This window comes from Streptomyces iranensis, from assembly GCF_017874715.1.
In the GTDB taxonomy this organism is placed as follows: Bacteria; Actinomycetota; Actinomycetes; order Streptomycetales; family Streptomycetaceae; genus Streptomyces; species Streptomyces iranensis.
This window is the reverse complement of the sequence record NZ_JAGGLR010000001.1, coordinates 1-230686: the sequence shown is the minus strand read 5'-3', so window position 1 is coordinate 230686 and position 230686 is coordinate 1. Positions and strand designations below refer to the sequence as shown.

At 71.1% G+C, this 230686-nt stretch carries 204 protein-coding genes, 1 tRNA gene, 3 pseudogenes and 1 riboswitch (1 of these 209 cut by a window edge); of the genes and pseudogenes, 119 read left to right on the top strand and 89 right to left on the bottom strand.

Going from position 1 to position 230686, the window contains the following annotated elements; genetic code table 11:
• On the top strand, nt 1-1223 hold the 3' end of the coding sequence (pepN, locus tag J2Z30_RS01035) for an aminopeptidase N (protein WP_044577072.1). It extends 1399 nt beyond the left edge of the window; the window shows 1223 of its 2622 coding nt (coding positions 1400-2622); its start codon lies off the left edge, out of view; the stop codon is at nt 1221-1223.
• Between the two features lie 78 nt (nt 1224-1301).
• Here the strand turns inward: pepN and J2Z30_RS01030 are convergent, their stop codons facing one another.
• Complete coding sequence (locus J2Z30_RS01030; protein ID WP_044577074.1) at nt 1302-1880, bottom strand: TetR/AcrR family transcriptional regulator; 579 nt, start codon at nt 1878-1880, stop codon at nt 1302-1304.
• A gap of 207 nt (nt 1881-2087) precedes the next feature.
• A complete protein-coding gene (locus J2Z30_RS01025; protein ID WP_044577075.1) occupies nt 2088-2708 on the bottom strand; it encodes a dihydrofolate reductase family protein in 621 nt (206 codons plus the stop codon).
• A gap of 82 nt (nt 2709-2790) precedes the next feature.
• Between J2Z30_RS01025 and J2Z30_RS01020 the strand changes: the two genes are divergently transcribed.
• The 3 genes from J2Z30_RS01020 (at nt 2791) to J2Z30_RS01010 (ending at nt 6088) form a co-directional block, all read left to right on the top strand.
• Entirely contained in the window at nt 2791-3027 is a 237-nt protein-coding gene (locus J2Z30_RS01020) for a hypothetical protein (RefSeq protein ID WP_044577076.1), read from the top strand.
• A gap of 176 nt (nt 3028-3203) precedes the next feature.
• Complete coding sequence (locus J2Z30_RS01015) at nt 3204-4604, top strand: pyridoxal phosphate-dependent decarboxylase family protein (RefSeq protein WP_044577078.1); 1401 nt, start codon at nt 3204-3206, stop codon at nt 4602-4604.
• Nucleotides 4601-6088: a lysine N(6)-hydroxylase/L-ornithine N(5)-oxygenase family protein gene (locus tag J2Z30_RS01010; RefSeq protein WP_044577079.1), complete on the top strand. Its 1488-nt coding sequence runs from the start codon at nt 4601-4603 to the stop codon at nt 6086-6088. The genes J2Z30_RS01015 and J2Z30_RS01010 overlap by 4 nt, the downstream gene beginning before the upstream one ends.
• A gap of 36 nt (nt 6089-6124) precedes the next feature.
• Here J2Z30_RS01010 and J2Z30_RS01005 read toward each other — a convergent pair whose 3' ends face one another.
• A complete protein-coding gene (locus tag J2Z30_RS01005) occupies nt 6125-7921 on the bottom strand; it encodes a bifunctional metallophosphatase/5'-nucleotidase (protein ID WP_044577080.1) in 1797 nt (598 codons plus the stop codon).
• 105 nt (nt 7922-8026) lie between these two features.
• On the opposite strand from J2Z30_RS01005, the gene J2Z30_RS01000 reads away from it, so the two are divergent.
• Together J2Z30_RS01000 and pyk are read left to right on the top strand one after the other, a co-directional pair.
• Nucleotides 8027-8767 (top strand): SIMPL domain-containing protein, encoded by a 741-nt coding sequence (locus J2Z30_RS01000; protein ID WP_044577082.1) that lies wholly within the window; start codon nt 8027-8029, stop codon nt 8765-8767.
• Between the two features lie 157 nt (nt 8768-8924).
• Nucleotides 8925-10355 (top strand): pyruvate kinase, encoded by a 1431-nt coding sequence (gene pyk, locus J2Z30_RS00995; RefSeq protein ID WP_044577084.1) that lies wholly within the window; start codon nt 8925-8927, stop codon nt 10353-10355.
• Nucleotides 10356-10388: 33 nt separating this feature from the next.
• Here pyk and J2Z30_RS00990 read toward each other — a convergent pair whose 3' ends face one another.
• Nucleotides 10389-10937, bottom strand: coding sequence for a helix-turn-helix domain-containing protein (locus J2Z30_RS00990; RefSeq protein WP_044577085.1), 549 nt, complete (start codon nt 10935-10937; stop codon nt 10389-10391).
• A 91-nt stretch (nt 10938-11028) separates the two neighbouring features.
• Nucleotides 11029-11112, bottom strand: a tRNA-Leu gene (locus tag J2Z30_RS00985).
• A 95-nt stretch (nt 11113-11207) separates the two neighbouring features.
• Between J2Z30_RS00985 and J2Z30_RS00980 the strand changes: the two genes are divergently transcribed.
• Entirely contained in the window at nt 11208-11849 is a 642-nt protein-coding gene (locus tag J2Z30_RS00980) for an ANTAR domain-containing response regulator (protein WP_209468492.1), read from the top strand.
• Between the two features lie 79 nt (nt 11850-11928).
• On the opposite strand, the gene J2Z30_RS00975 is transcribed toward J2Z30_RS00980, so the two are convergent.
• The 8 genes from J2Z30_RS00975 to J2Z30_RS00940 all read right to left on the bottom strand — a co-directional run bounded on the left by J2Z30_RS00975 (nt 11929) and on the right by J2Z30_RS00940 (nt 21518).
• The gene (locus tag J2Z30_RS00975) at nt 11929-12645 is read right to left on the bottom strand and encodes an ABC transporter ATP-binding protein (RefSeq protein WP_044577087.1); all 717 of its coding nucleotides are present in this window, start codon (nt 12643-12645) and stop codon (nt 11929-11931) included.
• Complete coding sequence (locus J2Z30_RS00970; protein ID WP_044577088.1) at nt 12642-13559, bottom strand: ABC transporter ATP-binding protein; 918 nt, start codon at nt 13557-13559, stop codon at nt 12642-12644. The genes J2Z30_RS00975 and J2Z30_RS00970 overlap by 4 nt, the downstream gene beginning before the upstream one ends.
• Nucleotides 13556-15310, bottom strand: a complete 1755-nt coding sequence (locus tag J2Z30_RS00965; RefSeq protein WP_044577089.1) for a branched-chain amino acid ABC transporter permease — start codon at nt 15308-15310, stop codon at nt 13556-13558. The genes J2Z30_RS00970 and J2Z30_RS00965 overlap by 4 nt, the downstream gene beginning before the upstream one ends.
• Nucleotides 15311-15322: 12 nt before the next feature.
• Complete coding sequence (locus tag J2Z30_RS00960; protein WP_044577090.1) at nt 15323-16255, bottom strand: branched-chain amino acid ABC transporter permease; 933 nt, start codon at nt 16253-16255, stop codon at nt 15323-15325.
• 102 nt (nt 16256-16357) lie between these two features.
• Entirely contained in the window at nt 16358-17590 is a 1233-nt protein-coding gene (locus J2Z30_RS00955) for a branched-chain amino acid ABC transporter substrate-binding protein (RefSeq protein WP_044577092.1), read from the bottom strand.
• A gap of 533 nt (nt 17591-18123) precedes the next feature.
• Nucleotides 18124-18582: a hypothetical protein gene (locus J2Z30_RS00950; RefSeq protein ID WP_044577097.1), complete on the bottom strand. Its 459-nt coding sequence runs from the start codon at nt 18580-18582 to the stop codon at nt 18124-18126.
• 55 nt (nt 18583-18637) lie between these two features.
• Nucleotides 18638-19153 (bottom strand): hotdog fold thioesterase, encoded by a 516-nt coding sequence (locus J2Z30_RS00945; protein WP_044577099.1) that lies wholly within the window; start codon nt 19151-19153, stop codon nt 18638-18640.
• A gap of 82 nt (nt 19154-19235) precedes the next feature.
• Nucleotides 19236-21518: an FdhF/YdeP family oxidoreductase gene (locus J2Z30_RS00940; protein WP_044577100.1), complete on the bottom strand. Its 2283-nt coding sequence runs from the start codon at nt 21516-21518 to the stop codon at nt 19236-19238.
• 267 nt (nt 21519-21785) lie between these two features.
• Between J2Z30_RS00940 and polA the strand changes: the two genes are divergently transcribed.
• From polA to J2Z30_RS00905, 7 genes are all read left to right on the top strand, one after another.
• Nucleotides 21786-24524, top strand: coding sequence for a DNA polymerase I (polA, locus tag J2Z30_RS00935; protein ID WP_044577102.1), 2739 nt, complete (start codon nt 21786-21788; stop codon nt 24522-24524).
• Between the two features lie 113 nt (nt 24525-24637).
• Nucleotides 24638-26398, top strand: a complete 1761-nt coding sequence (locus J2Z30_RS00930) for a lytic transglycosylase domain-containing protein (protein ID WP_044577105.1) — start codon at nt 24638-24640, stop codon at nt 26396-26398.
• A gap of 171 nt (nt 26399-26569) precedes the next feature.
• Entirely contained in the window at nt 26570-26704 is a 135-nt protein-coding gene (locus tag J2Z30_RS00925) for an SPW_0924 family protein (protein ID WP_020872169.1), read from the top strand.
• A gap of 16 nt (nt 26705-26720) precedes the next feature.
• On the top strand, nt 26721-27722 hold the full coding sequence (gene pgfA / locus J2Z30_RS00920) for a cell envelope lipid trafficking protein PgfA (protein WP_044577107.1): 1002 nt from the start codon (nt 26721-26723) through the stop codon (nt 27720-27722).
• Nucleotides 27723-27724: 2 nt separating this feature from the next.
• A complete protein-coding gene (locus J2Z30_RS00915; protein ID WP_245387423.1) occupies nt 27725-28345 on the top strand; it encodes a hypothetical protein in 621 nt (206 codons plus the stop codon).
• Between the two features lie 182 nt (nt 28346-28527).
• On the top strand, nt 28528-28746 hold the full coding sequence (locus J2Z30_RS00910) for a hypothetical protein (RefSeq protein ID WP_020872172.1): 219 nt from the start codon (nt 28528-28530) through the stop codon (nt 28744-28746).
• Between the two features lie 23 nt (nt 28747-28769).
• Nucleotides 28770-29120: a hypothetical protein gene (locus J2Z30_RS00905; protein WP_308279607.1), complete on the top strand. Its 351-nt coding sequence runs from the start codon at nt 28770-28772 to the stop codon at nt 29118-29120.
• 497 nt (nt 29121-29617) lie between these two features.
• On the opposite strand, the gene hrpB is transcribed toward J2Z30_RS00905, so the two are convergent.
• Nucleotides 29618-32275, bottom strand: a complete 2658-nt coding sequence (gene hrpB / locus J2Z30_RS00900; protein WP_044577113.1) for an ATP-dependent helicase HrpB — start codon at nt 32273-32275, stop codon at nt 29618-29620.
• A gap of 34 nt (nt 32276-32309) precedes the next feature.
• Nucleotides 32310-33254 (bottom strand): class I SAM-dependent methyltransferase, encoded by a 945-nt coding sequence (locus J2Z30_RS00895; RefSeq protein ID WP_044577115.1) that lies wholly within the window; start codon nt 33252-33254, stop codon nt 32310-32312.
• Nucleotides 33255-33620: 366 nt separating this feature from the next.
• On the opposite strand from J2Z30_RS00895, the gene rpsA reads away from it, so the two are divergent.
• Complete coding sequence (rpsA, locus tag J2Z30_RS00890; protein WP_044577117.1) at nt 33621-35126, top strand: 30S ribosomal protein S1; 1506 nt, start codon at nt 33621-33623, stop codon at nt 35124-35126.
• 76 nt (nt 35127-35202) lie between these two features.
• On the opposite strand, the gene J2Z30_RS00885 is transcribed toward rpsA, so the two are convergent.
• Nucleotides 35203-35661: a right-handed parallel beta-helix repeat-containing protein gene (locus J2Z30_RS00885; RefSeq protein ID WP_044577119.1), complete on the bottom strand. Its 459-nt coding sequence runs from the start codon at nt 35659-35661 to the stop codon at nt 35203-35205.
• Nucleotides 35662-35973: 312 nt separating this feature from the next.
• On the opposite strand from J2Z30_RS00885, the gene J2Z30_RS00880 reads away from it, so the two are divergent.
• The 3 genes from J2Z30_RS00880 (at nt 35974) to J2Z30_RS00870 (ending at nt 38218) form a co-directional block, all read left to right on the top strand.
• Nucleotides 35974-36918 (top strand): PAC2 family protein, encoded by a 945-nt coding sequence (locus J2Z30_RS00880; protein WP_044577120.1) that lies wholly within the window; start codon nt 35974-35976, stop codon nt 36916-36918.
• 38 nt (nt 36919-36956) lie between these two features.
• The gene (coaE, locus tag J2Z30_RS00875) at nt 36957-37565 is read left to right on the top strand and encodes a dephospho-CoA kinase (RefSeq protein ID WP_044577123.1); all 609 of its coding nucleotides are present in this window, start codon (nt 36957-36959) and stop codon (nt 37563-37565) included.
• Nucleotides 37566-37837: 272 nt separating this feature from the next.
• Complete coding sequence (locus J2Z30_RS00870) at nt 37838-38218, top strand: tetratricopeptide repeat protein (RefSeq protein ID WP_044577125.1); 381 nt, start codon at nt 37838-37840, stop codon at nt 38216-38218.
• A gap of 91 nt (nt 38219-38309) precedes the next feature.
• Here the strand turns inward: J2Z30_RS00870 and J2Z30_RS00865 are convergent, their stop codons facing one another.
• Complete coding sequence (locus tag J2Z30_RS00865; protein ID WP_044577126.1) at nt 38310-38516, bottom strand: hypothetical protein; 207 nt, start codon at nt 38514-38516, stop codon at nt 38310-38312.
• Between the two features lie 227 nt (nt 38517-38743).
• Nucleotides 38744-39049, bottom strand: coding sequence for a DUF6343 family protein (locus J2Z30_RS00860; RefSeq protein ID WP_044577128.1), 306 nt, complete (start codon nt 39047-39049; stop codon nt 38744-38746).
• Nucleotides 39050-39193: 144 nt separating this feature from the next.
• Between J2Z30_RS00860 and J2Z30_RS00855 the strand changes: the two genes are divergently transcribed.
• The gene (locus J2Z30_RS00855) at nt 39194-40402 is read left to right on the top strand and encodes an ADP-ribosylglycohydrolase family protein (protein WP_044577129.1); all 1209 of its coding nucleotides are present in this window, start codon (nt 39194-39196) and stop codon (nt 40400-40402) included.
• Nucleotides 40403-40415: 13 nt separating this feature from the next.
• Here J2Z30_RS00855 and J2Z30_RS00850 read toward each other — a convergent pair whose 3' ends face one another.
• Entirely contained in the window at nt 40416-41645 is a 1230-nt protein-coding gene (locus J2Z30_RS00850; RefSeq protein WP_044577131.1) for an FUSC family protein, read from the bottom strand.
• A 64-nt stretch (nt 41646-41709) separates the two neighbouring features.
• Here J2Z30_RS00850 and J2Z30_RS00845 point away from each other — a divergent pair, with 64 nt between their 5' ends.
• Complete coding sequence (locus tag J2Z30_RS00845; protein WP_308279605.1) at nt 41710-42180, top strand: type II toxin-antitoxin system PemK/MazF family toxin; 471 nt, start codon at nt 41710-41712, stop codon at nt 42178-42180.
• A 41-nt stretch (nt 42181-42221) separates the two neighbouring features.
• Here J2Z30_RS00845 and J2Z30_RS00840 read toward each other — a convergent pair whose 3' ends face one another.
• Nucleotides 42222-42764, bottom strand: a complete 543-nt coding sequence (locus tag J2Z30_RS00840; protein WP_044577132.1) for a DUF1697 domain-containing protein — start codon at nt 42762-42764, stop codon at nt 42222-42224.
• A 123-nt stretch (nt 42765-42887) separates the two neighbouring features.
• Between J2Z30_RS00840 and J2Z30_RS00835 the strand changes: the two genes are divergently transcribed.
• Nucleotides 42888-43535: a nucleoside/nucleotide kinase family protein gene (locus tag J2Z30_RS00835; RefSeq protein WP_044577135.1), complete on the top strand. Its 648-nt coding sequence runs from the start codon at nt 42888-42890 to the stop codon at nt 43533-43535.
• 56 nt (nt 43536-43591) lie between these two features.
• On the opposite strand, the gene J2Z30_RS00830 is transcribed toward J2Z30_RS00835, so the two are convergent.
• The 4 genes from J2Z30_RS00830 to J2Z30_RS00815 form a co-directional block, all read right to left on the bottom strand.
• The gene (locus J2Z30_RS00830; protein WP_044577138.1) at nt 43592-44254 is read right to left on the bottom strand and encodes a DUF4360 domain-containing protein; all 663 of its coding nucleotides are present in this window, start codon (nt 44252-44254) and stop codon (nt 43592-43594) included.
• Nucleotides 44255-44284: 30 nt separating this feature from the next.
• The gene (locus J2Z30_RS00825) at nt 44285-44938 is read right to left on the bottom strand and encodes a DUF4360 domain-containing protein (RefSeq protein WP_020872188.1); all 654 of its coding nucleotides are present in this window, start codon (nt 44936-44938) and stop codon (nt 44285-44287) included.
• A 342-nt stretch (nt 44939-45280) separates the two neighbouring features.
• Complete coding sequence (locus tag J2Z30_RS00820) at nt 45281-45937, bottom strand: methylated-DNA--[protein]-cysteine S-methyltransferase (RefSeq protein WP_078956962.1); 657 nt, start codon at nt 45935-45937, stop codon at nt 45281-45283.
• 101 nt (nt 45938-46038) lie between these two features.
• Complete coding sequence (locus J2Z30_RS00815) at nt 46039-46920, bottom strand: glycerophosphodiester phosphodiesterase (protein ID WP_044577141.1); 882 nt, start codon at nt 46918-46920, stop codon at nt 46039-46041.
• A 211-nt stretch (nt 46921-47131) separates the two neighbouring features.
• Here J2Z30_RS00815 and uvrB point away from each other — a divergent pair, with 211 nt between their 5' ends.
• From uvrB to J2Z30_RS00795, 4 genes are all read left to right on the top strand, one after another.
• Nucleotides 47132-49276, top strand: a complete 2145-nt coding sequence (uvrB, locus tag J2Z30_RS00810; RefSeq protein ID WP_044577143.1) for an excinuclease ABC subunit UvrB — start codon at nt 47132-47134, stop codon at nt 49274-49276.
• Nucleotides 49277-49471: 195 nt separating this feature from the next.
• Complete coding sequence (locus J2Z30_RS00805; RefSeq protein ID WP_044577146.1) at nt 49472-50050, top strand: TerD family protein; 579 nt, start codon at nt 49472-49474, stop codon at nt 50048-50050.
• A gap of 167 nt (nt 50051-50217) precedes the next feature.
• Entirely contained in the window at nt 50218-52188 is a 1971-nt protein-coding gene (locus J2Z30_RS00800) for a TerD family protein (protein ID WP_044577149.1), read from the top strand.
• Nucleotides 52189-52428: 240 nt separating this feature from the next.
• Complete coding sequence (locus J2Z30_RS00795) at nt 52429-53433, top strand: TerC family protein (RefSeq protein ID WP_044577151.1); 1005 nt, start codon at nt 52429-52431, stop codon at nt 53431-53433.
• Between the two features lie 90 nt (nt 53434-53523).
• Here J2Z30_RS00795 and J2Z30_RS00790 read toward each other — a convergent pair whose 3' ends face one another.
• Together J2Z30_RS00790 and J2Z30_RS00785 are read right to left on the bottom strand one after the other, a co-directional pair.
• On the bottom strand, nt 53524-54834 hold the full coding sequence (locus J2Z30_RS00790) for an MFS transporter (RefSeq protein WP_044577154.1): 1311 nt from the start codon (nt 54832-54834) through the stop codon (nt 53524-53526).
• Nucleotides 54835-54955: 121 nt separating this feature from the next.
• Nucleotides 54956-55612: an MBL fold metallo-hydrolase gene (locus J2Z30_RS00785; protein WP_044577155.1), complete on the bottom strand. Its 657-nt coding sequence runs from the start codon at nt 55610-55612 to the stop codon at nt 54956-54958.
• Nucleotides 55613-56194: 582 nt separating this feature from the next.
• On the opposite strand from J2Z30_RS00785, the gene uvrA reads away from it, so the two are divergent.
• Nucleotides 56195-59212: an excinuclease ABC subunit UvrA gene (uvrA, locus tag J2Z30_RS00780; protein WP_044577158.1), complete on the top strand. Its 3018-nt coding sequence runs from the start codon at nt 56195-56197 to the stop codon at nt 59210-59212.
• 72 nt (nt 59213-59284) lie between these two features.
• On the opposite strand, the gene J2Z30_RS00775 is transcribed toward uvrA, so the two are convergent.
• Nucleotides 59285-60235, bottom strand: a complete 951-nt coding sequence (locus tag J2Z30_RS00775; protein ID WP_044577161.1) for a carbohydrate kinase family protein — start codon at nt 60233-60235, stop codon at nt 59285-59287.
• Nucleotides 60232-61290 (bottom strand): LacI family DNA-binding transcriptional regulator, encoded by a 1059-nt coding sequence (locus J2Z30_RS00770; protein WP_044577162.1) that lies wholly within the window; start codon nt 61288-61290, stop codon nt 60232-60234. The genes J2Z30_RS00775 and J2Z30_RS00770 overlap by 4 nt, the downstream gene beginning before the upstream one ends.
• A 221-nt stretch (nt 61291-61511) precedes the next feature.
• Here J2Z30_RS00770 and J2Z30_RS00765 point away from each other — a divergent pair, with 221 nt between their 5' ends.
• From J2Z30_RS00765 to pgi, 13 genes are all read left to right on the top strand, one after another.
• Nucleotides 61512-61937 carry a QcrA and Rieske domain-containing protein gene (locus J2Z30_RS00765; protein ID WP_044577165.1) on the top strand — a complete coding sequence of 142 codons (426 nt, stop codon included), beginning with the start codon at nt 61512-61514 and terminating at the stop codon, nt 61935-61937.
• A 213-nt stretch (nt 61938-62150) separates the two neighbouring features.
• On the top strand, nt 62151-64292 hold the full coding sequence (gene uvrC, locus J2Z30_RS00760) for an excinuclease ABC subunit UvrC (RefSeq protein WP_044582086.1): 2142 nt from the start codon (nt 62151-62153) through the stop codon (nt 64290-64292).
• Nucleotides 64289-65227 (top strand): RNase adapter RapZ, encoded by a 939-nt coding sequence (gene rapZ, locus J2Z30_RS00755; RefSeq protein WP_052701640.1) that lies wholly within the window; start codon nt 64289-64291, stop codon nt 65225-65227. The genes uvrC and rapZ overlap by 4 nt, the downstream gene beginning before the upstream one ends.
• Nucleotides 65224-66243: a gluconeogenesis factor YvcK family protein gene (locus J2Z30_RS00750; protein WP_044577169.1), complete on the top strand. Its 1020-nt coding sequence runs from the start codon at nt 65224-65226 to the stop codon at nt 66241-66243. The genes rapZ and J2Z30_RS00750 overlap by 4 nt, the downstream gene beginning before the upstream one ends.
• Entirely contained in the window at nt 66234-67223 is a 990-nt protein-coding gene (gene whiA / locus J2Z30_RS00745) for a DNA-binding protein WhiA (RefSeq protein WP_030840944.1), read from the top strand. The genes J2Z30_RS00750 and whiA overlap by 10 nt, the downstream gene beginning before the upstream one ends.
• Nucleotides 67224-67477: 254 nt before the next feature.
• The gene (locus tag J2Z30_RS00740; RefSeq protein ID WP_044577173.1) at nt 67478-70462 is read left to right on the top strand and encodes a M14 family metallopeptidase; all 2985 of its coding nucleotides are present in this window, start codon (nt 67478-67480) and stop codon (nt 70460-70462) included.
• 176 nt (nt 70463-70638) lie between these two features.
• Complete coding sequence (gene gap / locus J2Z30_RS00735) at nt 70639-71643, top strand: type I glyceraldehyde-3-phosphate dehydrogenase (protein WP_044577175.1); 1005 nt, start codon at nt 70639-70641, stop codon at nt 71641-71643.
• An 83-nt stretch (nt 71644-71726) separates the two neighbouring features.
• Nucleotides 71727-72929: a phosphoglycerate kinase gene (locus tag J2Z30_RS00730; protein ID WP_044577178.1), complete on the top strand. Its 1203-nt coding sequence runs from the start codon at nt 71727-71729 to the stop codon at nt 72927-72929.
• Nucleotides 72930-72934: 5 nt separating this feature from the next.
• A complete protein-coding gene (gene tpiA / locus J2Z30_RS00725; protein WP_044577181.1) occupies nt 72935-73711 on the top strand; it encodes a triose-phosphate isomerase in 777 nt (258 codons plus the stop codon).
• A gap of 113 nt (nt 73712-73824) precedes the next feature.
• The gene (secG, locus tag J2Z30_RS00720) at nt 73825-74052 is read left to right on the top strand and encodes a preprotein translocase subunit SecG (RefSeq protein ID WP_044582088.1); all 228 of its coding nucleotides are present in this window, start codon (nt 73825-73827) and stop codon (nt 74050-74052) included.
• Nucleotides 74053-74271: 219 nt separating this feature from the next.
• Nucleotides 74272-74607, top strand: a complete 336-nt coding sequence (locus J2Z30_RS00715) for an RNA polymerase-binding protein RbpA (protein WP_009718803.1) — start codon at nt 74272-74274, stop codon at nt 74605-74607.
• 350 nt (nt 74608-74957) lie between these two features.
• On the top strand, nt 74958-76196 hold the full coding sequence (locus tag J2Z30_RS00710) for an MFS transporter (protein WP_044577185.1): 1239 nt from the start codon (nt 74958-74960) through the stop codon (nt 76194-76196).
• Between the two features lie 50 nt (nt 76197-76246).
• On the top strand, nt 76247-77899 hold the full coding sequence (gene pgi, locus J2Z30_RS00705; protein WP_044582089.1) for a glucose-6-phosphate isomerase: 1653 nt from the start codon (nt 76247-76249) through the stop codon (nt 77897-77899).
• 77 nt (nt 77900-77976) lie between these two features.
• On the opposite strand, the gene pgl is transcribed toward pgi, so the two are convergent.
• Genes pgl through tkt form a run of 5 tightly spaced genes read right to left on the bottom strand, consistent with a single transcriptional unit; the run spans nt 77977 to nt 84673 of the window.
• The gene (pgl, locus tag J2Z30_RS00700) at nt 77977-78759 is read right to left on the bottom strand and encodes a 6-phosphogluconolactonase (RefSeq protein WP_044577187.1); all 783 of its coding nucleotides are present in this window, start codon (nt 78757-78759) and stop codon (nt 77977-77979) included.
• Nucleotides 78756-79907, bottom strand: coding sequence for a glucose-6-phosphate dehydrogenase assembly protein OpcA (opcA, locus tag J2Z30_RS00695; RefSeq protein ID WP_044577189.1), 1152 nt, complete (start codon nt 79905-79907; stop codon nt 78756-78758). Before opcA ends, pgl begins: the two co-directional genes overlap by 4 nt.
• The gene (gene zwf / locus J2Z30_RS00690; protein ID WP_044577190.1) at nt 79904-81427 is read right to left on the bottom strand and encodes a glucose-6-phosphate dehydrogenase; all 1524 of its coding nucleotides are present in this window, start codon (nt 81425-81427) and stop codon (nt 79904-79906) included. The genes opcA and zwf overlap by 4 nt, the downstream gene beginning before the upstream one ends.
• A 4-nt stretch (nt 81428-81431) precedes the next feature.
• The gene (gene tal, locus J2Z30_RS00685; RefSeq protein WP_044577193.1) at nt 81432-82550 is read right to left on the bottom strand and encodes a transaldolase; all 1119 of its coding nucleotides are present in this window, start codon (nt 82548-82550) and stop codon (nt 81432-81434) included.
• A 44-nt stretch (nt 82551-82594) separates the two neighbouring features.
• Nucleotides 82595-84673, bottom strand: coding sequence for a transketolase (gene tkt, locus J2Z30_RS00680; RefSeq protein WP_044577195.1), 2079 nt, complete (start codon nt 84671-84673; stop codon nt 82595-82597).
• Between the two features lie 383 nt (nt 84674-85056).
• On the opposite strand from tkt, the gene J2Z30_RS00675 reads away from it, so the two are divergent.
• The 3 genes from J2Z30_RS00675 (at nt 85057) to J2Z30_RS00665 (ending at nt 87688) form a co-directional block, all read left to right on the top strand.
• Nucleotides 85057-86007 carry a heme o synthase gene (locus tag J2Z30_RS00675; RefSeq protein WP_044577198.1) on the top strand — a complete coding sequence of 317 codons (951 nt, stop codon included), beginning with the start codon at nt 85057-85059 and terminating at the stop codon, nt 86005-86007.
• Between the two features lie 24 nt (nt 86008-86031).
• Nucleotides 86032-86466 carry a hypothetical protein gene (locus J2Z30_RS00670; RefSeq protein ID WP_044577201.1) on the top strand — a complete coding sequence of 145 codons (435 nt, stop codon included), beginning with the start codon at nt 86032-86034 and terminating at the stop codon, nt 86464-86466.
• Nucleotides 86467-86551: 85 nt separating this feature from the next.
• Nucleotides 86552-87688 (top strand): amidohydrolase, encoded by a 1137-nt coding sequence (locus J2Z30_RS00665; protein ID WP_245387420.1) that lies wholly within the window; start codon nt 86552-86554, stop codon nt 87686-87688.
• Here the strand turns inward: J2Z30_RS00665 and J2Z30_RS00660 are convergent.
• The 3 genes from J2Z30_RS00660 to J2Z30_RS00650 all read right to left on the bottom strand — a co-directional run bounded on the left by J2Z30_RS00660 (nt 87658) and on the right by J2Z30_RS00650 (nt 90432).
• The gene (locus J2Z30_RS00660) at nt 87658-88650 is read right to left on the bottom strand and encodes a COX15/CtaA family protein (RefSeq protein WP_044577202.1); all 993 of its coding nucleotides are present in this window, start codon (nt 88648-88650) and stop codon (nt 87658-87660) included. The genes J2Z30_RS00665 and J2Z30_RS00660 overlap by 31 nt on opposite strands.
• Before the next feature lie 85 nt (nt 88651-88735).
• Complete coding sequence (locus J2Z30_RS00655) at nt 88736-89509, bottom strand: ABC transporter permease (RefSeq protein WP_044577205.1); 774 nt, start codon at nt 89507-89509, stop codon at nt 88736-88738.
• Nucleotides 89506-90432, bottom strand: a complete 927-nt coding sequence (locus J2Z30_RS00650; RefSeq protein WP_044577207.1) for an ABC transporter ATP-binding protein — start codon at nt 90430-90432, stop codon at nt 89506-89508. The genes J2Z30_RS00655 and J2Z30_RS00650 overlap by 4 nt, the downstream gene beginning before the upstream one ends.
• Nucleotides 90433-90627: 195 nt before the next feature.
• Here J2Z30_RS00650 and J2Z30_RS00645 point away from each other — a divergent pair, with 195 nt between their 5' ends.
• The 11 genes from J2Z30_RS00645 (at nt 90628) to dapD (ending at nt 99370) form a co-directional block, all read left to right on the top strand.
• Complete coding sequence (locus J2Z30_RS00645; protein ID WP_044577209.1) at nt 90628-91428, top strand: helix-turn-helix transcriptional regulator; 801 nt, start codon at nt 90628-90630, stop codon at nt 91426-91428.
• Nucleotides 91425-92846: a Fe-S cluster assembly protein SufB gene (sufB, locus tag J2Z30_RS00640; protein ID WP_044577211.1), complete on the top strand. Its 1422-nt coding sequence runs from the start codon at nt 91425-91427 to the stop codon at nt 92844-92846. Before J2Z30_RS00645 ends, sufB begins: the two co-directional genes overlap by 4 nt.
• A gap of 89 nt (nt 92847-92935) precedes the next feature.
• Entirely contained in the window at nt 92936-94105 is a 1170-nt protein-coding gene (gene sufD / locus J2Z30_RS00635) for a Fe-S cluster assembly protein SufD (RefSeq protein WP_044577214.1), read from the top strand.
• On the top strand, nt 94102-94425 hold the full coding sequence (locus tag J2Z30_RS00630) for a bifunctional 3-phenylpropionate/cinnamic acid dioxygenase ferredoxin subunit (RefSeq protein WP_044577216.1): 324 nt from the start codon (nt 94102-94104) through the stop codon (nt 94423-94425). The genes sufD and J2Z30_RS00630 overlap by 4 nt, the downstream gene beginning before the upstream one ends.
• 7 nt (nt 94426-94432) lie before the next feature.
• On the top strand, nt 94433-95197 hold the full coding sequence (sufC, locus tag J2Z30_RS00625; protein ID WP_020872228.1) for a Fe-S cluster assembly ATPase SufC: 765 nt from the start codon (nt 94433-94435) through the stop codon (nt 95195-95197).
• Complete coding sequence (locus tag J2Z30_RS00620; RefSeq protein WP_044577220.1) at nt 95194-96450, top strand: cysteine desulfurase; 1257 nt, start codon at nt 95194-95196, stop codon at nt 96448-96450. Before sufC ends, J2Z30_RS00620 begins: the two co-directional genes overlap by 4 nt.
• Before the next feature lie 11 nt (nt 96451-96461).
• Nucleotides 96462-96926 (top strand): Fe-S cluster assembly sulfur transfer protein SufU, encoded by a 465-nt coding sequence (gene sufU / locus J2Z30_RS00615; protein WP_044577224.1) that lies wholly within the window; start codon nt 96462-96464, stop codon nt 96924-96926.
• On the top strand, nt 96923-97261 hold the full coding sequence (locus tag J2Z30_RS00610; RefSeq protein ID WP_044577227.1) for a metal-sulfur cluster assembly factor: 339 nt from the start codon (nt 96923-96925) through the stop codon (nt 97259-97261). The genes sufU and J2Z30_RS00610 overlap by 4 nt, the downstream gene beginning before the upstream one ends.
• A gap of 109 nt (nt 97262-97370) precedes the next feature.
• Nucleotides 97371-97691 (top strand): DMT family transporter, encoded by a 321-nt coding sequence (locus J2Z30_RS00605; RefSeq protein WP_044577230.1) that lies wholly within the window; start codon nt 97371-97373, stop codon nt 97689-97691.
• A complete protein-coding gene (locus J2Z30_RS00600) occupies nt 97691-98260 on the top strand; it encodes a TetR/AcrR family transcriptional regulator (protein WP_044577232.1) in 570 nt (189 codons plus the stop codon). Before J2Z30_RS00605 ends, J2Z30_RS00600 begins: the two co-directional genes overlap by 1 nt.
• Before the next feature lie 120 nt (nt 98261-98380).
• The gene (gene dapD, locus J2Z30_RS00595) at nt 98381-99370 is read left to right on the top strand and encodes a 2,3,4,5-tetrahydropyridine-2,6-dicarboxylate N-succinyltransferase (protein WP_044577234.1); all 990 of its coding nucleotides are present in this window, start codon (nt 98381-98383) and stop codon (nt 99368-99370) included.
• Nucleotides 99371-99509: 139 nt separating this feature from the next.
• On the opposite strand, the gene J2Z30_RS00590 is transcribed toward dapD, so the two are convergent.
• On the bottom strand, nt 99510-101336 hold the full coding sequence (locus tag J2Z30_RS00590; protein WP_044577237.1) for a DUF8508 domain-containing protein: 1827 nt from the start codon (nt 101334-101336) through the stop codon (nt 99510-99512).
• Nucleotides 101337-101758: 422 nt separating this feature from the next.
• Between J2Z30_RS00590 and J2Z30_RS00585 the strand changes: the two genes are divergently transcribed.
• The 3 genes from J2Z30_RS00585 (at nt 101759) to J2Z30_RS00575 (ending at nt 106293) form a co-directional block, all read left to right on the top strand.
• Nucleotides 101759-103294, top strand: coding sequence for a hypothetical protein (locus J2Z30_RS00585; RefSeq protein ID WP_044577240.1), 1536 nt, complete (start codon nt 101759-101761; stop codon nt 103292-103294).
• 344 nt (nt 103295-103638) lie between these two features.
• The gene (locus J2Z30_RS00580; RefSeq protein ID WP_044577242.1) at nt 103639-105093 is read left to right on the top strand and encodes an alkaline phosphatase PhoX; all 1455 of its coding nucleotides are present in this window, start codon (nt 103639-103641) and stop codon (nt 105091-105093) included.
• Between the two features lie 93 nt (nt 105094-105186).
• Nucleotides 105187-106293, top strand: a complete 1107-nt coding sequence (locus J2Z30_RS00575) for an LLM class flavin-dependent oxidoreductase (protein ID WP_078956963.1) — start codon at nt 105187-105189, stop codon at nt 106291-106293.
• Nucleotides 106294-106422: 129 nt separating this feature from the next.
• Here J2Z30_RS00575 and J2Z30_RS00570 read toward each other — a convergent pair whose 3' ends face one another.
• Complete coding sequence (locus J2Z30_RS00570; protein WP_209468536.1) at nt 106423-107655, bottom strand: TerD family protein; 1233 nt, start codon at nt 107653-107655, stop codon at nt 106423-106425.
• Nucleotides 107656-107786: 131 nt separating this feature from the next.
• Here J2Z30_RS00570 and J2Z30_RS00565 point away from each other — a divergent pair, with 131 nt between their 5' ends.
• Together J2Z30_RS00565 and J2Z30_RS00560 are read left to right on the top strand one after the other, a co-directional pair.
• The gene (locus tag J2Z30_RS00565) at nt 107787-108620 is read left to right on the top strand and encodes a YwqG family protein (protein WP_052702119.1); all 834 of its coding nucleotides are present in this window, start codon (nt 107787-107789) and stop codon (nt 108618-108620) included.
• A gap of 107 nt (nt 108621-108727) precedes the next feature.
• The gene (locus J2Z30_RS00560) at nt 108728-109639 is read left to right on the top strand and encodes an NAD-dependent epimerase/dehydratase family protein (protein WP_044577244.1); all 912 of its coding nucleotides are present in this window, start codon (nt 108728-108730) and stop codon (nt 109637-109639) included.
• Here J2Z30_RS00560 and J2Z30_RS00555 read toward each other — a convergent pair.
• Nucleotides 109577-110512, bottom strand: coding sequence for a DMT family transporter (locus tag J2Z30_RS00555; protein WP_044577247.1), 936 nt, complete (start codon nt 110510-110512; stop codon nt 109577-109579). The genes J2Z30_RS00560 and J2Z30_RS00555 overlap by 63 nt on opposite strands.
• Before the next feature lie 130 nt (nt 110513-110642).
• Here J2Z30_RS00555 and J2Z30_RS00550 point away from each other — a divergent pair, with 130 nt between their 5' ends.
• From J2Z30_RS00550 to J2Z30_RS00530, 5 genes are all read left to right on the top strand, one after another.
• Nucleotides 110643-111221, top strand: a complete 579-nt coding sequence (locus J2Z30_RS00550; protein ID WP_044577249.1) for a TetR/AcrR family transcriptional regulator — start codon at nt 110643-110645, stop codon at nt 111219-111221.
• 64 nt (nt 111222-111285) lie between these two features.
• Nucleotides 111286-112251: an SDR family NAD(P)-dependent oxidoreductase gene (locus J2Z30_RS00545; RefSeq protein ID WP_044577252.1), complete on the top strand. Its 966-nt coding sequence runs from the start codon at nt 111286-111288 to the stop codon at nt 112249-112251.
• Nucleotides 112252-112340: 89 nt separating this feature from the next.
• A complete protein-coding gene (locus J2Z30_RS00540; RefSeq protein WP_044577255.1) occupies nt 112341-112790 on the top strand; it encodes a MarR family winged helix-turn-helix transcriptional regulator in 450 nt (149 codons plus the stop codon).
• Nucleotides 112787-114220 (top strand): MFS transporter, encoded by a 1434-nt coding sequence (locus J2Z30_RS00535; protein WP_044577257.1) that lies wholly within the window; start codon nt 112787-112789, stop codon nt 114218-114220. The genes J2Z30_RS00540 and J2Z30_RS00535 overlap by 4 nt, the downstream gene beginning before the upstream one ends.
• Complete coding sequence (locus J2Z30_RS00530; RefSeq protein ID WP_044577260.1) at nt 114217-114780, top strand: cysteine hydrolase family protein; 564 nt, start codon at nt 114217-114219, stop codon at nt 114778-114780. The genes J2Z30_RS00535 and J2Z30_RS00530 overlap by 4 nt, the downstream gene beginning before the upstream one ends.
• Before the next feature lie 476 nt (nt 114781-115256).
• Here the strand turns inward: J2Z30_RS00530 and J2Z30_RS00525 are convergent, their stop codons facing one another.
• Nucleotides 115257-116066, bottom strand: a complete 810-nt coding sequence (locus J2Z30_RS00525) for an NAD-dependent epimerase/dehydratase family protein (protein ID WP_044577263.1) — start codon at nt 116064-116066, stop codon at nt 115257-115259.
• 310 nt (nt 116067-116376) lie between these two features.
• Between J2Z30_RS00525 and J2Z30_RS00520 the strand changes: the two genes are divergently transcribed.
• From J2Z30_RS00520 to J2Z30_RS00455, 14 genes are all read left to right on the top strand, one after another.
• Complete coding sequence (locus J2Z30_RS00520) at nt 116377-117366, top strand: 5-dehydro-4-deoxyglucarate dehydratase (RefSeq protein WP_044577265.1); 990 nt, start codon at nt 116377-116379, stop codon at nt 117364-117366.
• Nucleotides 117363-118562 carry an alpha-amylase family protein gene (locus tag J2Z30_RS00515; protein ID WP_044577268.1) on the top strand — a complete coding sequence of 400 codons (1200 nt, stop codon included), beginning with the start codon at nt 117363-117365 and terminating at the stop codon, nt 118560-118562. The genes J2Z30_RS00520 and J2Z30_RS00515 overlap by 4 nt, the downstream gene beginning before the upstream one ends.
• Before the next feature lie 179 nt (nt 118563-118741).
• Nucleotides 118742-119917, top strand: a complete 1176-nt coding sequence (locus tag J2Z30_RS00510) for an MFS transporter (protein WP_107073383.1) — start codon at nt 118742-118744, stop codon at nt 119915-119917.
• 140 nt (nt 119918-120057) lie between these two features.
• The gene (locus J2Z30_RS00505) at nt 120058-120696 is read left to right on the top strand and encodes a GntR family transcriptional regulator (RefSeq protein WP_044577273.1); all 639 of its coding nucleotides are present in this window, start codon (nt 120058-120060) and stop codon (nt 120694-120696) included.
• Between the two features lie 164 nt (nt 120697-120860).
• Complete coding sequence (locus J2Z30_RS00500) at nt 120861-121763, top strand: dihydrodipicolinate synthase family protein (protein ID WP_044577275.1); 903 nt, start codon at nt 120861-120863, stop codon at nt 121761-121763.
• Nucleotides 121760-123523: an L-arabinonate dehydratase gene (gene araD / locus J2Z30_RS00495; RefSeq protein WP_044577277.1), complete on the top strand. Its 1764-nt coding sequence runs from the start codon at nt 121760-121762 to the stop codon at nt 123521-123523. Before J2Z30_RS00500 ends, araD begins: the two co-directional genes overlap by 4 nt.
• 83 nt (nt 123524-123606) lie before the next feature.
• Nucleotides 123607-124572, top strand: coding sequence for a carbohydrate ABC transporter permease (locus tag J2Z30_RS00490; RefSeq protein ID WP_044577279.1), 966 nt, complete (start codon nt 123607-123609; stop codon nt 124570-124572).
• Nucleotides 124569-125468, top strand: coding sequence for a carbohydrate ABC transporter permease (locus J2Z30_RS00485; protein ID WP_044577280.1), 900 nt, complete (start codon nt 124569-124571; stop codon nt 125466-125468). The genes J2Z30_RS00490 and J2Z30_RS00485 overlap by 4 nt, the downstream gene beginning before the upstream one ends.
• A gap of 67 nt (nt 125469-125535) precedes the next feature.
• Nucleotides 125536-126756, top strand: coding sequence for a Gfo/Idh/MocA family protein (locus tag J2Z30_RS00480; RefSeq protein WP_044577282.1), 1221 nt, complete (start codon nt 125536-125538; stop codon nt 126754-126756).
• Nucleotides 126753-127643: a DUF6807 domain-containing protein gene (locus J2Z30_RS00475; protein WP_078956964.1), complete on the top strand. Its 891-nt coding sequence runs from the start codon at nt 126753-126755 to the stop codon at nt 127641-127643. Before J2Z30_RS00480 ends, J2Z30_RS00475 begins: the two co-directional genes overlap by 4 nt.
• Nucleotides 127644-127726: 83 nt before the next feature.
• Nucleotides 127727-129106, top strand: coding sequence for an ABC transporter substrate-binding protein (locus J2Z30_RS00470; RefSeq protein ID WP_044582095.1), 1380 nt, complete (start codon nt 127727-127729; stop codon nt 129104-129106).
• A 129-nt stretch (nt 129107-129235) separates the two neighbouring features.
• Complete coding sequence (locus J2Z30_RS00465) at nt 129236-130126, top strand: polysaccharide deacetylase family protein (protein ID WP_044577283.1); 891 nt, start codon at nt 129236-129238, stop codon at nt 130124-130126.
• A 213-nt stretch (nt 130127-130339) separates the two neighbouring features.
• Complete coding sequence (locus J2Z30_RS00460; RefSeq protein ID WP_044577286.1) at nt 130340-131560, top strand: right-handed parallel beta-helix repeat-containing protein; 1221 nt, start codon at nt 130340-130342, stop codon at nt 131558-131560.
• A 94-nt stretch (nt 131561-131654) separates the two neighbouring features.
• The gene (locus tag J2Z30_RS00455; protein ID WP_044577288.1) at nt 131655-133100 is read left to right on the top strand and encodes an NCS2 family permease; all 1446 of its coding nucleotides are present in this window, start codon (nt 131655-131657) and stop codon (nt 133098-133100) included.
• A gap of 107 nt (nt 133101-133207) precedes the next feature.
• On the opposite strand, the gene J2Z30_RS00450 is transcribed toward J2Z30_RS00455, so the two are convergent.
• From J2Z30_RS00450 to J2Z30_RS00435, 4 genes are all read right to left on the bottom strand, one after another.
• The gene (locus tag J2Z30_RS00450) at nt 133208-134188 is read right to left on the bottom strand and encodes an aldo/keto reductase (RefSeq protein WP_044577291.1); all 981 of its coding nucleotides are present in this window, start codon (nt 134186-134188) and stop codon (nt 133208-133210) included.
• A 70-nt stretch (nt 134189-134258) separates the two neighbouring features.
• Nucleotides 134259-134939 carry a response regulator transcription factor gene (locus J2Z30_RS00445; protein ID WP_308279596.1) on the bottom strand — a complete coding sequence of 227 codons (681 nt, stop codon included), beginning with the start codon at nt 134937-134939 and terminating at the stop codon, nt 134259-134261.
• On the bottom strand, nt 134936-136201 hold the full coding sequence (locus J2Z30_RS00440; RefSeq protein ID WP_078956965.1) for a sensor histidine kinase: 1266 nt from the start codon (nt 136199-136201) through the stop codon (nt 134936-134938). Before J2Z30_RS00440 ends, J2Z30_RS00445 begins: the two co-directional genes overlap by 4 nt.
• A 161-nt stretch (nt 136202-136362) precedes the next feature.
• Nucleotides 136363-137133, bottom strand: a complete 771-nt coding sequence (locus J2Z30_RS00435) for an IclR family transcriptional regulator (RefSeq protein ID WP_020872266.1) — start codon at nt 137131-137133, stop codon at nt 136363-136365.
• Nucleotides 137134-137268: 135 nt separating this feature from the next.
• Here J2Z30_RS00435 and J2Z30_RS00430 point away from each other — a divergent pair, with 135 nt between their 5' ends.
• A complete protein-coding gene (locus J2Z30_RS00430) occupies nt 137269-138804 on the top strand; it encodes an aldehyde dehydrogenase (NADP(+)) (RefSeq protein ID WP_308279595.1) in 1536 nt (511 codons plus the stop codon).
• A gap of 201 nt (nt 138805-139005) precedes the next feature.
• The gene (locus J2Z30_RS00425; protein ID WP_044577302.1) at nt 139006-140052 is read left to right on the top strand and encodes an aminotransferase class V-fold PLP-dependent enzyme; all 1047 of its coding nucleotides are present in this window, start codon (nt 139006-139008) and stop codon (nt 140050-140052) included.
• Nucleotides 140053-140155: 103 nt separating this feature from the next.
• On the opposite strand, the gene thpD is transcribed toward J2Z30_RS00425, so the two are convergent.
• From thpD to J2Z30_RS49260, 6 genes and pseudogenes are all read right to left on the bottom strand, one after another.
• Nucleotides 140156-141043: an ectoine hydroxylase gene (gene thpD / locus J2Z30_RS00420; RefSeq protein WP_044577303.1), complete on the bottom strand. Its 888-nt coding sequence runs from the start codon at nt 141041-141043 to the stop codon at nt 140156-140158.
• A gap of 4 nt (nt 141044-141047) precedes the next feature.
• The gene (locus J2Z30_RS00415; RefSeq protein WP_020872270.1) at nt 141048-141452 is read right to left on the bottom strand and encodes an ectoine synthase; all 405 of its coding nucleotides are present in this window, start codon (nt 141450-141452) and stop codon (nt 141048-141050) included.
• Between the two features lie 40 nt (nt 141453-141492).
• Nucleotides 141493-142755, bottom strand: a complete 1263-nt coding sequence (ectB, locus tag J2Z30_RS00410) for a diaminobutyrate--2-oxoglutarate transaminase (RefSeq protein ID WP_044577307.1) — start codon at nt 142753-142755, stop codon at nt 141493-141495.
• 76 nt (nt 142756-142831) lie between these two features.
• Nucleotides 142832-143395: a diaminobutyrate acetyltransferase gene (gene ectA, locus J2Z30_RS00405; RefSeq protein ID WP_044577309.1), complete on the bottom strand. Its 564-nt coding sequence runs from the start codon at nt 143393-143395 to the stop codon at nt 142832-142834.
• 319 nt (nt 143396-143714) lie between these two features.
• A complete protein-coding gene (locus J2Z30_RS00400) occupies nt 143715-144566 on the bottom strand; it encodes a hypothetical protein (protein WP_044577312.1) in 852 nt (283 codons plus the stop codon).
• A 125-nt stretch (nt 144567-144691) separates the two neighbouring features.
• Nucleotides 144692-145267, bottom strand: a pseudogene (locus J2Z30_RS49260) (SigE family RNA polymerase sigma factor); the annotation flags it as partial.
• A gap of 301 nt (nt 145268-145568) precedes the next feature.
• On the opposite strand from J2Z30_RS49260, the gene J2Z30_RS00390 reads away from it, so the two are divergent.
• The gene (locus tag J2Z30_RS00390; RefSeq protein WP_209468489.1) at nt 145569-146678 is read left to right on the top strand and encodes an amidohydrolase family protein; all 1110 of its coding nucleotides are present in this window, start codon (nt 145569-145571) and stop codon (nt 146676-146678) included.
• A 275-nt stretch (nt 146679-146953) separates the two neighbouring features.
• The gene (locus J2Z30_RS00385) at nt 146954-147853 is read left to right on the top strand and encodes an SCO1860 family LAETG-anchored protein (RefSeq protein WP_044582098.1); all 900 of its coding nucleotides are present in this window, start codon (nt 146954-146956) and stop codon (nt 147851-147853) included.
• Nucleotides 147854-148444: 591 nt separating this feature from the next.
• On the opposite strand, the gene cobC is transcribed toward J2Z30_RS00385, so the two are convergent.
• The 10 genes from cobC to J2Z30_RS00335 all read right to left on the bottom strand — a co-directional run bounded on the left by cobC (nt 148445) and on the right by J2Z30_RS00335 (nt 159893).
• Nucleotides 148445-149560: an Rv2231c family histidinol phosphate aminotransferase CobC gene (gene cobC / locus J2Z30_RS00380; RefSeq protein ID WP_044577318.1), complete on the bottom strand. Its 1116-nt coding sequence runs from the start codon at nt 149558-149560 to the stop codon at nt 148445-148447.
• A 31-nt stretch (nt 149561-149591) separates the two neighbouring features.
• On the bottom strand, nt 149592-150428 hold the full coding sequence (locus J2Z30_RS00375) for a sirohydrochlorin chelatase (protein ID WP_044577321.1): 837 nt from the start codon (nt 150426-150428) through the stop codon (nt 149592-149594).
• A 68-nt stretch (nt 150429-150496) separates the two neighbouring features.
• A complete protein-coding gene (locus tag J2Z30_RS00370; protein WP_044577324.1) occupies nt 150497-150997 on the bottom strand; it encodes a cobalamin biosynthesis protein in 501 nt (166 codons plus the stop codon).
• Nucleotides 150998-151016: 19 nt separating this feature from the next.
• Nucleotides 151017-152468, bottom strand: coding sequence for a cobyrinic acid a,c-diamide synthase CobB (locus tag J2Z30_RS00365; protein ID WP_044577327.1), 1452 nt, complete (start codon nt 152466-152468; stop codon nt 151017-151019).
• The gene (cobO, locus tag J2Z30_RS00360; RefSeq protein ID WP_044577330.1) at nt 152462-153058 is read right to left on the bottom strand and encodes a cob(I)yrinic acid a,c-diamide adenosyltransferase; all 597 of its coding nucleotides are present in this window, start codon (nt 153056-153058) and stop codon (nt 152462-152464) included. Before cobO ends, J2Z30_RS00365 begins: the two co-directional genes overlap by 7 nt.
• Nucleotides 153058-155190: a putative cobaltochelatase gene (locus J2Z30_RS00355; protein ID WP_044577333.1), complete on the bottom strand. Its 2133-nt coding sequence runs from the start codon at nt 155188-155190 to the stop codon at nt 153058-153060. The genes cobO and J2Z30_RS00355 overlap by 1 nt, the downstream gene beginning before the upstream one ends.
• Nucleotides 155191-155248: 58 nt before the next feature.
• Nucleotides 155249-156853, bottom strand: coding sequence for a cobyric acid synthase (locus J2Z30_RS00350; protein ID WP_044577334.1), 1605 nt, complete (start codon nt 156851-156853; stop codon nt 155249-155251).
• Nucleotides 156850-157833 carry a cobalamin biosynthesis protein gene (locus tag J2Z30_RS00345; RefSeq protein ID WP_044577337.1) on the bottom strand — a complete coding sequence of 328 codons (984 nt, stop codon included), beginning with the start codon at nt 157831-157833 and terminating at the stop codon, nt 156850-156852. Before J2Z30_RS00345 ends, J2Z30_RS00350 begins: the two co-directional genes overlap by 4 nt.
• 146 nt (nt 157834-157979) lie before the next feature.
• Nucleotides 157980-158197, bottom strand: a riboswitch (cobalamin riboswitch).
• Between the two features lie 168 nt (nt 158198-158365).
• The gene (locus tag J2Z30_RS00340) at nt 158366-158617 is read right to left on the bottom strand and encodes a hypothetical protein (RefSeq protein WP_044577341.1); all 252 of its coding nucleotides are present in this window, start codon (nt 158615-158617) and stop codon (nt 158366-158368) included.
• A gap of 13 nt (nt 158618-158630) precedes the next feature.
• Entirely contained in the window at nt 158631-159893 is a 1263-nt protein-coding gene (locus J2Z30_RS00335) for an inorganic phosphate transporter (protein ID WP_044577343.1), read from the bottom strand.
• A 351-nt stretch (nt 159894-160244) separates the two neighbouring features.
• On the opposite strand from J2Z30_RS00335, the gene J2Z30_RS00330 reads away from it, so the two are divergent.
• The 6 genes from J2Z30_RS00330 (at nt 160245) to J2Z30_RS00305 (ending at nt 167132) form a co-directional block, all read left to right on the top strand.
• The gene (locus J2Z30_RS00330; protein WP_044577345.1) at nt 160245-160931 is read left to right on the top strand and encodes a class II aldolase/adducin family protein; all 687 of its coding nucleotides are present in this window, start codon (nt 160245-160247) and stop codon (nt 160929-160931) included.
• 94 nt (nt 160932-161025) lie between these two features.
• Nucleotides 161026-162153 (top strand): alpha/beta hydrolase, encoded by a 1128-nt coding sequence (locus tag J2Z30_RS00325; protein WP_044577347.1) that lies wholly within the window; start codon nt 161026-161028, stop codon nt 162151-162153.
• Between the two features lie 197 nt (nt 162154-162350).
• Complete coding sequence (locus tag J2Z30_RS00320; protein ID WP_078956968.1) at nt 162351-163838, top strand: hypothetical protein; 1488 nt, start codon at nt 162351-162353, stop codon at nt 163836-163838.
• A gap of 148 nt (nt 163839-163986) precedes the next feature.
• Nucleotides 163987-165585, top strand: coding sequence for an ABC-F family ATP-binding cassette domain-containing protein (locus J2Z30_RS00315; protein WP_044577350.1), 1599 nt, complete (start codon nt 163987-163989; stop codon nt 165583-165585).
• 423 nt (nt 165586-166008) lie between these two features.
• The gene (locus tag J2Z30_RS00310) at nt 166009-166230 is read left to right on the top strand and encodes a helix-turn-helix domain-containing protein (protein WP_020872291.1); all 222 of its coding nucleotides are present in this window, start codon (nt 166009-166011) and stop codon (nt 166228-166230) included.
• A 122-nt stretch (nt 166231-166352) separates the two neighbouring features.
• A complete protein-coding gene (locus J2Z30_RS00305; RefSeq protein WP_044577353.1) occupies nt 166353-167132 on the top strand; it encodes an enoyl-CoA hydratase/isomerase family protein in 780 nt (259 codons plus the stop codon).
• A 187-nt stretch (nt 167133-167319) separates the two neighbouring features.
• Here the strand turns inward: J2Z30_RS00305 and J2Z30_RS00300 are convergent, their stop codons facing one another.
• Nucleotides 167320-169221, bottom strand: coding sequence for an ATP-binding SpoIIE family protein phosphatase (locus tag J2Z30_RS00300; RefSeq protein ID WP_044577356.1), 1902 nt, complete (start codon nt 169219-169221; stop codon nt 167320-167322).
• Between the two features lie 93 nt (nt 169222-169314).
• Between J2Z30_RS00300 and J2Z30_RS00295 the strand changes: the two genes are divergently transcribed.
• Together J2Z30_RS00295 and J2Z30_RS00290 are read left to right on the top strand one after the other, a co-directional pair.
• Nucleotides 169315-173718, top strand: a complete 4404-nt coding sequence (locus J2Z30_RS00295; RefSeq protein ID WP_044577360.1) for a HAMP domain-containing protein — start codon at nt 169315-169317, stop codon at nt 173716-173718.
• Nucleotides 173715-174206 (top strand): response regulator, encoded by a 492-nt coding sequence (locus tag J2Z30_RS00290; RefSeq protein ID WP_044577363.1) that lies wholly within the window; start codon nt 173715-173717, stop codon nt 174204-174206. Before J2Z30_RS00295 ends, J2Z30_RS00290 begins: the two co-directional genes overlap by 4 nt.
• 49 nt (nt 174207-174255) lie before the next feature.
• Here the strand turns inward: J2Z30_RS00290 and J2Z30_RS00285 are convergent, their stop codons facing one another.
• Entirely contained in the window at nt 174256-174984 is a 729-nt protein-coding gene (locus J2Z30_RS00285) for a hypothetical protein (protein ID WP_372453214.1), read from the bottom strand.
• A 164-nt stretch (nt 174985-175148) separates the two neighbouring features.
• Between J2Z30_RS00285 and J2Z30_RS00280 the strand changes: the two genes are divergently transcribed.
• From J2Z30_RS00280 to amaP, 5 genes are read left to right on the top strand one after another with little or no spacing between them, the layout of a single operon-like run.
• Entirely contained in the window at nt 175149-175673 is a 525-nt protein-coding gene (locus tag J2Z30_RS00280; RefSeq protein ID WP_044577368.1) for an Asp23/Gls24 family envelope stress response protein, read from the top strand.
• A 41-nt stretch (nt 175674-175714) separates the two neighbouring features.
• Entirely contained in the window at nt 175715-175906 is a 192-nt protein-coding gene (locus J2Z30_RS00275) for a hypothetical protein (protein ID WP_020872298.1), read from the top strand.
• Nucleotides 175907-175936: 30 nt separating this feature from the next.
• Entirely contained in the window at nt 175937-176380 is a 444-nt protein-coding gene (locus J2Z30_RS00270; RefSeq protein ID WP_044582099.1) for an Asp23/Gls24 family envelope stress response protein, read from the top strand.
• Complete coding sequence (locus J2Z30_RS00265; RefSeq protein ID WP_052701641.1) at nt 176377-177072, top strand: DUF6286 domain-containing protein; 696 nt, start codon at nt 176377-176379, stop codon at nt 177070-177072. Before J2Z30_RS00270 ends, J2Z30_RS00265 begins: the two co-directional genes overlap by 4 nt.
• Nucleotides 177073-177079: 7 nt before the next feature.
• Nucleotides 177080-177634 (top strand): alkaline shock response membrane anchor protein AmaP, encoded by a 555-nt coding sequence (gene amaP, locus J2Z30_RS00260; protein WP_044577372.1) that lies wholly within the window; start codon nt 177080-177082, stop codon nt 177632-177634.
• Nucleotides 177635-177916: 282 nt separating this feature from the next.
• Here the strand turns inward: amaP and J2Z30_RS00255 are convergent, their stop codons facing one another.
• The 6 genes from J2Z30_RS00255 to J2Z30_RS00230 all read right to left on the bottom strand — a co-directional run bounded on the left by J2Z30_RS00255 (nt 177917) and on the right by J2Z30_RS00230 (nt 183737).
• A complete protein-coding gene (locus J2Z30_RS00255; protein ID WP_044577374.1) occupies nt 177917-178672 on the bottom strand; it encodes an SDR family oxidoreductase in 756 nt (251 codons plus the stop codon).
• 4 nt (nt 178673-178676) lie between these two features.
• A complete protein-coding gene (locus tag J2Z30_RS00250; RefSeq protein WP_044577376.1) occupies nt 178677-180458 on the bottom strand; it encodes a glycoside hydrolase family 15 protein in 1782 nt (593 codons plus the stop codon).
• Nucleotides 180459-180523: 65 nt separating this feature from the next.
• The gene (locus tag J2Z30_RS00245; RefSeq protein WP_044577377.1) at nt 180524-181333 is read right to left on the bottom strand and encodes an SURF1 family cytochrome oxidase biogenesis protein; all 810 of its coding nucleotides are present in this window, start codon (nt 181331-181333) and stop codon (nt 180524-180526) included.
• A 77-nt stretch (nt 181334-181410) separates the two neighbouring features.
• Nucleotides 181411-181644, bottom strand: a complete 234-nt coding sequence (locus tag J2Z30_RS00240) for a metallothionein (protein WP_037949523.1) — start codon at nt 181642-181644, stop codon at nt 181411-181413.
• A gap of 63 nt (nt 181645-181707) precedes the next feature.
• Nucleotides 181708-182694: a DEDDh family exonuclease gene (locus J2Z30_RS00235; protein ID WP_044577378.1), complete on the bottom strand. Its 987-nt coding sequence runs from the start codon at nt 182692-182694 to the stop codon at nt 181708-181710.
• A gap of 122 nt (nt 182695-182816) precedes the next feature.
• Nucleotides 182817-183737 carry a hypothetical protein gene (locus J2Z30_RS00230; protein WP_052701642.1) on the bottom strand — a complete coding sequence of 307 codons (921 nt, stop codon included), beginning with the start codon at nt 183735-183737 and terminating at the stop codon, nt 182817-182819.
• Between the two features lie 165 nt (nt 183738-183902).
• Between J2Z30_RS00230 and J2Z30_RS00225 the strand changes: the two genes are divergently transcribed.
• Together J2Z30_RS00225 and J2Z30_RS00220 are read left to right on the top strand one after the other, a co-directional pair.
• Nucleotides 183903-184823 (top strand): sterol desaturase family protein, encoded by a 921-nt coding sequence (locus tag J2Z30_RS00225; RefSeq protein WP_044577379.1) that lies wholly within the window; start codon nt 183903-183905, stop codon nt 184821-184823.
• A complete protein-coding gene (locus J2Z30_RS00220; RefSeq protein WP_044577381.1) occupies nt 184820-185488 on the top strand; it encodes a lysoplasmalogenase in 669 nt (222 codons plus the stop codon). The genes J2Z30_RS00225 and J2Z30_RS00220 overlap by 4 nt, the downstream gene beginning before the upstream one ends.
• Before the next feature lie 150 nt (nt 185489-185638).
• Here J2Z30_RS00220 and J2Z30_RS00215 read toward each other — a convergent pair whose 3' ends face one another.
• Nucleotides 185639-186187 (bottom strand): hypothetical protein, encoded by a 549-nt coding sequence (locus J2Z30_RS00215; protein WP_044582101.1) that lies wholly within the window; start codon nt 186185-186187, stop codon nt 185639-185641.
• 65 nt (nt 186188-186252) lie between these two features.
• The gene (locus J2Z30_RS00210; protein ID WP_107073384.1) at nt 186253-187785 is read right to left on the bottom strand and encodes a S8 family peptidase; all 1533 of its coding nucleotides are present in this window, start codon (nt 187783-187785) and stop codon (nt 186253-186255) included.
• A 646-nt stretch (nt 187786-188431) separates the two neighbouring features.
• Between J2Z30_RS00210 and J2Z30_RS00205 the strand changes: the two genes are divergently transcribed.
• From J2Z30_RS00205 to moaA, 3 genes are all read left to right on the top strand, one after another.
• Nucleotides 188432-188788, top strand: a complete 357-nt coding sequence (locus tag J2Z30_RS00205; RefSeq protein ID WP_044577382.1) for a DUF485 domain-containing protein — start codon at nt 188432-188434, stop codon at nt 188786-188788.
• Nucleotides 188785-190404: a monocarboxylic acid transporter gene (locus J2Z30_RS00200; RefSeq protein ID WP_044577384.1), complete on the top strand. Its 1620-nt coding sequence runs from the start codon at nt 188785-188787 to the stop codon at nt 190402-190404. Before J2Z30_RS00205 ends, J2Z30_RS00200 begins: the two co-directional genes overlap by 4 nt.
• Nucleotides 190405-190506: 102 nt before the next feature.
• Nucleotides 190507-191496, top strand: coding sequence for a GTP 3',8-cyclase MoaA (gene moaA, locus J2Z30_RS00195; protein ID WP_044577386.1), 990 nt, complete (start codon nt 190507-190509; stop codon nt 191494-191496).
• Here moaA and J2Z30_RS00190 read toward each other — a convergent pair whose 3' ends face one another.
• Complete coding sequence (locus J2Z30_RS00190) at nt 191497-191736, bottom strand: hypothetical protein (protein WP_044577388.1); 240 nt, start codon at nt 191734-191736, stop codon at nt 191497-191499.
• 193 nt (nt 191737-191929) lie between these two features.
• Nucleotides 191930-192319, bottom strand: a complete 390-nt coding sequence (locus J2Z30_RS00185) for a DUF3099 domain-containing protein (RefSeq protein WP_044577390.1) — start codon at nt 192317-192319, stop codon at nt 191930-191932.
• 216 nt (nt 192320-192535) lie between these two features.
• On the opposite strand from J2Z30_RS00185, the gene J2Z30_RS00180 reads away from it, so the two are divergent.
• Complete coding sequence (locus tag J2Z30_RS00180) at nt 192536-192820, top strand: GlsB/YeaQ/YmgE family stress response membrane protein (RefSeq protein WP_044577392.1); 285 nt, start codon at nt 192536-192538, stop codon at nt 192818-192820.
• A 173-nt stretch (nt 192821-192993) separates the two neighbouring features.
• Here the strand turns inward: J2Z30_RS00180 and tyrS are convergent, their stop codons facing one another.
• The 5 genes from tyrS to J2Z30_RS00155 all read right to left on the bottom strand — a co-directional run bounded on the left by tyrS (nt 192994) and on the right by J2Z30_RS00155 (nt 198567).
• Nucleotides 192994-194409, bottom strand: a complete 1416-nt coding sequence (tyrS, locus tag J2Z30_RS00175; RefSeq protein ID WP_044577395.1) for a tyrosine--tRNA ligase — start codon at nt 194407-194409, stop codon at nt 192994-192996.
• 84 nt (nt 194410-194493) lie between these two features.
• On the bottom strand, nt 194494-195888 hold the full coding sequence (locus J2Z30_RS00170; RefSeq protein WP_044577396.1) for a metallopeptidase TldD-related protein: 1395 nt from the start codon (nt 195886-195888) through the stop codon (nt 194494-194496).
• Nucleotides 195885-197420, bottom strand: a complete 1536-nt coding sequence (locus J2Z30_RS00165) for a TldD/PmbA family protein (protein ID WP_044577398.1) — start codon at nt 197418-197420, stop codon at nt 195885-195887. Before J2Z30_RS00165 ends, J2Z30_RS00170 begins: the two co-directional genes overlap by 4 nt.
• A gap of 149 nt (nt 197421-197569) precedes the next feature.
• Complete coding sequence (locus tag J2Z30_RS00160) at nt 197570-197773, bottom strand: DUF397 domain-containing protein (protein WP_044577401.1); 204 nt, start codon at nt 197771-197773, stop codon at nt 197570-197572.
• Complete coding sequence (locus J2Z30_RS00155) at nt 197770-198567, bottom strand: helix-turn-helix domain-containing protein (protein ID WP_209468488.1); 798 nt, start codon at nt 198565-198567, stop codon at nt 197770-197772. Before J2Z30_RS00155 ends, J2Z30_RS00160 begins: the two co-directional genes overlap by 4 nt.
• A 186-nt stretch (nt 198568-198753) precedes the next feature.
• Between J2Z30_RS00155 and J2Z30_RS00150 the strand changes: the two genes are divergently transcribed.
• The gene (locus J2Z30_RS00150) at nt 198754-199221 is read left to right on the top strand and encodes an ATP-binding protein (protein ID WP_078956969.1); all 468 of its coding nucleotides are present in this window, start codon (nt 198754-198756) and stop codon (nt 199219-199221) included.
• 652 nt (nt 199222-199873) lie between these two features.
• Here the strand turns inward: J2Z30_RS00150 and J2Z30_RS00145 are convergent.
• From J2Z30_RS00145 to J2Z30_RS00130, 4 genes and pseudogenes are all read right to left on the bottom strand, one after another.
• On the bottom strand, nt 199874-204337 hold the full coding sequence (locus tag J2Z30_RS00145) for a DUF6531 domain-containing protein (protein WP_078956970.1): 4464 nt from the start codon (nt 204335-204337) through the stop codon (nt 199874-199876).
• The gene (locus J2Z30_RS00140) at nt 204334-204891 is read right to left on the bottom strand and encodes a hypothetical protein (RefSeq protein WP_044577407.1); all 558 of its coding nucleotides are present in this window, start codon (nt 204889-204891) and stop codon (nt 204334-204336) included. The genes J2Z30_RS00145 and J2Z30_RS00140 overlap by 4 nt, the downstream gene beginning before the upstream one ends.
• A gap of 2 nt (nt 204892-204893) precedes the next feature.
• A complete protein-coding gene (locus J2Z30_RS00135; protein WP_044577411.1) occupies nt 204894-205262 on the bottom strand; it encodes a hypothetical protein in 369 nt (122 codons plus the stop codon).
• Between the two features lie 495 nt (nt 205263-205757).
• Nucleotides 205758-206603, bottom strand: a pseudogene (locus tag J2Z30_RS00130) (ThuA domain-containing protein); the annotation flags it as partial.
• Between the two features lie 293 nt (nt 206604-206896).
• On the opposite strand from J2Z30_RS00130, the gene J2Z30_RS00125 reads away from it, so the two are divergent.
• The 4 genes from J2Z30_RS00125 to J2Z30_RS00110 all read left to right on the top strand — a co-directional run bounded on the left by J2Z30_RS00125 (nt 206897) and on the right by J2Z30_RS00110 (nt 210150).
• A complete protein-coding gene (locus tag J2Z30_RS00125) occupies nt 206897-207766 on the top strand; it encodes a 4Fe-4S domain-containing protein (protein WP_044577416.1) in 870 nt (289 codons plus the stop codon).
• A 236-nt stretch (nt 207767-208002) separates the two neighbouring features.
• Nucleotides 208003-208707, top strand: a complete 705-nt coding sequence (fabG, locus tag J2Z30_RS00120; protein ID WP_037963432.1) for a 3-oxoacyl-[acyl-carrier-protein] reductase — start codon at nt 208003-208005, stop codon at nt 208705-208707.
• Between the two features lie 5 nt (nt 208708-208712).
• Nucleotides 208713-209483, top strand: coding sequence for an enoyl-ACP reductase FabI (fabI, locus tag J2Z30_RS00115; RefSeq protein WP_044577420.1), 771 nt, complete (start codon nt 208713-208715; stop codon nt 209481-209483).
• 343 nt (nt 209484-209826) lie between these two features.
• Complete coding sequence (locus J2Z30_RS00110; protein ID WP_044577423.1) at nt 209827-210150, top strand: hypothetical protein; 324 nt, start codon at nt 209827-209829, stop codon at nt 210148-210150.
• A gap of 61 nt (nt 210151-210211) precedes the next feature.
• Here the strand turns inward: J2Z30_RS00110 and J2Z30_RS00105 are convergent, their stop codons facing one another.
• Complete coding sequence (locus J2Z30_RS00105) at nt 210212-210886, bottom strand: FadR/GntR family transcriptional regulator (RefSeq protein ID WP_044577425.1); 675 nt, start codon at nt 210884-210886, stop codon at nt 210212-210214.
• Between the two features lie 157 nt (nt 210887-211043).
• Between J2Z30_RS00105 and J2Z30_RS00100 the strand changes: the two genes are divergently transcribed.
• From J2Z30_RS00100 to J2Z30_RS00090, 4 genes are all read left to right on the top strand, one after another.
• Nucleotides 211044-212366: a CynX/NimT family MFS transporter gene (locus tag J2Z30_RS00100; protein WP_245387418.1), complete on the top strand. Its 1323-nt coding sequence runs from the start codon at nt 211044-211046 to the stop codon at nt 212364-212366.
• A 99-nt stretch (nt 212367-212465) separates the two neighbouring features.
• Nucleotides 212466-212582: an SGM_5486 family transporter-associated protein gene (locus tag J2Z30_RS50720; RefSeq protein WP_251983317.1), complete on the top strand. Its 117-nt coding sequence runs from the start codon at nt 212466-212468 to the stop codon at nt 212580-212582.
• A gap of 151 nt (nt 212583-212733) precedes the next feature.
• The gene (locus J2Z30_RS00095; RefSeq protein WP_044577431.1) at nt 212734-212952 is read left to right on the top strand and encodes a hypothetical protein; all 219 of its coding nucleotides are present in this window, start codon (nt 212734-212736) and stop codon (nt 212950-212952) included.
• Between the two features lie 115 nt (nt 212953-213067).
• Nucleotides 213068-213586: a SixA phosphatase family protein gene (locus J2Z30_RS00090; RefSeq protein ID WP_044577434.1), complete on the top strand. Its 519-nt coding sequence runs from the start codon at nt 213068-213070 to the stop codon at nt 213584-213586.
• 121 nt (nt 213587-213707) lie between these two features.
• Here J2Z30_RS00090 and serB read toward each other — a convergent pair whose 3' ends face one another.
• A complete protein-coding gene (gene serB, locus J2Z30_RS00085) occupies nt 213708-214940 on the bottom strand; it encodes a phosphoserine phosphatase SerB (RefSeq protein ID WP_044577437.1) in 1233 nt (410 codons plus the stop codon).
• A 124-nt stretch (nt 214941-215064) separates the two neighbouring features.
• Nucleotides 215065-216597: a streptophobe family protein gene (locus J2Z30_RS00080; protein WP_052701643.1), complete on the bottom strand. Its 1533-nt coding sequence runs from the start codon at nt 216595-216597 to the stop codon at nt 215065-215067.
• A gap of 225 nt (nt 216598-216822) precedes the next feature.
• Here J2Z30_RS00080 and J2Z30_RS00075 point away from each other — a divergent pair, with 225 nt between their 5' ends.
• The gene (locus tag J2Z30_RS00075) at nt 216823-219591 is read left to right on the top strand and encodes an ABC transporter ATP-binding protein/permease (protein WP_078956972.1); all 2769 of its coding nucleotides are present in this window, start codon (nt 216823-216825) and stop codon (nt 219589-219591) included.
• A 190-nt stretch (nt 219592-219781) separates the two neighbouring features.
• Here J2Z30_RS00075 and J2Z30_RS00070 read toward each other — a convergent pair whose 3' ends face one another.
• A complete protein-coding gene (locus J2Z30_RS00070) occupies nt 219782-220537 on the bottom strand; it encodes a transglycosylase SLT domain-containing protein (protein ID WP_044577442.1) in 756 nt (251 codons plus the stop codon).
• Nucleotides 220538-220983: 446 nt separating this feature from the next.
• Here J2Z30_RS00070 and J2Z30_RS00065 point away from each other — a divergent pair, with 446 nt between their 5' ends.
• The 4 genes and pseudogenes from J2Z30_RS00065 to J2Z30_RS51600 form a co-directional block, all read left to right on the top strand.
• The gene (locus J2Z30_RS00065) at nt 220984-222141 is read left to right on the top strand and encodes a GAF domain-containing sensor histidine kinase (RefSeq protein WP_044582105.1); all 1158 of its coding nucleotides are present in this window, start codon (nt 220984-220986) and stop codon (nt 222139-222141) included.
• Complete coding sequence (locus J2Z30_RS00060; protein WP_044577445.1) at nt 222134-222778, top strand: response regulator; 645 nt, start codon at nt 222134-222136, stop codon at nt 222776-222778. The genes J2Z30_RS00065 and J2Z30_RS00060 overlap by 8 nt, the downstream gene beginning before the upstream one ends.
• A 138-nt stretch (nt 222779-222916) precedes the next feature.
• Nucleotides 222917-223156, top strand: coding sequence for a chaplin (locus J2Z30_RS00055; protein ID WP_044577447.1), 240 nt, complete (start codon nt 222917-222919; stop codon nt 223154-223156).
• A 178-nt stretch (nt 223157-223334) separates the two neighbouring features.
• Nucleotides 223335-223553 (top strand): annotated as a pseudogene (locus tag J2Z30_RS51600) (beta-ketoacyl synthase N-terminal-like domain-containing protein); the annotation flags it as partial.
• 9 nt (nt 223554-223562) lie between these two features.
• On the opposite strand, the gene J2Z30_RS00045 reads toward J2Z30_RS51600, so the two are convergent.
• Nucleotides 223563-224366 carry an Rv1486c family protein gene (locus J2Z30_RS00045; RefSeq protein ID WP_044577450.1) on the bottom strand — a complete coding sequence of 268 codons (804 nt, stop codon included), beginning with the start codon at nt 224364-224366 and terminating at the stop codon, nt 223563-223565.
• A gap of 110 nt (nt 224367-224476) precedes the next feature.
• Here J2Z30_RS00045 and J2Z30_RS00040 point away from each other — a divergent pair, with 110 nt between their 5' ends.
• The 3 genes from J2Z30_RS00040 (at nt 224477) to J2Z30_RS00030 (ending at nt 226888) form a co-directional block, all read left to right on the top strand.
• Nucleotides 224477-225268, top strand: coding sequence for an ABC transporter ATP-binding protein (locus J2Z30_RS00040; protein WP_044582106.1), 792 nt, complete (start codon nt 224477-224479; stop codon nt 225266-225268).
• An 82-nt stretch (nt 225269-225350) separates the two neighbouring features.
• Nucleotides 225351-225776: an NfeD family protein gene (locus tag J2Z30_RS00035; RefSeq protein ID WP_308279574.1), complete on the top strand. Its 426-nt coding sequence runs from the start codon at nt 225351-225353 to the stop codon at nt 225774-225776.
• 152 nt (nt 225777-225928) lie between these two features.
• The gene (locus J2Z30_RS00030) at nt 225929-226888 is read left to right on the top strand and encodes an SPFH domain-containing protein (protein WP_044577455.1); all 960 of its coding nucleotides are present in this window, start codon (nt 225929-225931) and stop codon (nt 226886-226888) included.
• A gap of 49 nt (nt 226889-226937) precedes the next feature.
• Here the strand turns inward: J2Z30_RS00030 and J2Z30_RS00025 are convergent, their stop codons facing one another.
• Nucleotides 226938-227441: an HNH endonuclease gene (locus J2Z30_RS00025; RefSeq protein ID WP_044582107.1), complete on the bottom strand. Its 504-nt coding sequence runs from the start codon at nt 227439-227441 to the stop codon at nt 226938-226940.
• Nucleotides 227442-227547: 106 nt separating this feature from the next.
• Nucleotides 227548-228120 (bottom strand): YbhB/YbcL family Raf kinase inhibitor-like protein, encoded by a 573-nt coding sequence (locus J2Z30_RS00020; protein ID WP_245387417.1) that lies wholly within the window; start codon nt 228118-228120, stop codon nt 227548-227550.
• Between the two features lie 54 nt (nt 228121-228174).
• On the opposite strand from J2Z30_RS00020, the gene J2Z30_RS00015 reads away from it, so the two are divergent.
• On the top strand, nt 228175-228501 hold the full coding sequence (locus J2Z30_RS00015) for a barstar family protein (RefSeq protein WP_020872352.1): 327 nt from the start codon (nt 228175-228177) through the stop codon (nt 228499-228501).
• 165 nt (nt 228502-228666) lie between these two features.
• Here J2Z30_RS00015 and J2Z30_RS00010 read toward each other — a convergent pair whose 3' ends face one another.
• Nucleotides 228667-229449: a sporulation protein gene (locus tag J2Z30_RS00010; RefSeq protein ID WP_044577460.1), complete on the bottom strand. Its 783-nt coding sequence runs from the start codon at nt 229447-229449 to the stop codon at nt 228667-228669.
• A 168-nt stretch (nt 229450-229617) separates the two neighbouring features.
• Here J2Z30_RS00010 and J2Z30_RS00005 point away from each other — a divergent pair, with 168 nt between their 5' ends.
• Nucleotides 229618-230295, top strand: a complete 678-nt coding sequence (locus J2Z30_RS00005) for a DNA-3-methyladenine glycosylase (RefSeq protein ID WP_044577463.1) — start codon at nt 229618-229620, stop codon at nt 230293-230295.
• Nucleotides 230296-230686 lie beyond the last annotated feature (391 nt).

Genomic DNA, 230686 nt, shown 5'->3' with positions numbered 1-230686 from the left:
GGAGCGCCGAGATCCGCCACCAGGGTGGCGACCCGGACGGGGGCGCCCCCGCCAGGCGCCCGCACCGCATCGCCATCGGCCTGTACGACCACGCGCCCGCCGCCCCGCACCAGTTGGTCCTGCGCGAACGCGTCGAGGCCGAGCTCGACGGCGCCGAGCCTGGCCTCAACCTCTCCTTCACCGGGCCCCGTCCCGATCTGCTGCTGCTGAACGACGGCGACCTCACCTACACCAAGATCCGGCTCGACCCCGCCTCCTGGAAGGCCGTCCACCGCTCGCTGTCCGGCCTCCCCGACGCCGTCAGCCGCGCCGTGGTCTGGAACGCCGCCCGCGACATGGTGCGCGACGGCGACCTCCCGGCCACCGACTACCTCGAGGCCGCCCGCGCCCATCTGCCGCACGAGACCGACATAGCGATCGTCCAGGGCGTCCTGGCCTTCGCCCGCACCCAGATCGCCGACCGCTACCTCCCCGCGGACCGGCGCCCCGCGGCCCTGGCCACCATCAGCGCCACCTGCCGCGATCTGCTGCGCCGCACCGAGGACGGCTCCGGGGACGGGCTGCGGCTCGCCGCCGTCCGTATGTTCATCGGCAGTGCCACAGCGCCCGCCGAGCTCAGCGACTGGCTCGACGGCGACACCGTCCCCGGCGGCCCCGCCCTCGACCCCGAGCTGCGCTGGCAGATCCTCGGCCGCCTCGCCGTCCTCGGCGCCGTCGGCCCCGCCGACATCGACGCCGAACGCGCCCGCGACTCCAGCGCCACCGGCCAGGAGGGCGCCGCCCGCTGCCGGGCCGCCCTGCCGGACGCCGCCGCGAAGGAGGCCGCCTGGCAGACCCTCTTCGGCGGCGGGGAGGACGACCAGAAATCCGACGACCAGAACACTGACGACCAGAACACCGACGGCCGGGGGGCCGAGCTCTCCAACTACCTGGTCGCCGCGACCGTCGCGGGCTTCTGGCAGCCCGAGCACCACGACGTCCTCGCCGGCTACGTACCGCGCTACTTCCCGGCCGCCGTCGCGCTCGGCGCCCGCCGAGGCCCCGCCATCGCCGACACCGTCGCCCGCTTCGGCTTCCCGAGCACCGTGGACGCCGAAACCCTGCGCCTGGGCGAGGAGTGCCTCGCGTCCCCCGCCGCCGTACCCGCCCTCCGCCGCCGCCTCGCCGACCAGATCGACGACCTGCGGCGCGCCCTGCGCGTACGGGAGAAGCAGGGCGAGTGACCCCGCGCCGACGGGGACGGCGAGGGCGCTCGGTCGCCCCGCCGTCCCTGCCGCGCGGTCATGGCGTGGGGCCGGTGGTCAGCTCGGGGTGTCGGCGAGCCGGGCGATGAGGAAGTCGAGGCGCTCATCCTGAGTGTCCGGGGGAATACGGCCGCTGTCCGACAGGACGGCCACGCCGTGCAACGCGCTCCAGATGACCTCGGCGAACAGTTCGCGTCGTGCGTTGTCCGGGCGGAAGCAGCTGACGAACTCGTCGAAGGCCGCGCGCAGTTGGGGCGGCGTCTCGGCGTGCGCGAACTTCACGTCGGTCGGCATGACGAACATGGCCTGGTAGAGGGCGGGCCGCTCGGTGGCGAACTCCAGGTAGGCGCGGCAGACGGCGTGCAGGGCCTGCCCTGGCTCGGGGGTGGCCGACCGGGCACGGCCCAGGTGGGCGGCGAGTTCGCCGAAGCCGTCGATCGAGACGGCGCGCACGATGGCGTCCTTGCCGCTGAAGTGGCTGTAGAGCACGGGCTGGCTGTACTCGACGCGCTCGGCGAGCCTTCGCGTCGTCACCGCCTCCCAGCCTTCGGCCTCGGCGAGTTCGCGGGCTGCTGTGATGATCAGCTGATGGCGTTGGGCACGCTCACGCTCACGGCGCTCTTTGATGGCGGACATATCGACATCCTAGCGGTGCTAGGCATCCTACCGAAGGTATGGCTGTCGTCGACACGACAACTAGCGTCGCTAGCACTCCAAGGTGGCCGTCTACGGCGTCTACGGCGTCTACGGCGTCTACGGCGTCCGCGGTGGCACCGCGGTGACACCGCGGTGGTGACGCCGGCGATCAGCGTGCTCCTGCTCATCGCATAACCGCCGCCGGGCTCAGGACAGCACGCGATAGGTCACATGCGTGACCAGACTCGCCGACCGTGACGTCACCTGCTCCAGTCTCAGCGGCGGGACGCCCTCGAACAGCCGCGTGCCGGCGCCGAGCGTGAACGGCACGATGTGCAGCCGCAGCTCGTCGATCAGGCCGGCGGCGAGGTACTGGTTGATGGTGGTCGCGCCGCCATGGACCGAGACCTCGCCGCCGCCGGCCGCCGCGCGTGCCCGTGCCAGCGCCGCCGCGACTCCGTCGGTGACGAAGTAGTACGTGGTGCCGCCGTCCATCGGCTGCGGCTCGCGCGCGTGGTGGGTGAGCACGAACACCGGTGCGTGGAACGGCGGATTGCCGCCCCACCAGCCGTTCCACCGCCGATCCCACGCGCCGCGCACCGGGCCGAACATGTTGCGCCCCATGATGAACGCCGCGGCGGCGGTCATTTGGTCGACCTCGGCCCGGTTCTCGTCGGGGGTGTCGAACATCCAGGCGTGCAGTTTGTCGCCCGAGCCATCGCCGCCGTCGTCGCCGAACGGGCGTTCCTCGGTCTGGTCGAGCCCGGCCGAGTACCCATCGGCCGAGACCGTGAGGTCGCAGATCACCCTGCCCGTTCGGTCGATCATCGCTCTCTCCTCCTCATGAAACAGACACAGCATGACGCGATGCCAGTCTCATCCCGGTCCGGGCACGGGGCAGACTGACGGCATGGATCGAGGAGCGCGCCGCCAGTGGATGCTGAAGGTCGACGGGGAGGGGTTCGAGGTCGCTGAGCGCGCCGGCGAACCCGGGACGTACGACTTCACATGGCTGACCGGGCCGAACCCGGGATACGGCTTCACCACCGGTGTGCACGGAGCCGACTCCTTGAGCACCCGGGAACTGGAGGAGGCCGCACGGGACTTCCTCGGCCAGGTGGACCCCGGGACGGGGCACATCGAGTAACCGGTCGGACCGGACGGGGCGGCAGACCCGGGGCGGCCCGCCCCGCCGATCAATCCGCGGGGCCGGGCCGTACCACGTATGGGTGCACTTGACCCCGACCCCGGATCGGACCGCTGGCGCGCGAAGTAATTTAGGCAGCCCTGACCGCCGCCCAGACACCCCCTAGGGGCACACCCATGCCCGTGCCCGCATCCGGAACCGCCCGCCTCCTCGCCGGGGGCCAGAGCGGACCGGGCGTGCTCCGCCCGATGGTCGACACCGTCCTCGAGGCCCTCGCCCACGGCGCCGCCGACCGCGGTGGGCCCCTCCCGGCCGGGGGACCGGCCGCGGTGGCCCGGCGGATACGCGGTGCGGCCCGGCCGCTCATCCCCGACGAGGGGGAGGGGCCCCACCACGCGCTGCGCAGCCTCGTCCGCGCCCTCGCCCATGGCGCCGCCGAACCCGCCGACCCCCGCTGCACCGCCCATCTGCACTGTCCGCCGCTCGCCGTCGCCGCCGCCGCCGACCTCGCGGTCTCCGCGCTCAACCCCTCCCTCGACTCCTGGGACCAGGCCCCCGCCGCCTGTGCGCTGGAGGCGCTGACCTGCCGCGCCCTGGCCGAACTCGTCCACCCCCACGGCGCCGACCCGGACGCCCTCGTCACCACCGGCGGCACCGAATCCAACCAGCTCGGCCTGCTCCTCGCCCGCGAGGCCGCCCAGGGCGCTCCGCTCCGTATCGTCCGCGGCGCCAACGCGCACCACAGCGTCCAGCGCGCCGCCTGGCTGCTCGGGCTGGACGAGCCCCTCACCCTCCCCACCCCCGGCGGCGTCCTCGACCCGGTCGCGCTCCACACCGCCCTCGACCGGCCGTCCGGCGTCCCCACCCTCGTCATCGCCACCGCCGGCACCACCGACACCGGGGCCATCGACCCGCTCCCCGACATCGCCGACGTCTGCGACCACCACGCCGCCACCCTCCACATCGACGCCGCCTACGGCGCGCCCCTGCTGTTCAGCGACACCCTCCACAAACGGCTCCACGGGCTCGACCGCGCCCGTACCGTCGCCCTCGACCTGCACAAACTCGGCTGGCAGCCGGTGGCCGCGGGCCTCCTCGCCGTGCCCGACGGCGCCGCGCTCGAGGCGCTGGCCCACCACGCCGACTACCTCAACGCCGACGACGACACCGAAGCGGGCCTGCCCGATCTGCTCGGCCGCTCACTCCGCACCACCCGCCGCCCCGACATCTTCAAGATCGCCGTCACGCTGCGGGCGCTCGGCCGCCGCGGTCTCGGCGAGCTCGTGGATCACGTCTGCGCGGCCGCCCGGCACCTCGCCGACCTCATCGAGGCCCGCCCCGGACTCGAGCTCTACGCCCGCCCCACCATCAGCACCGTCCTCTTCCGCCCCACCGGGGCACCGCCCGCCGCCGTCGCCGCGCTGCGCCGCCGCCTGCTCCACCACGGGGCGGCCGTCCTCGGCCGCGCCGCCACCCCCGAGGGGCTGTGGCTCAAGGCCACCGTTCTCAACCCGCACATCCAGCCCGACGATCTGCGCGGGCTGCTCGAACTCGTGGAAGGCGACACCACCCCATGAGCACCGCACAACCCCCCAACCCCGCCGCTGATCCCGCTTCCACCGCCGACCGGCCCGTGGACCTGGCCGGTATCGGTATCGGCCCGTTCAACCTCTCCCTCGCCGCCCTCGCCCACGGTGTCCCCGCCCTGCGCACCGCCTGCTACGAACAGCGGCCCGCCTTCCACTGGCACCCCGGCCTCCTCATCGACGGCGCGACCATCCAAGTCCCCTTCCTCGCCGACCTGGTGACTCTCGCCGACCCCGGCAGCCCCTGGACCTTCCTCCAGTACCTCAAGGCCCATGAGCGGCTCTTCCCCTTCTACGTCGCCGAGCGCTTCCACATCGAGCGCGCCGAGTACGACGCCTACTGCCGCTGGGTCAGCGAACAGCTCCCCGGACTCCACTTCGACCACCGCGTCGACGCCGTCCGCTGGGACCACGAATACGAGCTGTTCGAAATCGACTTCACCCGGCTCGGCCCGGCCGCCGACGCCCCCGCGCCGCATGCGACCGGGACCGACGAGGAGGGCAGGGCCCTCGGCCGCGTCTACGCCCGCAACCTCGTCCTCGGCGTCGGCACCGAGCCGTACGTCCCCGAACCCCTGCGCCCGCTCGCCGACGCCCCCAACGTCCCCGTCCTCCACTCCTCCGACTACCTCGAACACCGTGAGCGGCTCCTGGCCACCGGCCATGTCACCGTGATCGGCTCCGGCCAGTCCGGCGCCGAGGTCTTCCTCGACCTGCTGCGCAACCGCCCCCTCGGCGCCGAAGGGCTCCACTGGATGGCCCGCACCCCCGCCTTCGCGCCCATGGAGTACAGCAAGCTCGGCCTGGAGCAGTTCAGCCCCGACTACACCCGCTACTTCCACACCCTGCCGGAGCCCGTCCGCGACCAGCTGCTGCCCCGCCAGTGGCAGCTCTACAAGGGCATCGCCCACGAGACGCTCGACGCCATCCACCACGAGCTCTACCGCCGCGCCATGCACTCCGACGGCTGGCCCGGCGCCGTCCTCACCCCGGGTGTCACCGTCCGCACCGCCGGCCGTATCGCTGCCGCCCAGCTCGAACTCCACCTGGAACACACCGAGCAGGGCACCCGGGCCCGCCACACCACCGAGGCCGTCGTCCTCGCCACCGGCTACCGCGAGCGCCGCGTCGAGACCCTCCTCGCCGCCCTCGACCCCTATATCCGCCGGGACGCCTCCGAGCGCCCCCGCGTCGACGCCGACCACCGTCTGGTCCTCGACCCCATGATCAAGGGCTCGGTGTACGTCCAGAACGCCGAGCGCCACACCCATGGCGTCGGCACCCCGGACCTCGGCCTCGCCGCCTGGCGCTCCGCCGTCATCCTCAACTCGCTGCTCGCGGAACCCGCCTACCGGCTGCCGTCCCGCACCGCGTTCACCGTCTTCGGGCTCCAGCCGTCGGGGCGGTGCGGCACCGTCGTCGGCAACCCGCACCTCCCCGACCAGCGCGCCCCCCTCACCCCGACGCGCACCTGACCGCGCCGGGGCACGCCTCGTCCTGCGAGAAGCGAACTAGAACACCGGAACGCCGTCGCGGGTCAGCTTCCAGTCCACCGACCCGAACTCCGGCACATCGATCGTCCCCTTCGCCTGCACCCAGGCGATGATCGTGTTCCGGATCTCCTCCGAGTTGGCCCACACCTGCTTCGCGGAGGCCACATGCGGGAAGTTGCCGCCCCCGCTCGCCCGGTAGTTGTTGACCGCCAGCACGAACTGCGCCTTCTCGTCGACCGGCTCGCCGTCGAAGCCGAGTTTCGCGATCCGCGAGCCCGGCGCCTTCGCGATGTCGATCTCGTAACGGAGGCCGCCGACCGCGTCGTAGTTGTAGTCCGGGATGTCCGAGGCGTTCGTCAGCTTCGCGGGGTCCACATCGCCGCCCGCCGGGGTCTGGACGTAGTAGCGCGCGGAGAACTCCAGATAGTCCTTGAGCTGGGCGCCCGTCAGCACCCTCGCCTCCAGGGTGTTCTCGAACGGGTACAGCCCCGCCACCTGCCGGATCGTGACCTCCCCGGCCGGGATCGCCGCCGTACGGGAGAAGCAGGACGCCTGAGAGAGCACCGGCAGCTCCGCGTACTCCGTCCCCGCCAGCGCCGCCTTCACCGTCTCCGCCTGCACATGGTTGATGAAGTCGACGATCGGCGCGTCCTTGTACGGCGCCTCGGTGGCCGCCATCGCCGCCGAACAGGTGCCGATGACCTGGTTCACATAGCCGACGACCTTCTTGTGCTCGGCGTCGAGCAGCCGTACGATCCGCGGGTCCTCCCCGGCCGTGCTGGAGTTCAGCACCTTCGCCGACACCGACGCCACCTGCCAGCGGCCCCGCTCCCACTCCAGCTCGAAGTCGAAGAGGGTGAGCCGCTGACCCCACTTGAGCGGTTCCGACAGCACGACCTCGCGCCCGGTCTCCTTGTTGACCACCCGTGACTCGGGAATCTCCACATGCGCGTGGCCCACCAGGATCGCGTCGATCCCCGCCACCTTCTCGGCCACCAGCGCCGCCGCGTTCTCCACATACGGCACCTGATCGCCGTAGCTGGAGGTGCCGCTGGTCCCCGAATGTGCCGAGACGATCACCACGTCCGCGCCCATCGACCGCAGCCGCGGCACCCACTTCGCGGCCTGCTCCTCCAGGCCCGGGAAGGTCATCTTGCCCTGCACATTGACCTTGTCCCAGATCGCGATGCCCGGGTTGGTCAGCCCCAGCACCGCCACCTTCACATCCCGTCCGCAGGGGGTGCGCAGCCGCGTCATCCAGTACGGCGGAAAGGCGGGCCGCAGCGTCTTCGCGTCCAGCGCGTTCGCCCCCAGCAGCGGGAAGTCGCACTGCTCCTCGAATTTCCGCAGCACCGGGATGCCGTAGTTGAACTCATGGTTGCCCAGCGCCGCCGCGTCATAGCCGATCGCGTTCATCGCCTGCGCCATGGGATGCACCGGGCCGCCTTCCCCGGTGATCGGGTCCACCCGGGCGTAGTAGTACGACAGCTGGGTGCCCTGGATGGTGTCGCCCGCGTCGATCAGCAGCGTATTGCGGCGCCCCTTCTCCTTACGGACCTGGTCGACCAGCGTGGAGATCTTCGCCAGGCCCACATCGTTGTGCGCCGTGTCGTCGAACTCGGCGTCGGTGAAGTAGTCCCAGTTGAAGACGTTGCCGTGCAGATCGGTCGTGCCCATCACGGTGAAGGCGTACCGCCGCCGGGGCCGCTCATGGCCTCGCGCCTCCGCCGGGACGGCGGCCGCGGCGGAGGCGAGGGCGGCCCCCGCACTGGTCGCCGCGGTGCGGCCGAGGAACTTCCGACGGTTGAGCGGCATGGCTGATCTCCCCTGAGATACCTGCGAATTGGGCACAACGCGCGTAGATTCTGGCCCAACCGCACCGCTTCGCACCAGCCCTCGCGCATCTGACCGGGAGCCGCCATGAATCAGCCGCCCCAGCCCGCCCGGCCCGGCCCGCCGCCGCAGCCCGCCGCCCCCGTGCCGTACGGCACCCCCGAGACCCCGCGCGTCGCCGTCCGCGGCGAGGCGACCCTGGAGGTCGACCCCGAGATCGCCCGGCTCACCGTCACCGTCAGCGCCCGCGGCGCCGACCGGCGCGCCGCCCTGGAAGACCTCACCCGTCGCAACAACCAGGTCCTGGAGCTGGTGAAGTCCTACGGCGAGGCGCTCGAAAAGCTGGAGACCGGCGCCTTCTCGGTCACCCCGGAGATCAACCCCAAGAGCCGCCATGAGCGCGTACGGGCCTATCACGGCCGGGTGCACCTCACCGCGACCCTCACCGACTTCACCGCCCTGGGCGAGCTCACCACCCGCCTCGCCGACCTCGAGCTCACCCGCGTCGACGGCCCCTGGTGGGGGCTGCGCCCCGACTCGCCCGCCCATGGCCGGGCCCGGCAGCAGGCGGTGCGCGAGGCGGTGCAGCGGGCCCGCGAGTACGCCGGAGCGCTCGGCGCCCGGCTGGTGGCGCTCACCGAGCTCGCCGACCTGGAGGCGGAGGAGGGACCGTTCCAGCCCGTGGCCGTCGCCGCCCCGCGCGCCCGGTCCGGCTACGGCGGCCCCGCCGACCGGGACGCCGTGGCCGCGCTCGACCTGGAACCGCAGCGCCAGACGGTGTACGCGCACGTCAACGCGCGCTTCACCATCACCCCGCCCGAGCTCTGAAACGCCCATTCCGGAGCCCCGGAACCACCCTCCGAAACGCTCATCGGAGCGACCCACTGCACGTTTCATTAGTTGTCAATAACCTGCCATGCAAAGGCCATGGAGGAGTATGAGGTTCCCGGTTCTTTACTCGCGGGTAAGTCATAGGCTCGGCATCATGCGCCGAGCAAAAATCGTCTGTACTTTGGGACCCGCCACCGACTCGTACGAGCAGATCAAGGCACTCATCGAGGCCGGAATGGACGTGGCCCGCTTCAACCTCAGCCACGGCACCTATGCCGAGCACGAGGAGCGTTATCGGCGAGTGCGCAAAGCCTCGCTGGAAACCGGCCGCAGCGTCGGCATCCTCGCCGACCTTCAAGGTCCGAAGATTCGACTCGGCCGTTTCCGTGAAGGGCCGGTACTCCTTGAACGCGGGGATGAGTTCATCATCACCGTCGAACCCATCGAGGGCGACCGGTTCCGCTGCGGCACCACCTACGAGGGGCTGGCCGGCGACGTCAGCAAGGGTGAGCGGATCCTCGTCGACGACGGCCGGGTCACCCTCGAGGTCGTCGACATCGACGGCCCCCGGGTGCACACCATCGCCATCGAGGGCGGCATGATCTCCGACCACAAGGGGCTCAACCTCCCCGGTGTGGCCGTCTCCGTCCCCGCGCTGTCCAAGAAGGACATCGAGGACCTGCGCTGGGCCCTGCGCATCGGCGCCGATGTCATCGCCCTCTCCTTCGTCCGAAACGGCAACGACGTCGTGGACGTCCACCGGGTGATGGACGAGGAGGACCGCCGGCTCCCCGTCATCGCCAAGATCGAGAAGCCGCAGGCGGTGGAGAACCTCGAGGGGATCGTCGACGCCTTCGACGGCATCATGGTCGCCCGCGGCGACCTCGGCGTGGAGATGCCGCTGGAGCAGGTGCCGATCGTCCAGAAGCGCGCGATCAAGCTGGCCAGGCGGAACGCCAAGCCGGTGATCGTCGCCACCCAGATGCTCGACTCGATGATCGAGAACTCCCGCCCCACCCGGGCCGAGGCGTCCGACGTCGCCAACGCGGTCATCGACGGCACGGACGCGGTGATGCTCTCGGGCGAGACCAGCGTCGGCAAGTACCCGATCGTCACGGTCAAGACGATGGGCCGCATCGTGGCCGCCGCCGAGGAGGACATCCTCGCCAAGGGCCTGCCCCCGCTCACCGAGCGCAGCAAGCCCCGCACCCAGGGCGGCGCGGTGGCCCGCGCGGCGGCCGAGATGGGCGACTTCCTCGGCGCGAAGTTCCTCGTCGCCTTCACTCAGTCCGGCGACACCGTGCGCCGCCTCTCCCGCTACCGCTCCCCGATCCCGCTGCTGGCCTTCACCCCGGAGCCGGGCACCCGCTCCCAGCTCAATCTGACCTGGGGCGTGGAGACCTTCCTCGGTCCGATGGTCGATTCCACGGACGAGATGGTGGCCCAGGTGGACGAGGAACTGCTGCGCCTCGGCCGCTGCAAGAAGGGCGACCTGGTCATCATCACCGCCGGTTCCCCGCCCGGTGTCTCCGGCTCCACCAACCTGGTCCGCGTCCACCACATCGGCGCGGACGACCTGAGGTAACCGAGCCTCGCTCCTGGGGGCCGAAGTACTGGTTCAGTACTTCGGCCCGACGTGCTTGTCCATGAGGGCGACGGAGGCGCGGCGGGCGACGGAAATATTGAACGGATCGCTGCCGCGCGCGACGCGGCCATGCTTCTTGCCCGGCCCGTGTTGCGGGAACATGCACGTCCAGTGCTTCGTGTAGGACTTCACCTCGGCACAGCCGTTCTTCTGTCGCCGCTGCACGCTGGGCAGTGGCATCACCTTGCGCATGGCGGTCTCGGCCTCGTCGATCAGACCGGGCCAGGCGTCGGCGCAGAAGATGGACAGATGGTGCTGTTTGGGCTTGGAGACGATATGGCCGTCGCCGAGATAGAGGCCCAGCAGATACGAATACGCCGGGTGGTTGAACGCTCGACTGGTGCAACTGGGGCAGTCGGTGGGCGGCACGAAGAGCTCGCCTCGCTGTTGTCGGTCCTGATGCCGCCACCAGCCGACGGTGCGCCGCGGAATTCCGAGTAGCTCGGCCACGTCACGATTGGCGACGCCTTGCCGCATCAGCGCCACAGCGTGATGCCGAATGGACGGACTGTAATCGTTCATGTGTCGAGCGTCGCACTCGAATGGACGGCGCTGCGATGATTTCGGCCCTTACCACGCGAACGTGGGGGTCCGCTTGGCTGACAATGAAAAGTGCCGGGTGCGGGACTTGAACCCGCACGCCCTTTCGGGCAATCGCTTTTGAGGCGATCATGTCTGCCGATTCCATCAACCCGGCTTGGGACCCCGACAGGAGCATACCGTGTGTCACACGCCCGTGTGGACGTAGGTAGGCTCATGGTTGCCCCACCTGCCAGGAAAACGAGGAGCACAGTGAGCACCGCTGACGCCCCCGACGCGCAGTCGCACGTCCCACCGCAGACAACCCGCGTCGTCATCGCCGAGGACGAGGCCCTCATCCGCCTCGACCTGAAGGAGATGCTCGAGGAGGAGGGGTACTCCGTCGTAGGCGAGGCGGGCGATGGCGAGACGGCTGTCGCGCTCGCCCAGGAGCACCACCCCGACCTCGTCATCCTCGATGTGAAGATGCCGGTGCTCGACGGCATCTCCGCCGCCGAGCGGATCGCGGCCGACCGCATCGCCCCCGTGCTGATGCTGACCGCCTTCTCCCAGCGCGAACTGGTCGAACGGGCCCGGGACGCCGGGGCGATGGCGTATCTCGTGAAGCCGTTCAGCAAGAGCGATGTGGTCCCGGCCATCGAGATGGCCGTCTCCCGCTTCACCGAACTGAAGACCCTGGAGCAGGAGGTCGCCGACCTCTCCCAGCGGCTGGAGACCCGGAAACTGGTCGACCGGGCCAAGAGCGTCCTTCAGACCCAGTACGGGCTGACCGAGCCCGCCGCCTTCCGCTGGATCCAGAAGACCTCGATGGACCGCCGGCTGTCGATGCAGCAGGTGGCGGAGGCCGTCATCGAGGACGCGGCGGAGAAGAAGGCCGCCGACAAGGAGCAGTAGAAGGCGGCCGACAAGGAGCAGTGGAAGAGGGAAGGGCCCGCACCGCCCGAGCGGCGGTGCGGGCCCTTCCCGTCGGGCCTCAGTCCTCGCCGAGGTACGCCTTCCGCACCGATTCGTCGTGGAGCAGAGTCTCGCCCGTTCCCGACAGCACGATCTTGCCGATCTCCATCACATGGCCCTGGTCGGCCAGCGACAGAGCGGCCTGGGCGTTCTGCTCGACCAGCAGGATCGTCGTGCCCTGGGACTTGAGCTCGGCGATGGTCTGCATGATCTTCTGCATCATGATCGGCGAGAGGCCCATCGAGGGCTCGTCGAGCATCAGCAGCTTGGGGCGGGACATCAGCGCCCGGCCCATCGCGAGCATCTGCTGCTCACCGCCGGAGAGGGTGCCCGCCGCCTGGGTGCGGCGCTCGCCGAGGATGGGGAAGAGCTCGTAGGCGTATCGGATGTCGGCGGCTATGCCGTCCGCGTCCTTCCGGAGGAACGCTCCGAGCTGGAGGTTCTCGGCGATCGACAGCCGCGGGAAGATATGCCGCCCCTCGGGCGAATGGGCCAGCCCCAGGGCGACGATCTTGTGCGCGGGGACGCCCCGCAGCGGTTTGCCGTCGAAGCGGATCTCCCCGCCGAGCGGCTGGAGCAGGCCGGACAGGGTGCGCAGCGTGGTCGTCTTGCCCGCGCCATTGGTACCGATGAGGGTGACGACCTGTCCGGCCTCGACGCTGAACGAGATGCCCTTGACGGCCTCGATCTTGCCGTAGGCGACGCGCAGGTCCTCGACCTCGAGCAGTGCGGTCACTGTCCGTCCTCCGTACGTGCTGTGGTGCCCCGCTGGGCCCCGTCCTGCGTGGCCCCGCCCGTGGCTCCGGGCGTGGCACCGGCCTCCGCGGCCTCGACCTCGGCGGCCTCCTCCGCGCCCGGCGCGCCCTCGAAGGGGGTGCCGAGGTAGGCGGCGATGACGCGCTCGTCGCTCTGGACGACCTCCGAGGTGCCCTCGACGAGCTTCTGGCCCTGGACGAGCACGGCGACCCGGTCGCAGAGGTTGAAGATGAAGCGCATGTCGTGCTCGATGACGAGCACGGCGGTGCCCAGGTCCCGGATGGCGAAGACCAGTTCCTCGGTGGCGCGGGTCTCCTGGGGGTTCATTCCGGCGGTGGGTTCGTCGAGCAGCAGCAGCCCGGGGTCGCTGGCGAGGGCGCGGGCGATCTCCAGCTTGCGCTGCTCGCCGTAGGGGAGGTTGCGGGAGAGGTGGTCGGCCTTGTCGGCGAGGCCGGTGAACTCCAGGAGTTCCATGGCACGGGCCTTGGAGGCGGCCTCGGCGCGCTTGAAGCCGGGGCCGCGCAGCAGGGCCGACCACAGGCCCTCCTTGGTGCGGGTGTGGCGGCCGACGAGCACGTTCTCCAGGACCGTCATATTGGCGAAGAGCCGGATGTTCTGGAAGGTGCGCGCGATGCCCGCCTGGGTGACGAGGTGGGGCTTGGGCGGCAGCACGGTGCCCCGGTAGGCGACGCTGCCCTCGGTGGGGACGTAGAGACCGGTGAGGCAGTTGAAGAAGGTGGTCTTGCCCGCGCCGTTGGGCCCGATGAGGCCGACGATCTCGCCGGGGTGGACGTCGAGGTCGACCGCTTGTACGGCCGTGAGACCGCCGAAGCGCATGGTGACGCCGGTGGCGGTGAGCACGGGGGAGGTCGTGGTGGTGGTCATCGCTGTCATGCCTCCGCCTTGGTGACGCCGACGGCACCGTCCTTGAGTCCGGTGGCGCCGGGGACGTCGAGCTGGCCGGTCTCGTGGTACTCGAGCTGCTGCCGCCGGTTGGGGACGATCCCCTCGGGGCGGAAGCGCATCAGCAGGATGAGCGCGACACCGAAGGCGAGGAGCTGGTAGTCCTGGAGGAACTCCAGCTTCTTGGGGATCAGATAGAGCAGGGTGGCGCCGAGCAGCGGGCCGCCGATGGTGCCCATGCCGCCGAGGATGACGGCGGCCACCAGGAAGGTGGAGTTGGGCGGGACGGGTCCGGCGAAGACGTACTGCTCGGGGACGACCGTGGACTGGAAGTGGGCCCATACGGCGCCGGCGACCCCGGCCAGGGTGGCGCCGAGCGCGAAGGCGATGAGCTTGACCCGGAATCCGTTGATGCCCATGGCGGTGGCGGCGGTCTCGTCCTCGCGGATGGCGACCCAGGCACGGCCGATACGGGAGTTGCCCGCCCGGCTGAAGATCAGCACGACGACCACCGTGACCAGAAGCATCAGCAGGTAGTAGTTGCCGTTGGAGTCGAGGCTGATTCCGCCGACGCTGTGCTCGTCGTTGAAGTTGAACCCGAAGATCTCCAGCGGGGGGATGTTGGGGATGCCGTCCGGGCCGTTGGTGACGGAGGGACCGGAGGTGCCGTCGAGGTTCAGCATGGCGAGACGGAAGATCTCTCCGAAGCCGAGGGTCACGATGGCGAGATAGTCACCGCGCAGCCGCAGGGTGGGGGCGCCGATGACCACACCGAAGATCAGGGAGACCACGCCGCCGGTGATCACGGCGGCCCAGAACGGGAACCTGACGTCGATCGTCGAGGCGGTGGACCCGGAGACCAGGGCGGCGGTGTAGGCGCCGACGCCGAGGAAGGCGACATACCCGAGGTCCAGGAGGCCCGCGAGGCCGACGACGATGTTCAGGCCGAGGGCGACGGTCGCGAAGATGGCGATGTTGACGCCCAGTTCGGTGAAGCTGGACTTGTCCTGGAAGAAGGGGAAGACGATCGCGGTGATCAGCGCCGCCACCAGGGTGACGGAGCGGTAGGAGTTGGTGAGCTCGCTGACCCGGCTGATGAGCCCGGCCTTGACCAGGGCGACGGCGGCGAATCCGACGGCGATGAGGTAGCCGATGAACGGCTCGGGGTGGTCGGCGTCGGTCTGGATGCCGTAGTTGACCACGTAGAGGCCGACGGCGAAGACCGCCGCGATGATCAGGATCTCGGCCCAGGAGGGCAGCTCCTTGGGGCGGCACAGGGGGCGGGTGTCGTCCGGGAGCAGGAAGGTGGTGGCCACGGGCACGGCGGTGACCACGGCGGCGATCCAGCCGCCGGGTTCCAGGTTGACCAGGCCGTCCAGATCCACCGCGATGGCGATGACGGTGAACCAGGTGACGGCGAAGGTGCCGAGGGCCAGCATCCGCAGCGCCTGGGTGGAGCCGCTGGGGGTGAGCCAGCGCAGGCCCTTCAGGTCGAGGGCGGCCAGCGCGAAGACGCCGGTGGCGATTCCTAGGACGAGGGTGAGGAGCTGCAGTCCGCCGGGGTAGCCGTAGACGGTCAGATCGCCGGGGAACTCGGCCGTCCAGGTCCAGGCGAGGAAGGTGGAGACGACGGCGGCGGCGCCGCCGGCCGCGGTCAGGGCCCGGAGCAGGGTGGTGCGCGGGGCGGGTGCGCCGGCCTCGGCCTTGCGCACGGCGGTGGGCTGGGTCTTGTCGGTGGTCATCGGTTCACTCCCTCACGCCCGGTCCGCTACGCGTTCGCCGAGCAGACCCTGTGGCCTGACCAGCAGGACGACGATGAGCAGGGTGAAGGCCCATACGTCCTTCCAGGCACCGCCGCCGAGCTGGTCCATCCCGGGTATGTCCTGGATGTACTTGATGGCCAGAGCCTCGACGATGCCCAGGACGACGCCGCCGAGCATGGCGCCGTAGATGTTGCCGATGCCGCCGAGCACGGCGGCGGTGAACGCCTTGAGACCGGCGATGAAGCCCATCTCGAAGTTGATCTGGCCGTACTTGAGCCCGTGGGACAGGGCGGCGACGGCGGCGAACGCACCGCCGATGGCGAAGGCCATCACGATGATGCGGTCGGTGTTGATGCCCATGAGCTTGGCGGTGTCGGGATCCTGCGCGGTGGCCTGCATGGCGCGGCCGGCCCGGCTCTTGGAGACGAACAGACCCAGGGCGAGCATGCACAGCGGGGCGGCGATGAGGAGGAAGGCGTCGCCGCGCTGGATGTGCAGATTGTCGAGGATCTCGAACGACGATCCCTCGAACTGCGGGAAGCTGCGGGGCTTCTTGGCGTCGGGGTAGAAGGCCCAGACGGCCTGCTGCAGTGCGATGGACAGACCGATCGCGGTGATCAGGGGGGCGAGCCGGGGGCCGCCGCGCAGGGGCCGGTAGGCGAAGCGTTCCGCCGCGGTGGCGATGGCGACCGAGGCGACGATGCCGCCGATCAGCATCAGGGGCAGGGCGAGGGCGAGCGCGGTGCCGCTGGGCAGCCAGATGTAGATGGTGAGGGCCCCGAAGCCCCCGATCATGAAGATCTCGCCATGGGCGAAGTTGATGAGCTGGACAATGCCGTAGACCATGGTGTACCCGATGGCGATCAAGCCGTAGAGGGCGCCGAGGGTCAGGCCGTTGACCAGCGTTTGCGGCAGTTCGTGCACCGCAGGGCCTCCGATGAGCGTGTCGGATATGACGCCGCGCGAGGGCGATGGGTACGCCCTCGCGCGGATTCGTTTCGTGGGTGTGCGGATCGCCGCCGGGGGTCAGTCCTTGAAGGTCTCGCTCTTCACGGACTTCCAGGCGCCCTTGGTGACCTTGTAGACGGTCAGCTGCTTGTTCGTGGTGTCGCCGTACTGGTCGAAGGAGACCTTGCCGGTGACGCCGTCGAAGGAGACCTTGCCGAGCGCCTCGGTGATCTTGGCGCGGGCGTCGTCCGGGAGCTTGCCGTCGTTGTCCTCGACCACGGCCTTGACGGCCTGGATGATGGCCCAGCCGGCGTCGTAGGAGTAGCCGCCGTAGGCCGCGTACGGGTCCTTGTAGTGCTGGTCCGCGTAGTTCTTCACGAACGTCTTGGCGGAGTCGAGCTGCTCGACCGGGTAGCCGACGGAGGTGGCGAGGTCACCGTCGTTGTTGGTGCCCGACGCCTTGATGAAGGCGGGGTCGTAGATGCCGTCGCCGCCCATGACCGGAACCTGCGCGCCGGCCTGCTTGACCTGGTCGGAGAGCAGACCGCCCTCGGGGTACTGGCCGCCGAAGTAGACCGAGTCGGCGCCGGAGGACTTCACCTTGTTGGAGATGCCGGAGAAGTCGGTCTCCTTGACGGTCAGGTGGTCCCGGCCGACGACCTTGCCGCCGAGGCGCTTGAACTCCTCGGCGAAGATGGTGGCGAGGCCGTTGCCGTACGCCTGCTTGTCGTCGATGACGAAGACCTTCCGCTTCTTCGCGTCCTTGTAGTAGTACTGCGCGGCGAAGCGGCCCTGGATGATGTCGGTGGTCGCGGTGCGGAAGTAGGTCTTGAAGGGGCGCGACTTCTTGCCCGAGGCCCAGTCGTCGCCCTGGCTCAGGGCCGGGTTGGTGTTGGCGGGGGAGACCTGGGCGAGGTCGCCTCTGTCGAAGACGCCCTGCATGGACTGGGCGACGCCCGAGTTGAGCGGCCCGACCGCGCCGAGGATGTCCTCGTTGTCGACCATCGAGGTCGCGTTCGCCTTGCCGGAGGAGGGCACGGCCTGGTCGTCGAAGGACTTGACCTTGAAGGTGACTCCGTCCACCTCGTTGTTCTTGTTGGCTATCTTCGCCGCGAGGTCGACGGAGTTCTTGATGCCCTGGCCGAGAGCGGACAGCGAGCCGGTGAGCGGGGCGTCGACACCGATGACCACGGTCGTCTTGCCGTCCTTGCCGCCACTGTCGTCTTTGTCGTCCCGCGACCCGCAGGCGCTGAGGGTGAGGGCGCCCGCGGTGATGGCGGTCGTCATGATGAGCAAGGAACGGTGTCGCACGAGGAATCCTTTCGCTGGCCCGGCACCCCGGGGTCATGGGGTGCCGTGTCCTCGCCGGATGAACCTGGAATTGGCCGTGTGGGTGCGGCGTACATCCCACGGGGCCGTGACTGGCTGTGACTCTAAGCGCGGGGCGCGACCGGGGGCAGAGGTCTAGACGATGATGTGACTGTCTTGTTATGACGCGCGTCACCCCGGGATGTCCGTGTAGCGGAACGGAAGGGACGAATGGGGCGGATTTGGGCCAACCATTAGGTCCGGATCCTGAGAAGGTGCAGTTCCGCTAAGGAGTGCGGTGAGCTTGTGAATGAAGCGCGGAGGCAGGGGCGCGGACGAGCGCGGGAAGATCGACTTCGGAGTCGCCGAGCGTGCTGAAAATGCGATCTTATATTGCGTCAGCGTTACGCAGTGTTACGACTGACGGCGCGGGTCCGAGGCCTGTCCGGGGCCTGTCCGGGGCGGTGGACGGGCCGGTGGGCGGGGTTCCGGAATGGTGTCGGGCCGGTGTCGCGCGGGTGTCGCGCCGGTGCGGCTCAGGTCGGCGGGCGCCAGTTCTCGGAGCTGTGGGTGGCGCCGTTCGCGGCCGCGCAACGCCGCTCGGCCAGCCCCTTGATCAGCGCTTTGGCCGCCGGGGCGCCATGCCGCTTCCGCTCGGCGCGCGCGGCCTGGACGATGTCCTCGTAGATCTCGTACTGCTCGTTGGAGAGCCCCTTCTGCTCCCAGTCGAGCCCGGCCCACTGGCTGCCCGCGAGGTCCTGCTCGGCCCAGTAGGAGATGAGGTCGGCGCACAGCCGCACGGGGGAGGCGGTCTGCGGTGTGGGGCTGTGAGGGGCGGGTGTGGACGCCGGGGCGTTACGGGGGTCGCCGGAGTTGTGGGGGCCGCCCGAGGGGCCGGAACCGGAGCCACCGCATCCGGTCACCGTCACGGCGAGTACGAGAGCGCATCCACGGACGGCGGCGGGCCAGGAACCCGCCCGGGTCGTTGACCCCATGGAGAGCCACGGTAGACCCGGCCTTCCAGGGGGACAACGGCAATGGCGCCGGGCGTCACGCCTCGGCGCGGTCCTTCGCCTCGGTGATGTCGGCGACCGTCTTGGCCCGGCCGGCGCCGTCGACCTCGCGCAGCAGGCAGGTGAGGCGGGCGGTGCACACCCGCCGGTCCTGCTCATCGCTGATGACGATCTCGTAGGTGGCGGTGGAGCGGCCCCGGTGGACGGGGGTGGCGACGCCGGTGACCAGGCCCGTGCGGGCGCCCCGGTGGTGGGTGCAGTTGAGGTCCACGCCGACCGCGATCCGCCCGCTGCCGCCGTGGAGCATCGAGCCGACCGAGCCCAGGGTCTCGGCCAGCACGGCGGAGGCGCCGCCGTGCAGCAGCCCGTACGGCTGGGTGTTGCCCTCCACCGGCATGGTGCCCACGACCCGCTCGGCCGAGGCCTCGAGGATCTGCACGCCCATACGGGTGCCGAGGTGTCCGGCGGAGAACAGCGCGGGTAGGTCCACGCCGAGCGCCGCGTACTCGTCGAGTACCTCTTGCGGGAACTTCACGCTGGTCTGCTCGCCCATCGGGACAGGCTCCGTTCGGTTGCTTGTGGTGGCCACCTTTGCTTGTGGTGGCCACCTTCTTACCAGGCAACTGAGCAAACGCTTAGGCCGGGGTCGTCTGTTCCAGGCGGACGACCACGGACTTGCTCGCCGGGGTGTTGCTGGTGTCGGCGGTGGCGTCCAGCGGGACCAGGACGTTGGTCTCCGGGTAGTACGAGGCGGCGCAGCCGCGCGCGGTCGGGTAGTGGATCACACGGAAGCCGGGGGCACGCCGCTCGGTGCCGTCCTTCCACTCGCCGACCAGGTCGACGTAAGCGCCGTCGGCCAGCCCGAGCTCCTGGGCGTCCTCGGGGTGCACCAGCACCACCCGGCGGCCGTTCTTGATGCCGCGGTAGCGGTCGTCAAGGCCGTAGATGGTGGTGTTGTACTGGTCGTGGGAGCGCAGGGTCTGCAGCAGCAGCCGGCCCTCGGGCGCCTCGGGGTACTCGACGGGGGCCGCGGTGAAGTTGGCCTTACCGGTGGCAGTGGGGAAGCTGCGGCTGTCGCGCGGGGCGTGCGGCAGGGCGAAACCGGAGGGGTCGCTCACCCGGTCGTTGAAGTCCTCGAAGCCGGGGATGACGGCGGCGATGCGGTCGCGGACGCGCGCGTAGTCCTTCTCGAACTCCTCCCAGGGGGTGCGGCTCTCGGGGCCCAGCACCCGGCGGGCCAGCCGGCAGACGATGGCGGGCTCGGAGAGCAGATGGGAGCTCGCGGGCTCCAGACGCCCGCGGGAGGCGTGCACCATGCCCATGGAGTCCTCGACGGTGACGAACTGCGGGCCACCGCCCTGGACATCGCGCTCGGTGCGGCCGAGGGTGGGCAGGATCAGCGCCCGCGCGCCGGTCACCACATGGGAGCGGTTGAGCTTGGTGGAGACATGGACGGTCAGCCGCGCGGTGCGCATCGCGGACTCGGTGACCTCGGTGTCGGGGGAGGCCGCCACGAAGTTGCCGCCCATGGCGAAGAAGACCTTGGCCTGGCCGTCGCGCAGGGCGCGGATGGCCCGGACGACGTCGAAGCCGTGCTCGCGGGGCGGGGCGAAGCCGAACTCGCGCTCCAGGGCGTCCAGGAAGGCCGGGGCGGGCCGCTCGAAGATCCCCATGGTGCGGTCGCCCTGCACATTGCTGTGGCCGCGCACCGGGCAGACACCGGCGCCGGGGCGGCCGACGTTGCCGCGCAGCAGCAGGAAGTTGACGACCTCACGGATGGTGGGCACCGAGTGCTTGTGCTGGGTCAGGCCCATCGCCCAGCACACGATGGTCCGCTTCGAGTCGAGGACCATGCGCAGCGCGCGGTCGATGTCGGCGCGGTCGAGACCGGTGGCGCTCAGCGTCTCGTCCCAGTCGGCGGCGCGGGCCGCGGCGGCGAACTCCTCGAAGCCGTGGGTGTGCTCGCGGATGAACTCCTCGTCGGTGGCGCCCTCTGTCTCCAGGATGAGCTTGTTGAGGAGGCGGAAGAGGGCCTGGTCGCCGCCGATCCGGATCTGCAGGAAGAGATCGGTGAGCGCGGTGCCGCCCCCCGCGATACCGCGGGCGTTCTGCGGGTTCTTGAACCGCTCGAGACCGGCCTCGGGCAGCGGGTTGATGGAGATGATCTTCGCGCCGTTGGCCTTGGCCTTCTCCAGGGCGGAGAGCATGCGCGGGTGGTTGGTGCCCGGGTTCTGCCCGGCCACGACGATCAGGTCGGCCTTGTAGAGGTCCTCCAGCAGCACGCTGCCCTTGCCGACGCCGAGGGTCTCGGTGAGCGCCGAGCCGGAGGACTCATGGCACATGTTGGAGCAGTCGGGCAGGTTGTTGGTGCCGAACTCGCGGGCGAAGAGCTGGTAGAGGAAGGCCGCCTCGTTGCTGGTGCGGCCCGAGGTGTAGAAGACCGCCTCGTCGGGGGAGCCGAGCGCGGTCAGCTCGTCGGCGATGATGTCGAAGGCCCGGTCCCAGGTCACCGGCTCGTACCGCTCGGCGCCCTCGGGCAGGTACATGGGCTGGGTCAGCCGGCCCTGCTGGCCGAGCCAGTAGCCGCTGCGGGTGGCGAGGTCGGCCACCGGGTGGGCGGCGAAGAAGTCGGGCGTGACCCGGCGGAGGGTGGCCTCCTCGGCGACGGCCTTCGCGCCGTTCTCACAGAACTCGGCCGCGTGGCGCTTGTCCGGCTCGGGCCAGGCGCAGCCGGGGCAGTCGAAGCCGTCCTTCTGGTTGACGCGCAGCAGGGTGAGCGCGGTGCGGCGCACGCCCATCTGCTGCTGCGCGATGCGCAGCGAATGCCCCACGGCCGGCAGCCCGGCGGCGGCATGCTGTGGGGGTGTGACCTCGGGCGCGTCCTGGATCGGATCGCCTGCGGGCGGCTTCGCTGCCATGTCGCTCCCCTTGGGCTCGAGCGTTGCGGGACCTGTGTGTAGACCTATGGGTCCGATCCTGTCACGGGCCACCGACAGCCGGGGCGGCGGCCCGGTTCGGCTGTCGGTGGCCCGGCCCGGCCCGGTGGTACGGCGGTTCCGGCCGCGCGGACCGTTCCGATCCTGCGCGCGGTCCGGTGCGATCTTGTGCCCGGTCCGGTCCGGTCCGGTCTGGTCCGGTGGCCGGGGCGGGAGGCATTGTCGGTGGGGCGTGGCAGGATCGGGGGCGTGGCAGAGAAAGCATCGAAGAAGACCGCGGCGCCCGCGCCCGACCGCACGGGGGATGACCGTCCCCGCCTGCTCCTGCTGGACGGGCACTCCCTGGCATACCGGGCGTTCTTCGCGCTGCCGGCGGAGAACTTCAACACGACCACCGGCCAGACCACCAACGCGATCTACGGCTTCACCTCGATGCTGGCGAACACGCTCCGTGATGAGCAGCCCACGCACCTCGCCGTGGCGTTCGACGTCTCGCGCAAGACCTGGCGCTCCGAGCAGTTCACCGAGTACAAGGCGAACCGCTCCAAGTCCCCCGATGAGTTCAAGGGCCAGGTCGAGCTGATCGGCGAGCTGCTCGACGCCATGAAGATCACGCGCTTCGCGGTGGAGGGCTTCGAGGCCGACGATGTGATCGCCACCCTCGCCACCCAGGCCGAGGAGCAGGGCTTCGACGTCCTGATCGTCACCGGCGACCGGGACTCCTTCCAGCTGGTCACCGACCATGTCACGGTGCTCTACCCCACCAAGGGCGTCTCCGAGCTGACCCGGTTCACCCCCGAGAAGGTGCAGGAGAAGTACGGCCTCACCCCGAGCCAGTACCCCGACTTCGCGGCCCTGCGCGGCGACCCCTCGGACAACCTCCCCGGTATCCCGGGCGTCGGCGAGAAGACCGCGGCGAAGTGGATCAATCAGTTCGGCTCCTTCAAGGAGCTGGTGGAGCGGGTCGAGGAGGTCAAGGGGAAGGTCGGCGAGAAGCTCCGCGACCACCTGGAGTCCGTGAAGCTCAACCGCCAGCTGACCGAGCTGGTGCGGGACGTGGAGCTCGCTGCCGGCCCCGAGGGGCTCGAGCGCGCCCCGTACGACCGGGAGGCGCTCGGGGTGATCCTGGACGCGCTGGAGTTCCGCCACCAGAACTTCCGCGACCGGATCATGGCCGTCGACCCGGGCGCGGCGGCGGACGAGCCCGTGGCCGCCGAGCCGGGTGTCGCGGTCGACGGAGCGGCGCTGGGCGCGGGTGAGCTCGCCCCCTGGCTGGAGAGCCACCGCGACGCCCCGCTGGGCCTGGCCACCGTCGACACCTGGGCGCTGGGCAGCGGCAGCGTCAGCGAGGTCGCGCTGGCCACCGGCTCCGGCCCCGCCGCCTTCTTCGACCCCTCGCAGCTGGACGAGACCGATGAGCGGGCGTTCGCCGAGTGGATCGCGGACCCGGACCGCCCCAAGGTGCTGCACAACGCCAAGGGGATCATGCGGGTCTTCGCCGAGCACGGCTGGTCCGTCGCGGGCGTGCGCATGGACACCGCCCTCGCCGCCTATCTGGTCAAGCCCGGCCGCCGCTCCTTCGAGCTGGACGCCCTGTCGGTGGAGTACCTGGGCCGTGAGCTGTCCCCGGCGGTGGCCGCGGACAGCGGACAGCTGGCCTTCGGCGCCGATGAGGAGGCCGAGCGGGACGCCCTGATGATCAAGGCGCGGACCATCCTGGACCTGGGCGAGGCCTTCGGCGGCCGGCTGAAGGACGTGGGCGCGGCCGGGCTGCTGCACGACATGGAGCTGCCCGTCTCCGAGCTGCTGGCCCGGATGGAGCGGTCGGGCATCGCCGCCGACCGCGGCTGGCTGGAGCGCATGGAGCAGCAGTTCGCGGCCGCCGTGCAGCACGCCGTGAAGGAGGCCCACGCCGCGGTGGGCCATGAGTTCAACCTCGGCTCGCCCAAGCAGCTCCAGGAGGTGCTCTTCGGCGAGCTGGGCCTGCCCAAGACCAAGAAGACCAAGACCGGGTACACCACGGACGCCGACGCGCTGGCCTGGCTGGCCGCGCAGACTGACCACGAGCTCCCGGTGATCATGCTGCGCCACCGTGAGCAGGCGCGGCTGCGCTCCACCGTCGAGGGCCTGATCAAGACCATCGCCCCCGGCGGCCGCATCCACACCACCTTCAACCAGACCGTGGCGGCCACCGGCCGGCTCTCCTCCACCGACCCCAATCTGCAGAACATCCCGGTGCGCACGGACGAGGGCCGGGCGATCCGGCGCGGCTTCGTCGTCGGCGACGGCTTCGAGTCGCTGATGACCGCCGACTACAGCCAGATCGAGCTGCGCGTCATGGCCCATCTCTCCGAGGACGAGGGCCTGATCGAGGCGTTCACCTCCGGTGAGGACCTGCACACCACGGTCGCCTCCCAGGTCTTCTCCGTCGACAAGTCGGCGGTCGACCCGGAGATGCGCCGCAAGATCAAGGCCATGTCCTACGGGCTGGCGTACGGCCTCTCGGCGTTCGGCCTCTCCCAGCAGCTGGGCATCACCCCCGACGAGGCCCGCAAGCTGATGGAGAACTTCTTCGAGCGGTTCGGCGGGGTGCGCGACTATCTCCAGCGGGTCGTCGAGGAGGCGCGCGCCACCGGCTATACGGAGACCATGCTCGGCCGCCGCCGCTATCTGCCGGACCTCACCAGCGACAACCGCCAGCGCCGCGAGATGGCCGAGCGGATGGCGCTCAACGCCCCGATCCAGGGCACCGCCGCCGACATCGTGAAGATCGCGATGCTCAAGGTGGACGCGGCGTTGACGAAGGAGAAACTCTCGTCGCGGATGCTGTTGCAGGTCCACGACGAAATCGTGCTGGAGATCGCCCCCGGTGAGCGGGAGCGGGTCGAGGAGCTGGTGCGCCGGGAGATGACGGGCGCCTTCAAGCTGAGCGCTCCGCTGGACGTATCGGTGGGATCCGGTGCGGACTGGGAGTCCGCGGCTCACTGAGAGTTCGCCCGATGGGGTGTTTGCACCGGTAGCTGCGGGCCATAAGTTGTCGTAGTGTCACCAGAGTTGACGCGCCGGGGGAGCGCATCGTGTTCGACGGGAGGGACACACGGATGGCACCGCTTATTGGCCGACGAATGCGCAAGGGGGCGGCCACGACGGCGGTGGCGGCGGCCGCGATGGCCGCCCTCACCGCGTCCCAGGCGCCGGGATTCGCCAATTCCGACCATGGCGACCGGAACCGGGAGCAGCGGGCGGGGGAGGCACCGGCGCCGGACGACACCCCCATCGACGGTGGTTCCTCGTACCACACCGATCTGCCACCTCTGGTCACGCCCGACAAGCCGGGCTCCTCGATCGATCTGCCCGGACTCCCCGGGGGCAGCAGCACCAAGCCCGAGGCGGGCATACCCGCGAGCGTCCTCGCCGCCTACAAGAAGGCGGAAGCGACGCTGAGGGAGTCCAACCCCGGCTGCAATCTGCCCTGGGAGCTGCTCGCCGCGATCGGCAAGGTCGAGTCCGGCCAGGCCGGCGGGGGCAATGTGGGCGCCGACGGCACCACCGTCTCGCCCATCCTCGGCCCGGTCCTCAACGGCGACGGCTTCGCCCTGATCAAGGACACCGACGGCGGTGCCTACGACGGCGACAGTAGGCATGACCGGGCGGTCGGCCCCATGCAGTTCATCCCGTCCACCTGGGCCAGCTGGGGCCGGGACGGCAATGGTGACGGCGAGAAGGACCCCAACAACGTCTATGACGCGGCCCTCGCCGCGGGCGGCTACCTCTGCGCGAACGGCCGCGATCTGTCGGTCAAGGCCGACCTGGACCGCGCGATCCTCGGCTACAACCACTCGCGGGAATACCTGAACACCGTCCTGTCGTGGTTCGAGTACTACAAGCGCGGCACCCATGAGGTCCCCGACGGCACCGGTGGGATCCCCTCGGGGAACGACTCCGGCTCGGGCGACAAGGGCAAGGACCCGGGCAAGAAGCCGGGGAAGGGCGGCGGCAAGGGCCCCGGGAAGGGCCAGGAGAACGACGCCCACACCCTGCCCAAGCCCGACGACGAGCCCGACACCACCACCCCGACCCCGCCGGCCGACGGGAACGAGGGCACCCCCGGCACCGGAACCCCGACCCCGAAGCCCCCCACCACCCCGCCGTCCACCCCGAGCGGCACCAGCAAGCTCACCACCGTCGGCGCGAAGGAGCTGTCCACCACCGCGGGCACCGAGTTCGACCGGTCGCCGCGCGTCAAGGCCGTGAACACCGCGGGCAAGCCGGTGGCCAGTGCCCGGGTGCGGTACGAGATCCTCGGCGACACCGACACGCGCTTCCTCGGCCTGGTCAAGTCCGCCACCGTGCTGACCGCCGCCGATGGCACCGCCATCGCGCCGAAGCTGCTCGCGGGCGAGAAGACCGGCACCTTCACCGTGCGCGCCACCGCCGTGGGGCGCGAGGCCGCCCCGGTCGAGTTCACCGCCACCGTCAAGGCCCGGACCGTGCCGCAGGCCGACGCGCTGGCCCGGATCGGCGACAAGAAGCTCACGGCCCGGACCGGCGCCTCCTTCGCCGACGCGCTCACCGTCAAGGCCACCAACAAGGGCAAGATCATGGCGGATGTCCCGGTGACCGCCACCATGATCACCTCGGCGAAGGACCCCAAGCCCAACGACAAGGGGCCCTACTTCCTGGACGACAAGGGCAAGCCGGTGCGCACCCTGGCGGCCCTGAAGACCAACGGCCTCGGCCGGCTCACGCTGCCGGAGATCCTCACCGATGATCAGGCGGGCACCTTCCTGCTCCGCCTCACCGCCGAGGGCGGCGCCGTCCTGGACATCGAGCTGACGGTCACCCAGGCCCCCGCCGCGTAGCCAAGCGCTCCTCATACGGTTCACCGCACCGCCCCTGAGCCCCCACCGGGCCCAGGGGCGGTGTGACGCGTTCACGCCTGCGTGTTCTCATCTGCGCCCCCCGTTGCTACGGTGCCCCATCCCTGACGAAGCGTCAGGCAGCGCCTCGTACCGACCACGAGGAGGCCCCGTATGCGTGCCCTCGTCGCCGCCGCGATCGGACTCGCCGCCGCCCTCGCCATCGTTCTCACGGTGACGGCCATCGGCGCCCCCAGTGGTGAGACCTCCCCGGAACCCCTGCTCACCACCGTCCCCAAGCACCCCTGAGGGAGGGACATCCGCCATGCGCCGCAGAGCAAGCCTGGTGCTGCTGGCCTTCGCCGTCTTCTTCGCCGCCCTCGCGCCGCTGCTGCGCTGGTACGCCTATCCCAGGCTGGCCAAGATCCCGCCCAGCGAGTACCAGACGGCGGTGATGGAGGCCGGCCCGGCCACGCTGCTCGACTACGGCACGATGCAGCCCCGCACCGTTCCCAAGGTCAGCATCGTGCAGACGCTGCGCGGCAATGTGCCCGCCGCGAAGAAGGTCGGGAAGGCGACCGGGCGCGATGTCGTCGTCTGGGACACCCTGTCCTATGTGGCCGGGCCCGACGGCAAGATGGTCTCCAAGATCCCCGAGCGCTATGTCTTCGACGCCCACTCCCAGGACCCGGTGCACGCGGGCGGCGAACATGTCGACGGGGACGCGGTGCGCCGCGACGGCATCGAGTACAAGTGGCCGTTCCTCACCGAGAAGCGCGACTACCGCTACTTCGACGCCCAGACCCGCACCTCCGCCCCCATCCACTACAAGGGCACCCGGAACTTCCGCGGCCTGGAGGTCTACTACTTCGAGCAGACCATCCCCTGGACCAAGGTGCCGCTGCCCAAGACCATGCCGGTCGACGGCGTCACCCCCGAGACCGTCCGCAAGGCCGGCACCTCGCGCTGGTACAGCACCAAGCGGATGTTCTGGGTCGAGCCCACGACCGGTGCCCCGGTCAACGGGCAGGAGATCCACAAGGAGGAGCTGCGCGGCGGCACGCTGCTGGGCGACCGCGACCGGGTCACCGTCTTCTCCGGCCATGTGAAGATGCGCGAGGACTACATCCGGCACACGGTGGACATGGTCAAGTCCCAGCGCCAGCTGGTCCTGCTGCTCACGGCCTATCTGCCATGGGGCTTCCTGATCCTCGGGCTGGCCCTGCTCGCACTCGCGCTGTTGCTGGAGGCGCGCGGGCGCGCCGCGCGGCCGCCGTCCGCCCCGGCGGCGCCGACCCCGTTGTCAGTGGCGGGCCGTAGCGTATGACCATGCCCGTGAACAGCTGCGTCCCCGGCCCCGAACTCATCGGCCACATCGCCGACTTGGCGCGCCTGGAATGGACCCAGGGCGCCACGGCGGCCGCCGCGAAGCGCTTCGGCTGGGTGCCCGACGGCTCCCGCACGTCCTCGTACGCCACCAACACCGGGCACTATGTGCTCCCGGAGTGGTTCGGCGGGCCCGACGACGCGGACACCGAATGCATGATCCCGTTCTGTTACTACTACGAACCGGACGACTTCGACGCGGAGTTGCAGGCCGACGGGCTCGGCGGCAATGTCGACTGGCTCGCCGGGTACCACTCCGGCGACCCCGGCTGGGTCTTCGACCGCGAGGCCGACCGCTCCGGCTTCGACGGCCGGTGGCGCGCCGCCGTGGACGCCTTCGGCGAGCGCCTCGGCGAGCCGGAAACCGTGGTGCGGGACGAGAAGGGCGACCACCCGTGGAACTACGCGGCATGGCGCTGTGGCGGCAATGCGGTGGTGGTCGGCCAGTGCGTCGACAACGGCTCGTACATGACCTTCGAACAGGCGCTCATATGGGTCGGGCCGCACCCCGTGGACGAGGCGTTCCCGACGGGGGAGCAGTTCGCCCTGAGGCTGGAGTGCTGAGCGGGCGCGAGTGCTGAGCGGGCGCGAGTGCTGAGCGGGCCGGAGCGCTGAGCGGGCTGGAGCACTGAGCGGGCCTGGAGCGCTGAGCGGCGCGGCCGTCGCGTCAACTTCCGTCCTCGCGATTCGCTCGTGGTGGCCAAGCCGGTAGTGATCAGGGTGAGGGCGTGGCTAGCATGCCGCCCATGCCTGGCATCACGATTGAGTTCACCGAGCAGGAACTGGCCGAGCTGCGTGCCGAGGCGAGGGAGAAAGGCGTCGCGATCAAGCGGCTGGCGCACGACATACTGACCGAGGACGTGGTGCGGAGGCGTCAGAAGCAGCGCTTCGTCGAGGGCGCCGTGAAGTTCGCCCTGGCCTACAAGGCCGAGTTCGAGCGGGAGTTCCCGCACGGCATGCGGTGATCCTGTACGTCGATGCCGGTTGGGTGCTGAACGTCCAGGTCGAGGTCTCCCCGGTGAACACCCCGGTCCGGGACTGGGGTGCGCTGCACTGCATGACCGAGCGCCACCGCTACGAGCGGTTCGCGGGCGAGCCCTACTACGAGGAGGCCGCCGCCCGCGCCGCGACCTTTCTGCACACCTCACTGATCCTCGAGCCGTTCTCCGACTACAACGCCACGATCGGCGCGGCCTGCGCGCAGATGTACATGGAGGAGTCCGGAGAGCCGATCGCGCCCCCGCCGGGCGCCATGGTCAAACTGGTCCGCGACATACGGGAGAGCAGCGGCTTCCGCCTCGGCGAAACCGCCCGCCGCCTACGCGCCTGGGCCGACTGACCCCCGACAGCCGCGCTGCGCGGCTCCCTGGGCCCCGGATCTTCTTCTGCGTCCCCCACGGCTCGCCTTTGCCTGCGGCGTGCGGTTTGCCGTGTCTGTGGTCTGTCTCTGCCTGCGGCGTGCGGTTCGCCGCGCCTGCGGCCTGCCCCTGCCTGCGGCCTGCGGTTCACCGCGACTGCGGCTCGTCTCTGCCTGCGCCCCACGGCTCGCCGCGCCTGCGGCCTGCCTCCGCCCGCGGCCTGCGGCGGCCCCGGCCTACTGCGCCACGCGGCCCACTGCGCCGCTCGACCAACTCCCCCCCCGCGGCTCACAGGCCCCCGTGGCCCGGTCTCCCGCTGTCCCACTGCGCCGTGCGTCCCTGTACGGCGCGCCCGCTTGGCCGCGCGTTCCAGCGCCGCGCGTCCTACGGCGTCCCGTCGTCCCGCTGCGCCGCGTGGCCCACCGCGCTCCGCTGCTCACTGAGCGCCGGCGGTCGTGCGGCCTCTCGGCCGCATCGCTCAGCGGCGGGTGTTGGTGCGGCGGGTCGGCTCGGCCGTGGTCGGGTCCTCGGGCCAGGGGTGCTTGGGGTATCGGCCGCGCAGTTCGGCGCGGACCGAGCGGTAGCCGTCCTTCCAGAAGGACGCCAGATCGGCGGTGACCGCGGCCGGGCGTCCCGCCGGGGACAGCAGGTGGATCAGCAGCGGCACCCGGCCGCCCGCGATCCGGGGGGCCTCCTGCCAGCCGAACAGCTCCTGCAGCTTGGCCGCCAGTACGGGCCGGTCCGCGCCGTAGTCCACCCGCACCCGCGAGCCGCTCGGCACCTCGATCCGCTCCGGCGCCAGCTCCTCGAACCGCGCGGCCTCGCCCGTGGCCCACGGCATCAGCCGGGCCAGCGCCTGCCCGGCGTCCACCCGTCCCAGATCGGCGCGCCCGCGGGCCCGCGCCAGCTCCGTCCCGAGCCAGTCGTCCGCGCGGTCCAGCAGCGCCTCGTCGGAGACGTCCGGCCAGGCCCCGCCCAGCTCCCGGTGGAGGAAGCCCATCCGCTGCCGGACCGCCGCGGCCTGGGCCGACCAGCGCAGCAGCCCCGTGCCCTCGCGGCGCAGCCCGCCCAGCAGCGCCTGCCGCACCAGTTCCGGATCGGGGTCGGCCAGCGGCCGGGACACCAGCTCGATCGAGCCGAGCCGGGCCACCCGGCGCGCCAGGACGTCCCCGTCGGCCCAGCGCACCTCCTCGCCCTCCGAGGCCAGCGCCGCGGCCGCCGACCGGGCGGTGTCCTCGTCGGTCACCGCCGCGAGCCGCACCCGCGCCGACGCGGAGGCCACCGGCCGGTCCGCCACGGCCACCGCGAGCCATGGCGCCCCGCCCAGCCGCGAGCCGTCGCCCAGCTCCGCGCCCGTCCCGGCGGCCATGAGGTACGCCCGCTCGCCGCGCCGCCGGGCCACCCGCTCCGGGAACGCCAGCGCGGCCATCAGCCCCGCCACGGCGTCATCGCCGCGCCCCGGACCGGCACCGCCCCGCCCGCCGTCCGTACCCGAGGTCCCCGCGGCGGTCAGGGCGTGTTCGAGCCGCCGGGCCTCCTGGCGCCAGCGGGCGGCGTAGGGGTCGCCGCCGTGGCGGGCGGTGCGCCAGGCGGCCGCGAGGTCGTCGCCGTACTCCCTCGGGGGCTCCTCGCTCAGCAGGGCCACCACCTCGGCCGCCCGGCGCGCGCCGACCTCCTTCGCGCCGTCGATGAGCGCCCGCGCCAGGCGGGGGTGGAGGCCGAGGCGGGCCATCCGGGTGCCACGTTCGGTGGCCCGCCCTGCGGCGTCCACGGCGCCGATCGCGGTGAGCGTCTCGCGTGCGGCCGCCATCGCCCCGGCGGGCGGCGGATCGAGCAGGGCCAGCCCCGAGGCGTCCGGATCGCCCCAGCACGCCGTCTGCAGGGCGAAGGCCGTAAGGTCCGCACCGGCGATCTCCGGGGACGGGAAACGTGGCAGCCGGGCGTCCTCCGCCTCCGGCCAGCAGCGGTAGACCACCCCGGGCGCCTCGCGCCCCGCACGGCCCGCGCGCTGCCGGGCGGCGGCCCGTGACGCCCTTACGGTCGTCAGCGCGCTCAGCCCGCGTGCGTGGTCCATCCGGGGCTCTCGTGCCAGCCCGCAGTCGACGACGATCCGCACGCCCGGCACGGTCAGGCTCGACTCGGCGACCGAGGTGGCCAGCACCACCCGCCGTCGCCCGCCGTCCGCGCCCGCGAGCACCGCCTCCTGGACGGCGGCGGGCGCCCGCCCGTGCACCTGCAGGACCTCCACGTCGGCGAGCCCGCCCAGCTTCCCGGCCACCCGGGCGATCTCCCCGACCCCAGGCAGGAAGCACAGCACATCGCCCTCCCGCTCGCGCAGCGCCCGCCGCACCACGGCCGAGACATGGTCCAGCAGGGCGGGGTCCACCCGCATCCCGTGCGGCGGCCTCGCCGGGCGCTCGGGCGGCGCCCACACCACCTCCACCGGATGGGAGACCCCCGGCGCCGAGACGACCGGCGCGGGCTCCCCAGGGCCCTCCCCGCCGTCCGCCCCGCCGTCCGTCCCGCCGTCCGCCCCGCCATTCCCGCCGGTGCCGACTTGCCCGGCGGGCCCGCCGTCGCCGCCGTCCTCGCCGCCGCCGAGCAGCCGCGCCCAGCCCGCCGCGTCCGTGGTCGCGGACGCGGCGATCAGCCGCAGATCGGGGCGCAGGGCGGCCCGGACGTCCAGCAGGAAGGCGGCGGCCGTGTCCGCGTCCAGATGGCGCTCATGACATTCGTCGAGCACGACCACATCGACGCCGGCCAGCTCCTGATCGCGTTGCAGTCGCTGCAACAGCACCCCGGTCGTGACCACCTCGACCACGGTCCCGGGCCCGGCCTGCCGCTCGCCGCGCACGGTGAAGCCGACCCTGCCGCCCGGCCGCTCGCCCAGCAGCCACGCCATCCGCCGCGCGGCGGCCCGCGCCGCGATCCGCCGAGGCTCGGCCACCAGCACCCGCCGCACCGGCCCGCCGCCCACCAGCCCGGCGAGCACCAGCGGCACCAGCGTCGTCTTACCGGTCCCCGGAGGCGCGCACAGCACGGCGACCCCGCGGTCGTCGAGCGCGCGCAGCAGCTCGGGCACGGCTTCGCGTACGGGAAGGCGGTCCAGGGCCTCGGCGCGCACGTCCGCAGGCATGGTCAACCCCTCCGCCCCTCTGCCTCGATCCCGCTCAGTCCCGCTCGCACACGAAGATCGCCGTGCCCGGGATGAGGTTCCCTCGCAGGGGGGACCAGCCGCCCCACTCCTGGTGGTTCCACGCGGGCCACTCCGGTTCGATCAGGTCGACCAGCCGAAAACCCCCGGCCACCACGTCCCGCACCCGGTCGCCCAGCGTCCGGTGGTGCTCCACATAGAGGGCCTGGCCCGACTCGTCCTGCTCCACATAGGGCGTGCGGTCGAAGTAGGAGGCGGCGATGGACAGCCCCTCGGGCCCCGGTTCGTCGGGGAACGCCCAGCGGATCGGATGCGTAACCGAGAAGACCCACCGCCCGCCCGGCCGCAGCACCCGGCGCACCTCGCGCATCACCAGCACCGGCTCGGCCACGAACGGCACCGCCCCGTACGCCGAGCACGCCAGGTCGAACGAGCCGTCCCGGAAGGGCAGGGCGGTGGCGTCGGCCTGCACCAGCGCGACCCCGGCCGCGTCGCCGACCCGGGAGGCCCCGGAGGCCCGGGAGGCCCGGGAGGTCCCGGAGGCCCGGGAGGCCCGGGAGGTCCCGGAGGTCCCGGTGGCCTCTGAGGCCGCCGCCTCCGTGTCGATCCGCCGCGCGTGCCGCAGCTGCCGAAGCGAGAGGTCCAGCGCCACCGGCCGCGCCCCCCGCGCGGCCAGCCAGCGGGCGCACTGCGCGGCGCCCGCGCCCACCTCCAGCACATCGCGCCCCTTGAGTGCCTCCACCGGGCCCAGCAGCCCGGCCTCCGCCTCGTCCAGCCCCTCCGGGCCCCATATGAACCGGTCGTCGCCCAGGAAGGCGCCGTGCTCCTCCTGGTACTCGTCCGCGTTGCGGTCCCACCACCCCCGGCTGGCCCGGCTGCTCTCCGCCGTGTCGGCGGTCCGGCGGGTGGCCGTCGGCTCGGCGGCCTCCCCAGGGGTGCTGGGCTCGTGTTCTTGGACCATCGTGCGCGTCGTCGTACTCTCTGTATCGACCTGTGGCTGCGGGGCACGGTGAGAACCGCGTCGCAGTACGGACCATGCAATTTGCCGGGTTCGGGGCGTTATTCCCCACGTGTGCTCTTCGTGCATTGACCATGCCCGGCTGCCCCCGTATGCTACAAGTTGCGCTGCGGGCCTGTGCGCCTCGGACGGAGCAGGCCGCACTCGCATCTGTTGTATGTCCCCTCGGTTGTCGAGGCGCTCGCGCTTTTCGATCTCTGAAATCGGAAAGATTCGGCGTCTCCAAGGTCGTCCGGCTTCGGCAGTGTGATAAGGGTCCCGGCGTAGCAGTACCTACGACTTCATGTCCGTACCGGAGCCCTTTTCCACATGACGAGCAGCACCGAGGCAACCCGCACCACCCCGCAGGTGGCGGTCAACGACATCGGTTCCGAGGAAGCCTTCCTCGCCGCGATCGACGAGACGATCAAGTACTTCAACGACGGCGACATCGTCGACGGCGTCATCGTGAAGGTCGACCGGGACGAGGTCCTGCTCGACATTGGTTATAAGACCGAAGGCGTCATCCCCTCTCGCGAACTGTCGATCAAGCACGACGTCGACCCCAACGAGGTCGTCGCCGTCGGCGACGAGATCGAGGCCCTCGTTCTCCAGAAGGAGGACAAGGAAGGCCGACTGATCCTCTCGAAGAAGCGCGCTCAGTACGAGCGCGCCTGGGGCACCATCGAGAAGATCAAGGAAGAAGACGGGATCGTCACCGGTACCGTCATCGAGGTCGTCAAGGGTGGTCTCATCCTCGACATCGGCCTCCGTGGCTTCCTCCCCGCCTCCCTGGTGGAGATGCGCCGCGTCCGCGACCTGCAGCCCTACGTGGGCAAGGAGCTCGAGGCGAAGATCATCGAGCTCGACAAGAACCGCAACAACGTGGTCCTGTCCCGCCGCGCCTGGCTGGAGCAGACCCAGAGCGAGGTCCGCCAGACCTTCCTCACCACCCTCCAGAAGGGCCAGGTGCGCTCCGGCGTCGTCTCCTCCATCGTCAACTTCGGTGCGTTCGTGGACCTGGGCGGCGTCGACGGTCTTGTCCACGTCTCGGAGCTGTCCTGGAAGCACATCGACCACCCCTCCGAGGTCGTCGAGGTCGGCCAGGAGGTCACGGTCGAGGTCCTGGACGTCGACATGGACCGCGAGCGCGTCTCCCTGTCGCTCAAGGCGACCCAGGAGGACCCGTGGCAGCAGTTCGCCCGGACCCACCAGATCGGTCAGGTCGTCCCGGGTAAGGTCACCAAGCTCGTGCCGTTCGGTGCGTTCGTCCGCGTGGACGAGGGCATCGAGGGTCTGGTCCACATCTCCGAGCTGGCCGAGCGCCACGTGGAGATCCCGGAGCAGGTCGTCCAGGTCAACGACGAGATCTTCGTCAAGGTCATCGACATCGACCTCGAGCGCCGCCGCATCAGCCTCTCGCTGAAGCAGGCCAACGAGGCGTTCGGTGCCGACCCGTCCGTGGTCGAGTTCGACCCGACCCTGTACGGCATGGCCGCGTCCTACGACGACCAGGGCAACTACATCTACCCCGAGGGCTTCGACCCCGAGACCAACGACTGGCTCGAGGGCTTCGAGACCCAGCGCGAGGCGTGGGAGACCCAGTACGCCGAGGCGCAGCAGCGCTTCGAGCAGCACCAGGCGCAGGTCATCAAGTCCCGCGAGGCCGACGAGCAGGCCGCTGCCGAGGCGGGCAGCGCTGCCCCGGCGCCGGGCGGGCAGGCGGCCGGTGGTGGCGGTTCGTACTCCTCGGAGTCGGCCGACAACTCCGGCGCCCTGGCCTCGGACGAGGCGCTGGCCGCGCTTCGCGAGAAGCTGGCCGGTGGCCAGAGCTGACCAGCCGCCGCTAGTCGGCACCAGCTGAGCAGGTAAGGCTGAGCAGGTAAGGCCCGCTCCCCCTGGGGAGCGGGCCTTACGCATGCCCATGGCGCACACTGACCGAAACGGAGTCCACGGTCACGCCCCGGGAACCGTCGATCCTGATGCCCTCCTTGCCGCCGTGGACCGTGATCCCCGTGACGGTCCAGTACGAGGCGCCGTTCAGCCGCAGCCCATAGCCGCCGCTCGCGGTGAGGACCGCCTTCGGGGAGCCGGTGAGGGTGATCCGCGAGCCGGAGGTGCCGGAGGCGGTGATCTCGAAGCTGCCGTGGTACCTGCCGTCGGCGAGCCGGATCGTATCGCCGGGCCGGGCCCCGGCAAGGGCTTCCCTGAGCCCGTCCGCGTCATCGACGGAGATCGGGACGGCGGTGGCGGCGGGGGCCTCCCGCCCGGTCATGCCCGCCGCCATCAGCCCGCCGGTGGCGATCAGTCCGGTGGCGACGGCGGTGAGGAGAGCGCGTAATCGGGTGGGTGTGCGGCCGGGGGAGTGCATAGGAGGCTGCCTTCCTGTGCCGTGGCCAGAGGTGAACACGCTGGGTTCGGGACAGTGAACGCCGGATGACATGATGAACCGCTGACGGCTGGCGAAGATAGGCGTGCCGCATATGCGCGTCAACCCCGCGACGTGCGCCGACGTCGAGATCGGGCCGCTCCCGTTCGCCCCGGTGGGCCGTTGGAGACGTCGCCCAAGTGGGCGCCTCGGAGACCGGGTTCAGGGCCGCTCGGCCATCGAAGGTCCCGCCCGGGGAATGCCCCCGCCCCCGTTCGGTGTTCTTCGATGCGAACACGAGGAGGAGCGGTCACAGTGCATGATCCGCAGGAGTTGTACGCATGGGAACCGAGCGGGCTGGCGGAGGTCGACGCGATAGCCTCGCGGGACTCGGCCGGGCTGGTGCTGCTGTACCACTTCGACGGCTATATCGACGCCGGCGAGACCGGGGACCAGATCGTGGAGCGGCTGCTCGACGGTCTGCCGCGCAAGGTGGTCGCGCGTTTCGACCATGACCGGCTGGTCGACTACCGGGCCCGTCGGCCCCTGCTGACCTTCCAGCGCGACCGGTGGACGGCGTACGAGACCCCGAAAATCGAGCTGCATCTGGTGCGCGACGCGACCGCGGCCCCGTTCCTGCTGCTCACCGGCCCGGAGCCGGATGTGGAGTGGGAGCGGTTCGCCGCGGCCGTGGACCAGATGGTCGAGCGGCTGGGCGTCAGGCTCGCGGTGAACTTCCACGGCATCCCGATGGGCGTGCCGCACACCCGGCCGGTCGGCATCACCCCGCACGGCAATCGCACCGACCTGATGCCCGGTCACCGGGGCTATTTCGACGAGGCCCAAGTGCCCGGCAGCGCCGAATCCCTGATCGAGTACCGGCTCGCCGAGGCGGGCCGCGATGTGCTCGGCGTGGCCGTGCATGTGCCGCACTATCTGGCCCGGTCGGCCTATCCGGACGCGGCGCTCACCGCGCTGGAGGCCATCACGGCGGCCACCGGTCTGGTGCTGCCGGGGCCGACGCACGCCCTGCGCAACGAGGCCCTGAGGACGCAGGAGGAGATCGAGCGGCAGATCTCGGAGGGCGACGAGGAACTGGTCGCGCTCGTACGGGGCCTCGAGCACCAGTACGACGCGGTGGCCGGGGCCGAGAGCCGCGGCAATCTGGTCGCGGAGCCGGCCGAGCTGCCCTCGGCGGATGAACTGGGCGCGGAGTTCGAACGGTTCCTCGCCGAGCGCGAGGGCGACGGCGGAGCCTGACCGATGACCCCACCGGCGCGCCGTATAGCGTGGGCCCCATGCTGAACCTGGGGCTCACGGGCGGAATCGGCGCGGGCAAGAGCGAGGTCTCACGGATCCTGACCTCATTGGGAGCGGTGCTGATCGACTCGGATCGGATCGCTCGCGAGGTGGTCGAGCCGGGCACGCCGGGACTGGCCGCCGTGGTCGCCGAGTTCGGCCCCGAGGTGCTGACCGCCGACGGCCGTCTGGACCGGCCCAGGCTCGGTGGGATCGTCTTCAACGACCTGCAGCGGCTGAGCGCGCTGAACGCGATCATCCACCCGCTGGTCCGGGACCGCTCCGCCGAACTCCAGTCGGCGGCCGCGCCCGACGCCGTCGTCGTCCATGACGTCCCCCTTCTGGCCGAGAACAAGCTGGCGCCGCTCTACGACCTGGTCATGGTCGTGGATGCCACGCCCGAGACCCAGCTGGACCGGCTGGTGCGGCTGCGCGGCATGGCCGAGGACGAGGCGCGGGCCCGGATGGCGGCACAGGCCACCCGCGCGGAACGGCTGGCGATCGCCGATGTCGTGATCGACAACGATGGCCCGATCGAGGCGCTGGAGCCGCAGGTCGGAAAGGTCTGGGCGGATCTGGTGCGGCGGGCGGCGGCCACGGAGGGCTGAGCGGGGCGCGGAGCGCGCGGAGCGTCCGGGGTTGAGCCGGGGCGGGGCGCGCGGAACGGCCGGGGCCGAGCCGGGGCGCGCTGCGGAGCGTGCGGCGGCCCGTGGCGGAGCGTGCGGCTGGCGGAGCGTGCGGCGGCCCGTGGCGGGGAATGCGGCGTGCGGGGTGGTTGTTGTGCACCCCGTAGCGAACGATCATCCGTGACGGTTCATCCCATCCCCTCACTCCATCCACCGCCTCACCACCGAGTACGTACCCGGGGAAGGAAACGGCTGTGCCCGAGCCCACGCCCGAGACCCACGTCATCGACTTCCGCGCCGCCGAGCACCTGCTCGCCGCCCGAGATCCACGGGGCGCCGTCAAGCTGCTCGACTCGGTCATCAGCGCCCACCCCGAGAACACGGCGGCCCGGCTGCTCCGGGCGCGCGCGTTCTTCGGCGCGGCCCAGCTGCGCTCGGCGGAGCTGGAGTTCCAGCTCGTCCTGGAGCGCGAGCCGGACAACGCCTTCGCCCACTTCGCCCTGGCCCGCACCCTGGAGCGGGCCAACCGCCCGGCCGAGGCCACCCGCCACTTCCGGCTGGCCGCGGCGCTCGATCCGCGCCCGGACTTCGTGGAGGCGGCCCGGTTCGGCGAGAAGGGCGGCCGGGACGGATAGGCGGGGCGCGGGCTGAGCCCCCAGGCGCTCGCCGGGGCCCGGGTGCGGCCGTACGCGCCGGTGGGCGGGCGGCGGGCGTCCGTGCCCCCGGTCAGCGCCAGAGGGCGAAGCCGCCGAGGACCACCGCGCCCAGCAGCACCACCCCGCCGAGCCCGAGCGCCACTCCGCGCTGACGGGCGAAGTCGTACGGGTCGGCCTCCGGTCCCCGCCGCGCCTCCCGCCGCCCGTACGGCTCTCCGGTCCCGGAGAGCATCAGCCCGAGCGCACAGAGCGCGATGCCGATCGCCAGCACCCCCATGACGGCCCCCCTGTCGCGGCAGGTACTCAGCTGGTACTGGGCAGTATCCCCCGGAACGCGGTGCTCCCCGCCGTCGATATCCCGTCACCGCCGGAGCCGCGTACCCGCCTTACGGCGTCCACGCGCTCCGGGACGCCGATGCCTCACGGCGCCCACGCTTCAGCGGTGACGCCTCACACGGCGCCCACGCTTCAGCGGTGACGCCCTTACGGAGCTCGCCGCCGCCCTTACGGAGCCCTTCGCCGCCCGCGGCTGCGCCTGCGCTCGGCGATCGGTGCGTACGGCGGCACATCCCGGCCTGGCTGATAGTGCGGCCCCTGCCGGATATGCCGGATGACCAGGACGAGGTCGATCAGCGTGACGACGGCGAGCGCTCCGCAGGCCGCCGCCCACCCCGGTCGGCCCACGACCGCGAAGGCCACCGCGCCGCCGAGTGTCCACAGCAGCCCCCACGTGGCCAGCCCCAGCCGCATCCGCAGCGGACTGCGCGCGTGGATCGGCTCATCGCCCGTTCGGATCAGCCGCATCGGCATGGCACCGTATCTCCCGTTTTCGGCTGCTTCCTTATGTTTTCCGCCCTCTCGAATCTACCGCCCGGGGACGCCCACCGACACCTGAGATCATGTCGTGTGCATCCATACGGGACGGCATGGGACCAGGACGATGAGGAGCTGCCAGTGATCCGCCAGTCATGGGACGAAACAGCCGCCAAGCGGGCCCGCATCCGCGGCTGCCTGCTGGGCGGTGCGATCGGCGACGCCCTCGGCAACCCCATCGAGTTCCTGTCCCTGCGGTCGATCCGCGAGACCCATGGCACCGCGGGCGTCACCACCCTCGTCCCGGACGGCAGCGGAGTCGTGGGCCGGGTCACCGATGACACCCAGATGACGCTCTTCACGGCCGAGGGCCTGATACGGGCCCACGCCAGAACCTCCTCCAAGGGCCTCGAAGGGTCCGAGACTGCCGTCGTCCGCCATGCCTATCTGCGCTGGCTGGACACCCAGAACCACCCCGGGCCGCCGCCCGCCGAGGGCACCGGGGACCTGGTCCGCTCCGGCTGGCTGCGCACCCAGCCCTGGCTGTACGCCCGCCGCGCCCCCGGCAACGCCTGCCTCTCCGGCCTCACCGCGAAGCACGTGCCCGCCACGCGCGCTCCCCTGGACGGCACCCCCGGCCCGGTGAACACCGGCTCCAAGGGCTGCGGCACCGTGATGCGCTCGGCGCCGTTCGGCCTCACCGGGCTCGACCCCCGCGACTGCTTCGAACTCGCCGCCCGCTGCGCCCAGATCACCCATGGCCATCCGACGGGCTACTACGCGGCCGGTGCCCTGGCCGCCATGATCGCCTGCCTGCTCGACGGAGAGTCCCTCGAAGGCGCGACCCTGCGCACCCTGGAACTCCTCGCCCGCTACCCCGGCCACGAGGAGACCACCGCCGCCCTCCGCAAGGCGGTCGACCTGGCGGCCGAGGGCGATCCGACGCCCGAGAAGGCCGAATCGCTCGGCGGTGGCTGGGTCGCCGAGGAGGCCCTGGCCATCGCGGTCTACAGCGCCCTGGCCCGCACCCCCGCCCAGCAGATCCTGTACGGCCCCGGCGGCAAGATCAGCTACGACCCGGCGCCCCCGCGTACCCCCGTCCAGGCGGCCCTGCTGCTGTCCGTCAACCACTCGGGCGACAGCGACTCGACGGGCTCGATCTGCGGCAACATCCTCGGCGCCCACCACGGCGACCTCCGCCTCCCGCCGTCCTGGCTGTCCCTGACCGAGGGCCGCGGCACGATCGCCGAACTCGCCGACGACTTCGCCTCCGAGTTCCACCGTTCGGTGGAGCTGTACGAGCCCTACGACGACGTGGTCTTCCCCCGCGACCGCTACCCGCTCAGCTGACCGCCCCGGCGACTCAGACCGCTCCGGAGCCGTCCGTGCGGCCGCGCCGGAGCCGGCGCTGGAGCTTGTGGAGGAAGGGGAAGCGCTCGCGCTTCTCGCGGGCGCTGCGGTCGAGCTCTTCCATGAGCCGCTTGGAGCGCTGCTCCATGTCGAGTTCGTCGAGAATGCGGTCGATCTCCGCGAGCAGGGCACCGTGCAGCTGCCACTGGCGGGGGTGCTCCTGGACGCGGCGCAGCAGGAGGTCGGCGCCGCGGTCGCGGCCGGCGTGGGCCTTGACGAGCTCGCTGGAGAGGCGGGATTCGGCCTCCTCGGCGTTGGCGCTGACCTGGGTGGTGACCAGGACGGCGAAGCTCTCGATGGCGGCGGCGAGATGGACGAAGAGGTCCTTCAGGGCATCGGCCACGTCCGGGGGGAAGAGGGGTTCGTCCGTCCGCGCCCTGGCGAGGTCGGTCAGGGTGCGGGACATGACGCGCAGGATGACGGTGCAGATCTCCAGCGTGTCCAGGCCGGTGCGGAGCACCACGCGGTAGAGGAGGCCTTCCTTGACGCGGGGGTTGAGCCGCACACTGTCCTCCGCCTGCCGGAGGGCCGCGTCGACCTGGGAGATGTCGTGGTCGAGGCGGCGGGCCTCGTAGAGCCGGGCGGCGGCGCGGTCGACGGCGATCTGACTGCCCAGCTCCTCGCCGATGTGCAGCAGCAGCTGACGCATCCGGCGGGCCAGGTCCTCGATGGACTTGCCGGCCGTCTCGACCCACACCGGAGGCGCGAGGAAGAAGTTGAAGCCCATCCCGACACCGGCCCCGATGAGGGTCTCCAGCACCCGGTCCCAGGCGTAGGTGGTCACCTGCGTCACGCCCAGGACCAGCATGGCGCTGATCGCCACCTCCTGGACCCAGTCGCCCACGCGCGTGAGATAGCCGGCGGTCTGGGCGGCGAGGATGATCAGGCACAGGCTCCACCAGGTCAGCCCCACCAGCACGCTGAAGGCGATGGCGATCAGGACGCCCACGATCACCGCCTCGACCCTGCGGAGGCTTCTGGTGAGGGTCGCGTAGAGGGTGACCTGGACGACGAGGAGGGCGGTCAGGGGCGCGGTGAGGGGGGCGGGTTCCTTGCTGAGCTCGAGGGCGACGACGTAGGCGATGGTCGCGGCCGCCGTGGAGCGCATGGTCTGGACGACGACCGGGTCATGGCGTCGTTTGACGAGCTCCGCCAGTGGGTCGAGAACATCGGGCACGTACATGCCTCTTCCACGCCGAGGGGGCCGCCATGTCATCGGGTCTCGCGGACGGGTTAACGTGTCGGGCGTGATCAGCCCATTCAACGGAACGCAGGGGACGGGGGACGGCGCGGCGCTTCCCGGAAGCACCGGCCCGGCCGCCACCGTCGAGGCTCATCCGCGCCAGGTCGGGCGGGTACGGACGAGTTACGCACCCGATCCGGACGGGGACCCGGACCCCGGCGAGATCGTCTGGACATGGGTGCCGTACGAGGAGAACGACGGCCGTGGCAAGGACCGGCCGGTGCTGGTGGTCGCGCGGGAGCGGGCCGGGACGCTGCTCGCCGTGCAGCTGTCGAGCAAGCGGCACGACGGCGACCGCGAGTGGGTGCCGATCGGCGCCGGGCCGTGGGACCGCGCCGGGCGGGAGTCATGGGTCGATGTGGACCGGGTGCTGCGGGTGCACCCGGACGGGATGCGGCGCGAGGCGTGCGCGCTCGACCGGCCGCGCTTCGACCTGGTCGTGATGCGGCTGCGGCAGCGGTACGGCTGGAGCTGAGCGCGGCTCGGCGCGTCTCCGGCCGATGCCGAGGAAACGTCTCAGCCGTCGGCCAGGGCCAGCAGCTTGGTGACCGTGTTCCAGTTGCGGGCGGTGGCCGGCACCCCGAGCCGGGCGTTGGTGACCTTCGCCGCCAGCTTGGAGCGGCCGACCCCGTCCGGGCAGTGCAGGAAGATCTCGCGGCCGACGAGGCGGAACGCGTCCGGGGCGTAGGCGGCCGGATCCAGCGCGTCCAGCGCGGACGAGTCCGCGGGCACGTCCGCCAGGAAGACGACATGCAGGGTCTTCGGCTCGGCGACGGCTTCCGGATACGGGTTGGCCTCGATCACGGCGGCCAGCTCCTCGCGCGTACGGACCATGACGTCCACGGGAAAGCCGAGACCGGCGGCGAAGCGGTCCTCGAGGGTACGGGCCGTCTGCTCGGGTGGGGTACCGGGGTCGGCGAAGACGATATTGCCGGTCTGCAGGTGGACGGTGACGTCCTCGAAGCCCAGCTCGGCCATCAGCTCACGCTGCCGGGCCATGGGGAACTTCCTGTTCCCGCCCACATTGATGCCGCGGAGCAGCGCTATCTGAGATGCCATGGCCGGAGGGTACCTCTCTCGGAGCTCCTGGCTCCTGGCTCCTGGCTCCTGGCTCCTGGCTCCTGGCTCCTGGCCTCTGGCCCCTGGAGCCCACCGCCCCCGGGCCCACGGCATGATGGGGGCGTGCGGCTCGAAGCGATCACCTGGGAACGGCTGACCGACGCGACCGCCGACCGCATCGCCGGGCTGACGGCGGCGGACGGCAGCCCCTGGCTGAGAGTGGCCGTCGACGGGGCTCCGGCGGCGCCCACCGGCGAGCTGGCGCGGGATCTGGCCGAGGCGCTGCGCGTCCTCGGCCGACCGGCCCTGGTGGTCGCGGCGGCGGGGTTCTGGCGGCCCGCCTCGCTGCGCTACGAGTACGGGAAGCGGGACCCGGACGCGTACTACGACCGCTGGCTGGACACCGGCGCCCTGTGGCGCGAGGTCTTCGATCCACTGGAACCGGAGCCGGGCGGCACCGGGCGGGTACTGCCCGACCTGTGGGATCCGGAGACCGACCGGGCCACGCGCAGCCCGTACGCCGAACTTGCGCCGGGCGGGGTGCTGTTGCTGCACGGCGCGCTGCTGCTGGGGCACTGGTTCCCGTTCGACCTCTCGGTGCATCTGCGGCTGTCCCCGGCCGCCCTCGCCCGCCGCACCGACGAGGGCGACCGCTGGACCCTGCCCGCCTTCGCGCGCTACGAGGACGAGGTGGGGCCCGGTGAGGCGGCGGATGTGGTGGTGCGGATGGACGACCCCCGGCATCCGGCCTGGCACCGCCCGGAGCCGTAGCCGGGTACGTTTCGAGGCGGTGCGCAGGGGGTCGTGTCCGGGTTGGCGCGGAGGGGTCACTTCTTGGTCGGCGGGCATTCCTTCCAGGCGAAGTGATAGGTGGTGCTCACATCGCCGTCGGTCGAGTCCATGGCGATGAAGCTGGTCGTTTCCTGGGTGTTGGACGTTCCGGCGTTGACCCGCAACTCGGTGTTGATGTTGAAGTTGCGGAGTTCACCGCAGGGCGACCACACCACGGTGGCGATATCGGATACGTCGGTGGCCTGCCAGTTGTCGTCGTAGGCGCCGTTGTAGCTATGCGTGTTCGACGAGGTCTGCGACTGCCCCTGGAAGTAGTACGAGGCTTTCTGCGTGGCGGACGCGCCCTTTTCCAGATGGGCGAAACCACGGTAGTCGACACTGGCGATGGCGTAGGAAAAGCCCTGTGGCACATGTGTGACCAGACTCAGCTGACAGTTCTTTCTGAAGTCCGTCGGCTTGGATCCCTTGCCCACCTGCGCGAGATACTCGCTGTAGGTCACGGTGAAGGCAGTGTTGTCCGGGGAGACGGCGATCGCCGCGGTGCCCGCCGGGCAGCCCGACCCATTGACGGTGGCGACGGTGATCACGATCTTGTCGGGCGGCACGGTGTCGAACGGGGGTTGTGCATATGCCTGGGAAGTGAGCGTCGAGGCGAATAACGCTGCGACCACACCGCCTGCGTACAGAACACCGGGCATGATTCTCCATTCGATGGTGGATTTACCGGGCTACCGGACGGCGGAAGGGCATTCCTTCCAGGCGAGGTGGTAAACCGTGTTGACCCCGCCGTCCGTCGAGTCCATGGCCATGAAGCTGGTGGTGCCCGCAGGAGAGGTGCCGGCGCCGACCCGCAGCTCGGTGTTGACGTTGAAGTTGCGGTCCTGGCCGCAGGGGGCCCACACCAGGGCGCTGTAGTCGGTGCTGTCGGTGGTCTGCCAGTTGTCGTTGTACGGACCGCTGAAGTCATGGGTCCGCGACGCGGTGTCCGACGAGCCCTGGAAGTAGTAGCTCGCCTTCTCGGTGCCCTTGGCGCCCTTTTCGAGGTAGCCATAGCCCCGGTAGTCGACCTGGGCGATGGCGTAGGTGAACCCCTGCGGCACGTGCACGCCCAGGCTGAGCTGGCAGTTCTTACGGATGTCGGTCGGATCCGCGCCGGGGCCGACCTGGGCGAGATAGTCGCTGTAGGTCACGGTGAACGCCGAGTTGTCGGCGGCGACGGCCACGGCGGTGGTGCCCTTGGGGCAGCCCGAGCCGTTCACCGTCTTGACGCTTATCTGGATCTTTTCCGGCGGCCCATCAGGGGCCGAGGAAACTCCTTGGGTGGAAAGGGCCGAGGCGAATAGCGCCGCGGCCGCGCCGCCCGCGAGCAGAACACCGGACATGGCTCTCCAATTCGATCACTTGTGGGGACGTAGTTGAGCGATGAATTTCCGATGAGCGGGAAGAGCGAGGAAGGGCAAGGAAGAGCGGGGGGTGCGGGACGTGCGGGAAGTACCGGCAGAGCGGGTGGCACGCACGATCGGTGGAGCGGGAAGAGCTGAAGAGCGGAAGAGCGTTATCGCGCGGTACGGTTCGTACGGCCGAACGCAATGAGAGCCCCAGGCCCGGCTGGTGACGGAAAGCCAGGGCGATGGGCGCTCTTAAGATAAGGGTGATAGACAAGCACCACAAGACGGCCGCGGAATTCCGGAACAAGATATTTCCGTCCGGCCGGGAAGAACGATTCAGAAGAGCGGTTGCGGAAGAACGCCTTCCAGTGCCAGCAGGATGCGCTTGGTCTCCAGCCCGCCGCCGAAGCCGCCGATGCCCCCGCCGCTCTCCACCACTCGGTGGCACGGCACCACGACCGGCAGCGGATTGCTCCCCATGGCCATGCCGACGGCGCGGGCCGCGCCCGGCTCACCCACCCGGTCGGCGAGGTTCTGATAGCCGACGACCGTGCCATAGGGCACATGTGCGGCCAGCTCGCGCAGCACCCGGCGGTTGAAGCCGGTGATCAGGGACCAGTCCAGGGAGAGGGTGAACGCCTTGGCCTCCCCGGCGAAATAGCTCTCCATCTGCCGTATCGCCTCGGCGAGATGTCCGGCGCAGCGAGGTGCGCCGGACGGGGCGGCCACGGTGCCGGAGGCCGTGGGGGGCGCGGCGGTGGGCTCGGCGCCGAGGCGGCGCGTGAGCCTGGCGACGGCCTCGGCCGCCGTCTTCTCCTCCGCGTGGAAGACCACCTGGGCCAGCCCCTCGTCGGTGGCCGCGAGCAGCAGCGGGCCGATGGGCGTGGCCAGGACCGCCCAGGCCCAGGCGCGCGCGTCCGCACTCTCCGGGCGCCCCCGACGCTCCGGCCGCTTCCGCGGGTCCGGCTGTGTCTGCCGCTCTGCGATCGTCACGCGTTCAGCGTAGAACCCCCCACTGACAGCGCCACCGACAGCGCCGCCGACAGCGCCCCGCCGGTCGGCCGGCGGGGCGCCTCGTCAGGGGGAGCCGTGGATCACGAGGCGTCGTCGAGGGCGTCCCGGATCACATCGGGCTTGTTGGTGATGATGCCGTTCACGCCCATGGCCGCGACCGAGACCGCCGTCGGGCCGTCGTTGACGGTCCAGGTGTAGACCTCCAGCGGCCTGCCGTGCGCCCCGTCCACCGACCGCACCGCGGACACATAGTCGGCGTCGATGGTCGTGTAGCTGGGGTTGATCTGGTCGGAGAACTCGGCGTACTCCGGCAGGTCGGCGACGGCCGGGGTGCCCAGGAAGCCGGTCTTGACGTCCGGTCGCAGCCGGTGGACCGCCCGCATCGAGTCGGCGCTGAAGCTCTGGACGATCAGCCGGCGCTTGTGCCGGTGGTCCAGCCAGCCCTCTCTTCGCAGCTCCCGCAGCGTCTGGCGCTCGATCCCCGGATAGAGCTCGGGGGCCTTGAGCTCCAGCAGGAGCTTTTGGTGGTTGTCCGAAACCCGGTCCATGTACTCCTCCAGGGTGGGCACCGTCTCGCCCTGGAACTCGGGGCCGAACCAGCTTCCGGCGTCCAGCTTTTCGATCTCGTCGAGGGTGAAGTCGGAGATCTTCCAGGGCGCGCGGTCGGGGAAGATCTGCTCGACGTCGGTGGTCCGGTTCAGCGTGGTGTCGTGCATGACGATCAGCTCGCCGTCCCTGGTGCGCTGGACGTCGTTCTCCACCCAGTCGATGCCCAGGTCGTCGGCGGCGTCGACGGCGGCCAGGGTGTTCTCGGGGGCGTACGCGGAGGCACCGCGATGGGCCACGGTGACCGTGTGGTGGTGCGTCGTCCGGCCGGTGGCCTGGGCCGTGGCCGTGGGGAGGAAGAGCGCGGACATCCCGATGAGCGCGCCGGTTAACGCGGCGGCCGGGCGGATCTGCATACGGACTCCTCGCGTGGATTCTCGTCCGACTCATGGACGGGCAGAGGGTCCCAGATGCGCGGCAGTGGAGGATAGATGCCGGATGGGCGGAAAATTCGTGCCACGGGCGACATCAGGCGCATGATCGTCTGAATCCGGCCGGAGGGCCGGGGAGAGGGTGGCGCGGACGAGCGCTCAGCCGTTGTCAGTGGCGAGTCGTACGGTGGGTCTCATGCGGCCCGTAACTCAGCTCGAACGCAAGGTGGCGCCCTTCGAGGTCGTCAGCCCCTATCAGCCCAGCGGTGACCAGCCCACCGCCATCGCCGACCTCGACCGGCGCGTCCGCGCGGGGGAGAGGGACGTCGTCCTGCTCGGCGCGACCGGCACCGGCAAGTCCGCGACCACCGCATGGATGATCGAGAAACTTCAGCGGCCCACGCTGGTCATGGCTCCGAACAAGACGCTGGCCGCCCAGCTGGCCAATGAGTTCCGCGAGCTGCTGCCGAACAACGCGGTCGAGTACTTCGTCTCGTACTACGACTACTACCAGCCCGAGGCGTACGTCCCGCAGTCGGACACCTACATCGAGAAGGACTCCTCGATCAACGAGGAGGTGGAGCGGCTGCGCCACTCGGCGACGAACTCGCTGCTCACCCGGCGTGACGTGGTCGTGGTGGCCTCCGTCTCCTGCATCTACGGCCTCGGTACGCCGCAGGAGTACGTGGACCGTATGGTGCAGCTCAAGGTCGGCGAGGAGATCGACCGCGATCAGCTGCTGCGTCGCTTTGTCGATATTCAGTACAACCGCAACGACATGGCGTTCACCCGGGGCACCTTCCGGGTCCGCGGCGACACCATCGAGATCTTCCCGGTCTACGAGGAGCTCGCGGTCCGCATCGAGATGTTCGGCGACGAGATCGAGGCGCTCTCCACGCTCCATCCGCTCACCGGCGAAGTGATCAGCGACGACCAGGAGCTGTATGTGTTCCCGGCCACCCACTATGTGGCCGGGCCCGAGCGCATGGAGAGGGCCATCGCCGGGATCGAGGCCGAGCTCACCGAGACCCTTTCCCGGATGGAGAAGCAGGGCAAGCTGCTGGAGGCCCAGCGGCTGCGGATGCGCACCACCTACGACATCGAGATGATGCGGCAGATCGGCACCTGCTCCGGCATCGAGAACTACTCGCTGCACATCGACGGCCGTGAGACCGGATCCCCGCCGCACACCCTGCTGGACTACTTCCCGGAGGACTTCCTCCTGGTCATCGACGAGTCGCATGTCACGGTGCCGCAGATCGGCGCGATGTACGAGGGCGACGCCTCCCGGAAGCGGACCCTGATCGAGCACGGCTTCCGGCTGCCCTCCGCGCTGGACAACCGCCCGCTGAAGTGGGAGGAGTTCCTGAAGCGCGTCGGCCAGACGGTCTATCTCTCGGCCACCCCGGGGACGTACGAGATGTCTCGCGGCGACGGCTTCGTGGAGCAGATCATCCGCCCGACCGGCCTGGTCGACCCGGAGGTCGTCGTCAAGCCGACCGAGGGCCAGATCGACGATCTCATCCATGAGATCCGCATCCGCACCGAGAAGGACGAGCGCGTCCTGGTCACCACCCTCACCAAGAAGATGGCCGAGGACCTCACCGACTACATGCTCGAGCTGGGCATCCAGGTGCGCTATCTGCACAGCGATGTGGACACCCTGCGCCGGGTCGAGCTGCTGCGCGAGCTGCGCGCCGGTGAGTTCGACGTGCTGGTGGGCATCAACCTGCTGCGGGAGGGCCTCGACCTTCCGGAGGTCTCGCTGGTCGCCATCCTCGATGCCGACAAGGAGGGCTTCCTGCGCTCGGGCACCTCGCTGATCCAGACCATCGGCCGTGCCGCCCGTAACGTCTCGGGCCAGGTGCATATGTACGCCGACAAGGTCACCCCGGCGATGGCGAAGGCCATCGACGAGACCAACCGCCGCCGCGAGAAGCAGGTCGCGTTCAACAAGGCCAACAAGATCGATCCGCAGCCGCTGCGGAAGAAGATCAACGACATCGTGGCCCAGATCGCCCGCGAGGACGTCGACACGGAGGAGCTGCTCGGCACCGGCTACCGCAAGACGAAGGACGGCAAGGGCGCGAAGGCGGCCGAGCCGGCGGCCGGCGGCAAGGCGGCCAAGGGCGGCAAGGCCAAGGCCGCCAAGGGCAAGGCCAAGGAGGAGGTGCTGACCGACCGGCCCGCGGCCGAGCTCGCCGAGCAGATCGAGGAGATGACCGACCGCATGCGGGCCGCTGCGGCGGAGCTCCAGTTCGAGGTGGCGGCCCGACTGCGCGACGAGGTCTCGGAGTTGAAGAAGGAGCTGCGGCAGATGAGGGAGGCCGGAGTTTCCTGATCACCGGACGCCCCGGGTCCTCACCGGGGCGCCCGTGGGTTCCCTGTGTTGCAAGACCGACACAAAAGTCCGCTCGTCCGGCCGGAGCCCTGGCCACAGTGCATAGGGTTTTCGGAAGGGCCGTGCGTACGGCGCGGCCACGGCCGCACACCGCGGCGGCCACGGGGAATCGAGAGACGAGAGTAGGGACAGCGCGTGACGGTCAACATGTCCAAGGGACAGGCCATCAGCCTGCAGAAGGCCGACGGGGGCACCCTGACCGCGGTGCGGATGGGACTGGGCTGGCAGGCGGCGCCCCGCCGCGGGCTGTTCGGCTCCCGTACGCGGGAGATCGACCTCGACGCGTCGGCCGTCCTCTTCGCCGACAAGCAGCCGACCGACGTCGTCTTCTTCCGCCACCTGGTCAGCGACGACGGCTCGGTCCGCCACACCGGTGACAACCTCGTGGGCGGCGCCGGACAGGGCGGCGACGACGAGGCGATCCTGGTCGACCTCCAGCGGGTGCCCGTCCACATCGACCAGATCGTCTTCACGGTGAACTCCTTCACCGGCCAGACCTTCGCCGAGGTGCAGAACGCGTTCTGCCGGCTGGTGGACGAGACCAACGGCCAGGAGCTCGCGCGGTACACCCTCACCGGCGGCGGGCAGTACACCGCCCAGATCATGGCCACGGTCCAGCGCGCGGGCGCCTCCTGGCAGATGAAGGCGGTCGGCGAGCCGGCCAACGGCCGCACCTTCCAGGACCTGATGCCGCACATCCTGCCGCATCTGTAATGGCGTACCGCATCTGTAAAGGCGTACCGCATCTGTAATGGCGTACCGCCCAGGTGAGCGCGTCGGCCCGGTTGAGCAGAGCTCACCGGGCCGACGCGCTCATCGCACCACCGCATCACCACACAACACGTACGGCACACAGCGGAACACAACGAGGGGACGCAGCCATGACGGCCGAGCTGGTCCGAGGGCAGAACCACCCGCTGCCCCAGACCCGTTTGGAGATCCGGATCTCTGCGGGCAATCCGATCGTGGCCGGGGCGACACTCGGCGATGAGCGGGGCACGGTGCACGGCGCCGAATGGGTCGCGCATCCCGCCTCGCCCCAGCTGGCCGGGATAGAGGTGCCCAAACAGGCGGCGGCCGACCACCGGCTCGCCGTGGACCTCGACGCGATGCCAGAGCACATCCACCGGGTCACCGTGCTGCTCGCGCTGCCGACCGGCGTCGGCGGCCCGACCCGGTTCGGCGCCATGGCCGCGCCGTCCGTCGCCGTCACCGGCCTCGACGGCACCGAGATCGCCGGCTACACCATCACCGATCTGGACTCGGAGTCCGCGGTGGCCGCCCTGGAGCTCTACCGCAGGCAGGGCGCCTGGAAGGTGCGCGCCATCGGCCAGGGGTACGCGGGCGGGCTGGCCGCCATGCTGCACGACCAGGGGCTGGAGCAGGGCACCGACCTCGCGGCGCGGATCAACGAGGCGGTGGCCAGGGGCGTGGCCCGCTCGGTCGCCCAGCCCCCGCCCCGCCCGGAGGGCGACGGCCGGGTGCGCACGGCCGCCGCGGGCGGCGGCACCGATCCGGCCCCGGCCCAGCCGCAGCAGCCGCAGGGCGCGCCGCAGCAGCCGCAGACCCCGCCGCAGCAGCCGCAGGGCACGCCCGCCGCCGGAGGGCCCATCGACTACCAGCACCCGGGCCGCCGTACGGCCGCGCCGCCCACACCCCCGCCCACGGCGCCGCCCGCCGCGCCCGGACAGCCCGCCCAGCCGGTCGCGGGCGACGCTTCCGGCTGGTCCATGGACGAGCGGCTCTACAACCAGGTCTGGGGGATGTTCGAGGACCTGGCCCGGACGACCGCTGCCTACCGCAGCGCGGTGGATTTCGCCGAGTCCCGTATGGAGCAGGAGCTGGACCGGGTGCTCTCCGACCCGCGCACCCGGGTGGGCCCGGCCGCCGACTCCGCGCGCGCCGAGGCGCGCGCCAAGCAGACCGACCTCGTCGAGCAGGCCCGGATCGCCCTCGACCGCGATCTGGCGCAGCTCATCGCCGAGGCCGAGGTGGTGGAGTCCGCGCTGCCGTACGCCTACGCCCGCTGGGACAGCCCGGTGTGGCAGGCGTACCAGGTGCCGATGGAGGTTCCGATGGCCCTGCGTCTGGGGGATCTGCACCTTCCGGAGCGCGCGGACCTGCGCATCCCGATGCTGGTGCGGCTGCCGCTGGAGCGGGGGCTGTGGATCGACGCCGGGCGTTCGGGCTCGTTCGACGGGCCGGCCGACTCCGGTGAGCTGCGCAGACTGGCCGCGGACGCGGCGGTGGCGATCGCGGCGCGGATGCTGGCCGTCTATCCGGCGGGGGAGTTCGCGGTGCGAGTGATCGACCCGGCGGGTTCGGCCGCGGGCTCGTTCGCGCCGCTGGTGGGGTCGGGTGTGCTGGCCGAGCCGCCCGCGGCCGGGGCCCAGGGGGTCTCGGCGGTGCTCGCCGCGCTGACCCAGCGTGTCGACCTGGTGCAGATGGCGATCCGCAGCGGGGCCACGGACGCGCTGCCGCCGGATATGGATACCGCCGAGCAGCTGCTGATCGTCCATGACTTCCCGCACGGCTTCGACGACCGGGCCGTCACCCAGCTGCGCTATCTGGCGGACGAGGGCCCCTCGGTGGGCGTGCATCTGATGATGGTCGCCGACCGCGAGGACGCGCGGGCCTACGGTCCGGTGCTGGACCCGCTGTGGCGATCGCTGTTGCGGCTCACGCCGGTGGCCGACGACCACCTCGCCGACCCCTGGGTGGGCCACGCGTGGACGTACGAGCCGCCGACGGTGCCGCCGGGCAGCCGGGTGCTGGACCAGGTGGTCGGGGAGGTGGGGAGGGCCGCGCAGGCTCTGAGGGCCGCGCGGGCCCGCCAGTCGTATGGCAGCTGACCAGGGCTGACCAGCCTGACCAGGGATTTTGCCTTTCTCTTTACTCTTTCATGGGGATTCCTGTACTCTCTTTTACGCGGAGGGGAGTACTCCTTAGCGGTGTTCCCGTCACCACGGATTCCGTCCGGCACCAGGAGGCCGGACGGAATCCCGGGACTCCGGTCCATGGCGCGGTCCATGGGCGGAAGAGACCTCCGGCAGCGACGACGCTGAGACTGCCGTACGAATGCCGGAGGAACCGTGGACGTATCCGTGACCATGTGGGGGCTGACGATCATCGGCCTCTGCGCCCTGATCGCCGCCGACTTCTTCATAGGCGGCCGCAAACCGCATGAGGTCTCCATCAAGGAGGCCGGGATCTGGACCGGCGTCTGGGTCGCCCTCGCCGGGCTCTTCGGGCTCGGACTGCTGGTCTTCGCGGGCGGCCAGCCCTCCGGCGAGTTCTTCGCGGGCTTCATCACCGAGAAGTCGCTGAGCGTCGACAACCTCTTCGTCTTCGTTCTGATCATGGCGAAGTTCGCCGTGCCGACGATCTACCAGCAGCGCGTGCTGATGGTGGGTGTGCTCATCGCCCTGGTGCTGCGCGCCGTCTTCATCGCCGCCGGCGCCGCGATCGTCTCGACCTTCGCCTGGGTCTTCTACATCTTCGGCGCCTTCCTCATCTGGACGGCCTGGAAGCTCATCCAGGAGGCGCGGGCCGATGAGGAGGAAGCGGAGTTCGAGGGGAACCGGCTGCTCAAGGCGGTCGAGAAGCGGTTCCCGTCCACCGACCGGTACCACGACACCAAGCTGTTCATCGTGGAGAACGGCAAGCGGCTGATGACCCCGATGCTGATCGTCATGCTGGCGATCGGCACCACCGACGTCCTCTTCGCGCTGGACTCGATACCCGCGATCTTCGGCCTCACCCAGGACCCGTACATCGTCTTCACCGCCAACGCCTTCGCGCTGATGGGCCTGCGCCAGCTGTACTTCCTCATCGGCGGCCTGCTCAGGAAGCTGGTCCACCTCTCGTACGGACTGTCGATCATCCTCGGCTTCATCGGCGTCAAGCTGGTGCTGCACGCGCTGCACGAGTCCGGGGTGCATGTCCCGGAGATCAGTATCCCGGTCTCGCTCGGCGTCATCTGCGCGGTGCTCGCCGTCACCACGGCCACCAGTCTGTACGCCTCGAAGAAAAAGGCCCTGGCGGAGGCGGGGAGCGGGGAGGACCGGGCCCGGGACAAGGACAGCGTCGACGTCTGACGGCGCCCGCGGCGTCACCGCCCTGACGGCGCCCGACAGCGCCCGGCGGCGTCCGACAGCTTTGTCCGGTCCCGGATCCGGGAGACGGGCTCACACAGCCGCCTCCCCGGCCTCCAGAGGCCGTACGGTCGACCGTCCACCGTCCGGACGGTCGGCCGTCGGCCGTGTCTCCGGCAGTAGGGCGAAGCAGCCCAGACTCAGCAGTGCCACGGCGGTCAGATACGCGGCGACGCCCCAGGGCGGGCCGTCGCCGTGGGACACCGCCGTCGCCACGATCGGGGTGAGCGCACCGCCCAGGACGCCCGCGAGGTTGTAGCCGAGCGCCGCCCCCGTACAGCGCACCCGCGCCTCGAACAGCTCGGGCAGATAGGCCGAGGTCACGGCGAACATGGTGATGAAGGAGAGCAGCGCGCCCAGGAAGCCCAGGAACATCAGCGGCGGCTCACCGGTGCGCAACAGCGCCACCAGCGGAAACATCCACACCACGATGGCCACGCAGCCCACCAGGCACATCGGCCGCCGTCCGAAGCGGTCGCCGAGATGGGCCGCCAGGGGCGTCAGGGCGCCCAGGACCGCCACGGCCGCCATGATGCAGCCCAGCAGGGTGGTGCGGGCCACCCCGAGCCGCTCCGTGCCGTACGCCAGCGACCAGGTCGTGACCGCGTAGAAGACGGCGTAGCCCACCGCGAGCCCGCCCGCGGTCAGCAGGACCAGCCGCCAGTGGCCGCGCACCACCTCGGCCAGCGGAGCCGCGGCTTGCTCGCCGCGCTCGGCCAGCTCCCGGAACCGCGGGGACTCGGCCACCTGGGCCCGCAGCAGCAGCCCGGCGCCCGCCAGCAGCCCCGCGCCCCAGAACGGCACCCGCCACCCCCAGGACCGGAACTCGCCGTCGCTCAGCGTGGCCGACAGGGCCAGCATCGTGCCGTTGGCCAGCAGAAAGCCGATGGACGGGCCGACCTGCGGAAAGCCCGACCACAGCCCGCGCCTTGCGGCGGGCGCGTGCTCGGCGGTCAGCAGCACCGCACCGCCCCACTCGCCGCCGAGCCCCAGCCCCTGCAGGAAGCGCAGCACGAGCAGCAGGACGGGGGCGGCGATACCGATCGAGCCATACGTCGGGACGAAGCCCACGGCGACGGTCGCGAGACCGGTGAGCAGCAGCGAGGCGATGAGCACCGGACGGCGCCCATGGCGGTCGCCGAGGGGCCCGAAGAGCATCGAGCCCAGCGGCCGGGAGACGAAGCCGACGGCGAAGGTGCCGAAGGCGGCGAGAGTGCCGGCCAGCGGCGAGAAAGTGGGGAAGAACAGCGGGCCGAGGACGAGCGCCGCGGCCGTGCCGTAGACGAAGAAGTCGTAGAACTCGATCGCGGTGCCGACCAGCGATGCGGCCGCGAGGCGGGCCATGGACGGTGAGCGGTCATGCTGCGGTGAGCGGTCGTGCTGCATGACGCGACAACCGCCCCGGCCCGCCGGGGGTCACGGGGCGTACGGAGGCGCGCGGCGCTCCGGGGCCGTGCGGGCGCCGCTACCAGCCGCGCTCGCGCCACTCCCCGAGGTGCGGGCGCTCGGCGCCGAGGGTGGTGTCGTCGCCGTGGCCCGGGTAGACCCAGGTCTCGTCGGAGAGCTGGTCGAAGAGCTTGGTCTCGACGTCGTTGATCAGGCTCTCGAACGCCTTGGGATCCTTACGGGTGTTACCGACCCCGCCCGGGAACAGGCAGTCGCCGGTGAACACGTGCGGATGGCCGTGCGGATCGTCGTAGATCAGGGCGATGCTGCCGGGGGTGTGGCCGACCAGATGGCGGGCGGTCAGCTCGACCCGGCCGACCCGCAGCGTGTCGCCGTCCTCGACCAGGACATCGGTGCGCGCCGGGATGCCCTCCGCGTCGTAGCGGCCCGCGTAGGTACGGGCGCCGGTGGCCTCCATCACCTCGCGCAGCGCGCCCCAGTGGTCGGGGTGGCGGTGGGTGGTGACCACGGACGCGATCCCGCTCTCGCCGATGAGGGAGAGCAGGGTGTGCGGCTCCGCGGCGGCGTCGATCAGCAGCTGTTCGTCGGTGGCCCGGCAGCGCAGCAGATAGGCGTTGTTGGACATGGGGCCGACCGCGACCTTCGAGATCATGAGGTCGGGCAGTTCGTGCACGTCGGCCGGTCCGCCGACCGTCACCACTCCGCTGTAGGTCATGGCCTCAGCCTAGTGCGGGCAGGACGGGCAAGGGACCGTCGGGGCAGGAGAGATCGGCGCCGTCCGTACGGCCGGTGAGCCGGCCCAGCGGGGCGGCGGGGGAGCCGGTGACGGTGACCGGGGATTCCCCGGGGTGGCGGGGCGGCCGGTGTGCCGGACGTCCGCTTCACCGGGCCCGGCGGCCGGCCGCACCGGGGGAATATCCGGGCGCCCGGCGAACCTTGTACGAGGAGCACGGTGATGAGGCGGCGCAGCGGCAGCCCGGCGGTCAGCAGCCGGTCCGTCGCCTCCTGTACGGCGGCGTCCCGCGCGTAGTCGGCCCCGGCGTGATCGGCCCCGGCGTAGTCGGCCATGACCCGACCGTAGTGCTCGCCACACGATCGGGTGAAGTCGGCTCCCGTGGCCCGCAAATCGAATGTGCGTGCTATAGGCTCGGTGTGCTGCATCCTTAAGACATCGTCGTCGTGCCCCCATACCCTGGGTTGGGGGCTTCGCTCCGCTCCGCCTCTGCTCCGACCGGCAGGGCCGCCCCGCGAGCGGGCTCGGCGCACCCCGACTCTCTCAAGAAAGGTGCCGACCGGCGTGGCCGACCGTCTCATCGTTCGTGGCGCTCGCGAGCACAACCTCAAGAACGTCTCACTCGACCTTCCTCGCGACTCGCTCATCGTCTTCACCGGGCTGTCCGGGTCGGGCAAGTCGTCCCTCGCGTTCGACACGATCTTCGCCGAGGGGCAGCGCCGGTACGTCGAGTCGCTCTCCTCCTACGCCCGCCAGTTCCTGGGGCAGATGGACAAGCCCGATGTGGACTTCATCGAGGGCCTGTCCCCCGCGGTGTCGATCGACCAGAAGTCGACCTCGCGGAACCCGCGCTCGACGGTCGGCACCATCACCGAGGTCTATGACTACCTCCGGCTGCTGTTCGCCCGTATCGGCAAGCCGCACTGCCCCGAGTGCGGCCGTCCGATCGCCCGCCAGTCGCCGCAGGCGATCGTGGACCGGGTGTTGGAGCTCCCCGAGGGCAGCCGCTTCCAGGTGCTCTCCCCGCTGGTGCGCGAGCGCAAGGGGGAGTTCGTCGACCTCTTCTCCGATCTCCAGACCAAGGGCTACAGCCGCGCCCGGGTGGACGGCGCCACCATCCAGCTGTCCGACCCGCCGAAGCTGAAGAAGCAGGAGAAGCACACCATCGAGGTGGTCGTGGACCGCCTCACCGTCAAGGACAGCGCGAAGCGCCGGCTGACGGACTCGGTGGAGACCGCGCTCGGCCTCTCCGGCGGCATGGTGATCCTCGACTTCGTGGACCTGGAGGAGGACGACCCGCAGCGGGAGCGGATGTTCTCCGAGCATCTCTACTGCCCGTACGACGACCTGTCCTTCGAGGAGCTCGAGCCGCGCACCTTCTCCTTCAACTCCCCCTTCGGCGCCTGCCCGGAGTGCACCGGCATCGGCACCCGGATGGAGGTCGACCCGGAGCTGATCGTCCCGGACGAGGAGAAGTCGCTGGACGAGGGCGCCATCCACCCCTGGTCCCACGGCCACACCAAGGACTACTTCGGCCGTCTGGTCGGCGCGCTCGCCGACGCGCTCGGCTTCCGTATGGACGTCCCCTGGGCCGGGCTTCCGCAGCGCGCCAAGAAGGCGCTGCTCAACGGGCACCGGACCCAGATCGAGGTCCGCTACCGCAATCGCTACGGCCGCCAGCGGGCGTACACCACGGCCTTCGAGGGCGCGCTGCCCTATGTGAAGCGGCGCCACTCCGAGGCGGAGAGCGACGCCAGCCGGGAGCGGTTCGAGGGCTATATGCGCGAGGTGCCCTGCCCCACCTGTGAGGGCACCCGTCTGAAGCCGATCGTCCTGGCCGTCACCGTGCAGGACAAGTCCATCGCGGATGTCTCGGCGATGTCGATCAGCGAATGCGCCGAGTTCCTGCGCGGCATGGAGCTGAGCGCGCGCGAGAAGACCATCGCCGAGCGGGTCCTCAAGGAGGTCAACGAGCGGCTGCGGTTCCTGGTCGACGTCGGCCTGGACTATCTCTCGCTCAACCGCGCCGCGGGCACCCTCTCCGGCGGCGAGGCCCAGCGCATCCGGCTGGCCACCCAGATCGGCTCCGGTCTGGTCGGTGTGCTCTACGTGCTGGACGAGCCGTCCATCGGCCTGCACCAGCGCGACAACCACCGGCTGATCGAGACGCTGGTGCGGCTGCGCGACCTCGGCAACACCCTGATCGTCGTGGAGCACGACGAGGACACCATCAAGACCTCGGACTGGGTGGTGGACATCGGCCCGGGTGCGGGCGAGCACGGCGGCAAGGTGGTGCACAGTGGGCCGCTGAGCGAGCTGCTGGTCAACCAGGAGTCGGTGACCGGGCACTATCTGTCCGGCAAGAAGGCCATCCCGCTGCCGGCGGCGCGCCGGCCCATGGATCCCAAGCGGCGCCTTACGGTCCACGGCGCCCGGGAGAACAACCTCCAGGACATCGATGTGTCCTTCCCGCTCGGGGTGCTCACCGCCGTCACCGGTGTCTCCGGATCGGGTAAGTCCACGCTGGTCAACGACATCCTCTACACCCATCTGGCCCGCGAGCTGAACGGTGCGCGGGCGGTTCCCGGGCGGCACACCCGGGTCGCCGGCGACGATCTCGTCGACAAGGTGGTGCATGTCGACCAGTCGCCCATCGGCCGTACCCCGCGCTCGAACCCGGCCACGTACACCGGCGTCTTCGACCATGTGCGCAAGCTGTTCGCGGAGACGATGGAGGCCAAGGTCCGCGGATACCAGCCCGGACGCTTCTCCTTCAACGTCAAGGGCGGCCGCTGCGAGAACTGCTCCGGTGACGGCACCATCAAGATCGAGATGAACTTCCTGCCGGATGTGTATGTGCCGTGCGAGGTCTGCCACGGCGCGCGCTACAACCGGGAGACCCTGGAGGTGCACTACAAGGGCAAGTCCATCGCCGAGGTGCTGGACATGCCCATCGAGGAGGCCCTCGACTTCTTCGAGGCCGTGCCCACCATCGCCCGCCATCTGCGCACCCTCAACGAGGTCGGGCTGGGCTATGTCCGGCTCGGGCAGCCCGCGCCGACCCTCTCCGGCGGTGAGGCCCAGCGCGTCAAGCTGGCGAGCGAGCTCCAGAAGCGGTCGACCGGCCGCACGGTGTATGTGCTGGACGAGCCGACCACCGGTCTGCACTTCGAGGACATCAGCAAGCTGATCAGCGTGCTCTCCGGCCTGGTGGACAAGGGCAACACGGTGATCGTCATCGAGCACAACCTCGATGTGATCAAGACGGCCGACTGGGTCGTGGACATGGGCCCCGAGGGCGGCAGCGGCGGCGGTCTGGTGGTCGCCGAGGGCACCCCGGAGGATGTGGCCTCGATCCCGGTCAGCCACACCGGGAAGTTCCTGCGGGACATGCTGGGCGACCGGGTGAGCGACGCCACGGTGCCCGCCGCGCGCAAGGGCGGCGTGACCGCCAAGAAGGCGCCCGCCAAGAAGGCCGCCGCGAAGTCCACGGCGGCCAAGAAGACCGCGGCTAAGAAGACCGTGGCCAAGAAGGCGGCGGCCAAGACCACGGCCGCCTCCAAGCGGGCGGCCGCGAAGTAGCCCAAGCCGCTGTGCCCGCGCCGCGCCCGGACCGACCCGGGCGCGGCGCGAGCGCAGGCGTAACGGTCTAGCTCAGGCCAGCTCGGACGCGTAGGGCGGCTCCGCGCCCGCGCGGGAGCAGGTGATCGCGGCGGCGCGGGCGGCGAAGCCCAGCACATCCCGCCAGGCCGCCTCGTCCAGCTTGGCCAGCGCGGGCGCCGACAGCGCCTGGTGCCCCGCAAGCCGGTGCAGCAGCGCGGCGTTCACGGTGTCGCCCGCCCCGATGGTGTCCACGATGTCCACCCGCTCGCCCGGTACCGAGATCACCGAGCCGTCCTGGCGCCGTACGCTCAGCCCCTCCCCGCCATGGGTGAGCACCACGGCCGCCGGGCCCGCCGCGAGCCACGCGCCCACGGCCCTCTCGACATCTCCCGCGTCCTCCGAGTCGGCCAGCCACCTGGCGTCCTCTATGGACAGCTTCAGCAGGCCGATATGGGGCAGCCAGCCGTGGAAGCGGGCCCGGTAGGCCCCGGCGTCGGGGATCAGGCCGGTGCGGATATTGGGGTCCAGCGTAGTGAAGACCCCGCGTCCGGCCTCGCGCCGCAGCAGCTCCTCGTACGCGCTCGCGCCCGGCTCCAGCACCAGTGAGCAGGTGCCGAGCGACAGCGCGCTCACCCCCTCGGGGAGGGACGGCGGCAGGGTGAAGAGCCGGTCCGCGGTGCCCTGCACATAGAAGCCGTACCCGGCCGAGCCATCGGCCCCGATGGAGGCGACGGCCAGGGTTGTGGGCTCCTCGCCGCGCTGCACCAGCGCGGTGTCCACGCCGTCCTTCCGCAGGCCCTCCAGCAGCGCCTCCCCGAAGCCGTCCGTGGAGACCCGCGAGCAGAACGCGGTGGGCGAGCCGAGCCGCCCCAGCGCCAGCGCGGTGTTGTACGGGCCGCCGCCGCGCGCGGGGCGCAGCGCGGGCAACTGGCCCCCCGCCGCGACGCTCGACATGCGCTCGGGCACGAGGTCGATCAGGGCTTCTCCGGCGACGACGATCACGAGACGGGGTCCTTTCCGGCGAGTCCGGGAGTTCCGGGGAGCGGTCGGTCGAGGGCTTCGGCCACACAGCCGCACGAGGTGCGGTGGACGAAGGCACAGGGCAGCCGTACGGTACGGGGCGGCCGCCCCGGGTTCTCCAGCCGCTCGAGCAGCAGCCGGACGGCGGTGGCGCCGACCTCCCGGCTGGGCTGGGAGATCGCGGTGAGCCCGGGGGAGAAGACATCCGCCCAGGAGAAGTCGTCGAAGCAGACCAGCGCGAGATCGTCCGGCACGCTCAGCCCCGCCGTTCGCAGGGCGCGCAGCGCACCGATGGTCATCGCGTTGTTCGCGGTGACCATCGCGGTGGGCGGTTCGGGGGAGGCCAGCAGCCGGTGGACGGCGTCCTCCGCGCCCCGCGCCTCGGAGTGGCCCTCGGCCAGCAGCCCGTGGCGGAACGGCAGTCCGTGCCGCTCCAGCCCGGCCCGGTAGCCCGCGATCCGTTCGGTGGTGGTGCTCAGCCCCGGCAGTCCCGCGACCAGCCCGATGCGGAGGTGGCCGAGATCGGCGAGATGGCCGACCAGCTGTTCGACGGGGCGCGCGTTCTCGGCGCACACCTGGTCATGGGCGTCGCCGGCCAGCCGGTCGAGGAAGACGGCGGGGATCTTACGGCGGGCCAGATACTCCAGCAGCCCGGCGGGCTCGGCCGACGGGGCGACGATCACGCCGTCCACCCGTCGCTCATGGAGCAGCCGGACGACGGTGAGCTCATGCTCGGGGTCGTCATGCGGATCGGCGATCAGCAGGCCGTAGCCCCGCTCCAGGGCGCTGGACTCGACGCCCTGGAGGATCTCGGTGAAGTACGGATTGCTGATCGCCGAGACGGCCAGGCCGATCGAGCGGGTGCGCGCGGTCACCAGGGAGCGCGCCAGCGTATTGGGGATGTACCCGAGGTCGTCGATGGCGTCCAGCACGGCCTTACGGGTGCCGGGGCGGACCGGCCGGGTCCCGTTGAGCACATGCGAGACGGTGGCCACGGACACCCCGGCGCGACGGGCGACATCGACCATGGTTGCCATCCGCTGCGGTCCTTAACGTCGAGATCGTCGGGGGAGCCGGTCCAAGGGAGCCGGTCCGAGGGTCCGTCGGCCGCCGGGCCCTGCCGGGGGCACGTAACGTATCGCATCGGGCGTCCGACGTAAACGTTTGCGCAAGCGTTTACGTCCCCCCGGGGGCGGCGGCGAACGGAAGGATCTGTACCGGTATGGTCGGAGGGCCCTCACACCCTCAGGAGCCGCAGATGTCCAGCCAGCCCGCCTCCCGTCGAACCGTGCTGTGCCGCGCCGCGCTGGCCGGAGCCGCCGGGCTCGGGGCGGCGGCCTGCTCGCCGGACGGATCGGGCAAGAAGGCGTCCCCGACGCCCACCGCCCCGGTCGAGCTCGGCTCGGCCGGTGTCGTACCGGTCGGCGGCGCCAAGATCTACCGCGAGGAGCGGGTGGTGGTCGCCCAGCCCGCCAAGGGGGAGTTCACGGCGTTCAGCGCGGTGTGCACCCACGCCGGATGCGTCGTCGACACCGTCGAGGACGGCAAGATCAACTGTCCCTGCCACGGCAGCCAGTTCGACGCCCGCACCGGCAAGGTCGTCCAGGGGCCCGCCGAGAAGCCGCTGCCGTCGGTCCCGGTCACCGCGAAGGGCGGACGGCTCGTCGCGGGCCCCGACGCCTGATCGGGAGACATCCGGGCGGGCGAGGTCGGCGGCTCCTGAGCGGGCGGAGCGGGCGGCGTCTGGGCCGACGACGCCGGTGACGCCTGGGCGGACGATGCCCGGCCGCCCGGCACGCGCCCGGTCGGGCCGCGGATTCCCCAAATCCCCTGGACCTCACCGAACCGCGTCCCGAGGGCGCCGGATGTGTCACTCCCCGCAAGTAGGGTGGTGACCATGGCCGACCCGAGCAGCTACCGCCCCAAGCCGGGACAGATCCCCGACTCGCCGGGGGTCTACAAGTTCCGTGACGAGCACGGCCGGGTGATCTACGTCGGAAAGGCGAAGAGCCTGCGCCAGCGGCTCTCGTCGTACTTCCAGGACCTGGCGAACCTCCACCCGCGGACCCGCACCATGGTCACCACGGCCGCCGCCGTGGAGTGGACCGTGGTCTCCACCGAGGTCGAGGCCCTGCAGCTCGAGTACTCCTGGATCAAGGAGTTCGACCCCCGGTTCAACGTCAAGTACCGCGACGACAAGAGCTACCCCTCCCTCGCCGTGACCCTCAACGAGGAGTTCCCCCGGGTCCAGGTGATGCGCGGCGCCAAGAAGAAGGGCGTGCGCTACTTCGGCCCGTACGCCCACGCCTGGGCCATCCGCGAGACCGTCGACCTGATGCTGCGCGTGTTCCCCGTCCGGACCTGCTCCGCCGGGGTGTTCAAGCGCTCCGCTCAGATCGGCCGCCCCTGTCTGCTCGGCTACATCGGCAAGTGCTCGGCCCCCTGCGTCGGCCGTGTCACCGCGGCGGAGCACCGCCAACTGGCCGAGGAGTTCTGCGACTTCATGGCCGGCCGCACCGGCACCTATCTGCGCCGCCTGGAGGAGCAGATGCACGAGGCCGCCGAGGAGATGGAGTACGAGAAGGCGGCCCGGCTCCGTGACGACATAGGGGCGCTCAAGCGCGCCATGGAGAAGAACGCGGTGGTGCTCGCCGACGCCACCGACGCGGATCTGATAGCGGTCGCCGAGGACGAGCTGGAGGCGGCCGTCCAGATCTTCCATGTGCGCGGCGGCCGGGTGCGCGGTCAGCGCGGCTGGGTCACCGACAAGGTCGAGGCCGTCGACACCGCCGGGCTGGTCGAGCACGCCCTTCAGCAGCTGTACGGGGAGGAGCGTGGCGACGCCGTCCCCAAGGAGGTCCTGGTGCCCGCCGTGCCGGAACCGGCCGAGCCGGTCGCCCAGTGGCTCGCCGCGCGCCGGGGCTCCCGGGTCGATCTGCGCATCCCGCAGCGCGGCGACAAGAAGGACCTCATGGAGACCGTGCAGCGCAACGCCCAGCAGGCGCTCGCGCTGCATAAGACCAAGCGCGCCTCCGACCTCACCACCCGCTCCCGGGCGCTGGAGGAGATCGCCGAGGCCCTGGGGCTGGACTCCGCTCCGCTGCGCGTGGAGTGCTTCGACATCTCCCATCTCCAGGGCGATGACGTGGTGGCCTCCATGGTGGTCTTCGAGGACGGGCTCCCCCGGAAGAGTGAGTACCGCCGCTTCCAGATCAAGAGCTTCGCCGGGCAGGACGATGTCCGCTCCATGCACGAGGTCGTGAGTCGCCGCTTCCGCCGCTATCTGCAGGAGAAGCAGAAGACGGGGGAGTGGCAGGAGGAACCCACCGGGGCTTCCGGGGTCCCCGGGGCCACCGAGGCATCCGGGATCGCCGAGGCTTCCGGATCCACCGAGACATCCGGGGCTCCCGGGCCCACCGGGACCGCCGGGCAGCCCCTCGACGGCCCCGACGGCCCCGACCAGGGGCCTTCCGGCCCGATGGACGAGGAGGGTCGGCCGAAGCGGTTCGCCTACCCGCCCCAGCTCGTCGTGGTCGACGGCGGCAAGCCGCAGGTGGCCGCCGCCAAGCGGGCCCTGGACGAGCTCGGCGTCGACGATGTCGCCGTCTGCGGCCTCGCCAAGCGGCTCGAGGAGGTGTGGCTGCCGGACGAGGAGGACCCGGTGGTGCTGCCCCGGAGCAGCGAGGGGCTCTACCTCCTTCAGCGGGTCCGCGACGAGGCCCACCGCTTCGCCATCACCTATCAGCGCAGCAAGCGCGCCAAGTCGCTGAAGGCCGGGCCGCTGGACACCGTTCCGGGCCTCGGTGACAGCCGTAAGCAGGCCCTGCTGAAGCACTTCGGCTCGGTCAAGCGGCTGCGCGCTGCCACCGTCGAGCAGATCTGCGAGGTGCCAGGCGTCGGCCGTAAGACGGCCGAGACGGTCGCCGCGGCGCTCGCCGGGGCCGCCCCGGCCGCGCCCGCCGTGAACACCGCCACAGGAGAGATCATTGAGGACGAGGCCGCCGGCGCGGCGTCGTCGAACGGGGGGACCAGACCATGACCGAGCACGAGAACCATGGAGACGGAGCGCAGGTGAATACGGGCACGTCGGGCGAGCCGCCCGCCGAGGCGGCGGCCATCCCCGAGCTGGTGATCATCTCTGGAATGTCGGGCGCGGGCCGCAGCACCGCCGCCAAGTGTCTGGAGGACCTCGGCTGGTTCGTCGTGGACAACCTGCCGCCCGCGCTGATCCCCACCATGGTCGACCTGGGCGCTCGCTCCCAGGGCAATGTGGCCCGGATCGCCGTGGTGGTGGACGTCCGCGGCCGCCGCTTCTTCGACAACCTCCGCGAGTCCCTCGCCGACCTCGCGGCCAAGAACGTCAAGCGGCGCGTGCTGTTCCTGGAGGCGTCCGACGAGGCGCTGGTGCGCCGCTTCGAGTCCGTGCGCCGCCCGCACCCCCTCCAGGGCGACGGCCGGATCGTGGACGGCATCGCCGCCGAGCGGGATCTGCTGCGCGAGCTGCGCGGGGACGCCGATCTGGTGATCGACACCTCCAGTCTCAACGTCCATGAGCTGCGCGCCAAGATGGACGCCCAGTTCGCGGGCGAGGAGGAGCCCGAGCTGCGGGCCACCGTGATGTCGTTCGGCTACAAGTACGGGCTGCCGGTCGACGCCGACCTGGTGGTGGACTGCCGCTTCCTGCCCAATCCGCACTGGGTCCCCGAGCTGCGCCCCTTCACCGGGCTCAACGAGGAGGTCTCCAGCTATGTCTTCAACCAGCCCGGCGCCAAGGAGTTCCTGGACCGCTACGCGGAGCTGCTCCAGCTGATCGCCGCGGGCTACCGCCGCGAGGGCAAGCGCTATGTGACCATCGCCGTCGGCTGCACCGGCGGCAAGCACCGCAGCGTCGCGATGTCCGAGCGGCTCGCCCCGCGGCTGGCCGCCGAGGGAGTGGAGACCGTCATCGTCCACCGGGACATGGGGCGCGAGTGACCATTCGTAGCAACCGGCTGCGACGGCTGGTCGGGGCGCGGACGAACCGGGGCGCACAGCCCAAGGTCGTCGCCCTGGGCGGCGGCATGGGCCTGTCGGCGTCGCTCGCCGCGCTGCGCCGGATCACCGGCGATCTGACCGCCGTCGTCACCGTGGCCGACGACGGGGGCTCCAGCGGACGCCTCCGCGACGAGCTGGGCGTGTTGCCGCCCGGCGATCTGCGCAAGGCCCTGGCCGCGCTGTGCGGCGACGACGACTGGGGCCAGACCTGGGCGCGGGTCATCCAGCACCGCTTCGCCAGCGAGGGCGAGCTGCACGGCCACGCGGTCGGCAATGTGCTGATCGTCGCCCTGTGGGAGCAGCTGGGCGACCATGTGAAGGCGCTCGACCTGGTCGGCAAGCTGCTGGGCGCCCACGGCCGGGTGCTGCCCATGTCGGCCGTCCCCCTGGAGCTCCAGGCGTACGTCCGGGGCCATGACCCGGCGTCCCCGGACGAGGTCTCCACCGTCGCCGGGCAGGCCACCGTGGCGCTCACCCCCGGCGAGGTGCAGTCGGTCCATCTGGTGCCGCACGATCCGCCGGCCGTCCCCGAGGCCGTCGAGGCGGTCATGGACGCCGACTGGGTGGTGCTGGGGCCCGGCTCCTGGTTCTCCTCCGTGATCCCGCATCTGCTGGTCCCCGATCTGCTCAAGGCGCTCACCGAGACCAAGGCCCGGCGCGTGCTCTCGCTGAACCTCGCGCCTCAGCCGGGAGAAACCGACGGCTTCTCCCCGCAGCGTCATTTGGAGGTTTTGGCCCGACACGCCCCTAAACTCGCCTTCGACGTGGTGCTGGCCGACGAGGCCGCCGTCCCCGACCAGAGCAGTCTGTGCGACGCCGCCAAGCGGCTGGGCGGCACAGTCGAGCTGGCGCCGGTGGCCGCGACCGACGGTGCCCCGAAGCATGACCCGGAGCTTCTGGCGGCCGCGTACGACCGTATTTTTCGGATGCATGGAAGGATCGGCCCATGGCGATGACGGCAGCGGTGAAGGACGAAATCTCCCGGCTCCCCGTCACCCGGACCTGCTGCCGGAAAGCGGAGGTCTCGGCGATCCTGCGGTTCGCGGGCGGGCTGCACCTGGTCAGCGGGCGCATCGTGATCGAGGCGGAGCTGGATACCGGGATCGCGGCCCGCAGGGTCCGCAAGGACATCCTGGAGATCTTCGGCCACTCCTCGGATCTGGTGGTGATGGCCCCCGGCGGGCTGCGCCGCGGCAGCCGGTACGTGGTGCGGGTGGTGGCGGGCGGTGACCAGCTGGCACGGCAGACCGGCCTGGTCGACGGCCGCGGCCGGCCGATCCGCGGACTGCCGCCGCAGGTCGTCTCCGGCGCCACCTGCGACGCCGAGGCCGCCTGGCGCGGGGCCTTCCTCGCCCATGGCTCGCTCACCGAGCCCGGCCGCTCGTCCTCCCTGGAGGTGACCTGCCCCGGCCCGGAGGCCGCGCTCGCCCTGGTCGGCGCCGCCCGCCGGCTCCAGATCGCCGCCAAGGCGCGCGAGGTGCGCGGGGTGGACCGGGTGGTCGTCCGGGACGGTGATGCCATCGGCGCGCTGTTGACGCGGCTGGGGGCGCATGAGTCGGTCCTCGCGTGGGAGGAGCGGCGGATGCGCCGCGAGGTGCGGGCCACCGCCAACCGCCTCGCCAACTTCGACGACGCCAATCTGCGCCGCTCGGCCCGCGCCGCCGTCGCCGCCGGGGCCCGGGTGCAGCGTGCCCTGGAGATCCTGGGCGAGGAGGTGCCCGAGCACCTCGCCGCGGCCGGGCGGCTGCGCATGGAGCACAAGCAGGCGTCCCTGGAGGAGTTGGGCGCCCTCGCCGACCCGCCGCTGACCAAGGACGCCGTCGCGGGCCGTATCCGCCGGCTGCTGGCCATGGCCGACAAGCGCGCCCAGGACCTGGGCATCCCCGGCACCGAGTCCAGCCTGACCGAGGAGATGGCCGACGGCATGGTCGGCTGACCGGCCCTACGAGCCGACTGCCGCACAGGCCGACACGCCCGCGAGCTGACGGGCCCCACCCATCGGCTGACGGCCCGACAAGCCGTACGAGAACCGCACCGCACGCCCCCGGATCACACGAGCGATCCGGGGGTGTGGTGCGTCCCGGGGTATGTGACAGCGGTTCCGCGCGCCGCTGTTGACATGACCATGTGTCGTGACAAGTCTGGAGCGCTGCGCACCCGCGTGTCTTCGAACGACAGCTAGGGGGGCTCATGAAGCTCAGACGCACGGTGAGATTCAGACGCACGGTGAGATCGAGCGGCGCGGTGGTGGCACTGGCCGCGCTGCTCCTGGGGGGACTGGCCGCGGCACCCGCGGCCCCCGCGCAACCGGCGGCGGACGCGGCCGGCGACGGACTGTCCGTATGGACCGCCCAGGTCACCAAGGATCAGATTCCGCTGCTGCTCCGCGCCGGAGCGGACGGCACCGAGCTGGGGCGGCAGGTGCCCGGGAAGGGCACCGGCCCGGTCGAGCTCTACCTCACCGCCAAGCAGGCCGCCGCACTGCGCGGCAAGGGCGTGCGGCTCGCCGAGAAGAAGGTCTCCGCACGGAGCCGCGACCGGCTGAGGGCCGCGGGCGACGGCGTCTTCCGCCCCTACAGCGGCGAGGGCGGGCTGAAGCAGGAGATCGTCGAGACCGGCCGGGCACATCCCGGCCTCACCAAGGTCGTCAGCATCGGCAGGACCGGCCAGGGCAAGGACATCCTCGCACTCAAGCTGAGCAAGGACGCCGCGAAGACCCGCGACGGCAGCAAGCCGTCGGTGCTCTACATGTCCAATCAGCACGCCCGTGAGTGGATCACGCCGGAGATGACCCGCCGGCTGATGCACTACTACCTCGACAACTACGGCAAGGACGACCGCGTCACCAGGATCGTGGACCGTACGGAGCTGTGGTTCGTGCTGTCCGCCAACCCCGACGGCTACGACTACACGCATCAGGACCCGGCCAACCGCCAGTGGCGCAAGAACCTGCGCGACAACAACGGGGACGGCAAGATCACCTCGGGTGACGGCGTCGACCTCAACCGCAACTTCCGCTACAAGTGGGGCTACGACAACGAGGGCTCGTCCGCCGACCCGGCCGATGAGACCTACCGGGGTCCGGCCCCCGCCTCCGAGCCGGAGACCAGGGCGCTGGACGCCTTCGAGAAGCGCATCGGCTTCGCCTACGGCATCAACTACCACTCGGCCGCCGAACTGCTGCTCTACGGCGTCGGCTGGCAGGTCGCCACGCCGACTCCCGACGACGTCCTCTACAAGTCCCTCGCCGGTACCCCGGAGCACTCTGCGATCCCCGGCTACCACCCGCAGGTCTCCTCCGAGCTGTACACCACCAACGGCGAGGCGGACGGTCACGCGGCGAACGTCAACGGGATGATGATGTTCACCCCGGAGATGTCGACGTGCCAGACCGCCTCCAACGTCGACCCGGACGACGCCTGGCAGCCGCGCGACTGCGCGTCCGGCTTCACCTTCCCGGACGACGAGAAGCTGATCGCGCAGGAGTTCACCAAGAACATCCCCTTCGCGCTCTCCGTCGCCGAGACCGCCGAACACCCCGACCGGCCCTCGTCGTCGGTCGGTCTGAGCGCGCGGGACTTCACTCCGGACGCCTTCAGCACGTCGTACGCGCGCGGCGGCGACCAGGACGTCTCGGTGACCGTCCGCAAGAGCGTTCGCGACAAGAAGCTCAACTACCGGGTGAACGGCGGCCGTACCCACACCGCCCCGCTCAAGGCGTGGAAGGGCGGCGAAACGTACGGCGGCGAGGACAACATCCGCTTCGACCAGTACCGCGCCGCCGTCAAGGGCGCGGACCCCGGGCAGAAGGCCGAGGTCTGGTTCACCGGCCGTACGGAGAACGGCAAGCGGACCGCCAGCGAGCCGTTCACCTACACCGTGGCGAAGCGGCCCCGCGCCGACACGCTGGTGATCGCCGAGGAGGGCGGCACCACCGCGGCCCGGCACACCGCCGCGTACACCCGGGCGCTGGCCGACAACGGCCGTAAGGCGGCCGTCTGGGACGTGGCCACCCAGGGGGCGCCGTCCGCGCTCGGAGTGCTCAGCCACTTCGAGACGGTGCTCTGGTACACCGGCGCCGAGCGGCCCGGCGGCCCGACCCTGCTCGCGGTGCGCGACTTCCTCAACGAGGGCGGCAAGCTGATCACCACCGGCGAACGGGCGGGCGGCAGTTCCGAGGTGGGACCGGCCGACACCGACGACTTCAGCCAGTACTACCTGGGCGCCGACAGCCGGCTCACCCTGAAGTCGCCCACCGCCTTCCAGGGAGCCGGCGCGCTCGCGGGCACCGGCGCGAACCTCGGCGACGCCGCGGGCAATCCCCTGGACGCGGCGGGCGCCTACACCGTCACCTCCGATGTGCTGCCGCCCGAGGACTTCCCCCGGTTCCGCAGCGCGGGCGCGGGGGAGTACCCGAACACGCGCACCCCGTACCAGCCTTATGAGGGCGACTGGATGGCTGCCGCGGGTCACCGTGACAACTCCTGGATGCGGCTGTCCCGCACGGTGGACCTCGGCGGTGTGTCCGCCGCCGACGAACCGGCCCTGGACTTCCGGCTCAGCTATGACACCGAGCCCGGCTACGACCATGTGATCATCGAGGCGCGCACCGCGGGCCAGGACGACTGGACCACCCTGCCCGACGCGGGCGGCGGCTCCTCCACCGAGGTGCCCACCGAGTGCGAGGCGGGCTTCCTGCTCAATCTGCACCCGTTCCTCAAGCACTACCTGACCCCCGGTGACGACGGCTGCACCGCGAAGGGCAGCACGGGCTCCTGGAACAGTCTGACGGGCTCCTCCGAGGGGTGGCGGCCGGTCACGCTGGACCTGAGCGGCTACGCGGGCAAGAAGGTCGAGCTGGCCATCTCGTACGTCACCGACCCGGGCACCGGCGGCCGGGGCGCCTTCGTGGACGGCACCGAGCTCACCGTCGGCGGCACCGCCGAGGACTCCGAGGGCTTCGAGACCGCGCTCGGCCCGTGGTCGGTGCCGGGGGCGCCGGAGGGCAGCCCGGCGAACGCCGGGGACTGGTCCCGTTCCCGGGAGCTGTTCCACACCGTCGCGGGCGTCACCACGCGGGACACCGTGCTGCTGGGATTCGGCCTGGAGCACGTCCCGGACACCGGCCAGAGGGCCCGGCTGGTGGGCGACGCGCTACGTGCGCTGCGTCGTTGACAGCGTGTGACACATCGTGACTGAATCGGCGGTCCGTACCACTTTCCGGTGGTCATGGGCCGCCGATGCCAATGTCACGAACGTCCCGTGATAGCGGTAGGGTCGGAGGCGGTCGGGGACATCCCATTACACGTTCGCCGGCGTCCAGACCGGCACACCAACGAGGAGATCGGTTCGTGACGATCCGCGTAGGCATCAATGGCTTCGGCCGCATCGGTCGCAACTACTTCCGCGCGCTCCTTGAGCAGGGCGCGGACATCGAGATCGTCGGTGTCAACGACCTGACCGACAACGCCACCCTGGTCCACCTGCTCAAGTACGACTCCATCCTCGGCCGGCTGAAGCACGAGGTCAGCCACACCGAGGACACCATCACGGTGGGCAACCAGACCTTCAAGACGATGGCCGAGCGCGACCCGGCCGCCCTTCCGTGGGGCGAGCTCGGCGCCGACATCGTGGTGGAGTCCACCGGCATCTTCACCAAGCGTGAGGACGCCGCCAAGCACCTTGCCGCCGGCGCCAAGAAGGTCCTGATCTCCGCGCCCGCCAAGAACGAGGACATCACCATCGTGATGGGCGTCAACCAGGACAAGTACGACCCGGCGAACCATCACGTCATCTCCAACGCCTCCTGCACCACCAACTGTGTGGCGCCGATGGCCAAGGTCCTCGACGAGAGCTTCGGCATCGTCAAGGGCATGATGACGACGGTCCACGCGTACACCAACGACCAGCGCATCCTGGACTTCCCGCACAAGGACCTGCGTCGCGCCCGCGCGGCGGCCGAGAACATCATCCCGACCTCCACCGGTGCCGCCAAGGCCACCGCGCTGGTCCTCCCGCAGCTCAAGGGCAAGCTGGACGGCATCGCGATGCGCGTCCCGGTCCCGACCGGCTCGGTCACCGACCTCGTCCTGGAGCTCGATCGCGAGGTCACCAAGGACGAGATCAACACCGCCTTCCAGAAGGCCGCCGAGGGTCAGCTCAAGGGCATCCTCGAGTACACCGAGGACCCGATCGTCTCCTCGGACATCGTCAACTGGCCCGCGTCCTGCACGTTCGACTCCTCCCTGACCATGGTCCAGGGCAAGCAGGTCAAGGTCGTCGGCTGGTACGACAACGAGTGGGGCTACTCCAACCGCCTCGTCGACCTGACCGTCTACGTCGGCGGCCGGCTCTGACCGCTGTCCCGATGAGCTAGGAAACGGGGCCCGCTACGACGCCGTCGTAACGGGCCCCGATCCATGATCAAGGAGTCATCCCTGTGAAGACGATTGACGATCTTCAGGTCGCCGGGCAGCGGGTCTTCGTCCGCGCCGATCTGAACGTCCCGCTGGACGGCGAGACGATCACCGACGACGGCCGGATCCGCGCCGCCGTCCCGACGATCACCAAGCTCCTGGACCGGGGCGCCAAGGTGATCGTCGCCTCGCACCTGGGCCGCCCCAAGGGCGCCCCGGACCCCCAGTACTCGCTCGCCCCGGTCGCCCGGCGGCTCGGCGAACTCCTCGGCAAGCAGGTCGCCTTCGCGACCGACACCGTGGACGACAGCGCCCAGGCCACCGTGGCGGCCCTTGGCGACGGCGAGGTCGCGCTGCTGGAGAACCTGCGTTTCAACGCCGGTGAGACCAGTAAGGACGACGCCGAGCGCGGCGCCTTCGCCGACCGGCTCGCCACCCTCGCCGACCTCTACGTGGGCGACGGCTTCGGTGCGGTCCACCGCAAGCACGCCTCGGTGTACGACCTCCCGGCGCGGCTGCCGCACGCCGCGGGCGATCTGATCGCCGCCGAGCTCACCGTCCTGAAGAAGCTCACCGAGGACGTCAAGCGGCCCTACGCGGTGGTCCTCGGCGGCGCCAAGGTCTCCGACAAGCTCGGCGTGATCGACCACCTCCTGGAGAAGGCCGACCGCATCCTGATCGGCGGCGGCATGGCCTACACCTTCCTCAAGGCCCAGGGCCACGAGGTCGGCGGTTCGCTGCTGCAGGAGGACCAGGTCCCGGCGGTCCAGGACTATCTGCGCCGGGCCAAGGAGCGCGGCGTGGAGTTCGTGCTCCCGGTCGATGTCACGGCCGCGCCCGAATTCCCGGACCTGAAGACCAAGGCCCCCGCGAACCCGCGGCTCGTCGCCGCGGACGCGATCCCGGCCGACCTCCAGGGCCTGGACATCGGCCCGGAGACCCGCAAGCTCTACGCCTCGAAGCTGGCCGACGCGGCCACCGTCTTCTGGAACGGCCCCATGGGCGTCTTCGAGCACCCCGACTACGCCGAGGGCACCCGCGCCGTGGCCCAGGCGCTCCTGGACAGCCCGGCCTTCACCGTGGTCGGCGGCGGCGACTCGGCCGCGGCCGTACGCATCCTGGGCTTCGACGAGAACGCTTTCGGCCACATCTCGACCGGCGGTGGAGCGAGCCTCGAATACCTCGAGGGCAAGACGCTCCCCGGCCTCGCCGCACTGGAGGACTGAACACCGTGAGTGACCGTATTCCGCTGATGGCGGGCAACTGGAAGATGAACCTCAACCACCTCGAGGCCATCGCCCACGTCCAGAAGCTCGCCTTCGGGCTCGCCGACAAGGACTACGAGGCCGTGGAGGTCGCGGTGCTGCCGCCCTTCGTCGACCTGCGGTCCGTGCAGACCCTGGTCGACGGCGACAAGCTGAAGATCAAGTACGGCGCCCAGGACATCTCGGCGCATGACTCCGGTGCCTACACCGGCGAGATCTCCGGCCCGATGCTGGCCAAGCTCAGGTGCGCCTACGCCGTCGTCGGGCACTCGGAGCGGCGCCAGTACCACGACGAGACCGACGAGCTGTGCAACGCCAAGGTCAAGGCGGCCTTCCGCCACGACCTCACCCCGATCCTGTGCGTCGGCGAGGGCCTCGACGTCCGTAAGGCGGGCAACCAGGTCGCGCACACCCTCGCCCAGGTGGACGGCGGCCTGAAGGACGTCCCGGCCGAGCAGGCCGAGACGATCGTGATCGCCTACGAGCCGGTCTGGGCGATCGGCACCGGCGAGGTCGCGACCCCCGAGGACGCCCAGGAGGTCTGCGGGGCCATCCGCGGCCGGCTCGCCGAGCTCTACGGCCAGGAGGTCGCCGACAAGGTCAGGATCCAGTACGGCGGCTCGGTGAAGTCCGGGAACATCGCCGCGATCATGGCCAAGCCGGATGTGGACGGCGCCCTGATCGGCGGCGCGTCGCTGGACGCGGACGAATTCGTCAAGATCGTTCGTTTCCGCGACCAGTGAGTAGGCCCTAGCGCGCGCATCGTCGTACCCTGTCGGGGGTCGAGGCGGTGGAAATCGCACTGTCCGGCCCCCGACGTCCGTACAAGCCCGAGAAGGTTGGTCCAGCTGTGATCATGGGGTTCTCGATCGCCCTCATCATCTTCAGCCTGCTGTTGATGATGTTGGTGCTCATGCACAAGGGGAAGGGCGGCGGCCTGTCCGACATGTTCGGTGGCGGCATGCAGTCCTCGGTGGGCGGCTCCTCGGTCGCCGAGCGCAACCTGGACCGCATCACCTTGGTGGTCGGGCTGCTGTGGTTCGTCTGCATCATCGTGCTCGGGCTGCTGATGAAGCTCGACTGAGGGTCCGCCGGCGGGGCCCGTCCGGGGCCCGGCTGACGCCCGATAACTGACGTACCGTCGTCAGCCAGGCCCATATGCGGCCTATGATGGCATGGCGTCCTCCGTGACGGGTGTAACTCCTCTCACTGGACGCGCGTTGGGCCTTACGTAGACTGGGGCGCCGGGCGGCGAAGCTGCCAATCGAGGCTTCGCGGCACCATCACGCAGGGAGTTACGACCGTGGCAAGTGGCAACGCGATCCGTGGAAGTCGGGTCGGGGCGGGGCCGATGGGAGAAGCCGAGCGAGGCGAATCGGCGCCGCGCCTGCGCATCTCCTTCTGGTGCTCGAACGGGCATGAGACCGTGCCGAGCTTCGCCAGCGACGCGCAGATCCCTGACACGTGGGACTGCCCGCGCTGCGGCTTCCCGGCCGGCAAGGACCGGGACAACCCGCCGGACCCGCCGCGCACCGAGCCGTACAAGACGCATCTGGCGTACGTACGGGAGCGGCGCAGCGATGCCGACGGCGAGGCGATCCTCGCCGAGGCACTCGCCAAGCTCCGGGGCGAGATCTAGGGCCTGTCTGGGGTTGTGATCTGGGCTCGCGGGGCGTGGCACGCTCCCCCAGCTACCGCTGGGAGGTACCCCCTCTCGCGGCGTTGCCGAAACGCCCTAGTAGCTCCGCTACGAGGGCCTTCCGGCGCCTTGCGATCGCACGCACCACGCCCCGCTCCCTGATCCAGCTCACAACCCCAGACAGGCCCTAAACACACAACGCGGTACGACGGCCCGGCCGGGCACCTCCTGCGAGGGGTGCCCGGCCGGGCCGTTGTCAGTGGTGCGGGCTACGGTCGTGGGGTGCTGGAGCACCGGGGGGAGCCGTCCCGCCGGGTGGGGGCCGGTGCAGGCGGCGGAGGGGGATCGTCATGGCCGCGGTGGAAGCCGGTGAGCGGGGTGCCGGGAAACCGGCGGGGCCCGCGTGGCGCGGGGGTTTCGGGCGGCTGTGGGCGGCCGCGGTCGTCTCCCGGTTCGGGGACGCGCTGCGGGGGGCGGCGCTGCCGCTGCTGGCCGTCTCGCTGACCGATTCGCCGGTGCTGGTCTCGCTCGTGACCGCCTGCGGCTTTCTGCCCTGGCTGCTGTTCGGGCTGATCGGCGGGGCCATCGCGGACCGGGTGGACCAGCGGCGGGCGATGTGGGCGGTGGACGGCGTGCGGGCCGTCCTGATGGCGGGGTTCGCCGTCGCGGTGTGGCTGGACCGGGCCGGTATCGGGCTGCTGCTCGCCCTCGCCTTCGCCCTCACCACGCTGCAGACCCTGTTCGACAACGCGGCCACGGCGCTGCTGCCGTCCGTGGTGGGGCAGCAGGCGCTGGGCCGGGCCAACGCCCGGCTGCTGACCGGGCAGGAGGTCATGGGCCGGTTCGTGGGCGCCCCGCTGGTGCCGGTGCTGCTCGGCCTCGGCGCCGCGATGCCGTACGCGGCGGACGCGGCCACCTATCTCGCCGCCGCCGCGCTGGTCGCCTCGCTGGGGGCGGCACCCCACGAGCGGGCCCCGCGCCCGCCGGGCGGCTCGCTGCGGCGCGATATCGCCGAGGGCCTGACCGTGCTGTGGCGGGACCGCACACTGCGGGCGCTGTGCGCCTCCACCACGCTGTGCAACATCGGCATCGGCGCGCTCATCGCCACCCTGGTGCTGCACATCACCGGCTGGCTGGACGCCGGGAACACCGGCTATGCGGCCGTCATCACCGTTTACGGGATCGGCAGCGTGGCCGGGGGCCTGGTTGCCGCCCGGCTCACCGAGAGGCTGGGGCGCGTCCGTGCCCTCGTGGTGTGCGGCACCGCGCAGATCGGCGCCCTGGCCGTCCTCGGGGCGATACGGAGCCTGCCGGTCGCGGTCGCCGCCATGGGTCTCTTCGGCTTCGCGGGGATCGTCTGGAACGTCACCGAGGTGACGATGATGCAGCAGCGCAGCCCCGACGGGGCACTCGGGCGGGTGAGCTCCGCCTTCCGCACCCTGTCGATCGCGGGCACCCCGCTCGGCGCGCTGCTGGGCGGGGTGATGGCCCAGGCGTGGGGGTTCAACACCCCGGCGCTGGGGGCGGCCGCGCTCTTCGTCTGCGGGGTGGCGGCCCTCGTTCCGGGAATGCGGTCCGTCATCAATTAGGTTGGTGGCACGGGGGCCAGGTACCGACGAGAAGTGGGCTGATGTCCGAGATGAACATGGAAGGCCGCACCAGGCTGGACCAGCTGCCGGAATGGCACGCGTTGGCCGCACACCGCAAGGAGCTGGGCGACGCGCATCTGCGCGACCTGTTCGCGGGCGACCCGGAGCGCGGGAGCCGCCTCACCCTTCAGGTCGGCGATCTCCACGTCGACTACTCCAAACACCTGGTGACCGACGAGACCCTGCGGCTGCTGCGCGAACTGGCGGGCGCCACCAAGGTGGCCGAGCTGCGCGACGCCATGTTCCGCGGCGAGCGGATCAACACCACCGAGGACCGCTCGGTGCTGCACATCGCGCTGCGCGCACCGCACTCCGCGGAGATCAAGGCGGACGGGCAGGACGTCGTCGGCGAAGTGCACGCCGTGCTCGCCAAGATGGCCGTCTTCGCCGACCGCGTCAGGTCCGGCGACTGGACCGGCCACACCGGCAAGCAGATCAAAAACGTCGTCAACATCGGCATCGGCGGCTCCGATCTGGGCCCGAAGATGGCGTACGAGGCGCTGCGCTCCTACAGCGACCGCTCGATGACGTTCCGGTTCGTCTCCAATGTGGACGGTGCGGATCTGCACGAGGCGGTGCGCGATCTGGACCCCGCCGAGACGCTGTTCATCGTCGCCTCCAAGACCTTCACCACCATCGAGACCCTCACCAACGCCGTCTCCGCCCGCGACTGGCTGCTGACCGGGCTCCGGTCCGGTCAGGAGGCCGTCGCCAAGCACTTCGTGGCGGTGTCGACCAACGCCGAGAAGGTCGCCGAGTTCGGCATCGACACGGACAACATGTTCGGGTTCTGGGACTGGGTCGGCGGGCGCTACTCCTACGACTCGGCCATCGGCCTCTCCCTGATGGTCGCCATCGGCCCGGACTGCTTCCGCGAGATGCTGGCCGGGTTCCACCTGGTCGACGAGCACTTCTCCACCGCCCCGCCGGAGCAGAACGTCCCGCTGCTGATGGGCCTGCTGGGCATCTGGTACGACAACTTCCACGGCGCCCAGGCGCATGCCGTCCTGCCCTACAGCCACTATCTGTCGCGGTTCACCGACTATCTGCAGCAGCTGGACATGGAGTCCAACGGCAAGCATGTGGACCGGGACGGCAACCGCGTCGGCTGGCAGACCGGCCCCATCGTCTGGGGCACCCCCGGCACCAACGGCCAGCACGCCTACTACCAGCTGCTCCACCAGGGCACCAAGCTGGTCCCGGCCGATCTGATCGGCTTCGCGCGGCCGGTGAAGGACCTGCCGCCCGGCCTGGAGTCCCACCACGACCTGCTGATGGCCAACCTCTTCGCCCAGGGCCAGGCGCTGGCCTTCGGCAAGACCGCCGAGGAGGTCGCCGCCGAGGGAGTGCCCGAGGAACTGGTGCCGCACAAGACCTTCGACGGCAACCGCCCCACCACCACGATCCTCGCCCACGAGCTGACCCCGTCGGTGCTGGGCCAGCTGGTCGCCCTCTACGAGCACAAGGTCTTCGTCCAGGGCGCGGTGTGGAACATCGACTCCTTCGACCAGTGGGGAGTGGAGCTGGGCAAGGTGCTCGCCAAGCGTGTCGAGCCCGCCCTGACCGAGGGCGCCGAGGTGCCCGGTCTGGACGCCTCCACCGAGCACCTGGTCGCCACCTACCGCTCGCTGCGCGGCCGCTGAGGCGCTCCGAGGCAGACAACGAACGATCCCCCGGGCGCCCGAAGCGCCCGGGGGATCGGTCCTGTGCGATACGAGGGTTACGGCGACGCCGGGGGGTACAGCTCGCGCGGCAGCCCCGCCGCCGCGGCCCGGTCCAGCAGCCACAGCGTCCGGCGGCGGCCGCGCGCGCCCGCCGCCGGAGCCTGCAGCTCCCCGGCGCCCGACAGCGCTATCGTGACCGCCTTCGCCTTGTCCTCACCGGCCGCCAGCAGCCACACCTCCCGTGCCGCGCGGATCGCGGGCAGGGTCAGCGAGATCCGTACCGGCGGCGGCTTGGGCGCGCCGCGCACCCCGACCGCCATCCGCTCGGTCTCCCGGACGGCGGGCAGCTCGGGGAAGAGCGAGGCCACATGGGTGTCCGGGCCGACGCCGAGCAGAGCTACGTCGAACGACGGCACCGCGCCGTGGTTCTCCGGCCGCGCGGCCCGGCCCAGCTCGGCCGCGTACGCCTCGGCGGCCGCGTCCACATCGCCGCCGTGGGGCCCGTCGGACGCGGGCATCGCGTGCACCCGCGCCGGGTCCAGCTCCACCGCGTCCAGCAGCGCCTCGCGGGCCTGTGTGACATTGCGGTCCGCATGGCCGTCGGGCAGGAATCGCTCATCGCCCCACCACAGGTCCAGCCGCGACCAGTCGACCGCGTCGCGCGCCGGGGAGGCGCCGAGCGCGGCCAGCAGGCCGTTGCCGTTGCGCCCGCCGGTCAGGACGACCGAGGCCGAGCCACGGGCGGCCTGGGCGTCCACGATCTTCGTGATCAGCCGGGCCGCCGCGGCCTGGGCCATCAGCTCCTTGTCGCGGTGGACGACCACCTGTGGTGCGGTCATTTGTCCGCCTTCCCGTCAGCCTTCTGCTCGTGGGACTTCGGGGGGTGGGGCTTGGGAACCGGCGGCTGCGCCGGTGCCTGCGGCGGGTTCTTCGGCGAGCCGGGGGCGTGCTCCGACGGCGTCTCCGGGTCCCGGGTCGGCAGCGGCGGCAGGTCCGTCCCGGGCGGCACCACCTGGGTCGCCGGGGCGGCCTTGGCGTCCCGCTCCAGCGTCCCCACGCCGCCCTTGCCCAGCTTGCTGACGCCGAACTTCACCGATGTCTCGTAGCTCTCGTCGGGGTCCAGCCGGCGCAGCTCCTCGGCGATCAGCTCCGACATCTCACGCCGCTGCAGCGCCACATGACGGTCGGGCTGGCCCGGCATGGCCAGCTCGGCCAGCGAGCCGTTCGCCCGGTCCAGGCAGATCACGCCGTCGGCCGTCTCCAGCCGGACCGCGGTCAGCCCGGGGCCCTCCGAGACCTGCCGGTCCACCGGCACCCCCAGCCGCTGGGCGAGCCACAGCGCGAGCAGCTCGCTGCTCGGGTTGTATGCCTCGCCCTCGACGACCGCGGAGGTGATCGGGGAGTGCCGCTGGTCCAGGGCCGCGGCCAGGACGCTGCGCCACGGGGTGATCCGGGTCCACGCCAGATCGGTGTCGCCCGGGGTGTAGGTGGCGGCCCGCACCCCGAGGGCCGCGACCGGGTCCTCGGTGGCCTGGGCGTCGGTGATCCGGCGCTGGGCCAGCTGCCCGAGCAGATCCTCGGCGGGGTGCTCCGGGGCGTCCTCCGGCCACCACACCACCACCGGGGCGTCCGGCAGCAGCAGCGGCAGGACCACCGAGTAGGCGTGGTTGGCGAGTTCGCCGTGCAGCCGCAGCAGCACCGTCTCGCCGGTGCCGGTCTCGCCGCCGACCCGCACCTCGGCGTCCATCCGGGCCATCTTGCGGTCGCGCGGCGACCGACCCGGCCGCTTGATGACGACCAGGGTGCGCGAGGGGTGCTCCTTGGACGCCTCGCTGGCCGCCCGCAGCGCGTCGTAGTGGTTGCCCTCGTCGGTGACGATGACGAGGGTGAGCACCATGCCCACGGCCGGGGTACCGGTGGCCCGGCGTGCCTGGACCAGAGCGGAGTTGATCCGGCTGGACGTGGTGTCCGTGAGATCGATGTTCATGGCCGCCGCCAGCTCCGTCCGTCTCGTGCGAGCATCTCGTCCGCGGCTTTCGGCCCCCAGGTCCCGGAGGTGTACTGCTCGGGCCTGCCGTGCTGGTCCCAGTACTCCTCGATCGGGTCCAGGATCCGCCAGGACTGCTCGACCTCCTCATGGCGGGGGAAGAGGTTCGCCTCGCCGAGCAGGACGTCCAGCAGCAGCCGCTCGTACGCCTCGGGGCTGGACTCGGTGAAGGACTCGCCGTACTGGAAGTCCATCGTCACGTCCCGGATCTCCATGGAGGTGCCGGGCACCTTGGAGCCGAACCGGATGGTGACGCCCTCGTCCGGCTGCACCCGGATGACCAGGGCGTTCTGCCCCAGCTCCTGGGTGTCGGTGGCGTCGAAGGGGGAGTGCGGGGCGCGCTGGAAGACCACCGCGATCTCGGTGACCCGCCGCCCCAGCCGCTTGCCGGTGCGCAGGTAGAAGGGGACACCCGCCCAGCGGCGGTTGTCGATCTCCAGCTTGATCGCGGCGTAGGTGTCGGTCTTCGAGTGGGGGTCGATGCCCTCCTCCTCGAGGTAGCCGTGCACCTCCTCGCCGCCCTGCCAGCCGGGGGCGTACTGGGCGCGCACCGTGTGCTTGCCCAGCTCCTTGGGCAGCTTGACCGCCCTGAGCGCCTTCAGCTTCTCGGTGACCAGGGAGGACGCGTCGAAGGAGGCGGGCTCCTCCATGGCGGTCAGCGCGAGCAGCTGCAGCAGGTGGTTCTGGATGACGTCGCGGGCCGCGCCGATGCCGTCGTAGTAGCCCGCGCGCCCGCCGATGCCGATGTCCTCGGCCATGGTGATCTGTACATGGTCGACGTACGACCGGTTCCAGATCGGCTCGAACATCGTGTTGGCGAAGCGCAGCGCCAGGATGTTCTGGACCGTCTCCTTGCCCAGGTAGTGGTCGATCCGGAAGACGTCACTGGGCCGGAAGACCTCGTGGACGACCTGGTTGAGATCCTGGGCGCTCTTCAGGTCGTGGCCGAACGGCTTCTCGATGACCGCGCGCCGCCAGGAGTCGCCCTGCCCGTGCGACAGCCCGTGCTTCTTGAGCTGCTGGACGACGCTGGGGAAGAACTTCGGCGGGACCGACAGATAGAACGCGAAGTTGCCGCCGGTGCCGCGCGCCTTGTCGAGCTCCTCTATGGTCGACCGCAGCTTGACGAACGCGTCGTCGTCGTCGAACACACCGGGGACGAAGCGGAACCCCTCGGCCAGCTGCTGCCAGACCTCCTCGCGGAACGGGGTCCGGGCGTGCTCCTTGACCGCGTCGTGCACGACCTGGGCGAAGTCCTCGTTCTCCCAGTCGCGGCGGGCGAAGCCGACCAGCGAGAAGCCCGGCGGCAGCAGACCGCGGTTGGCCAGGTCGTAGATGGCGGGCATCAGCTTCTTACGGGACAGATCGCCCGTGACGCCGAAGATCACCAGGCCGGACGGCCCCGCGATGCGCGGGAGCCGCCGGTCTCGTGGGTCACGCAGCGGATTGCTGCTGCTCACGTTTTCACGCCTCCGAGGGTGCGAGGCGCTTGAGCTCCGCCTCGGTGGACTTCAGCAGGTCGTTCCACGAGGACTCGAACTTCTCGACGCCCTCGTCCTCCAGCACCTTGACGACGTCGTCGTAGGAGATCCCGATCCCGGCCAGCGCGTCGAGGTCGGCCTTGGCCTGCTCGTACGTGCCGCGCACCGCGTCGCCGCGGATCTCACCGTGGTCGGCGACCGCCTCCAGGGTGGCCTCCGGCATGGTGTTGACGGTGCCGGGGGCGACCAGGTCCACGACGTACATGGTGTCCTTGTACGCCGGGTCCTTGACACCGGTCGAGGCCCACAGCGGACGCTGCTTGTTGGCGTGTCCCCGGTCCAGGACGTCCCAGCGGTCGGAGCTGAAGACCTCCTCGTACGCCTGGTAGGCGAGGCGGGCGTTGGCGATGGCGGCCTTGCCGCGCAGCGCCTTGGCCTCATCGGTGCCGAGCTTGTCGATGCGCTTGTCGATCTCGGTGTCCACGCGGGAGACGAAGAAGGACGCCACCGAGTGGATCTTCTGCAGGTCAAGACCCGCGGCCTTGGCCTTCTCCAGACCGGCCAGGAAGGCGTCCATGACTGCGCGGTACCGCTCCAGCGAGAAGATCAGCGTGACATTGACGCTGATGCCCAGGCCGATCACCTCGGTGATCGCGGGCAGCCCCGCCTCGGTCGCCGGGATCTTGATGAAGGTGTTGGGCCGGTCCACCAGCCAGGCCAGCTGCTTGGCCTCGGCGATGGTGGCCGCCGTGTTGTGGGCCAGGCGCGGGTCCACCTCGATGGATACCCGGCCGTCCTGGCCGCCCGTCGCGTCGTACACCGGCCGGAGGATGTCGGCCGCGTCGCGGACGTCCGCCGTGGTGATCATGCGGACGGCTTCCTCGACGGTGAGCCGGCGGACCGCGAGGTCGGCCACCTGCTGCTGGTAGCCGTCGCCACCGGAGATCGCCTTCTGGAAGATCGACGGGTTGGTGGTGACGCCTACGACATGCTGCTGGTCGATCAGCTCGGCCAGGTTGCCGGAGGTGATCCTCTTGCGGGAGAGGTCGTCGAGCCAGATCGCGACGCCTTCGTCGGCCAGCCGCTTGAGTGCGTCTGTCATGGGGTGTGTTCTCCTACTCGTCGCACTTACGTCGTCTGTGGGGGTCAGCGCCCGGCGGCGTCGAGGGACTCGCGGGCGGCGGTGACCACGGCCTCGGCGGTGAGGCCGAACTCCCGGAAGAGCACCTTGTAGTCGGCGGAGGCGCCGAAGTGCTCCAGCGAGACGATGCGGCCGGCCTCGCCGACGTAGCGGTACCAGGTCAGGCCGATACCCGCCTCGACGGCCACCCGAGCCTTGACGGACGGCGGCAGCACTGTCTCCCGGTACCCCTTGTCCTGCTCCTCGAACCACTCGACCGACGGCATCGACACAACGCGAGTGGGAATCCCGGCGGCCTGGAGCTGCTCGCGCGCCTCCACGGCGAGCTGCACCTCGGAACCGGTGCCGATGAGGATGACCCGCGGCTGGCCGCCCTCGGCCTCGAAGAGGACGTAACCGCCCTTGGCGGCGTCCTCGTCGGCCTCGTAGGTCGGCACGTTCTGCCGGGTCAGCGCCAGGCCGTGCGGAGCCGGGTTCGCGGTGTGCCGGCGGGTGATCTCCCGCCAGGCGATGGCCGTCTCGTTGGCGTCGGCCGGGCGGACCACGTTCAGGCCCGGGATGGCGCGCAGCACGGACAGGTGCTCCACCGGCTGGTGGGTCGGGCCGTCCTCGCCGAGGCCGATGGAGTCGTGCGTCCACACGTAGGTGACCGGCAGCTTCATCAGCGCGGCGAGCCGGACGGCCGGGCGCATGTAGTCGGAGAAGACCAGGAAGGTACCGCCGTAGACACGGGTGTTGCCGTGCAGCGCGATGCCGTTCATGGTCGAGCCCATGGCGTGCTCGCGGATGCCGAAGTGGATCGTGCGGCCGTACGGGTCGGCCTCCGGCAGCGGATTGCCCTTCGGGAGGAAGGACGAGGACGCGTCGATCGTGGTGTTGTTGGAGCCCGCGAGGTCGGCGGAGCCGCCCCACAGCTCGGGGAGCACCCCGCCGAGCGCCTTGAGCACCTGGCCGGACGCCTTACGGGTGGCGACGTCCTTGCCCGGCTCGAAGACCGGCAGCGCGCTCTCCCAGCCCTCGGGCAGCTCGCCCGCGGTGATCCGGTCGAACAGGGCGGCCCGCTCGGAGTTGGCGTTCCGCCACTCCTGGAGCTTCTTGTCCCAGGCGGCGTGGGCCTCGCGGCCGCGCTCGACCAGGTCGCGGGTGTGGTTGATGACCTCCGTGTCGACCGCGAAGTGCTGCTCGGGGTCGAAGCCGAGGACGCGCTTGGTGGCGGCGACCTCGTCGGCGCCCAGCGCCGAGCCGTGGGACGCCTCGGTGTTCTGCGCGTTCGGGGCGGGCCAGGCGATGATCGTACGGGCCGCGATGATCGAGGGGCGCTCGGTCTCGGCCTGCGCCGCCCTGAGCGCCGCGTGCAGCGCGTGGATGTCGAAGTCGCCGCTCTCGGCCTGCTCGATGCGCTGGACATGCCAGCCGTAGGCCTCGTAGCGCTTCAGCACGTCCTCGGAGAGCGCGGTCGCGGTGTCGCCCTCGATCGAGATGTGGTTGTCGTCGTACAGGGCGACGATGTTGCCCAGCTTCTGGTGGCCGGCCAGCGAGGACGCCTCGGCGGAGATGCCCTCCTCCAGGTCGCCGTCGGAGACGATCGCCCAGATGGTGTGGTCGAACGGAGAGGCGCCCTCGGGCGCCTCCGGGTCGAACAGGCCACGCTCGTAGCGGGCGGCCATCGCCATGCCCACCGCGTTGGCGACGCCCTGGCCCAGCGGGCCGGTGGTGGTCTCGACACCGGTGGTGTGGCCGAACTCGGGGTGCCCCGGGGTCTTGCTGCCCCAGGTGCGGAACGACCGCAGATCGTCGAGTTCGAGACCGAAGCCCGCCAGGTACAGCTGGACGTAGAGGGTCAGGCTGGTGTGCCCGGGGGAGAGGACGAAGCGGTCCCGGCCCGCCCAGCCCGCGTCGGAGGGGTCGTGCCGCATCAGCTTCTGGAAGAGCAGGTACGCGGCGGGCGCGAGACTCATGGCCGTGCCAGGGTGGCCGTTACCGACCTTCTGTACGGAGTCCATGGCCAGGACCCGGGCCGTGTCGACGGCTCGCTGGTCCAGATCGGTCCACTCGAGGTCTGTGGTAGTCGGCTTGGTGCTCACCCTGAGTCAGGGCTCCTCTCCACAATGTCGAAACCCGGTGACCGTATGTACACCGGCGATGTCGAGCCTACCCCTGGAACAACGGTCATCTTTTCGAGTTCCACCCAACGGGATAAGGAACGAATTCCGAGGTCGCCGCATTCCCTCCGGGGCCCGTCCGAAGGGCGTCCCGAGCCCAACGGAAGGCGCCGTTCCGGGCCCTGCGGGGCCCGTCGTCCCCCGGGTGTGGCCGCCTTGAGGGCGCCTTGCCGTGCCCCTCCAACACGAGGGACCCCGGCGGCGGGCGGTGCATCCGCTACGTCTAGAGTGGCGTGGTACGCGCAAGTCTTTACCGGCTCTTCATGTCCGGTGCTTGCTGGTTCTTGCTTCCACCAGGGGTGTGCGTGACGGCCGTCGAATCCCGTCCTGCGGGGGTGCTCGAGACGAGCGAAACGAGCTCCGGTCACCGGCCGTTCGGGGCCCGTGTCATGGCGTTCGTGGCGCTGACGAAGCCGCGCGTCATCGAACTGCTGCTGATGACGACGGTGCCGGTCATGTTCCTGGCCGCCCAGGGCGTCCCGGACCTGTGGCTGGTCGTCGCCACCTGCGTCGGTGGCTATCTGTCGGCCGGTGGCGCCGCCGCGTTCAACATGTATTACGACCGGGACATCGACGCGCTGATGGAGCGCACCGCGCAGCGCCCGCTCGTGACCGGCATGGTCTCGCCGCGGGAATGCCTCGTCTTCGCCTTCGCGCTCGCGGCGGGGTCGACGGCCTGGTTCTGGGCGCTGGTCAACCCGCTGTCCGCGATGCTGTCGCTCGGTGCGCTGGCCTTCTACGTCGTCGTCTACACGATGTTGCTCAAGCGCCGTACCTCGCAGAACATCGTCTGGGGCGGCATCGCCGGCTGCATGCCCGTGCTCATCGGCTGGTCCTCGGTGACCGACGAGGTCTCCTGGGCCGCCGTCATCCTCTTCCTCGTCATCTTCTTCTGGACGCCGCCGCACTACTGGCCGCTGTCGATGAAGGTCAAGGACGACTACGAGCGGGCCAGCGTGCCGATGCTGCCGGTGATCGCGGGCAACAAGGTGGTCGCCAAGCAGATCGTCCTCTACAGCTGGGCCATGGTCATCGTCTCGCTGCTGCTGTGGCCTCTCGGCTACACCGGCTGGTTCTACCCGGTCGTCGCGGCCGTGCTCGGCGGGTTCTGGCTCAAGGAGGCGCACGGTCTCCAGGCGCGCGCCAGGGCCGGGATCACGGGCGCGAAGCTGAAGGAGATGCGGCTGTTCCACTGGTCGATCACCTATGTGTCGCTGTTGTTCGTCGCCGTTGCCGTGGACCCTTTCCTGCGGTGATTACCGACGGGTAGCATCGGCTGTATGGCAGACACCACCCAGCCGGAGACACCCGAGAGCGGCGAGTCCGCCGCCCAGCCCTCCGCGCCGGAAGCACCGGCCAAGCAGCCGAAGCCGCCCAAGCCGCCCAAGCCGTCCAAGGACGAGAAGCGGGCCGAGCGGCTCGCCCGCCAGATCACGGCCTTCGCCGGAAGCCACGGCGGCGCCGAGGGGCAGATCGCGCACATCGGGCGCGGCGCCGTCCGGATCGCACTCATCGGCGCCGACGGCGAATGGGGCGTCCTCGTGGCCCCCTCCCAGGACGGCGCCCGGCGCGCCGCCGAGATCGCCGGGCTGACCCTCAGCGACGACTTCGACGGCGAGCTCGCCGCCAAGGTCCGCACCGGTCCGTACGAGTGGACGCGCATGGCGGGCATCCAGCTCGGCGGACCCGGCAACCCTCCGGCAGCCGCCTCGTAGAACGCCTGAGAACGGGTCCGGCGACACCTCGTGCCCCTTCCGTCCGTTAAGCCCGTCGATGCCGGAGGGCTAGGAGGCGGCGGCGATGCACGAGGCGACGGACTCCCCGGACACCGTGGGCCCGCCGACCGGCCCGGTCCCGCGCGACGGGCCGGGCCCGGTGGCGGGGCCGATCACCCTGCCGCCGCTGGTCGACCAGCACAGCCACGGCACGGTCGACGGCGAGCTCGGAGTCGGCTCGTTCGAAACCCATCTGGCGGCCGCCGCCGGGTCGGGCGCGGCCCCGGCTGGCACCACCTTCTTCGACAGCTGGACCGGCCTCGCGGTGCGCCGCTGGTGCCCCCCGCTGCTGGGCATGGAGCCCCACTGCGCGCCCGTCAGCTATCTCGCCCGCCGCCGTGAGCTGGGCGCCTACCGCGCCGCGCGGCTGCTGCTGCGCGGCGCGGGCATCGGCACCTTCCTGCTGGAGTCCGGCGCCCGGGACGACCTCAGCACCCCGGACGAGCTGGCCGCGGCCGCCGACGGCACGGTCCTCGAGGTGGTCCGGCTGGAGCCGCTGGCCGAGCAGGTCGCCGACACCTCCGGCACGGTCGACGCCTTCATCGGCAACACCGCCGAGGCGCTGTACGCGGCGGCCCAGCACGCGACCGCCTTCGCCATGGGGATCGCCTTCTGCGACGAGATCCCGCCCGACCCGCGCGAGGTGCGGCGCGCCGCCGCCCGCTGGCTCGCGCTCACCGTCCGCCCGGCCCGGGACCGCGCCCCCGACCCCGCGCTCGCCCAGCATCTGCTGTGGAGCGCCGTGGCGACCGGTCTTCCGGTGCAGCTGCACTGTGCCGATCCGCAGTCGCTCATCGGCTTCCTGCGCGCCACGGCGGGCTTCGGGACCGATCTGGTGCTGCTGCCGGACCGGCCGCACCACCGGCGGGCGGCCCAGCTCGCCGCGGCCTTCCCGCACGTCTACGCGGACGCCGGGCCGCGGCCCGGGGAGACCCTCGGCGAGGCGCCGTTCGGCAAGCTGTTGTTCTCGACGGGCGCGCGGGCGCTGCCCGAGCTGTATGTGACCGCGTCCCGGCTGTTCGGCCAGGCCATGGCCCGGCTGGCGGAGGAGTGGGTCGGCGAGGGGATCTGCACCCGGGCCGAGGCCCAGCGGATCGCCGGGCTGGTCGCGGCCGGGACCGCGCGCCGGGTCTACCGGCTGGACGCGGCCGGCTCGGGCTGAACGGCCTCGTGGTCGCCGGTGGGGGCGGGCGCGGCCGCCGGAAGCGCGGCGCGCTCGCGCTGGGCGAGCAGCACCCGCAGCACCGCGATCCACACCAGGCAGGAGCCGAGCATGTGGATGCCGACGACGACCTCGGGCAGATGGGTGAAGTACTGCACGTACCCGATCACGCCCTGCGCGAGCAGCACGACGAGGAGCTCCAGGACCGTACGGCGCTGGGCGGCGGAGGCCTTCACGGCCCGCAGCGTGAACCACAGGGCGACGGTGAGGCCCAGCACGATGTAGACGAAGTCCACATGCAGCTGGGTGATCTCCTGCCAGTTCAGCGGGATGCGGTGCACCTCACGGGCGTCACCGGCATGCGGGCCCGCGCCGGTGACCACCGTGCCGATCAGGATCAGCGCCAGGGTCGCGCCCACCAGCAGCCAGGTCAGCTGGCGCGCCGGGCGGGCGATGAGGTCGCGCGGCTCGCCGTCACCCTCGCGAGCCCGCTGCCAGACCACCATCGCGACCGTGAGGAGCGCGGAGGACAGCAGGAAGTGCGAGCTGACGATGTACGGGTTGAGCCCGGTGAGGACCACGATGCCGCCGACGACGGCGTTGCCCATCACGATCCAGAACTGGGCCCAGCCCAGCCGGGTGAGGGAGCGGCGCACCGGCGTGCGGGCCCGCGCGGCGATGATCAGCACACCGACGAAGACGCACAGGACGTACGTCAGCATGCGGTTGGTGAACTCGATGACACCGTTGATGCCCATGTCGGCGGTGGGCGTCAGGCTGGACGGGGTGCACTTGGGCCAGGTGTCACAGCCCAGGCCGGACTGGGTGAGCCGGACCGCGCCCCCGGTCACCACGATGACCACGGCCATCACCACGGTGGCCAGCGCGGCCCGCTCCACGAAGCGCGCGGAGGGCTGCCAGCGCCGGGCGATCAGCTCGAAGGGATTCAGCGAATTCGGCACCCGCCCATCGTAGGCCGCCGCTTGTGCAGCTTTTCACGAGGGGTTGTGTTCCGGTAAAGCCGCAGGCTGTAAGGGTCGCCTCGGGCTATTCCCAGCGGAAGAAGCGGGCCGCCGCGCCCAGTCCCAGCACCGCCCAGACCGCCAGGATCCCCAGATCCCGCCACGGCATCCCGGCCCCGTCCTGGAGGACGTCCCGCAGCCCGCCCGAGAGCGCCGAGATCGGCAGCAGCTCCAGCGCGCTCCGCACGGCGCCCGGGAACTTGTCCAGCGACACGATGACGCCGCCGGCCACGAGCAGCAGCAGGAAGACCAGATTGGCGGCGGCCAGGGTCGCCTCGGCCTTCAGCGTGCCCGCCATCAGCAGCCCGAGGCCGGAGAACGCCGCCGTGCCGAGGATCAGCAGCAGCGCCACGGAGAGCGGGTCGCCGTGCGGCGACCAGCCGAGCGCCAGCGCGATCGCGGTCAGCAGCACGATCTGCATCACCTCGGTGACCAGCACCGCACAGGTCTTGGCGGCCATTAGCCCCCACCGCGGCAGCGGTGAGACGGCGAGCCGCTTGAGCACGCCGTAGCGCCGCTCGAAGCCGGTGGCGATGGCCTGTCCGGTGAAGGCCGTGGACAGTACGGCGAGCGCCAGCACGCCGGGCGCCAGGAAGTCCACCGTGCTGCCGTCGGAGCCGGTGTCGACGATGTCGACGGTGCTGAAGAGCACCAGCACCAGGGACGGGATGACGACGGTCAGCAGCAGCTGCTCGCCGTTGCGCAGCAGCATCCGGGTCTCCAGCGCGGCCTGCGCCCGGATCATCCGCGGCAGCGGGGCCGCCCCCGGCCTGGGGAGAAAAGTGCCCGTGGCGGTCACGCTCGCAGCTCCTTACCGGTGAGCTCCAGGAAGACGTCCTCGAGGGTGTGCCGCTCGACCGAGATCCGGTCCGGCATCACCCCGTTCTGCGCGCACCAGGAGGTGACGGTGGCCAGCATCTGGGGGTTGACCTTGCCGGTGACGCGGTACGAGCCGGGCGTCAGCTCGGCGGCCGTGGAGTCGGCGGGCAGCGCCTTGAGCAGCGAGACCAGGTCGAGCGCGGGGCGGCCGATGAAGCGCAGGGTGTTCTCGGCGCCGCCCCGGCACAGCGCCTCCGGGGTGCCCCGGGCGATCACCTTGCCGCCGTCGATGATCGCCACATCGTCGGAGAGCTGCTCGGCCTCGTCCATGTAGTGGGTCGTCAGCATCACGGTGACCCCGTCGTCCCGCAGATCGCGGATGAGGTCCCAGGTGGCGCGGCGGGCCTGTGGATCGAGTCCGGCGGTCGGCTCGTCGAGGAAGACCAGCTCGGGGCGGCCGACGACGGCCATGGCGAGCGCGAGCCGCTGCTGCTGGCCCCCGGAGAGCCGCCGGTAGGTGGTCCGGCCGCAGGAGCCGAGTCCGAGCCGCTCGATCAGCAGATTCACATCCACCGGGTGCGCGTGGAGGGAGGCGGTGTGGCGCAGCATCTCTTCTGCGCGCGCGCCGGAATAAACGCCTCCGGACTGGAGCATCACTCCGACCCGGGGGCGCAGCGCCGGGGCGTCCGCGACCGGGTCCAGCCCGAGTATCCGGACCGTCCCGGCGTCGGGGCGGCGGTACCCCTCGCAGGTCTCGACGGTGGTGGTCTTACCGGCTCCGTTGGGGCCCAGAACGGCGGTCACGGTGCCCCGGCCGACGGACAGATCGAGCCCGTCGACCGCGGTCTTCGGGCCGTACCGCTTGACCAGGCCGACGATGTCGACCGCGGGCTCTTCTCGCATGCCCGGCAGTCTACGAATCCCGGGGCCGTCCGTGGGCGGCAGGGCCGGAAGCCGCGGAGTCCGCCATCCGGGCCCGGACACGTAGCCGCAGGTGAGCCCCGGTCTCGGACTTAGGCAGACCTAAGTGATGTACCCCACCGGAACCGGCGAACTCCTCGCTTGTGGATCGCCGGAGAATTACGCAACAATGGCGTTGTGAAATACGCGAGCGAGGCTCCGAACGAACGCGCGGCCGAAGCGGCCGCGCGGTCCGGCACGCCTGCGTCCGCGCCGGAAGAGCAGCACGGCACCCGCAACCGGGTGGCGCGCTCCATCCTCGACCACGGTCCCTCCACCGCGGCGGAGCTCGCCCTGCGGCTGGAGCTGACCCAGGCGGCCGTCCGTCGCCACCTGGACACCCTCGTCGCCGACGGCGTCGTCGAGCCCCGAGAGAAGAGGGTGTACGGGGCGCGGGGGCGCGGCCGCCCGGCCAAGGTCTTCGCGCTCACCGACTGCGGTCGCGACGCCTTCGACCAGGCCTACGACAAGCTCGCCGTCGACGCTCTCCGCTGGATCGAGCAGAGCGCCGGAGGCGGCGAGGCGGGGCGCGCGGCGGTCGCGGCGTTCGCCCGCGCCAGGCTCGCCGCCCAGGCGGAGGGGTACCGCGGCGCCGTCGAGGCCGCCGCCCCCGGCGGCCGCACCGAAGCGCTCGCCGGAGCACTCTCCGCGGACGGGTACGCTGCTACGGCGCGCAGCGCGCCGGTCGGCGAACAGCTCTGCCAGCACCACTGCCCGGTCGCCCACGCAGCCGAGCGATATCCGCAGCTGTGTGAGGCGGAGACCGAGGTCTTCTCCCAGCTGCTCGGAACCCATGTGCAGCGTCTGGCCACCATCGCCCATGGCGACGGGGTGTGCACGACGTTCGTTCCGAAGACCGGCGAGGTCGAGAAGACCGGCACCAGCACCACCAAGACCACCACCGCATCTGCCAGCACGGCCGGGAGGAACCCCGAATGACTCTCCCCACGGAGACCGCTCACCCCGAGCTCGAGGGTCTGGGCAACTACGAGTACGGCTGGGCCGACTCCGACGTGGCCGGCGCATCGGCCAAGCGCGGCCTCTCCGAGGAGGTCGTACGCGACATCTCGGCGAAGAAGTCCGAGCCGGAGTGGATGCTCAAGCTCCGTCTGAAGGGCCTGCGGCTCTTCGGCAAGAAGCCCATGCCCACCTGGGGCTCGGATCTGTCGGGTATCGACTTCGACAACATCAAGTACTTCGTCCGCTCCACCGAGCAGCAGGCCGCCTCCTGGGAGGAGCTGCCCGAGGACATCAAGAACACGTACGACAAGCTGGGCATCCCGGAGGCCGAGAAGCAGCGCCTCGTCGCGGGTGTCGCGGCCCAGTACGAGTCCGAGGTCGTCTACCACCAGATCCGTGAGGACCTGGAGGAGCAGGGCGTCATCTTCCTGGACACCGACACCGCGCTCAAGGAGCACCCGGAGCTCTTCAAGGAGTACTTCGGCACCGTGATCCCGGCGGGCGACAACAAGTTCGCCTCGCTGAACACGGCGGTCTGGTCCGGCGGCTCGTTCATCTACGTGCCGAAGGGCGTGCACGTGGAGATCCCGCTGCAGGCGTACTTCCGTATCAACACCGAGAACATGGGCCAGTTCGAGCGGACGCTGATCATCGTCGACGAGGACGCCTACGTCCACTACGTCGAGGGCTGCACCGCGCCGATCTACAAGTCGGACTCGCTGCACTCCGCGGTCGTCGAGATCATCGTCAAGAAGGGCGCCCGCTGCCGCTACACGACCATCCAGAACTGGTCGAACAACGTCTACAACCTGGTCACCAAGCGCGCCGTGGCCTACGAGGGCGCGACCATGGAGTGGGTCGACGGCAACATCGGCTCCAAGGTGACCATGAAGTACCCCGCCGTCTACCTGATGGGTGAGCACGCCAAGGGCGAGACCCTGTCCATCGCCTTCGCGGGCGAGGGCCAGCACCAGGACGCCGGCGCCAAGATGGTCCACATGGCCCCCCGCACCTCGTCGAACATCGTCTCCAAGTCGGTGGCGCGCGGCGGTGGCCGCACCTCCTACCGCGGTCTGATCGAGATCGGCGAGGGCGCCGAGGGCTCCAAGTCCAATGTGCTGTGCGACGCCCTGCTGGTCGACACGATCTCCCGCTCGGACACCTACCCGTATGTGGACGTCCGCGAGGACGACGTGTCCATGGGCCATGAGGCGACCGTCTCCAAGGTCAGCGACGACCAGCTCTTCTACCTGATGAGCCGCGGTCTGTCCGAGGACGAGGCCATGGCGATGATCGTGCGCGGGTTCGTCGAGCCGATCGCGCGCGAGCTGCCCATGGAGTACGCGCTGGAGCTGAACCGGCTGATCGAGCTGCAGATGGAGGGCGCGGTCGGCTGACGCCACCCCCTCCCCGCCCGGCGGGGGCCGAAGCCCTCCCGGGCACCCCACTCAGGCCCATCAGGCAGAAAGAGAGCAGTACGACAGCCATGGCTGAAACCATCCCGGCCGGATCCACCACGGACGGCGTCATCCAGGTGGGCCAGCCCACCGATGCCCGGGTGAGCGCGCCCGCGTCGTACGACGTGGCCGACTTCCCGGTGCCCCACGGCCGCGAGGAGGACTGGCGGTTCACCCCCCTGGAGCGGCTGCGCGGTCTCCACGACGGCACGGCCGTCGCCGACGGCGGCGTCAAGGTCGAGGTGGCCGCCCCCGCGGGTGTCACGGTCGAGACCGTGGGCCGTGACGACGCGCGCCTGGGGAAGGCCGGCAAGCCGGTGGACCGGGTGGCGGCGCAGGCGTACAGCTCCTTCGAGAAGGCGTCGGTCGTCTCGGTGCCCAAGGAGACGGTGCTCACCGAGCCGGTGCGGATCGCCGTGCACGGCGAGGGCGGCACCGCCTTCGGCCACCAGGTGATCGAGATCGGCGCCTTCGCCGAGGCGGTCGTGGTCATCGACCACACCGGTGACGCCACGGTCGCCGCCAATGTGGAGTACCTGATCGGCGACGGCGCCAAGCTCACCGTGGTCTCGGTCCAGGACTGGGACGACACCGCGGTCCACGTCGGTCAGCACACCGCGCTGGTCGGCCGGGACGCCACCTTCAAGTCCGTGGTCGTCACCTTCGGCGGCGACCTGGTGCGGCTCCATCCGCGGGTCGTCTACGGCGCCCCGGGCGGTGAGGCCGAGCTCTATGGCCTGTACTTCACCGACAACGGCCAGCACCAGGAGCACCGGCTCTTCATCGACCACGACACCCCGCACTGCCGCAGCAACGTGGCCTACAAGGGCGCGCTGCAGGGCGCGGAGGCGCACGCGGTGTGGATCGGCGATGTGCTGATCCGGGCCGCCGCGGAGGGCACCGACACCTATGAGCTCAACCGCAACCTGGTCCTCACCGACGGCGCCCGCGTCGACTCGGTGCCGAACCTGGAGATCGAGACCGGTGAGATCGTCGGCGCCGGTCACGCGAGCGCGACCGGCCGCTTCGAGGACGAGCAGCTGTTCTACCTGATGGCGCGCGGCATCCCGGCCGATGAGGCCCGCCGTCTGGTGGTCCGCGGCTTCTTCGCCGAGCTCGTCCAGCAGATCGGGCTCCCCGAGCTGGAGGAGCGGCTCATCGCCAAGATCGAGGCCGAGCTGGAGGCGTCCGTAGGATGACCCCGACCTTCGTACGCGTCTGCGCGCTGGACGAACTCGACGAAGACACCCCCAAGCGGGTCGAGCTCGAGGGCGTGCCGGTCGCTCTGGTGCGCACCGAGGGCGAGGTGTTCGCGGTCAACGACATCTGCTCGCACGCGAACGTCTCGCTGTCCGAGGGCGAGGTGGAGGACTGCCAGATCGAGTGCTGGCTGCACGGCTCCAGCTTCGACCTGCGCACCGGAAAGCCGTCCGGCCTCCCCGCGACGCGCCCGATCCCCGTGTACCCCGTAAAGATCGAAGGGGACGATGTGCTCGTCTCCGTCACCCAGGAGTCCTGAGGCACCCATGGCCACGCTTGAGATCAACGACCTGCACGTTTCCGTCGACGCCGAGGGCGGCCCCCGCGAGATCCTGCGCGGTGTCGACCTGACCGTGAAGCAGGGCGAGACGCACGCCATCATGGGCCCCAACGGCTCCGGCAAGTCCACCCTGGCCTACTCGCTCGCCGGTCACCCGAAGTACACGGTCACCGGCGGCACCGTGACGCTGGACGGCGAGGACGTGCTCGCGATGTCCGTCGACGAGCGCGCCCGCGCCGGTGTCTTCCTCGCCATGCAGTACCCGGTCGAGGTCCCCGGCGTCTCGGTCTCCAACTTCCTGCGTACCTCCGCGACCGCGATCCGCGGCGAGGCGCCCAAGCTGCGCACCTGGGTGAAGGAGGTCAAGGAGGCCATGGAGCGCCTCCACATCGACCCCTCCTTCGCCGAGCGGAATGTGAACGAGGGCTTCTCCGGCGGTGAGAAGAAGCGCCACGAGATCCTCCAGCTGGAGCTGCTGAAGCCGGCCATCGCGATCCTCGACGAGACCGACTCCGGCCTCGACGTGGACGCGCTGCGGGTGGTCTCCGAGGGCGTCAACCGGGTCCGCGAGGCCGGCCAGGTGGGCACCCTGCTGATCACCCACTACACCCGCATCCTGCGGTACATCAAGCCCGACCACGTCCACGTCTTCGCGGCGGGCCGGATCGCCGAGTCCGGCGGTCCCGAGCTCGCCGACAAGCTGGAGGAAGAGGGCTACGAGGAGTACGTGAAGGGAGGCGCGTCCGAGTGACACAGTTGCCGGGCCTCCTCGACACCGAGGCGATCCGCAAGGACTTCCCGATCCTGGACCGGGTCGTCCACGACGGCCAGCGGCTCGTCTACCTGGACAACGCGGCGACTTCGCAGAAGCCGCGCCAGGTACTTGACGTGCTGAACGACTACTACGAGCGCTCCAACGCCAATGTGCACCGGGGCGTCCATGTGCTCGCAGAGGAGGCCACGGCGCTGTACGAGGGCGCCCGCGACAAGGTCGCCGCCTTCATCAACGCTCCCAGCCGCGACGAGGTGATCTTCACCAAGAACGCGTCGGAGTCCCTCAACCTGGTCGCCAACATGCTCGGCTGGGCCGATGAGCCCTACCGGGTGGACCAGGACACCGAGATCGTCATCACCGAGATGGAGCACCACTCCAACATCGTTCCGTGGCAGCTGCTCTCGCAGCGCACCGGCGCGAAGCTGAAGTGGTTCGGCCTCACCGATGACGGCCGCCTCGACCTGTCGGAGATAGAGCAGATCATCACCGAGAAGACCAAGGTCGTCTCGTTCGTGCTGGTCTCCAACATCCTCGGCACGGTCAACCCGGTCGAGGCGATCGTCCGCCGCGCCCAGGACGTCGGCGCCCTCGTGGTGATCGACGCCTCCCAGGCCGCCCCGCACATGTTGCTGGACGTGCAGGCGCTCCAGGCCGACTTCGTGGCCTTCACCGGTCACAAGATGTGCGGTCCGACCGGCATCGGGGTGCTGTGGGGCCGCCAGGAGCTGCTGGAGGACCTGCCTCCGTTCCTCGGCGGCGGCGAGATGATCGAGACCGTCTCGATGCACTCGTCCACCTACGCCCCGGCGCCGCACAAGTTCGAGGCCGGTACGCCCCCGATCGCCCAGGCCGTCGGCCTCGGCGCGGCCGTGGACTACCTCACCTCGATCGGCATGGACAACATCGCCCGCCATGAGCACGCCCTCACGCACTACGCGGTCGGCAGGCTCCTGGAGGTGCCGGACCTGCGCATCATCGGCCCCACCACGGCCGAGGAGCGCGGTGCCACGATCTCCTTCACGCTCGGCGACATCCACCCCCACGACGTGGGCCAGGTGCTGGACGAGCAGGGGATCGCGGTCCGGGTCGGCCACCACTGCGCCCGCCCCGTATGCCTGCGCTACGGAATTCCGGCGACCACCCGAGCGTCGTTCTATCTGTACTCCACGCCTGCCGAGGTCGACGCCTTGGTGGAGGGTCTGGAGCACGTACGGAACTTCTTCGGGTAGGGGCGTGCCGCGTGAAGCTGGATTCGATGTACCAGGACGTGATCCTGGACCACTACAAGAACCCCCACGGCCGGGGGCTGAGGAACGGCGACGCAGAGGTACACCACGTCAATCCCACCTGCGGTGACGAGATCACGCTCCGGGTGCGGCTTGACGGCGACACCATCAAGGACGTGAGCTACGAGGGCCAGGGCTGTTCCATCAGCCAGGCCAGCGCCTCGGTGCTCAATGAGCTGCTGGTGGGCAAGGAGCTGACCGAGGCCCGCAGAATCCAGGAGACCTTCCTGGAGCTGATGCAGTCCAAGGGCAAGGCCGAGCCGGACGACGCCATGGAGGAGGTGCTGGAGGACGCGATCGCGTTCGCCGGTGTCTCCAAGTACCCGGCCCGGGTGAAATGCGCCCTGCTGAGCTGGATGGCGTGGAAGGACGCCACGGCGCAGGCACTGGGCGAGACCGCCGGAGGGAAGACCGCATGAGTGAGAACGTGACCACCACCACCAAGCCCGCCAGCGAGGAAGAGGTCCGCGAGGCCCTGTACGACGTCGTGGACCCCGAGCTGGGCATCGACGTGGTCAACCTCGGCCTGGTCTACGGCATCCATGTCGACGACGGCAATATCGCCACCATCGACATGACGCTCACCTCGGCGGCCTGTCCGCTGACCGATGTCATCGAGGACCAGGCCAAGTCCGCGACCGACGGCATCGTCAACGAGCTGCGGATCAACTGGGTCTGGATGCCGCCGTGGGGCCCGGACAAGATCACTGACGATGGGCGTGAGCAGCTGCGGGCGCTCGGCTTCAACGTCTGACGGCCCCTGGGCTTGTCGAAACGGCCCCCGCGCTTCGGCGCGGGGGCCGTTTCGTATGTCGGCGGATCGTTGCGTACGCTCGTACGCATCGTTGTGTACGATTGTACGCATGGGATATGTGACGCTCTCCGGGGCCATCCTGGCCGAGATCCTGGCGACCACCTCGATGAAGTACAGCGAAGGCTTCAGCAGGCTCTGGCCCTCGCTGGCCACCGGCGCGGGCTATCTGCTGTCCTTCGTCCTGCTCGCGCACACGCTCAAGACCATCTCCGTCAGCACCGCCTACGCCATATGGGCCGGGGCCGGGACCGCCGTCATCGCCGCGATCGGCATGCTCTTCCTGGGGGAGGCGATGACCGCCGCCAAGGTGTTCGGCGTGCTGCTGGTCATCGCCGGAGTGGTGGTGCTCAATCTGAACGGCGCCCACTGATGGGCCGCCGCTACGACCCCGAGCGGCGGCAGCGGATCATCGACGCCGCGGCCGCCGTGGTCCGCGAGCGCGGCATCGGGGGGCTCGGCCACCGGGCCGTGGCCGCCGCGGCCGATGTGCCGCTGGGCTCGACGACCTACCACTTCGCGACCCTCGACGATCTGATGATCGCGGCGCTCCGCCAGATCAACGCGGAGTGGCTGGCGGAGGTGGAGCACTGGGTGGAGGGCGTCGATCCGGCCGCACCGCCCGCGGACGAGCTGGCCCGGTGGCTGGGGGAGCAGCTCACGGGCGACCGGGTGCGGATGGAGCTGGAGTACGAGCTGTACTTCGCCGCGCTGCGCCATGAGGGACTGCGGCCGCTCGCCGCCGAGTGCCTGGACGAGATGGCCCGGATGCTGGCGCGACTGATGCCCGACGCGGCCACGGCGCGCGCGGTGGTGGCCCTGATCGACGGGCTGACCCTGCAGGTGCTGTTGGCGGACCGCCCGTACGACCGGGAGGGCACCAGCGCGGCGCTGGCGCGGATCATGGGCGTGGACGGCGACAACGGGCCGCCCGCCGGGTGAGACCGCACGGCGGACCGGCTGCCCGGGATCGCTGGTCGAGACCGCGGCCGGCCGGCCGCCCGGGACCGCTCGCTGAGACCGGTTCGCCTCCCGGGCCCGGCTCCGGTTAGCGTTCTGACCATGACCGATGCACCCACCACCGCCCCCACCGGCGCCGTCGCCGCCGGTCTCGCCACCCTCACCGAGGACGGCACCGTCCTGGACACCTGGTTCCCGGCCCCCGAGCTGACCGCCGAGCCCGGCCCGGCCGGGACCGAGCGGCTCGATGCCGAGCACACCACGCGGCTGCTGGGCGAGACCGCCCTCAAGGCGGTCGGACCGGACCCCCGGCGCGGCGTCGAGGTCGTCGCCGTCCGCACGGTCATCGCCTCGCTGGACGAGAAGCCCAGGGATGCGCACGACGTCTATCTGCGGCTGCATCTGCTCAGCCACCGGCTGGTCAAGCCGCACGGCCTGAGCCTGGACGGCCAGTTCGGCCTGCTGGCCAACGTCGCCTGGACCTCGCTCGGCCCGGTCGCCGCCGACCAGGTGGAGCGGGCCCGGCTCGCCGCCCGCGCCGAGGGGTTGCAGCTGTCGGTGACCAGTGTCGACAAGTTCCCCCGGATGACCGACTATGCCGTCCCCGCCGGCGTCCGCATCGGCGACGCCGACCGGGTCCGGCTCGGCGCCCACCTCGCCCCCGGGACCACGGTCATGCACGAGGGCTTCGTCAACTTCAACGCCGGGACGCTCGGCACCTCCATGGTCGAGGGCCGGATCAGCGCGGGGGTCGTGGTCGGCGACGGCTCCGACGTCGGCGGCGGCGCCTCGATCATGGGCACGCTCTCCGGCGGCGGCAAGCAGACGATCACCATTGGCGAGCGCTGCCTGCTCGGCGCCGAGGCGGGCCTGGGCATCTCGCTCGGCGACGACTGCATCGTCGAGGCGGGGCTGTATGTGACGGCGGGCACCCGCGTCACGCTCCCGGACGGCAAGATCGCCAAGGCCCTGGAGCTCTCCGGTGTCAACAACCTGCTCTTCCGCCGCAACTCCATCACCGGCACGGTGGAGGCGTTGCCTCGGACGGGTTCTTGGGGCGGGTTGAACGAGGCGCTGCACACCCACAACTGAGGTTGGGCGCGCGCTCCTTGGGTTTCGTTGCGGGGTGCGGGCCGGTGGGTGGTGTTGTGCCCACCCGTTCCGCCCCGCGGAACGATTGCCCACAACGGGGTGCCGGGGGGGGCAAGCCCCCCCCGCACCCCCGGAATACTCAAGGGCGCACTCGCACCACCTGCGGGTCGTGGTCGCTGGACTGGTCCGAGAACTCGGCGTTGATGTGCACGATGTCGTAGTCGGCGCGGCGCAGCGCGCGGCTGGTCAGGATGTGGTCCAGCACCTGCGAATTGCCGTTGTAGACATAGCCGTAGCGCTCGTCCTTCGGCAGCCGGGTCACCAGGTCCGTCAGCACACCGCCCTTGGTGAGGTCGGCCAGCGCGGGCGAGAACTGGTAGTCGTTGAGGTCGCCCGCGACGACCACCGACGCCTTCGGGTCGGCGTTGAGCAGCGCCTTGACGAAGGTGTTGACCGCCGTGGCCTGCCCGGTGCGCTGGGTCTCCGAGGAGCGGGCCGGGGGCTGGAAGCGGCTGTCCAGGCCCTGGTCGCCGCCCTTGGAGTTGAAGTGGTTCGCGACCACGAACACCGGGCGGCCCCGGAAGGAGAACTGCCCGACCAGCGGCTTGCGGCTGTCCTTCCAGACGCCGTTCGCCGGGTCGATACGGCCGGGGGAGGCCGACAGCGTGGCCTTGCCGTCCTTCTTCCCGACCTTCACGGGGGTGGTGGAGTCGCCGCCGGGGATGTCGGTGAAGGAGACCCGCTCGGGGTCGTAGAGGAACGCCACGCGGATGTTGCCGCCCGGCTCGCCGCCGTCCTGGTCGTCCACCGGGTTGATCTGCCGCCACTCGTACGCGGGACCGCCCGCCGCCTTGATCGTGTCGGTGAGCTTCTTCAGCGTGGCGTCGGCGCTCACCACTGAGTCGTTCGTCGCGCCGTTGTCGTCCTGGACCTCCTCCAGGGCGACGATGTCCGGCGAGGCGAGGTGCTCCACAAGGCCGGTGGCCAGCCGGTCGAACTTCGACTGGGCGGTCTTGGGGGAGAGGTTCTCCACGTTGTAGGTGGCGATGGAGAGTTCGTTTGCCTTCTGCTTACGGGTGGTCTCCCGCCGCGGGCCGTGGTCGGCCGGTTCGCCCATCGCGGTGGCCGCGATCGTGTAGCCGCCGAAGTCGTCGTAGTCCATCGGCCCGGCCGTGGTGCCGGTCAGCGCGTCGCCGACGTCCGCCACGGGGAAGGGGTGCTGGGCGTAGGGGAGGAGCGAGACCACCTTCACCCGGCCCGCGTTCGGGTCGCGGTACGAGCTGTAGAGGGCGCCGCCGCGCGCGGTGCGCTGGTGGCGGGGCTCGGCGGTGACCCACAGCTCCTTGTAGGTGTTGGTCGCGCCGACCACGGGGGCGTTCTCGACCGAGACCCGCATGCCCTCCAGCGACTCGTAGCGGTCCAGGGCGTACGAGCGCGGCCGCAGCGTCAGCCCCTCGATGGAGTCGCCACCGGCGTCCGGGGTGTAGCGGTCGGGGATCGTGGAGGGGTTGAGCCGGTAGGCGGCGGGCAGCGCGTTGCCGGAGGACTGGACGGTCCAGGTCGCCTTGGATAGCTCGGTGAGCGACTGCCCACCGGCGTCCTTGCCGCCCGGGTAGTACTCGGACACCGTCCCGGAGACCAGCACCGAGTCGCCCACGGTGACCGAGGGCGCGGTCGACCCGGTGAAGACGAAGATCGCCTCGCTGGTGGCCGCGTCCTTGTCGGGCCGGGTGTCCTGGATCCAGAAGCCGCGCGAGGAGCCGAAGGCACGTATCGCCGTGACCGTGCCGGGGACATCGTCCACCTGCTGTCCGGCGAGCGGGGATATCCGGGTGCCGCCCTGGATGTCATGGATGCGGACCTCGGCGGCGGAGGCCGACGAGGGGACCGCGAGCAGCCCGGCCGCGAGGGCGGAGGCGGCGACGGCGGTGAGGACGACGGGTCCGCGCGGGGTGCGAAGGGACATGGCGGTGGCCTCCGGAAAGGAGTGAACGGCGAGGAAGGTGCCTCTACGCGCGTCAATCTCTTTCCTCGCCACGGAAGTTGTCAAGGGAGGACGGGTGGCCCGGGTATGGCGGAAGCGGGACGGAGACATGAACGAGGGCCGCGGGATGTGGTGCGGGAGGGCCGCGGGATGTGGTGCGGGAGGGGCACGGGAGGGGCGCGGGACGGGGCGCGGACCACATCGGGACGAAAGTGCCGTCCCGTTCCGTCTACGCTGGGGTCCGGGCCGTATCCGCGCACCCGCGCCGGTACACCCCGGCATCGCCGTACCCCCATGGCTTCACGGTCCCGTGGACCCATGGCCCCACAGCCCCATAGCCCCGCATTCGCGCCCGCGACCTCCGCGCCCGCGACTTCCGTGCCCTCGAGGAGTGACGTCCGCCCATGCCAGAAGAGCGCCCCACCATGCCGCCCGTGCGGCTTCGCACCGACGCGGAACTCGCGCGGGACGCACTCGCCGCGCCGCTGCTCGCCCGCGCGGTCCGGCTCGCCCGCTGGGCCGAGCAAGGGAAGCCGGTGGCGTCGGGCGGGGCGCTGCCGGAGGGCGAGCTGCGGGAGGCGACCGAGCTGCTGGAGCTCGCGGGGGACGAGGACGGGGCGCTGTACGCGGCGCAGGCGTGGCAGCTGGCGGTGGACACCGGGCTGGTCGAGATCGAGGAGCCGACGGGGGCCGACGGCGACGGTGATGGCGATGGCGACGGCGACGGTGCCGGTGCCGACGCGGACGGTGAGGCGACGGCCGAGGACGAGTTCTCCGCCGTCGCGACCAGCGGCGAGGAGCTGCGGCTGATCACCGAGGGCGGCCCCCGTGACATCCTGGACATCTGGCTCGACGGTTTCGAGACGGTGCTGGCCGACGCCGCCGCCCCCGATCTGAGCGACATCGCCGCCCAGATCAGCGAGAGCGGTGAGCTCGACCTCGACGCGCTCGACTGGAACCCGGAGGAGGAGGCCGAGTTCCTCGACGGGGTGCTGGGCAACCTCTATCTGCTGACCGCCCTGGACAACGAGGCCGCCACGGCCCCCGTACCGCTGCCCGCGCTCGCCGCCTCCATGATCGTCCCCGAGGACATGGACGAGCCCACCGACGACATCCTCGAAGAGGTATCCGAGGCGATGGTGCGGCTGGACGACCAGTTCCGGCTGCTCGCCCCGACCGGCCTCGTCGACTACCAGCCGGTGGACGAGGCGCTGATCCAGGAGGTCGACGGCGAGGGCCGGATCCAGGAGCCCGAGACGGCCCAGGAGCTCGAGGACGAGGACGTCTCCCGCTACGGCATGGTGCGGCTCACCCCGCTCGGCGTCTACGCCGTACGGGCCCGGATGCTCGAGGCGGGCATCGACGCCCCGGCCGTCGGCGACCTGGCCGACAAGGGCGCCGACATCCTGCTGGACGCCCTCCCCGGCCACCCCGAGCCCGCCGCGCAGGCCGAGGCCGAGCAGTGGCTGGCCCGCCGTACGCCGGAGGCGGCCGCCCGCGAGCTGCTGGCCGCCGCCCGCGGCGACGACGAGGACGCGCCGCTGCGCCGCCTCACCTGCCAGCAGACCCTCTCGCTGGCCGGAACCGAGGCCGAGCCCGCCCTGCGCGAGGTGCTCGACGACCGCCACCTGGGCGGGCTGGCCCGGGTCTGGCTGGCCGAACACGGGGTGACGGGCGTTCCGGAGCCGTCGGAGGAGATGGTCTTCTGGCTCACCGTGGACACCCTCGCGGCGCAGCTCGCCTCCGAGGGCGACTCGGCGGAGCTGCGCGATCTGGTGCGGGGCCTGGTCGACCAGTCGGGGAGCTTCTTCGACTCGGCCTGGCGGGTGGACCACCCGGCGACGGCCGACGTGCTGGAGGCGATGGGGCGCCTGCACCCCGACAAGAAGGCCGCGAAGGAGGCCCGCAAGGCCGCCTTCAAGGCCCGCTCCCGGGCATAGCCGCGCCAAAGAGGGATGCTGGAGGGAGGGTGGCGCGTGCGGTGGGGGTGTTCCCCACCCCGCCCCTTCCCGCAGTGCCGATATGCGGCTCCGCCGCGTGGGGGGCTCCGCCCCAGACCCGGGGTCCAGGGGCGAAGCCCCTGGTAGCGGGAAGGGGCGGGGAGGGGAAAGGGCCCGCCGTCCGGGAAGTCGAGCGCCGCGTAGAGCCGTATCGCTTTGCGCGCCGTATATGGGATCGGCGGTCATTCGTCCGTTGATGTCGCGCGCCGTTCAACTGATGTTCGGCCGGGGACGGGAACGTATGGCCGCAGTCGGAGGACACCATCCTGCGTTCGGGAGAAGACATGTCGCTCAGCCGAAGAGACTTCGCGAGGCGTTCCGCGTACACCGGGGCCGGGTTCGCCCTGGTCGGAAGTGCGGGGGTGCTCGCCACCGCACCCGGCGCGCTGGCCGCTGAGGCGACGGAGGAGGGCGTCGCGAGCACCGAGGGCCACGGCCACGGCGGCTCGTCGCTCGGCTACGGTCCGCTCATCGCGGACCCCAAGGGCATCCTGGCCCTCCCCAAGGGCTTCCGCTACAAGATCATCACCCGTACCGGTGAGACGAAGCTGGAGTCCGGCGAGTCCACCCCGTCCAACCACGACGGCACCGCCACCTTCGAGGGCTCGCGCGGTGCGACGCTGCTGGTCAACAATCACGAGCTGGGCGGCCCCCGCGGCAACTGGCCGCACCCGGTCCCGCTGACCGAGGGCCTGGTCTACGACCCGGCGGCCTCCGGCGGCTGCACCGTCGTCGAGGTCGCCAAGCACGGCGACCACGTCACCGAGTGGGTCGGCATCGCGGGCACCTCGACCAACTGCGCCGGTGGCCGCACCCCCTGGGGCACCTGGCTGACCTGCGAGGAGACCGAGGACAAGGCCGGCACGAACGGCATGACCAAGGACCACGGCTACGTCTTCGAGGTCGACCCGCACGACCGCAGGGCCAACCGCGACCCGAAGCCGATCAAGGCCCTGGGCCGGTACGCCCACGAGGCCGTCGTCGTGGACCCGGGGCGCGGCCACCTCTACCTCACCGAGGACGCCTCAGGACCGAACGGCCTCCTCTACCGCTGGGTCCCGCCGCGCGGCTTCGAGCACGGCCGCGGCAAGCTCGACACGCTCAAGGACGACGCGGGCGTGCTCCAGGCGCCCAAGTGCTACGACTCGGGCGGCAACTTCGTGGACGACCTGTCCCGCGCCACCAAGACCGGCACGGTCTACGGCGTGGACTGGGAGCCGGTGCCGGACCGCGACGCGAAGTCGGTGTCGGTGCGCAAGCAGTTCAAGGACGGCGAGATCACCCGGGCCCGCAAGCTGGAGGGCATGTGGTGGGCGGACGGCGGCGCGTACATCGTCTCCTCGTTCGCCCGTGAGGAGAGCCCGGTCCAGCACGACGGCCAGGTCTGGTTCTACGACCCCAAGCGCCGCACCCTCACCCTCAAGGTGCTGCTGGGCGTCAACCCCGACCCGTCGAAGGACGGCGCCTTCGACGGCCCGGACAACATCACGGTCTCGCCGTACGGCGGTCTGGTCATCGCCGAGGACGGCGAGGGCGTCCAGCACCTCTTCGGCGCCACCGAGGACGGCCGGACGTACCCGATCGCGCGCAACGACCTGAACATCGGCAGCGCGGAGGAGCCGGAGTTCAGCGAGTTCACCGGTGTGGTCTTCTCGCCCGACGGCTCGACGCTCTACGCCAACATCCAGGTGCCGGGCATCATGCTCGCGATCACCGGCCCCTGGCGCCGCCAGCGCTGACGCCGAGCGGGGCCGGGGGCTGACGCAGAGCGAGGCCGGGGGCTGACGCCGAGCGGGGCCGGGGGAATCGTCCCGGCCGGGGTACGCGTTGACGTGAGCGTGACCTCACGCCTGCGCACCACCCCCTTCTCCATCCTGGACCGCTCCCGCACCCGCCAGGGGCGGGAGCGGTCGCAGGCGCTGCGCGACACCGTACGGTTCGCGCAAGCCGCCGAGGCGCTCGGCTACCACCGCTTCTGGGTCTCCGAGCACCACAGCGTGCCCGGCGTGGCCGGTTCGGCGCCCACGGTGCTGGCGTCCGCCGTCGCGGCGGCGACGGTCCGCATCCGCGTGGGCACGGGCGGTGTGATGCTGCCGAACCACCGCCCGCTGGTCGTGGCGGAGCAGTTCGGGGTGCTCGAATCCCTCTTCCCGGGCCGGATCGACATGGGCCTGGGCCGCTCCGTCGGCTTCACCGACGGCATCCGCCGCGCCCTGGGCGCCGAGAAGGACGCCGCGCGGGACTTCGGCGCCCAACTGGACGAGCTGCTCGGCTGGTTCACCGGTGAGCAGGACGCCCACCCCCAGGTCCACGCCCACCCGGCGGAGGGGCTGCGGCTGCCCGTCTTCATCCTGGCCACCGGCGCCGGCGCGGATCTGGCGGCGCGGGCCGGACTGTCCCTGGTGATCGGCGATCTGCGCGGCCGGGACGAGATGCTGCGCGCGATCGACCGCTACCGCGCGGGCTTCCGCCCCTCGGCGTGGTCCTCCGCCCCGTACGTCGTCGTCTCGGGCAATGTCGCGGTCGCCGACACCACGGAGGAGGCCCGCAGACTGCTGCTCCCCGAGGCGTGGTCGATGGCCCACTCCCGCACCCACGGCGTCTTCCCGCCGCTGGCCCCGGCCTCGGAGATCGAGGCCCGGGAGATGACCGAGAAGGAGCGCGGCTTCTACGAGCGGGGCCTGCGCGGCCAGCTGTACGGCACGGAGGACGAGGTCGCCGCCGCGCTCGACGAGCTGATCGAGCGCAGCGACGCCGACGAGGTGCTGGTCACGACGAGCACCTACGACCGCGAGGCCCTCCTGGACTCCTACCGCCGCCTGGCCCGCGCGGCGGGGCTGTCGGGCGGCCCCGGCCCCGCTTCCGGCTCTGTGCCGACCGCTACGTCACCCGGGTTCGCGCATGCCGGGCCATCGGCATGGGCCGGGCATCCGCAATGACGCAGAAGCGCCCGCGCCGCGTCGACCTCCGCCCGGCCCAATGCCCCATGACGGGCCTTGTACTGGGCGGTCAGCTCGGCAGACGGTCCCGCTCGACCTGCCTGCCGCCGCGCGGCCTGGCGGGGTGGTTCACAGAGCCTTGCCGGCGGGCTTGGCCATGCCGCGGACGGTGCGCGAGTCGACGTACTCGCCCATCGCGGTCATCTCCCACTCGCCCGAGAACTGCTTGATCAGCTTGGCCATCATCACGCCCGTGCGCGGCTCGGCGTGGGTGAGGTCGAAGCGGACCAGTTCCTCGCCGGTCTGGGCGTCGAGGAGGCGGCAGTACGCCTTGGCCACATCGGTGAACTTCTGGCCGGAGAAGGAGTTGACCGTGAAGACCAGGCCGGTGACCTCGGGCGGGAGGCCGCCGAGGTGGACGGTGATGGACTCGTCGTCGCCTCCGCCCTCACCGGTGAGGTTGTCGCCGGAGTGCTGGATGGCGCCGTTGAGGATGGCCAGCTTGCCGAAGAAGCAGGCGTCGATCTTCTTACGGTCGACACCGAAGGCGATCACGGACGCGTCGAGGTCGATGTCCTTGCCCCGGAAGGCGGGCTCCCAGCCCAGGCCCATCTTCACGGAGCTGAGCAGCGGGCGGCCGCCCTTGACCAGGGACACCGTCTGGTTCTTCTGGAGGCTGACCCGGCCCTTGTCCAGGTTGATCTTCCCGGTGGCCGGGGCCGCCGCGGCGGCGGGCGCCGCGGCGGCGGGCGCTGCGGCCGGGGGAGCGGACGGCATGGGCGGCGGGGGCTGGAAACCGGCGGGCGGGCCGCTCGGCGGGGGCGGCGTCTGGGCGGCGGGGGCGGTGGGGGCGGCCGCCGGGGCGGCGGGCTCCTCGACCGTCACCCCGAAGTCGGTGGCGATGCCCGCCAGACCGTTGGCATACCCCTGCCCGACCGCGCGCACCTTCCACGCCCCATTGCGCCGGTACACCTCCACGACCACCAGCGCGGTCTCGTTGCCCAGCCGCGGCGGGGTGAACGCGGCGATCACCGCGCCGTCGTCGGCACCGCGCACGGTGGCGGTCGGCTCGGTGCCCGCGAACGTCGCCCCGGGCGCGTCCAGGCTCGCGGTCACCACGATCTTCTCGATGTCGGCGGGGACGGCGGCGGTGTCCACCGTAATGCTGTCGCCCGCGCCCGCCGTCCCGGCGCGGTGGGTCACGCCCGGCCCGGTGGGCTGGTTGTAGAAGACGAAGTCGTCGTCGGAACGCACTTTGCCGTTGGCGGTGAGCAGCAGGCCCGATACGTCGAGCCGCACCGGAGCGGTGACGTCAACCGCCACGCGCGCGACGGAGAGGGGGAGGTTCGAGCCGGGTGTCATAGCGGTCATGCCCGGGGTAACGAACGTCCCCGCTTTACGGTTCCTTGACCTGCGGAGTGACTTCTCCCGTGACCTGCCCCGCCAGAGTCGGCCCGGTGCTGCTGTCGGTTGCCCCCGCCATCATGGTCCGCATGACGACCGAGCCCGACGCGCTGCCCACCCTGGCCCGCACCCACCTGCCCGCCGACCTCGCCGACCGCTGGACCGGGCTGCTGCGCCCGGCCGCCCACCTCCGCCGGGCCGGGGCGGCCGATCCGGTCATCGGCCGGCTCGGCGGACTGCCCCGGCTGCCCGAGGGCACGGACTGGCCGGTGTGGGAGGGGCACGGCCCGCTGGCGTTCGTGGCGGAGGTGGACTGCGCCGCGCTGCCCCGGGAGGAGCTGGACATACCGCTGCCCGCCGACGGCCGCCTGGCCTTCTTCTACTACGGCGACGAGGACTATGACGCGGTGGTCGACACCGCCGACCCGGACACCTGGGCCGGCGCCCGGGTGCTCCACCTCCCGCCCGCGCCCGCCGGCGCGCCCGAACGGCCCGCACCGGCCGGTCTCACCCTGTACCCGGAGGTGGCGCTGACCGTCCGGGTCGGCCCGAGCGCCCCCGACTTCGATCTGCCCGCGCTGACCGCGGCGTTCGGCGAGGACGCGTTCCCGGACGCGTTCACGAGGGCGATATGGGGCCACCAGAGCGGTGTCGCCCATCAGATCGGCGGCCACGCCCAGTCCATTCAGGGCGCGGTGGAGACCGTGGTGGCCCATGGCGCGCTGGGCGGGCGGGACGTGTCCTGGGAGGACCCGCGGCTCGAGGAGGAGGCGGGGCGCTGGGTGCTGCTCGCGCAGTTCGACTCCGATGAGGACGTGGACATGATGTGGGGCGACTGCGGCGCGCTGTACTGGCTGATCCGCCCCGACGACCTCGCCGCGGGCCGTTTCGAGAAGGCCCTGTTCACCTGGCAGTGCGGCTGACGGCATTTGCCGTCGCGGCAAACCCCGTTGGGGATCCCTCGGATCCCGGTCGATTCTGCGGGCTGACTCGGTCAAAGAGGCTCACCCGTAAGAGAGGCACCGACCCCATGCATGTCTTCCTCACCGGCGCGAGCGGCTATATCGGCGGCACCGTCGCCGTCCGCCTCCGCCAGGCAGGTCACCACGTCAGCGGTCTGACCCGCGATCCGGCCAAGGCCGAACAACTCGCCAGGCTGGGCATCGAGCCCGTGGTGGGTTCACTCGACGACACGGACCTCCTCGCCGCGCACGCCCACCGCGCCGACGCCGTGGTCAACGCGGCCGACAGCGACCACCGCGCCGCCGTGGAGACGCTCATCGCCGCGCTGGCCGGATCGGGCAAGCCGCTGATCCACACCAGCGGCTCCAGCACGGTTGGCACCGGCACGGAGGGCGAGGCGTCCGAGGTGGTCCACGGCGAGGACGTCCTCGACCCGGGATCGGCCTGGGAGCCCGACCACCCCATCCGCGCGGCCCGGGTCGCCATCGACCGCCTGGTCCTGAGCGCGGCCGAACGGGGCGTACGGTCGGCGGTGCTGTGCGACAGCCTGATCTACGGGCACGGGCGGGGCCTTGGCCGGGACAGCGTCCTGATCGCCGCACTGGTCCGGCAGGCCCGCGCCGGGGGAGTGGTCCGCCATGTCGGACCCGGCCGCAACATCTGGTCCACCGTCCATGTCGACGACGTCGCCGACCTGTACCTCCTCGCGCTGGAGAAGGCGCCTCCGGGCACCTTCTGCTTCGTGGAGAACGGGGAGGAGTCGTTCGGCGCGATCGCCGGGGCCATCGCCCGCTCCCTCGGCCTGCCCGGCCCCCGCCCCTGGGACCCCGACGCGCCGGACAACGTCTGGGACCCCCGGTTCGCCCGGCACGCCCTGGGTTCCAACAGCCGCGTACGGGCGCGCCGCGCCCGCGAGCTACTCGGCTGGCACCCGCGACACCGCTCGATCACGGACTGGATCCTCCGCGAGCTGCGCTGACCGGTCGGGGCGGCGGCGTACGGTGGCCGCCGTCACCCCCATCACGCACACCGCCATGCCCGCGAGGGCCGTCCACCCGGGCGCGTCCCCGAACATCGCGTACGCCCACACCAGCGTGGTCGGGGGCGTGAGGTAGATCAGCGCGCTGGTGCGGGTGACGCCGTTGCGGCGCAGGCTCAGCCAGTAGAAGCCGTAGCCGCCGACCGTGGAGAGCAGCACCGTCCAGGCCACGGCGGCCCAGAAGCCCCCGCCCGCCGGGGGCGCGGCATGGCCTCCGGCCACGGCGACCCCGGTGAACAGCACGGCGCTCACCAGGCAGTGCAGCGGTATGGCGTCCATGGGGTCGAGCGGCGTCCGCACCCTGCGTTCCAGGAAGCTCGCGGCCAGCAGCGCCGCCATGGCGGCGAAGGGCAGCCCGTACGCCCACGCCGGGGCGGCCGGGCCCGCCGACAGATCGCTCTGTACGACGAGCGCGACCCCGCCGAGGCCGATGGCCAGCCCCGCCCACTGGCGCGGGCTGACCGTCTCCCCGAGCAGCCGCCCGGCCAGCGCGCCCGCCGCGAGCGGCTGCAACGCGGCGATCAGCGCGGCGGTGCCGGACGGCACGCCGAGCCCGACCGCCCAGACGATCCCGCCGAGATAGCCGCCCTGCGAGAGCGCTCCGATCACCGCCTGCTCGGCCACGGCGCGCGGACGCAGTCTGCGGCGCCTCAGCAGCGCCCAGGCGCCGCCCAGGACCGCCGCCGCCGCGAGGAAGCGCCACATCAGCAGGGTGTCGGCGGGGGCCTCCCGGGTGCCGAGCTCGGCTCCGATGAAGCCGGAGCTCCACATCACGACGAGACCGATGGCGGTGACGGCGGCGCTGACGGGCATGGGGTGTTCCTCGTTCTGCTCGGGGTTCCGGGTTCGTTCGTTCCAGGTATACCGGTCTGTTTACTCCCTCATCCACTAGACTAAACAGATCGGTATACACGTCAACCCTTCACCCGGAGGTGATCACGGCATGGAAGCGCCTACGGGAGTGCTCACCCCCGCCGCGCGCCGCATCCTCGACACCGCCGCCGAGCTCTTCTACGGGCAGGGCATCAACGCGGTCGGCGTGGATCTGATCGCCAAGCGCGCCGGAGTCACCAAGAAGACGCTGTACGACCGCTTCGGCTCGAAGGAAACGCTGGTCGCCGCGTATCTGCGGGAGCGCGATGAGCGGTGGCGGGCGTGGCTCACCGCCGAGGTCGAGAAGTCGCCCCCGGCGGATCGCGCCCTGGCCACGTTCGACGCGCTCGCGCAGTGGGTGCGCCGCGAGAACCCGCGCGGCTGCGGCTTCGTCAACGCGGCGGCCGAACTGCCGGACGCCGCGCATCCGGCCCGGCAGGTGATCGCCGACCAGAAGCACTGGCTGCGGGGCTATCTGCGGCAGCTGTGCGAGGAGGCGGGCGTGACGCCCCCCGACGAGCTGGCGGACGAGCTGCTGCTCCTCCACGAGGGGGCCACGGTGCTGAACGGGCTCTCGGTGGTCGCCGATCCGGTCGGCACCGCGCGTGAGCTGGCCCTGCGGGCGCTGGAGCGGGCCAGGGCGGCCTGACCCGGGCGCATCACCCGAGCGCGTTGTTTGACCTTGAGCGCACTCGAAACCGTACGTTCCCGGCATGACGACCAAACAGCATGCGATCGGCTCCGGTTTCGGGGTGCGCAGTACGACGAGTGACGTCCTCGCGGGCATCGACCTGTCCGGGAAGCTCGCGCTCGTGACCGGGGGTTATTCGGGGCTCGGGCTGGAGACGACGCGGGCTCTCGCCGGTGCGGGGGCCCGCGTCGTCGTGCCCGCGCGGCGGCGCTCGACCGCCGTCGAGGCGCTCGGCGGGATCGGGGGCGTGGAGGTCGCCGGGATGGACCTCGCGGACCTGGACAGCGTTCGGGCCTTCACGGAGGAATTCCTCGCGTCCAGTCGCGATATCGACATCCTGGTCAACAACGCCGGGATCATGGCCGCGCCCGAAACCCGGGTGGGCCCCGGCTGGGAAGCCCAGTTCGCGATCAATCACCTGGGCCACTACGCCCTGGTCAACCGGCTGTGGCCCGCCATCGCGCGCGGCGGTGGCGCACGCGTGGTGTCGGTCTCCTCCAATGGGCACCAGCTCTCGGACATCCACTGGGACGACCCCCACTTCGAGCGACACGCCTACGACAAGTGGCAGGCGTATGGGCAGGCGAAGACGGCCAACGCCCTGTTCGCGCTGCACCTCGACGCGCTGGGGCGGAACGCCGGTGTGCGGGCGTTCTCCGTGCATCCCGGCACGATCGCCACCCAGTTGGGGCGCCACATGTCCCCGGAGGAACTGGCGGAGCTGAGTGAGACGATCGAGGCCAGCCCCACCAACGCCGGCTGGAAGGCACCCGAGGAGGGGGCGGCCACCCAGGTCTGGGCGGCGACCTCGCCGCGGCTCGCGGGCATGGGCGGGGTGTACTGCGAGGACTGCGACATCGCCGAGCCCGCGTCGGAGGGGACCGAACTGGGCAGTGGGGTGAGCGTCTGGGCCACCGATCCGGAGCGGGCCGCGCGGCTGTGGACGCTGTCGGCCGAGCTGACAGGGGTCGACGCCTTCACCGGATAGCCGGATAGCGGGATAGCCGGACAGATAGACAGCCCAGACTGTTCAGTGTGAACTGGACAGCCTGGACTGAAGGAAATATCGTGCGGGGCATGGCAGAGACCCCTGGTGGCATGTCCGAGTCCACCGTGCGCGCCGCGCATGAGATCCGCGTAGTGATCGGCCGGTTGCGGCGGCGGATCAAGGAGACGTACGACCTCGAGGAACTCACCCCCTCGCAGACGTCCGCGCTCAGCAGGCTCAGCAAGGAGGGCCCCGCCTCGGCCAGCGCGCTGGCGGCGGCCGAGCGCGTAAGGCCGCAGTCGATGGCGGCCACGCTCGCCGTGCTGGACGAGCGCGGGCTGATCCGGCGGCGCCCCGATCCCGACGACGGGCGGCGGCAACTGGTCTCGGTGAGCGAGACCGGCAGCGCGTTCCTGGACGACAAGCGGCGGGCGGGCGAGGAATGGCTCGCGCGGGCGCTGGAGAGCGGCTATACGGAAGCGGAACGGGAGACCATCCTCGAGGCGCTGGCCCTGCTGGACCGGCTCAGCCGCGCATGATCGAGCGGCTCACGCGACGAAAGGGAAAGGGCACGGCGGCGGACGCGGGGAGCGCCTTCGATCGGAGGCTGCTCGCGCCGATGATGCTGGGTTCGGTACTGAACCCCGTCAACTCCTCCATCATCTCGGTGTCGTTGGTGCCGATCGGCGCCGCGTTCGGGGCGCCGCCGTCGCAGACGGCCTGGCTGGTCTCCGCGCTCTATCTGGCCACCTCGATAGGCCAGCCGGTCATGGGCCGGCTGATCGACCTCTACGGGCCGCGCCGCCTCTTCCTCGCCGGGGCGACGCTGACCGGGATCGCGGGGCTGATCGGTCTCCTCGCGCCCAACCTGGGGACACTGATCGTCGCGCGGGTGGTGCTCGGGTTCGGCACCTGCGCGGGCTATCCGGCCTCGATGTACCTCATCCGGGGGGAGGCCCGGCGGACCGGCCAGGAGAGCCCCGCCGCAATACTCGCCACCCTCGCGGTCGCCAGTCAGACCATCGCGGTCATCGGCCCGCCCCTGGGCGGACTGCTGATCGGGCTGGGCGGCTGGCGCAGCACGCTCGCCGTCAACATCCCGCTGGCGGCGGCCGGTCTGATCCTCGGCGCCCTGCGTCTGCCGAAGGAGCGGCCCCTGGCGGAGCGCACCGATGAGCGCGTCCGGCTGGATCTGATCGGCATGGCGCTGTTCGCCGCCATGCTCGTCTCGCTGCTGCTGTTCCTGATGGAGCCCCGAGCCGATCGGTGGTATCTGCCGGTGCTGATGGCGGTGGCGGCGGCCGGGTTCATGGTCCGGGAGCTGCGCGCGGCGGAGCCGTTCATCGATCTGCGGGTGTTCGGCGGCAATCTGCCCCTGCTGCTCACCTACGCCCGCGCGCTCCTCTTCTCCGTCGTCTTGTATGTCTTTCTGTACGGCTACACCCAGTGGCTCCAGGACGGCCGGGGGCTGACGGCCTCCCAGGCGGGGCTCGCCCAACTGCCCCTGTTCCTGACCGGGATCGCGGTGTCCACCGCCACCGGCCGCCGCGCCGCCGTGCGCGGCAAGCTGCTGGTGGGGGCCGTGGGGCAGATCGTCGGCTGCGCCCTGCTGCTCCCGCTCCAGCCGCACAGCGCGATATGGCTGCTGATCGTCGTCGGGCTTGTCTTCGGCGTACCGCAGGGGCTGATCAACCTCGCCCTGCAGAACGCGGTGTACCACCAGGCCGATCCGGAGCGGATGGGCTCCTCCGCGGGGCTGCTCCGCACCTTCTTCTACCTCGGCGCGATCGTCGCCTCCAGCGCCAACGGCGCCTTCTTCGGCGCCCGCGCCGACACCGGCGGGCTGCACGGCCTGGCCTGGTTCATGCTCGCCATCACCGGTCTGTGTCTGGCGCTGACGCTCGTGGACCGCTCGCTGGGCCGTATCGGTTCCGACGATTCCTCTTCCGCGCGACGAAAGGCTTCATGAACATGAACGCGAACAAGACGGCCCTGCTCGTGATGGACGTCCAGGAGGGCATCGTGGCCCGCGTCCAGGACCTCGACTATGTGCCGCGCGTGAGCCGCGCGGTCGACGCGGCCCGTGACGCCGGAATCCCCGTCGTGTACGTCGCCATCGGCTTCCGCTCCGGCCGTCCCGAGGCCTCGGCCCGTAACAAGATCATGGGCTCCCTGCCGCCGGGCCTCTACACCGAGGACGACCCCAAGATCGCCATCCACGCCGGTGTGGCGCCCCGGCCGGACGAGGTCGTGGTCACCAAGCGGCGGGTCAGCGCGTTCGCCGGCAGTGACCTGGACGTGGTGCTGCGGTCCGGCGACATCACCCATCTCGTCCTGACCGGCGTCGCGACCGGCGGCGTCGTCCTGTCCACCCTGCGCCAGGCCGCCGACCTGGACTTCCGGCTCACGGTGCTGTCCGACGCCTGCTACGACCCGGACCCGGAGGTCCACCGGCTGCTCATCGAGAAGGTGTTTCCGTCGCAGGCCGAGGTCACGACGGTGGAGGAGTGGGCCCGGAAGGCGGGCTGAGCGGCTCGGTCGGGTGCGGCGCCGTTTCGCGCCTTCGGCGCATTTGAGCATGGGTCGGCGGGTGGGGGCCCGGCCCTCGTCGCCGGGCGCCGGGCCGGTGGGGGCGGGGCCCGGTGGCGGCGTCCTTGCTCGGGGGCCAGGAGCGTTGCCGGACTGGCGGGTCGATCGGGGGCCGGGGCCGGACCGTCTTCCGGATGACCCGGGGTGGGGTACCCCTCTCGGAATTGCCTGACAAATTAGTTGCTTCAGATCAAGCGTTTTTTGCAGAGGTACCCCGGAGGGGCCGCCCCGGGGCCCGCCGGTCCGCACTCCGGACAGAGAGCCGCTCCTCCCACGTCGCCGAGCCGCCACGACCCCGACATCCCATCGGCCCGGCGGCCGGCGGCGGCGCCCCGCCCCCACCTCCGGACCCATGCTCAAAAGCCACCAGGCCTAGGTGAGCCGCGCCCCTGCGCACAGGGCTCTGCCCGAAACCCTCAACGCGGCCAGATCGGCGGGTCGGTGCAGAACGCGCCGCCGAGGTAGTCATGGGCGGGGTTGCCCGGTTCCAGTTCGCCCTGTTCGGCGATCAGCTTCGCGGCGTACGGCTCGGAGTCGTCCCTCGGCTCGTACCCCAGGGCGCGGGCCGAGGAGAGGTCCCACCACAGGCGGGTGTTGGCCGAGCTGCCGTAGACCGTCGTGCAGCCCACGTTCTCCGCCGTAAGGGCGGCGTGGAGGAGCCGGGCGCCGTCCGCCGGGCTCATCCAGATGGACAGCATGCGGACCGTCGTCGGCTCGGGGAAGCAGGAGCCGATGCGGATGGCGACCGTCTCGATGCCGTGCTTGTCCCAGTAGAACGAGGCCAGGTCCTCGCCGAACGCCTTCGACAGCCCGTAGTAGGTGTCGGGGCGGCGCGGGGTGTCGAGAGGGATGAGCGGGTCGTCCCCCACCGGGTGCGGGGTGAAGCCCACGGCGTGGTTGCTCGAGGCGAAGACGATCCGGCGGATCCCCGCCTCGCGCGCCGCCTCGTACATGTTGTACGTGCCCTCGATATTGGCCCGCAGGATCTTCTCGAACGGGGCTTCCAGGGAGATACCCGCGAGATGGATGATCGCGTCAACGCCCCGCACGGCCTCGCGCAGGGCGTCCCGGTCGGACAGGTCCGCGGTGATCGCGTCCGGCTCGCCCTCGATGGGGAGCTGGTCGAGCAGCCGCAGCTGGTATCCGTACGACGGCAGCAGCTCGCGCATCAAGGTGCCCATGCCGCCGGCGGCGCCGGTGAGGAGGACGGTGCGGGGAGCGGGCATGGGCGGATCTCCTCCGAGGGGGTATCGCGTTATGGGGTTGTCGCGCAGGGGGCCGTTGCGTATGTGGTTTTTATTCATGTATGTGGTTCAGATTCATGGACACCGTAAGGATCGGCGCATGGGCCGTCAAGGGTGGCGCGATGTCGGCGAATTCACCGTCGGGTGGGTGGCGTCACCCGGTTGGCGCCCTTGACCGGCGGCCGATGGCTGCCTTACGGTGAACTTGTTCACGAATGTAGATGACGATCAGAAACGTGCACACGGCGTCGGTAGGTGACGGCGGGTCGGTGTACACGACAGGGAGAAGCCCGTGACCTCAGCTTCACTCGCCGAGCGCCTTGACGGACTGCTGTTCTTCCCCGTGACCGCCTACGGTCCCGATGGCGCCCTGGACCTGGAGATCTACCGCGCGCACATCCGCGCCGGGATCGACGCGGGGGCGGGCGCCGTCTTCGCGTGCTGCGGCACGGGCGAGTTCCACGCACTGACGCCCGAGGAGTTCCACGACTGCGTCGTGGTCGCCGTGGAGGAGGCCGCCGGGCGGGTGCCGGTCGTCGCGGGCGCCGGGTACGGGACCGCGCTGGCGATCCAGTACGCCAAGCTGGCCGAGCGGGCCGGTGCGGACGGGCTGCTCGCCATGCCGCCGTATCTGGTCGTGGCCGATCAGGAAGGGCTGATCCGCCACTACAGCGCCCTCGCGGGCGCGACCGGCCTCGACATCATCGTCTACCAGCGGGACAACGCAGTCCTGGCCCCGGACTCCGTGGCCCGGCTCGCCAAGGTGCCCGGCATCATCGGCCTCAAGGACGGCATCGGCGACCTCGACCTGATGCAGCGCGTCGTGAGCGCGGTGCGGGCCGACGCCCCCGACGAGGGCTTCCGGTACTTCAACGGACTGCCGACCGCCGAGCTGACCGGCCTCGCCTACCGCGGCATCGGCGTGACGCTCTACTCCTCCGCCGTCTTCTGCTTCGTTCCCGAGGTCGCCCTCGCCTTCCACAAGGCGCTCATGACGGGCGACGACGAGACCGCCAACAAACTGCTCGACGGCTTCTACCGGCCGCTGGTCGAGCTCCGCAACCAGGGCCGCGGCTATGCGGTGTCGCTGGTCAAGGCGGGGGTCCGGCTGCGCGGGCTGGACGTCGGCGAGGTGCGGCCGCCGCTGAGCGAGCCCAGCCCCGCCCACGTCAAGGAGCTTGCCGAGCTGATCGAGCGCGGCATGGCGCTGGTCGGGGAAGCCGACGGGGACGCGGACAAGGACAAGGACGGGAACGGGGACGGGAACGGGGAGGCGCGGTGAAGGCTTCCGCCTTCGTCTACCCCTGGGACGTCGTCGGGGACCCGGACGCCGCTCGCCGCATCGCCGACCTCGGCGTCCAGCAGGCGACACTGGCCTCCGCCTACCACTCCACCCGGGCCCTGACCCCGCGCCACCCCGGGCATCGCATCGTCACCGCCCGCCACGCGGCCGTGCTCTACCCGCCGAGCGCGGAGCGCTGGCAGGGGCGCGAGCTGCGGCCGTACGAGCAGTCGTGGGTGCCCGGCGAGGATCCGTACGGCGAGGCGGCCGCCGCGCTGGCCGACGCCGGTCTCGAGGTCCACGCCTGGGTGGTGCTCGCGCACAACACCCGGCTGGGCGAGGAGCATCCGTGGATCACCGTGCGCAACGCCTATGGCGACCGCTACCCGTGGGCGCCGTGCATCGCCCGCCCCGAGGTGCGCGCCTATCTGGTGGACCTGGCCGCCGAGGCGGCCGTACGGCCCGGAGCCCGCGGCACCGAGCTGGAGTCCTGCGGCTGGTACGGACTCGCCCATCTGCACGCCCACGACAAGATCGGCGGAGTGCCGCTGGGCGGCGCCGGCCAGTACTTGATGTCGCTGTGCTTCTGCGAGAGCTGTGAGGCGGGCTACGCCGAGCTGGGCGCCGACCCCGAGGTGCTGCGCGAGCTCGTCGTGCGCGCCCTGCGGCCGGTGTGGGCGGGCGAGACCACCGCGGACGGCGGTGACCGCGCGGGGGAGTGGGCCGAGGTCGAGAAACTGCTCGGCGCCGACCACGCCGCGCTCTTCGCGGCCTGGCGCGACCGGATCGCGAGCGGTCTGCGGGGCGAGGCCGTGGCCGCCGTAAGGGCCGCGGCGGACAAGGACTTCCAGGTCCTGCTGCACGCCGACCCGGCCCCGCACCGGCTCGGCGCCAACGTGGGCGTGGATCCGGCCGATGTGCTGGCCCAGGCCGACGGGGTCGTACTGCCGTGCACGGGGGGCGAGGCAGTGCGCTCCGGGGTCCTGCCCCCGTTCGTCCCGTACCGGACCGAACGGACCGTGCTCGCCGCCAACTTCACGGTGGTGGCGGGGATGGGCGGCAGCCCGGCGACGCTGGCCCAGGACGCGGCCCACGCGGTGGAGCTGGGCGCGGACGAGCTCCGTCTGTACCACGCCGGTCTGGCCTCGGACCCGGACCTGGCGGCCGTCCGCACGGCCCTGGCCGAGCTGGGCTGAGCTCGCAGACGCGCAGACGCGCAGACGATCGGCGGCAGGGCAAGGCACTCCCGGCGGAGCGCCTGGCGGGTTTCCGGGACAGCCCGGCGGATTATCGGAAGCGCGACACTCGCCGGCATCGCCACGATCGAAGGGTGCCGACGAAACGGACCACCTCACACCGCAGGCCCATCGCGCTGATGTCCCTGGGACACGCCTGCGTGGACATCTACCAGGGAGCGGTGGCCGCGCTGGTGCCGTTCCTCGTCTCGGAACGGGCGTACAGCTACGCCGCCGCCTCCGGCGTCGTACTGGCCGCCTCGCTGCTGTCGTCCGTCGTACAGCCGCTGTTCGGGGCGCTCACCGACCGGTGGGCCATGCCGTGGCTGCTGCCGGTGAGCACGCTGGTGGGCGGCGCGGGTGTGGCGCTGAGCGGGGTCACCGGCTCCTACGCGGCGACCCTGGCGGTGGTCGCCGTCTCCGGCATCGGCGTGGCCGCGTACCACCCCGAGTCCGCCCGGGTGGCCCGGCTCGCCAGCCGGGGCAGCCACACCGCGATGAGCTGGTTCTCCCTCGGCGGCAACGTCGGCTTCGCCGCCGCGCCGCTCGCGGTCGCCGCCGTCATCGCCACCGGCGGTCTGCGCGCCTCCCCGCTGCTGGCCGTCCCCGCCGTGGCCGGAGCCGCCCTGTGCGCGGCCGCGCTGCGGGCGCTCAGGGCCCCGGGCGCGGCGGCCGGGCCCGCGCGGGCGGGCCGCGGAGGAGAGGGACGGGACGACTGGCCCTCCTTCCTCCGGCTGTCCGGCGCCATCATGTGCCGCTCGATCGTCTTCGTCGGGCTGAGCGCGTTCATCTCCCTGTACGTGCGCGAACGCGCGGGCGGAGGCGAACTGGCCGGTACCGCCGCCCTGTTCGTGCTCTACGCCGGCGGCGCGGTGGGCACGGTGGTCGGCGGCGGACTCGCCGCCCGCCACGGCCGCGTCCCGGTCGTCCAGTGGTCGTACGCCCTGACCGTCCTCGCCGTCGCGGGCGTCGTCCTCGTCCCCGGCCCGGCGCTCTACCTCTGCGTGGCCCTCGCCTCGGCCGGGCTCTATGTGCCGTTCTCCCTGCACGTCACCCTCGGCCAGGACTACCTGCCCCGCCGCGTGGGCACCGCCAGCGGGGTCACCCTGGGACTGACGGTCAGCGTCGGCGGCCTCGCAAGCCCCCTCATCGGCGCCCTGGCCGACGCCACCACCCTCCAAACCGCCCTGTCCCCCCTGATAGCCCTCCCCGCCCTCGGCTGCCTCCTCCTCCGCCCCCTGAACGAACCCGCCCTCCCCGAAGCCATCACCCAACACCCCCACCCGGCGAACACCGACGCCCCCGAGCGGGCGTAAGGGCGGGACGCGCCCGGCTTTGGCGCTCTCGGCCAGTTTTTGTCAGAACCGTTGACGAACTCCTGGGGCCGCCCTAACTTCATCGCGTCGTACTTCGTATGTCATATATGAGACGCGATATGTGAGATCTGAGAGCATCCATGGACATCGCCCCGAGCCCGATCCCCTCCCGCACCCAGTACGTGCTGGAGGCGGTCAAGCGCGCGATTCTCACCGGGGGGCTGCGGCCCGGCCAGGCGTTGGTGGAGGCCGAGTTGGCCGCGCAGTTCGGGGTGTCCAAGACGCCTGTGCGGGAGGCGCTCAAGACGCTCGCGGGTCGGGGGCTCGTGGTGATGAGCGAGTACAAGGGGGCCACGGTCAGGACCGTGGACACCGCGATGGCGCACGCCGTCTACGATGTGCGGCTGCTCCTGGAGCCCGAGGCGCTGCGCCGGACCGTGGCCGCGCGGGCCGGGCTGGAGGACGCCGGGACCGCGCTGGAGCGGTCGGACGCGGCCGCCGATCCGGCCGGGCGGTCGCTCGCCAACCGCGACTTCCACCGGGCGCTCTATCTGCCCTGCGGCAACCCCCTGCTGACCCGGATGCTCGACGAACTGCGGGACCAGGCCGCGCTGGTGTCCGCCATCGCCTGGCAGGCGGTGCCCTCCTGGGAGCAGGAGGCCGGTGAGCACCGGGAGATCCTCGCCCGTGCGCTCGACGGCGACGCCGACGGGGCGGCCCGCGCACTGCACGAGCACATCGCGTCCTTCGTCCGGCGCGCCTTCCCGGACGGGGAGTAGCACCCGGCGGCCCCGGTCGCCGACCCCAGCACGCAGCACGCGGCACTCAGCACGCGGCACTCAGCACGCGGCACTCAGCACGCGGCACGCAGCACTCAGCACCCAGCGCTCAGCACCATCCGAACAGCTCGTCCCGATGCCGAACATCGAGAGAAAGGGTTCGTATGGACTACTCACCGCTGAGGACGGCGCTCGCGGACGTCGTGGCGATCCCGGTGACCCCGTACGACGCCGACGGCGCCGTGGACCGCGCCGCCTACCGCGCCCTGCTGCGCCGGCTCCTCGACGGCGGGGTCAAGGCCGTCACCCCGAACGGCAACACGGGGGAGTTCTACGCCCTCACCCTCGAAGAGCGGCGGCTGGTCACCGAGCTGACCGTCGAGGAGGCCGCCGGGCGGGCCGCCGTCCTCGTCGGGGTGGGCCATGACGCGGCCACCGCGGTCGAGGCCGCCCGGCACGCCCGCTCGGCCGGGGCCGAGATGGTGATGGTCCATCAGCCGGTGCATCCGTACGTCGCCCAGGACGGCTGGATCGACTACCACCGCACCATCGCCGAGGCCGTCCCCGAGCTGGGCGTAGTGCCGTATCTGCGCAATCCGCTCATCGAGGGCGCGGCGGTCGCCCGGCTCGGCGAGAAGTGCCCCAATGTCATCGGGGTCAAATACGCGGTCCACGACGCCACCCGCTTCGCCGCCGTGGCGCGCGACGCCGGTCTTGACCGGTTCGTCTGGGTGGCCGGGCTCGCCGAGCTGTACGCGCCCTCGTACTGGGCGGTCGGCGCCACCGGCTTCACCTCGGGCCTGGTCAACGTGGCCCCCAATGTCTCGCTCAACATGCTGGGCGCGCTGCGCGCGGGGGACTACCCCGGCGCGATGAAGGTCTGGGAGCAGATCCGGCGGTTCGAGGACCTCAGGGCCGAGCGGCAGTCCGCCAACAACGTCACGGTGGTCAAGGAAGCGCTTGCCGCGATGGGCCTGTGCCGGCGCGACGTCCGCGCCCCGAGCAAGCCGCTGCCCGAGCCGAGGCGCGCGGAAGTCGCCGCGATCGTCGAGGGGTGGTCGGTATGAGTGTCCAGCCAAGGGCCGGTACAAGCGTCTCGCCGAGAACGCGCAAACGCCCCGACGAGCTGCGCAGCCACCAGTGGTACGGCACCGACGGCCTGCGCTCCTTCAGCCACCGGGCCCGCACCCGCCAGCTCGGCTATCTCCCCGAGGAGCACCTGGGCAAGCCGGTCATCGCGATCCTCAACACCTGGAGCGACATCAACCCCTGCCATGTGCATCTGCGCGACCGCGCCCAGGCGGTCAAGCGCGGGGTCTGGCAGGCGGGCGGCTTCCCGCTGGAGTTCCCGGTCTCCACGCTCTCCGAGACCTTCCAGAAGCCCACCCCCATGCTCTACCGCAACCTCCTCGCCATGGAGACGGAGGAGCTGCTCCGCTCGTACCCGGTCGACGGCGCCGTGCTGCTGGGCGGCTGCGACAAGTCCACCCCGGCGCTGCTGATGGGCGCGGCCAGCGCCGACCTCCCGGCGGTCTTCGTCCCGGCCGGGCCGATGCTGCCGGGGCACTGGCGCGACGAGGTGCTGGGTTCGGGCACCGACATGTGGAAGTACTGGGACGACAGGCGGGCCGGGCTGATCGGTGACTGCGAGATCTCCGAGCTGGAGCGGGGGCTGGCCCGTTCCCCCGGCCATTGCATGACGATGGGCACCGCCTCCACGCTGACGGCCGCCGCCGAGGCGCTGGGCGTGACCGTGCCGGGCGCCTCGTCCATCCCGGCCGTGGACTCCGGGCACGACCGGATGGCCGCCGCCTCCGGGTTACGCGTGGTCGAGCTGGTCTGGCAGGACCTCAGGCTCTCGGAGCTCCTCACCCGGGAGGCCTACGAGGACGCGGTCGCGACCGTGCTCGCGCTCGGCGGCTCCACCAACGCGGTGATCCATCTGATCGCCATGGCGGGCCGGTCCGGGGTGCGGCTCACCCTCGACGACTTCGACCGGATCGCCCGTACCGTCCCCGTGCTGGCCGATCTGCGGCCCGGCGGCCGGTACTTGATGGAGGACTTCCACTTCGCGGGCGGGCTCCCGGGCCTCCTCTCCCGGCTGACGGACGTCCTGCACCTGGACCGCCCCACCGTCGCCCACCCCACACTGCGCGAACAGCTCGACGGCGCCCTGGTGCACAACCCCGAGGTGATCCGGGACCGCGACCGCCCGCTGGCCGAGGAGGGCGGAGTGGCGGTGCTGCGCGGCAATCTGTGCCCCGACGGCGCGGTCATCAAGCACCTCGCGGCCGAGCCCCGGCTGCTGAGACACACCGGCCCGGCCGTGGTCTTCGACGACTACAGGACGATGCAGGCCACCATCGACGACCCCGGTCTCGGCATCACCGAGGACAGTGTGCTGGTGCTGCGCAACGCGGGTCCGCTGGGCGGCCCCGGAATGCCCGAGTACGGGATGCTGCCGATCCCCGACCATCTGCTGAAGCAGGGGGTGCGGGACATGGTGCGGATCTCCGACGCCCGGATGAGCGGCACCAGTTACGGGGCCTGTGTGCTGCACATCGCACCCGAGTCGTATGTCGGCGGCCCGCTCGCCCTCGTCCGCGACGGCGATCCGATCACCCTGGACGTCGCGGCGCGGGCGCTGCGGCTGGAGGTGGACGACGCCGAGCTGGAACGGCGCCGGGCGCGGTGGACGGCCCCGCCGCCCCGCTTCGAGCGCGGCTACGGCGCGCTCTACCAGGAGCAGATGACCCAGGCCGACACCGGCTGCGACTTCCGCTTCCTGGCCCGCCCGGGGGCGGTGCCCGAACCCTACGCGGGCTGAGCGAATTTTTTTGCACGAGATACCGAACAACATTCGGTAAGCGCTTCACCAGACCCCGCACCTCTGAGAACGGAGAAGCAGTCATGGCCCACGCCGTGGCGAAACCACCCCGGGTCACCCGGCGCCGTACGGGAGGAGGACCGGCCCGTACCGGAGGCCCGGCCCGTACCGGAGGACCGGCCCGCCGCCTCCCGTATCTGCTGATCGCCCCCGCCGGGCTGCTGATGCTGGGCTTCATCGCCTATCCGATGCTCAGCGTCCTCTACTACAGCCTGCGGAACTACAACGTCACCAAGCCCTGGCGGAACGGCTACGCGGGCCTGGACAACTTCACCCGGATCTTCACCGACGACCCGCAGTTCTGGGACACGCTCGCCTTCAGCGGCAAATGGGTCGTCACCGAGGTGCTGCTGCAACTCCTGCTCGGCCTCGCGCTCGCCCTGCTGGTGAACCAGACCTTCCTCGGCCGCGGCCTCGCCCGCGCCCTGGTCTTCTCGCCCTGGGCCGTGTCCGGGGTGCTGACCACCACCATCTGGATGCTGCTCTACAACCCCTCGACCGGCATCAGCCGCTATCTCGCGGACGCGGGGATCGGCACCTACGGCACCTCGGTCCTCTCCGACACCGGGACCGTCTTCTGGGCCGCCGTCGTCGCCGAACTCTGGCGCGGTGTCCCGTTCTTCGCGATCCTGCTCCTCGCCGACCTCCAGTCCATCCCCAGGGACCTCTACGAGGCGGCCTCGGTCGACGGCGCGGGCCGGGCGCGGCGGTTCCGCCACATCACCCTGCCGCACCTGAAGGACGCGATCATCCTCTCCACGCTGCTGCGCGGCGTCTGGGAGTTCAACAACGTCGATCTGCTCTACACCCTCACCGGCGGCGGACCGGCCGGGCAGACCACCACCCTTCCGCTGTACGTCGCCAACACCGGGATCAACGGCCATGACTTCGGCTACGCCGCCGCGCTGACCACCGTCGCCTTCGTGATCCTCCTCTTCTGCTCGATCCTCTATCTGCGCCTGAGCAAGTTCGGAGGCGAGACCAAGTGACCGCCGCACTGGCCGAGCAGGGCGCCCTGCCCGCCGCCGTGGCCACCCCGCCGCCCACCGCCCGCGGGAGGCGCCGGCGCGGGTCCGACCAGGGCGTCCCGCGCTGGCAGATCTATCTGCCGCTGGGCCTGTATCTGCTGTTCACCCTCGTCCCCTTCTACTGGATGCTGCTGTTCGCGCTGCGCCCCGCGGGCTCGAACGCGCTGGTGCCCTGGCCGATCACCGGTGAGCACTTCCAGAAGGTCTGGAACGAGCGCAGCTTCGGGATCTTCTTCCAGAACAGCATGATCGTCGGGGTCGCCTCACTGGTGATGACGACGGCGGTCGCGCTGGCCGGGGGCTATGCCCTCGCCCGCTTCGACTTCCGCATCAAACAGGGCTTCATGCTGGCGCTGCTGGCCTCGCAGTTCGTCCCGGGCGCGCTGATGCTGGTGCCGCTCTTCGAGATCTTCAAGAACCTGCAGATGATCAACTCGCTGGGGAGCGTGGTCATCGCGGAGACGGTCTTCCAGCTACCCCTGTCGATCATCCTCATCAGCGGTTTCATCAAGAACGTGCCGGTGTCGCTCGAGGAGCAGGCGTGGGTGGACGGCTGCGGCCGCTTCCGGGCCTTCTGCGCGGTGGTGCTGCCGCTGCTGCGCCCAGGGCTGATCGCGGTCGGCTCCTTCGCCTTCGTGCACAGCTGGAACCACTTCCTGTTCGCGCTGATGTTCCTCAGCTCCCAGGACAAGCAGACGATCCCGGTCGGCCTGAACACCCTCATCGGGGCGGACAGCGTCGACCTGGGCGCGCTCGCGGCGGGCGGGGTGATCGCCGCGGTGCCCGTCGTCATCGTCTTCGCCTTCATCCAGAAGTGGCTGATCACCGGCTTCAGCGCGGGGGCGGTCAAGGGATGACCGAAACCTGACCCGTTGGGTCGGCGGAACGAGCATGCGCGAACGAGCCGGACAAGGAGGTCCGAGCATGGGCACGGCCCCGGAACCGAAGGAGCCGCAGGAACCGACGGAGCCGAAGGAACCGATACCTCTCGTCCTCGCGGGCGCCCGCGGGCACGGGCGCCGGCACCTGGACAACATCCGGCGGCTGACCGCCGAGGGAAAGGTCCGCCTCGCCGGGGTGTGCGAACTCGCGCCGCTCACCCGGGAGGAGCTGGGCGACGGGCTCGGCGAGCCCGAGCAGTCCGCCGACCTCGCCGCGCTCGTGACCCGGACCGGCGCCCGGATCGCCGTCATCTGCACCCCGATCCACACTCACGCCGACCTCGCCCTCGCCGCCGCCGAACGCGGTGCGCACCTTCTGCTGGAGAAGCCGCCCACACCCTCGTACGCCGAATTCACCCGGTTGAGCGAAGGACTACGCGGATACGGAACCGCCTGCCAGATCGGCTTCCAGTCGCTCGGTTCCCATGCCCTGCCCGCCATCCGGAAGCTCGTCGCCGATGGCCGTATAGGGGCGATCCGCGGCATCGGCGCGGCCGGGGCATGGGCCCGCGACGAGGACTACTACACCCGCGTCCGCTGGGCCGGACACCGCACCCTCGACGGCCGTGACGTCGTGGACGGCGTCCTCACCAACCCCCTCGCCCACGCCACCGCCACCGCCCTGCACCTCGCCGGCGCCGACCGGGCCGAGGACGTGGCCGGTATCGAGCTGGAGCTGTACCGGGCCAACGCCATCGAGGCCGACGACACCTCCTGCGTACGGATCCGCACCACCCGCGGCACCACCGTGGCCGCCGCCGTCACCCTGTGCGCGGAGGAACCCGGCGAGCCGTATGTGTCCGTCCACGGCGACCGGGGCCGGATCACCTTCTGGTACAAGCTCGACCGGGTCCGTATCGAACGCGACGGAGCGCCGCCCGAGACCACCGGCCACGCGCGCACCGATCTGCTGGACAACCTCGTCGCGCATCTGCGCGACGGCACCGAACTGCTCGTTCCCCCGGACCGCACCGGCGCGTTCATGCGCGTCGTCGAGGCGGTCCGCACCGCCCCCGCACCGGTCCCGCTGCCCGCCGACGCCTGGCGCACCGAGCCCGGTGCGGGCGTCACCGCGCGAGCGGCCGAGCGGCGCGTGGTGACCGGCATCGACCGACTGGTCACCGCCGGCGCCGAGCGCCTCGCCCTGTACTCCGAAATGCGCGCCCCCTGGGCCGCTCCCCCCACGGAGGTCCCGCACCCATGACACCCCCGACCCCCTCCAGCCCCCCGACCCCCTCCAGCCCCCTGACCCCGTCCAACCCGCTCACTCCCTCCCGCACCCGCCGTCCCCCGTGCACCCTGCTGCGCCATGAGCACCGGGTCGTCGGGACGTATGTGCACCGCCCCGAACTGCCCGGCACGGTCGCGCCGCGCCCCTATCTGCACCCCGTGCGGACCCTCGGCGGTGTCACCGTCACCGGGCTGCGGCCCGCCGAGGATCCGGCTCGCCTGGGGGCGTCCATGGCGATCCCGGAGGTGGCCGGATGGAACTTCCGGGGCGGTCCCGGCCGACGGGATCACCACGGCGGCCAGCGCCATCTCAGCTGGCTGCTGCGCGACCCCGACGGGTTCGTGGAAGAGCTGTCGTGGACGGCAGGTGGGCGGCAACTGCTGCTGGAACGGCGCACGGTGGCCGTACGGTCCCTCGGAACGGAGTGCTGGGCGCTGGACTTCACCTCGGCCCTCACCAATGTGACGGGCGAGGAGATCGCCCTCGGCGGGGCGGGCCGCGCGGGCGGCTTCTTCTGGCGCGTCCCCCGGCGCCCCGAGCCCGCGCACGTCTTCAGCGCCGATGGCGAGGGCGAGGCGGCGGTGCACGGACGGCCCGCGGACTGGCTGGCGCTGACCACCGACGACTGGACGCTGGTCTTCGTCGGCGCGACCGGCGACACCCGGGCCGACCCCTGGTGGGTCCGCACCGGCGACCACCCGGGCGTCGGCTCGGCCCTCACCTGGCAGCACCCCCTGCCCATAGCCCCCGCCGACACGGTGACCCGCCGCATCGTCACAGCGATAGCCGACACCCGCCTGAGTCTCCACACCGCAGCCCGCCTAGCAGCCCAACTCTCCGACAGGGGAGCGGCCGTATGAGAACGGTGGCCACCGCCCCCAGCCACAACGGCGCGACCCCAGCGACCACCACCCGCAACCAAGCCAACAAGGAGACGAACCCCATGAAACCAACGCGCCGCAGAGCGCCCCGAACCGCAGCCGCCCTGGTGGCATTGCTCGCCCTGACAGCCACAGCGTGCGGAGACGACGGCTCGACCTCCGGCGAGGAGGGCTCCGGCAAGGGCACCATCACGTTCTGGGACAACAACGGCGGCCCCCGCACCAAGATCTGGAAGCAGATCATCGCCAAGTTCGAGGACAAGTACCCCGACATCACGGTCGAGTACGTCCCGATCCCGATCGCCAACGTGCAGTCGAAGTACGACACCGCCATTCAGAGCGGCGGCGACAGCCCGCCCGACGTCGGCGGCGTGGGCACCGCGTATCTGGCCAATCTGGTGGCCCAGGGCGCCCTCGACCCCGTGACCGACCGCATCGGCGACAGCGCCCTCAAGGGCAAGCTGATCAAGAACATGGTCGAGAGCGTCCGCGCGGCCGGAGGTGACGACAAGGAGCTGTACTCCGTCCCGACCTCCGCCAACCAGGGCACCCTCTGGTACCGCACCGACCTCTTCAAGGCGGCGAAGCTGCCCGCGCCCGACAGCTGGGACAACTTCTACAAGGCCGCCGAGGAGCTGACCGACAAAGGCCGGAACAAGTTCGGCTTCACCCTGCGCGGCGGCGCGGGCTCGATCGCCCAGGCGCTGGACATGATGTACGCCCAGTCCGGCATCCCGTCCTTCTGGAACGGCGGGGATGCCGGGGACGGCGAGGGCGGCGAGGGCGGCGAGGGCGGGGACAAGACCACCCTCAACGACCCGAAGAACGTCGCGGCGCTCGAGAAGTACATCGCCCTCTTCAAGAAGGTCACCCCCGCCGCGGACCTCAACAACGACTTCGCCAAGATGGTCGCCCAGTTCGACCAGGGCGACATCGGGATGCTCCAGCACAACCTCGGCAGCTATGTGGACCACGTACGGCTGCTCGGCAAGGACAAGATCGCGGGCATACCGCTGCCGCCGTCCCGGCAGGGCGCGGCGCGCACCATCGTCTCCAACCCGGTGGACGGCCTCGGGCTGTTCAAGGCGAGCAAGAACAAGGCGGCGGCCTGGAAGTTCATCGCGTTCGCGGCCTCCCCGGAGATGAACAGCCTCTGGAACGAGGACGTCGGCGCCATCCCCGCCAACGTCGGCGCCGCGGACGACGGCTGGATCGCGAAGGCCCCGCCGACCAAGGCCGCGCTGGAGTCGCTCAACGATCCGCGGACCAAGGTCGTCCAGCTGCCGTACTACCTCCCGGACTGGAACAACATCAGCAAGGCCGACAACGAGCCCAGCTTCCAGAAGGTGCTGCTCGGCAAGATGACCGCCAAGGCGTTCTGCGACAAGGTCGCGAAGGAACTCAACGCGGCACAGGCGGACTGGAAGGAGCACCAGAGCTAGCCCTCTATGAACTCCGTGTATACCTGCGGTGTATAGTGCTCGCAGTTTGTGCTGCCAACTTTACGTATTTGGGCGGACGTTGGCGGCATGGCGACCACTATTGACCACAAGAGGACTTCGGGGACATCAATGGGGCGAAAAGGTCGAATATCCGGGCTGTCCGTCAGTCTCGTCGGCGCCGTCTGCCTGACGCTGGGCCTCAGCGGCTGCGGTGCGTCGTACGACACCACATCGCCGCGCAGCGCCCGGGAGCACGCGGTGTCGGACGCCGACCACTCGACACCGGCCGCCTCCAAGCCGGACGTGCTGAAGAAGGGTGACGGGGCGGACGACAAGAACGGGACGGACGACAAGAACGGGACGGACGACAAGAACGGGACGAACGGCAAGAACGGGGCGGACGGCTCAGTCGACTGCGCCGTCGCCAAGTGCGTCGCCCTCACCTTCGACGCGGGCCCCAGCGGCAACACGCCCCGGCTGCTGAAGATCCTCAAGCAGGAGAAGGCCCACGCGACCTTCTTCATGCTCGGCAGGAAGCACATCGACCGCCACCCGGACCTGGTGCGCCGTATTGCCGACGAGGGGCATGAACTGGCCAATCACACCTGGTCGCACAAGATCCTGACCAAGACCGACTCCGACGAGGTCCGCACGGAGATCACCCGCGTCCAGACCGCCGTCAAGAAGCTCACCGGCCGTACGCCGCTGCTGATGCGCCCGCCGCAGGGGCGTACCGACGAGCGGGTCTCCAAGATCTGCCGTGAGCTGGGCGTGGCGCAGGTGCTGTGGAGCGTGACGGCGAAGGACTACCAGACGAACGACTCCGCGCTGATCGAGAAGCGGGTGCTGGACCAGACGAAGCGCGACGGGATCATCCTGCTGCACGACATCTACAAGGGCACGGTGCCGGCCGTGCCGGGGATACTGGCGAAGCTGAAGAAGGAGGGCTACACGGTGGTGACGGTCTCCCAGCTGATGGCCCCGGCCGTCCCGGAAGCGGGCAAGGTCTATCGCCCATGAGGCAACAGACCGACACGATCTCCGTCGCGTTCGAACATCCTCGGCCACAAAATGATCAAGTGTTGTCGCAAGCTATCGCGATGCGATCGGGATTTCGTAATCTAAGAATCCTCGGGAGTCCGGCAACCTAATCTGGAGTGGCGGCAACTACGACATGGAGCGGGCCGGCCTGGATCCTCCGGCCCGTTCTCTCGACGCGGAACAGGAGTTGCCATGAGGCTGAGACGCAAACGGGGCCGTCACCGCCGTCGCAAGGATCGCACGCTGCCGTTGGGCAGCGCCGTGATCGTGGCGTCGGCCGTGGCCGGGGTGTATCTGACGGCTTCGCCGGAGGGCGCGAGCGCCGTGCCCACCACCCTCTATGTGGCCACCAGCGGCAGCGACGGCAACACCGGCACCCTCAAGTCCCCCTACCGAAGCCTGGAGAAGGCGTTCTCCACCGCCAAGGCGGGCACCACCATCGAGGTCCGCGGCGGCACGTACTACCCCTCCAGGACCCTGCGCAGCTCCATCAGCGGCACCCCCCGCGAGCGCGTCCAACTGCGGTCGTACCGAGCGGAGAAGGTCCGGCTCGACGGCTCCCGGCTGGGCCACGGTTCCTCCCTGGTCTCCCTCACCGCCGACTACTGGACGGTCTCGGGGATGGAACTGCGCAACGCCCCGGGCGGCGGCCTGGTCTGCACCTCCTGCGCGCGCAACGTCTTCCAGGACCTCAGCACCCACGGCAACGGCGACACCGGACTCACCCTCCGCGGCGACGACACCAACGGCAACGTCATCCGGAACCTCGACTCCTACGCCAACCACGACGACGCCACCGGCGGCCAGCGGGCCGACGGCATAGCCATCACCCACGGCTCCGGCTCGGGCAATGTGGTCACCGGATCCCGGCTGTTCCACAACAGCGACGACGGACTCGACCTGTGGATGTGGGCGAGCCCCGTCACCATCGAGCACTCCTGGGCCTTCGGAAACGGCCGGAACCGCTGGCACATCCCCTACTTCAAGGGTGACGGCAGCGGCTTCCAGCTCGGCGCCGACCGCAGTGACGCCCCCTCGCCCGCCCATCTCGTACGGTCCTCCGCCGCCTGGGCCAACACCAAGAGCGGCTTCGACGCGGGCGGCAACACCGGGGCCCTCCGGCTCCAGCGCACCACCTCCTTCGACAACTGGAGCAAGGGCTACGCCGTCGCCGGCTCCCGCGCCCAGCTGACCCGCAACCTCGCGCTCTCCAACGGCCGCGGCAGCGCCGACACCGGCCTCCTCGCCGACTCGCGGGACAACAACTGGGCGCCGGGCCGCCGGGCCACCCCGCCGCTGGTCACCACCGACCCCACCACGGCCTTCGGACCCCGGCGGCCGAACGGCTCGCTGCCGCTCACCGGCTTCCTCGTGGTCATGGACCGTACCGAGATCGGTTCGCCGATGAACTGAAACCCCGGGAAAACCTGAATCGCGCTCCTGGCGGGCACAATCCCATGATCCGGCACGCCGCCGACCCGCCCGCCGTCCCCCGAGGAGCGCGACCATGGCGAGACAGATCACGGACAAGGCCCCGGTCCCACCACTGCCCGGACTCCCCCTGCTCGACCGCTACTTCCGGATATCCGAGCGGGGCTCCACCCTCGGCCGGGAGGTCCGGGGCGGGTTCGCCACCTTCTTCACGATGGCGTACATCCTCGTCCTGAACCCGATCATCCTGGGCGGGGCGAAGGACAAGTTCGGCGAGCAGCTCTCCGGCACCCAACTCGCCACCGCGACCGCTCTGGTGGCCGCCGTGATGACCGTCCTCATGGGCATCGGCGGCAATCTTCCGCTCGCCCTCGCCGCGGGCCTCGGGCTCAACGCGGTCGTCGCCTTTCAGATCGCCCCCCAGATGAGCTGGGCGGACGCCATGGGTCTGGTGGTCCTGGAGGGCCTGATCATCTGCGCGCTGGTGGTGACCGGGTTGCGCGAGGCGGTGATGCACGCCATCCCGCAGCCGCTGAAGCAGGCCATCAGCGTGGGGATCGGGCTGTTCATCGCCTTCATCGGCTTCATCGACGCCGGGTTCGTCTCCCGCATCCCGGGCCCCACCGGCTCCACGCCCGTGCAGCTCGGCTCGGACGGGCGGCTCAGCGGCTGGCCGGTGCTGGTCTTCTGCGTGGGGGTGCTGCTGACCGTCGCGCTGATGGCGCGCAAGGCCAAGGGCGCCCTTCTGATCAGCATCGTCGTCTCGACCGTGCTCGCGATCGTCATCAACGAGATCGCCGACATCCGGCCGGAGGCATGGGGGCTGACCGCGCCCACCCTCCCCGACAGCGTCGTCGACACCCCGGACTTCGGGCTGCTCGGCTCGTTCAGCCTCTTCGGGGCGTTCCAGCAGGTCGGTGTGGTGACCATCGTCCTGCTGATCTTCACCCTCATCCTGTCCGACTTCTTCGACACCATGGGCACGGTCGTCGGGGTGAGCAACGAGGCCGGGCTGCTGGACGCCGAGGGCAGGGTGCCGGGACTGGGGCGGGTGCTGCTCATCGACGGTGCGGCGGCCGCCCTCGGCGGCGCCGCGTCCGCCTCGTCCAACACCAGCTACATCGAGTCCGCGGCCGGGGTCGGCGAGGGCGCGCGCACCGGCTTCGCCAGCGTGGTCACCGGAGCGCTGTTCGGGCTCGCGCTCTTCCTGACTCCGCTGGCCACCGTGGTGCCCGCCCAGGCCGCCGCCCCGGCGCTGATCGCGGTCGGCTTCCTGCTGATGAGCCAGGTGCGGTCCATCGACTGGGAGCGCGTCGACATCGCCGTCCCGGCGTTCCTCACCATCGCGCTGATGCCGTTCAGCTACTCCATCTCCAATGGGATCGGCGCCGGGTTCATCTCCTATGTGGTGATCAAGACGGTGCTGGGCAAGGCGCGAGAGGTGCACTGGCTGCTGTGGGGGACGGCCGCGCTGTTCGTGGTCTACTTCGCGATCGACCCCCTCGAGCAGCTGCTCACCTGAGCCGCGACGCCTCGCCTGCGCCCCGGAAGCCGCCCCCGGCAGGCGCTCCGGAAGCCGTTCCCGGAAGCCGTCCCCGGAAGCCGCCCCCGGGGGGCCGCCCCGCCCCGTCAGCTGTGGCCCATGATGGGGCGCGGGCGGTAGGGGGCCTCCAGGCGGGCCACCTCCTTCTCGTCGAGCGTCAGCCCGACCGCCGCGACCGCGTCCTCGAGGTGGCGGGTCTTCGTGGCGCCGACGATCGGCGCGGTGACCGCGGGCCTGCTGAGCAGCCATGCCAGCGCGACCTGGGCCGGGGACACCCCGCGCTCCTCGGCGATCGCGCGGGTGGCGTCCACGATGGAGAAGTCCGCGTCCGCGTACCACCGCTCCACCATCTGATCGCTGCCCGCCCGGACCGTCGTCCCGGTGCGGTCCCGGTCGCGGGTGCCCGCCAGCAGCCCGCGCGCCAGCGGGCTCCAGGGGATGACGCCCACGCCCTGGTCCAGGCAGAGCGGGTTCATCTCCCGCTCCTCCTCGCGGTAGAGCAGGTTGTAGTGGTTCTGCATCGAGACGAACCGGGTCCAGCCGTGCGCCTCGGCGATGTGCTGGGCCTTGGCGAACTGCCAGGCGTACATGGAGGACGCGCCGATGTACCGGGCCTTTCCGGCCCGCACCACATCGTGCAGCGCCTCCATCGTCTCCTCCAGCGGCGTCTCGTGGTCGAAGCGGTGGATCTGGTAGAGATCCACATGGTCGGTGCCCAGCCGCCGCAGCGAGGCGTCGATGCCCGCCATGATGTGCTTGCGGGAAAGCCCGCGGTCGTTGGGGCCCTCGCCCATCGGGTTGTAGACCTTCGTGGCCAGGACGTAGTCGTCGCGGCTGGGGAAGAGCTCCCGCAGCAGCACGCCGGTGATCTCCTCGCTGCGGCCCACCGAGTACATGTCGGCGGTGTCGAAGAAGGTCACCCCCTCCTCGGCCGCGCGCCGCACGATCGGCCGCGCGTCGTCGACGTCCAGCTGCCAGGGCCGGTGCTCGGGGTTGCCGTAGCTCATCATGCCCAGGCAGATCCGCGACACCTTGACGCCCGACGCGCCCAGCCGTACGTACTCCATGCGTCTGCTCCTCCTGCTCGTCCGCCCGTGCGGCCGACCCGTCACAGCAGACCACCCCGGCCGCCGGATGTCAGCCCGGTGTGACGAAACCGCTTTCGTACGCGGCGATCACCGCCTGGGTGCGGTCCCGCACCCCCAGCTTGGTGAGCACCGACCCCACATGCGTCTTGACGGTGGCCGGGCCCACCGCCATCCGGGCCGCGATCTCGGAGTTGGACAGCCCGTCGGTCATCAGCCGCAGCACCGCGGCCTCCCGCTCGGAGAGCCGCTCGTGCAGCGCCCGCGCCGTCGCCTCGCGGTCCGGGCCGCGGGCGGCGGCGTGCTCGGCGGCCAGCGCCCGCACGGCGGCCGGGAACAGCAGCGAATCGCTGCGCGCCACCACCCGCACCGCCTGCACCAGCTCCGCCGCGCGGGCCCGCTTGAGCAGGAAGCCGCTGGCCCCGGCGCGCAGCGCGTCGTACACATAGCTGTCGTTCTCGAACGTCGTGACCACGATGACGCGCGGCGGGTCCGGCACGGTGCCCAGGATCCGCTCGGTGGCGCGGATGCCGTCCACATCGGGCATCCGGACGTCCATCAGCACCACGTCCGGGCGCAGTTCACGGACCACCGGCACGGCCTCGGCGCCGCTTCCGGCCTCGCCCACGACCTCCAGGTCCGGCTCGCTGGAGAGGATCGCGCGCAGCGCGGTGCGCACCATCCGCTCGTCGTCGACGAGCACGATGCGCAAGGGGGACGGCGGGGTGCTCACCGGGACGCCTCCACCGGGAGCCGGACCGTGAGCCGCCAGACGCCGTCCACGGTGTCCCAGGCGCAGGTGCCGCGCAGCAGGGTGACCCGCTCGGTGATGCCGCGCAGCCCGCGGCCGCCGCCGGCGGTCCGTGCCCGGGGGGTTCCGTCCACCGGGTTCTCCATCGTGATCTCCACCTTCTTCCGGTCCTCCGCGATCCGGAGCCGCACCGGCACCCGGCCCGCGTGGCGCAGCGCGTTGCTGAGCCCTTCCTGGACGATGCGGTACGCCTCGCGGGAGACCACGGGCGGCAGCCGGTCCAGCGTGCCCGGGGCCGTCAGCTCGACGGCGACGCCCGCGGCCCGGGTGCGGGCGAGCAGCCCGTCCAGGTCCATCAGCGTGGGGGAGGGGGTGGTGGCCGGGGCGGCCTCCCCTTCCCGTAACAGGCCCAGCACGCTGTCGAGTTCACCGACCGCGTCCCGGGTGGTCTCCTCGATGGCCGCCAGCGCCTCCCGGGCGAAGTCCGGATCGGAGTCGAGGACCTTACGGGCCGCGCTCGCCTGGAGGGTCACCGCGCTCAGCGCATGGCCGACCGAGTCGTGCAGCTCACGGGCGAGCTGGTTGCGGGAGGCCAGCCGGGCAGCCCGCCGCTCGGCGGCGGCGAGCCGCTCGGCGGGGGCCGGTCCGAGCAGCGCGGGGGCGCAGCGGGCCAGCAGCGCTCCGGCGGCCGCGGCGATCCCCATGAGCATGGCCAGCAGCGCCACCCCGGCCAAGGGCGCGAGCGCGGTGGGGGTCGAGCCGAACGCGTCCGGCCAGCCCAGCCCGTCGGCGTACGAATCGTCGGTGAACGGCAGCGCGACCAGCAGCGCCGAGGCGGGCAGCAGGGACAGGAAGACCCCGCTGACCAGCCCGCCGATGGCCAGGTGCAGCCCGTACCAGAGCGCGGTGCGGGCGCGCGCGTCCCACGAACCGGCGGGCCCGGCCGCGAGCTCCGCGGACTCCGGCAGCCCGCACAGCGAGCGCGCGGCGGTGGCCTCCAAGGGGCGTACGAGCGGCAGGAGCGCGGTCGGCGCGGCCAGCGGCAGGGCCGAGCCGAAGGTGCCCAGCTGCCAGCGCAGGGAGGTGAAGGGGTCGGCGCCATGAGCCAGCATCGCGAAGACCACGGTGGTCAGCAGGTAGTACGGCATCAGCAGGGCGCCGCCGAGCACCAGATGGACCCAGCGCAGCTGGACCCGGCGGCCGACCACCGCTCGGACCGCCCGCCGCCACCACGCCCCGGTCACCGGGGCAATCCGACGGTCATCCGCACAGCGTAGGTCAGATTTGCGGGTGCGGGGGCGGGTCCGGGCCATGGCCACCAGCCTTCCGGCGCGGCGTACGCCGCGCGTCACCCCGCCCGACGATTCCCCTCCGCCGTGCGGCGGAGGGGCCGTCCTCCCATGGGTCAGAGGCGGCGCGTCGCGAGGGTGAGCCGGTCCCGGGCGTCGAACAGGGCGTCCTTGATCATCTGCTCATGGGTGGGGGTGAGCCGGGCCACCGGCACCGAGCAGCTGATGGCGTCGCGCGAGGGGGTGCGGTACGGGATGGCGATGCCGAAGCAGCGCAGGCCCAGGGTGTTCTCCTCGCGGTCCACCGCGTACCCCTGCTCCCGGATGAGGTGCAGTTCCTCGATCAGCTTCTCGCGGTCGGTGATGGTGTGCTCGGTGAGCTGGCTCAGCGTCTCCGGCAGCAGCTTGCGCACCTGCTCGTCGGAGTACGTGGCCAGCAGCGCCTTGCCCAGCGAGGTGGAGTGGGCGGGCAGCCGGCGGCCGACGCGGGTGAAGGGGCGCAGATAGTGCTGCGACTGCCGGGTGGCGAGATAGACGACATTGGTGCCGTCGAGCCGGGCGAGGTGGATGGTCTCGGTGGTGTCGTCCGAGAGCCGGTCCAGGGTGGGGCGGGCGGCGGCCACGACCTCGTCGCCGTCGATGTAGGAGGTGCCGACGAGGAGGGCGCGCACCCCGATCCCGTAGCGGGTGCCGGTGGCGTCCGTCTCCACCCAGCCGAGCTCCACCAGGGTGCGCAGCAGCATGTAGAGGCTCGACTTGGGATAGCCCACGGCCTCCTGGACCGCGGCGAGGCTGTGCATGCCGGGCCGCCCGGCGAAGAACTCCAGCAGTTCGACCGTGCGGACTGCCGATTTGACCTGGGCCCCGCCTGTCTCGGCAGCTGACATCGCCTTGACCCCTCTGTTCGACCAGCCATAGAGTCCCGAGGGGAAATTCATCACCCGGGACAGCGTTCAGCATATCGAACACCGTCGATGTGTGTGACGCAAGCAGCGGTAACACCACAGCAGGAGGAATCCGCGGTGTCAGCACCAGTGTGGAGCGTCGACCCCCGAACCGGAAAGCAGCGCGAGCAGGTAGCGGTCGAAGCCACGGCGGAGGAGGTCGACCGTGTGGTGCGCGCGGCCCACGCCGCCCGCGGCTCCCTGGCCGACCGTGCGGTGCGCGCCGCCCTGCTGCGCACCGCCGCCGATCTGCTCGACGAGGCCCGTGACCAGCTGGTCGAGGCCGCCGACGCGGAGACCGCCCTCGGCCCCGCCCGGCTCACCGGCGAACTGGCCCGCACCACCTACCAGCTGCGGTCGTTCGCGACCATCGTGGACGAGGGCGCCTTCCTCGACGTCCGCGTCGACCACGCCGACGCCACCCAGACCCCGCCCTGGCCCGATCTGCGCCGCTACAAGCTGCCGCTCGGCGTCGTCGCCGTCTACGCCGCCAGCAACTTCCCGCTCGCCTTCTCCGTGCCCGGCGGGGACACCGCGAGCGCCCTCGCCGCGGGCTGCCCGGTGATCGTCAAGGCCCACCCCGACCACCCCGCCACCTCCGAGGTGGCCGCCTCCGCGCTGCGCCGCGCCGCCGAGCGGGTCGGGGTGCCCGTCGATGTGATCGCGGTGGTGCACGGCTTCGACGCGGGTCTTGAGCTGGTGAAGCATCCGCTGATCGCCGCCGCCGGTTTCACCGGCTCGGTCCGCGGCGGCCGCGCCCTGCACGACGCGGCGGCCTCGCGGCCGGTGCCGATCCCCTTCCACGGCGAACTGGGCAGCCTCAACCCGGTCGTGGTCACCGAGGCCGCGGCAAGCGAGCGCGGCGACCAGATCGGCGCGGGGCTCGCGGGCTCCATGACGCTGGGCGTCGGCCAGTTCTGCACCAAGCCCGGCTTTGTGCTGGCCCCGGCCGGCCCGGCGGGCGACGGCCTGCTGAAGTCCCTCACCGACGCCGTCAGCAACACCGACGCCGGGGTCCTGCTCGACCACCGGATGCGGGACAACTTCGTCGCCGGGATCAAGGAGCGCGTCGAGCTGGCGGACGTGGAGGCCCCGGTCACCCCCGGATCCGGCGGTGAGCACACGGTCAGCGCGGGCTTCCTGACCGTCCCGGCGCGGCGGCTCGCCGAGGGCGGCCCGCACGATGTGCTGCTGGAGGAGTGCTTCGGCCCGGTGACCGTCGTGGCGCGCTACGAGAGCGACGACGAGATCAGCGCGGTGCTCGGGCGGCTCCCGGGCAACCTCACCGCCACCGTCCATCTCTCCGCCGCCGAGGGCGAGGGCGCCGAGGGCCGGGCCGGTGAGCTGATCGCCGAGCTCACCCCGCTGGCCGGCCGGGTCCTGGTCAACGGCTGGCCGACCGGTGTCGCGGTCGCCCCGGCCCAGCACCACGGCGGCCCCTACCCGGCCACCACCTCCACCTCCACCTCGGTCGGCGGCACCGCCGTCGAGCGCTGGCTGCGGCCGGTCGCGTACCAGGACACCCCGGCCGCCCTGCTGCCGCCGGAGCTGCGCGACGAGAACCCGCTGGAGCTGCCGCGGCGGATCAACGGCGTCCGGGAGCAGCGCGGCTGACCCCCGGAATGGCGGCTCGGCCGCCGGACCCGCGGATCTGACCCGCGCGTCCGGCGGCCGATTCGCGTCGGCGTTCACCCGGGCGCTGCCCAAGCCATCAGAATCGCCGCTGGTCAGCGGGTATGTATAAGGATCGCTTGAAGGCATCCGACACGGAAACGCGATGGACGCCGGGGTGCGCCCGTCCCATAGTGGTTGGACATGGAGAGCCTGGCGGGCGCCGAATTCGCGCCACACACGACGTATCTCACCACCGCGTCCAGCGGTCTGATCCCCGCACGCTCCGTAGCCGCAGTGAAGGCGGTCCTCGACGGCTCGGCCGCCGGACAGCCCATCGTCGACGTGTCCTTCGAGGCGGTCGAGGCGAGCCGCGCCGCCTACGCTCGGCTCGTCGGCGTACCGGCCCGGCGCGTCGCAGCCGGCAGCTCGGTCGCCGGGTACGCGGGGATGATCGCGACCTCGCTGCCGCCCGGGGCCGAAGTCCTGGTGGCCGACGGCGACTTCAGCTCCCTGGTCAACCCCTTCGCCGTGCGCGGCGACCTCAAGCTGCGCATCGTGCCGCTGGAGGAGATCGCGGAGGCGGTGCGGCCCGGTACGGCGCTGGTGGCCGTGAGCGCGGTCCAGTCGGCGGACGGGCGGATCGCCGACCTCGCCGCCATCCGGGAGGCCGCCCGGACCCACGGGGCCCGCACGCTGGTGGACATCAGCCAGGCGGCGGGCTGGTTCCCGGTGAACGCCGCCGAGGCCGACTACACGGTGTGCGTGGCCTACAAGTGGCTGTTGTGCCCGCGCGGGGCCGCGTTCCTGACCGTGCCCGAGGACCTCGGCGAACTCACCCCCGTCTTCGCGGGCTGGGTCGCGGGCGAGAAGCCCTGGGACAGCTGCTACGGCCCGGTGGAGGAACTCGCCCACTCCGCACGACGCTTCGACGAGAGCCCGAGCGTGTACGCGTACGTCGCGGCCCGGCACTCGCTCGGGCTGATCGAGGAGTTGGGCACCGAGGCCATCGCCGCGCATGACCGCGCGCTCGCCGACCGCTTCCGGGACGGGGTCGTCGCGCTCGGTCACCAGCCCGTGGCCGCCCCCGGGTCGGCCATCGTCTCCGTACCGGGCCTGGGCGGCGCCGCGTCGCGGCTGGCGGAGGCCGAGGTGCACGTCTCGGCGCGGGCCGGCAACCTCCGCGCCTCCTTCCACCTGTACAACACCGTGGCCGATGTGGACCGGCTGCTGGAGCGGCTGTCCGGCTGAGCGGGTCCCGGCACGGGGGATCCGCGGCACAAGAGATCTGAGGGAAGCCGGGATACTCCGGCTTCCCTCAGATCACGGACGTCACGTCATCGCACGGCGGTCGTCACCGTACGGGCGTGAAGTCCTTCGCGCCGATGAACTCCGGCCGGGGGACCGGTGCGGCGAACGGCTTGACCGCCGTGTTCTCCACGCTGTTGAACACGATGAACACATTGCTGCGGGAATACGGCGTGATGTTGTCGCCGGACCCGTGCATGCAGTTGCAGTCGAACCACGTCGCCGACCCGGCCAGGCCGGTGAACAGCTTGATGCCGTGCTTGTCGGCGAAGCCGGTGAGGGCCTCGTCCGACGGGATGCCGGCGTCCTGCATCTGCAGCGACCGCTTGTAGTTGTCCTTCGGCGTGGCGCCTTCACAGCCGAGGAAGGTGTGGTGCGAGCCCGGCATGATCATCAGGCCGCCGTTGGTGTCGAAGTTCTCGGTCAGGGCGATCGAGACCGACACGGTCCGCATGTTCGGCAGGCCGTCCTCGGCGTGCCAGGTCTCGAAGTCCGAGTGCCAGTAGAAGCCCGAGGCCCCGAAGCCCGGCTTGACGTTGATCCGGCTCTGGTGGACGTAGACGTCCGAGCCCAGGATCTGCCGCGCGCGACCCACCACTCGCGGGTCACGCACCAGGTTCGCGAAGACCTCGCTGATCCGATGCACCTCGAACACCGACCGTACGTCCCTGGACTTCGGCTCGATGATCGAGCGTTCGTCGGCGCGCACGTCCGGGTCGGTGACCAGCCGGTCCAGTTCGGCGCGGTACACCGCGACCTCATCCGGAGTGATCAGCTGGTCGATCGCCAGGAAGCCGTCGCGATCGAAATCGCTCAGCTCGGACGGTTGCAGCGGCCCCGGAGCCCCGGGCTCGGACCACACCACCGGGTCCACGCGCGGTGTGGCCACCTCCACGGCACCACGGGTCGGGTACAAGTCAGTGACCGTGGTCATCGGATCATGCCTCCTCGGTCTCGGTGATCAGCGGGTATACGCCGTTCTCATCATGGTCCTCCCGTCCGGTGATCGGCGGGTTGAAGACACAGACACACCGGAAGTCCGTCTTGGGGCGCATTGTGTGCTTCTCATGCCCGTTCAGCAAGTACATGGTGCCGGGCGTGATCCAGTGCTTCTCACCGGTCTCGTCATTGGTGAGCTCGGCCTCACCCTCGACGCACAGCACCGCCTCGATGTGGTTGGCGTACCACATCGACGTCTCGGTGCCCGCGTAGAGGATGGTCTCGTGGAGCGAGAAGCCGACGCCCTCCCGGGCGAGCACGATGCGCTTGCTCTCCCAGGTGCCGGACTTGGACTTGATGTGCCTCTCGGTGTCCTCGATGTCCTTGAAGGATCGGACGATCACGGTGAGATCTTGCCTTTCTCTTCTCTGCGGTGCGGGAGGGTTATGCGGTCTCGCGGACCGCGCGGGCGAGGGTCCGCAGCCCCTCGTCCAGGTCTTCGGGGGAGATCGTCAGCGCGGGCAGCAGCTTGACGACCTCGCTCTCGGGGCCGGAGGTCTCGACCAGCAGGCCGAGTTCGAAGGCGCGCTTGCAGACCGCCGAGGCGCGCGGCTTGTCCTCGAACTCGATGCCCCACACCAGGCCACGGCCGCGGAAGTGGGTGCCGGACTGCTCCTCGCAGATGGCGCGCAGGGCCTGCTCGACCTGCTCGCCGCGGGCGAGGGTCTGCTTCTCCATCTGGCCGTCCGCCCAGTAGGTGTCCAGGGTGGCGGCGGCGGTGACGAACGCGGGGTTGTTGCCGCGGAACGTGCCGTTGTGCTCGCCGGGCTCCCAGATGTCCAGCTCGGGCTTGAGGAGGGTGAGCGACATCGGCATGCCGTAGCCGCTGATGGACTTGGAGACGGTCACGATGTCCGGGGTGATGCCCGCCTCCTCGAAGGAGAAGAAGGCGCCGGTACGGCCGCAGCCCATCTGGATGTCGTCGACGATCAGCAGCATGTCCTGGCGCTCGCACAGCTCGGCCAGGGCACGCAGCCACTCGGGCCGGGCCACGTTGATGCCGCCCTCGCCCTGCACGGTCTCGACGATCACGGCGGCGGGCTTGTTGAGCCCGGAGCCCTGGTCCTCCAGCAGCCGCTCGAACCACAGGAAGTCCTCGACCGTGCCGTCGAAGTAGTTGTCGAACGGCATCGGGGTGCCGTGGACCAGCGGGATGCCCGCACCGGCGCGCTTGAAGGCGTTGCCGGTCACGGCCAGCGAGCCCAGCGACATGCCGTGGAAGGCGTTGGTGAAGGAGACGATCGACTCGCGGCCCTTGACCTTACGGGCCAGTTTGAGCGCGGCCTCGACGGCGTTGGTGCCGGTCGGACCCGGGAACATGACCTTGTAGGGCAGGTCGCGCGGCCGCAGGATGTTGTTCTGGAACGACTCGAGGAACGCGCGCTTGGCCGTGGTGGACATGTCCAGGCCGTGGGTGACGCCGTCACGCTCGATGTAGTCGATCAGCGCCCGTTTCAGCACCGGGTTGTTGTGGCCGTAGTTGAGCGATCCGGCCCCGGCGAAGAAGTCGAGGTAGGTGTGGCCGTCCTCGTCGTACATGTGGCTGCCCTGCGCGCGGTCGAAGACAGCAGGCCAACCGCGGCAGTAGCTGCGCACCTCCGACTCCAGGGCCTCGAAGACGCTCAGGGCGGGCGGGGTGATGGTCACAGCGTTCTCCTGGGAGAGGGGTGTGAGGGGGGTGAGGAGGGGGGGTGGGGGATCGGGGGATCGATCGAGATCGGGGTCAGGAGGTCCGGTCAGTGCTCGGGCCGAGCGGGCCGAGCGGACCGATGCGGTAGAGCACCTCGGGCTCGTGCGCACCGTCGGGGAACAGACCGCCGTGGAAGAGCACCTCACGCTCGAGCGGGGCGTCGTGCCGTTCCGCGAACGAGGTGAACAGCCGCTTCGAGGCGGTGTTGTCCGGGGTGATCGTCGTCTCGATGCCGCGGACGCCCGTCGCGGCGACCCGCTTGACCAGCCCGTCCAGCTGGGTGGCGGCCAGTCCGCGGCCACGCCAGGCGTGGTCGACGGCGACCTGCCAGACGACCAGGGTCTCGGGGCGCTCGGGGCGGACGTAGCCGGTGATGAAGCCGACCGGTCCGCCGTCGGCGTCGCGCGCCACTACGGATGTGGCGGCGAAGTCGCGGCACCACAGGAGGTAGCTGTAGGAGGAGTTGAGGTCCAGGGTTTTGGAGTCGCGAGCGATTCGCCAGATCGCGGCTCCGTCCTCGACGCGTGGGGTGTCGAGAGACAGGCCCTCCGGCAAATCCAATTCGCTACGGACTAGGTCTGCTTGTGCGGCGGTCATGCAAATTCAATTTACCCAGCAGAATCAGAAAATGCATCGCGGTGGGGGGTTACGTGGAAGGGGGTCGATGTGTTAACACGCGGGAGCGCGGGCGCGCGCGGCCGCTCGCCGAAAGGCGGTGATTTGTGGGGGAGTTACTGGGGCATAGCGCATCGCATGTGGAGTCTGTCACATGTGCGTAACTGGCCGGTGACCGGCTTGAATTTTGGTGGCAGGATCCCGTGAAAAATTTTGTGTTTAGGAATCACAAAAGCGGGCAGACGAATGTGGAAGCAGTAGCGGAAAAACGCGAGGAATTTCTGGCCAAGCTGCCATGAATTCAATCTCCCACGGTGAACTGAGGGAAGTCGCCCCGCACCGCGAAGGCCCCGGAGACGCCGTTTCCCGAGGCCGCGTACGCGTCCCGGCCGGTGTCCCGGTCGCCCTCGGCGTGGTCGTACTGCCCCGCGAAGACATACCGGCCGGCGGGCACGGTCGCCCCCTTCCGGAGCGTCCAGCGGTAGACCAGCACACCGTCCTCGACGTGGGTGACGGTGGTCACATCGCCGGTCGGCAGCGAGCTCCAGGACCCGGTGGACCGCACACCCCCGGTGTCCGCCACCCGCAGCTCCACCGTCAGCGAGGTCAGCGGCCTACCGATGGTGAGCGTGATGTCGCTCTGCGCCCAGTACGGATTGGAATGGGCGTTGATGGCGCCCTTGGACCGCACGGTCGGCTCGGCGAGGTGGTTTGGACCGGCCGCGGTGGGATAGGCGCTCGGCGTGTGCCGCTCAGCATCGCTCTGGGACCCGGCGTCCGGCTCGTCCCCGGGCCGCCGGTTCGCGTCCGCGCTCGCGCTGCTCGCGCCGGCGCCCGCGCCCGCCGGGGGCGCGGCGGGCTCGCTCGAGGTGCGCACCGTCTGCGGTCGCTCGGCACCGTCCGTGGCCACCACCGCGATCCCCGTCGCGGCGACCGCCGCGGCCAGCCCGGCGACCGGGCCCACCACCCGGGTCCAGCGCGGGCTCGTCCGCGGGACGCGGCGCCGGTCGTCGGCCGCCATGCCCGCCGAGACCCGGGCCTGCATCCGGATCCGGTCCGGCTCATGGGAGGCGGCGGCCGTACGCAGCTCGGCGACGACATCGCGGCCCTCGGGGTGGTCGCGGCGCTCGGGGCGGTCGCGATGCTCGATCATCAACTGCCCCCTCCTGCGTGTCCGGCGTGGCCCATGTGACCGGAGTGACGGGCCGGGCCTGTCCGGCTCGTGTGGCCTGTGTGGCCTGTGTGGCCCGTGTTTCCAGCGCGGAGCGTTCGTACCGTCCGTCCTGTCCGCTCGGCCTCGGCCGCCGCGGACGGTTCCTCCTCGTCCTCGCCGTCCGGAGGGCCGAGCAGCCGCTCCAGCTCGGCGATGCCGCGTGAGGTCTGGCTCTTGACCGTGCCCACCGAAATGCCCAGCGTACGGGCGGTCTCCCGCTCGGAGAGGTCGAAGGCGTGGCGCAGCACCACACACGCGCGCTTGCGGAACGGCAGCCGGACCAGCGCGGCCTGCACATCCACCACGGCGGACACGTCCGGGTCGTCCACGCGGTCGGGACGCTGCGAGGAGAAGAGCGCCACGCGGCGCCGCTCGCGCACCAGGCTGCGGATCCGGGACCGGGCCAGGTTGGCGACCACACCCCGGGCGTACGCGGCCGGGTGGTCGGCGGCCCGCACCCGGTCCCACTGGTGCCAGACCGCCACCAGCGCGTCGGCAGCCAGGTCGTCCGCCCCGTCGGAGCTGCCGAGCAGCAGATGGGCGAGGCGGGCCAGCTCGGCGTGGTGCCGCTCGAAGAAGTCCCGGAACTCGGCTTGCGGATCGGCCGGTAAGGCGTCGGCGGGTAAGGCGTTGACCGGCAGGGCTTCGGCCGGTAAGCCGTCGGGGCCCTCCGGTGCGTCGGGCGCCTGCGGGGATACGTGCCCCGGGCCCCCTGGATCCCGTGGCGCGTCCGTCATGCGCGCCGCGTCCATCCGTACGGCTCGCGCAGTGCCCGAGGCGGCCGCGTCATCGGCGGGAGCGCTCACGAGGACCTCCTCACTGCCGCTCGACCGGTGGGGTGCGTGAGCGTAGCAGCGCTCTGCATGTTGTTCGAGTGGCGCCGTTCCCGCTGATGAGAATTGGCCGGTCAACGCCCTGCCCCGGTCTCGTACAGTGCGTTGCATGAGGGAAAGCGCGGTGCTCCACATCAAGGGCCGGGTCCTGGTCGGACCGGACACCGGCGACGCTGCCGGGGACGTACGGGACGAGCTGTGGGTGGTCGACGGCAGGATCACCTTCGAGCGGCCGCCCGGGGCCAGGGACATCCGGCTGATCGAGGGCTGGGCGCTGCCCGGCCTCGTCGACGCCCACTGCCATGTCGGACTCGACGCCCATGGGGCGGTGGACGACTCGACGAGCGAGAAACAGGCGCTGAGCGACCGGGACGCCGGGGCGCTGCTGCTCCGGGACGCCGGATCGCCCGCCGACACCCGCTGGATCGACGACCGCGAGGACCTGCCCCGCATCATCCGGGCCGGTCGCCACATCGCCCGCACCAAGCGCTACATCCGCAACTACGCGCATGAGATCGAGCCCGAGGACCTGGTCGCCTATGTGGCCGCGGAGGCGCGGCGCGGCGACGGCTGGGTCAAGCTGGTCGGCGACTGGATCGACCGGGAGACCGGCGACCTGGGGCTCTGCTGGCCGCGCGGCGCGGTGGAGGAGGCCATCGCGGAGGCGCACCGGCTGGGCGCGCGGGTCACGGCGCACTGTTTCGCCGAGGAGAGCCTCGCCCCGCTGGTCGAGGCGGGGATCGACTGCATCGAGCACGCCACCGGGCTCACCGAGGAGACCATCCCGCTGTTCGCCGAGCGGGGCGTGGCGATCGTGCCGACCCTGGTCAACATCGCCACCTTCCCCCGGCTGGCGCTGGGCGGCGAGGCGAGGTTCCCGCGCTGGGCCGACCATATGCGGCGGCTGCACGCGCGCCGCTACGAGACGGTGCGGGCGGCCTACGACGCGGGCATCCCGATCTACACCGGCACGGACGCGGGCGGCGGCCTGGCCCATGGGCTGGTCGGGCAGGAGGTCGCCGAGCTGGTGAAGGCGGGCATCCCGGTGCGCGACGCGCTCTCGGCGGCGACCTGGGGGGCGCGGGACTGGCTCGGGCGGCCGGGACTCACCGAGGGCGCCTCCGCCGATCTCGTCGTCTACGACGCGGATCCGCGCGCCGATGTGCGGGTGCTGACGACGCCGCGGCGGGTGGTGCTGCGGGGACGGGTCGTCGGCTGACGGGGCGGGGCACGCGGGGCTGATACGGGCGGGGGGACGGGCAGGGGACGGGTGGGGCGAGGGGTGCCGGAAGGGAACGTGGTTCGAACTGGGCGGCGAACCACACCCTTTGGGATGAACGGACATCATGTGTCTGCCTGTTTACCCTCGGTGCGCAAATATGGCGTGGTCGAGGCCGTCGGCGCCCGTGGAGTCCCCCGCGGCAGGCGCCGGCGGCTCCATGTCTCCTGTGGGGGTCAACTCACGTGTCCTGTTCCAGTAACACCTACTTCGGCATGCCCACCCGCCGTCTGGCGGCCGCCACTGCCGCTGCCGCGGTCTCCGTCCTGGGCCTGCTGCCCGCGACGACCGCGCAGGCCGACACCGGTGCGACCACCGGTAAGGCGGGTGCGGTCGTGCTCCGCACCGATCTCGATGTCTCCCTGCTCAACAAGACCGTCAGGGCTCCGCTCTCGGTCGTGCTGAACGATGTGCACGCGCCCGCGACCGCCAGCAAGACGGCGCTCAGCGCGACCGTGGACGGCGTGGACGGGGGCCGGCCGTTCAATGTCCTGCGGGCCGATGTGGCCACCGCCCGAGCCGCCGCGGACAAGCAGCGCGCCGAGGGGTACTCCAACCTCGTCAACGCCCAGGTGCATGTCCCGGGCCTGGCCGCGGTGCCGCTGATCACGGTCGAGCAGGTGACCTCGAAGGCGGTGTGCGCCGTCGGGAAGCGGCCGACCGCCCACTCCAACCTGCTCGGCAGCGTCAGTGTGCTCGGTCAGAAGGTCACTCTGCGCACGAGCGGCACCACCACGGTCGATGTGCCGTCGCTCGGCCAGGTCCGGCTCGACCTGTCGCGGACGGCCACCACCTCGCGCACGGCGGCGGCCACGGCCCTCAACCTGAAGGTCTCCGTGAACCCGCTCAAGCTGAACGTCTCGGAGGTCGAGGGTCAGCTCACCCTCGCTCGGGCGACCTGTGAGTCGCCCGTGGCCGCGGTGGTCGAGCCCAGCCCGAGCGTGGGCTCCCAGACCAAGCCCGAGCCCAAGCCGGAGCACCTGGCCGAGACCGGCGGCAGCTCGGCCACGCCGTACCTGGTGGCCGGAGGCGCACTCCTGCTTGCCGTGGGCGGTGGCGCCGTCGTCCTGGCCCGCCGCCGCCGAGCCGCCGCCACCAGCGGCGACGCCGCCTGACGCCTGGCACCCGGCGCTTGGCGCCCGGCGCTTGGCGCCCGGCGCTTGGCGCCCGGCGCTTGGCGCCTGGCGCCTGGCCCGTTGGCCCCGGTGGCCGTGTCGCGCGGCGCTGCGCGACACGGCCACCGGGCCGGGATGTGGGCGCCGGACTCGGCGTGGCCGCCAGGCCGGGGTGCGGATGCCGGATCTGGGCGTGGGCGCCGGGCTTGGGACCTGACAGCGATCCGGGTGCGGGTGCGGGTGCCGGGTCCGGGGCGTGGGCGCCGGGTCCGGGCCTGGATGTCGGGCCATGGCGGGCACCGGACGCGCGTGGGCGCGAGGCCCGGTCATGAGGGCTCGGGCGAGGGGTAGTTGACCGCGCGCCGCGCGCCGCCGCGTCGCCGCGCCGCGTGGGGCGCGGTCAGGCGGCAGCGTCCGCCAAGCGGCCTCGCTGAAGTACGGTGCGGTTCGGTCGCGCCCCGAAGGGGCGCGGGGCTGTGTCGGTATGCGGCTCCGCCGCGGCTGTGTCGATGTGCGGCTCCGCCGCGTGGGACCAGCCACGACGCAGCCGCGGATGAACGACCGCACCTCGCGCCACTTCCCGCGGAGCGCTCAGGCGGCCGTGTCCGCTATCGCCTTCGTCAAGGCGATGACGAAGCGATCCGTCGTGGCGCGGTCGCGGACGGCGAGCCGGAGCCAGTCCGGGCCGAGGCCCGGGAACGTGTCACCGCGGCGGACGGCGAAGCCCAGCTCCCGCAGCCGGGTGCGGATCGCCGCCGCGCCCTCCACACGGATCAGCAGAAACGGCCCGGCCGCCGGACCGCACACCCGCACCTCGGCCGACTCCGCCAACTCGGCCAGCCGGTCGGCGAGATGGGCCCGGTCGGCGGCCGTACGGTCGGCGGCCTGTGCGGCCTCGGTGAGGGCGGACGGGGTGCAGCACGCCTCGGCCGCCGCCAGGGCCGGGCTGGACACCGGCCACAGCGGCTGGACCCGCTCCAGCGCCGTGACGGTGTCCGGCTCCGCCAGTACATAGCCGATCCGCAGCCCCGCCAGGCCCCAGGTCTTGGTCAGGCTGCGCAGCACCACAAGCCCCGGCACATCGGTGCGGGCCGCCAGCGACTCCGACTCACCCGGGACGGCGTCCATGAACGCCTCGTCCACCACCAGCGTCCGCCCCGGCCGGGCGAGCCGGGCCAGGGCATCGGCCGGGTGCAGTACGGATGTGGGGTTGGTGGGGTTGCCGATCACCACCAGATCGGCGTCCTCCGGCACGGCCGCCGGGCCCAGCCGGAAACCGTCCCGCTCATCGAGGACCACGCGTTGCACCGTGTGCCCCGCGTCCCTCAGCGCCGCCTCCGGCTCGGTGAACTGTGGATGCACCACCACCGGCCGTCGGGCCGGTATGGCACGGGCGAGCAGGACGAACGCCTCCGCGGCGCCCGCCGTCAGCAGTACCCGGCCGACCGGAAGCCCATGGCGCGCGGCGACCGCCTCCCGCGCCACCCTTCCGTCCGGATAGGCGGCCAGCCCGTCGAGGGACGCGGCGATATGGGCCTTGAGCCAGTCCGGAGGCGTACCGGCCCGGACGTTGACCGCGAGGTCCGTCAGAGCGGCATCGGCACCCCGCACCTCCGCGTCCCCGTGATGCCGCAGATCGAACCCGGCGGACACGCCGTCGGCGGCGGACCCTTCCGCGGGCAGGTCCGCCGTTGCGCCAGTGGACATCGCTGACGGCTCAGCGGACATCGCCGACGGCTCAGCGGACATCGGCGTGGGCATCCGGATGCGCGAAGGCGTGGGCCTCAGCGCTGAACCCGGCGCGCTCGCTGGTGTCGGCCACCTCCTCGTAGCGATCCATGACCAGGTCGGCCAACTCCCGCGCCGGGCCGATGACATCGGCCGAGACCACCTCGACCTCGGGGTAGGCGAGCCCCCAGCCCTCTGCCTGCTGCCGCACTCGCTCCAGGGCATCGCCCTCGAACAGGAAGTACGGCAGCACCACGACCCGCCGCGCCCCCAGCTTGGCGCAGCGGTCCAGGCCGGAGGCCACATCCGGGGCGGCGAGCGAGGCGAAGGCCACCTCGACGCCCGCGAAGCCGCGGCCCTCCCACAGCAGCCGGGCCGCGCGGTGCACCTCGGCGTTGGCCTCGGGGAGCGGCGAACCGTCGCCCACCAGCAGCACGGTCGTCTCCGCGCGGTCCGAGGGCAGCCGGGGCCGATTGCCCAGCGCCTCGTCGAGCCGCCGCTCCAGCAGGCTCAGCAGTGTGCGGTGCGGGCCGAGCGGCCGGGCGGAGGCGAACGAGGCGTCGGCGTGCCGCTCCGCCTCCTGGGCCAGCGCGGCGGCGATACCGTCTCTCGGGGGAGCCGCCGGGATCAGCGTCATCGGGACGACCGCGAAGCGGGTCACCCCTTCCCCGACGAGCCGGGTGACCGCGTCGGACAGCGGGTGGCTGCCCGGTCCGGTGAGGCCACCCGCCACGGGCAGGTCCGGGTGGCGTGCGGCCAACTCCCTGACGAATGCCTGGAAGGCGGCGGCATGCCTTTCGTCTCGCGTGCCGATGCCTGCGATGAGCAGGGCGGGCGGGGTCGTCACGAGGTCTCCTTGTGCAGGTGGTGCGGGTGTCACGGTCGGCGGGGGGCGGGCTGTTCCGCCCCGAGACGTTACTGACCTGCGTCGGGGCGGTCGACGGCAGGTCTTCGCTGCCCGCCCTGCCCGGGTTTGACCGCCGCCGGGCGGCGGGCGACGGCGCAGGTGGACTTCCCCGGGCGGCCGGGTGGCGTGGACTTCCGCTTGGGGACGAGCAGTTGGCCCCCCGGACCGGCGGCCAGCAGCGCGGCCGCCTCGGCGACCCCGGCCGTGCCCACTGCGGCGAGCGGTGCCGTGGACGGGTTCGGCACCTCCACCGAGGCCAGCGCCTCCGCCGGGTATCCGCACAGCGGCACCCCCAGCCGTTCGGCCGCCGTCAGCAGCCCGGCCTCCCCGGCCTTGGCCTCGACCGTGGCCAACTCCGCGACGCCGCGCGGGGAAAGACCCGCCTCCGCCAGGGTGGCCTCGACCAGCCCGAGCACCTCGTCGGCGGATACGCCCCGGCCGGCCCCGACCCCGACGACAAGCGGTGCCGCGGGCGGGGGAGACGCCGTGCCCCGGCCGATGACCTCCACGTCAGCTCACCGCCTCGGCTCAACCGGCAGGGGGCGCGCATCTGTCGACGAACCGGGCCGCCGCCCCTGGGACCGAGGCCCAGTGCACATGCAGATAGGAGGCATGCACATCTCCCTGTGCGAACCCTTCGGTACGACGCTCCGGGTGGACGAGCCCCCAGGCGGGCTCCGGCCCCGCTCCGGGCACGATGGTGGTGCGGTGGAACTCATGGCCGCGCACCCGTGTCCCCGCGGCGGCGAGTGAGGTGTCGGAGACGGCCACGGCCTCACGGTAGCCCAGCGTCAGACGTTCCGACATCCGTGCCTTCGCGGCCAGCACCCCGCACATCGGCTCCCCGTCCAGCGAATGCGCCAGATACAGCAGTCCGGCACATTCGGCGGCGATGGGCGCGCCGGACGCGGCGAGCCCGGCGACGGCGGTGCGCAGCGGTTCGTTCGCGGACAGCTCGGGGGCGTAGACCTCCGGGAAGCCACCGCCGATCACCAGACCGCCGGTGCCCTCGGGGAGGCGCTCGTCCCGCAGCGGGTCGAAGGGGACGACCCGCGCCCCGGCGGCCGTGAGCAGCTCGGCGTGCTCCGCGTACGAGAAGGTGAACGCCGCCCCGCCCGCCACGGCGACCACCGGCCGCGCCGCCCGGCCGCCCCGGGCCCCGGCACCGGGGACCGCGTCCAGCGCCCGGTGTATCTCCTCCTCCGGATCCCAGGCCCGCCCGGACAGCGGCGGTGCGCTGCGCGCCAGCGCCAGCAGCCCGTCGAGATCGCAGCCCTCCCGCACCCGGGCGGCCAGCGCGGCCGCCGAGTCGACCGCCTCCGCATGGCGCTCGGCCACCGGCACCAGACCCAGATGGCGGCTCGGGGCCCGCACCGCCCGCGTCCGGCGCAGCGCGCCGAACACCGGCACCCCGCACCCCTCCAGCGCCTCGCGCAGCATCGCCTCGTGACGGTCCGAGGCGACCTTGTTGAGGATCACTCCCGCGACCCGCACCTCGGGGTCCCAGGAGGCAAAGCCATGCACCAGCGCTGCCACCGACCGCGACTGCGACGACGCGTCCACCACCAGCACCACCGGTGCCCGCAGCAGCTTGGCTACATGCGCCGTCGAGGCCAGCTCGCCTTGCCCGGCCGCCCCGTCGAACAGGCCCATCACCCCCTCGACCAGGGCCAGATCGCAGCCCGCCGCCCCATGCAGGAACAGCGGCGCGATCCGGTCCGGACCGCACAGATAGGCGTCCAGATTCCGGCCCAGGCGCGTGTTCCCCACCCGTGACCGGCCGGCCCCCGAGGCGCCCGAAGAGGCGGCCGAGGAGATCGCGAGCGCGTGATAGCCAGGGTCGATGTAGTCCGGGCCGACCTTGTGCGGGGACACATCCAGACCGCGCTCCGCGAAGGCGGCCATCAGCCCCGCCGTGACCGTCGTCTTCCCGCTGCCGGAGGCGGGCGCCGCGATCACCAGGCGCGGGACACTCACCACTCGATGCCCCGCTGGCCCTTCTGACCGGCGTCCATCGGATGCTTGACCTTGGACATGTCGGTGACCAGGTCGGCGAAGTCCAGCAGCTGCGCCGGTGCGTTACGCCCCGTGATGACGACGTGCTGCGTCCCGGGCCGGTCCCGCAGCACCTCCACCACTTCGTCGGGGTCCACCCAGCCCCAGTGCATCGGATACGCGAACTCGTCCAGCACATAGAGCCGGTATGTCTCCGCCGCGAGATCGCGCTTGACCTGCTCCCAGCCCTCGCGTGCGGCCTCCTCGCTGGAAGCCATGTCGCGCTGGACCCACGACCAGCCCTCGCCCATCTTGTGCCATGCGACGGTCCCCCCTTCGCCCGAGTCGCCGAGGACGCGCAGCGCACGCTCCTCACCGACCCGCCATTTCGCGGACTTTACAAATTGGAATACACCGACCGGCCAGTTCTGGTTCCATGCCCGCAGCGCCAGCCCGAACGCCGCGGTCGACTTGCCCTTGCCCTGACCGGTGTGGACGAACACCAGCGGACGGTTTCGGCGCTGGCGGGTGGTCAGCCCGTCGTCCGGCACGACGGTCGGTTGTCCTTGCGGCATCAGGCGGCCCTCCGAGGGTTCGAAACGGTTCGTACATCGCGCACCAGCGCGGTCACGCTGTCCGCGCGCAGCTCGTCGAGTGTCACCGGTGTGCCCCGCAGTTCGCGGGCGAGCGCGCCCGCGAGCCCCAGCCGCACCGGCCCCGACTCGCAGTCCACGACCACCGAGGCGACCCCGTCGCCCGCGAGCATCCGCGCCGCGCGCCCGGCCCGCTCGACCGGCGTGGGCCCGCCGGACCGCCGCGCCTCCGTGGCCCGCCCGTCGGTCACCACGACCAGCAGCGGACGGCGTGCGGGATCCCGCAGCCGCTCCACCCGCAGCACCTCCCGGGCCTTCAACAGCCCGGCCGCCAGCGGCGTACGGCCGCCCGTCGGCAGCCGCTCCAGCCGTGCGGCGGCCGTGTCCACCGACGAGGTGGGCGGCAGCGCCAGCTCGGCGTCCGCGCCCCGGAAGGTGATCAGCCCGACCTTGTCCCGCCGCTGGTAGGCGTCCAGCAGCAGCGACAGCACCGCGCCCTTGATCGCGCCCATCCGCTTCCGCGCGGCCATCGAGCCCGACGCGTCCACGACGAACAGCACGAGGTTGCCCTCCCGGCCCTCGCGCACCGCCTCGCGCAGATCGTCCCGGCGCACCAGCAGTCCGGGCCCGCGCCGACCGCGCGCCAGCTGGTGCGGGGCGGCCGCCCGGACGGTCGCCGACAGATGCAGCGCGGAGAGTGTCCCCCGCGGGCGGCGCGCGCCGGTGGTGCGGCCGTGCGCGCTGCGGGCGCGCGAGCGACGCCCTGCCGCGCCCTCGCCCAGGCCGGGGACGTCGAGCCGCCGGGTCCGGAACGGTTCGGCGGCGCCCACGGCCGCCCGCTCACCGACGGCCCCGCCCGCACCGCCGTCCGCTTCGTCCGCCCCACCGTCGTGGTCGGCCGGGGCGGAGTCGGTTTCGCGGTCGGCCGTCTCGTGCTCACCCGTGCGCTGGTCGGGTACGGACGGCTCGGGTTCGGCGGGCGGCGCCTGCTCGCGCCCCCCGTCACCCGCGCCCTCCTGCGGTCCGCCCTCGGGACCGCCCGGGTCATCCGGCCCGGAGCCGCCCGGCCCGTCCTCGGGGCCCGGGTCCGGATCCGGCTCGTCCTCCTCGAACTGCCGCAGGATCTCGTCGAGTTTGTCCTCGTCGAGCCCCGGTGCGTCGAACGGCGCCCGCCGCCGGCGGTGGGGGAGCGACAGCAGCGCAGCCCCCCGTACGTCCTCGGTCCGGACGTCGGTGCGCCCCGCCCAGGCGGCCAGTGCGGTCGCCGTACGGGCCGTCACGATGTCCGCGCGCATCCCGTCCACCTCGAACCCGGCGCACACCGCCGCGATCTGCCGCAGCGCGCGGTCGCCGAGAGCCACCCGCGACAGCAGGGCGCGGGCCGCCGCGATGCGTTCCCGCAGGGCCTCCTCGTCCGCGGCCCAGCGCGCCGCGAACCCCTCGGGGTCCTCGTCGTACGCCAGCCGCCGCCGAACCACCTCGACCCGCTCCTCGGTGTCCCGGGACGCCGCGACCTCCACCGTGAGACCGAAGCGGTCCAGCAACTGCGGCCGCAGCTCGCCCTCTTCGGGGTTCATGGTGCCCACCAGGAGGAAACGCGCCGCGTGCCGTACGGACACCCCCTCGCGTTCCACGTAGGAGGCGCCCATGGCGGCCGCGTCGAGCAGCAGGTCGATCAGATGGTCGTGCAGCAGATTGACCTCGTCGACGTAGAGCACCCCGCGGTGGGCGTCCGCGAGCAGTCCGGGCTCGAACGCCTTCACGCCGTCCGACAGCGCCCGCTCGATGTCGAGCGCGCCCACCAGCCGGTCCTCGGAGGCGCCCACGGGCAGTTCGACCATCCGCGCGGGGCGCGCCTCGCCCGTGCCCGGCTCATGGGGCCCGTCCGGGCAGGACGGGTCGGGCGCGGCCGGATCGCAGGAGAACCGGCACCCGGCCACCACGTCCACCTCGGGCAGCAGCGAGGCGATCGCTCTTACGGCGGTGCTCTTGGCCGTGCCCTTCTCGCCGCGCACCAGGACGCCGCCCACGGCGGGGGAGACGGCGTTGAGGAGCAGGGCGAGCCGCAGGCCGTCCATGCCGACGATCGCGCTGAAGGGGTAGGTGGTGGTCACGCGGCGATACCTCCTGGGGTGCGTGGGCACAGCGGTCCGGTGTGGGGGCGGGGGTTCGTCATGTCGTCCCCCCTGGCGCCCCCGGAGGGACGAACGGCAGGCCCTCCGGGACGCCCTCCTCGATGAGCCGCAGCAGCGCGTCCGTGTCGGCGTGCTCCTCGATCAGATCGCCGAGGCGGTCGAGCTGTTCCTCGCGCAGCTCGCCGAAGCGGGTGTCCGGCGCGGGGACGAACGCCCGGCCCGCCGCGGTGGCCACCCGCCGCAGAAACGCCCGCCGGAAGCCGTCGCTCTCCAGCGAGCCGTGCCAGTGCGTGCCCCACACCGAGCCCACCCGGCAGCCGTCCAGGAAGGGCTCCTCGGCCCCGTCCAGCAGCTCGGCGACCCCGTGGTGGATCTCGTAGCCCTCCACCCGCTCGCCGAGCGCCTCGCCCACCGGCCGGGCCAGGGTCTTCTCGGCCGCGAACCGCACCCGTACCGGCAGCAGCCCGAGCCCGGCGACCGTCCCGGCCTTCGACTCGACCTCGTCCTCTATGCGCTCCCCGAGCGTCTGGAAGCCGCCGCAGACGCCCAGCACCGGACGGCCCTCGGCGGCCCGCCGGGCGATCGCGTCGGCCAGCCCGCGCTCACGCAGCCACTCCAGTGCCCGCACGGTGCCCCGGGTGCCCGGCAGCACCACCAGGTCGGCGTCGGCCAGCTCCTCGGGCCGGTCCACGAACCGCACGATCACGCCCGGTTCGGCCGCCAGCGCGTCCACGTCCGTGAAGTTGGACATCAGCGGCACGGCGGCCACCGCGATCCGCAGGACGTCCGCGCCGTAAGGGGGTGCCACGACGCTCTCCCGCACCGTGCCGCGCAGCGACACCCGCAGCCCGTCCTCCTCGTCGATCCCCAGCCCGTGGGCGAAGGGGAGCACCCCGACGGTCGGGCGCCCGGTGAGGTCGCGCAGCATCTCGAGACCGGGCTCCAGGAGGCTCACATCGCCGCGGAACTTGTTCACCAAATAGGCGGCCACATGCCGTTGGTCCGCCGCCGACAGCAGCGCGGTCGTGCCGAAGAAGGAGGCGAAGACGCCACCGCGGTCGATGTCCCCGACCACCACGACGGGAAGCCCGGCGGCGCGCGCCAGCCCCATGTTGACGATGTCGGTGCGGCGCAGATTGATCTCGGCCGGGCTGCCCGCGCCCTCGCAGATCACCGCGTCATGGGCGCTCCGCAGCTCCTCCAGGCACTCCGTGACGGTCCCCAGCAGCGCCTCACGCCCCGCAGAGAGCCGCTCGCCGGGCGAGGGGGCTCCGGGTCCGCCGAAGTACCCGCGCGCGCTCAGCTCGCCCACCGGCTTGCCCAGCAGCACCACTTGGCTGCTGCGGTCGCTGCCCGGCTTCAGCAGGACCGGGTTCATCAGCGCGCTCGGCTCGACGCGCGCGGCGGCGGCCTGCATGGCCTGGGCCCGCCCGATCTCCGCCCCCTCCCGGGTGACGAAGGAGTTGAGCGACATGTTCTGTGCCTTGAAGGGCGCCACGCTGACGCCCTTACGGGCGAGCCACCGGCAGATCCCGGCCGTCACCACGCTCTTGCCCGCGTCGGAGGTCGTGCCCGCGACGAGCAGCCCTCCGCCGCGCGCCCCGGAACCGTCCGTGCCGCCCTTACCGCGTATCCCGCTCATCCGCCGCCCCTTCCCAAGGCCCGGGGCCGCCCCGTCAGCGCCCTCAGGACCGGCCGGGCCGCCACGGACACTCCGAGCGCCAGCACGCCGACGCGCCGTGACAGCCGTATCGCCCGCTCGATGTCGGCGGACTCCACCGGCCGCCCGCCGGAGTTGAGCACCGGCCGGTGCTCGGCCCGGCCGCCGTACGCGAGGGTGCCGCCCAGCCGGACGCCGAGCGCACCCGCGAAGGACGCCTCCACGGGGCCCGCGTTGGGGCTCGGATGGCGCCGGCCGTCGCGCCGCCAGGCGCGCCACGCGCCGCGCGGATCGGGGCCGGAGAGGGTCGCCAGGGCCGCCGTAAGGCGTGCACCGGGCCAGCCGGCCACATCGTCCAGCCGGGCCGCCGCCCAGCCGAACCGCCGGTAGCGCGGCGACTTGTGGCCCACCATGGCGTCCAGGGTGTTGACGGCGCGGAACCCTATGAGTCCCGGCACCCCGCCCACGGCGCCCCACACCAGCGCGCCCACGACCGCGTCGGAGGTGTTCTCGGCGACCGATTCGACGACCGCGCGGGCGATCTGCGGCCCGTCCAGCGCCTGCGGATCGCGGCCGCACAGATGCGGCAGCCGCTCCCGGGCGACCTCGAGGTCCCCGGCGGCCAGCGCCCCGCCGACGGCGCGTGCCTCACGGCCCAGGCTCGTGCCGCCCAGCACGGCCCAGGTGGCGGCGGCGGTCAGCGCGACCTCCGCGCCACGGCGGCCGTCAAGGCCCCGTACGGCGCGGGTCAGCAGCGCGGCACCGGCGGCCGCGCCGCCCGCGCACAACGCGGCGTGCAGGGCCCCGTAACCCCGGTGGTCGCGCCACAGCCGGCGCTCGGCGGCCGCGGCGGCGCGCCCGAACGCGGCCACCGGATGGCCCCGGCGCGGATCACCCGTTGCGAGGTCGCCGAGGAAGCCGAGGGCCGCGCCGCACGCGAACGAGGCGTGGTCGGCACGCATCCGTCAGGCCGCCGTCACGCCTCGGCGCGGCGATACGGAACCAGATGGGCCAGAGGGGCCGGAAGAGCCGAATGGGACAGGGAGGGCTGGCGGCGTGGCGATGCCGGGCATGGCGGTATGTCCTCACTCAGGGTCCGCGCCCTGGTTCGACGTGACCGGCGGTGAGAGTCTCCTGGCTCCCGGATCCGCGGCCCTCCCGGTCTTCCAGCCCCGCGTACGCGACGAACCGTACGGACGAGCCGTGACCCCATACAGGCGATGGGAGGGTGCTCCCCGGTGACAGTGGCGGGACCGCGCCGGATTCTCACCGGCTTCCTCTCCTGCCGCCGTTTGGCTCGGGAAGTCCACCATGGGCCGCGAATGGCCGTCAACTCGCATATGGCCCATGTCGCCCGAGTGTGCCGAGCCCCACAGACAACCGCCCCTCACAGGACGGCCGCCGGACGGTCGGCGCTGGTCAGCGCCACCATCCGGCGGCCGGTGGGTCGTTCGGGGAAGCGGGGCCCTTATACGACGAGGGGAAGCGGGGTCCTCAGGCGACGATCAGATAGATGCCGTACGCCACGACCGCGGCGCACACCGCGAAGCAGGCGTACGCGCCGGTGCGCGCGAGCGGGGAGGCGCCCACCGCGCCCCCGGGCATGGCGGCGGCCGTGCCGCCCTGCTCCGGTGCCGCCTTACGGGAGCTGCCGACGATGCCCAGGGTGAAGACGCCCACCATGGCGACCGTCACCGCGAGGCTGATGCCGAAGACCTGGCCGAGTGCCGCCCAGTCGATGCTCATGTTTCCTGGCTCCTTAGCGGGTGGTGCTGCTCGCGACGGCGGGGATGGGGGTGGGGGTCTGCTCGGGTGTGTCGTCCGAGGTGCCGTCCTCGGGGGCGGCGCTCGCCGCACCGGCGGGCGGCGGGGCCACGGACCGCAGGGCGGCCGTGACGGCGCCCACCGGCTCCTGGATACCGACCTCGTTGACGTTGGTGTGGTCCACGGGCTTGCGGCGCGACAGCATCCAGATCGCCCCGCAGGCCAGGACGGCGAGCACGGCCACCGCCGTGATGCCCGCGTTCCCCTGGTCGGCCAGGAGCGCGGCGGCGCCCGCCACCAGACCGGCGGCCGGCAGGGTCAGCACCCAGGCGACCACCATCCGGCCCGCGGTCGACCAGCGCACCACGGCGCCCTTACGGCCGACACCCGCGCCCATGACGGCGCCGGAGCAGACCTGGGTGGTGGACAGCGCGAAGCCGATGTGGGAGGAGGCGAGGATGACGGTGGCGGCGCCGGTCTGGGCGGCGAAGCCCTGCGGCGGCTGGATGTCGGTGATGCCCTTGCCCATGGTGCGGATGATGCGCCAGCCGCCCAGGTAGGTGCCGAGCGCGATGGCCAGGCCCGCCGAGACGATGACCCACAGCGGCGGGTCGGAGTCGGGCGCCACCACGCCCCCGGTGACCAGCGCCAGGGTGATCACGCCCATCGTCTTCTGGGCGTCATTGGTGCCGTGGGCCAGGGAGACCAGGGCGGCCGAGGCGATCTGCCCCGCGCGGTAGCCCTTCGCGGTGTCCTCCGGGGAGCGGTCGCGGCCGAGCCGGTAGGTGAGCCGGGTGGCGGCCAGCGTGGCGATGCCGGCCACGATCGGCGCGGCGACGGCGGGGATCAGGACCTTCATGACGATCGCGTCGCCGTTGACCCCGTCCAGGCCCACGGAGACCACGGTGGCGCCGATCAGACCGCCGAACAGGGCGTGGGAGGAACTGGAGGGGAGTCCGGCGAGCCACGTCACCAGATTCCACAGGATCGCGCCGACGAGTCCCGCGAAGATCACTTCTGGCTGGATACCGGATCCCTCGTCGATGATCCCGCCGGAGATGGTCTTGGCCACCTCCACGGACAGGAACGCGCCGACGAGATTGAGGACGGCCGACATCGCCACCGCCACCCTGGGCCCGAGTGCTCCCGTGGAGATGGTGGTGGCCATGGCGTTAGCCGTGTCGTGAAAGCCGTTTGTGAAGTCGAACACCAAGGCCGTGACGATCACGATCCCGATGAGAAGCGTGATGTGTTCCATACACCCGGTCAATCAGTTCGAAGGTCGTTAGTGGCACGGTGAACGTAAGGAAACAGGGTGAACGGGAGATGAACTGAGCAGGGCATCGGAGTGACATGGTTGCGGGGTCGACAAAACCCAGTGAATTTCAGCCTACGTTCCCATGGCGTACGGGAGTTGGGCCGCGATCGAGGGCCGCCGGAACAGGCTCCGGGACCGGCCCCGCGGGCGTCCGCGGTACCCCCGCGTTCACCCCGCCCGGAGTCGGGTGCCCACGAGGCACGGTCGTAGTCGGCCGCCGTGCCCGTTCCGGTCCCGCCGCCGCGCGGCCGGCGGCCGCCTGGAAGGATCGGGCCCCGGAGGTGAGCGCAGGTGACCCAGTCGCGATCCACGCGGCAGCCGCAGCCGCGGCTGACGCATCCGCTGCGACAGGCATGGACGCAGGTGGTGAGTACGGCCCGCAGGACCACCGCCGACGGCCTGGTCGTCGGCACCTCGGGCAATGTCTCGGCCCGGGTCGGCGACACCGTCCTGGTGACCCCGAGCGGTGTCCCTTACGACCGGCTCGGCCCCAGGGACGCCGTCGCCGTCGACCTGGACGGGCGGCAGGTCCTCGGCACGCTGAAGCCCACCAGTGAGCTGCCCATGCATCTCGCGGTCTACCGGGAGACCGATGCCGAGGCCGTGGTCCACACCCACGCCGTCCACGCCACGGCCGTCTCCACGCTCGTCGACGAGCTCCCCGCGATCCACTACATGACCGCCGCCCTCGGCGGCCCGGTCCGCGTCGCGCCCTACGCGCTCTACGGCACGGACGAACTGGCCGACGCCATGCTCGAGGCGCTGCGCGACCGCAGCGGCTGTCTGCTGCGCAACCACGGGACCGTCGTCCACGGCGCCACTCTGGACCAGGCGTACGACCGCACCGCCCAGCTCGAATGGATGTGCCGGGTCTGGCTCACCGCGGTCTCCGTCCCCGGCCGCACCCCCTCCCTGATCCCGCCGGACGAGATGCGGCGCGCCGCCGACAAGCTGAGCGGCTACGGCCAGAAGGGCTGAGCCCGCCCGGCACGCCCCCGGGCTCCGGCCGGGCGGTCACCCGGCCGGGCACGCCCGCTGGCCGGGCGCCGCCTCCCCGACCACACTGGGAGGGATGCGTCTGCGAACAACGGCGGTCGCGGCCGCCACCACCCTGCTGAGTGTCGGCGTGGCCGCGGTGGCGGCCGGACGGTACGCCACCAGCGCTGCGCTGAAACCGGTCCCCGACCGTCCGCTGCCGAACGAGGCGCCGCTGACCGTCCACGCGACCGCGGCCGGCCAGATCACCCTGACCCGCTCGCTCGCCTCGCTGCGCCCCGGCACCTACGGCCTCACCGGCCGCTCCTGCCACGCCGTCGTCGGCCCCGTCATCGAGGACGCCCCGCACCCCGCCGACTGCGTCGTGCGCCGCCTGGAGCGGGTCACCCACGGCGAGCTCACCCCCGGCACCCGGGTCCGGCTGACGCCTCAGGCGCACATCGGCAACCCACGGGACGCGCTCGGCATCGACCACGCCGACGTGGACGTGCCCGCCGAACTCGGTCCGCTGCCCGCCTGGTTCATCCCCGGCGAACGCTCCACATGGGTGATCACCACCCATGGCCTCGGCACCACCCGTGAGCACCCTATGGTCGTCATGCCCTTCCTGCGGCAGCTGCGGGTGCCGGTGCTCGACCTCGCCTACCGAGGCGACCCCGGCGCCCCGCGCTCCGAGGACGGCATATCCCACCTCGGCGACGCCGAGTGGCGCGACCTGGACGCGGCCATCCGCTACGCGGTGGCCTACGGGGCGACCGGGGTCGTGCTGCACGGCTGGTCCATCGGCGCCTCGATGGCCCTCCACGCCGCCGCGAACTCCGCGCTGCGGCACCGCGTCATCGGCCTCGTCCTGGACTCCCCGGTGCTCGACTGGCAGGCCACCCTGCGTGCCCTCGCCGCGGCCCGCGGCATCCCCGCGCCGCTGCTCCCGCTCGCCCTGCGCGCCGCCGAGGGGCGCACCGGACTCCACGACAGCAGGCTCCCGGAGGCGGCCGACCCGGAGCGGCTGTCCGTGCCCACGCTCGTCGCCCACGGCCCCGACGACACCCTGGCGCCCTGGCACGTCTCGCGTGAATTCGTCGACCGCAGACGCGATCTGGTGACCCTTCACACGGTGCGGCAGGCCCCGCACGCGGCCATGTGGAACGCGGACCCCAAGGCGTACGAGGAGGCGCTGCGGCGCTTTCTGATACCGCTCCTGTAGCGCCCGTAAGGCGATCTCCCGCGCCACCCGACCTCCTGTAGCGCCCGTAAGGCGATCGCGAAAGCGCGTGCGGGGCGGCGCGGGAAGCGTTCGCGGGGCGGCGGCGGGAGCGTCCGTAAGATGGCGTGAACCCTTCGCGGCGACCGCCGGACGGGTGCCGATTGGGCTTTCGGGCCGTCAACGGCGAGACTGCTTCCGTGACGTCCCGTACTCCGCGCGACTCCCGGCTCCGACTTGTCCGTAACCGGCCGATGGCCACGGCCCGCCGGCCCGCGGTGAACCGCGGCTCAAGACCGGCGCCCCGTCCGCCGGAGGGCACTCCGCCGCCGTCGGAGCTGGCCCGGCAGGCTCGGGCGGGGCTCACCGGGGCCGTGGCGATCGCCCACTGGGCCGCGGCCGAGCACGGCGCGCCCGGCGCGCTGTCCGACGAGGCCGCCGCCCGCGCCACCGAGGCGCTCGGGGTGAGCGAGCGGGAAGTGCGGACCGACTGGGACCGCGCCCGCCTCATCGGCCTCATCGAGCACCACGCGGGCACCACCCGCCCCGGCTGGCGCCTCCAGGCGTGGGACCGGGACGACAGCGCCGTGCTGCGGGGCTGGGTCGCGCTCCTGGACGCGTGGTCCCTGGCCTGCCCCGCCCCCGAGACGGCCGAGCCGACGGCGGTCGCGGAGGTCGTCGAGGCCGTACCGCAGCTGCTCTCCCTGCTGCAGCTCTCGGCCGGTCCGGTGCCGATCTCCACCCTGCTGGACATGCTCCGGCAGCGGGTCGCCGAGTTGCGCACCGAGCGGTGCGAGGTCCCCCAGGAGGTCACGGAGGACCGGGAGCACGCGGAGGGCGCCGGGGGCGCCGTGAGAGCCGACGACGCCCAGGATGCCGAGGACGCCGAGGACGCCGCCACGCTGGAGGGGCTGCTCGACTGGGCCCTGGACGCCCTCTCGTCCGTCGGGGCGCTCACGGTGCGGGAGGAACCCCAGGACGGGCCGGAGGGGCCGGAGGGCGCCGGGAGCGCGCCCGACGACGTCAAGGGCGACCGCCGGGAGGCCGAGCTGACCGCGCTCGGCAACTGGGCGGTGTGGGTCAAGCTGGAGCAGATCTGCGTCGCCGCCCAGAGCCCGGCCGGGAACATCGAGCAGCACGCCGCCGACATGCTGCGCGGCTGTGCGGGCCTGACCCCGGGCCCCGCCCGCGCCGAGTACCGGGCCTGGCTGGCCGCCCGCCCCGTCGGCAGCGCCGTCGTGGAGCTCATCGACGCGGCGCGGGGCGACGACGCGCTGCTGCGCGGGCTCGCCTTCGAGGCGCTGCGCGTGGTCGGGGCGCCCGCCGAGCCCAACGTGCGGGCCGTCGTCGACGAATCGTGTCTGCGGCCGTACGCGCTTCTGTGGCTCGCCGAACACGAGGGCGCCGACCCGGACGAGGCGCTGGACGCGCTCACCCGCGAGGAGGCCACCTGGCTGTGGGTGGACACCGCCGCGGCCATCTCCGACCACGGGGAGAGCCCGCTGCTCGTCCGCCACTTGGAGTCCGCCGTCCAGGGCACCGTGCCCGCGCTGCTGGCGGAGGTACGGGCCGTGGGGCACCCCCGCACCGTTCAGGTCCTGGTGGCGCTGGCCGCGGCCCACCCCGATCCGGCCCTGGCCAAGGCGGTGCGCCGGGCGGCCTTCCAGGTACACACGGGCGGAGCCTGAGGGAGGGGCGACCGGGGGGAAAGCCGGGGGAGTAACGACTTGCCCGCCCCGCTAAACTAGCCCCATGGCAATTCTCCTCGTGCATTAGACGGCGTCGGCCGCCCTCGTCCGTCCCGTCCGCCGTCCAACCTGCCCAGGAGTAATTCCAGTGATCACCGCCTCCGGCGTCGAGCTGCGTGCCGGCGCCCGTGTCCTCATCGAGTCCGCTTCCTTCCGCATCGCCAGGGGCGACCGCATCGGTCTCGTCGGCCGCAACGGCGCGGGCAAGACCACGCTCACCAAGTGTCTGGCCGGTGAGGGCATCCCGGCCGGCGGCACCATCACCCGCTCCGGTCAGGTCGGCTACCTCCCGCAGGACCCGCGCACCGGCGACCTCGACGTCCTCGCCCGCGACCGCATCCTCTCGGCCCGTGAGCTCGACTCCGTGCTCCGTAAGATGCGCGAGAACGAGGACCGGATGGCCAATGGCAAGGGCGCCACCCGCGAGCGCGCGATGAAGAAGTACGAGCGCCTGGAGACCGAGTTCCTCACCAAGGGCGGATACGCCGCCGAGGCGGAGGCCGCGACCATCGCCGCCAGCCTCGGCCTGCCGGACCGGGTGCTCGGCCAGCCGCTGCATACGCTCTCCGGCGGTCAGCGGCGCCGGGTCGAGCTGGCCCGGATCCTTTTCTCGGACTCCGACATCCTGCTGCTGGACGAGCCCACCAACCACCTCGACGCCGACTCGATCACCTGGCTGCGGGACTACCTCAAGACGTACAGCGGCGGCTTCATCGTCATCTCCCACGATGTCGACCTCGTCGAGACGGTGGTCAACAAGGTCTTCTACCTCGACGCCAACCGCTCGATGATCGACATCTACAACATGAGCTGGAAGCTCTACCAGGCCCAGCGCGAGGCCGACGAGAAGCGCCGCAAGCGCGAGCGCGCCAACGCCGAGAAGAAGGCCGCGGCGCTCAACGCGCAGGCCGACAAGATGCGCGCCAAGGCGACCAAGACCGTGGCCGCGCAGAACATGGCCCGCCGTGCCGAGAAGCTGTTGGCCGGTCTGGAGGGCGTCCGGCAGTCCGACAAGGTCGCCAAGCTGCGCTTCCCCGACCCGGCCCCGTGCGGCAAGACTCCGCTGACCGCGGAGGGGCTGTCGAAGTCGTACGGCTCCCTGGAGATCTTCACCGATGTCAACCTGGCCGTCGACAAGGGGTCCCGGGTCGTCATCCTCGGGCTGAACGGCGCCGGTAAGACGACCCTGCTGCGGCTGCTGGCCGGGGTCGAGAAGCCGGACACCGGCCAGGTGACCCCCGGACACGGGCTGAAGCTGGGTTACTACGCGCAGGAGCACGAGACGCTCGACCCGGAGCGCACCGTCCTGGAGAACATGCGCTCGGCCGCCCCGGATCTCGATCTCGTCGACATCCGTAAGACGCTCGGGTCCTTCCTGTTCTCCGGCGACGACGTGGACAAGCCGGCCCGGGTGCTCTCCGGTGGTGAGAAGACCCGGCTGGCGCTGGCCACCCTGGTGGTCTCCTCGGCCAATGTGCTGCTGCTGGACGAGCCCACCAACAACCTCGACCCGGCCAGCCGTGAGGAGATCCTCGGCGCGCTGCGCACCTTCGCCGGTGCGGTGGTCCTGGTGACCCACGACGAGGGCGCCGTCGACGCGCTGCAGCCGGAGCGGATCATTCTGCTTCCGGACGGTGTCGAGGACCTGTGGGGCCAGGAGTACGCGGACCTCGTCGCGCTCGCCTGACGAGGCCCGACAGCGGGCGGGGCCGACCCGGCGGAGGGCCGGGGGTGGCGTTCCGGATGCCGCCCCAAGAGTCCGGTTCCGCCGGTCCGATCCCCTTCTCGTAGATCATTCGGCCTAGGCGTGATCCATCATCTGAGTGAGAACGGCTGGTATCGCGGCGTGCCGCGAGCCACCGGCGCGCACCACGTGCCGTGCGCCGGTCCGGATGTCTGCGACGTAGTTCACGTATGCCCTGACCTGCCTCTTCGTCGATGAACACGAAAGAGTGTCAGGTTGAACAGCGACGGAATCCTTGCTTCCGAAGGCCGTCGTGCCGCGATTTCCCGCAATCCTTCATCCACAGACCTTGCCGAATGGGTGGCCAGGAAGCCCTGTAGGGGTGATCATGAGAGTCCAGAGCGCACTTCCCATGAGGAGGCACGGGTGGCCGAGACTCTGAAGAAGGGCAGCCGGGTGACCGGCGCCGCGCGCGAAAAGCTCGCGGCAGACCTGAAGAAGAAGTACGACTCCGGGGCGAGCATCCGGGCGCTGGCCGAGGAGACCGGCCGTTCCTACGGATTCGTTCACCGGATGCTCAGCGAATCCGGAGTTTCCCTACGGGGACGCGGCGGTGCGACGCGAGGCAAGAAGACCGCCTCGGCCTGATCGCCCGCATGCTCCATCACCATCAGCAGGCAGGGACAGGGGTGCCACCCGGCTGATCGTCGGTTCGGCCGGGTGGTTACTGTGCAGTCACTTGTACTGACCGCACCCGACCGGAGGCCCCTGTGACCCTGCTCGACAAGGACGGCGTTCAGCTCACCGTCGATGACACGGTCGCCACGGTGACCCTGAACAACCCGGCGAAGCGCAACGCCCAGTCGCCCGCCTTGTGGCGGGCGCTGGCCGAGGCCGGAAAGCTGGTGCCGGGCACCGTGCGCGTCGTGGTGCTGCGCGCCGAGGGCAAGTCCTTCTCGGCGGGCCTGGACCGTCAGGCGTTCACGCCCGAGGGGTTCGACGGCGAGCCGTCGTTCCTCGACATGGCGCGCGGTTCCGACAGCGAGCTGGACGCGACCATCGCCGGGTACCAGGACGCGTTCACCTGGTGGCGGCGGAACGACATCGTGTCGATCGCCGCCGTCCAGGGCCATGCCGTCGGGGCCGGTTTCCAGCTTGCGCTCGCCTGCGACCTGCGGGTCTGCGCGGACGACGCACAGTTCGCCATGCGCGAGACCAGCCTCGGGCTGGTGCCGGACCTCACCGGCACCCATCCGCTGGTCGGGCTGGTGGGATACGCCCGTGCGCTGGAGATCTGCGCGACCGGGCGCTTCGTCCACGCCGAGGAGGCCGAGCGGACCGGGCTGGCCAATCTCGTGGTGCCCGCCGCCGAGCTCGACGGCGCGGTCCAGGATCTGGCGGCGGCCCTGCTTGCCGCGGACCGCGACGCCGTGGTCGAGACCAAGGCGCTGCTGCGGGGCGCCGTGGACCGCACCTACGAGGAGCAGCGCGCCGCCGAGCGCGCCGCCCAGGCCCGTCGGCTGCGCGACCTGGCGGGGGTGACGGACTAGCCGACGCCATCAGGTCCGCTACGGCGCCATCAGGTCCGTGACGGCGCCATCAGGTTCGCTACGGCGCCATCAGGTCCGTGACGGCGCCAGCAGATCCGCTACGGCGCCATCAGGTCCCGTGACGGCGCCGTCACGGATCGGCATGCGCGTTACTCGCCCACGGCAGCCGGTGGGGCCGCCCGCCCCGTCACGGCATCCGCTGCGGCTCCACCGCCGGCACCGCCTCCAGCACCAGCACCGCCAGATCGTCGTCGATCGGCTCGGGGCTGAAGTCATGCGTGGCGCGCCGCACCCGCTCCGCGACCGCCTTGGCGCCCAGCCCCACACAGTCCCGCAGGATGTCCGACAGACCGTCGTCGTCATCCAGCTGACGGAGGCCGTTGCGCCGCTCGGTCACCCCGTCGGTGACGCACAGCAGCGTCTCGCCGGGTTCAAGGGCCAGCGTGTCGGCGTGGAAGTCCGGGTTCTCGTCGATGCCGAGCAGCATCTGCGGTGAGGCGGCGGGCGCCACCGCGCCCTGCGTGGTCAGCCGCAGCGGCAGCGGATGGCCGGCGCTCACCAGGGTGCAGCGGGCGCCGCCCCCGGCCGGGTCCGGCTCCAGCTCCCCGTAGAGCAGGCTCAGGAAGCGCGGCCGGGACTGCTCGCCGTCGATCTCCGCCGCCTCCGCGTCCTCCTCCACCAGCGCCTGGTTCAGTCGGTTGAGCACCGACTCCACCCCATGGCCCTCGCGGGCCAGCAGCCGCACCAGATGGCGGGCCAGCCCGGTGACCGACATCGCCTCCGGGTCGCTGCCCTGGACGTCGCCCAGCAGGAAGCACCAGCGGCGGTCGCCCATGGGGAACAGGTCGTAGAAGTCGCCGCCGACGGTCTGCCCCTCGCCGTGCGGCTCGTAGACGATCGCCGTGTCCACCCCCGGGATATGGGCGAGCGACATGGGCAGCTGACGGCGCTGGAGCGCCCGGCTGATCGTCGCCTGACGGGTGTACTGCCGGGCCGTGGCCACCGCCTGGGCCACCCGCCGTGCCACGTCCTCCGAGAGCCGCACCACGCCCTCCGCCATGCGTGGCACACCCGCCCGGCCGAGCAGCAGGACGCCATGGCTGCGGCCGTGCGCGATCAGCGGGAAGCACACCGCCGATCCGCCCGCCCCCTGGCTGTCCGCGACCCCGGGCCAGGGCCAGGAGGTGCCCGCCGAGCCGAGCCCGGTCGGCGGCGGATGCCGCTCCAGCGAGACGCGGAGCTCGCCGATGCGGTGCTCATTGCTGTGCCAGACGCGGGCGAGCTGCAGCCCGCCGCTCTCGGTGGTCAGCCAGACCGCGCACCAGTCGGCCAGCCGGGGCACCAGAAGCTGCCCGGCGAGGGCGGCCACCATGTTCTCGTCAAGCTGGCCGGTGAGGAGTTCGCTGGCCTCGGCGAGGAAGGACGGTCCGCCGCGGTCCACCCATTCGGCGGTTGGATCGCGCTGCTCACGCGGTGCGATGGGGGCCAGGGTCTCGGCGAACCGCAGCTCGCGCCCGAGCGCGCTGGTGGGGACGGCGTCGAGCTCGGTCCCCGCCCGCTCGGCGTCCAGCCGGAACCAGACCGCCTTACGGGTGCGGTGATAGGTCACGCCCCAGGACTCGGCGAGCGCCGCGATCAGCTGGAGCCCGCGGCCGCGGCCCCGGCGCTGGGTCTCCGGCCCTCCGTAGACGGTGCTGGCGGGGTGGAGGTCCGCCACCTCGATGACGATCCCCGGCCGCCTCGTTACGTCTCTCGGCACATCGTCCGGGCCGCTCGTCTCCTCGGGCCCGAAGGGGCCGCCCTCCGGCCCGTAGCCCTCCCCGGCGGCGCCGTCGCCGGGCTGGAGCCGGCAGACCACCTCGACCCGGGTGCCGGCGTGCAGCACGGCATTGGTGACCAGCTCGCTCACCAGCAGCACCGCGTCGTCGATCGACCGCTCGTCGAGGGTGATCGGGGCGAACGCCTCCGCCGCGCTCCGTCCCGTGAGCGCCGTACGGATGAAGGCGCGTGCCGCGCCGGGCGCGCGCACGCTTCCGGGCAGCGTCGTCCGCGAGACGGACTCACGCGCGAGAGGAAACAAAGCTCCCACGTGCGACTCCAGGGCAATACAGGCTGTTTAGGCCATCTAGGTGCCATATTATGACAGACAGGGGGATATGAATGATCTTTAAGGGACGACGCCATGGCTCTCGACCCGATCACCACCGACACTTCCCCGGCCCCGCCCGTGGAATGTCCGGAAAACGCCCGGCCCTCCGGCCCGGCGCGCGATGCGGAGACCGCGTCCGCGCCCGAGCTGCGGTCCCTGCTGGCGGCGATGAACGCTCTGTGTGACGGTGATTTCACCGTCCGCGCGGACACCTCGGCCGAGGGTCTGGTCGGCGAGATGGCCGGGGTCTTCAATCAGCTCGCGGTGCGCAACGCGCATCTGTCCGGGGAGCTGCACCGGGTGCGCCGCGAGGTGGTGCGCCAGGGCAGGCTGGACGAGCGGATCACCGCGAGCCCCGGCCAGGGGGCCTGGGCCACCAATGTGGACGCGGCCAATGCGCTGGTGGACGCCCTGGTCGGCCCGGTGTCCAACGCCACGCGGGTGCTCGACGCGATCGCGTCCGGCGATCTGACCCAGCGGGTGGATCTGCACGACGGCAACCGCCAGCTCCGCGGCGATCTGCGGCGGCTGGGACGCGGGGTGAACCGCACGGTGGACCAGCTGTCGCTGTTCACCGGCGAGCTGACCCGGATCGCCCGCGAGGTCGGCACCGAGGGGCGGCTGGGCGGCCGCGCCAAGGTGCAGGGGCTGTCCGGTGACTGGCGCATGGTCACCGAGGCCGTCAACACCATGGCCTCCCGGCTCACCGCGCAGGTCCGTGACATCGCCGAGGTGACCACGGCGGTCGCCCGCGGTGACCTCACCCGCCAGGTGACGGTCGAGGCCACCGGTGAGCTGCTGGAGCTCAAGCTGACCGTGAACACCATGGTCGACCAGCTGGGCGCGTTCGCCGACGAGGTGACGCGGGTGGCGCGCGAGGTGGGCACCGAGGGCGAGCTGGGCGGCCGGGCCCAGGTCCGCGGCGTCTCTGGGGTGTGGAAGGACCTTACGGACAGCGTCAACTTCATGGCGTCCAACCTGACCTCCCAGGTCCGCAACATCGCCCAGGTGACCACGGCCGTCGCCACCGGTGATCTCTCGCAGAAGATCACCGTGGATGCGAAGGGCGAGATCCTCCAGCTCAAGTCGACGATCAACACCATGGTCGACCAGCTCTCCGCCTTCGCCGACGAGGTGACGCGGGTGGCCCGCGAGGTGGGCACCGAGGGCCGGCTGGGCGGCCGGGCCCAGGTCCGCGGCGTGTCCGGGGTCTGGAAGGACCTTACGCAGAACGTCAACTTCATGGCGGACAACCTCACCTCCCAGGTCCGCAACATCGCCCAGGTCGCCACCGCCGTGGCGGAGGGCGATCTGAGCAAGACGATCACGGTGGAGGCCAAGGGCGAGATCCTGGAGGTGAAGTCGACGATCAACACCATGGTGGACCGGCTGTCGTCCTTCGCCGACGAGGTGACGCGGGTGGCCCGCGAGGTGGGCACCGAGGGCAACCTCGGTGGTCAGGCCCAGGTGCGCGGCGTCTCCGGGGTCTGGCGGGACCTCACCGAGAACGTCAACTTCATGGCCCTGAACCTGACCTCCCAGGTCCGCAACATCGCCCAGGTGACCACGGCGGTCGCCAACGGCGATCTGTCGAAGAAGATCACGGTCGATGCCCGGGGCGAGATCCTGGAGCTCAAGGACACCGTGAACACCATGGTCCAGCAGCTGCGCTCGTTCGCCGACGAGGTCACCCGGGTGGCCCGCGAGGTCGGTACCGAGGGCCAGCTGGGCGGCCGGGCCGGAGTGCCGGGCGTGTCCGGGGTCTGGAAGGACCTTACGGACAACGTGAACTTCATGGCGTCCAACCTGACGTCCCAGGTCCGCAATATCGCGCAGGTCGCCACCGCGGTGGCGGAGGGCGATCTGAGCAAGAAGATCGACGTCGACGCGCGCGGCGAGATCCTCGAGCTGAAGACCACCATCAACACCATGGTCGACACGCTCTCCTCGTTTTCCGACGAGGTGACGCGGGTGGCCCGCGAGGTCGGCAGCGAGGGCCGGCTGGGCGGCCAGGCCCGGGTCGAGGGCGTCTACGGCACCTGGAAGCGACTGACCACCGGCGTGAACGAGCTGGCCCTCAACCTGACCACCCAGGTGCGCGCGATCGCCGAGGTCGCGTCCGCCGTCGCCCAGGGTGATATGTCCGGGTCCATCTCGGTCGAGGCGCAGGGCGAGGTCGCCGCGCTGAAGAACAACGTCAATCTGATGGTCGCGAACCTCCGCGAGACCACCCGCGCGAAGGACTGGCTGGAGTCCAACCTGGCCCGTATCGCCTCCCTGATGCAGGGCCACCGCGATCTGGTCGAGGTCGCCGATCTGATCCTGAGCGAGCTGACTCCGCTGGTCAACGCGCAGTTCGGGGCGTTCTTCCTCAGCGCGGCCGGTGCCAGGCCCGGTGAGGGGCTCGAGCTCATCGCCGGATACGGCACCGACCAGGACGCGGTCCGGGGCGACGGCCAGACGCCGCGACCCGGCCCCCGGGGCCGCGGGCTGGTCGCCCAGGCGGCGATGGAGAAGAAGCGGATCCTCATCAACGACGTCCCGCCCGACTACATCACCATCGACTCCGGGCTGGGCTCCGCGCTCCCGGCCAGCGTGGTGATCCTGCCGATCCTCTACGAGGACCAGGTGCTCGGAGTGATCGAGCTGGCCTCGTTCAGCCGGTTCAGCGAGGTCCACCTGGCCTTCGTCGACCGGTTCGTCAACACCATCGGCGTCTCGATCAACACCATCATCGCCAACGCCCGCACCGAGTCGCTGCTCTCCGAGTCCCAGCGGCTCACCACCGAGCTGCGCCAGCGCTCGAACGAGCTCCAGCGCTCCAACGCGGAGCTGGAGGAGAAGGCCGCGCTGCTGGCGACCGCCTCCCAGTACAAGTCCGAGTTCCTGGCCAATATGTCGCATGAGCTGCGCACCCCGCTGAACTCGCTGCTCATCCTGGCCCGGCTGCTCGCCGACAACCCCGAGGACCGGCTGTCCCCCCAGGAGGTGCAGTTCGCCGCCACCATCCACCGCTCCGGCTCCGATCTGCTCCAGCTGATCAACGACATCCTGGATCTGTCGAAGATCGAGGCGGGCCGGATGGACGTCCGGCCCAAGAAGCTGCCGCTGGTCAAGATCCTCGACTATGTGAACGCCACCTTCCGGCCGCTCGCCGTCGACCGGGGCCTGTTGTTCGAGATCGCGGTCGGCGAGGACGTACCGCGCGAGATGTTCTCCGACGAGCAGCGGCTTCAGCAGATCCTGCGCAATCTGCTCTCCAACGCCCTGAAGTTCACCTCGTCGGGCGGGGTGACGCTGCGCGTCGAGCGCACCCCGGGAGCGGAGTTCGAGGAGGAGGCGCTGCGGGCCGCGGACGCCGTCATCGCGTTCTCCGTCACCGACACCGGTATCGGCATCCCGCCGGAGAAACTGCCGGTGATCTTCGAGGCGTTCCAGCAGTCCGACGGCACCACCAGCCGGAAGTACGGCGGGACGGGCCTCGGCCTGTCCATCAGCCGGGAGATCGCCGGAATGCTCGGCGGCCGGATCGTGGCCAGGAGCGAACTGGGCGTCGGCTCCCGCTTCACCCTCTACGTCCCCGCGCACTACAGCGGAGTCGCCCCGGCGCCCGACCCCTCGGACCCCAGGGCCACCGGCTCCACCGTCCCGGCGGCGGCCCCCGCCTCGGACGAGACGCTGCCGGACACCGCCGACCACGCCCCGAGCGGGGTCTTCGGCGAGGCGGACAGCCTGGTCGCCAGCCGGCTCGCCATCCGGGCCCCGGACGGCGGGACGGAGGCCGAGGCCGGGAGCGAGCGGGAGGGCGAGGGCGAGGACCACGACGACGGCTGGCCGGGGACCACCCGGCTCAAGGAGTGGCAGCGCGGACGTCCTGGCCAGGTGCTGAACGGCCGCCGCATCCTGATCGTCGACGACGACATCCGGAACGTCTTCGCTCTCACGCATGTACTGGGCCGGGTCGGCATGACGGTGAAGTACGCCGAGAACGGCCGCGAGGGGCTGGAGGTGCTGCACCGCAACCCGGACGTCTCGCTGGTCCTGATGGACGTGATGATGCCGGAGATGGACGGGTACGAGACGATCCGGGCCATCCGGAGCACGCCACGCCTCGCCGATGTGCCGATCCTCGCCCTGACTGCGAAGGTCATGCCCGGCGACCGGGAGAAGGCCATAGACAGCGGCGCCAATGGCTATGTCTCCAAGCCCGTGGACGTCGACCGGCTGATGTCGGCGATCCTCGATCTGCTCGATCCGGACATCGAGGAGGGGGAGCCGGACGAGCCGGGGCAGGCGGGTGAGTCCGGGAGCGGTGATGCCACGTCTGATGGTGGGACCGCCGTGTCCGGAGAGGACGTATCTGGAGAGGACGTATCCGGAGAGGGCGCCACGCCTGCTGAGACCGGTCCGCCGAGGCCGAGGCAGGGGGAACGATGACTACGAGCGTGTCCGGGAAGGCCGGAATCCTCATCGTCGACGACATGGAGGAGAACCTGATCGCGCTGGAGGCGGTCCTCGGCCCGCTCGATCAGCAACTCGTCCGGGCCCGCTCCGGCGAGGAGGCGCTGAAGGCGATGCTGCGGCAGGACTTCGCCGTCGTTCTGCTCGACGTGCTGATGCCGGGCATGGACGGCTTCGAGACCGCCGCCAACATCAAGCGGCTCGACCAGACCAAGGACGTCCCGATCATCCTGCTGACCGGGACCGACGCCGACTCCGACTACGCCTACCGGGGCTATGCGGTCGGCGCCGCCGACTTCCTCACCAAACCCTTCGATCCCTGGCTGCTGCGGACGAAGGTCAATGTGTTCCTGGAGATGTACCGCAAGAACCGCCTGCTCGAGGCGCGGACGGAGCAGCTGTCCGACCGGATCGAGGAGCTGGAGCGCACGGTCGAGGGGCTGCGGAAGTACGTCGAGGAGTGACCGGCCGGGGCTGGGCTCAGGTCAGGGACCGGCCGGGGCGGGGCTCCGGTCAGGGCTCCACGGCCGTGACGAGGACGGCCACCGTGGGCGGCTGGTCTCCCGGCCCCGGGGCGGTCGCCGCCACCGCCGTTCGTACCGCCCTCGCCACGTCCACGGCGCGGTGATCCGCCGACACGGCCAGCTCGATCCGGATGTGCGCCCCCTCGATCCGCACGGCCCGGGGCGAGCCCAGCACCGGCGCGAGCCGGGCGACGCCGGGCACGGAGGTGGCGGCGCGGGCGACGGCCGCGGTGGCGGGATCCGGGGCCGGGCTTTCGATCCAGTGGGGGCGCGGGGCCTCCGAGCGCGGGGCCTCCGCGGGCGGGGCCGGGAACTCGTCCAGCACCTCCGTCACCCGTATGTCCACCGCCTCCACCAGCAGGCCGAGCCGGTCCGTCGCCGCGTCGAGCAGTACGTCGCGCAGCCGGTCCGCCGTCACCGGAAGCGGTTCCTCCAGCGTCGCTCCGCACTCCGCCGCGATGCGCAAGGGCCCCGGCGGCAGCGCGCTCGGCGGGGGCGGAACCGCGGGCGTCCCGGCGGTGTCGGGGTCGGCGGACCCGATCCGCAGCGCCTCCAGATGCGCGCCGGGGACCTCGGCGGCGGCCCGCCCGAGCACGTCGCCCGCCGCGCGTTCGGTGATCCAGGAGCCGTCCTCCCGCTCGCCCAGGGGCAGCAGCCGACCGATCCGCAACTGCTCCCTTACGGTCTGCGCGAGCCGGTCCGCGACCACCGTTGTCACCCCTTACCGCCGTACGGACGTGAGCCCTACCGCTCTCAGCCTGCCGTATCGATCGCGCGAGTGCCGCATCTCCGAAGCGGTTCGGGGAAGGTCCCTTTAAGGTGGCAAATAGAGCGAGCGGAAATCGCTTCCACCGCTCTTCGCCTCGGAAGGGACGATCGGTGATGTCCGAGACCGCACCACGGAACCGACCCGAGAACCCCGCCACGGAACCCGCCGCCGGTACGCCCAAGACGCTGGGCGCCGGGCCCGGCATCGCCGCGGCAGCCGCCGCCACCGATCGGACCCGGCGGGGCGGAGGCGACCCGGCCGTGCGGGGGCGCACCACCATCGCCGACGGCGTCGTCGAGAAGATCGCGGGTATGGCGGCCCGCGATGTGGTCGGCGTCCACGCCATGGGCGGCGGTCTCGCGCGTACCTTCGGGGTCGTACGGGACCGGGTGCCCGGCGGCCGGTCGGTCACCCGCGGGGTGAAGGCGGAGGTGGGGGAGGTACAGACGGCCCTCGACCTGGAGATCGTGGTGGACTACGGCGTCTCCATCGCCGATGTCGCACGGGCCGTACGGGAGAACGTGATCGCGGCGGTCGAGCGGATGACCGGCCTCGAGGTCGTCGAGGTCAATATCGCGGTCAGCGATGTGAAGTTGCCGGACGAGGAAGAGGAATCGCCGGAGCCGCGGCTCCAGTAGGCCGGCGGCGGTTCCGGTTGGCTCCAGCGAAGGAGCACACGATGAGCATGGCCGTGGTCGGAATGATCGCGGGAATGGCGCTGGCTTTCGCAGGTTACTTCGGTGGTTTCGGGGCCTTTCTGCTGGTGGCGGCGTTGGGAGCCGTCGGGTTCATCGTCGGCCGGTTCCTGGACGGTGATCTGGAACCGGGCGACTTCTTCCGTTCCCGGGGCCGTGACGGACGGCCACGGTGAGCGCCATGACGACCGTAAGGACGTGCCGTGGTGGAGCCGGGTGAGCGGGGTGCGACGCGGATCGCGGACCGGGTCGTCGCGAAGATCGCCTCGCAGGCGGCGCGGGAGGCGTTGCGGGGCGGCGGCGCCGCGGATGCCGGTGCGGATACGGGTGCGGACAGCGGTGCGGATACCGGTGCGGATTCGGGCGCGGACGCCGGTGAGGTCGCCCTCGCCGATGTCGTCGGCGCGCGGCCGTACGCGGTCGCCGCGGTGCGCGGGGGCGTCGCGCGCGTCCGGGTCTCCGTCGAGCTCGGCTATCCCTCGGACATCGGCGCGCACTGCGGCGCGGTGCGTCGTCAGGTGATCGAACGGGTAGGCGAGATGACGGGCATGGAGGTGCCCGAGGTCGCGGTGACGGTCGAACGGCTGCATGTGCCGCGGTGGGAGCGCCCGGAGCGCAGGGCGCGTCGGGGGAGGGACAGGGTGCGATGAACGCGGACCAGAAGATGCGTCAGTCCACCTCGGCGTCGGCGTACGGCGCGAGGGCCGGGACGGCGGGTGCCGGTTCCGGTGCCGGGGACGGAGATCCACCTGGGCGCGTCCGGCGCTTCTGGTCCGAGCGGCGGGTACCGGCCGGGATCGTCGCCCTGGTCATCGCCGCCGTCAGCGGGCTGCTGCTGTACGACGTGGCGGCCGTGCGCTCGGGTCGGCGCGCCATGCGGTGGCGGGACTGGCTCGCCGATGAACTCGCCTCACGGCCGCTGGACAACGCGTGGGTCGTGGGCGGGGCGGCGCTGCTGGCCGCGCTGGGGGTGTGGATGGTGATCCTCGCGATGGCACCGGGGCTGCGAGGGCTGCTGCCGATGCGCGCGCCGGAGCCGGAGTCGGAGCCGGGGCCGGGGCCGGGGGCAGAAGCCGAGGCCGCCGTTCGAGCGGGAATCGACCGGACGTCGGCGGGGCTGGTGCTGCGGGACCGGGCGATGGAGGTGCCCGGTGTCCGGTCGGCCCGCGTGGACGTCGGCCGTCGCCGGATCAGGGCCCGCGCGCTGGCCCACTTCCGCGACCTCGACGAGGTACGCGCGGATCTGGACACCGCCCTCCACGAGGGCATCCGCCAGCTCGGCCTGGCCCGGCCGCCCGCCCTCTCCGTCCACGTACGGCGCTCCGCGAAGTCGAAGGGGTGAGCGCGCCATGCTGAGCGTCGTCAACCGGGTGCTGCTGGGGCTCGTGGGTCTGGTGCTGACCGCCGCGGGCGCGGTGGCCCTGGCCGGGTGGCCGCCGTTCGACGGCCGCGACGATGTGCCGCTCAGCCGGGCGGACCGCACGCGGTGGCGGGACACCGGATGGTGGTGGCCGGCCGTCGTCGCGGCGCTGGCGGTGCTGTTCGTGCTTTCCCTGTGCTGGTTCCTGGCCCAGCTGCGACGGCGTCGCCTCCAGGAAGTGCTCGTGGAGACGGGCGACGGCGAGGGCGCCCTGCTACGCGGCCGCGCCCTGGAAGCCGCCCTCTTGTCGGACGCGGAGTCGCTGGACGGCGTGGAGCGCGCCCACGTCCTGCTGCGGGGCCGCCGGACGACACCGGAGGCCCGGATGGGCTTGGCACTGGACGCGCGGGCGGACCCGCTGTCGACTCTGGACGCGGTGCGAGCGGAGGCCCTGGAGCGCGCCCGCACGTCGGCGGGCCTGGAGCGGCTTCCGGCGGAGGTGCGGCTGAGGGTGGCCCGGCACGGGGCGGAGCGAGCGCGGTAACGGCCCGTGGGCGCAGCGGGATTCCGCCACCCCGCCCCTTCCCGAAACGCAGGAGCCGCGCCCCCACGACCCCCACCTGGGCTCCGCCCCGGACCTCGCTCCTCAAACGCCGGAGGGGACTGGAGAGAAACCGGGGAGGTCCAGGGGGCGGAGCTTCATGGTTTCGGGGAGGGGCGGGGCGGGGGAATGCCCGCCGGAGGCGAACACGGGCCGCTCCTGGCGTCCGGCCGTGCCGCGCCCAGGCCTTGGGCCGGAGCCCCGTGGGCCCACCCCCAGGCCCCCTCAGATGTTGTGGAGGGCCCCGCCGTCCACCGGGAGCATCAGCCCGGTCAGGTACGACGCCGCGGGCGAGAGCAGGAACGCAGCGGCCTTGCCGAATTCCTCGGGGGTCCCGTACCGCCGCAGCGGAATCGCCGCCGCGTTCCGCTCCCGCGCGGCCTCCGCGTCGCCGGAGAGGGAATCGAGCTCGCGCACGCGGTCGGTGTCGATACGGGCCGGGAGGAGGCCCACGACGCGGATGCCGCGGGGGCCGACCTCCAGTGAGAGGGACTTGGCGAAGCCCGCGAGGCCGGGGCGCAGGCCGTTGGAGACGGTGAGGCCGGGGATCGGCTCGCGGACGGAGCCGGAGAGGACGAAGCCGATCACGCCCCCGGAGGGGAGCTGCTCGGCGGCGGCGCGGGCGAGGCGGACGGCGCCGAGGAAGACGGAGTCGAAGGCGGCCTGCCACTGGGCGTCGGTGATGTCGGCGGTCAGCCCGGCCGGCGGGCCGCCGACGCTGATGAGGACGCCGTCGAAGCCGCCGAAGCGCTCCCGGGCGGTGGCGATGAGGCGGGCCGCCGCCTCCGGGTCGGCGTTGTCGGCGGCGACCCCGACCGCGTTCGGCCCGAGGTCGGCGGCGACGGCGGCCGCCGTATCGGCGTCGCGGCCGGTGATGACGGTCTTCGCACCGTCGGCGATCAGCTCACGGGCGGCCGCGAGCCCCAGCCCGCGGGTGGCCCCGGTGACGATGTACACCCGGTCGTTGAGTCCAAGATCCATGGGGTCAGTCTGCCCTGGGCCGTTCCGCGAGGGTGAGGGCGGTCCCCACCAGTCCGATGTGGCTGAACGCCTGCGGGAAGTTGCCGAGCTGCCGGCCGGTCGCCGGGTCGTACTCCTCGGCGAGCAGCCCGACGTCGTTGCGGAGCGCGAGGAGGCGTTCGAAGAGGGCCAGGGCGTCCTTGTGGCGGCCGGCCAGCTGGAGGGCGTCGGCGAGCCAGAAGGAGCAGGCGAGGAAGGCGCCCTCGGCGCCGGGGAGGCCGTCCACGCCGCCGTCGGTGGAGTAGCGGCGGATCAGGCCGTCCTCGCTGAGCTCGCGGCGGACCGCGTCGATGGTGCCGAGGACGCGGGGGTCGGTGGCGGGGAGGAAGCCCACGCGCGGGATGAGCAGGGTCGCGGCGTCCAGCTCGGCCGAGCCGTAGGACTGGGTGAAGGCGGACCGCTCGGGGTCGTAGCCCTTCTCGCAGACCTCGCGGTGGACGGCGTCGCGCATCGCGCGCCAGCGGTTCGCGTCCCCGCCCAGCCGCGGGTCGGCCTCCATCGCGCGGACGACGCGGTCGGCGGCGACCCAGGCCATGACCTTGGAGTGGACGAAGTGGCGGCGGGGCCCGCGGACCTCCCACAGCCCTTCGTCGGGGTCGCGCCAGGCCGACTCCAGGAAGTCCATCAGCGCGGTCTGGATCTTCCACGCGTGCGGTTCGGCCGGCAGCCCGGAGGCGCGGGCGAGGTGGAGGGTGTCGAGCACCTCGCCGTAGATGTCGAGCTGGCGCTGGTCGACCGCGTCGTTGCCGACCCGGACCGGGGTCGAGCGCTCGTACCCCTCCAGCCAGGTCAGCTCCTGCTCATGGACCCGGCGCTCGCCCGCCAGGCCGTACATGACCTGCAGCTCCGCCGGGTCGCCGGCGATCGCCCGCAGCAGCCAGTCGCGCCAGGCGACGGCCTCCTCGTGGTAGCCGGCGCGGAGCAGGGCGTTCAGGGTGAGGGTGGAGTCGCGCAGCCAGCAGTAGCGGTAGTCCCAGTTGCGGACCCCGCCCAGCCGCTCGGGCAGCGAGGTGGTGGGGGCCGCGACGACCCCGCCGCTCGGGGCGTAGGTGAGCGCCTTGAGGGTGATCAGGGAGCGCATGACGGCGTCCCGGTACGGGCCCTCGTAGCGGCACCGGGCGGCCCAGCCGCGCCAGTCCTCCAGGCTGGCGCGAAGGGAGTGGTACGGGTCGATGAGCCGGGGGCGGGGCTCATGGGAGGGGTGCCAGGTGAGCACGAAGGCCACCCGGTCCCCGGCCGAGACGGTGAACTCGGAGCGGGTGCTGAAGTCCTCGCCGTAGGTGCGGACCTCGGGCTCAGAGCGCAGCCATACGGAGTCCGGCCCGGCGATCGCGATCCGGTGGCCGTCGGTGCGGCGCATCCAGGGGACGACCCGCCCGTAGTCGAAGCGGAGCCGCAGGACGCCGAGCATCTCGACGCTCCCGGAGATGCCCTCGACGATGCGCACGACGTCGGGGGCCCGGTCGCGCTGCGGCATGAAGTCGATGACCTTGACCGTGCCCGTCTCCGTCTCCCAGACCGACTCCAGGACGAGGGAGTCGTCGAGGTAACCGCGGCGGGTGCAGGCGCCCGCGCCCTTGGGGGCGAGCCGCCAGTGGCCGTTGTCTCGGTCGCCGAGGAGTGCGGCGAAGCAGGCGGGGGAGTCGAAGCGGGGCAGGCACAGCCAGTCGATCGAGCCATGGCGGCTGATCAGTGCCGCCGTCTGGTGATCACCGATGAGGGCGTAGTCGTCGATGTGCTGGGCCATTCCGAGCGCCTTCCCGGGGAAGCGGTTCCTAGGCCCCGTCCGTCCAAGATCCGCTGGACGGGGGGCTAGTCCGTGGCGGCCGTGGCGGGGACCTTCTCCGGCGTGGCCGCCGCCTTCGCGGCCTCGGCGGCGCGGTCCCGGCGCTCGCGGCGGGCCAGCACGAACCAGCCGATGGGCACACCGGCGGAGAACAGCCACCACTGGACGGCGTACGCCATGTGCGGACCGATGTCGCTGTGGTTGGGCGCGGCGACCGGCTGGGGCCGCTTGCCGCCCTTGGGGGAGGACGAGGTGAGCTCGATGTAGCCGCCGAGGACGGGCCGGGACAGCGCCTTCGCCTGCTGCTCGCTGTTGATCAGCGAGACCTGGCGGGGCGGCAGCCCCTGCTTGTCCTTGATGCCGCTGTTGCCGGTGGTCTCGTCGGCCTTCAGCCGGCCGGTGACGGTGACCTTGCCGGAGGGGGCGGCGGGGACCTTGGGGAACTTGGTGAGGTCCGTGCCCGCCGGGATCCAGCCCCGGTTGACCAGGACCGCGCGGTCGTCCGGGAGCAGCAGCGGGGTGAGGACGAAGTAGCCGATGGACTGTTCGTCGGAGCCGGTGCGCTGGCGGACGACGACCTCATGGGCGGTGTCATAGGTGCCGGTGGCGGTCACCGTGCGCCAGGTGTCGTCGCGGGGGACGGTACGGCCGGGGGCGGTGAACTTCTCGACGGCCACGGCCGGGGCGTCGAGGTTGTCCCCGATCAGCTGGTTCTGCGCGACCCGGTGCTCATGGCGGTGCAGCTGCCAGAAACCCAGCCTGATCATCGTCGGGATCAGGGCCAGGGCCACGAGTGTGAGGATCACCCACTGCCGGGTCAACAGGAAGCGGTACACATCCTCGACCCTACTCGGCGTGGATTGTCCCTCGGCCGCTGGGGGCGTCCCAGGACAATCCACGCAGGCGGACGGGTTCACACATGGTCGACGATGCCCACCTTCCCTTCCGCCCGCGCGCAGTGCGCACAGCAGTAGAACTGGCCGTCGGCCTCCACGCCCTGCCCGATGATCTGGGCCCGGCAGTGCTCGCAAATGGGCGCCATGCGGTGGATGGCGCACTGGAAACAGTCGAAGACGTGCACATTGCCCTGTGCGTGCACTTCGAATGTCATCCGGTAGTCGTTTCCGCAGACCTCACAACGTGCCATGCGCCTCAGCGTGCGGGGCCGCGCGGTGGCGGGCGAGCGGTGGGCGGGCGCGTCGCGCCGACTTCACCTGTTTGTCGGCGGCGCGGGGGTGACGTCCTGGAGGAGCTGCATGAAGGCGGCCTCGTCGATGACGGGTGTGCCGAAGGAGCGGGCCTTGGTGGTCTTGGACGTGGGCGACTCGGGGTCGTTGGTGACCAGCACGCTGGTGAGCCGGGAGACGCTGGTGGCCACGTGCAGCCCGGCCTCGATGGCCCGGTCCTCCAGCAGCTCGCGGTCCACGGAGGTGTCCCCGGAGAACGCCACCCGCATGCCCTGGACCAGCTGCCCGCCCGGCTCGTAGCGCCCGGGGTTGGGGTAGGGGCAGGCGGGGCGCTTGCGGCTGGGGCGCCAGGTCTGCTGGTACGACCGCTGACGGCCGATGGCCGGTCCTTCGGACCACTCGGTGAGCGGCTGGCAGGCCAGCAGCGGCAGCCGCAGCCCGGTCTCGGCGGCGCGGTGGAGGCTGGGCCGGAAGGTCTCGGCGAGCACCCGCGCGTCGTCCAGGGCGTGGTGGGCGCGCCGCTGGACCACTCCGTAGTGCGCGGCGAGGGTCTCCAGCTTGTGGTTGGGCAGCGGCAGGCCCAGCTCCTTGGAGAGGGCGATGGTGCACAGCCGCTGCCGCACGGGCGCGGCGCCGCGGGTGCGGGCGTACTCGCGGGCGAGCATCGACCAGTCGAAGGCCGCGTTGTGTGCCACCAGGACGCGGTCGGCCAGGCGCTCGGAGAGCTCCGCGGCGATCTCGGGGAAGCGCGGGGCGCCCGCGAGCATCTCCTCGGTGAGGCCGTGGATCCACACCGGGCCGGGATCGCGCTGCGGATTGACCAGGGTGTACCAGTGGTCCTGCACCGCGCCCCGGGCGTCGAGCTGATAGACCGCCGCGGAGACGATCCGGTCGTCGCGGGCGAGGCCGGTGGTCTCCACGTCGACGACCGCATACCCCTGCGGATAGGTGGCCGGCCAGGACGACGGCGGGGCGAGGTGCGGGGCGGCTGCCGTGGGGTCTTCGAGCATGGTCAATGAGGATACGGGCCGTCACCGACAACCCTGACCGGCGGGCCGGTCGGGACGTCCGCCGCCCCGGGGTTGACGGGGCGTCGGGCCCGGTCGGCGGGCCGGAGCCCGTACCCGGCGGGTCAGAGCCTGGACAGGGCCAGCTGCAGATCGACGTCGCTGATGAGGAGGCGGCCGGCGCGCTTGTCTCCCGGGCGGTCGGGCACCGTCACCTTCACCCCGGGCGAATCCCCGGTGAGAACCGTCACCTTGGCGCCGTCGAAGCGCGGGGCCCGCTGGCGGATGACGGACTTCAGGCGGTCGGCGGCCCGTTCGGCGGTCCGTTTGCCGTCGGTGAGGGCGCAGATCACCCCGGATGTCTGCTTCGCGGACTTCGCCAGCTGTCCGGTGGCCGAGAGGCGCACCGGATCCTTGGGGTCCTTCCCGCCGAAGTCGACGCGGTAGACATCGCCCAGGCAGTCGCCCAGCGCCCGGTAGTCCGGGTCGTCCGCCACGGACTTGCCCTTGGCCGGGCGCACCGCCGACAGATCCTTACCGGCGTAGCCGAAGGAGATCTCGTCCTTGGCGACCTGGAGGGTGATCCCGTCCTTCGTCCAGACCGTCTCGCCGTGCCAGGTGCGCGGGGCGAATCCGCCCGCCTTGAGCTTGGCGGTGACGCGGTCCGCGTCGAAGGAGCCCTGCCAGTGCCCGGCGTATCCATTGGTCACATCGGTGTCGATCATGGCCGGATCGAGGCCATAGGCATGGGCGTTGAAGCGGTAGCCCGTCATCAGTGGACTGCCCGCCTGACCGACGGCGCGGAACCGCTGGGAGTCGCCCTTCCCGCCCTTCTCGCCCTTCTCCAGGGAACGCACCCGGGCGGCGTCGAGATAGGAGACCTGGGCCCCCTTCGCGCCCGCGGTCGAGACGTGCCCCACCGCGTCCATCAGGGCTGAGGAGGAGTCATCGCCGCCCGACCCGGAGGAGCACCCCGTGGTGAGCGCCGACAGCAGGCAGGCGAAGGCTATGCCGCCGATCCGGAACCGTTCTCTGGCTCTGCGCACAGGCGGGGAGCTTAATCGGCCATGCCGTCATGGGCTATGCCGCCGTCGGCTATGCCGCCATGGGCCATGCCGTCCGAGGCGAGACCTGTTGTTGACGCCGCATCTACCATACTTGTTGGTAACTACCCCTAGCGGCGGCCTTACGGGCGGTTCTATGTTGCGGACATGCCGCACCTGCCCAATGCCGTGATGTGGTCGATACCGGCCTTCGTCCTGCTCGCCGTCGTGGAGATGGTGAGCTACCGCTTCCACCCCGACGAGGACGCCGAGGGCTACGCGGCGAACGACGCCGCGACCAGCGTCACCATGGGGCTCGGCAGCCTGGTCTTCGATCTGCTGTGGAAGATCCCGATTGTGGCGATCTACGCCGCCGTCTACGAACTCACCCCGCTGCGCGTCCCGGTGGTGTGGTGGACGCTGCCGCTGATGCTGCTCGCCCAGGACTTCTTCTACTACTGGTCGCACCGCGGGCACCATGTCATCCGCATTCTGTGGGCGTGCCATGTGGTGCACCACTCCAGCCGCAAGTTCAACTTCACCACCGCCCTGCGGCAGCCGTGGACCACCTGGACCGTCTGGCCGTTCTACGTGCCGATGATCGCGCTCGGGGTGCATCCGGCGGCGGTGGCGTTCTGCTCGTCGGTGAACCTCGTCTACCAGTTCTGGATCCACACCGAGCGGATCGGCACCCTGCCGCGCCCCGTCGAGTTCGTCTTCAACACCCCCTCGCACCACCGCGTCCACCACGCCTCCCAAGGCGGCTATCTGGACCGCAACTTCGGGGGCATCCTCATCGTCTGGGACCGGCTCTTCGGGTCCTTCGTCCCCGAGACCGATCGGCCCGTCTACGGCCTGACGAAGAACATCGACACCTACAACCCGCTGCGCGTGGCCACGCACGAGTACGCGGCCATCGCCCGCGACATCGCGGCGGCGCGGGACTGGCGCGAGCGGGCGGGCCGGGTCTTCCGGGGACCGGGCTGGCAGCCCGCGACGGTCCCGGAGGCGGGTCTCCCGGAGGCCGGTTCCCCGGAGGCCGGTCCGGAGGCCGGGCGGCCGGAGCCGGTCGGCGAGAGCGTGCGGTGACGCCCGCCGCCGGGCGCGCGACGACGGTCCTACGGGCCCTCTTCGCGCTGCTGACCGCCGTTCACCTGGGCGCGCTGCTCGTGGACGCCACCACCGCCGTCCACCTCACCAAGCCCGCCCTGATGCCCGTGCTCGCCGTATGGGCCGTGGCGCGCGGCGGGCCGTGGCCGCTCCCGGCCGCGCTGCTGTGCGGCTGCGGGGGCGATGTGCTGCTCCAGATCGGCGGCGAGACCGCGTTCCTGGCCGGAATGGGGTGCTTCGCGGCCGGGCACCTCTGCTATCTGGCGCTGTTCGCCCGCGCGGGGCGGCGCCGTACGGCACCCTGGGCGGCCGCCGGATACGGGGCCGCGTGGCTGGGCACGGTGGCGCTGCTGTGGCCCGGCCTCGCCCCGCATCTGCGGCTTCCCATCGCGGGCTACAGCCTGCTGCTGACGGTCATGGCGCTGGCCGCGCTCGGGGCGGGTGTGTGGACCGGGCTCGGCGGGGCGCTCTTCATGCTCTCCGACACCCTGATCGCGGCCGGGCTCGCGGACTGGCCACGGCCGCCGGTGCCCCAATTCTGGATCATGGCCACCTATACAGCCGCCCAGTGGCTGCTGGCGGCGGGGGCGACGCGCGACGCGGTCCCGCGCCCCGCGCCGGAACGGGCGCTCGTCAGCCCATGACGCCCGTAAGGCCGTGACGCCCAAGGCTGTGACGCCCGTAAGGCCGTGACGCCAAGGCTGTGACGCCCGTAAGGCGGTCACGCCCAAGCCCGTAACGCCCGTAGGGCAGTCACGCCCAAGCCCGTGACGCCCGTAAGGCCGTGACCCTCGTCAGTACGTGACCGGCAGCCGCCTGAGCCGGACCACGCGCAGCGGGTCCGAGTGGCGGTCATGGCTCAGCTCCCAGTCCCGGGCGCGCGCCGCCTCGACCACATAGCCCGCGCCCACTCCGCGGTACTCGCGTACGGGGATGTCGTGCGGGCCCGGCGGCGGGGCCTTCTTCGCCTTCTGGGCGGCGAGTTCCTTGGCGGTCCAGGAGGCGATGCGCTTGTCGACCCGGGCCCGGTAGAAGGCCGCGTCGCCCTCGTGCCGCAGCTCCGGGAGCGTCACGCACCAGGCGGGCCACACCTTCACGCTGTCCCCGAACTTGTCGATCAGGCCGAGGAACCCCTTCTCGAACCCGGGGATCACCGTAAGGATCTCGGCCACGATCCCGAAGGCGATGAAGCCGAGGAAGATCACCACGATCAGCGCCCACCACAGCGGCAGCAGCAGCACGGTCAGCACGAACCGGATCAGCAGCGAGTAGGCCGGCCGTGGGGGCAGCGGCCCCCAGGAGTCGTCGTGGTGCACGGGAACGGGGTCCTCTCGCGGCTTCATGGGGAACATGTACGGGCCGCCGGGCGGCTGCTCCGCCCTGACGGCCCGTGCATTGTGTCAGCCGGTCACTTCTCGACGGCGTCCAGAGCGTCCGCGAGCCCGGCGCCGTAGAAGCCGTTGTACCGCTTGCCGCCCTCGCACACCGCGTCGACCGTGCCGTCACCGTCGATGTCGTACGGCGTCGGGCAGGCCAGGTCATCGGCCTCGGCCTTGAGCAGCGCCTTCACCTGCCAGGGGGAGGCGTGCGGATGGGTGCTCTTGATGAGCGCCGCGACACCGGCCACATGCGGCGAGGCCATCGACGTGCCCGCCATGTAGCCGTACTGCCCGCCCGGCAGCGTGTTGTAGATCAGGCCGCTGGTGGCCGGGGGCTCGGGCTTCTGGTAGACGGTGCTGTCGCCGCCGGGGGCCGCGATGTCGATGATCCCCAGGCCGTAGTTGGAGAACGAGGACTTGAGCCCCTTGGCGCCGGTCGAGGCGACCGTGACGACGCCCGGCAGCTGGGTCGGGATGTCCAGGCAGACGCTCGGGTCCACCTCCCGGTCACCGGGGGTGGTGTCGTTGGGGCTGGAGGGGTCGGTGATGGTGTCCGAGGTGAGGTCGTAGTTCTCGTTGCCCGCCGCGGCCACATTGACCACACCCCGGCGCTCGGCGTACGACGAGGCCCGGCGCACCGCCTCGACCAGGGCCTTCTGGTCCGGGTCGGTGGTGCAGTTGAAGTACCACGGGTCGGTGTAATAGCTGTTGTTGGTGACGTCCACGCCGTGCTCCGCGGCCCAGACGAAGCCGCAGACGACCGCCTCGGTGTAGAAGAACCCGGCCGTCGTGGACACCTTGATTCCGGAGACCTTGACGCCCGGGGCCACACCGGTGACGCCGACGCCGTTCTTCGCGGCGGCGATCTCGCCCGCCACATGCGTGCCGTGCGGGGACTCCTCGGCGCTCGGCCGCCAGGCGCCGTCGGCGGTGTCCGGCTTGCCCGTCACACAGTTGACGGACGCCTTACGGTCGAAGTTCGGCGCCAGATCCGGGTGGGTGTCGTCCACACCGGTGTCGATGACCCCGACGGTGACCTTACGGCTGCCCAGGCTCTTCTCATGCGCCTTGTCCGCCTTGATCGCCGGCAGATCCCACTGCAGCGGCTCCAGCGGGTCCTGCCCGGCCTTCGCCTTCGCCGCCACCGCCTGGCGCTGCTTCTCGCTCAGCAGCTTCGGCGTGTCGATGTCGTCGGTGGACTGGGCGGGCAGCGGGGCGGTGCGGGTGTTCCCGGCGGAGGTGACGCCGCGCACCTTACGGACGGTCTTGGCGAAGTCCGGGTTGCCGGAGTGGACGACGATGACGCCGATCCGGTCGTAGGACACGACGACCGTGCCGCCGGCCTGGGCGATGGCCTTGCGGATCCGGGACGGGTCCTGCCCCGGACGGGTGTTGACGACATAGCTCAGGGACGGGCCGTCGGCCGTGGCGGCCGCGGCGGCGTGGCCGTCCCGCCCGAGCGCGCTGGCGGTGGTGGGCAGGAAGGCCAGCGCGGTGGTGAGCGCCATGGCGGCGGGTATAGCGGCGGTGCGCAGCGGCAGGGAGGTGCGGCGCGGCGTCATGGGTACTCCGGTTCTCTCGACGGTTCTCTCGAGGTGGCTGAGAAGGCTCTGGGCGGGCGGACCGGGCTGGATCGTCAGCGTTCCGGACCGGGGGCGCGGACGCGCGCTCAGCGCGCCACTCGGGGGACGTGGAGCCCCCGGGCGCGGGCGGCGGTCCGGCGGGCCGCGTCAACGGCGGCGGTCCGGCCGGGGTCATCCGCACAAGCGAATGTGCGCGCCCTTGCGGCGCGGCTCCCGCGCGCGGCCTCGATGCCCCGGGACGCCGCGGAACCGGGGCAGAGGCGGCGAGGAGTGGTGCGGGGGTGGTGCGAAGCCGACGAGCCGTCAAAAACCCGCCGTCCGGGTCTTGGAGGAGCCGATCTCAGATGAGCCATGGGATCTCCACTTCATCCGTACGGGCCGCCCGAACGCCGTCCGCGGCTGGGCGGGTACATGACGAAGGAAGCTATCGCTGATCAAGGTCGGACATCAATGCATTCCGGAAGAAAACCCGCCACAGTACCCGGAGCCGATCCCTCCCCCGAATTCTTATCCGTCTTTCAATCAACCGGCCCCTGTCGTACGGGTCCGCGCCGCCCTACCATGCGTGATCTGGATCACTCGCCGCCGTATGCCTTCCCGTCGTACCCACTCACCAGGAGAGACCGTGGATACCGCACCGGCCAACGATCGCCCCGACGATCAGCGGCAACTTGACCGTTCTGCCTACGCCGAGGTGCAAGCGAGCGCGGAGTTCGGCGAACTGCGCGGTGCCCACCGCTCGTTCGCCTTCCCGCTCACCATCGCGTTCGTCAGCTGGTACCTCCTCTACGTCCTGCTGTCCAACTACGCGGGCGGCTTCATGGGCACCAAGGTCGTGGGCCACATCAACGTGGCCCTGGTGTTCGGGCTCGCCCAGTTCCTGACCACCTTCCTCATCGCCTGGTGGTACTCCCGGCACGCCGCCGCCAAGCTGGACCCGCGCGCCCAGGCCATCAAGTCCCGTCTGGAGGAGCGCTCATGAGCACCTACCTGCTCGCGGCCGAGAGCGCCTCGGACAACCGGCCGCTGATCGTCACGCTCTTCTCGGTCTTCGTCGTGGCGACCCTGGTCATCACCGTCTGGGCGGGCCGGCAGACCAAGGACGCCACCGACTTCTACGCCGGCGGCCGCCAGTTCACCGGCTTCCAGAACGGCCTGGCCATCTCCGGCGACTACATGTCCGCCGCGTCCTTCCTCGGCATCGCCGGTGCCATCGCGCTCTCCGGCTACGACGGCTTCCTGTACTCGATCGGTTTCCTCGTCGCCTGGCTGGTGGCCCTGCTGCTGGTCGCCGAGCCGCTGCGGAACTCCGGCCGCTACACGATGGGCGACGTGCTCGCCTACCGGATGCGCCAGCGCCCGGTGCGCACGGCCGCGGGCGTCTCCACCATCGTCGTCTCGATCTTCTACCTGCTGGCGCAGATGGCGGGCGCGGGGGTGCTGGTCTCCCTGCTGCTGGGCATCACCAGCGAGGCCGGGAAGATCCTCATCGTCGTCCTCGTCGGCGTCGTGATGATGCTCTACGTCACCATCGGCGGTATGAAGGGCACCACCTGGGTGCAGATGGTCAAGGCCGTGCTGCTGATCGCGGGCACGCTGCTGATCACCTTCCTGGTGCTGCTGAAGTTCAACTTCAACATCTCCGACCTGCTGGGGGAGGCGGCCAAGAACAGCGGCATCGGAGAGTCGTTCCTGGAACCGGGGCTGAAGTACGGGGTCAACGCCACCACCAAGCTGGACTTCATCTCGCTCGGTATCGCCCTGGTCCTGGGCACCGCGGGCCTGCCCCACATCCTCATCCGGTTCTACACCGTGCCCACCGCGCGGGCCGCCCGTAACTCGGTCAACTGGGCCATCGGCATCATCGGCCTCTTCTACCTGATGACCATCGCGCTGGGCTTCGGCGCCGCCGCGCTGCTCAAGCACGACGACATCATCGCCTCCAACAAGTCGGGCAACACCGCCGCGCCACTGCTCGCCGAGGAGATCGGCGGTGGACCGGACTCCACCGGCGGCGCCATCCTGCTCGCGGTGATCTCCGCGGTGGCGTTCGCGACGATCCTCGCCGTGGTCGCCGGGCTCACCCTCGCCTCCTCGTCGTCCTTCGCCCACGACCTGTACGCCAACGTCATCCGCAAGGGCGAGGCGACCCAGAAGGAGGAGATCTCGGCGGCGCGCTGGGCCACCGTCGGCATCGGCACCGTCGCCGTCGTCCTCGGCGTCTTCGCACGAGATCTCAACGTCGCCGGACTCGTGGCACTCGCCTTCGCGGTCGCCGCGTCCGCCAACCTGCCGACCATCCTCTACAGCCTGTTCTGGAAACGCTTCACCACCCAGGGCGCGCTGTGGTCCATCTACGGCGGACTGATCTCCTCGGTCTTCCTGGTGCTCTTCTCGCCCGTCGTCTCGGGCAAGGAGACCTCGATGTTCCCGGACGTGGACTTCCACTGGTTCCCGCTGGAGAACCCCGGACTGATCTCCATCCCGCTGGGCTTCCTGCTCGGCTGGCTGGGCACCGTCGTCTCCAAGGAGCAGCCCGACAAGGAGAAGTACGCCGAGCTGGAAGTGCGCTCGCTCACCGGGCACGGAGCCCACTGACCGGCCACTCCCACCCGCGCGGCCCCTCCATGTCACACCCGTAACGTACGCTGCGAGAGAATTGAGCAGTGCACGCACGCCAACCGTGGAGGGGCCGCCACCATGTTGATCGACACCTATGGTCGCGTAGCCACCGACCTGCGTGTCTCCCTGACCGATCGCTGCAACCTGCGCTGTACCTACTGCATGCCGGAAGAGGGCCTGCAGTGGCTCGCCAAACCGGATCTGCTCACCGACGACGAGATAGTCCGGCTGATCCGGATCGCCGTCACCGAGCTCGGGGTCACCGAGGTCCGCTTCACCGGCGGTGAGCCACTGCTGCGCCCGGGTCTGGTCGGCATCGTGGAGCGCTGCGCGGACCTCGCCCCGCGCCCCCGGATGTCGCTCACCACCAACGGCATCGGTTTGGAGCGCACCGCCCAGGCCCTGCGCGACGCGGGCCTGGACCGGGTCAATGTCTCGCTCGACACCCTGCGTCCGGAGGTGTTCCAGGCCATCACCCGGCGCAAGCGCCATGGCGATGTGCTGCGAGGCCTCGACGCGGCGCACACCGCCGGGCTGACCCCGGTGAAGGTCAACGCCGTGCTGATGCCGGGGCTCAACGAGGACGAGGCGCCGGAGCTGCTCGCCTGGGCCCTGGAAAACGGCTATGAGCTGCGCTTCATCGAGCAGATGCCGCTCGATCCGCAGCACGGCTGGAAGCGCGACGGCATGATCACCGCAGGGGACATCCTGGCCAGTCTGCGCACTCGCTTCACCCTCACCGCCGAGGGCGAGGACGAGCGTGGCTCCGCGCCCGCCGAGCGCTGGCTGGTCGACGGCGGCCCGGCCCGGGTCGGCGTCATCGCCTCGGTCACCCGTCCGTTCTGCCGCGCCTGCGACCGCACCCGGCTGACCGCCGACGGGCAGGTGCGCACCTGCCTCTTCGCGCGCGAGGAGTCCGATCTGCGCGGAGCGCTGCGCTCCGGCGCCCCGGACGAGGAGATCGCCCGGCTGTGGCGGCTGGCGATGTGGGGCAAGAAGGCCGGATCCGGGCTCGATGACCCCTCGTTCCTCCAGCCGGACCGGCCGATGTCGGCGATCGGGGGCTGATCACTGGTCTTCGGCGGCCGACCATTCCTCCAGCGTCACCACGTCCTTGAGGAAGCCCCGCACTCCGAGGAACTCCGCGAGATATTCGCGGTGTTCCTCGCAGGCGAGCCAGGTCTTGCGCCGCTCCGGGGTGTGGATCTTGGGGTTGTTCCAGGCCAGCACCCATACGGCGGGGGCGTGGCAGCCCTTGGCGGAGCAGATCACGGTGTCGGTCTCGGCGGCGGTCTCGCGGATGTTCACACCGCAGACTCTACGAAAAGCACGCCGGACATGACGACGCCGGGCAGCCACGGGGGGAGCCGCCCGGCGTCGGTCCGTCGCTCCGACGGGGGATGCGGAGCGCGTACGCAGTATGTCACGAGGGATGGGGCCCGGTGCACCGGTACTGCACTATTGATCTGAGGTTTTCTTGAGCTTACGGAAACGTGGCAGGTCAGCCACGCTCACCGGGTCCAGGATCGCTGATATGTCCGACGTCCTCCGGGACGGATTCCGCCCCGTGGGGATCGCTCGGCTCCTCTCCGCGCCCGGCGATCAGCATCGGACGGGGCGGGGTCGGGACGAAGGTGGTGGGCAGCGAAGTGGCGTTCTCCCGGCCCGCGTTGGCTATCACGACCGCGATGTAGGGCAGCACCCCGCCGAGCACCAGGGCCACGATGGCCACATGGCGCTCCACGTTCCACAACACCGCCGCCAGCACGACCGCGACGGTCCGGACCGACATCGAGATCACATAGCGGCGCTGCCGGCCGCGCACATCGTCGGCCAGCCCCTGCCGCGCTCCGGTGATTCGGAAGACCTCCGCATCGCCGTGCTTCCGCATCACGTTCCACCACCTGATCGCCGAGCGGGCTTCCCCCGCTCTGGGACGTACTCAACGTTACGCCGCGCCTGCTGTCGGTTCGAGACCGGGGCACCCTGATGGGTGCCGTCTCCGGCTACGCCGACGTGCGTATCGGCCCTCCGGCGTGCGCCGTAGTCGAAGTGGCCGAACACTGGAAGGGATGTGCATCCCCTCGCCGCGTGTCAGGGAGGCGACATGAACTGGCTATGGGCGATCGTCGTGGGCCTGATCCTGGGTGTGATCGCCAGGGCGATCCTGCCCGGCAAACAGGCCATTCCGCTGTGGCTGACCTGCATCTACGGCATCCTCGGTGGCATTCTGGGCAATGCGGTGGCCGGCTGGATCGGGGTCAGGCACACCGAGGGCTTCGACTGGATCCGGCATCTGCTGCAGCTGGCGGGGGCGGTGCTGATCGTCGCGCTGGGCACTCCGCTGTGGCACTCGATCCGCAGTGGCGGACGCAGACGCAGTGCGACCTGAGGGTGCGACGGCGGTGTGATCCGGAGCGCGACGGCGGTGTGATCCGGTGCGCGACGCCGGTGTGATCCGGTGCGCGACGGCGGCGGCCGGTGCGCGTGGTGGACGCGCACCGGCCGCCGCTTCCTCGCGGTTGCGGGGCCCCGCGGCGGGGCTCCCGTCGTGAGCCGGGCGGACTACAACCCGCGCACCTGGGCGATCTTCCGCCCGGCCTTGAGGTAGACCGCGCCGGAGGCCCCCGTGAGCCCGGCGGACGCCAGCGTCTCCGTGACCACCTCGGCCAGCGGGCGCACCGCCTGGGCCTCGGGCAGCACCACCGACTCCTGGCCGCCCTCGGTCTCGATCACCAGCCGCAGACCGTTCTGCTTGGCGACCCGGCGGGCGGCCGAGGCGCTGGGCTGGAACTCCAGCACCTTGCTCAGCACGGTCGCGATGGACTCCGTGCCGTGCTCCCCGGCGTCGACCACCGGCGTCTCGACGTCGGTGAAGCTCTTCTTGGAGAACTGGGCGACGAAGCCCGCACGGGCCGCCATCGCCTTCTCGAGGCCGTACAGCGCCGCCACCACCTCGCCCGCCAGGACCTTCTTCAGATCCATCGGGTGCAGCGACCGCTTCTCGACCCGGGCGATCGCGGCGGCGATCTCCGTGTCCGTCCACTCGGTCCATGCCTCCAGGTACGGCTTCATCAGCCGGTCCGGAATCGACATGATCTTGCCGAAGACATCGTCAGCGGTCGCGGAGAGCGCCACATAGTTGCCCTTGGACTTGGACATCTTGGCGCCGGTGCCATCCGTGCCCTCGATCAGCGGCATCGTGACCACCAACTGCGGCCGCTGCCCGCGCAGCTCCATCAGCTTGCGGCCCATCTGCAGATTGAGCAGCTGATCCGCGCCGCCCAGCTCCACATCGCACTCCAGGGCCACCGAGTCGAGGGCCTGCGCGATCGGGTAGAGCAGCTCGGACATGGTCAGCCCGGAGCCGTCGGCCAGCCGGTTGCGGAAGTCCTCGCGCTGCAGCAGCTGGGAGACCGGCACCTGGGAGAGCAGCCCCAGCAGCTCAGGGAAGGTGTACGGCGCCAGCCACTCGCTGTTCTGCCGGAAGTTGACCTGTCCGAAGTCGAAGAACGGCCGGACCTGGTCCTGGTAGCCCGCGAGGTTCCGGGCGATGTCCTCGTCGGTCAGCGGCGGGCGCTCCGCCGTACGGCCCGACGGGTCACCGATCTTGGCCGTGAAGTCGCCGATCAGCAGCGTGACGTCATGCCCCATGCGCTGGAAGCGGCTGAGGATGATCATCGGCACCACATGGCCGAGGTGCACATCGGCGGCCGTCGGGTCGATGCCCAGCTTGATGGCCAGGCCCTGGCCGGCGCCGCGGCGCTCCTCGATCCGCTTGGCCAGCTCCGCCACGCCGGGCAGGATCTCGACCGTACGGGACGCGATCAGCTCGGCCTGCTCCGTCGGCGAGAGGTCCGTCAGGTCGATATAGCGCCGCGAGCCCGTCTCCTCGAGCAGCCGCTCGACGGTCTTGTCGGAGGAGAGCTCCTGGCTGAGGAGCTCGCTGGCGCGGGCGACGGATTCGCCGAGGCGTGTCATGGCGTTCCTGGGGATAGACGAAACGGAAATGGACGGATCCGAAACGGTCGCTTCGGATGGGCGTGGACCAGTCTATTCGGCTCCTCACACCCCCTTGCTGACCGAGCTCATATTGAAGTCCGGAATGCGCAGCGGCGGCACCGCGGCGCGGTTGAAGTAGTCACTCCACTCCCGTGCCAGCGTCCGCTCGGTGCGGCCCGCCTCGGTGGCGCGGGCGAGCAGATCCACCGGCGACTCGTTGAACCGGAAGTTGTTCACCTCGCCGACCACCTCGCCGTTCTCCACGAGATACACGCCGTCCCTGGTCAGCCCGGTGAGCAGCAGCGTGGCCGGGTCGACCTCGCGGATGTACCACAGGCAGGTCAGCAGCAGCCCCCGCTCGGTCGACGCGACCATCTCCGCCAGCGAGCGGGTGCCGCCCGCGTCCACGATGAGGTTGTCGACCGCGGGGGCGAGCGGCAGCCCGGTGAGGGCGGATGTGTGCCGGGTGGTGATCAGCTGCTGGAGCACCCCGTCACGGACCCAGTCGGTGGCGGACAGCGGCAGACCGTTGTCGAAGACCGACGCGTCGTCCCCGGACGAGTGCGCGATCACGAACGGCGCCGCCTCAAGACCCGGCTCGGCCGGGTCGCTGCGCAGCGTGAAGGGCAGCTCGGACAGCTTCTCGCCGATCCGGGTGCCACCGCCCGGCTTGCCGAAGACCGTGCGGCCCTCCACCGCGTCCCGGGCCGAGGACGACCACAGCTGGTCGATCAGCAGATCGGCCACCGCGCTCGGGGGCAGCAGCGTCTCGTAGCGGCCCGCCGGCAGCTCCACCTTCCGCTCGGCCCAGGCCAGCCGCCGGGCGAGCTCGGCGTCGATCGCGGCCGGGTCCACATCGGTGAAGTCCCGGGTGGCCCGCCCGGCCCAGGCCGAACGCGTCCGGTCCGGTGACTTGGCGTTGACCTCGAGCGTGCCGGTGGGCTGGTCATGGCGCAGCCGCAGCCCGGTGGAGCTGCCGAGATAGCTGGAGACCAGCTCATGGTGGGCGAATCCATACAGCTCCCGGCCGCCCGCGCGGGCCCGGGAGAAGGACTCGCCGAGGGCGGGCGCGAAGCCCGCGAACACCTCGGAGGAGGTCACGGCGGGGGAGTCGGTGAAGCCGGGGGAGACCGCCGCGCCTGTTTCCCGATCCACCAGCGGCTGGGCGTCCTCGGCCGGCTCCGCCTCCCGCGCGGCCGCCTCGGCGGCCCGGACCAGCGGCTCCAGCTCCTCGGCGGTGACCGCGGACCGGGACACCACGCCCGAGGCGGTGCCCTGCCCGCCGTTCACGGTGGCCACGACGGTCAGGGTTCGGCCGCGGGTGACGCCGTTGGTCGTCAGGGCGTTGCCCGCCCAGCGCAGATTGGCGGTCGAGGTCTCGTTGGCGATCACCACACAGCCGTCCGCGCGGGACAGCTCCAGGGCGCGCTCGACGATCTCATGGGGCTGCACGCTCATCGTCCGGCCTCCTGGGTGGTATTGAGGATGTTGACGCCGCGGAACAGCGCCGACGGGCAGCCGTGCGAGACCGCCGCGATCTGCCCGGGTTGGGCCTTGCCGCAGTTGAAGGCGCCGCCCAGGACATACGTCCGCGGGCCGCCCACGGCCGTCATCGAACCCCAGAAGTCGGTGGTGGTGGCCTGGTAGGCGAAGTCGCGCACCTGCCCGGCCAGAGCGCCGTTCCTGATGCGATACGCCCTCTGCGCCGTGAACTGGAAGTTGTACCGCTGCATATCGATCGACCAGGAGCGGTCGCCGACCAGGTACAGACCGTTCTCGACGTCCCCGATCAGCTCCTCCGTGGCGGGGCCGCCGGGGGCGGGCTGCAGCGATACGTTGGCCATCCGCTGTACCGGCACATGGCCCGGCGAATCGGCGAAGGCGCAGCCGTTCGACCGCTCGAAGCCGGTCAGCCGGGCGATCCGGCGGTCCAGCTGATAGCCGACGAGCGTGCCGCCCTTCACCAGGTCCCAGGACTGGGCGGCCACGCCTTCGTCGTCGTAGCCGATGGTGGCCAGCCCGTGCTCGGCGGTCCGGTCCCCGGTCACATTCATGACCTCGGAGCCGTACTTCAACTTTCCGAGCTGGTCGAACGTGGCGAAGGAGGTCCCCGCGTACGCCGCCTCGTAACCGAGCGCGCGGTCCAGTTCGGTGGCGTGGCCGATCGACTCGTGAATGGTCAGCCACAGATTGGACGGGTCCACCACCAGGTCGTACGACCCGGCCTCCACGGATGGCGCGCGCATCTTCTCGGCCAGCAGCTCCGGGATCTCCGCCAGCTCCGCGTCCCAGTCCCAACCGCCCGCGCCGGGCCCGCCGGTCAGATACTCCCAGCCGCGCCCGACCGGCGGGGCCAGGGTGCGCATCGAGTCGAACTCGCCGCTCGCCGGATCCACGGCCACGGCCGTGAGCTGCGGATGGAGTCGCACCCGCTGCTGGGTGGTCACGGTGCCCGCCGTGTCCGCGTAGAACTTGTTCTCCTGCACGGTCAGCAGCGACGCGTCCGCGTGCGCGACCCCATCGGCCGCGAGCAGCCGCCGGCTCCACTCGGCGAGCAGTCCGGTCTTGTCGGAGTCGGCCACATCGAACGGGTTGACCTCATACGACGAAACCCAGGTCCTGTCGGCATGCACCGGCTCGGCCGCCAACTCCACCCGCTCATCGGACCCCGCCGCCTCGATCACCTTGGCCGAAAGCTTCGCCATCGCCACCGCCTGCGAGGCCACCCGCGCGGCGGCGTCCATGCTCAGATCCACCCCCGACGCGAACCCCCACGCCCCGCCGTGCACCACCCGCACCGCATACCCCAGATCGGTGGTATCGGATGCCCCCGACGGCCTGCCATCCCGCAACCGCCAGGCGGCACCCCGCACCCGCTCCAACCGAAAGTCGGCATGCTCGGCCCCGAGCGCGCGGGCCCGCGCGAGCGCCGCGTCCGCGAGCGCCCTGAGCGGCAGCGCGAGGAAGGACGGATCAATCTCGTGCGTCACGGGCGGCTCCTCTTCGTCGGTGTACGTCGCGTGGTGTCCGTCGGCAGTGAACCATGCGGCTGGGGGGTGGGGCGCGGTGATTGCCGTCGCGCTCCGCGCGGCGGAAGGACAACGGCCGCCCCGGTTGCCCAGGGCGGCCGAACGGGTGGTTACCGGCCGAACTCTCCCGCCCTCAGACGGCCGATGAACGCGTCCCACTGGCGTATGGAGAAGCCGAGTCGTGCTCCGTGGCGGTTCTTGGAGTCCCGTACGTGGACGGTGTCGGCGGTGGCGGCCACCTCGACGCACATGCCGCCCTCACCGCTGCTGTAACTGCTCTTGAACCACGACAGTCCGATGTCGTTGTTGTTCACGTTTCTCCCCGCAGTTTCTCGATGAAAGCCAGTGACTCCCGTGGAGTGAGAGCCTGGGCTCTGATGATCCCGTAGCGCTGTTCCAGCGTGCGGACCGCTTTGCGATCCGTCAGCAATCTGCCGATGTCCTGGACCTCTACGTAGGCCATCATCTGGCGCCCCTTGGGCTCCAGCAAGGCAAACGGGCCGCCAGCTCCGGCGTGCTCTTCCAGCCCCGTCGGCATGACTTGAAGATCTACATTTCGCATCCGGCCGATGTGCAGCAGATGTTCCAACTGCGCGCGCATCACCGGTGTTCCGCCGCATGGTCGGCGCAACACCGCCTCCTCGGTCACGAAGCTCATGATGGGCGGGGGTTGCCTAGTGATGAGTTCCTGCCGGGCCAACCGGGCGGTGACCCGCTGCTCGATGGTCTCCTCGCCCAGCATCGGGCGTTGCATCGTGAAGACAGCGCGGGCGTAATCGCCGGTCTGGAGTAACCCGTTAATCACCTGGTTCTCGTACGCGTGGAATTCAACCGCCTGCGCCTCCAGCCGTGCCGCGCCCCGGAAGAACGCCGGGAGCTGTACGTTGGCGACTTCCTCCCTGGCGGCCCGCAGCACCCCGAACGCCTCCAGCGCCTCGTCCGCCGCGTCCAGGAAGTCCGGCTGTGGCACCCGGCGTCCCTGCTCGACCGAGGAGACCTGCTCCTCGCTGTACCCGATCGCCTCACCCAACTGTGCTTGCGTGAGCCCTGCCCGTTCGCGGAAGAGCTTCACCTGCCTGCCGATGCACTTGACGATGTCACCCGCCATGACCCACCCACCTCCTTGCGCGAGAACGCCCCGCTTCCCCTCGGCGTCACGGCGGTCCTCCCGTACGGACACCGACCGTTCCCGTACCGCGACCCTGCGTACCCGCTGCCTGTCTGGTCAGGTTAGGCGCGCTTCGCCACGCTCGGTGACGTGAATGGCGAAAATTCCCCTAGCGGTACATTCGAGATGTTCTTCACCTCTTCCCGGCACGGTGCCCGGCTCGCCCGGCGCATCGTCGTCCGCAGACTGGAGGAGTGGGGCATCCCCCGTGACAGTGACGCCTCGCAGAGCCTCGCGCTGATCGCGGGGGAACTCGCGGCGAACGCCGTGAGCCATGGGCACGTGCCTGGTCGCCGCTTTCATCTGCGGCTCAGCGTTCAGCCGCCGCCCGATCCCGACGGCCGTCGGGCCCCCGTCTCGGCCCGTATCGAGGTGTCCGACGCCCGCGACGAGCGGCGCCCCGTGGTCCGTGAGCACGGTGACGACGACGCGGAGGGAGGACGCGGGCTGCTGCTCGTGGACGCGCTGGCCTCGAAATGGGGGGTGGCCGAGCGGGGCGTCGGCAAGACGGTGTGGTGCGAATACGCTCTCGCGTCCGAGGAGGACCGGTCGCGGCAGGTCACGGGAGACACCGGAGCCAAAGACGCGCGTTGATGGGGGCAGGGACGAGCAGGTTAGCCGTGATGAAGGAGCGTGGGCGGTTGAGTACGGACGTCTACGGGAAATCGCGGAGCGGCTCGCCGAGCATGCCCCGGACCCGTTCAATGGGACGGCAAATCGCAGTTGTAAACGCCTTGGATTCTGCGTTCCGAACTTCAGTCCTCGAAAGTGGGCCTTAGATAGACTGATTTAACTCCTTGCGTCGATCCGCCTAGTACAATTCCCTCGGCAATTTCGACGTGCCACTCGGCGTCACCGAGATCCTTTGGGCTCGTCACGAACCAGCCAGTGGATCGGTCGTATCGTCGATCCCAGTGCCGAGCCGGGATTGACAGAGAGACACCCTCTTCGAATGGTTCACTTGGCTGCAAAACGACCATTCCAGGTCGCGCTTCGGGGGTATTGATATTCTCGTTGCGCCAGCTAGTGTAGGGCTCGTATCCCCATACGTAGAGAGCTCGGCCGGTTTGTACGCTGACCTCGATCTGAAGGGTGTCAATCGATACGCTGGTAAACCCCCTGCCGCCCTCGTCTGCAGCGAGACGTTGGGCATCTTTGCTCCGGAAACGGAAGCCGTACTCTGACCTGCTGTACAGAAGCTCACCCGGCAGGGGTTCGGAAGGTTTCCACAGCGTCTTGATTCTCATCACTCTCTCGTGAAGTTGAAATGCAGGATGGTGTTGGTGTTCGTGTCAATCACCAGTTCCCATTTTCCCTCTCGGCCGTGGAAACTGCCGGGAGTGTCCCACCGAACCGCTCCTTCAGCGCCGCGGGGATCGGTGTAGGGCTCGCTTCCCTCCATCACTTCCCGAACCGTCAGGGATGAATCTGTGAACGGACGAGATCGGACGAATGCTCTGCCGCCGTCCTTGTCGTTCTTTATCTCGTGGACGTCCTCAAGGTGACGTTCCACTGTGCGCGTCATTTTGAGGCTATCAACATCGATCTTACTTGCGTCTTCGCAGGCATTGAGCCCTAGCGGGTCCGTCCAGCGGTGAGGGCTGCGGACGTAGCTGTAGTGATTGGGGGCTGGTTCGAGCCCCAGAGGATCCGGTGAGGCGTAGCGCGCCGTTTCCGGGTCGTAGTGGCGGAAGTAGTTGTAGTGGAGGCCGGTTTCCGCGTCCGCGTATTGGCCGGGGAACCGGAGGGGGCAGTCGGCTGAGCCGGGTGGGGCGGGGAGCGGGGTGCCCCAGAGGGTGGTGCGGTGTTGCCAGGCCAATTCCCCGTCGGGGGTGACCAGTTCGGTGGGGGTGCCGACCAGGTCGGTGACGATGGCGTGGAAGCGGGCGTCGTATTCCGATTGCGGGGTCGTGTCGGTCAAGCGGCGGAGGACAGGGGATGCTTCCGCCGCTGGCTCACGCGATGTGTGGCGCTCGGTTTGGGTCAGGGGGCGGTGGGTGCCTGGGGTGTAGTCCCAGGTCAGAGTCGTGCCTTCGGTCGTCGTCTGTTCGGCCAGGCGCGTACCGTCCCAGGTGAAGTTCACCGATTCGGCAATCGTGCCGTCCTCCGCCAGCCGATGCTTCGTGGTGCGGCGGCCCAACGGGTCGTACGTGTAGTGCCAGCGCTCGCCGTCCGGGGTGGTCGCGTCCGTCAGGCGGTCCTCGGGGCTCCAGGTGTAGGTCCAGGTGCGGGTCTGGCCGTTGAGGAGTTTGCGGGTGCGGCGGACGAGGCGGCCCTGGGCGTCGTGTTCGTAGATCGTGCGGCCCGCGCGGTGGATGACCGTGCCGGTGAACTCGCAGTCCCCGGGGGACGCGTGGCCCGGGGCCGTGGCGTGCGTCAGGTTGCCCGCCGCGTCGTAGGCGTAGGTCTCGGTCCAGCCGTGGGCGTGGACCGCCGTCACGCGGCCGACCGGGTCCAGGTCGAAGCGGCGGGTGCCGGACGTCAGCTCGCGGATTTCGGTGAGGTGGTCGTCCGGGCGGTACACGTACGTCCGGTGCTGCAACAGCTCAGCCGCACCGGAAGCGTGGGTGAGGGACTGTGTCGTCAGGCGGTCCAGGGCGTCCCACGCCTGGGTCAGGGTCACGTCGTCGCCGAAGGTGCGTGCCGTCTCCCGGCCCGCCGCGTCGTACGCGAAGTGCAGGGAGTTGTCCGCCGTGGTGAGGGTCGTCGGGCGGCCTGTCGCGTCGTAGGCCCAGGTCGAGCGCAGGCCGCTCGGGGTGATCCGCTCGGTGCGGTTGCCCGCCGCGTCGTACGCGTACGACGTCGTACGGCCGCCGGTCGCCTCAATCAGGACCCGGCCCCGTGCGTCATACGTGCGGCTCAGCTCCGTGTCCGGGTTCGCCGCCCGGGTCAGGCGGCTGGCCGCGTCGTACCCGAACGTCGTCTCCGTGCCGTCCGCCGTGCGCGTGGCGACCGTGCGGCCCAGCGCGTCGCGCGTGTAGGCCAGGGTTTCGCCCGCGCCGTTCTCCCGGGATATCAGGCGGCCCGCCGCATCGTGCTGGTAGCTGAGAGTGCGGCCGTTGAAGTCCGTTTCCGAGACGACCCGACCCGCCCCGTCGTACGTGTACGTCCACGTCCGGCCCTGCGGGTTCGTGACCCCGGTCAGGCGCAGCTCGGTGTCGTATGTGAAGGCATAGTGGGCGCCGTCGGGGTCGGTGCGGGTGGCGGGGAGGTCGAAGTGGGTGTGGGTGTAGGTGGTGGTGTGGCCCGCGGCGTTGGTGTGGGTGACGAGATTGCCCTCGCCGTCCCACTCCCAGGTTTCGCGGGTGCCGTCGGGGTTCTCGCGCCAGGCGGGCTTGCCCTCGATGGTCCAGCCGTGGCGGGTGGTGTGGCCAAGGGGATCGGTGAGTGCGGTGAGGCGCCCGTGAGGGCCGCGCTGGATGTGGGTGGTGTGGCCGAGTGGGTCGGTGAGGGCGGTCGGGAGGCCGGCCGGGTTCGGCGTGACGGTCGTCGTGTGCCCCAGCGGGTCGGTGATCCCGGTGAGGTGTCCCGCGTCGTTGTAGGCGTAGCGGGTTACCGCGCCTGTGGGGTCCGTGGTGGAGGTGCGGTTGCCCCGGTCGTCATAGACGTGGCGCCACACGCCGCCGTTCGGGTCGCGGATCTCCAGGGGGAGGCAGTCGTCGTCGTGGACGGCGGTGAGGGCGGTGCCGTCCGCGCGTTCGATCCGGGTGGGATTGCCGAGGTCGTCGTAGGTGTAACGGGTGGTGTGGCCCAGGGGGTCGGTGACGGTCACGGGACGGCGGTTGGTCTCGTCCCACTCGGTTCGGGTGGTGTGACCGAGGTTGTCCGTCTCCGAGACGATCTTGTACGCCTCGTTGTAGACGTACACCGACTCGTGGCCAAGGGAGTCGGTGAAGCGGGTGGTGCGCGCTGCCTCGTCGTAGCGGAAGCGTCCCGAGAAGGTGCCGTCGGGGCCGACGGTGCGCAGGACCCGCCCTCGGTGGTCGTAGACGTAGCCGAACGCGGTGCCGTTACGGTCCTCCCAAGCGGTGATGCGGTGCTGGTCGTCGTAGCGGAAGCGGAGCGGGTCGCCCGTGGAATTGATGATCTGGGCGAGATTGCCCGCCTCATCGTAGGCGTATGAGACGAGCGTGGTACTGCGCTGCCCGTCCTGGCCGTGCAGCAGACGAAGGCCGGTGATGCGCAGCAGCCCGGGATCGGTGTCCACGGCTATGCGATAGCCGCCCGAGTGCGCGACCTCTTGCGGGGCGCCCTTCGCGTCGTAGCCGAAGGTGATGCGGTTGCCCGCCCGGTCGGTGATCGCTGAGAGGGCCAGCTCCGATCCGCCGGTGGGCAGCGGGGCGAAGTGCAGCGTGCGGTTGCGCTCCGGGGCGCTGATCGTCATGGTGCTGTCCGGCTTGCCGTCCCAGGACAGCGGCCAGCGGGGTCCGCTGGTGGGGAGGGTGGGCACGTCGGGTTCGGGGACGGGGTAGGTCAGCACCATGCCGTCGTCGGCGATGTAGACGACGCCCTTGTCGTCCAGCTCCAGCCGTTGGTCCAGCGTCCCGGCCCAGGTGGGGCCGAACCAGCCGCCGCACGGATGCCCCGATATGTAGTGCCGCTCCAGCACGAGCGGGAGGGCACCTGGCAGTTCGACGTCCGTCGCCGAGGTGAACATCTCCCCTGTGGCGGCGTCCACCGGCTCGTTGAGGCCACACTTCTCGCCTTTGCACTTGTCGTGCTTGTTCGGCTCGCCGTCCGCGCGTTCGCGCCCGCTGCCGTCCCGGCGCAGTGCCCGCTCGCGGCCGGCCAGTCGCTTGGCGGCGTCCTTGGCGGCAGAGGCGCCCTTGCGCGCGACGGACCCGCCGCCGGTGGCCAGTGCGAGCAGCAAGTCGGGGGTGAGCTGGCCGGCCGCGCGGGCGGGATTGCGCTGCCATTCGTCCCAGTTGACGGCGGCTTTGGCGAACTCCTTGGGGTGTTCCTGCGCGTAGACGACGCCGTCGGCCATTCCGGCAAGTTGCATGGACCAGCCGCCGAAACCGTCCTCGACCAGGTATTCGCCATGCTTGTACAAGCCGCGCAGGGTGTCCCAGGATCCGTAGAGGAAGTCCTGTCCCTTACTCTGGACACGCGCCCATCCCTTGGGCGCGTCAGGGGCCCTGTCCGCCGCCGCCTCCAGCTTCTTCTTGGAGGTCTCGACGACGCCTTGAAGTTCCTTCTCCAGGATGTCCAGACGGCGATAGCAGTCCTGAAGCGCGGTGGAACCGGGATCTTCGTTTGGTGGCTTGTCCGGAAGGTCGTCGTCCTTGCGGTCCACGGCCGCGTCGTATTTCTCAACCTGATCGGCGTGCTTTTTGGACGCGGCACGGGCGGCGTCCGCATCCGCGATGATCGGCTTGAGCCGCTTATGGACGGACCGCAGCTTGTCGGCATAGGCGTCCAGGGCACTGGCCGCGGACTTGAAGTACTTGCGTGCCGCCTTCAGCTCCCTCGGAAGCGCTTTGACGGCGCCCTCAAAGCCCTCGGCGGCTTCGCCCGTCCACGGCATACGCACGAGGGCAGCCAGCTTGTCGTTGCCGTCACCGAACGCTTCCGCATAGGCACGGAGCTTGACGACCAGGTCATCGATCTTGCCGGGGCTGCCGATGATGACATCGCTGGGCTTGGCGTGCGGCGGTATGCGCTCGGTGGCACCGGGTCCGGCCCCCTCCGTTGCGTCCTTCGAGGTCATGCGATGGGGCCCCGATTGTCATCGCTCTCCCAATCGATGACATGGTCCTTCCCGAGGCGGCGGATCCGAGGGGCCTTCTCCGGCCTCGGCTCTTCGTCCCACTGCTCCTGAAGGCTCTTCGGAGCGGGGTCGAATTTCCCCCGGTGCCCTTCCTTCCAGACCTGCAGACCGTGGTCGCCTACCGGAAGTTTGGCCATGTTGTCCTCGGTCGGGGAGAAGTCCTTGATGCGCAGCAAGTCGGCCATGAGGTAGGCGGAGAGTACCTGCCGCAACGTCTCAAGGATCTCGTCAGCGTGCTGGGCGATACGGCCCATACCGTAGCCCCACTTGGAGAGCATGTCCTTGGCGGGCTTCTCGATATCGATCGTGGCCGCGAGGTCGATATCCCCGGCCATCGTCTTCCAGTCGTCCTTAATCCTGCGGGCCGCTACGACGGACTCCTCCAGCGGCTTCATGACCTTGCGGACCCCGGATATCTCCACCGCGTAACCCGCACCCGGCGCCGGGCCAGTCCCACCGGGCGTGCCCTTGCCGCTTCCGTCTTCCCCCGCCACGTCTACTCCCCCCGGGTCTCGGCTGTCTCATGTGCCGCTCCAGCGGCATCCGCCGACGCATCGGCCATTACCGCGTCCAGCACGAACGGACGCGGACCCAGCGGATCGACCAGCGCCCTCACCCCCTCCGGCAGCTGCTCCATCAGGTCCTCGGCGGTGGTGGATGCCCACTCACACGTCCCCGCGAACAGGGCAAGCCCCTCCCAGGAAGTGAAGACCGCCACCACCGGTCCCTCCACCGTCTCCGAGACGAAGAAGCCGGGTTGCTCGGGCCGCCGGAAATACAGCCGTGCGGAACGCAGTTGCGCGAGGCGCTCCGCTGGAGTCATATGCGCGAGGGCCTCTTGGCGTACCAGGTCACGCAGCGACATGCCATCCCCCTTCCCATCACGCCACCGTACGCACGACAGCAAGCGTGCTGGCACAGCCATGGCGACCTTTTCGGCCAACACCCCGGAACGCCGCTACATGACAATATTCAGCAACGAGGCGCAGTTGCCGGTGAGGTGGGGTTCCAGGCTTCGGGCCGGTGGCGAGGTCCGGCGTGGTTTCGGTGACGCGGACGACGGTTTGGGCGTGCCTTCCGCAGCGCCGCCCACTTCTCCCGCTCCGGCATCCGCGCGGCGGTCTCCTGGCGGACGAGCTCCGCCAGCGTCGTCCTGCCGCCCTGACCAGGCGGTCTGCTGTCCCCTTCGCCAAACATGCGGGCTATCTTCGCACAGGTGACTGACACCAGTGGTGACCGCCGCGCGACGCGGCGTGATGAAAAGCGGCCGCCCCGGATGTCCGGGGCGGCACGTACGCGGCACGTACATCGGGGGCGTTCCGCGTGGGGTCAGGGCCGCACGTTCAGCCCGGAGTCACCCCGCTCCGCCGAGCCACTTCAGCCCGTCCAGCAGGAACCGGTTCTGTGTCTCGCTCGCGAAGGTGGACGACAGGGGGGTGTTGTGCTCGTAGTCCATCGCGTTGTGCCCGAAGTTGGCGTACAGCATCTTGTACTTGCTGTTCGTCCACAGGATCGGGTAGTAGCCGTCGTACCAGGTCTGGTTGGGATCGGTGCCGAGCGGGAAGCTGCTCGGGTCGACGGAGGCCAGGATCTTGATGTCCGGGTTCTGCCGCAGATCCTTCGACCAGCTGTACCACTCGCTGACCGACGAGGTGAAGGTGGCGGGCAGGGCCTTGGTGGACGGGTGGGTCCGGTCCTCGACCCGCAGGGTGGCCGTGGTCGGTCCCCAGGTGTTGGACTTGAAGTTGCCGCTGCCGAGGAACTCATCGTGGTACCAGGGCCAGCTCTGCGCCTCGGTGGTGAAGGCCGCCACGTGGAATCCCATCCAGGCGCCGCCCGCGCGCATATAGCGCTCGAATCCAGCCCGTTGGGCGGCGGTCTGCGGCAGGTCGTCGAGGAACAGCACCACCTGGTAGTCGTCGGTCCCGATGTCGTTGAGCTGATTCCAGTCGTTGCTCGCCGTATAGGTGAAACCGTTCTGCTCGGCCTGGATCGGGAACCAGTCGTTCGCCTCGTGGACGAAGTTGATGTGGGCGGCGTCCCACGTCCCGTTGTAGAGGGCCAACACCTTGAATGGCGCGGCCGCGTCGCGGGCCGTCGCATGGACCGGAGTGACCGCCAGTCCCAGCAGCGTTGCCAGCAATATCAGCAGCCGTATGACCACGGACGGCGTCCTGGACGATCTGATGTCTCCGCTCTTCTGCATGTGCGCTCCTCGCTGTACGGATGATGCCGCTGTCACGGGTGGGGGATCAGGACATTGACGGCGAACGCCGACACGGCTGCGGAGCGGGTCGTTCACCACCGCAGAGGCACGGCCCTTCGCAGATGGGCGAGGTGAACTTAAAGGTCTGAACCAAGGGCGTCAAGAGATCCGCCACGCGAGAGGGGCTCGGGCCCGGAAGTACAAGATCGGCAGGGCCTACCGGTTTTGGCCGCGGCTGGCTATCCCTGGAAGGGCGGTTCCGCTCAGGGCCGCATTCCGGAAGGAGCCCAGTCATGGACGACTGGTACGTGGACGACCGCTGTACCAACTGCGATGTCGCCCGGCAGTTAGCGCCCGAGCTGATCAGCGAGGTCGGCGGGCGGTCGGAGGTCGTGCGTCAGCCGCGCGACGAGGCGGAGGCGCGGCGCCTGCATGCCGCCGTGTTCGCCTGCCCCACCCGCTCGATCCGCCCGGCGTCCGGGCAGCCGGACCGGGCGCTCGACCCGTTCCCCATGGCCCTGGACGACGGTGTACTGATCTGCGGCCACAACTCCCAGCACACCGCCGGGGCCAACTCCTATCTGCTGCCGCGGCCGTCCGGCACGGCGATGATGATCGACACACCGCGCTGGAGCCGGGAGCTGGCCGGGCGTTACGCGGCGTCGGGCCCCGTCACCGATGTGCTGCTGACCCACCGCGACCACGCCGCACACGGCCGTCGCTACGCCGATCACTTCGGCGCCCGGCTGTGGATCCACGAGGGCGACCTGGACGCGGCGCCCGACGCGGACCAGGTGATCCGCGGCCTGGAGCCCGTGGAGATCGGCCCGGGGGTCACCGCCCATCCGCTGCCGGGTCACACCGTGGGCAGCGTGCTCTACCTCGCGGACGACCGGTACTGCTTCAGCGGTGACAGCGTCTACTGGTCGCGCGCGCTCGGAGATCTGGCCGTGGCGGAGAGCGTGACCTGGCACTCCATCGAGGAGCTGGCCGTCTCACTGGCGAGGGTGGCCGGACGGCTGCGTTTCGAGTGGATCCTGCCGGGCCACGGGGACCGGTGCCATCTGGACGCCGACGAGATGTCCCGGCGGTTGCGGGCGCTGGCGGAGCGCACGGGGTTGCTGCGGCCCCGGCCGATCGATTTCACGGCCGTCCGGTGGTGAGGGAGCGGCCGGGCTGGGGAGAGGCCCGGGTTGGGGAGAGGCCGGGACAGAGCCCGGCGGAGGTCGGGTGACCACTGCGTTTCTGTAGGAAGTCGACAGGGAGGGACACCCGCCCCTGTGGGTGCCCGATTCCTCCTCGAGGGCCTGGGACCGATAGTTTGCGGGGGTAGGGGTCGGCACGCGCTGTGACGTCCCGCAGGAACAATCGACAGAGATCGACAAGAGAAGGTGGTCCCTTGAGCCGCTCGGTTCTCGTCACCGGAGGCAACCGCGGCATCGGCCTCGCCATCGCCCGTGCCTTCGCGGACGCTGGCGACAAGGTCGCCATCACCTACCGGTCCGGTGAGCCGCCGGCCGGCTTCCTCGCGGTCAAGTGCGACATCACCGAGCCGGAGCAGGTCGAGCAGGCGTACAAGGAGATCGAGGAGAAGCACGGCACGGTCGAGGTCCTGGTGGCCAACGCCGGGGTCACCCGCGACCAGCTGCTGATGCGGATGACCGAGGAGGACTTCGCCGCCGTCCTCGAGACCAACCTCACCGGCACGTTCCGCGTGGTCAAGCGGGCCAACCGGGGGATGCTGCGGGCCCGTAAGGGGCGCGTGGTGCTGATCTCGTCGGTCGTCGGGCTGATGGGTTCGGCCGGTCAGGCGAACTACGCCGCGTCCAAGGCGGGCCTGGTGGGCTTCGCCCGTTCCCTCGCCCGCGAGCTGGGCTCGCGCAACATCACCGTCAATGTGGTCGCGCCCGGTTTCGTCGACACGGACATGACGCGCGCGCTCAACGACGATCAGCGCGAGAACATCGTGAAGCAGGTACCGCTCGCGCGTTACGCGCAGCCCGAGGAGATCGCCGCCTCGGTCCGCTTCCTGGCCTCCGACGAGGCCGCGTACATCACTGGAGCCGTCATCCCTGTCGACGGCGGATTGGGCATGGGTCACTGAACGTCATGAGTGGAATTCTCGCTGGTAAGCGCATCCTGGTCACGGGCGTCATCACCGAGGCGTCCATCGCCTTCCACGCCGCCAGGCTGGCCCAGGAGGAGGGCGCCGAGGTCATCCTCACCGGCTTCGGCCGGGTCTCCCTCGTGGAGCGGATCGCCAAGCGGCTGCCCAAGCCCGCCCCGGTCATCGAGCTGGACGTGCAGAACCAGGAGCAGCTGGACGGCCTGGCCGACAAGGTGCGCGAGCACCTGGGCGAGGGCGTCGACCTCGACGGCGTGGTGCACTCCATCGCCTTCGGCCCGCAGGGCGCGTTCAACTTCCTCGAGGGCACCTGGGAGGACGTCGGCACGGCCGTGCATGTCTCGGCCTACTCCCTCAAGGCGCTCACCACGGCGTGCCTGCCGGTCATGGAGCGCGGCGGCTCGATCGTCGGTCTGACCTTCGACGCCCAGTTCGCCTGGCCGAAGTACGACTGGATGGGCGTGGCCAAGGCGGCGCTGGAGTCGACCAACCGCTACCTCGCCCGCGACCTCGGCGAGAAGAACGTGCGCTGCAACCTGGTCTCCGCCGGGCCCATCAAGTCCATGGCCGCGAAGTCCATCCCCGGCTTCGAGGAGCTCGCGGACGTGTGGAACCACCGGGCCCCGATCGGCTGGGACCTGACCGACCCGGAGCCGGCCGGCCGCGGCGTCGTCGCCCTGCTGTCCGACTGGTTCCCGCGCACTACGGGCGAGATCGTGCATGTCGACGGCGGTGTGCACATGATGGGTGCCTGAGCCCACGGCCGCGCCCAAAGCGTTTCCGCGCGACGGCCGCCGTCCCGCTCCCGCGCACCGCGGGTCCGGGCGGCGGCCGTTCCGCTCCCGCGTTCATCCGTTCGGGGGAGCAGGACGCGCGTACGGGTGGCGGGTACGCGCACTGTGGAGTCATACACCCCGTAACACCTGATACGCCCGATACCCCGGCAGCCCCAATACGCCCGAGACGTCTGATGCGCCTCCCAGCGCCCCCGATACGCCCGATACGCCTCCCAGCACTCCCGATACGCCCGATACGCCTGATACGACGAACCGACTCACCGGAGCGCCGGCGCCAGCGACACGGCCGAGGAGGTCCCGCATGCGTACGACCCGCCGTGTCGCGGCCGCGGTGCTGCTCGTCGCCACGGTGGGTCTGGTCATCGCCGCCTCCGGCTCCGCCGCGCAGGACCGGCCCCGGCCGCGCGAGGCCGCCTGCAGCACCACGGTGCGCGGCTCGCACGTCACCGCCAGCTGCTTCAACCCCAACCCCCGCGCCGACCGGGTGCAGCTGCATGTCGAATGCGCTCACTGGTGGGACCCGGACATGGATGCCCGCCCGGTGGAGGTCGGCCCGGCGCAGTATGTGCGGCTCGCCGAGCGCTGCTGGAAGGAGATACGGAAGGCCTGGGTGAGCCACCGCTGAGCGCGGGGGCTGCTACGCATGCGTCCGCGCTTATGGCATGCGCCCGCCCATGGCCGGTCGCTCAGCGGCTCCGGAAACGGCAGCTGAACGGGTGGGTGCTGGCCTCGGCCGCCGCCCGCTCCCCGTCCCCCTCCCGGATCGCCTCCACCAGCCGTCCGTGGTCCACATACGTGTCCGGGCCCATCCCGCTGTCGACGTCCGCGCGCAGGAAGTCCCGTACGACCGCGCCCAGATCCGCGTACAGCTCGGCCAGCACATCGTTGTGCGCGGCGGCCACGACCGCCATGTGCAAGGTGGCGTCCGCCTCGACGAAGGCGTCCGGGTCGCCCGCTTCCCAGGCCCGCTCGCGCCGGTCCAGCTGGGCGTCCAGCTGCTTGAGATCCTGCTCGGTACGGCGCTCCGCGGCCAGGTGGGCCGCCTTCGTCTCCAGCGCGCTCCGGAGCTCGGCCACATGACGGGGGTCGGCAGCGGCGAAGCGGCGGTGCATCACCCCGGCCAGTTCGCTGGTCGCCAGTACGTACGTGCCTGAGCCCTGGCGGATGTCCAGCAGTCCGTTGTGCGCGAGCGCGCGCACGGCCTCCCGTACCGTGTTGCGCGCGACCCCGAGCTGCTCGACCAGCTCGGGCTCGGTGGGGATCCGCGAGCCCACCGGCCATTCGCCCGAGGTGATCTGGGCGCGCAGCTGGGCGATCACCTGGTCGGCGAGGGCGGAACGCCGGGGCGAGGTCAGCGGCATGACTCTCCTGTGCGTGCGGCTGTGCGTGCGGCGGATGCGCTGCGGATGCTGCCTGAGGTGGGCAAACGGACGACCCTTCCATGATGCCGTCCGGCCGTTACCGGGTGGCCGTTATCCACTGGACGGGCATTCATCCTATGATTCTATGATGGTCGGCATGCATACGCCCCCGTCTGACGACCTCGCGACGCCCGGGACCGCCGCCTCCGCGCCCCGCCCGGCGGAACACGGAGGACCGCGCCGCGCGGCCTCGCCCTGGCGCGGCCGCGTCATGGCGGCAGGGCTCATGCTCGCCGCGCTCAATCTCCGCCCCGCCGTCACCAGTCTCGGTCCGCTGCTCGAGGAGATCCGCGACGACCTCGGGATGAGCGGCACCGTCGCCGGAGTGCTCACCTCCGTGCCTCCGGCCTGCTTCGCGCTCTTCGGGCTCACCGCGCCCCGGCTGGCCCGGCGCTGGGGGCCGGGGGCCATCGTCTGCGCCGGGCTCGCCGCCATCGCCACCGGTCTGCTGGTGCGCCCCTTCGCCGGCGGGACCGTGGTCTTCCTGGCCGCCAGCGCGCTCGCCCTGGCCGGGATCGCGGTGAGCAACATCCTGATGCCGGTGATCGTCAAGCGCTGGTTCCCGGACCGGGTCGGCGCGATGACCGGGCTGTACTCGATGGGTCTGTCGCTGGGCACGGCGGCCGCCGCGGCGGCCACCGTGCCGATGACCGACGCACTGGGCGGCTCCTGGCGGAGCGGCCTCGGGGCGTGGGCGCTGCTCGCCGCGGTGGCGCTGGTGCCCTGGCTGTTCCTCTCCCGTGCCGCTCGCGCCGGTACGAGCGGCACGGAAGCGGGCGGTACGGATACGGACGCGCCCGCCGCGGCCGAGACTGCCGCGGCCCCCGCCGACGCCCCCGCGACGCGCATCACCCGCTCCCCCCTCGCCTGGGCGATGGCCGTCTTCTTCGGCTTCCAGGCCACCGCCGCGTACATCTCCATGGGCTGGATGCCGCAGATCTTCCGGGACGCGGGGGTCTCCGCCTCCACCTCGGGTCTGCTGCTGGCCGTGATGATGGCGATGGGTGTGCCGCTCGCCTTCGTCCTGCCGCGGATCGCCGCCCGGCTGCGGCATCAGGGCGTCCTGGTCGTCACCCTCGGCGTCTTCGGGCTCGCCGGTTACGCCGGGCTGTGGCTGGCCCCGGCCGGGGGCGCCTGGGCATGGGCCTTGCTGCTCGGCGTCTCCAACTGCGCCTTCCCGCTCGCCCTCACCATGATCGGGATGCGGACGAGGACCCACGCGGGCGTCGTCCGGCTGTCGGCCTTCGCGCAGAGCGTCGGCTATCTGCTGTCCATCCCGGGCCCGCTGCTGGTCGGCGTGCTCTACCAGCACAGCGGCGGCTGGGGGCAGCCGCTCGCGCTGATGGCCGGGTTCATGGTGCCGCAGATCGTCGCGGGCGTACTGGCCGGACGCGACCGCCACCTCGAGGACGAAGCCTGACGAGGACCAAGGCTGACGAGGACCAAGGCTGACAAGCGCAATGCCTGAGCAGGGCGAGGGCTGAGCGGTCTCGCGTACCGGGGATGGGACACTGGTGCCATGCCAGTGCTCGATGAGAACCCCCCGAACGGCCAGAAGAAGCTCCTCGTCATCTTCGGCGTGATGCTGGGCATCACCGTGATCATCGGCGTGATCGCCACCATCGCCTCGCCCTGACCTGGTGCGGATGCCGGATGGTGGGGCTGGCCCCACCATCCCCTAGGGGGCAGGGCTCAGGGGTAACTGGGTGGCTCACCGGATGGGAGACGCCCCGCCCGCTCCGTACCGTCGAACCATCGACACGTTCGGCGACCCCGGAGGCGATCCCATGTCCGCCCGCACCCAGACCCGGCCCGCGCATCCGGTGGACAGCGGCATGGACACCCGGCTGCCGTGGTGGGCCGTCGCCCTCCCGGCCGTGGCCTTCGCGGCGCTGCTGCTCCTGCTGACCGGACCCACCGACGCCCACGCCGACAGCGGTGGCTCAGGGCCGGTCTCGCAGGTCGTGGAGTTGGTGCGGCGGACCTTCGGAGAGGCGGCACCGTGACCACCGTAGGCGGTGGAGATCAGTTGTGTCCGCCGTATCGCGGGTGTGCTCACGTTTGACGAGGTCGTTCCAACACCCTGCGCCTCGTGCACCGATTCATGCGAAGCTGGGACGCATGAGCGTCGATGTGCCCCGCAGGATTGTCCTCCTTCGACACGCCAAGGCCGACTGGCCCCAGGTGGCCGACCATGAGCGCCCACTCGCGGAGCGCGGCCGCAATGACGCCCCGCTCGCCGGGCGCCGGATCGCGGACGCCGGTCTCACCCCCGAACTCACCCTCTGCTCCACCGCACTGCGCACCCGTGAGACCTGGAAGCTGGTGGTCCACGAGTTGCCGCAGCGCCCCAAGACCGTCTACGAGGAGCGGCTGTACGACGCCCCGGTCGGTCAGCTCATCGAGGTGATCAACGAGACTTCGGACGACGTCACCGACCTGCTGGTCGTCGGTCACAACCCCGGGATGCACGGCCTCGCCGACGCGCTGGCGGGCGAGGCCGACGAGGACGCCAAGGAGCGCATGGACCGCGGAGCCTTCCCCACCTCCGCGTTCGCGGTCGTGACGTTCAGCGGTTCGTGGAAGTCGGTCGAGATCGGCTGCGGGCGGCTGACCAGCTTCTGGGCGCCCCACGAGTGAGCCGCTCGCCGGACGTGCCGCCCCGGGCGTGATGCCACGCCCCAACGCACCGGCCCCCGCTTCACCGTCGTCATAGCCGTACGGGGGAGCGGGGGCCGTTCCGCGTTCCGGACCGGGCTCGTCAGTCCACGTGTGCGTCCGCCGCCTCGACCTCATCGCGGGTCACGCCCAGCAGATACAGCACGGTGTCGAGGAACGGCACGTTCAGGGCGGTGTGCGCGGCCTCCCGGACCACCGGCTTGGCGTTGAAGGCCACCCCCAGACCGGCCGCGTTCAGCATGTCCAGGTCGTTCGCCCCGTCGCCGATCGCGACCGTCTGCACCAGCGGCACCCCCGCCTCGGCCGCGAAGCGCCGCAGCAGCCGGGCCTTGCCCGCCCGGTCCACCACCTCGCCGATCACCCGGCCGGTCAGTTTGCCGTCCGCGACCTCCAGGGTGTTGGCGGAGGCGAAGTCCAGGCCAAGACGTTCCTTGAGGTCGTCGGTGACCTGCGTAAAGCCACCGGAGACCACGCCCACCTGATAGCCGAGCCGCTTCAGGGTGCGGATCAGCGTACGGGCGCCGGGCGTGAGCCGGACCTCCGCGCGCACCTTCTCCACCACGGACTCGTCGATCCCCGCCAGCAGCGCGACCCGCGCGTGCAGCGACTGCTCGAAGTCCAGCTCACCGCGCATCGCCCGCGCCGTGACCTCGGCGACCTCGGCCTGACAGCCCGCATGTGCGGCGAAGAGCTCGATCACCTCGTCCTGGATCAGGGTGGAGTCCACATCCATCACCACCAGCCGCTGCGCCCGGCGCTGCAGCCCCGACGCCACCACGGCCACATCGACGCCGATATCGGCGGCCTCGGTGGCCAGCGCGGTGCGCAGCGGCTCCGTCTCGGCGCCGGACACCTCGAACTCCACGGCCGTCACCGGATACTTCGCCAGCCGGAAGATCCGGTCGATATTGCCGCCGGTGCCGGTGATCCGGGAGGCGATGGCGGCCGTCGACTCGGCGGTCAGCGGGTTCCCGAGCACGGTGACATGGGACCGGCCCGTGCCACGCGGCCGGTTGTCGCCCCGGCCGGAGATGATCTCGGCCTGGAGCCGCATCGACTCCGCCCAGCTGTGCACGGTGGCCCGCAGATCGCCCTCCGCCCCGTCGGCCTTGGGCGCCGTGACCAGGACACACAGCACGATGCGGCCCCGGGTGACGACCTGCTCTATGTCGACTATGTGCAGGCCATAGGCGGCGAGGGTGTCGCAGAGCCCGGCGGTGATACCGGGGCGGTCCTTGCCGAAGATCTTGACAAGGAGAGTGGGGACATCATCGTCCGGAACGGTGGTCACAGGGAGGATCCGCGATGCGCTCATGGTCTTCCCACCGTATCCGGCTGTTCGCGCGCCGCGCGCGGCAGCCCGCACCGTGGACGGCCGACCGAGGCGGAACGTTCATGTCCCGGTCGCCGTGCTGTCACCCCTCGCATGATCGGTGACGTCATGCGCCACGCCCCCCGCTCGGCCCCCGGGGCCCGCCCCCGCCCGGCCCCCGGGGCCCGCCCTCGCCCTCCTCCGGCTGCCGAGCGAGCGCCACCGCCCGGCGCCCCGCCGCGCCCGTCGCCCATGCCGCCAGCGCCCCGGCGGCCCCCGCCACCGCGCCCCACCCCGCGCCCAGCGCCAGCGCCAGCGCGGCGTTCCCGTACAGCTCGATCCCCGCCCCGAAGGCGTCGAAGCCGAGCACGGACAGGCTCGCTCCCGCCGAGACCTGGGTCAGCCCCACCAGCAGCGGCAGCGCGAGCGCGGTCACCACGCCCAGCCGCAGCGCACACCACCCCGCGAAAGCGAACGGCCGGGAGCCCGCCACTGGCGACGGCCGGGAGTCCTCCGCGGGTGACGGCCGGGAGTTCCCCGCGGGCGACGGCCGGGAGCCCGCCACGGGCGTACGGGCCGCGGTGAGCACCCCGGCGGCGAGCATCAGCAGCACACTCGCGACCACCAGCAGCCAGACCCGGCCGTCGAGCTCGGCCAGCCGCCCCACCGTGAGCCGCTCCCCGCCCGGCCCGGCGAGCAGATCGTCCACCGGGTCGGGCAGCACATGCCGCAGCGCACCGCTCGCCCGGCCGTACCAGGGGACGAACAGCCCGAGCGGTACCCCGATCCACACCCCGTTGACCGTGCCGAGCAGCGCCGATCCGAGCACGAGCCCCGGATGGTCGTCCCCGATCGCCGCGTAGACCCCGGCCACCAGGCCCGCGCCGACCGCCAGCACCAGCACCCCGCACAGCGCGGACACCGCCGGCCGGACCGTGCGGTGCAGCGCCTGCCCGCCGGGCGGCAGCGGGGTACGGCGCGAGGCGAGCAGCGCGAGCAGCAGGACGGCGACGACCCACACCAGGCCGCCCAGCAGCGAGCGGCCGGGGGCCACGGTGAAGCCGACGGACGCCTTCGCGCCGACGAGGTCGGACAGCCGGTCCGGCAGCAGCCCGCCGCCGATGTCCGCGATATCGCCCAGCTGCTCGGGGAGCCGGCTCAGCAGATCGTGCTCGGCCTGCTCGGTGCCGAGACCGCGGCGGACGAGCGTGGCACCGTCGATCGTGACCGTATCGTTGCCCACCCAGGTCAGCCCGGCGAGCAGCAGCAGGAAGAGCAGGGCCACCAGGCCCGCCCGCGCGGCGAGTTCGGCCCGGCCGATCACCGCCCCCGCGCCCCGCAACGACCGTACGAACAGCCATCCCAGCAGCAGCGCGCCGACCAGACTCACCCCGAGTGGCGCGATATCGATGGCGGCGCGAGCTTGCGCGCCCTCCAGCCCGAAGACACCCACATCGCCGGACGGAGTGACGGAACCGCCGACCGCCAGCACCGTCGCCGCCGCGGCCATCGGCCCGAGCGCGCCCGCCCCGTCCGCGCCGATCAGATGCAGACCGAGTGCGGCGATACCGACCATGGCCAGGAACGCCCAGCTCACCGAGGCGATCGCGGCGAGCAGCGCGGGGCCCCAGGGCACTCGTACGCCGCCGCTCGCGCTCATACCGTCGACCCCCCCGATCGTCGCGAGTTGCCCGGATAAACCATGATCCGCACTATCCGTCAGCGCTTACCACTTTCCGAGGGCCTTTCGGATGAGTCAATGACGCCCGAGATGCGGTCTTGTCAAAGCCCGACTTCCGGTGAAGGGACTGAGCCTGAAATAGTTCCTCACGATGTTCGCCATCCCTAGACTCCCTGTGTCAGGGGGTAACTCGGGGGACAACTAGTGGGGCATGGAGTGCCGGAACTCGTACTGGAATTGAACGGACAGACCTGGACACTTGATCCATCCAGGTCGTACAGCCTGGGGCGTGACCCCCAGGGCGACATGGTCCTGGACGACGCCAGGGTCTCCTGGCGCCATGCCACGGTGCGCTGGGGTGGGCGCAGTTGGATCATTGAGGATCAGGGTTCCACCAATGGCACCTATGTGCAGGGCCAGAGAATCCAACAGGTGGAAATCGGCCCTGGTTCGGCCGTCCATCTCGGCAATGCCACCGATGGCCCCCGGCTCAGCGTCTCGGGCGGCGGTGCCCCCTCGGGCGGTGCCCCCTCGATGGGTGCCGCGGGCGCGTACGGCCAGCAGGCGGCGATGGGCATGCCCCAACAGGGCCAGCAGGCTCACCAGGGCCAGCAGGGTCAGCAGCCCCCCGCCCAGCAGCCGCCGCGGCAGCCCGGACCCGGCGGCTGGCCGCAGCAGGGTGGGCAGCCGCCCCAAGGGCAGCCCCAGGCGCACCCGCAAGGGCAGCCCCAAGGGCAACCCCAGGCACAGCCCCAAGGGCAGCCCCAAGGCTGGCAGCAGCCCCAGCCCCAGGCCCCGCACCAGCAGCAGCCGTTCGTCCCGCAGCAGCAGGCGCCCCATCAGCCGCAGCAGCAGCCCCCCCAGCCGCATCAGCAGCCGCAGCCTCAGGCCCCGCAGAGCAACCTCGCGCAGAGCGGTCCCGGTGCCGGCCCCTCCGGCCCGGCCGGCACCGCGACCGCCCAGGGCGACCGCAGCCCGACCACCTTCCACCAGCTGGCCGCCGGCCGGGTGATGCGCATCGGCCGTGCGCTGGAGAACGACCTGGTCGTCTCCGATCTGCAGGTCTCGCGCCACCACGCCGAGTTCCAGGCGCTGCCCGACGGCCGCTTCGAGATACGTGACCTCGGCAGCCACAACGGCACCTATGTCAACGGTCAGCCGGTCCGGCAGCAGATCATCGGCCCCACCGACACCGTCGGCGTCGGACACTCCACCTTCCGGCTGGTCGGCGACCGCCTCGAGGAGTTCGTCGACACCGGTGAGGTCTCCTTCTCGGCCCGCCATCTGACGGTGACGGTCGACGGTGGCAAGCAGATCCTCAAGGACGTCTCCTTCGGCGTTCCGGAGAAGTCCCTCGTCGCGGTCATCGGCCCGTCCGGCTCCGGTAAGTCCACGCTGCTCAAGGCGCTCACCGGTTACCGCCCGGCCAACCAGGGCGATGTCCTCTACGACAACCGGAACCTCTACAAGCAGTTCGCCGAGCTGCGTCAGCGCATCGGTCTGGTGCCCCAGGACGACATCCTCCACAAGGAGCTGACCGTCCAGAAGGCCCTGCGCTACGCCGCCAAGCTCCGCTTCCCCGGTGACACCGCCGAGGCCGAGCGCGAGGCCCGGATCGACGAGGTGCTGCGCGAGCTCAAACTGGACATCCACCGGGAGAAGAAGGTCACCGCCCTCTCCGGCGGTCAGCGCAAGCGGGTCTCGGTCGCGCTGGAGCTGCTCACCAAGCCGTCGCTGATCTTCCTGGACGAGCCGACCTCCGGTCTCGACCCGGGCATGGACCGCGATGTCATGCAGCTGCTGCGCGGTCTGGCCGACGACGGCCGCACGGTGCTGGTGGTCACCCACTCGGTGGCCGAGCTGGCGCTGTGCGACAAGCTCCTGGTGATGGCGCCGGGCGGTTCGGTGGCCTACTTCGGCCCGCCGGACGAGGCGCTCAACTTCTTCGGCTACGACAGCTGGGCGGATGTCTTCTCGGCGTTCGAGAACTACCGTGACTACGACTGGGCGGGCCGCTGGCGCGGTTCGCAGCACTACCAGATGTACGCCGCGGACCTGGACTCCGTCGCCCCGCAGTCCGTCCATGTCCAGACGCCGCCGACCCGGATGCAGAAGCCGCAGAGCTGGGGTTCCCAGCTGTGGACGCTGATCCGCCGCTATCTGTCGGTGATCGGCTCCGACAAGGGCTTCATGGGGCTGATGGTGATCCTGCCCGCCGTGCTGGGGGCGGTGAGCGTCGTCATCCCGGCGAAGTTCGGCCTCCAGATGGCCCCGAAGGGCAGTTTCAACCAGGCCGCCGGGACGGTGTTGCTGATCCTTGTGGTCGGCATGTGCTTCACCGGCGCGGCCAACTCCGTACGAGAACTGATCAAGGAACGGGTCATCTACGAACGGGAACGGGCGGTCGGCCTGTCCCGCTCCGCGTATCTGATGTCCAAGGTGATCGTGCTGGGCGTGATCACCGCATGCCAGGGCATCATCATCTCCGCCATCGGTCTCTCGACGCGCAAGCTGCCCGAAGAGGGCCTGCTGATGCCGCCGGCCGCCGAGCTCTGCGTGGCCGTGATCGCGATCGGCTTCACCTCGATGATGGTGGGCCTGGTCATCTCGTCCCTGGTGAAGACCGCGGAGAAGACCATGCCGCTGCTGGTCATGTTCGCGATCGTCCAGGTGGTCTTCACCGGTGTGCTGTTCAAGATCTTCGGATCGCCGGGTGTCGAGCAGTTCGCCTGGCTGATGCCGTCCCGCTGGGCGATCGGCGCGGCCGGTGCCACGCTGGACCTCGGCCCGGGGGCCGGTCACATGATGGCGCCGTGGGACAGCAAGAAGCCCCTGGACACCGACCCGCTGTGGGAGCACACCACCACCCAGTGGGGCGTCGACATGGTCGCGCTGATCGTCCTGGGCATCGTGTGCGGCATCGTGGTCGCACGGCTGCTGCGCCGCCATGAGCCGGAGGTCATGCGCAAGTAGCCACCACCGCGGCCAGGAGAACACGGCCGCGGGAAGCACGGCCGCGGGAGCACGGCCGAGAAATCACGGTCACGAAAAGCGCGGTCACGAAAAGCACGGTCACGGAGAAGGGCGACGGCACCCCTCGCACACAGGGGGTGCCGTCGCCCTTCGGCGTCGGAACGCCGGGTTCTGGACGGGCCCTTCGGGCTTAGTACGGGCCGTTCACGTTGTCCATCGAGCCGTACCGGTCCGCGGCGTAGTTGCAGGCGGCGGTGATGTTCGCGACCGGGTCGTAGGCGTCCCAGGGGGTTCCCTCGACGTGGTACGCCTGGAAGGTCGGGGCTATTACCTGGAGCAGGCCCTTGGAGGGCACGCCGTTCTGGGCGTTGATGTCCCAGTTGTTGATGGCGCGCGGGTTGCCGCCGGACTCCCGGATGATGTTGCGGTGGATGCCCTCGTAGGAGCCGGGGATGCCCTTCTTCTTCATGATGTCGAGGGACTCCCGGATCCAGCCGTCGAGGTTGTCCGGGTAGGTCTTCTTCTCGGCGGCGACCGTCTCGATACGCGTGGCGGAGCGGCTCGCGGCCTGCTTGGCGGCGCGCTCCTTGGCGGCCTTGGCCTCGGCGGCCTTCTTCGCGGCGGCCTGTTCAGCCGCCTTCTTCTCGGCGGCCTCTTCCGCGGCCTGCTTGGCGGCGGCCTTCTTCGCGGCCTCGTCCTTGGCCTGCTTCGCGGCGAGGGCGGACTGCTTCGCCAGGGCCTCGTGGTGGGCCTGGGCGTCGGCCTTCTGAGAGGTGAGGGCGACCGGCTTGTTCGGCAGGTCCTGGGCCGTGGTCTTGGCGCCGGCGTCACCACTGGGGACGACCGCGAAGGCTATGGCCGCCGCACCGGCGGCCGCGATTCCGGCGGCGGAGTACTTGTGCGTCTTGGTGAGACGGTTGTAACCGGGGATGTTCGGCAGGGGCATGGCGGAGTAGACCTCTTCCAATCGCTTGAGTCGCAGGCCAAATCGGCGCGCAGAGCGCCGTTCCTGGATCTACGGCGCCGTGCGACTGGGTGAAATTCTTAGCTGCCGCAAAAAGCTGTCGCAAAGGCGTGACATACGATGCTGCTTAGTGGATAAGTAGGCTGCTCATGCCCACGCGGACGGCCGTCATCCCCGCTCAGTCGCCTATGAAACGTCCACTAAGCACGTTCGTACGTGATTTAGGTCGTGTGTCCGGGCTCACATCGCGGAGCTTCTCATATTGCGCGGTGTGCCCAGGCAAATGCTCAGGGTGTTTGTATTTTCCACCCCTGTAACAGCCCCTTTGGGGGCCTCGTGTGCGCCGTTCGACCTAGGGCTCAGGTCTTATCAGGTGGCCGCCGACCGGCCGATATGCCCACCGGATGGCGGTGGGTACGGTAATGCCCATGACGAAAGGACGGGGCGGCGGAGCCGAGGCCGGGCTGAGTCGGGTGAGCGCGGCACTGCTCGCGATGAGCCGACATCTGGAAGTCCGTGATGTCCTAAAGACCATCGTTGTGTCCGCCCGTGAGCTGCTCGATGCGGAGTATGCCGCTCTGGGGGTTCCGGATGATCACGGAGGTTTCGCCCAGTTCGTAGTAGATGGGGTCAGTGAGGAGCAGTGGAAGGCCATCGGGCCGCTGCCGCGACAGCACGGCATTCTCGCCGCGATGCTCAAGGACGCCACTCCGCAGCGACTCGCCGATGTGCGACTGGATGCCCGTTTTGAGGGATGGCCATCAGCTCATCCCGTTATGTCGGATTTCTTGGGACTTCCCATTGCCGATGGCGATGAAGTTCTCGGCGCGGTATTCCTCGCCAACAAGCGATGCCCCAAGCCCGAGGGCGGCTGCGGTTTCACCGCCGAGGACGAGGAGCTGCTGTCCATCCTCGCCCAGCACGCCGCCATCGCCCTGACCAACGCCCGGCTCCACGAGCGCAGCCGCGAGCTCACCATCGCGGGGGAGCGGGCCAGGCTCGCCCACGAGCTGCACGACGCGGTCTCCCAGAAGCTCTTCTCGCTGCGGCTGACCGCCCAGGCGGCCACGGCCCTGGTGGACCGCGACCCCGGCCGCGCCAAGGACGAGCTCCAGCAGATCGCGCTGCTCGCCGCCGAGGCCGCCGACGAGCTGCGCTCCGCCGTCGTGGAGCTGCGTCCCGCCGCCCTCGACGAGGACGGCCTCGTGGCGACCCTCAGGACCCAGGTGCGGGTGCTCGACCGGGCCCACTCCGCCCGTGTCACCTTCGCCTGCCACGGCGTACGGGCGCTGCCCGCCGCCCAGGAGGAGGCCGTGCTGCGGGTGGCCCAGGAGGCCCTGCACAACGCGCTGCGCCACGCCGACGCGCGGCAGGTGGACGTCACCCTCGCCCGGCACGGCCAGGGCGCCCGGCTCCGCGTCGCCGACGACGGCAGGGGATTCGACCCCTCGGCCGTACGGCGCGCCGGGCGCCACCTCGGGCTGGTGTCGATGCGGTACCGGGCCGGCGGCGTCGGCGGCGGTCTGACGGTGGAGTCGGCGCCCGGCAAGGGCACCGTGATCGAGATGGAGGTGCCCGGTGGCTGACCCGGGACGGATTCGGGTGCTGCTCGTCGACGACCACCAGGTGGTGCGGCGCGGCCTGCGGACCTTCCTCCAGGTCCAGGACGACATCGAGGTGGTCGGCGAGGCGTCGGACGGCGAGGAGGGCGTGGCCCGCGCCGAGGAGCTGCGCCCCGACGTCGTCCTCATGGACGTGAAGATGCCCGGCCTGGACGGGATCGAGGCGCTGCGCACCCTGCGCGACCTCGACAACCCCGCCCGGGTGCTGGTGGTGACGAGCTTCACCGAGAAGCGCACCGTGGTCCCCGCCCTGCGCGCGGGCGCCGCGGGTTATGTCTACAAGGACGTGGACCCCGAGGCGCTGGCCCGCGCCATCCGCTCCGTCCACTCCGGGCATGTGCTGCTCCAGTCCGAGGTGGCCCTCGCGCTGCTCTCCCAGGAGGACGGCGGCGGCCAGGGGCGCGGCGGGTCCCTCACCGAGCGTGAACGCGAGGTGCTGGCGCTGATCGCGGACGGCCGGTCCAACCGGGAGATCGCCCGTGCGCTGGTGCTGTCCGAAAAGACCGTGAAGACCCATGTGTCCAACATTCTTATGAAATTGGATCTGGCCGATCGCACCCAGGCCGCTCTATGGGCGGTACGGCACGGGATCGGAGCATGAACAGCGTTTCTCCGTGCAATCACACCAACGTGTGGCGATCACTCGAACAGCGCAACTCGCCATCGTCCGGGCCGTTCTTCACGGCGTACCGCGGCGGACCGCCGCGGTGACGCGCTGATGAATGAAGGGTCTTGAGAAGTGAAGAACATCAAGAGGTTCGCTGCCCTCACGATCGTGGCCGGCGGACTCGCCGTCGCCGGTGCCGGTGTCGCCTCCGCCCAGGGCCCCCAGGCCGACGGTGGGGCGATGACGTCCCCGGGTGTCGTTTCCGGCAACAACATTCAGGCGCCCATCCACGTGCCCGTGAACGTCTGCAGCAACACCATCTCGGTCATCGGGGCCATGAACCCGGCGTTCGGCGTCCCCTGCGTCCGCTGACCGCCCCCCTGGCGGATATCCCGACGCACCACCGGCCGGCCCCGGAGGCACCCGCCTCCGGGGCCGGCCCCATGTCAGCCCCCGAGCCCCGATGACGGCCCGAGACGTCGGATCCGAGAAGACCGGCCCCCGCGGTGGTCAGAGACCCGCGAAGTCAGAGACCCGCGGTGGTCAGAGAACGCCCGGCACCTTCATCGGCTTCAGCCGGCGGCGCGGGCTCGCCCCCGACGGCCGGTGCAAGCCCTTCTCGGCGGCGGCCGACGGTTTCGGGCCCGCCGAGGGCGTCGGCATGCTGTTCCTGGAGCGGCCCTCCGACGCACACCGCAACGGGCACCACGTGCTGGCCGTCGTCCGGGGCACGGCGACCAACCAGGACGGTGCGAGCAGCGCGCTCTCACCGCGAAGGTCAGAGGCCGCCCCGCTCCCGCTCCTCCACATACGCGTTGTACGCCGCCACCTGGGCCCGCCGCGAGGTGCGCTCCACCGGCCGCAGTGCCTCGGCCCGCGCCGTGATCTCCGACGCGCTCACCGCCCCGCCGTGCTCCCGGCCGTCCCCGCCCGCCATATACGCGATGTCCACCAGCGCGCCCACCCGCTGCGCCAGCTCCAGCACCCGTATGGCCCGCGGCGGATAGCCCGGAGCCAGCACCTCGCGCCCCCGCTCGGCCCGCGCCCGATACGCCTCCAGGGCCGCCTCGGCCACCGGGCCCGACCCCGCCACGTTCAGCCGCGAGAGCACCTCCGTGGCCTCCCGCAGCGCCTCCGCCAGCTCCCGCTCGGCCTCGCTCAGCGACGGCACATCGGCCGGCGGCGCCTCCCGCACGGCCTGACACCGCCACACCACCTCGATGTGCTGATCGCCCTCGGGCCCGGCCGCCGACACCTCGGGCACCAGGCCGAGCGCCGCCCCGGTGGCGATCACCGCCTCGCCCGCGTCGAGCGCGTGGGCGTTGAACTCCGGCGGGCCGCTCAGCCCCAGGGGATGCCCCGCTATGGGCAGCGCCACCCGCAGCCCCTTGGCCCCGAGCGCCCGCAGCCGCCCCAGCGCCAATGTGAGCCCCACCTGCGCGGACTCCCCCGGAAGCCCGGCCACCCGGTGCGACGCGTCCTCACCCGCGATGCGATGCGCCGCCTCATCGGGGGAGACAAGTCCGGCGAGAAGGGCATTTCCCCAAGCTGCGAGGCGCCCTGAACGTGGTTCATCGAGCATGGAACCAGCCTAAGGACTGCCACCGACAACGTGTGGCGTAGGTTTTCCTCAGGGGGCTGCGCCCACAGGCGCACGCACGACTCGAGACTGCAATGGGAGACAACGCGCTCATGAGCGAGGTTCTGGAGCTGCTGGACGTATCGGTGGTCCGCGATGGGCGGGCTCTGGTGGACGAGGTCTCCTGGTCGATCAAAGAAGGCGAGCGCTGGGTCATCCTCGGGCCCAACGGCGCCGGCAAGACCACCCTCCTCAACCTCGCCTCCAGCTATCTCTTCCCGAGCGCCGGAAGCGCCCGGATCCTCGGCGAGCAACTCGGCCGCGTCGACGTCTTCGAGCTGCGCCCCCGCGTCGGCATGGCGGGCATCGCCATGGCCGAGAAGCTGCCGCGCCGCCAGACCGTCCTCGGGACCGTCCTCACCGCCGCGTACGGCATGACGGCCCACTGGCAGGAGGACTACGACGCGGTCGACGAGACCCGCGCCCGCGCCTTCCTCGACCGCCTCGGCATGACCGAGTACCTCGACCGGAGGTTCGGCACCCTCTCCGAGGGCGAGCGCAAGCGCACCCTCATCGCCCGCGCCATGATGACCGACCCCGAGCTGCTGCTCCTCGACGAGCCCGCGGCCGGACTCGACCTCGGCGGCCGCGAGGACCTCGTCCGCCGCCTCGGACGGCTCGCCCGCGACCCGCTCGCCCCGTCGATGATCATGGTGACACATCATGTCGAGGAAATCCCCCCCGGCTTCACCCATGTTCTGATGATCCGCCAGGGGAAGGTGCTCACCGCGGGCCCGGTCGAGACCGAACTGACCTCCCGCAACCTCTCCCGCTGCTTCGGACTCCCGCTGGTCGTCGAGCGCAACGGCGAGCGCTGGACCGCCCAGGGCCTGCCGCTGACCTGATGTCCGCCCCCTGCGCCCACCGTGCCACCGGCAGGTGATCCGCGCACTGTCCCCGGCGACTTGGGACAACTACCATGACCATGTGGATCCATGGGTGTGGTGGCTGATCGCCGCCGTAGGACTGGGCATCCCGCTCGTGCTGACCGCGATGCCCGAATTCGGGATGGTCGCGGTCGGCGCCGTGGCCGGTGCCATCACCGACGCGCTCGGCGGCGGCATCGTGCTTCAAGTCGTCGTCTTCTGCGCCGTCTCCGTGGCATTGGTCGCCGTCGTACGCCCGATGGCGGTCCGCAGCCGCCGTCAGCAGCCCGAGCTGCGCAGCGGCATCGAGGCGCTGAAAGGCCGCCAGGCCGTCGTCCTCGAGCGCGTCGACGACGGCGGAGGCGGCCGGATCAAGCTCGCGGGCGAGGTGTGGTCCGCGCGCTCGCTCGACCCCGGCCAGGCTTATGAACCAGGGCAGCAGGTCGACGTGGTGGAGATCGACGGTGCGACGGCCATCGTCATGTAGACGCCGTACCGGGAGTGTCCTACCAAGAGTTGAGGGCGCCCCGGTTGAGCTGCGGAGTCGACCATCGATCTGACAGACTCCACCCTCGGGAACCGCCAGACTTGATCATCCTGACCATCCGAATCGCCGCATGAAGGGCACGGGGAGCCGCTGTGGAACCGATCATCATCGTCCTGATCATCCTCGTGGTGCTGGTCTTCATCGCACTGATCAAGACGATCCAGGTCATCCCGCAGGCCAGTGCCGCCATCGTGGAGCGCTTCGGACGCTACACACGCACCCTCAACGCGGGCCTGAACATCGTCGTCCCGTTCATCGACTCGATCCGCAACCGCGTCGACCTCCGTGAACAGGTCGTGCCCTTCCCCCCGCAGCCGGTGATCACCCAGGACAACCTGGTGGTGAACATCGACACCGTCATCTACTACCAGGTGACCGACGCCCGCGCCGCCACCTACGAAGTGGCCAGCTACATCCAGGCGATCGAGCAGCTGACCGTCACCACCCTGCGGAACATCATCGGTGGCATGGACCTCGAGCGCACCCTGACCTCCCGCGAGGAGATCAATGCGGCGCTGCGCGGCGTCCTCGACGAGGCCACCGGCAAGTGGGGCATCCGCGTCAACCGCGTCGAGCTCAAGGCCATCGAGCCGCCCACCTCCATCCAGGACTCGATGGAGAAGCAGATGCGCGCCGACCGTGACAAGCGTGCCGCGATCCTCCAGGCCGAAGGTGTCCGGCAGTCCGAGATCCTGCGCGCCGAGGGTGAGAAGCAGTCCGCGATCCTGCGGGCCGAGGGTGAGTCCAAGGCCGCCGCGCTGCGCGCCGAGGGCGAGGCCCAGGCCATCCGTACGGTCTTCGAGTCCATCCACGCCGGAGACCCGGACCAGAAGCTGCTCTCGTACCAGTACCTCCAGATGCTGCCGAAGATCGCCGAGGGCGACGCCAACAAGCTCTGGATCGTGCCCAGCGAGATCGGCGACGCCCTCAAGGGCCTCGGCGGGGCCATGGGCAACTTCGGCCCGTTGACCGGCGGCGGAAACGGCGGCGGCACCCCCAGCGGCACCGGTAAGGAGCCCGCCCCGCGCCGCGAACAGCCCACGATCGACTGAACGGACGGCGGCGGGGCGGTCCCTCAGCGCCTGCGCCAGGGGATGGGACTCAGGCAGGCAGCGCCAGCCACTCCGGCAGACCGTCCCGCTCCGCCGCCCCCAGCGCCAGCAGCAGCGCATCCGAAGGCGTCGGCTCGAACGGCGCCTTGAGCAGCCGCATCCCCGCCTGCTCCGGAGTCCGGTCCGCCTTACGGTGGTTGTCCTCGGCACACGAGGCCACCGTATTCAGCCAGGTGTCCCCGCCCCCGCGCGACCGCGGCACCACATGGTCCACGGTCGTCGCCCGGCGGCCGCAGTACGCGCACCGGTGCTGGTCCCGGACCAGCACCCCGCGCCGCGACCACGGGGCACGTCTTCGGAACGGCACCCGTACGAAACGGCACAGCCGGATCACCCGCGGCAGCGGCAGATCGACGTCCGCGGCCCGCACCCGCAGTCCCGGGTGGGCGTGTTCGACGACGGCCTTGTCCTGGAGGACCAGCACCACGGCGCGCCGCAGCGTGACCGTCGCAAGCGGCTCGAAGCTCGCGTTCAGAACCAGCGTCTCGCGCATCCCGACCACCCCCGCATCCCGGTGTCCCGGTCCCGTGCCGGAGATCGGCGGGACCGGGATCAACTCTGGCCGGGAGGCCGGTCGAGAACAACGCAATTTCGCCGCGTCAGCCCGCGGCCGGCACCTCGTACTCCCCGATCAACTGGGCCCGCCCCAGCGTGTGGAACCGCAGGTTGAAGCCGACCACCGCGGGCGAGGCGTCCGCGTCCGGGCCCAGCTTCTCGGCGTCCACCGCGTAGACGGTGAACACATAGCGGTGCGGACCGTCCCCGGGCGGCGGCGCGGCCCCGCCGAAATCACGGGTCCCGTAGTCGTTGCGCGCCTGTACGGCCCCCTCGGGCAGGCCGGTGAAGCCACCGCTGCCCGCACCCGCCGGAAGCTCGGTGACCGTGGCCGGGATGTCGAACACCACCCAGTGCCAGAACCCGCTGCCCGTCGGCGCGTCCGGGTCGAAGCACGTGACGGCGAAGCTCTTCGTCCCCTCCGGGAAACCCTCCCAGCGCAGCTGCGGAGAGGTGTTCCCCTCCGCCTGCACCTGGGCGGACTTGAGCGTGCCGCCCGGTGCCACATCGTCGCTCACCACCGAGAACGACGGCACCGGCGGATGGAAGTCGTGGGGGAGCGGGGCCCGGTTCTGCTCGGACACGTCGAGAACCTCCTGGAAGTCGCAGTGGATCATCTCCGCGGCCAGCCTAACGAGACCGGTACCCGGCGGGCTGGCACCATGGCGCCCATGACCGGCCCCACCCTCGCCCTCCACCTACGCCTCGACGGCGTGACGGACAAGGACGGCTTCCTCGCCCGCTGCGCCCGGGACCTGCGCTTTCCCGACTGGTACGGGCGGAATTGGGATGCCCTCGCCGACTGCGTCACCGATCTGTCCTGGTGGGCCGAGGGCGGCGAGCCCAGCGGTTGTCTGCTGGACATCCAGGGCTGGCCGGCCTTCCGCGACGCGGACCCCGACGCCGCCGCGATCGCGGCCGACATCCTGGCCGACGCGGAGGCGTACTGGGCGGCGCAGGGACGGCCCCTGGTGGTGCGCTACGACGACGGCCCCTGAGGGGCACGAGACGGCCTCTGAGGGGCACGAGGACGGCTCCCGAAGGCACGAGGACGGCCCCCTGCCGGGGACCGCGGGAGCCCCTCGCACAGGAACGCGGGGCGCGCGCCGAGCTGCCCTCGGTGTACGCCCCGCGCCGAAGTCCGGTCCGGGGAGGGGGAAACCTCAGAACCAGTTGCGCTTGCCGCCGACCTGGGCGAGCCACTGGTTCAGATACGCGGCCCAGTCGGTGTCCTGGAAGGTGGCCAGGTTCATCGTGAACGACCGGTAGGTGTCACTGCCCTCGGAGAACAGCCCCGGCTTCTTGTCCATCTCCAGCACCACGTCCATCTCGCGGTCGTCCGCGACGAAGGACAACTCCACCTGGTTCAGGCCCCGGTACTGCTCCGGCGCGTAGAACTCGATCTCCTGGTAGAAGGGCAGCCGCTGGCGGGTGCCACGGATGTGCCCGCGCTCCAGGTCGGCGCTCTTGAACCGGAAGCCGAGGGCGCCGAAGGCGTCCAGGATCGCCTGCTGGGCGGGGAGCGGATGCACATTGACCGGGTCCAGGTCGCCCGAGTCGACCGCGCGCGCGATCGCCAGCTCGGTGGTCACCCCCACGTTCATGCCGGACAGATGGCGGCCCATGAACATGGTGATCGGGGTCTCCCACGGAACCTCCAGGCCGAACTGCACCGCGTGCACCGCGCCCGGCTGCACCTCGAACGCGCCGCCCAGCCGCTGCCGGGTGAACTCCACGTCCTGCTTGTACTCCTGGTCGTTGCCCTCCACCTCGACCCGCGCCTGCAGGCCGACCGAGAGCCCCTCGATCTGCTGCGCGACCGAGCCGCCCTGGATCCGGACCTCGCCCTGCACAATGCCGCCCGGGACGACGTTCTCCTCGGTCAACACCGTCTCCACCGAAGCGCCACCGGCACCCATACTCGCGAGCAGCTTCTTGAAGCCCATGTTCTCCCTCTCAAGGACGCGACTGCGTCTTGACTCGATCGCATTCGATCACTGTTGACACCTAGAAACGCGAAACAGCCGTGGACGGTTCCGCGGCTCATACCCTTCCAGCGGATCGGTGCCGCCTCCAACCACCGGTTCATATCTGTTCCACTACGCTCGGGGCGCGTGACAGCAGGACCTGACCGCGCCCCCCTCGACCGCGCCCCCCTCAACCGTGACTTCTTCGACCGGCCCGTCCTCGAGGTCGCGCCCGACCTCCTGGGCCGCGTCCTGGTCCGGCGTACCCCGGACGGACCGATCGAATTGCGCCTCACCGAGGTCGAGGCGTACGCGGGCCCGGCGGACCCCGGTTCGCACGCCTACCGTGGCCGCACCGAGCGCAACGCCGTGATGTTCGGCCCCCCGGGGCATGCGTATGTCTACTTCACCTATGGCATGTGGCACTGCCTCAACCTGGTCTGCGGACCGGAGGGCCACCCCAGCGGGGTGCTGCTGCGTGCGGGCGAGGTGCTGCACGGCCATGAGTGGGCCCATCAGCGCAGGCCGAAGGCGCGCAACGACCATGAGCTGGCCAAGGGCCCGGCCCGGCTGGCCACGGCCCTGGGCGTGGACCGCAGACTGGACGGCAGCGATGTGTGCGGGAACCCTGACGCCCCGCTCGCCATACTCACCGGCCACCCCGCCCGGCCCGAGCAGGTGCTCAGCGGTCCGCGTACCGGTGTGGGCGGCGAGGGCGCAACCCACCCCTGGCGCTTCTGGATCGACGGCGACCCCTCGGTGAGCCCCTACCGGGCCCACACCCCGCGTCGCCGGAATTCGACGCGCCGTCAGGTCGGAACTTGACTCCGCTGGACGGGACGCCTAACGTAGCCCGAGCCGCTTGAGACGGGCAGCGCTGTCGTCACGATCCCAGGATCGAGTCACCGCCGCGGCCCCGGAGCGGCCAACCACTACGACGATTCCCGAACAGGGTCCTGTTTCGCTGCGCGAAATCAAGGCCCGGGGCTCCGATTAGGAGTCGAGCGGGAAATTCGCTAAAGTAGTGGACACGCCGGAAGGCGCGAAAGACCCCGCTCCAGCAGGGGGCCGGAAACGGAATTCGGATCGGAAACGACCGGAAATCGGATCTGGTAAGGTTGGAAACACCGAAGGGAAGCGCCCGGAGAAGCCGGTGAAACGGTTTCGAAGGAAGCGTCCGTTCCTTGAGAACTCAACAGCGTGCCAAAAGTCAACG

Coding starts and splice junctions, on each gene's coding strand:
- J2Z30_RS01030 (WP_044577074.1), bottom strand. CDS start 1,880: ATGTCCGCCATCAAAGAGCGCCGTGAGCGTGAGCGTGCCCAACGCCAT.
- J2Z30_RS01025 (WP_044577075.1), bottom strand. CDS start 2,708: ATGATCGACCGAACGGGCAGGGTGATCTGCGACCTCACGGTCTCGGCC.
- J2Z30_RS01020 (WP_044577076.1), top strand. CDS start 2,791: ATGGATCGAGGAGCGCGCCGCCAGTGGATGCTGAAGGTCGACGGGGAG.
- J2Z30_RS01015 (WP_044577078.1), top strand. CDS start 3,204: ATGCCCGTGCCCGCATCCGGAACCGCCCGCCTCCTCGCCGGGGGCCAG.
- J2Z30_RS01010 (WP_044577079.1), top strand. CDS start 4,601: ATGAGCACCGCACAACCCCCCAACCCCGCCGCTGATCCCGCTTCCACC.
- J2Z30_RS01005 (WP_044577080.1), bottom strand. CDS start 7,921: ATGCCGCTCAACCGTCGGAAGTTCCTCGGCCGCACCGCGGCGACCAGT.
- J2Z30_RS01000 (WP_044577082.1), top strand. CDS start 8,027: ATGAATCAGCCGCCCCAGCCCGCCCGGCCCGGCCCGCCGCCGCAGCCC.
- pyk (WP_044577084.1), top strand. CDS start 8,925: ATGCGCCGAGCAAAAATCGTCTGTACTTTGGGACCCGCCACCGACTCG.
- J2Z30_RS00990 (WP_044577085.1), bottom strand. CDS start 10,937: ATGAACGATTACAGTCCGTCCATTCGGCATCACGCTGTGGCGCTGATG.
- J2Z30_RS00970 (WP_044577088.1), bottom strand. CDS start 13,559: ATGACAGCGATGACCACCACCACGACCTCCCCCGTGCTCACCGCCACC.
- J2Z30_RS00965 (WP_044577089.1), bottom strand. CDS start 15,310: ATGACCACCGACAAGACCCAGCCCACCGCCGTGCGCAAGGCCGAGGCC.
- J2Z30_RS00950 (WP_044577097.1), bottom strand. CDS start 18,582: ATGGGGTCAACGACCCGGGCGGGTTCCTGGCCCGCCGCCGTCCGTGGA.
- J2Z30_RS00945 (WP_044577099.1), bottom strand. CDS start 19,153: ATGGGCGAGCAGACCAGCGTGAAGTTCCCGCAAGAGGTACTCGACGAG.
- J2Z30_RS00940 (WP_044577100.1), bottom strand. CDS start 21,518: ATGGCAGCGAAGCCGCCCGCAGGCGATCCGATCCAGGACGCGCCCGAG.
- J2Z30_RS00930 (WP_044577105.1), top strand. CDS start 24,638: ATGGCACCGCTTATTGGCCGACGAATGCGCAAGGGGGCGGCCACGACG.
- J2Z30_RS00925 (WP_020872169.1), top strand. CDS start 26,570: ATGCGTGCCCTCGTCGCCGCCGCGATCGGACTCGCCGCCGCCCTCGCC.
- pgfA (WP_044577107.1), top strand. CDS start 26,721: ATGCGCCGCAGAGCAAGCCTGGTGCTGCTGGCCTTCGCCGTCTTCTTC.
- J2Z30_RS00915 (WP_245387423.1), top strand. CDS start 27,725: ATGCCCGTGAACAGCTGCGTCCCCGGCCCCGAACTCATCGGCCACATC.
- J2Z30_RS00910 (WP_020872172.1), top strand. CDS start 28,528: ATGCCTGGCATCACGATTGAGTTCACCGAGCAGGAACTGGCCGAGCTG.
- hrpB (WP_044577113.1), bottom strand. CDS start 32,275: ATGCCTGCGGACGTGCGCGCCGAGGCCCTGGACCGCCTTCCCGTACGC.
- J2Z30_RS00895 (WP_044577115.1), bottom strand. CDS start 33,254: ATGGTCCAAGAACACGAGCCCAGCACCCCTGGGGAGGCCGCCGAGCCG.
- rpsA (WP_044577117.1), top strand. CDS start 33,621: ATGACGAGCAGCACCGAGGCAACCCGCACCACCCCGCAGGTGGCGGTC.
- J2Z30_RS00885 (WP_044577119.1), bottom strand. CDS start 35,661: ATGCACTCCCCCGGCCGCACACCCACCCGATTACGCGCTCTCCTCACC.
- coaE (WP_044577123.1), top strand. CDS start 36,957: ATGCTGAACCTGGGGCTCACGGGCGGAATCGGCGCGGGCAAGAGCGAG.
- J2Z30_RS00865 (WP_044577126.1), bottom strand. CDS start 38,516: ATGGGGGTGCTGGCGATCGGCATCGCGCTCTGTGCGCTCGGGCTGATG.
- J2Z30_RS00860 (WP_044577128.1), bottom strand. CDS start 39,049: ATGCCGATGCGGCTGATCCGAACGGGCGATGAGCCGATCCACGCGCGC.
- J2Z30_RS00850 (WP_044577131.1), bottom strand. CDS start 41,645: ATGTACGTGCCCGATGTTCTCGACCCACTGGCGGAGCTCGTCAAACGA.
- J2Z30_RS00840 (WP_044577132.1), bottom strand. CDS start 42,764: ATGGCATCTCAGATAGCGCTGCTCCGCGGCATCAATGTGGGCGGGAAC.
- J2Z30_RS00830 (WP_044577138.1), bottom strand. CDS start 44,254: ATGCCCGGTGTTCTGTACGCAGGCGGTGTGGTCGCAGCGTTATTCGCC.
- J2Z30_RS00825 (WP_020872188.1), bottom strand. CDS start 44,938: ATGTCCGGTGTTCTGCTCGCGGGCGGCGCGGCCGCGGCGCTATTCGCC.
- J2Z30_RS00815 (WP_044577141.1), bottom strand. CDS start 46,920: ATGCAGATCCGCCCGGCCGCCGCGTTAACCGGCGCGCTCATCGGGATG.
- uvrB (WP_044577143.1), top strand. CDS start 47,132: ATGCGGCCCGTAACTCAGCTCGAACGCAAGGTGGCGCCCTTCGAGGTC.
- J2Z30_RS00800 (WP_044577149.1), top strand. CDS start 50,218: ATGACGGCCGAGCTGGTCCGAGGGCAGAACCACCCGCTGCCCCAGACC.
- J2Z30_RS00790 (WP_044577154.1), bottom strand. CDS start 54,834: ATGGCCCGCCTCGCGGCCGCATCGCTGGTCGGCACCGCGATCGAGTTC.
- J2Z30_RS00785 (WP_044577155.1), bottom strand. CDS start 55,612: ATGACCTACAGCGGAGTGGTGACGGTCGGCGGACCGGCCGACGTGCAC.
- J2Z30_RS00770 (WP_044577162.1), bottom strand. CDS start 61,290: ATGGCAACCATGGTCGATGTCGCCCGTCGCGCCGGGGTGTCCGTGGCC.
- J2Z30_RS00765 (WP_044577165.1), top strand. CDS start 61,512: ATGTCCAGCCAGCCCGCCTCCCGTCGAACCGTGCTGTGCCGCGCCGCG.
- uvrC (WP_044582086.1), top strand. CDS start 62,151: ATGGCCGACCCGAGCAGCTACCGCCCCAAGCCGGGACAGATCCCCGAC.
- rapZ (WP_052701640.1), top strand. CDS start 64,289: ATGACCGAGCACGAGAACCATGGAGACGGAGCGCAGGTGAATACGGGC.
- whiA (WP_030840944.1), top strand. CDS start 66,234: ATGGCGATGACGGCAGCGGTGAAGGACGAAATCTCCCGGCTCCCCGTC.
- J2Z30_RS00740 (WP_044577173.1), top strand. CDS start 67,478: ATGAAGCTCAGACGCACGGTGAGATTCAGACGCACGGTGAGATCGAGC.
- secG (WP_044582088.1), top strand. CDS start 73,825: ATGGGGTTCTCGATCGCCCTCATCATCTTCAGCCTGCTGTTGATGATG.
- J2Z30_RS00710 (WP_044577185.1), top strand. CDS start 74,958: ATGGCCGCGGTGGAAGCCGGTGAGCGGGGTGCCGGGAAACCGGCGGGG.
- pgi (WP_044582089.1), top strand. CDS start 76,247: ATGAACATGGAAGGCCGCACCAGGCTGGACCAGCTGCCGGAATGGCAC.
- pgl (WP_044577187.1), bottom strand. CDS start 78,759: ATGACCGCACCACAGGTGGTCGTCCACCGCGACAAGGAGCTGATGGCC.
- opcA (WP_044577189.1), bottom strand. CDS start 79,907: ATGAACATCGATCTCACGGACACCACGTCCAGCCGGATCAACTCCGCT.
- tal (WP_044577193.1), bottom strand. CDS start 82,550: ATGACAGACGCACTCAAGCGGCTGGCCGACGAAGGCGTCGCGATCTGG.
- J2Z30_RS00670 (WP_044577201.1), top strand. CDS start 86,032: ATGGCAGACACCACCCAGCCGGAGACACCCGAGAGCGGCGAGTCCGCC.
- J2Z30_RS00665 (WP_245387420.1), top strand. CDS start 86,552: ATGCACGAGGCGACGGACTCCCCGGACACCGTGGGCCCGCCGACCGGC.
- J2Z30_RS00650 (WP_044577207.1), bottom strand. CDS start 90,432: ATGCGAGAAGAGCCCGCGGTCGACATCGTCGGCCTGGTCAAGCGGTAC.
- sufB (WP_044577211.1), top strand. CDS start 91,425: ATGACTCTCCCCACGGAGACCGCTCACCCCGAGCTCGAGGGTCTGGGC.
- sufD (WP_044577214.1), top strand. CDS start 92,936: ATGGCTGAAACCATCCCGGCCGGATCCACCACGGACGGCGTCATCCAG.
- J2Z30_RS00630 (WP_044577216.1), top strand. CDS start 94,102: ATGACCCCGACCTTCGTACGCGTCTGCGCGCTGGACGAACTCGACGAA.
- sufC (WP_020872228.1), top strand. CDS start 94,433: ATGGCCACGCTTGAGATCAACGACCTGCACGTTTCCGTCGACGCCGAG.
- J2Z30_RS00610 (WP_044577227.1), top strand. CDS start 96,923: ATGAGTGAGAACGTGACCACCACCACCAAGCCCGCCAGCGAGGAAGAG.
- J2Z30_RS00605 (WP_044577230.1), top strand. CDS start 97,371: ATGGGATATGTGACGCTCTCCGGGGCCATCCTGGCCGAGATCCTGGCG.
- J2Z30_RS00600 (WP_044577232.1), top strand. CDS start 97,691: ATGGGCCGCCGCTACGACCCCGAGCGGCGGCAGCGGATCATCGACGCC.
- dapD (WP_044577234.1), top strand. CDS start 98,381: ATGACCGATGCACCCACCACCGCCCCCACCGGCGCCGTCGCCGCCGGT.
- J2Z30_RS00590 (WP_044577237.1), bottom strand. CDS start 101,336: ATGTCCCTTCGCACCCCGCGCGGACCCGTCGTCCTCACCGCCGTCGCC.
- J2Z30_RS00585 (WP_044577240.1), top strand. CDS start 101,759: ATGCCAGAAGAGCGCCCCACCATGCCGCCCGTGCGGCTTCGCACCGAC.
- J2Z30_RS00580 (WP_044577242.1), top strand. CDS start 103,639: ATGTCGCTCAGCCGAAGAGACTTCGCGAGGCGTTCCGCGTACACCGGG.
- J2Z30_RS00570 (WP_209468536.1), bottom strand. CDS start 107,655: ATGACACCCGGCTCGAACCTCCCCCTCTCCGTCGCGCGCGTGGCGGTT.
- J2Z30_RS00565 (WP_052702119.1), top strand. CDS start 107,787: ATGACGACCGAGCCCGACGCGCTGCCCACCCTGGCCCGCACCCACCTG.
- J2Z30_RS00560 (WP_044577244.1), top strand. CDS start 108,728: ATGCATGTCTTCCTCACCGGCGCGAGCGGCTATATCGGCGGCACCGTC.
- J2Z30_RS00555 (WP_044577247.1), bottom strand. CDS start 110,512: ATGCCCGTCAGCGCCGCCGTCACCGCCATCGGTCTCGTCGTGATGTGG.
- J2Z30_RS00550 (WP_044577249.1), top strand. CDS start 110,643: ATGGAAGCGCCTACGGGAGTGCTCACCCCCGCCGCGCGCCGCATCCTC.
- J2Z30_RS00545 (WP_044577252.1), top strand. CDS start 111,286: ATGACGACCAAACAGCATGCGATCGGCTCCGGTTTCGGGGTGCGCAGT.
- J2Z30_RS00540 (WP_044577255.1), top strand. CDS start 112,341: ATGGCAGAGACCCCTGGTGGCATGTCCGAGTCCACCGTGCGCGCCGCG.
- J2Z30_RS00535 (WP_044577257.1), top strand. CDS start 112,787: ATGATCGAGCGGCTCACGCGACGAAAGGGAAAGGGCACGGCGGCGGAC.
- J2Z30_RS00530 (WP_044577260.1), top strand. CDS start 114,217: ATGAACATGAACGCGAACAAGACGGCCCTGCTCGTGATGGACGTCCAG.
- J2Z30_RS00525 (WP_044577263.1), bottom strand. CDS start 116,066: ATGCCCGCTCCCCGCACCGTCCTCCTCACCGGCGCCGCCGGCGGCATG.
- J2Z30_RS00510 (WP_107073383.1), top strand. CDS start 118,742: ATGTCCCTGGGACACGCCTGCGTGGACATCTACCAGGGAGCGGTGGCC.
- J2Z30_RS00505 (WP_044577273.1), top strand. CDS start 120,058: ATGGACATCGCCCCGAGCCCGATCCCCTCCCGCACCCAGTACGTGCTG.
- J2Z30_RS00500 (WP_044577275.1), top strand. CDS start 120,861: ATGGACTACTCACCGCTGAGGACGGCGCTCGCGGACGTCGTGGCGATC.
- araD (WP_044577277.1), top strand. CDS start 121,760: ATGAGTGTCCAGCCAAGGGCCGGTACAAGCGTCTCGCCGAGAACGCGC.
- J2Z30_RS00490 (WP_044577279.1), top strand. CDS start 123,607: ATGGCCCACGCCGTGGCGAAACCACCCCGGGTCACCCGGCGCCGTACG.
- J2Z30_RS00480 (WP_044577282.1), top strand. CDS start 125,536: ATGGGCACGGCCCCGGAACCGAAGGAGCCGCAGGAACCGACGGAGCCG.
- J2Z30_RS00475 (WP_078956964.1), top strand. CDS start 126,753: ATGACACCCCCGACCCCCTCCAGCCCCCCGACCCCCTCCAGCCCCCTG.
- J2Z30_RS00470 (WP_044582095.1), top strand. CDS start 127,727: ATGAAACCAACGCGCCGCAGAGCGCCCCGAACCGCAGCCGCCCTGGTG.
- J2Z30_RS00465 (WP_044577283.1), top strand. CDS start 129,236: ATGGGGCGAAAAGGTCGAATATCCGGGCTGTCCGTCAGTCTCGTCGGC.
- J2Z30_RS00460 (WP_044577286.1), top strand. CDS start 130,340: ATGAGGCTGAGACGCAAACGGGGCCGTCACCGCCGTCGCAAGGATCGC.
- J2Z30_RS00455 (WP_044577288.1), top strand. CDS start 131,655: ATGGCGAGACAGATCACGGACAAGGCCCCGGTCCCACCACTGCCCGGA.
- J2Z30_RS00450 (WP_044577291.1), bottom strand. CDS start 134,188: ATGGAGTACGTACGGCTGGGCGCGTCGGGCGTCAAGGTGTCGCGGATC.
- J2Z30_RS00435 (WP_020872266.1), bottom strand. CDS start 137,133: ATGTCAGCTGCCGAGACAGGCGGGGCCCAGGTCAAATCGGCAGTCCGC.
- J2Z30_RS00425 (WP_044577302.1), top strand. CDS start 139,006: ATGGAGAGCCTGGCGGGCGCCGAATTCGCGCCACACACGACGTATCTC.
- thpD (WP_044577303.1), bottom strand. CDS start 141,043: ATGACCACGGTCACTGACTTGTACCCGACCCGTGGTGCCGTGGAGGTG.
- ectA (WP_044577309.1), bottom strand. CDS start 143,395: ATGACCGCCGCACAAGCAGACCTAGTCCGTAGCGAATTGGATTTGCCG.
- J2Z30_RS00400 (WP_044577312.1), bottom strand. CDS start 144,566: ATGATCGAGCATCGCGACCGCCCCGAGCGCCGCGACCACCCCGAGGGC.
- J2Z30_RS00390 (WP_209468489.1), top strand. CDS start 145,569: ATGAGGGAAAGCGCGGTGCTCCACATCAAGGGCCGGGTCCTGGTCGGA.
- J2Z30_RS00385 (WP_044582098.1), top strand. CDS start 146,954: ATGCCCACCCGCCGTCTGGCGGCCGCCACTGCCGCTGCCGCGGTCTCC.
- cobC (WP_044577318.1), bottom strand. CDS start 149,560: ATGTCCACTGGCGCAACGGCGGACCTGCCCGCGGAAGGGTCCGCCGCC.
- cobO (WP_044577330.1), bottom strand. CDS start 153,058: ATGCCGCAAGGACAACCGACCGTCGTGCCGGACGACGGGCTGACCACC.
- J2Z30_RS00350 (WP_044577334.1), bottom strand. CDS start 156,853: ATGAGCGGGATACGCGGTAAGGGCGGCACGGACGGTTCCGGGGCGCGC.
- J2Z30_RS00345 (WP_044577337.1), bottom strand. CDS start 157,833: ATGCGTGCCGACCACGCCTCGTTCGCGTGCGGCGCGGCCCTCGGCTTC.
- J2Z30_RS00340 (WP_044577341.1), bottom strand. CDS start 158,617: ATGAGCATCGACTGGGCGGCACTCGGCCAGGTCTTCGGCATCAGCCTC.
- J2Z30_RS00335 (WP_044577343.1), bottom strand. CDS start 159,893: ATGGAACACATCACGCTTCTCATCGGGATCGTGATCGTCACGGCCTTG.
- J2Z30_RS00325 (WP_044577347.1), top strand. CDS start 161,026: ATGCGTCTGCGAACAACGGCGGTCGCGGCCGCCACCACCCTGCTGAGT.
- J2Z30_RS00295 (WP_044577360.1), top strand. CDS start 169,315: ATGGCTCTCGACCCGATCACCACCGACACTTCCCCGGCCCCGCCCGTG.
- J2Z30_RS00290 (WP_044577363.1), top strand. CDS start 173,715: ATGACTACGAGCGTGTCCGGGAAGGCCGGAATCCTCATCGTCGACGAC.
- J2Z30_RS00280 (WP_044577368.1), top strand. CDS start 175,149: ATGTCCGAGACCGCACCACGGAACCGACCCGAGAACCCCGCCACGGAA.
- J2Z30_RS00275 (WP_020872298.1), top strand. CDS start 175,715: ATGAGCATGGCCGTGGTCGGAATGATCGCGGGAATGGCGCTGGCTTTC.
- J2Z30_RS00265 (WP_052701641.1), top strand. CDS start 176,377: ATGAACGCGGACCAGAAGATGCGTCAGTCCACCTCGGCGTCGGCGTAC.
- amaP (WP_044577372.1), top strand. CDS start 177,080: ATGCTGAGCGTCGTCAACCGGGTGCTGCTGGGGCTCGTGGGTCTGGTG.
- J2Z30_RS00255 (WP_044577374.1), bottom strand. CDS start 178,672: ATGGATCTTGGACTCAACGACCGGGTGTACATCGTCACCGGGGCCACC.
- J2Z30_RS00250 (WP_044577376.1), bottom strand. CDS start 180,458: ATGGCCCAGCACATCGACGACTACGCCCTCATCGGTGATCACCAGACG.
- J2Z30_RS00240 (WP_037949523.1), bottom strand. CDS start 181,644: ATGGCACGTTGTGAGGTCTGCGGAAACGACTACCGGATGACATTCGAA.
- J2Z30_RS00235 (WP_044577378.1), bottom strand. CDS start 182,694: ATGCTCGAAGACCCCACGGCAGCCGCCCCGCACCTCGCCCCGCCGTCG.
- J2Z30_RS00225 (WP_044577379.1), top strand. CDS start 183,903: ATGCCGCACCTGCCCAATGCCGTGATGTGGTCGATACCGGCCTTCGTC.
- J2Z30_RS00215 (WP_044582101.1), bottom strand. CDS start 186,187: ATGAAGCCGCGAGAGGACCCCGTTCCCGTGCACCACGACGACTCCTGG.
- J2Z30_RS00210 (WP_107073384.1), bottom strand. CDS start 187,785: ATGACGCCGCGCCGCACCTCCCTGCCGCTGCGCACCGCCGCTATACCC.
- J2Z30_RS00200 (WP_044577384.1), top strand. CDS start 188,785: ATGAGCACCTACCTGCTCGCGGCCGAGAGCGCCTCGGACAACCGGCCG.
- moaA (WP_044577386.1), top strand. CDS start 190,507: ATGTTGATCGACACCTATGGTCGCGTAGCCACCGACCTGCGTGTCTCC.
- J2Z30_RS00185 (WP_044577390.1), bottom strand. CDS start 192,319: ATGCGGAAGCACGGCGATGCGGAGGTCTTCCGAATCACCGGAGCGCGG.
- J2Z30_RS00180 (WP_044577392.1), top strand. CDS start 192,536: ATGAACTGGCTATGGGCGATCGTCGTGGGCCTGATCCTGGGTGTGATC.
- tyrS (WP_044577395.1), bottom strand. CDS start 194,409: ATGACACGCCTCGGCGAATCCGTCGCCCGCGCCAGCGAGCTCCTCAGC.
- J2Z30_RS00170 (WP_044577396.1), bottom strand. CDS start 195,888: ATGAGCGTGCAGCCCCATGAGATCGTCGAGCGCGCCCTGGAGCTGTCC.
- J2Z30_RS00155 (WP_209468488.1), bottom strand. CDS start 198,567: ATGGCGGGTGACATCGTCAAGTGCATCGGCAGGCAGGTGAAGCTCTTC.
- J2Z30_RS00150 (WP_078956969.1), top strand. CDS start 198,754: ATGTTCTTCACCTCTTCCCGGCACGGTGCCCGGCTCGCCCGGCGCATC.
- J2Z30_RS00145 (WP_078956970.1), bottom strand. CDS start 204,337: ATGACCTCGAAGGACGCAACGGAGGGGGCCGGACCCGGTGCCACCGAG.
- J2Z30_RS00135 (WP_044577411.1), bottom strand. CDS start 205,262: ATGTCGCTGCGTGACCTGGTACGCCAAGAGGCCCTCGCGCATATGACT.
- J2Z30_RS00125 (WP_044577416.1), top strand. CDS start 206,897: ATGGACGACTGGTACGTGGACGACCGCTGTACCAACTGCGATGTCGCC.
- fabI (WP_044577420.1), top strand. CDS start 208,713: ATGAGTGGAATTCTCGCTGGTAAGCGCATCCTGGTCACGGGCGTCATC.
- J2Z30_RS00110 (WP_044577423.1), top strand. CDS start 209,827: ATGCGTACGACCCGCCGTGTCGCGGCCGCGGTGCTGCTCGTCGCCACG.
- J2Z30_RS00105 (WP_044577425.1), bottom strand. CDS start 210,886: ATGCCGCTGACCTCGCCCCGGCGTTCCGCCCTCGCCGACCAGGTGATC.
- J2Z30_RS00100 (WP_245387418.1), top strand. CDS start 211,044: ATGCATACGCCCCCGTCTGACGACCTCGCGACGCCCGGGACCGCCGCC.
- J2Z30_RS50720 (WP_251983317.1), top strand. CDS start 212,466: ATGCCAGTGCTCGATGAGAACCCCCCGAACGGCCAGAAGAAGCTCCTC.
- J2Z30_RS00095 (WP_044577431.1), top strand. CDS start 212,734: ATGTCCGCCCGCACCCAGACCCGGCCCGCGCATCCGGTGGACAGCGGC.
- J2Z30_RS00090 (WP_044577434.1), top strand. CDS start 213,068: ATGAGCGTCGATGTGCCCCGCAGGATTGTCCTCCTTCGACACGCCAAG.
- serB (WP_044577437.1), bottom strand. CDS start 214,940: ATGAGCGCATCGCGGATCCTCCCTGTGACCACCGTTCCGGACGATGAT.
- J2Z30_RS00080 (WP_052701643.1), bottom strand. CDS start 216,597: ATGAGCGCGAGCGGCGGCGTACGAGTGCCCTGGGGCCCCGCGCTGCTC.
- J2Z30_RS00070 (WP_044577442.1), bottom strand. CDS start 220,537: ATGCCCCTGCCGAACATCCCCGGTTACAACCGTCTCACCAAGACGCAC.
- J2Z30_RS00065 (WP_044582105.1), top strand. CDS start 220,984: ATGACGAAAGGACGGGGCGGCGGAGCCGAGGCCGGGCTGAGTCGGGTG.
- J2Z30_RS00045 (WP_044577450.1), bottom strand. CDS start 224,366: ATGCTCGATGAACCACGTTCAGGGCGCCTCGCAGCTTGGGGAAATGCC.
- J2Z30_RS00040 (WP_044582106.1), top strand. CDS start 224,477: ATGAGCGAGGTTCTGGAGCTGCTGGACGTATCGGTGGTCCGCGATGGG.
- J2Z30_RS00025 (WP_044582107.1), bottom strand. CDS start 227,441: ATGCGCGAGACGCTGGTTCTGAACGCGAGCTTCGAGCCGCTTGCGACG.
- J2Z30_RS00020 (WP_245387417.1), bottom strand. CDS start 228,120: ATGATCCACTGCGACTTCCAGGAGGTTCTCGACGTGTCCGAGCAGAAC.
- J2Z30_RS00015 (WP_020872352.1), top strand. CDS start 228,175: ATGACCGGCCCCACCCTCGCCCTCCACCTACGCCTCGACGGCGTGACG.
- J2Z30_RS00010 (WP_044577460.1), bottom strand. CDS start 229,449: ATGGGCTTCAAGAAGCTGCTCGCGAGTATGGGTGCCGGTGGCGCTTCG.